This is a genomic window from Rheinheimera sp. D18 (genome assembly GCF_004345025.1).
GTDB classification, from domain to species: domain Bacteria; phylum Pseudomonadota; class Gammaproteobacteria; order Enterobacterales; family Alteromonadaceae; genus Alishewanella; species Alishewanella metallidurans.
On the sequence record NZ_CP037745.1, the window covers coordinates 1,727,395 to 1,958,080 of the forward strand.

Annotated in this window: 206 protein-coding genes, 5 tRNA genes and 1 riboswitch (2 of these 212 running past the window's edge); of the genes, 92 read left to right on the plus strand and 119 right to left on the minus strand. The window is 43.4% G+C overall.

The window, feature by feature from the left end:
- Positions 1–1,952, plus strand: the 3' portion of a protein-coding gene (rne, locus tag E0Z06_RS08180) for a ribonuclease E (RefSeq protein WP_243695475.1). Its footprint begins 1,081 nt before the window's first position; only the last 1,952 of its 3,033 coding nucleotides appear in the window; its start codon lies beyond the left edge, outside the window; its stop codon occupies positions 1,950–1,952.
- A gap of 92 nt (positions 1,953–2,044) precedes the next feature.
- Here rne and E0Z06_RS08185 read toward each other — a convergent pair whose 3' ends face one another.
- Positions 2,045–2,398 carry a YkgJ family cysteine cluster protein gene (locus E0Z06_RS08185; RefSeq protein ID WP_132583599.1) on the minus strand — a complete coding sequence of 118 codons (354 nt, stop codon included), beginning with the start codon at positions 2,396–2,398 and terminating at the stop codon, positions 2,045–2,047.
- Positions 2,399–2,445: 47 nt separating this feature from the next.
- On the minus strand, positions 2,446–2,871 hold the full coding sequence (locus E0Z06_RS08190) for a tetratricopeptide repeat protein (RefSeq protein ID WP_132583601.1): 426 nt from the start codon (positions 2,869–2,871) through the stop codon (positions 2,446–2,448).
- Between the two features lie 146 nt (positions 2,872–3,017).
- On the opposite strand from E0Z06_RS08190, the gene E0Z06_RS08195 reads away from it, so the two are divergent.
- Positions 3,018–3,569, plus strand: coding sequence for a CarD family transcriptional regulator (locus E0Z06_RS08195; protein WP_165907385.1), 552 nt, complete (start codon positions 3,018–3,020; stop codon positions 3,567–3,569).
- Between the two features lie 85 nt (positions 3,570–3,654).
- Here the strand turns inward: E0Z06_RS08195 and E0Z06_RS08200 are convergent, their stop codons facing one another.
- The 6 genes from E0Z06_RS08200 to E0Z06_RS08225 form a co-directional block, all read right to left on the minus strand.
- Complete coding sequence (locus E0Z06_RS08200) at positions 3,655–4,122, minus strand: CreA family protein (protein ID WP_132583605.1); 468 nt, start codon at positions 4,120–4,122, stop codon at positions 3,655–3,657.
- A gap of 52 nt (positions 4,123–4,174) precedes the next feature.
- The gene (locus E0Z06_RS08205) at positions 4,175–4,591 is read right to left on the minus strand and encodes a GFA family protein (protein WP_132583607.1); all 417 of its coding nucleotides are present in this window, start codon (positions 4,589–4,591) and stop codon (positions 4,175–4,177) included.
- Positions 4,592–4,728: 137 nt separating this feature from the next.
- Positions 4,729–4,956: a hypothetical protein gene (locus E0Z06_RS08210; protein ID WP_207903051.1), complete on the minus strand. Its 228-nt coding sequence runs from the start codon at positions 4,954–4,956 to the stop codon at positions 4,729–4,731.
- A 327-nt stretch (positions 4,957–5,283) separates the two neighbouring features.
- On the minus strand, positions 5,284–5,538 hold the full coding sequence (locus E0Z06_RS08215) for a hypothetical protein (protein WP_132583611.1): 255 nt from the start codon (positions 5,536–5,538) through the stop codon (positions 5,284–5,286).
- A gap of 333 nt (positions 5,539–5,871) precedes the next feature.
- Complete coding sequence (locus tag E0Z06_RS08220; protein ID WP_132583613.1) at positions 5,872–7,047, minus strand: DcaP family trimeric outer membrane transporter; 1,176 nt, start codon at positions 7,045–7,047, stop codon at positions 5,872–5,874.
- A 219-nt stretch (positions 7,048–7,266) separates the two neighbouring features.
- Positions 7,267–8,685, minus strand: a complete 1,419-nt coding sequence (locus E0Z06_RS08225) for an L-serine ammonia-lyase (protein ID WP_132583615.1) — start codon at positions 8,683–8,685, stop codon at positions 7,267–7,269.
- Between the two features lie 387 nt (positions 8,686–9,072).
- On the opposite strand from E0Z06_RS08225, the gene acs reads away from it, so the two are divergent.
- Both acs and E0Z06_RS08235 read left to right on the plus strand, forming a co-directional pair.
- Positions 9,073–11,037, plus strand: a complete 1,965-nt coding sequence (gene acs, locus E0Z06_RS08230) for an acetate--CoA ligase (protein ID WP_132583617.1) — start codon at positions 9,073–9,075, stop codon at positions 11,035–11,037.
- A gap of 105 nt (positions 11,038–11,142) precedes the next feature.
- Complete coding sequence (locus E0Z06_RS08235; RefSeq protein ID WP_132583619.1) at positions 11,143–11,823, plus strand: response regulator transcription factor; 681 nt, start codon at positions 11,143–11,145, stop codon at positions 11,821–11,823.
- Between the two features lie 10 nt (positions 11,824–11,833).
- Here the strand turns inward: E0Z06_RS08235 and E0Z06_RS08240 are convergent, their stop codons facing one another.
- Positions 11,834–15,379, minus strand: coding sequence for a PAS domain-containing hybrid sensor histidine kinase/response regulator (locus tag E0Z06_RS08240; protein WP_132583621.1), 3,546 nt, complete (start codon positions 15,377–15,379; stop codon positions 11,834–11,836).
- 172 nt (positions 15,380–15,551) lie between these two features.
- Here E0Z06_RS08240 and E0Z06_RS08245 point away from each other — a divergent pair, with 172 nt between their 5' ends.
- The 5 genes from E0Z06_RS08245 (at position 15,552) to E0Z06_RS08265 (ending at position 20,736) form a co-directional block, all read left to right on the plus strand.
- Complete coding sequence (locus E0Z06_RS08245) at positions 15,552–15,815, plus strand: DUF4212 domain-containing protein (RefSeq protein ID WP_132583623.1); 264 nt, start codon at positions 15,552–15,554, stop codon at positions 15,813–15,815.
- Positions 15,816–15,822: 7 nt separating this feature from the next.
- Positions 15,823–17,607, plus strand: coding sequence for a sodium:solute symporter family protein (locus E0Z06_RS08250; protein ID WP_132583625.1), 1,785 nt, complete (start codon positions 15,823–15,825; stop codon positions 17,605–17,607).
- 52 nt (positions 17,608–17,659) lie between these two features.
- Positions 17,660–18,178, plus strand: coding sequence for a hypothetical protein (locus tag E0Z06_RS08255; protein WP_132583627.1), 519 nt, complete (start codon positions 17,660–17,662; stop codon positions 18,176–18,178).
- A 68-nt stretch (positions 18,179–18,246) separates the two neighbouring features.
- The gene (locus E0Z06_RS08260; RefSeq protein WP_132583629.1) at positions 18,247–20,073 is read left to right on the plus strand and encodes a DUF294 nucleotidyltransferase-like domain-containing protein; all 1,827 of its coding nucleotides are present in this window, start codon (positions 18,247–18,249) and stop codon (positions 20,071–20,073) included.
- A complete protein-coding gene (locus E0Z06_RS08265; RefSeq protein WP_132583631.1) occupies positions 20,074–20,736 on the plus strand; it encodes an exonuclease domain-containing protein in 663 nt (220 codons plus the stop codon).
- A 22-nt stretch (positions 20,737–20,758) separates the two neighbouring features.
- On the opposite strand, the gene E0Z06_RS08270 is transcribed toward E0Z06_RS08265, so the two are convergent.
- The 7 genes from E0Z06_RS08270 to E0Z06_RS08300 all read right to left on the minus strand — a co-directional run bounded on the left by E0Z06_RS08270 (position 20,759) and on the right by E0Z06_RS08300 (position 25,147).
- Positions 20,759–21,265 carry a GNAT family N-acetyltransferase gene (locus E0Z06_RS08270; RefSeq protein WP_132583633.1) on the minus strand — a complete coding sequence of 169 codons (507 nt, stop codon included), beginning with the start codon at positions 21,263–21,265 and terminating at the stop codon, positions 20,759–20,761.
- Between the two features lie 5 nt (positions 21,266–21,270).
- The gene (locus tag E0Z06_RS08275; RefSeq protein ID WP_132583635.1) at positions 21,271–21,831 is read right to left on the minus strand and encodes a sugar O-acetyltransferase; all 561 of its coding nucleotides are present in this window, start codon (positions 21,829–21,831) and stop codon (positions 21,271–21,273) included.
- A gap of 70 nt (positions 21,832–21,901) precedes the next feature.
- Positions 21,902–22,459: an elongation factor P gene (gene efp / locus E0Z06_RS08280; RefSeq protein WP_132586755.1), complete on the minus strand. Its 558-nt coding sequence runs from the start codon at positions 22,457–22,459 to the stop codon at positions 21,902–21,904.
- Between the two features lie 21 nt (positions 22,460–22,480).
- Positions 22,481–23,653 carry an elongation factor P maturation arginine rhamnosyltransferase EarP gene (gene earP / locus E0Z06_RS08285; protein ID WP_132583637.1) on the minus strand — a complete coding sequence of 391 codons (1,173 nt, stop codon included), beginning with the start codon at positions 23,651–23,653 and terminating at the stop codon, positions 22,481–22,483.
- Positions 23,653–24,180 (minus strand): hypothetical protein, encoded by a 528-nt coding sequence (locus tag E0Z06_RS08290; protein ID WP_132583639.1) that lies wholly within the window; start codon positions 24,178–24,180, stop codon positions 23,653–23,655. Before E0Z06_RS08290 ends, earP begins: the two co-directional genes overlap by 1 nt.
- On the minus strand, positions 24,167–24,496 hold the full coding sequence (locus E0Z06_RS08295; protein WP_132583641.1) for a rhodanese-like domain-containing protein: 330 nt from the start codon (positions 24,494–24,496) through the stop codon (positions 24,167–24,169). The genes E0Z06_RS08290 and E0Z06_RS08295 overlap by 14 nt, the downstream gene beginning before the upstream one ends.
- Before the next feature lie 21 nt (positions 24,497–24,517).
- Positions 24,518–25,147 (minus strand): LysE family translocator, encoded by a 630-nt coding sequence (locus tag E0Z06_RS08300; RefSeq protein ID WP_132583642.1) that lies wholly within the window; start codon positions 25,145–25,147, stop codon positions 24,518–24,520.
- Positions 25,148–25,378: 231 nt separating this feature from the next.
- Between E0Z06_RS08300 and E0Z06_RS08305 the strand changes: the two genes are divergently transcribed.
- Positions 25,379–25,573: a DUF3185 family protein gene (locus tag E0Z06_RS08305; protein WP_132583644.1), complete on the plus strand. Its 195-nt coding sequence runs from the start codon at positions 25,379–25,381 to the stop codon at positions 25,571–25,573.
- Positions 25,574–25,638: 65 nt separating this feature from the next.
- On the opposite strand, the gene glnS is transcribed toward E0Z06_RS08305, so the two are convergent.
- The 9 genes from glnS to sdhC form a co-directional block, all read right to left on the minus strand.
- The gene (gene glnS, locus E0Z06_RS08310) at positions 25,639–27,306 is read right to left on the minus strand and encodes a glutamine--tRNA ligase (protein ID WP_132583646.1); all 1,668 of its coding nucleotides are present in this window, start codon (positions 27,304–27,306) and stop codon (positions 25,639–25,641) included.
- A gap of 169 nt (positions 27,307–27,475) precedes the next feature.
- Positions 27,476–28,348 carry a succinate--CoA ligase subunit alpha gene (gene sucD, locus E0Z06_RS08315; RefSeq protein ID WP_132583648.1) on the minus strand — a complete coding sequence of 291 codons (873 nt, stop codon included), beginning with the start codon at positions 28,346–28,348 and terminating at the stop codon, positions 27,476–27,478.
- A 10-nt stretch (positions 28,349–28,358) separates the two neighbouring features.
- Entirely contained in the window at positions 28,359–29,522 is a 1,164-nt protein-coding gene (gene sucC, locus E0Z06_RS08320) for an ADP-forming succinate--CoA ligase subunit beta (RefSeq protein ID WP_132583650.1), read from the minus strand.
- A 146-nt stretch (positions 29,523–29,668) separates the two neighbouring features.
- On the minus strand, positions 29,669–30,862 hold the full coding sequence (odhB, locus tag E0Z06_RS08325) for a 2-oxoglutarate dehydrogenase complex dihydrolipoyllysine-residue succinyltransferase (RefSeq protein ID WP_132583652.1): 1,194 nt from the start codon (positions 30,860–30,862) through the stop codon (positions 29,669–29,671).
- Between the two features lie 64 nt (positions 30,863–30,926).
- Entirely contained in the window at positions 30,927–33,737 is a 2,811-nt protein-coding gene (locus E0Z06_RS08330; protein ID WP_132583654.1) for a 2-oxoglutarate dehydrogenase E1 component, read from the minus strand.
- Between the two features lie 104 nt (positions 33,738–33,841).
- Entirely contained in the window at positions 33,842–34,561 is a 720-nt protein-coding gene (locus E0Z06_RS08335) for a succinate dehydrogenase iron-sulfur subunit (protein WP_132583656.1), read from the minus strand.
- Between the two features lie 12 nt (positions 34,562–34,573).
- A complete protein-coding gene (gene sdhA / locus E0Z06_RS08340; RefSeq protein ID WP_132583658.1) occupies positions 34,574–36,346 on the minus strand; it encodes a succinate dehydrogenase flavoprotein subunit in 1,773 nt (590 codons plus the stop codon).
- A complete protein-coding gene (sdhD, locus tag E0Z06_RS08345; protein WP_132583660.1) occupies positions 36,347–36,694 on the minus strand; it encodes a succinate dehydrogenase, hydrophobic membrane anchor protein in 348 nt (115 codons plus the stop codon).
- Positions 36,685–37,062 carry a succinate dehydrogenase, cytochrome b556 subunit gene (gene sdhC, locus E0Z06_RS08350; RefSeq protein ID WP_132583662.1) on the minus strand — a complete coding sequence of 126 codons (378 nt, stop codon included), beginning with the start codon at positions 37,060–37,062 and terminating at the stop codon, positions 36,685–36,687. The genes sdhD and sdhC overlap by 10 nt, the downstream gene beginning before the upstream one ends.
- 393 nt (positions 37,063–37,455) lie before the next feature.
- Between sdhC and gltA the strand changes: the two genes are divergently transcribed.
- From gltA to E0Z06_RS08365, 3 genes are all read left to right on the plus strand, one after another.
- Positions 37,456–38,739: a citrate synthase gene (gene gltA / locus E0Z06_RS08355; protein WP_132583664.1), complete on the plus strand. Its 1,284-nt coding sequence runs from the start codon at positions 37,456–37,458 to the stop codon at positions 38,737–38,739.
- 123 nt (positions 38,740–38,862) lie between these two features.
- Complete coding sequence (locus E0Z06_RS08360) at positions 38,863–40,080, plus strand: cysteine desulfurase (protein WP_132583666.1); 1,218 nt, start codon at positions 38,863–38,865, stop codon at positions 40,078–40,080.
- Positions 40,077–40,520, plus strand: a complete 444-nt coding sequence (locus E0Z06_RS08365) for a SufE family protein (protein ID WP_207903053.1) — start codon at positions 40,077–40,079, stop codon at positions 40,518–40,520. The genes E0Z06_RS08360 and E0Z06_RS08365 overlap by 4 nt, the downstream gene beginning before the upstream one ends.
- A gap of 26 nt (positions 40,521–40,546) precedes the next feature.
- Here E0Z06_RS08365 and tcdA read toward each other — a convergent pair whose 3' ends face one another.
- From tcdA to E0Z06_RS08400, 7 genes are read right to left on the minus strand one after another with little or no spacing between them, the layout of a single operon-like run.
- On the minus strand, positions 40,547–41,350 hold the full coding sequence (gene tcdA / locus E0Z06_RS08370; RefSeq protein ID WP_132583668.1) for a tRNA cyclic N6-threonylcarbamoyladenosine(37) synthase TcdA: 804 nt from the start codon (positions 41,348–41,350) through the stop codon (positions 40,547–40,549).
- A 36-nt stretch (positions 41,351–41,386) separates the two neighbouring features.
- Positions 41,387–42,100, minus strand: coding sequence for a pseudouridine synthase (locus E0Z06_RS08375; RefSeq protein WP_132583670.1), 714 nt, complete (start codon positions 42,098–42,100; stop codon positions 41,387–41,389).
- A 3-nt stretch (positions 42,101–42,103) separates the two neighbouring features.
- Entirely contained in the window at positions 42,104–42,856 is a 753-nt protein-coding gene (gene kdsB, locus E0Z06_RS08380) for a 3-deoxy-manno-octulosonate cytidylyltransferase (RefSeq protein WP_132583672.1), read from the minus strand.
- Positions 42,844–43,041 (minus strand): Trm112 family protein, encoded by a 198-nt coding sequence (locus E0Z06_RS08385; protein ID WP_132583674.1) that lies wholly within the window; start codon positions 43,039–43,041, stop codon positions 42,844–42,846. Before E0Z06_RS08385 ends, kdsB begins: the two co-directional genes overlap by 13 nt.
- A complete protein-coding gene (gene lpxK, locus E0Z06_RS08390) occupies positions 43,031–44,005 on the minus strand; it encodes a tetraacyldisaccharide 4'-kinase (RefSeq protein ID WP_132583676.1) in 975 nt (324 codons plus the stop codon). The genes E0Z06_RS08385 and lpxK overlap by 11 nt, the downstream gene beginning before the upstream one ends.
- Before the next feature lie 36 nt (positions 44,006–44,041).
- On the minus strand, positions 44,042–45,802 hold the full coding sequence (gene msbA / locus E0Z06_RS08395) for a lipid A export permease/ATP-binding protein MsbA (RefSeq protein ID WP_132583678.1): 1,761 nt from the start codon (positions 45,800–45,802) through the stop codon (positions 44,042–44,044).
- Between the two features lie 31 nt (positions 45,803–45,833).
- Entirely contained in the window at positions 45,834–48,077 is a 2,244-nt protein-coding gene (locus tag E0Z06_RS08400) for a DNA internalization-related competence protein ComEC/Rec2 (protein WP_132583680.1), read from the minus strand.
- Positions 48,078–48,101: 24 nt separating this feature from the next.
- Here E0Z06_RS08400 and E0Z06_RS08405 point away from each other — a divergent pair, with 24 nt between their 5' ends.
- Positions 48,102–48,632: a DUF2062 domain-containing protein gene (locus tag E0Z06_RS08405; protein WP_132583682.1), complete on the plus strand. Its 531-nt coding sequence runs from the start codon at positions 48,102–48,104 to the stop codon at positions 48,630–48,632.
- Here E0Z06_RS08405 and E0Z06_RS08410 read toward each other — a convergent pair.
- From E0Z06_RS08410 to E0Z06_RS08420, 3 genes are read right to left on the minus strand one after another with little or no spacing between them, the layout of a single operon-like run.
- Positions 48,629–49,867, minus strand: a complete 1,239-nt coding sequence (locus E0Z06_RS08410) for a lipoprotein-releasing ABC transporter permease subunit (RefSeq protein ID WP_132583684.1) — start codon at positions 49,865–49,867, stop codon at positions 48,629–48,631. The two genes, E0Z06_RS08405 and E0Z06_RS08410, sit on opposite strands and share 4 nt — an antisense overlap.
- Complete coding sequence (gene lolD / locus E0Z06_RS08415; protein ID WP_132583686.1) at positions 49,860–50,543, minus strand: lipoprotein-releasing ABC transporter ATP-binding protein LolD; 684 nt, start codon at positions 50,541–50,543, stop codon at positions 49,860–49,862. Before lolD ends, E0Z06_RS08410 begins: the two co-directional genes overlap by 8 nt.
- On the minus strand, positions 50,536–51,735 hold the full coding sequence (locus E0Z06_RS08420; protein WP_132583688.1) for a lipoprotein-releasing ABC transporter permease subunit: 1,200 nt from the start codon (positions 51,733–51,735) through the stop codon (positions 50,536–50,538). The genes lolD and E0Z06_RS08420 overlap by 8 nt, the downstream gene beginning before the upstream one ends.
- Positions 51,736–51,831: 96 nt before the next feature.
- Between E0Z06_RS08420 and E0Z06_RS08425 the strand changes: the two genes are divergently transcribed.
- From E0Z06_RS08425 to rimO, 11 genes are all read left to right on the plus strand, one after another.
- Entirely contained in the window at positions 51,832–52,431 is a 600-nt protein-coding gene (locus E0Z06_RS08425; RefSeq protein ID WP_132583690.1) for a PilZ domain-containing protein, read from the plus strand.
- A gap of 36 nt (positions 52,432–52,467) precedes the next feature.
- Positions 52,468–55,944 (plus strand): transcription-repair coupling factor, encoded by a 3,477-nt coding sequence (mfd, locus tag E0Z06_RS08430; protein ID WP_132583692.1) that lies wholly within the window; start codon positions 52,468–52,470, stop codon positions 55,942–55,944.
- The gene (locus E0Z06_RS08435) at positions 55,941–57,029 is read left to right on the plus strand and encodes a CsiV family protein (RefSeq protein WP_132583694.1); all 1,089 of its coding nucleotides are present in this window, start codon (positions 55,941–55,943) and stop codon (positions 57,027–57,029) included. Before mfd ends, E0Z06_RS08435 begins: the two co-directional genes overlap by 4 nt.
- A 151-nt stretch (positions 57,030–57,180) precedes the next feature.
- Positions 57,181–57,462, plus strand: coding sequence for a hypothetical protein (locus E0Z06_RS08440; RefSeq protein WP_132583696.1), 282 nt, complete (start codon positions 57,181–57,183; stop codon positions 57,460–57,462).
- 106 nt (positions 57,463–57,568) lie between these two features.
- On the plus strand, positions 57,569–58,504 hold the full coding sequence (gene ylqF, locus E0Z06_RS08445) for a ribosome biogenesis GTPase YlqF (RefSeq protein WP_132583698.1): 936 nt from the start codon (positions 57,569–57,571) through the stop codon (positions 58,502–58,504).
- A gap of 69 nt (positions 58,505–58,573) precedes the next feature.
- Positions 58,574–58,903 (plus strand): cobalt transporter, encoded by a 330-nt coding sequence (locus E0Z06_RS08450; protein WP_132583700.1) that lies wholly within the window; start codon positions 58,574–58,576, stop codon positions 58,901–58,903.
- 45 nt (positions 58,904–58,948) lie between these two features.
- Positions 58,949–60,217, plus strand: a complete 1,269-nt coding sequence (locus tag E0Z06_RS08455) for a TolC family protein (protein ID WP_132583702.1) — start codon at positions 58,949–58,951, stop codon at positions 60,215–60,217.
- A 2-nt stretch (positions 60,218–60,219) separates the two neighbouring features.
- On the plus strand, positions 60,220–61,179 hold the full coding sequence (locus E0Z06_RS08460) for an efflux RND transporter periplasmic adaptor subunit (RefSeq protein ID WP_132583704.1): 960 nt from the start codon (positions 60,220–60,222) through the stop codon (positions 61,177–61,179).
- Positions 61,180–61,188: 9 nt separating this feature from the next.
- On the plus strand, positions 61,189–64,308 hold the full coding sequence (locus tag E0Z06_RS08465) for a CusA/CzcA family heavy metal efflux RND transporter (RefSeq protein ID WP_132583706.1): 3,120 nt from the start codon (positions 61,189–61,191) through the stop codon (positions 64,306–64,308).
- Positions 64,309–64,417: 109 nt separating this feature from the next.
- Positions 64,418–64,930 (plus strand): DUF1993 domain-containing protein, encoded by a 513-nt coding sequence (locus E0Z06_RS08470; RefSeq protein WP_132583708.1) that lies wholly within the window; start codon positions 64,418–64,420, stop codon positions 64,928–64,930.
- 164 nt (positions 64,931–65,094) lie between these two features.
- The gene (rimO, locus tag E0Z06_RS08475) at positions 65,095–66,498 is read left to right on the plus strand and encodes a 30S ribosomal protein S12 methylthiotransferase RimO (RefSeq protein ID WP_132583710.1); all 1,404 of its coding nucleotides are present in this window, start codon (positions 65,095–65,097) and stop codon (positions 66,496–66,498) included.
- Positions 66,499–66,532: 34 nt separating this feature from the next.
- Here the strand turns inward: rimO and E0Z06_RS08480 are convergent, their stop codons facing one another.
- From E0Z06_RS08480 to E0Z06_RS08490, 3 genes are read right to left on the minus strand one after another with little or no spacing between them, the layout of a single operon-like run.
- Positions 66,533–67,102 (minus strand): dienelactone hydrolase family protein, encoded by a 570-nt coding sequence (locus tag E0Z06_RS08480; protein WP_132583712.1) that lies wholly within the window; start codon positions 67,100–67,102, stop codon positions 66,533–66,535.
- Positions 67,102–68,271, minus strand: coding sequence for a VWA domain-containing protein (locus tag E0Z06_RS08485; protein ID WP_132583714.1), 1,170 nt, complete (start codon positions 68,269–68,271; stop codon positions 67,102–67,104). Before E0Z06_RS08485 ends, E0Z06_RS08480 begins: the two co-directional genes overlap by 1 nt.
- Positions 68,272–68,329: 58 nt before the next feature.
- Entirely contained in the window at positions 68,330–69,175 is an 846-nt protein-coding gene (locus E0Z06_RS08490) for a MoxR family ATPase (RefSeq protein ID WP_132583716.1), read from the minus strand.
- A 111-nt stretch (positions 69,176–69,286) separates the two neighbouring features.
- On the opposite strand from E0Z06_RS08490, the gene cysK reads away from it, so the two are divergent.
- Complete coding sequence (cysK, locus tag E0Z06_RS08495; RefSeq protein WP_132583718.1) at positions 69,287–70,261, plus strand: cysteine synthase A; 975 nt, start codon at positions 69,287–69,289, stop codon at positions 70,259–70,261.
- A gap of 104 nt (positions 70,262–70,365) precedes the next feature.
- Positions 70,366–70,806, plus strand: a complete 441-nt coding sequence (locus E0Z06_RS08500) for a hypothetical protein (protein ID WP_132583720.1) — start codon at positions 70,366–70,368, stop codon at positions 70,804–70,806.
- A 9-nt stretch (positions 70,807–70,815) separates the two neighbouring features.
- Here E0Z06_RS08500 and E0Z06_RS08505 read toward each other — a convergent pair whose 3' ends face one another.
- Entirely contained in the window at positions 70,816–71,556 is a 741-nt protein-coding gene (locus E0Z06_RS08505; protein WP_132583722.1) for an enoyl-CoA hydratase, read from the minus strand.
- A 12-nt stretch (positions 71,557–71,568) separates the two neighbouring features.
- The gene (gene ggt / locus E0Z06_RS08510; RefSeq protein WP_132583724.1) at positions 71,569–73,329 is read right to left on the minus strand and encodes a gamma-glutamyltransferase; all 1,761 of its coding nucleotides are present in this window, start codon (positions 73,327–73,329) and stop codon (positions 71,569–71,571) included.
- A 195-nt stretch (positions 73,330–73,524) separates the two neighbouring features.
- Between ggt and rrtA the strand changes: the two genes are divergently transcribed.
- On the plus strand, positions 73,525–74,115 hold the full coding sequence (gene rrtA, locus E0Z06_RS08515) for a rhombosortase (RefSeq protein ID WP_243695477.1): 591 nt from the start codon (positions 73,525–73,527) through the stop codon (positions 74,113–74,115).
- Here rrtA and E0Z06_RS08520 read toward each other — a convergent pair.
- On the minus strand, positions 74,096–74,770 hold the full coding sequence (locus tag E0Z06_RS08520) for an RluA family pseudouridine synthase (protein ID WP_132583726.1): 675 nt from the start codon (positions 74,768–74,770) through the stop codon (positions 74,096–74,098). The genes rrtA and E0Z06_RS08520 overlap by 20 nt on opposite strands.
- A 106-nt stretch (positions 74,771–74,876) precedes the next feature.
- Between E0Z06_RS08520 and E0Z06_RS08525 the strand changes: the two genes are divergently transcribed.
- Both E0Z06_RS08525 and mscL read left to right on the plus strand, forming a co-directional pair.
- A complete protein-coding gene (locus tag E0Z06_RS08525) occupies positions 74,877–75,563 on the plus strand; it encodes an RluA family pseudouridine synthase (RefSeq protein WP_132583728.1) in 687 nt (228 codons plus the stop codon).
- A gap of 128 nt (positions 75,564–75,691) precedes the next feature.
- Entirely contained in the window at positions 75,692–76,093 is a 402-nt protein-coding gene (gene mscL, locus E0Z06_RS08530; RefSeq protein WP_132583730.1) for a large-conductance mechanosensitive channel protein MscL, read from the plus strand.
- Positions 76,094–76,185: 92 nt separating this feature from the next.
- On the opposite strand, the gene E0Z06_RS08535 is transcribed toward mscL, so the two are convergent.
- Entirely contained in the window at positions 76,186–78,657 is a 2,472-nt protein-coding gene (locus tag E0Z06_RS08535) for a prolyl oligopeptidase family serine peptidase (RefSeq protein ID WP_132583732.1), read from the minus strand.
- Between the two features lie 185 nt (positions 78,658–78,842).
- Entirely contained in the window at positions 78,843–79,451 is a 609-nt protein-coding gene (locus E0Z06_RS08540) for an NAD(P)H-dependent oxidoreductase (protein ID WP_132583734.1), read from the minus strand.
- Between the two features lie 180 nt (positions 79,452–79,631).
- Here E0Z06_RS08540 and E0Z06_RS08545 point away from each other — a divergent pair, with 180 nt between their 5' ends.
- Entirely contained in the window at positions 79,632–80,285 is a 654-nt protein-coding gene (locus E0Z06_RS08545; RefSeq protein ID WP_243695478.1) for a sigma-70 family RNA polymerase sigma factor, read from the plus strand.
- Positions 80,269–80,958, plus strand: coding sequence for a ChrR family anti-sigma-E factor (locus E0Z06_RS08550; protein ID WP_132583736.1), 690 nt, complete (start codon positions 80,269–80,271; stop codon positions 80,956–80,958). The genes E0Z06_RS08545 and E0Z06_RS08550 overlap by 17 nt, the downstream gene beginning before the upstream one ends.
- An 85-nt stretch (positions 80,959–81,043) precedes the next feature.
- Here E0Z06_RS08550 and E0Z06_RS08555 read toward each other — a convergent pair whose 3' ends face one another.
- A complete protein-coding gene (locus E0Z06_RS08555) occupies positions 81,044–83,284 on the minus strand; it encodes an aminotransferase class V-fold PLP-dependent enzyme (protein ID WP_132583738.1) in 2,241 nt (746 codons plus the stop codon).
- A 132-nt stretch (positions 83,285–83,416) separates the two neighbouring features.
- Positions 83,417–84,133 (minus strand): fatty acid metabolism transcriptional regulator FadR, encoded by a 717-nt coding sequence (gene fadR, locus E0Z06_RS08560; protein WP_132583740.1) that lies wholly within the window; start codon positions 84,131–84,133, stop codon positions 83,417–83,419.
- Positions 84,134–84,304: 171 nt separating this feature from the next.
- Between fadR and dsbB the strand changes: the two genes are divergently transcribed.
- Positions 84,305–84,841 (plus strand): disulfide bond formation protein DsbB, encoded by a 537-nt coding sequence (gene dsbB, locus E0Z06_RS08565; protein WP_132583742.1) that lies wholly within the window; start codon positions 84,305–84,307, stop codon positions 84,839–84,841.
- 61 nt (positions 84,842–84,902) lie between these two features.
- Here dsbB and E0Z06_RS08570 read toward each other — a convergent pair whose 3' ends face one another.
- From E0Z06_RS08570 to prmB, 8 genes are all read right to left on the minus strand, one after another.
- Complete coding sequence (locus E0Z06_RS08570; RefSeq protein ID WP_132583744.1) at positions 84,903–85,955, minus strand: alkene reductase; 1,053 nt, start codon at positions 85,953–85,955, stop codon at positions 84,903–84,905.
- 43 nt (positions 85,956–85,998) lie between these two features.
- A complete protein-coding gene (locus tag E0Z06_RS08575; protein WP_132583746.1) occupies positions 85,999–86,466 on the minus strand; it encodes a GNAT family N-acetyltransferase in 468 nt (155 codons plus the stop codon).
- Positions 86,467–86,567: 101 nt separating this feature from the next.
- Positions 86,568–87,185: an FKBP-type peptidyl-prolyl cis-trans isomerase gene (locus E0Z06_RS08580; protein ID WP_132583748.1), complete on the minus strand. Its 618-nt coding sequence runs from the start codon at positions 87,183–87,185 to the stop codon at positions 86,568–86,570.
- Between the two features lie 88 nt (positions 87,186–87,273).
- Positions 87,274–87,564 carry a YfcL family protein gene (locus E0Z06_RS08585; protein WP_207903055.1) on the minus strand — a complete coding sequence of 97 codons (291 nt, stop codon included), beginning with the start codon at positions 87,562–87,564 and terminating at the stop codon, positions 87,274–87,276.
- Between the two features lies 1 nt (position 87,565).
- Complete coding sequence (locus tag E0Z06_RS08590; RefSeq protein ID WP_132583751.1) at positions 87,566–88,696, minus strand: ATP-NAD kinase family protein; 1,131 nt, start codon at positions 88,694–88,696, stop codon at positions 87,566–87,568.
- Positions 88,697–88,780: 84 nt separating this feature from the next.
- Positions 88,781–89,938 (minus strand): MFS transporter, encoded by a 1,158-nt coding sequence (locus E0Z06_RS08595; RefSeq protein ID WP_132583753.1) that lies wholly within the window; start codon positions 89,936–89,938, stop codon positions 88,781–88,783.
- 9 nt (positions 89,939–89,947) lie between these two features.
- Positions 89,948–91,066, minus strand: a complete 1,119-nt coding sequence (gene aroC / locus E0Z06_RS08600) for a chorismate synthase (protein ID WP_132583755.1) — start codon at positions 91,064–91,066, stop codon at positions 89,948–89,950.
- Between the two features lie 2 nt (positions 91,067–91,068).
- Positions 91,069–92,019, minus strand: coding sequence for a 50S ribosomal protein L3 N(5)-glutamine methyltransferase (gene prmB / locus E0Z06_RS08605; RefSeq protein WP_132583757.1), 951 nt, complete (start codon positions 92,017–92,019; stop codon positions 91,069–91,071).
- 53 nt (positions 92,020–92,072) lie between these two features.
- Between prmB and smrB the strand changes: the two genes are divergently transcribed.
- Positions 92,073–92,615: an endonuclease SmrB gene (smrB, locus tag E0Z06_RS08610; protein WP_132583759.1), complete on the plus strand. Its 543-nt coding sequence runs from the start codon at positions 92,073–92,075 to the stop codon at positions 92,613–92,615.
- A gap of 14 nt (positions 92,616–92,629) precedes the next feature.
- Here the strand turns inward: smrB and sixA are convergent, their stop codons facing one another.
- The gene (gene sixA / locus E0Z06_RS08615) at positions 92,630–93,118 is read right to left on the minus strand and encodes a phosphohistidine phosphatase SixA (RefSeq protein ID WP_132583761.1); all 489 of its coding nucleotides are present in this window, start codon (positions 93,116–93,118) and stop codon (positions 92,630–92,632) included.
- Positions 93,119–93,319: 201 nt separating this feature from the next.
- Here sixA and E0Z06_RS08620 point away from each other — a divergent pair, with 201 nt between their 5' ends.
- On the plus strand, positions 93,320–96,115 hold the full coding sequence (locus E0Z06_RS08620; protein ID WP_132583763.1) for an insulinase family protein: 2,796 nt from the start codon (positions 93,320–93,322) through the stop codon (positions 96,113–96,115).
- A 79-nt stretch (positions 96,116–96,194) separates the two neighbouring features.
- Positions 96,195–98,393 (plus strand): EAL domain-containing protein, encoded by a 2,199-nt coding sequence (locus tag E0Z06_RS08625; protein WP_243695479.1) that lies wholly within the window; start codon positions 96,195–96,197, stop codon positions 98,391–98,393.
- Positions 98,394–98,436: 43 nt separating this feature from the next.
- Here E0Z06_RS08625 and E0Z06_RS08630 read toward each other — a convergent pair whose 3' ends face one another.
- Positions 98,437–98,784, minus strand: a complete 348-nt coding sequence (locus E0Z06_RS08630; protein WP_132583767.1) for a DUF413 domain-containing protein — start codon at positions 98,782–98,784, stop codon at positions 98,437–98,439.
- 129 nt (positions 98,785–98,913) lie between these two features.
- On the opposite strand from E0Z06_RS08630, the gene hdfR reads away from it, so the two are divergent.
- Positions 98,914–99,786 (plus strand): HTH-type transcriptional regulator HdfR, encoded by an 873-nt coding sequence (hdfR, locus tag E0Z06_RS08635; RefSeq protein ID WP_132583769.1) that lies wholly within the window; start codon positions 98,914–98,916, stop codon positions 99,784–99,786.
- Between the two features lie 20 nt (positions 99,787–99,806).
- Here the strand turns inward: hdfR and fadJ are convergent, their stop codons facing one another.
- On the minus strand, positions 99,807–101,942 hold the full coding sequence (gene fadJ / locus E0Z06_RS08640) for a fatty acid oxidation complex subunit alpha FadJ (protein WP_132583771.1): 2,136 nt from the start codon (positions 101,940–101,942) through the stop codon (positions 99,807–99,809).
- The gene (fadI, locus tag E0Z06_RS08645) at positions 101,942–103,252 is read right to left on the minus strand and encodes an acetyl-CoA C-acyltransferase FadI (protein WP_132583773.1); all 1,311 of its coding nucleotides are present in this window, start codon (positions 103,250–103,252) and stop codon (positions 101,942–101,944) included. Before fadI ends, fadJ begins: the two co-directional genes overlap by 1 nt.
- Positions 103,253–103,450: 198 nt before the next feature.
- Between fadI and E0Z06_RS08650 the strand changes: the two genes are divergently transcribed.
- From E0Z06_RS08650 to E0Z06_RS08685, 8 genes are all read left to right on the plus strand, one after another.
- Positions 103,451–104,404 carry a MoxR family ATPase gene (locus E0Z06_RS08650; RefSeq protein ID WP_132583775.1) on the plus strand — a complete coding sequence of 318 codons (954 nt, stop codon included), beginning with the start codon at positions 103,451–103,453 and terminating at the stop codon, positions 104,402–104,404.
- 1 nt (position 104,405) lies between these two features.
- Entirely contained in the window at positions 104,406–105,347 is a 942-nt protein-coding gene (locus E0Z06_RS08655; protein WP_132583777.1) for a DUF58 domain-containing protein, read from the plus strand.
- The gene (locus tag E0Z06_RS08660) at positions 105,340–105,825 is read left to right on the plus strand and encodes a DUF4381 domain-containing protein (RefSeq protein ID WP_132583779.1); all 486 of its coding nucleotides are present in this window, start codon (positions 105,340–105,342) and stop codon (positions 105,823–105,825) included. The genes E0Z06_RS08655 and E0Z06_RS08660 overlap by 8 nt, the downstream gene beginning before the upstream one ends.
- Positions 105,818–106,810: a VWA domain-containing protein gene (locus tag E0Z06_RS08665; RefSeq protein WP_132583781.1), complete on the plus strand. Its 993-nt coding sequence runs from the start codon at positions 105,818–105,820 to the stop codon at positions 106,808–106,810. Before E0Z06_RS08660 ends, E0Z06_RS08665 begins: the two co-directional genes overlap by 8 nt.
- Positions 106,800–108,611: a VWA domain-containing protein gene (locus E0Z06_RS08670; RefSeq protein WP_132583783.1), complete on the plus strand. Its 1,812-nt coding sequence runs from the start codon at positions 106,800–106,802 to the stop codon at positions 108,609–108,611. Before E0Z06_RS08665 ends, E0Z06_RS08670 begins: the two co-directional genes overlap by 11 nt.
- Positions 108,605–110,284 carry a BatD family protein gene (locus tag E0Z06_RS08675; protein ID WP_132583785.1) on the plus strand — a complete coding sequence of 560 codons (1,680 nt, stop codon included), beginning with the start codon at positions 108,605–108,607 and terminating at the stop codon, positions 110,282–110,284. The genes E0Z06_RS08670 and E0Z06_RS08675 overlap by 7 nt, the downstream gene beginning before the upstream one ends.
- A gap of 191 nt (positions 110,285–110,475) precedes the next feature.
- Positions 110,476–111,987, plus strand: a complete 1,512-nt coding sequence (putP, locus tag E0Z06_RS08680; protein WP_132583787.1) for a sodium/proline symporter PutP — start codon at positions 110,476–110,478, stop codon at positions 111,985–111,987.
- A gap of 99 nt (positions 111,988–112,086) precedes the next feature.
- On the plus strand, positions 112,087–113,307 hold the full coding sequence (locus E0Z06_RS08685) for an HDOD domain-containing protein (RefSeq protein ID WP_132583789.1): 1,221 nt from the start codon (positions 112,087–112,089) through the stop codon (positions 113,305–113,307).
- Between the two features lie 26 nt (positions 113,308–113,333).
- Here E0Z06_RS08685 and E0Z06_RS08690 read toward each other — a convergent pair whose 3' ends face one another.
- Positions 113,334–113,648, minus strand: a complete 315-nt coding sequence (locus tag E0Z06_RS08690; RefSeq protein WP_132583791.1) for a helix-hairpin-helix domain-containing protein — start codon at positions 113,646–113,648, stop codon at positions 113,334–113,336.
- 353 nt (positions 113,649–114,001) lie between these two features.
- On the opposite strand from E0Z06_RS08690, the gene E0Z06_RS08695 reads away from it, so the two are divergent.
- The 5 genes from E0Z06_RS08695 to E0Z06_RS08715 all read left to right on the plus strand — a co-directional run bounded on the left by E0Z06_RS08695 (position 114,002) and on the right by E0Z06_RS08715 (position 117,636).
- Positions 114,002–114,259, plus strand: coding sequence for a PepSY domain-containing protein (locus tag E0Z06_RS08695; RefSeq protein ID WP_132583793.1), 258 nt, complete (start codon positions 114,002–114,004; stop codon positions 114,257–114,259).
- The gene (locus E0Z06_RS08700; protein WP_132583795.1) at positions 114,259–114,936 is read left to right on the plus strand and encodes a response regulator transcription factor; all 678 of its coding nucleotides are present in this window, start codon (positions 114,259–114,261) and stop codon (positions 114,934–114,936) included. The genes E0Z06_RS08695 and E0Z06_RS08700 overlap by 1 nt, the downstream gene beginning before the upstream one ends.
- A gap of 1 nt (position 114,937) precedes the next feature.
- Positions 114,938–116,248, plus strand: a complete 1,311-nt coding sequence (locus tag E0Z06_RS08705; RefSeq protein ID WP_132583797.1) for an ATP-binding protein — start codon at positions 114,938–114,940, stop codon at positions 116,246–116,248.
- Between the two features lie 78 nt (positions 116,249–116,326).
- Positions 116,327–116,692 carry a dihydroneopterin triphosphate 2'-epimerase gene (gene folX, locus E0Z06_RS08710; RefSeq protein WP_132583799.1) on the plus strand — a complete coding sequence of 122 codons (366 nt, stop codon included), beginning with the start codon at positions 116,327–116,329 and terminating at the stop codon, positions 116,690–116,692.
- A gap of 50 nt (positions 116,693–116,742) precedes the next feature.
- On the plus strand, positions 116,743–117,636 hold the full coding sequence (locus E0Z06_RS08715; protein ID WP_132583801.1) for a TIGR01777 family oxidoreductase: 894 nt from the start codon (positions 116,743–116,745) through the stop codon (positions 117,634–117,636).
- Between the two features lie 11 nt (positions 117,637–117,647).
- On the opposite strand, the gene E0Z06_RS08720 is transcribed toward E0Z06_RS08715, so the two are convergent.
- Both E0Z06_RS08720 and E0Z06_RS08725 read right to left on the minus strand, forming a co-directional pair.
- Positions 117,648–120,134, minus strand: coding sequence for an FtsX-like permease family protein (locus tag E0Z06_RS08720; protein ID WP_132583803.1), 2,487 nt, complete (start codon positions 120,132–120,134; stop codon positions 117,648–117,650).
- Positions 120,124–120,834, minus strand: coding sequence for an ABC transporter ATP-binding protein (locus E0Z06_RS08725; RefSeq protein ID WP_132583805.1), 711 nt, complete (start codon positions 120,832–120,834; stop codon positions 120,124–120,126). The genes E0Z06_RS08720 and E0Z06_RS08725 overlap by 11 nt, the downstream gene beginning before the upstream one ends.
- Here E0Z06_RS08725 and E0Z06_RS08730 point away from each other — a divergent pair.
- On the plus strand, positions 120,833–121,420 hold the full coding sequence (locus E0Z06_RS08730) for an arylesterase (protein WP_132583807.1): 588 nt from the start codon (positions 120,833–120,835) through the stop codon (positions 121,418–121,420). The genes E0Z06_RS08725 and E0Z06_RS08730 overlap by 2 nt on opposite strands.
- Before the next feature lie 58 nt (positions 121,421–121,478).
- Here the strand turns inward: E0Z06_RS08730 and E0Z06_RS08735 are convergent.
- The 4 genes from E0Z06_RS08735 to E0Z06_RS08750 form a co-directional block, all read right to left on the minus strand.
- Positions 121,479–121,554, minus strand: a tRNA-Glu gene (locus tag E0Z06_RS08735).
- Between the two features lie 30 nt (positions 121,555–121,584).
- Positions 121,585–121,660, minus strand: a tRNA-Glu gene (locus tag E0Z06_RS08740).
- A 36-nt stretch (positions 121,661–121,696) separates the two neighbouring features.
- Positions 121,697–121,772 (minus strand) — tRNA-Glu (locus E0Z06_RS08745).
- 14 nt (positions 121,773–121,786) lie between these two features.
- Positions 121,787–121,862 (minus strand) — tRNA-Ala (locus E0Z06_RS08750).
- Between the two features lie 327 nt (positions 121,863–122,189).
- On the opposite strand from E0Z06_RS08750, the gene E0Z06_RS08755 reads away from it, so the two are divergent.
- Positions 122,190–123,173, plus strand: a complete 984-nt coding sequence (locus E0Z06_RS08755; RefSeq protein WP_132583809.1) for an AAA family ATPase — start codon at positions 122,190–122,192, stop codon at positions 123,171–123,173.
- Positions 123,174–123,200: 27 nt separating this feature from the next.
- On the opposite strand, the gene E0Z06_RS08760 is transcribed toward E0Z06_RS08755, so the two are convergent.
- From E0Z06_RS08760 to E0Z06_RS08775, 4 genes are read right to left on the minus strand one after another with little or no spacing between them, the layout of a single operon-like run.
- On the minus strand, positions 123,201–124,814 hold the full coding sequence (locus E0Z06_RS08760) for an outer membrane beta-barrel protein (protein ID WP_132583811.1): 1,614 nt from the start codon (positions 124,812–124,814) through the stop codon (positions 123,201–123,203).
- Positions 124,783–125,685 (minus strand): XrtA-associated tyrosine autokinase, encoded by a 903-nt coding sequence (locus E0Z06_RS08765; protein ID WP_132583813.1) that lies wholly within the window; start codon positions 125,683–125,685, stop codon positions 124,783–124,785. Before E0Z06_RS08765 ends, E0Z06_RS08760 begins: the two co-directional genes overlap by 32 nt.
- Positions 125,682–127,247 (minus strand): XrtA system polysaccharide chain length determinant, encoded by a 1,566-nt coding sequence (locus E0Z06_RS08770; protein ID WP_132583815.1) that lies wholly within the window; start codon positions 127,245–127,247, stop codon positions 125,682–125,684. Before E0Z06_RS08770 ends, E0Z06_RS08765 begins: the two co-directional genes overlap by 4 nt.
- A gap of 38 nt (positions 127,248–127,285) precedes the next feature.
- The gene (locus E0Z06_RS08775) at positions 127,286–127,927 is read right to left on the minus strand and encodes an XrtA/PEP-CTERM system exopolysaccharide export protein (protein ID WP_207903057.1); all 642 of its coding nucleotides are present in this window, start codon (positions 127,925–127,927) and stop codon (positions 127,286–127,288) included.
- 178 nt (positions 127,928–128,105) lie between these two features.
- Between E0Z06_RS08775 and E0Z06_RS08780 the strand changes: the two genes are divergently transcribed.
- The gene (locus E0Z06_RS08780; RefSeq protein ID WP_132583819.1) at positions 128,106–129,512 is read left to right on the plus strand and encodes a TIGR03013 family XrtA/PEP-CTERM system glycosyltransferase; all 1,407 of its coding nucleotides are present in this window, start codon (positions 128,106–128,108) and stop codon (positions 129,510–129,512) included.
- 118 nt (positions 129,513–129,630) lie between these two features.
- Positions 129,631–131,073 carry an oligosaccharide flippase family protein gene (locus E0Z06_RS08785; RefSeq protein ID WP_132583821.1) on the plus strand — a complete coding sequence of 481 codons (1,443 nt, stop codon included), beginning with the start codon at positions 129,631–129,633 and terminating at the stop codon, positions 131,071–131,073.
- Here E0Z06_RS08785 and E0Z06_RS08790 read toward each other — a convergent pair whose 3' ends face one another.
- The 12 genes from E0Z06_RS08790 to E0Z06_RS08845 form a co-directional block, all read right to left on the minus strand.
- On the minus strand, positions 131,074–132,438 hold the full coding sequence (locus tag E0Z06_RS08790) for an O-antigen ligase family protein (protein WP_132583823.1): 1,365 nt from the start codon (positions 132,436–132,438) through the stop codon (positions 131,074–131,076).
- Positions 132,435–133,418, minus strand: coding sequence for a GNAT family N-acetyltransferase (locus E0Z06_RS08795; protein ID WP_165907387.1), 984 nt, complete (start codon positions 133,416–133,418; stop codon positions 132,435–132,437). Before E0Z06_RS08795 ends, E0Z06_RS08790 begins: the two co-directional genes overlap by 4 nt.
- 73 nt (positions 133,419–133,491) lie before the next feature.
- The gene (locus E0Z06_RS08800) at positions 133,492–135,186 is read right to left on the minus strand and encodes an asparagine synthetase B family protein (RefSeq protein WP_132583827.1); all 1,695 of its coding nucleotides are present in this window, start codon (positions 135,184–135,186) and stop codon (positions 133,492–133,494) included.
- A 35-nt stretch (positions 135,187–135,221) separates the two neighbouring features.
- Entirely contained in the window at positions 135,222–136,379 is a 1,158-nt protein-coding gene (locus E0Z06_RS08805; RefSeq protein WP_132583829.1) for a hypothetical protein, read from the minus strand.
- Positions 136,379–137,395 (minus strand): polysaccharide deacetylase family protein, encoded by a 1,017-nt coding sequence (locus tag E0Z06_RS08810; protein WP_132583831.1) that lies wholly within the window; start codon positions 137,393–137,395, stop codon positions 136,379–136,381. The genes E0Z06_RS08805 and E0Z06_RS08810 overlap by 1 nt, the downstream gene beginning before the upstream one ends.
- A 1-nt stretch (position 137,396) precedes the next feature.
- The gene (locus E0Z06_RS08815) at positions 137,397–138,518 is read right to left on the minus strand and encodes a hypothetical protein (RefSeq protein ID WP_207903059.1); all 1,122 of its coding nucleotides are present in this window, start codon (positions 138,516–138,518) and stop codon (positions 137,397–137,399) included.
- Positions 138,519–138,589: 71 nt separating this feature from the next.
- A complete protein-coding gene (locus E0Z06_RS08820) occupies positions 138,590–139,771 on the minus strand; it encodes a glycosyltransferase family 2 protein (protein ID WP_132583835.1) in 1,182 nt (393 codons plus the stop codon).
- Positions 139,772–139,797: 26 nt separating this feature from the next.
- Positions 139,798–140,301 carry a serine acetyltransferase gene (locus E0Z06_RS08825; RefSeq protein WP_132583837.1) on the minus strand — a complete coding sequence of 168 codons (504 nt, stop codon included), beginning with the start codon at positions 140,299–140,301 and terminating at the stop codon, positions 139,798–139,800.
- A complete protein-coding gene (locus E0Z06_RS08830) occupies positions 140,301–141,500 on the minus strand; it encodes a glycosyltransferase (protein WP_132583839.1) in 1,200 nt (399 codons plus the stop codon). The genes E0Z06_RS08825 and E0Z06_RS08830 overlap by 1 nt, the downstream gene beginning before the upstream one ends.
- A gap of 1 nt (position 141,501) precedes the next feature.
- Positions 141,502–142,134: a polysaccharide deacetylase family protein gene (locus E0Z06_RS08835; RefSeq protein WP_132583841.1), complete on the minus strand. Its 633-nt coding sequence runs from the start codon at positions 142,132–142,134 to the stop codon at positions 141,502–141,504.
- Between the two features lie 100 nt (positions 142,135–142,234).
- Positions 142,235–143,347: a glycosyltransferase gene (locus tag E0Z06_RS08840; protein ID WP_132583843.1), complete on the minus strand. Its 1,113-nt coding sequence runs from the start codon at positions 143,345–143,347 to the stop codon at positions 142,235–142,237.
- Between the two features lie 4 nt (positions 143,348–143,351).
- The gene (locus E0Z06_RS08845; protein WP_132583845.1) at positions 143,352–144,698 is read right to left on the minus strand and encodes a phenylacetate--CoA ligase family protein; all 1,347 of its coding nucleotides are present in this window, start codon (positions 144,696–144,698) and stop codon (positions 143,352–143,354) included.
- A gap of 199 nt (positions 144,699–144,897) precedes the next feature.
- Here E0Z06_RS08845 and xrt point away from each other — a divergent pair, with 199 nt between their 5' ends.
- Together xrt and prsT are read left to right on the plus strand one after the other, a co-directional pair.
- Positions 144,898–146,289, plus strand: coding sequence for an exosortase (gene xrt / locus E0Z06_RS08850; protein ID WP_132583847.1), 1,392 nt, complete (start codon positions 144,898–144,900; stop codon positions 146,287–146,289).
- A 131-nt stretch (positions 146,290–146,420) separates the two neighbouring features.
- Positions 146,421–149,180, plus strand: coding sequence for an XrtA/PEP-CTERM system TPR-repeat protein PrsT (gene prsT / locus E0Z06_RS08855; protein WP_132583849.1), 2,760 nt, complete (start codon positions 146,421–146,423; stop codon positions 149,178–149,180).
- Positions 149,181–149,232: 52 nt separating this feature from the next.
- Here the strand turns inward: prsT and E0Z06_RS08860 are convergent, their stop codons facing one another.
- From E0Z06_RS08860 to E0Z06_RS08895, 8 genes are all read right to left on the minus strand, one after another.
- A complete protein-coding gene (locus E0Z06_RS08860) occupies positions 149,233–150,030 on the minus strand; it encodes a THxN family PEP-CTERM protein (protein ID WP_132583851.1) in 798 nt (265 codons plus the stop codon).
- Positions 150,031–150,206: 176 nt separating this feature from the next.
- Positions 150,207–151,322, minus strand: a complete 1,116-nt coding sequence (locus E0Z06_RS08865; protein WP_132583853.1) for a hypothetical protein — start codon at positions 151,320–151,322, stop codon at positions 150,207–150,209.
- A 110-nt stretch (positions 151,323–151,432) separates the two neighbouring features.
- On the minus strand, positions 151,433–152,266 hold the full coding sequence (locus E0Z06_RS08870) for a THxN family PEP-CTERM protein (RefSeq protein ID WP_132583855.1): 834 nt from the start codon (positions 152,264–152,266) through the stop codon (positions 151,433–151,435).
- Positions 152,267–152,431: 165 nt separating this feature from the next.
- On the minus strand, positions 152,432–154,051 hold the full coding sequence (locus tag E0Z06_RS08875) for an FAD-dependent oxidoreductase (RefSeq protein WP_132583857.1): 1,620 nt from the start codon (positions 154,049–154,051) through the stop codon (positions 152,432–152,434).
- 19 nt (positions 154,052–154,070) lie between these two features.
- Positions 154,071–154,934, minus strand: coding sequence for a PEP-CTERM/exosortase system-associated acyltransferase (locus E0Z06_RS08880; RefSeq protein ID WP_132583859.1), 864 nt, complete (start codon positions 154,932–154,934; stop codon positions 154,071–154,073).
- 163 nt (positions 154,935–155,097) lie between these two features.
- Positions 155,098–156,246, minus strand: a complete 1,149-nt coding sequence (locus tag E0Z06_RS08885) for a hypothetical protein (RefSeq protein WP_132583861.1) — start codon at positions 156,244–156,246, stop codon at positions 155,098–155,100.
- Position 156,247: 1 nt separating this feature from the next.
- Positions 156,248–157,006 (minus strand): endonuclease/exonuclease/phosphatase family protein, encoded by a 759-nt coding sequence (locus E0Z06_RS08890; RefSeq protein WP_279432812.1) that lies wholly within the window; start codon positions 157,004–157,006, stop codon positions 156,248–156,250.
- Positions 157,007–157,205: 199 nt separating this feature from the next.
- The gene (locus E0Z06_RS08895; protein WP_132583865.1) at positions 157,206–158,276 is read right to left on the minus strand and encodes a glycosyltransferase family 4 protein; all 1,071 of its coding nucleotides are present in this window, start codon (positions 158,274–158,276) and stop codon (positions 157,206–157,208) included.
- A 123-nt stretch (positions 158,277–158,399) separates the two neighbouring features.
- Between E0Z06_RS08895 and E0Z06_RS08900 the strand changes: the two genes are divergently transcribed.
- Genes E0Z06_RS08900 through prsK form a run of 4 tightly spaced genes read left to right on the plus strand, consistent with a single transcriptional unit; the run spans position 158,400 to position 163,336 of the window.
- Positions 158,400–159,506, plus strand: a complete 1,107-nt coding sequence (locus tag E0Z06_RS08900; RefSeq protein ID WP_132583867.1) for a glycosyltransferase family 4 protein — start codon at positions 158,400–158,402, stop codon at positions 159,504–159,506.
- 2 nt (positions 159,507–159,508) lie between these two features.
- Positions 159,509–160,516 (plus strand): glycosyltransferase, encoded by a 1,008-nt coding sequence (locus E0Z06_RS08905; RefSeq protein ID WP_132583869.1) that lies wholly within the window; start codon positions 159,509–159,511, stop codon positions 160,514–160,516.
- 7 nt (positions 160,517–160,523) lie between these two features.
- Positions 160,524–161,285: a serine protease gene (locus tag E0Z06_RS08910; RefSeq protein ID WP_243695480.1), complete on the plus strand. Its 762-nt coding sequence runs from the start codon at positions 160,524–160,526 to the stop codon at positions 161,283–161,285.
- Positions 161,282–163,336: an XrtA/PEP-CTERM system histidine kinase PrsK gene (prsK, locus tag E0Z06_RS08915; RefSeq protein WP_132583871.1), complete on the plus strand. Its 2,055-nt coding sequence runs from the start codon at positions 161,282–161,284 to the stop codon at positions 163,334–163,336. Before E0Z06_RS08910 ends, prsK begins: the two co-directional genes overlap by 4 nt.
- A gap of 38 nt (positions 163,337–163,374) precedes the next feature.
- Here prsK and E0Z06_RS08920 read toward each other — a convergent pair whose 3' ends face one another.
- From E0Z06_RS08920 to E0Z06_RS08930, 3 genes are all read right to left on the minus strand, one after another.
- Positions 163,375–163,875 (minus strand): GNAT family N-acetyltransferase, encoded by a 501-nt coding sequence (locus E0Z06_RS08920; RefSeq protein ID WP_132583873.1) that lies wholly within the window; start codon positions 163,873–163,875, stop codon positions 163,375–163,377.
- Between the two features lie 69 nt (positions 163,876–163,944).
- On the minus strand, positions 163,945–166,260 hold the full coding sequence (locus tag E0Z06_RS08925) for an acyl-CoA dehydrogenase (RefSeq protein ID WP_132583875.1): 2,316 nt from the start codon (positions 166,258–166,260) through the stop codon (positions 163,945–163,947).
- Between the two features lies 1 nt (position 166,261).
- Positions 166,262–166,948: a TetR/AcrR family transcriptional regulator gene (locus E0Z06_RS08930; RefSeq protein WP_132583877.1), complete on the minus strand. Its 687-nt coding sequence runs from the start codon at positions 166,946–166,948 to the stop codon at positions 166,262–166,264.
- A gap of 229 nt (positions 166,949–167,177) precedes the next feature.
- On the opposite strand from E0Z06_RS08930, the gene E0Z06_RS08935 reads away from it, so the two are divergent.
- Positions 167,178–168,434, plus strand: coding sequence for an HD-GYP domain-containing protein (locus E0Z06_RS08935; RefSeq protein ID WP_132583879.1), 1,257 nt, complete (start codon positions 167,178–167,180; stop codon positions 168,432–168,434).
- An 81-nt stretch (positions 168,435–168,515) separates the two neighbouring features.
- On the opposite strand, the gene E0Z06_RS08940 is transcribed toward E0Z06_RS08935, so the two are convergent.
- Positions 168,516–170,735, minus strand: coding sequence for a S9 family peptidase (locus E0Z06_RS08940; protein WP_132583881.1), 2,220 nt, complete (start codon positions 170,733–170,735; stop codon positions 168,516–168,518).
- 119 nt (positions 170,736–170,854) lie between these two features.
- Between E0Z06_RS08940 and upp the strand changes: the two genes are divergently transcribed.
- From upp to E0Z06_RS08955, 3 genes are all read left to right on the plus strand, one after another.
- Positions 170,855–171,481 carry a uracil phosphoribosyltransferase gene (upp, locus tag E0Z06_RS08945; RefSeq protein WP_132583883.1) on the plus strand — a complete coding sequence of 209 codons (627 nt, stop codon included), beginning with the start codon at positions 170,855–170,857 and terminating at the stop codon, positions 171,479–171,481.
- Between the two features lie 15 nt (positions 171,482–171,496).
- A complete protein-coding gene (locus E0Z06_RS08950; RefSeq protein ID WP_132583885.1) occupies positions 171,497–172,381 on the plus strand; it encodes an alpha/beta hydrolase in 885 nt (294 codons plus the stop codon).
- Positions 172,382–172,445: 64 nt separating this feature from the next.
- Positions 172,446–173,561, plus strand: a complete 1,116-nt coding sequence (locus E0Z06_RS08955) for an META domain-containing protein (RefSeq protein WP_132583887.1) — start codon at positions 172,446–172,448, stop codon at positions 173,559–173,561.
- A 90-nt stretch (positions 173,562–173,651) separates the two neighbouring features.
- Here E0Z06_RS08955 and rplT read toward each other — a convergent pair whose 3' ends face one another.
- From rplT to E0Z06_RS08985, 6 genes are all read right to left on the minus strand, one after another.
- Positions 173,652–174,011: a 50S ribosomal protein L20 gene (rplT, locus tag E0Z06_RS08960; protein ID WP_132583889.1), complete on the minus strand. Its 360-nt coding sequence runs from the start codon at positions 174,009–174,011 to the stop codon at positions 173,652–173,654.
- 17 nt (positions 174,012–174,028) lie between these two features.
- Complete coding sequence (rpmI, locus tag E0Z06_RS08965) at positions 174,029–174,226, minus strand: 50S ribosomal protein L35 (RefSeq protein ID WP_132583891.1); 198 nt, start codon at positions 174,224–174,226, stop codon at positions 174,029–174,031.
- Between the two features lie 88 nt (positions 174,227–174,314).
- Entirely contained in the window at positions 174,315–174,857 is a 543-nt protein-coding gene (gene infC, locus E0Z06_RS08970) for a translation initiation factor IF-3 (RefSeq protein ID WP_132583893.1), read from the minus strand.
- Between the two features lie 37 nt (positions 174,858–174,894).
- Complete coding sequence (gene thrS, locus E0Z06_RS08975; RefSeq protein WP_132583895.1) at positions 174,895–176,805, minus strand: threonine--tRNA ligase; 1,911 nt, start codon at positions 176,803–176,805, stop codon at positions 174,895–174,897.
- A 152-nt stretch (positions 176,806–176,957) separates the two neighbouring features.
- On the minus strand, positions 176,958–177,485 hold the full coding sequence (locus tag E0Z06_RS08980; protein WP_132583897.1) for a DUF6436 domain-containing protein: 528 nt from the start codon (positions 177,483–177,485) through the stop codon (positions 176,958–176,960).
- Positions 177,486–177,493: 8 nt separating this feature from the next.
- Complete coding sequence (locus E0Z06_RS08985) at positions 177,494–178,987, minus strand: methyl-accepting chemotaxis protein (protein WP_243695481.1); 1,494 nt, start codon at positions 178,985–178,987, stop codon at positions 177,494–177,496.
- Between the two features lie 127 nt (positions 178,988–179,114).
- On the opposite strand from E0Z06_RS08985, the gene E0Z06_RS08990 reads away from it, so the two are divergent.
- The 3 genes from E0Z06_RS08990 to E0Z06_RS09000 all read left to right on the plus strand — a co-directional run bounded on the left by E0Z06_RS08990 (position 179,115) and on the right by E0Z06_RS09000 (position 181,061).
- Positions 179,115–179,972, plus strand: coding sequence for a fructosamine kinase family protein (locus tag E0Z06_RS08990; protein ID WP_132583899.1), 858 nt, complete (start codon positions 179,115–179,117; stop codon positions 179,970–179,972).
- A 94-nt stretch (positions 179,973–180,066) separates the two neighbouring features.
- Positions 180,067–180,828: a pteridine reductase gene (locus E0Z06_RS08995; protein ID WP_132583901.1), complete on the plus strand. Its 762-nt coding sequence runs from the start codon at positions 180,067–180,069 to the stop codon at positions 180,826–180,828.
- A 32-nt stretch (positions 180,829–180,860) separates the two neighbouring features.
- The gene (locus E0Z06_RS09000) at positions 180,861–181,061 is read left to right on the plus strand and encodes a CPXCG motif-containing cysteine-rich protein (protein WP_132583903.1); all 201 of its coding nucleotides are present in this window, start codon (positions 180,861–180,863) and stop codon (positions 181,059–181,061) included.
- On the opposite strand, the gene E0Z06_RS09005 is transcribed toward E0Z06_RS09000, so the two are convergent.
- Entirely contained in the window at positions 181,058–181,675 is a 618-nt protein-coding gene (locus tag E0Z06_RS09005; protein ID WP_132583905.1) for a riboflavin synthase subunit alpha, read from the minus strand. The two genes, E0Z06_RS09000 and E0Z06_RS09005, sit on opposite strands and share 4 nt — an antisense overlap.
- 59 nt (positions 181,676–181,734) lie before the next feature.
- On the opposite strand from E0Z06_RS09005, the gene E0Z06_RS09010 reads away from it, so the two are divergent.
- From E0Z06_RS09010 to E0Z06_RS09025, 4 genes are all read left to right on the plus strand, one after another.
- Complete coding sequence (locus E0Z06_RS09010; protein ID WP_132583907.1) at positions 181,735–183,111, plus strand: MATE family efflux transporter; 1,377 nt, start codon at positions 181,735–181,737, stop codon at positions 183,109–183,111.
- Complete coding sequence (locus E0Z06_RS09015) at positions 183,080–184,087, plus strand: DUF3080 family protein (protein ID WP_132583909.1); 1,008 nt, start codon at positions 183,080–183,082, stop codon at positions 184,085–184,087. Before E0Z06_RS09010 ends, E0Z06_RS09015 begins: the two co-directional genes overlap by 32 nt.
- 130 nt (positions 184,088–184,217) lie before the next feature.
- Positions 184,218–184,294 (plus strand) — tRNA-Val (locus E0Z06_RS09020).
- Between the two features lie 400 nt (positions 184,295–184,694).
- The gene (locus E0Z06_RS09025; RefSeq protein ID WP_132583911.1) at positions 184,695–187,196 is read left to right on the plus strand and encodes a heavy metal translocating P-type ATPase; all 2,502 of its coding nucleotides are present in this window, start codon (positions 184,695–184,697) and stop codon (positions 187,194–187,196) included.
- 286 nt (positions 187,197–187,482) lie between these two features.
- Here the strand turns inward: E0Z06_RS09025 and E0Z06_RS09030 are convergent, their stop codons facing one another.
- Genes E0Z06_RS09030 through E0Z06_RS09050 form a run of 5 tightly spaced genes read right to left on the minus strand, consistent with a single transcriptional unit; the run spans position 187,483 to position 192,297 of the window.
- Positions 187,483–188,010, minus strand: a complete 528-nt coding sequence (locus E0Z06_RS09030) for a DUF411 domain-containing protein (RefSeq protein WP_243695482.1) — start codon at positions 188,008–188,010, stop codon at positions 187,483–187,485.
- A 45-nt stretch (positions 188,011–188,055) separates the two neighbouring features.
- On the minus strand, positions 188,056–188,958 hold the full coding sequence (locus E0Z06_RS09035; protein ID WP_132583913.1) for a CopD family protein: 903 nt from the start codon (positions 188,956–188,958) through the stop codon (positions 188,056–188,058).
- Between the two features lie 17 nt (positions 188,959–188,975).
- On the minus strand, positions 188,976–189,386 hold the full coding sequence (locus E0Z06_RS09040) for a copper resistance CopC family protein (protein ID WP_132583915.1): 411 nt from the start codon (positions 189,384–189,386) through the stop codon (positions 188,976–188,978).
- Positions 189,387–189,403: 17 nt separating this feature from the next.
- A complete protein-coding gene (locus E0Z06_RS09045; protein ID WP_132583916.1) occupies positions 189,404–190,516 on the minus strand; it encodes a copper resistance protein B in 1,113 nt (370 codons plus the stop codon).
- Positions 190,513–192,297 carry a copper resistance system multicopper oxidase gene (locus tag E0Z06_RS09050; protein WP_132583918.1) on the minus strand — a complete coding sequence of 595 codons (1,785 nt, stop codon included), beginning with the start codon at positions 192,295–192,297 and terminating at the stop codon, positions 190,513–190,515. Before E0Z06_RS09050 ends, E0Z06_RS09045 begins: the two co-directional genes overlap by 4 nt.
- A gap of 156 nt (positions 192,298–192,453) precedes the next feature.
- Between E0Z06_RS09050 and E0Z06_RS09055 the strand changes: the two genes are divergently transcribed.
- From E0Z06_RS09055 to E0Z06_RS09065, 4 genes are all read left to right on the plus strand, one after another.
- Positions 192,454–193,143, plus strand: a complete 690-nt coding sequence (locus E0Z06_RS09055) for a heavy metal response regulator transcription factor (protein ID WP_132583920.1) — start codon at positions 192,454–192,456, stop codon at positions 193,141–193,143.
- Entirely contained in the window at positions 193,133–194,527 is a 1,395-nt protein-coding gene (locus E0Z06_RS09060) for a heavy metal sensor histidine kinase (protein ID WP_132583922.1), read from the plus strand. Before E0Z06_RS09055 ends, E0Z06_RS09060 begins: the two co-directional genes overlap by 11 nt.
- A gap of 216 nt (positions 194,528–194,743) precedes the next feature.
- On the plus strand, positions 194,744–194,881 hold the full coding sequence (locus E0Z06_RS15580; RefSeq protein ID WP_165907356.1) for a hypothetical protein: 138 nt from the start codon (positions 194,744–194,746) through the stop codon (positions 194,879–194,881).
- Between the two features lie 132 nt (positions 194,882–195,013).
- Positions 195,014–195,520: a DUF3087 domain-containing protein gene (locus E0Z06_RS09065; RefSeq protein WP_132583924.1), complete on the plus strand. Its 507-nt coding sequence runs from the start codon at positions 195,014–195,016 to the stop codon at positions 195,518–195,520.
- Here E0Z06_RS09065 and E0Z06_RS09070 read toward each other — a convergent pair.
- On the minus strand, positions 195,517–196,731 hold the full coding sequence (locus E0Z06_RS09070) for an MFS transporter (RefSeq protein ID WP_132583926.1): 1,215 nt from the start codon (positions 196,729–196,731) through the stop codon (positions 195,517–195,519). The two genes, E0Z06_RS09065 and E0Z06_RS09070, sit on opposite strands and share 4 nt — an antisense overlap.
- 282 nt (positions 196,732–197,013) lie before the next feature.
- A riboswitch (molybdenum cofactor riboswitch) is annotated at positions 197,014–197,161 on the plus strand.
- Here E0Z06_RS09070 and moaA point away from each other — a divergent pair.
- From moaA to moaE, 6 genes are all read left to right on the plus strand, one after another.
- Positions 197,150–198,121 (plus strand): GTP 3',8-cyclase MoaA, encoded by a 972-nt coding sequence (moaA, locus tag E0Z06_RS09075; RefSeq protein WP_132583928.1) that lies wholly within the window; start codon positions 197,150–197,152, stop codon positions 198,119–198,121. It overlaps the preceding riboswitch by 12 nt.
- Before the next feature lie 10 nt (positions 198,122–198,131).
- Entirely contained in the window at positions 198,132–198,713 is a 582-nt protein-coding gene (locus tag E0Z06_RS09080) for a molybdenum cofactor guanylyltransferase (protein WP_132586769.1), read from the plus strand.
- Positions 198,700–199,254 carry a molybdenum cofactor synthesis domain-containing protein gene (locus E0Z06_RS09085; RefSeq protein WP_132583930.1) on the plus strand — a complete coding sequence of 185 codons (555 nt, stop codon included), beginning with the start codon at positions 198,700–198,702 and terminating at the stop codon, positions 199,252–199,254. The genes E0Z06_RS09080 and E0Z06_RS09085 overlap by 14 nt, the downstream gene beginning before the upstream one ends.
- A 1-nt stretch (position 199,255) precedes the next feature.
- Positions 199,256–199,741, plus strand: coding sequence for a cyclic pyranopterin monophosphate synthase MoaC (moaC, locus tag E0Z06_RS09090; RefSeq protein WP_132583932.1), 486 nt, complete (start codon positions 199,256–199,258; stop codon positions 199,739–199,741).
- 45 nt (positions 199,742–199,786) lie between these two features.
- Positions 199,787–200,038, plus strand: a complete 252-nt coding sequence (locus E0Z06_RS09095) for a MoaD/ThiS family protein (protein ID WP_132583934.1) — start codon at positions 199,787–199,789, stop codon at positions 200,036–200,038.
- A gap of 1 nt (position 200,039) precedes the next feature.
- Positions 200,040–200,489, plus strand: a complete 450-nt coding sequence (moaE, locus tag E0Z06_RS09100) for a molybdopterin synthase catalytic subunit MoaE (RefSeq protein WP_132583936.1) — start codon at positions 200,040–200,042, stop codon at positions 200,487–200,489.
- Here the strand turns inward: moaE and modC are convergent.
- Genes modC through modA form a run of 3 tightly spaced genes read right to left on the minus strand, consistent with a single transcriptional unit; the run spans position 200,484 to position 203,060 of the window.
- Positions 200,484–201,554 (minus strand): molybdenum ABC transporter ATP-binding protein, encoded by a 1,071-nt coding sequence (gene modC, locus E0Z06_RS09105; RefSeq protein WP_132583938.1) that lies wholly within the window; start codon positions 201,552–201,554, stop codon positions 200,484–200,486. The genes moaE and modC overlap by 6 nt on opposite strands.
- Positions 201,551–202,234, minus strand: coding sequence for a molybdate ABC transporter permease subunit (modB, locus tag E0Z06_RS09110; RefSeq protein WP_132583940.1), 684 nt, complete (start codon positions 202,232–202,234; stop codon positions 201,551–201,553). The genes modC and modB overlap by 4 nt, the downstream gene beginning before the upstream one ends.
- Before the next feature lie 28 nt (positions 202,235–202,262).
- Positions 202,263–203,060: a molybdate ABC transporter substrate-binding protein gene (gene modA / locus E0Z06_RS09115; RefSeq protein ID WP_132583942.1), complete on the minus strand. Its 798-nt coding sequence runs from the start codon at positions 203,058–203,060 to the stop codon at positions 202,263–202,265.
- 498 nt (positions 203,061–203,558) lie between these two features.
- Between modA and E0Z06_RS09120 the strand changes: the two genes are divergently transcribed.
- Positions 203,559–205,112: a PAS domain-containing methyl-accepting chemotaxis protein gene (locus E0Z06_RS09120; RefSeq protein WP_132583944.1), complete on the plus strand. Its 1,554-nt coding sequence runs from the start codon at positions 203,559–203,561 to the stop codon at positions 205,110–205,112.
- Between the two features lie 47 nt (positions 205,113–205,159).
- Positions 205,160–208,036 (plus strand): EAL domain-containing protein, encoded by a 2,877-nt coding sequence (locus tag E0Z06_RS09125; RefSeq protein WP_132583946.1) that lies wholly within the window; start codon positions 205,160–205,162, stop codon positions 208,034–208,036.
- Between the two features lie 30 nt (positions 208,037–208,066).
- On the opposite strand, the gene E0Z06_RS09130 is transcribed toward E0Z06_RS09125, so the two are convergent.
- Positions 208,067–208,258, minus strand: coding sequence for a YfhL family 4Fe-4S dicluster ferredoxin (locus E0Z06_RS09130; protein WP_132583948.1), 192 nt, complete (start codon positions 208,256–208,258; stop codon positions 208,067–208,069).
- A gap of 124 nt (positions 208,259–208,382) precedes the next feature.
- Between E0Z06_RS09130 and E0Z06_RS09135 the strand changes: the two genes are divergently transcribed.
- The gene (locus tag E0Z06_RS09135) at positions 208,383–209,309 is read left to right on the plus strand and encodes a redoxin family protein (protein ID WP_207903061.1); all 927 of its coding nucleotides are present in this window, start codon (positions 208,383–208,385) and stop codon (positions 209,307–209,309) included.
- Here the strand turns inward: E0Z06_RS09135 and yegQ are convergent.
- The 7 genes from yegQ to narL all read right to left on the minus strand — a co-directional run bounded on the left by yegQ (position 209,298) and on the right by narL (position 216,053).
- The gene (gene yegQ, locus E0Z06_RS09140; protein WP_132583952.1) at positions 209,298–210,575 is read right to left on the minus strand and encodes a tRNA 5-hydroxyuridine modification protein YegQ; all 1,278 of its coding nucleotides are present in this window, start codon (positions 210,573–210,575) and stop codon (positions 209,298–209,300) included. The genes E0Z06_RS09135 and yegQ overlap by 12 nt on opposite strands.
- Positions 210,576–210,772: 197 nt before the next feature.
- A complete protein-coding gene (locus E0Z06_RS09145; protein WP_132583954.1) occupies positions 210,773–211,945 on the minus strand; it encodes a thiamine pyrophosphate-binding protein in 1,173 nt (390 codons plus the stop codon).
- Positions 211,946–212,058: 113 nt separating this feature from the next.
- Entirely contained in the window at positions 212,059–212,601 is a 543-nt protein-coding gene (locus E0Z06_RS09150) for a molybdopterin-dependent oxidoreductase (RefSeq protein WP_132583956.1), read from the minus strand.
- 15 nt (positions 212,602–212,616) lie between these two features.
- Positions 212,617–213,054, minus strand: coding sequence for a TonB-dependent receptor (locus E0Z06_RS09155; protein ID WP_132583958.1), 438 nt, complete (start codon positions 213,052–213,054; stop codon positions 212,617–212,619).
- Positions 213,055–213,315: 261 nt separating this feature from the next.
- The gene (locus tag E0Z06_RS09160; protein WP_132583960.1) at positions 213,316–214,116 is read right to left on the minus strand and encodes a TOBE domain-containing protein; all 801 of its coding nucleotides are present in this window, start codon (positions 214,114–214,116) and stop codon (positions 213,316–213,318) included.
- A 39-nt stretch (positions 214,117–214,155) separates the two neighbouring features.
- Entirely contained in the window at positions 214,156–215,400 is a 1,245-nt protein-coding gene (gene glp, locus E0Z06_RS09165) for a gephyrin-like molybdotransferase Glp (RefSeq protein ID WP_132583962.1), read from the minus strand.
- Complete coding sequence (narL, locus tag E0Z06_RS09170) at positions 215,400–216,053, minus strand: two-component system response regulator NarL (RefSeq protein ID WP_132583964.1); 654 nt, start codon at positions 216,051–216,053, stop codon at positions 215,400–215,402. Before narL ends, glp begins: the two co-directional genes overlap by 1 nt.
- A gap of 320 nt (positions 216,054–216,373) precedes the next feature.
- Here narL and E0Z06_RS09175 point away from each other — a divergent pair, with 320 nt between their 5' ends.
- Complete coding sequence (locus E0Z06_RS09175) at positions 216,374–217,990, plus strand: MFS transporter (protein WP_132583966.1); 1,617 nt, start codon at positions 216,374–216,376, stop codon at positions 217,988–217,990.
- Between the two features lie 89 nt (positions 217,991–218,079).
- On the opposite strand, the gene E0Z06_RS09180 is transcribed toward E0Z06_RS09175, so the two are convergent.
- Complete coding sequence (locus E0Z06_RS09180; RefSeq protein WP_132583968.1) at positions 218,080–219,864, minus strand: ATP-binding protein; 1,785 nt, start codon at positions 219,862–219,864, stop codon at positions 218,080–218,082.
- 339 nt (positions 219,865–220,203) lie between these two features.
- On the opposite strand from E0Z06_RS09180, the gene E0Z06_RS09185 reads away from it, so the two are divergent.
- The 5 genes from E0Z06_RS09185 (at position 220,204) to E0Z06_RS09205 (ending at position 227,787) form a co-directional block, all read left to right on the plus strand.
- On the plus strand, positions 220,204–223,920 hold the full coding sequence (locus tag E0Z06_RS09185; RefSeq protein ID WP_132583970.1) for a nitrate reductase subunit alpha: 3,717 nt from the start codon (positions 220,204–220,206) through the stop codon (positions 223,918–223,920).
- 16 nt (positions 223,921–223,936) lie between these two features.
- Positions 223,937–225,472, plus strand: a complete 1,536-nt coding sequence (gene narH / locus E0Z06_RS09190) for a nitrate reductase subunit beta (protein WP_132583972.1) — start codon at positions 223,937–223,939, stop codon at positions 225,470–225,472.
- Between the two features lie 5 nt (positions 225,473–225,477).
- Complete coding sequence (narJ, locus tag E0Z06_RS09195; protein WP_132583974.1) at positions 225,478–226,218, plus strand: nitrate reductase molybdenum cofactor assembly chaperone; 741 nt, start codon at positions 225,478–225,480, stop codon at positions 226,216–226,218.
- Positions 226,219–226,228: 10 nt separating this feature from the next.
- On the plus strand, positions 226,229–226,918 hold the full coding sequence (gene narI, locus E0Z06_RS09200) for a respiratory nitrate reductase subunit gamma (protein WP_132586771.1): 690 nt from the start codon (positions 226,229–226,231) through the stop codon (positions 226,916–226,918).
- 101 nt (positions 226,919–227,019) lie between these two features.
- Positions 227,020–227,787: a peptidylprolyl isomerase gene (locus E0Z06_RS09205; RefSeq protein ID WP_132583975.1), complete on the plus strand. Its 768-nt coding sequence runs from the start codon at positions 227,020–227,022 to the stop codon at positions 227,785–227,787.
- Between the two features lie 144 nt (positions 227,788–227,931).
- On the opposite strand, the gene E0Z06_RS09210 is transcribed toward E0Z06_RS09205, so the two are convergent.
- The gene (locus E0Z06_RS09210) at positions 227,932–228,300 is read right to left on the minus strand and encodes an IS3 family transposase (protein WP_132583977.1); all 369 of its coding nucleotides are present in this window, start codon (positions 228,298–228,300) and stop codon (positions 227,932–227,934) included.
- Positions 228,301–228,359: 59 nt separating this feature from the next.
- Entirely contained in the window at positions 228,360–228,647 is a 288-nt protein-coding gene (locus E0Z06_RS09215; protein WP_132583980.1) for a transposase, read from the minus strand.
- Between the two features lie 127 nt (positions 228,648–228,774).
- On the opposite strand from E0Z06_RS09215, the gene E0Z06_RS09220 reads away from it, so the two are divergent.
- Entirely contained in the window at positions 228,775–229,452 is a 678-nt protein-coding gene (locus tag E0Z06_RS09220; RefSeq protein WP_347812441.1) for a Fic family protein, read from the plus strand.
- Positions 229,442–230,686: the 5' portion of a calcium-binding protein gene (locus E0Z06_RS15740; protein WP_132583984.1), read on the plus strand. The gene runs 810 nt beyond the window's last position; 1,245 of the gene's 2,055 nt are visible here — the first part of the coding sequence; the start codon lies at positions 229,442–229,444; its stop codon lies beyond the right edge, outside the window. The genes E0Z06_RS09220 and E0Z06_RS15740 overlap by 11 nt, the downstream gene beginning before the upstream one ends.

The window sequence follows — 230,686 nt, forward strand, 5'->3', positions numbered from 1 at the left end:
GTTTAAAAGACGCCGTTAAACATGACCGTGCCCGCGTACAAATTGGCCGCATTTCACGTTTTGGTTTGTTAGAAATGTCACGCCAACGTTTGCGCCCTTCTTTAGGTGAGTCAGCCACGCATGTATGTCCACGCTGTCATGGCCGCGGTACTATTCGTAGTATCGAATCGTCAGCCTTATCTATTTTACGTTTAATCGAAGAAGAATCGATTAAAGATAATACCAGCCAGATCCACGCCCAAGTGCCAGTATCTGTAGCAACCTATTTAATGAACGAAAAGCGTGATGCTATTCGCCGCATTGAAACACGCCAAGGCATTCGCGTGTTTGTTATACCAAACGAGCACATGGAAACACCTAACCACGAAGTTATCCGCATCCGCATTGATGAAGAGATAGACGACGTAAGCTACAACATGGTTAAAGCGCCTGAGTTATCAAGCACCTTATACCAACCAAGTTCAGATGCCGTAAAAGAAAAGCCGGCTATCTCTGCTATTAATATCGCCGATGCTAATGCTCAGCGTCCTGCACCTAAAGCTGCACCTGTTGCAGAGCCAACACCAAGTCTATTTGCTGCAGTAAGCAACTGGTTTGGTAAGCTATTTGCACCAACAGAAACTAAAGCTGAAGTTAAAGCAGCAACGACAAAACCAACAGAGCGCAATGGCTCTCGTTCAAGCAATAACGACAGCAATCGCGATAACAACCGTAACCGTCGTAATAAGCCACGCCGTCGTAACGAAAACGAAGAGCGTACAGTAACAACGGCTGTAACTAAAGATGATGCGCAGCCAGTTAAAACTGAACGTCAGCCACGGCCACAGCAAGAGCCTCGCGCACCGCGGCCACAACAGGACATTAAAAAGCCAGTTGAAAAACCCGCTGTCGTAAAAGAACAAGACGACGATAGCGCACCGCAACGTGTAGCTGAGCGCCGTCAACGTCGCAATGTGCGCAAGTCAGTGCGTATGGACAAGCCTGTTGCTGCAATTAGTACTGCTGCAGCCCCAGTTGCTACCGCAGTAGCAGCAGAGGCTGAGGTTACTGCCGTTATTACACCGGTTATCGACACCACGGCAAACACAGTTACTACACCAGTAACTGAAGCAATGCCCGTAGTTGATGCAACAGCCCAAAGCGGAGTCACTGAAAGCAACACCGATAATACTACTGAGCAGGATCCTGCGGAGTCACGCAGCCGTAATCGTCGTTCACCACGCCATTTACGTGCCGCTGGGCAAAAGCGTAAGAAAGATCAAGAGCAAAGCGAAGCCGCTACTGATACTGCAGATGCCGCTACTGAAACCAAAGTCATAGCCGACGTGCCAGTTACTGCCACTTCTACTAACGAAACTTTAGCCAATGAAACATTGGTTAGTGAAGCTTTAGTTAGTGAAGCTAAAGCGACTATCGTAACTGAGCCAGTAGATACTGAAAATGGCGCTGAAGAAAAGCCAAAAACGCGTAGTCGTCGTAAACCAGCAGTGAAAAAAGCTGATACAGTGGCCACCGATACTGCAGCGGATACTGTGCTAGAAACTAGCACCAGCGTTCCAACAGAAGCCACAGTTGAAGCTAAACCAGCTAAAGTAGCTAAGGTAGCAACCGAAGCAGCGCCAGTAATTGCTGAAGTAACTGCGCCGGTAGAAACCCCAGCTGTTACAGCTGAAGTTAAAGCCGAAGCAAAAACAGAGTTGCCAGTTGAAGCCAAAGCGGCAGCACCTGCCCCAGCTAAAGCTAAACCAGCGGGTAGCCGTTATGCGCAAATGGTTGTTGCTACCATGACTAAACCTGAAACAGCAGCAAGTACCGCGGCGGCAGAAGCAGCACCGGTTGCTATGCTAGCAGCTGAGCGCCCTGTTGTTGCCAGCTCGTCACGCCCTGCGGGTTCAGCGTTTGCTCGTCAAGCCGTATCCGCACCAATGACCAAACCTAAAGCGGATGAGTAATCCGCTTTAGTTAATAAAAAAGCCAGACATTGTCTGGCTTTTTTGTTGGCTTATTTAACAGCACTACCGCTTTTTAAGCATCTAGATAAAAGCTATACCAATACTTGGCGGGTATTGGCAATAAAGTGATGAACTTCAGTTTCAACCTTAATATCAATCATTTGCTCTGGACGGCGCCCTTGTGGGCAAGGCATGCGCGGTGTAGTACCAAATAACCGACAAATTAACGGCCGCTCATCATAAACAGTGCAACCATTAGGCCCCAAATGCACACAGTTAAAGTGTTCTAATGCCGCTTTATACTCAGCATCAGTTTTTACCGGCAAACGCGATATCTCTTCTGACGACGTAGTGACTGGGCCACAACAATCGTGACAACCTTTTACACAGGCAAATGACGGAATATTATCGCGCAGCCGTGCAATGGTATCTCTATTTTTGTACATTAGCGTTCACCCTTTTCGTTCGCCAGCATGTCATGCAGGCTTGTTGCTTACTCGGTTGCCAATAGTGTTGCTAGTAGCTCATCTATCTCTAGTTTAAACTCTTTATCTTCACTTTTATTGGCATGAGCTTTAGCGTTTTGCAGGTTTTTTATCGCGGCATCAGTCTGGCCTAATTCAATTTGCAACACTGCCATAGAAAATGCAATTGATGCCATATGATCTTTGGAGTTTATCGCAGTAGCTTTAACTAAGGCTTTTTCGTAACCGGCTAAAGCTTCATCCATCTCAGCAGTAAAGTCCGCCAATGTTTCCCATTGCTCTGGATGGTCTTTGTCGGTATTTTCATTTGTTATACAAATTGCTTTTAACTCTGCATACAAGGCAGCAAAGGCTTGCATATTGCCTTTACTATCAGCATCCATTAGCTTTTCAGCTAACTGATAAACCGACTTATATATTTTGGTACTAATCATGTCTCGTTACCCTATTTATCATTGCGATTTACCCATTATACCTTTGGTTCTGACCAGACGGCATTTCAAGATAGTTAATTTTTCCCGCCGGTTACTTACCCGTTAACTGCCTAACCTTGATTTAAATACAAAAATAGCGTAACATATTGATTGTAAAATATTTTTTATTTGGGGTTTATTCTAAGATTAAGGAGAACATTATCACTATTAATCAAGGCGATCGTATCTATCATCCCGGTTATGGTATCGGTATTGTAAAATTGATTAGTAACAAAAGCTTTGTCGGAGAGAAAAAAACCACGTTTATCCAACTCTATTTCGCACGCAATGGCCTAACGTGGCAGGTACCAGCTAACAATATCCCAAGCACTATTCGTAATATTATCAGTGCCACAGAAGCCAGAAAAATTATTAGCCATTTGCAAAGCTGGAAAGGCAAAGTAAGCGAGCAATGGAAAGTTCGCGCTACCGCTAACCAAGCAGCTATCGCTATAGGTGATCCCTACCGCTATGCCGAAGTTGTAAAAGGTTTAAGCCTAATGAAAGAGCACAGCACATTAAGTGCAACGGATCTTAAGCATTTAAGCCTAGGCTTAGAGTTTCTTTGTGAAGAGCTAGCAGAAGCGTTAAACAAAACGCAAGAAAGAGTCGGTGAGTTGATTAAAGACGCCATAGCGTCACCACCTGCCGTAGCTTAACCTCTTAAAGCCACGAAAGCCGCATACACTCTGCGCTTTACGTGGCTTTAATAGTGGTCTTTTTCGTAGCTAGAATTGTTTAAGTTTAAGGCTTTATCGGCGCTTGATACGCCTCGGTGCCCCACAATGGCACGGTAGACATAGCATGTTTATAGCTGCCACTGGTTTCTTTAGTACTGTACGCTAGATACACTAATGACTGACTTGTCTCATCATATATACGTCGAATTTTTAGACTTTTAAAGAAAATGCTTTTTGATTTTTTAAAAACAACATCACCGCTTTTTGACTTATCAATGGCGTCAATCATGGCCGCCGTAATTTGTCCAGTTTGCCGGCAACTTATCGACATGTCAGAAGGGTCAGCCAAGTTTAAATCGGCAACGATGTTCGACATATGACAGGTTACACCCGGCACTAAAGGGTCGGCTAGTACCTCTATTTTAATGTCTTTGGTGGTAAATAAGCCAAGAGAGACATCCCCTACTTCATTGTTATCACAACCACTTAGCATTATGGTTACCATACCTGCTAGCATCAATTTGTTCCACATAGAATGTCCTCGTTGGCTGGCGATAAGATTTGTTTGTTAGCACTCTTTGTTTTCACTTCTTTACTGCACGGCTTGGTTCATGACCATCGTACCTAGGCATTACTGCGTCCAGCTCATCCCAGTTTGCTCGGGATGATACAAAATTGTGCGACATTGGCCTCTCCACAATATCGGTATCTAAAATGCCTAGCCGTAAGCGTATTAGCTCTGGTGATGCATCGTTACTGCTAAAAATTGGCGATGCACAAACTTTACAAAAATGCCGTTTTTTGCCAGGAGCAGTTTCATAATAACCAATTTGCTCTTCGCCTGTTTTAATTCGGAAACCCGCTTTAACTACAAAACCATTTGTTGCGTATGCCGTGCCGCTACTTTTTCTACACGTTGAGCAATGACAGTGAATAATTGAATCAATACCACCATTTACCGCTATTGCTACCGCACCGCATAGACAGCTACCCTGATACATCTAATTTCCTTATGCTAAGCCCGCTTAAGCGGGCGGAAATAGTTGGTTAAGATTGTGAGGAACGAACAATCGCCAACTGTTGACGTTCCGTTTAAAGCGCTTATTAGGCGTAATTATATTAATCAGCTAGATATTTATTAAAATTTTGAACCATCTACAATACATAAATTATCTTTTTCGATTGCTTTTTGTAATTCATCTGTACTTCGCAAAAAAAGCTCACTAACATTTGGTATAGCTATTCGAAAGGTATGCTTTAATTCAACTACGTTAACGCTGCCATTGGGAAATGAAACACCGAGCTCTTTTTCAATTGCAAACATGCCAATGCCATTTGGCTCAATATTAAAATCACCTCCATCCACAACGTGCCTAACAACACAATTACTCATCACAGCCACTTGTTAAAAGTATAGAAGTAATGGCTGATGCAATAATTAGTTTTTTCATGTTATTTCCTTGTTTTATTAAATTTGAGATTAAAATTAAAATAGCTGTATGTTGGCAGCTACGCCTAACACCGCGCTTTGCGGCTGATTTGGAGCGCAGCGATGGAAAGACCTCCCAGCCCCAAAGGGGCGTTTTGATACAACTTGTTATGTTTACCTATCACTTGTAGCATTGATTAAAACGATATTACAGCTATAACGCCCAAAGCAAGCGCGCGGTACGCGTCGCCGTGCCTTTACTTATTAGAAAACTGTGCTTCCGATTGATAGATGAATGGTGTTACCAGCAAATGCCCAAACACCCATTAGTAGCCCAAAGTGGTACCAGCTATGGTTATTGTTCGTTTCATATATGCTGACGTTTGGATTGAATAAAATTATTAAAAAAAATAGAGGCATTAATAGACCATGCCACAGCCCCGATAGAAACGTTGCCGGTGATTCATCTTCAATTTTATATTTAGAGCCGCTACCTGGCATTGATAAGGCATTACTCACTTGTTACTCCTTAATTGATTGAAAGATTTTCTAACAGCTTAATATGATGGAAAACCCACGCTTTCATTCTGCCACACGTCCCTTCTATCACGAATTTACATTTCGCTAAACTAACTAACATGTTTCAGTAAATCAACTGCATCTTTCATCTTTATGCTGGAATGTTCGGTATGAAAGCGTGTTTTAAGCCTGCCACTAATTGGTTAGCACTACATTAACTAAAACTGAGGGTTTAAACAATATGAAATAAACGATGTGGTACTGGCTGGTATAACAGCAACCGCATTTAATAATAGGGTTGCTGTTAATAAATATACGGCTTAGTAAAAATTATTAAAAATCGTATTTAGCGCTAAATTGTACGCGGTTCATATCACCATCTAAACCTGATTCAACTTCGCGGTTGGCAAACTTATACTCAACGCCTACCATCAGTTTTTTATTGGCTTGGTACAATAAATTGGCGCTATAGCTTTGCGTCGTTTTAGTTACACCTAAACCCGTTAAATCGGTATTGTTATCTGCCATTAGGGTTGAATACAAGAACGTAGAGCGCCACTGATCACTCCATAAATGCCGGTAGGCAACTGAAAACGCCGTAACATCTATCGATTTTAGCTTGCCGTTAGCATCTAGCACGGCGCCATTAACGGTATTTAAGCCAACATAGCGGCCCAAACCTTTACCAGTGTTAACGGTAATACGAATATCGTCTTTGCTTGCTAAGTCTATTTTAGTGCTTACCGATAAGCCGTAAGAGGTAATTTGGTCGTCATAAACACCGTCATCTATGGCAATTTGACGCAGTAAACCGGCAACCTTCACCACACCCCAATCAGTTTTTAGGTTATAGCTAACCGTAAAGTCCGGCGTGGTATTGTCGTCTGTAGTAAATCGGGTGGTACGGGCAGCACCTTCTCCTACCGCTCCACCGAATGGCGTTATGGTCGACTCTGGGTTTTCTACCGCAACAGAAAAATTGCCCTGGGTATAACGTACCTGCGCTTGGCGAATAAACACTGCGGCATCGGGGTTACCAACAAAATCTAGCGTGTCTGGTAACGAGGCAACGTCCATAAAGTTTGACCAAGTTTGGCCAAGCGTCCAGTTGTTATATTTAATGAACGCATGGCGTAGTACAGGGCTGTAACCATTGGTTGTGCGTTCGTCATTACCGTTATTACTGGTCATAAAGTCAAATTCTAGATGCCCAGTAATTTTATCGCCACCCTCAAGTTCGGTAGCTGTAGAGAAGAAAAAGCGCGACTGACGTGCGTGCATATCAAAGCGCGTTGCTGTATCGCCGCCTATTGGTGTTAACGATGGTACATAGAAATCACGGCCTAGAGCGGCAATTTCACCGTCAGAGCTGCTTACCATTGCATCTAGTTTTACAAAACCACCAAAGTTAACCGTTGTGCCGCCAATATCAAAACCATTGGCCTGAACACCGGCTGAGGCCAGCGCCATGCAGGCACTGAGGTAAGATAATGTTATTATTTTTTTCATTTCCCGTCTCTCCATCTATATGCTTTTAATAATAATTTAACGCCACAAATGTGGTTCATCGATACCATTACTGCAATTAGCCTTTAGTCGCACATAACCTGATGCGGTAATTAATAACGCAACTGTACGCTTGAGAGAAATGCGTTAACATTCCCCTCAAGCGTGTGTTGTCTATTTATGATGAGGTAGGTGTAAGTGGGTATAGCTTTATCTAGTAAATTAACACTCGGCAATATTTACCGCGATGGCAAGGCCACCTTCTGAGGTTTCTTTAAAGCGCTCATTCATGCTTTGTGCGGTTTCCCACATGGTTTGAATAACTTCATCTAAGGTTACTCGAGCATTAGCCGGATCACTTTCAATGGCAATGTTAGCGGCGGTAATTGCCTTAATTGCGCCCATTGAGTTACGCTCAATACATGGAATTTGCACCAAGCCCGCAACTGGATCACAGGTTAAACCTAAATGATGTTCCATCGCTATTTCAGCGGCCATTAATACTTGTGCTGGTGTGCCACCCATAATTTCTGTTAAGCCTGCAGCGGCCATGGCTGAGGACACACCCGTTTCTGCTTGGCAACCGCCCATAGCCGCAGAGATGGTCGCGTTTTTCTTAAATAGCGTACCTATTTCGCCAGCTACTAATAAAAAGCGAATCACCTTGTCATCACCAATATAATCAGTAAAGGCTTGTGAATACATGAGTACTGCCGGAATAATGCCGCTGGCACCGTTAGTGGGCGCAGTAATAATACGGCCAAAATTAGCGTTCTCTTCATTAACCGCTAAGGCAAAACAAGAGATCCACTTATTAATATTAACGAAGTTTTCTTCAGCATCAATCACCATCTGATACCATTCATCACGGCTAGTATAATGCTTGTCTTCACCTAGAAGTTTGCGGTTTAAGCCCGCAGCACGACGCATTACACGCAAGCCACCGGGTAACATACCGGTTTGGTTTACGCCTTTGTAAATGCAGTCTTTGATGTTTTCCCAAATGTTTAACGCATGGGCTTCGGTTTCTTCCCGAGTGCGCCAGCTTTCTTCGTTGATATAAATTAGATCAGAAAAGGAAACGCCTAACTTATCGCAATAAAACAACACGTCTTTACCGTGGTGACAAGGATATAAGGTACGCGTTAACACCTCATCCGCTGAGGTTTCTTGCTGTGTGGCAACAAAACCGCCACCGATAGAATAATAATCTTGCTCTAGCTCCGTGCCATCATTAAACACGGCTTTAAAAATCATACCGTTGGGGTGAAAGTCTAAACTTTTCTTCATATTTAAAATAAGGTGATGGCCATAAATAAATGGGACATCCACTTCATTACCCAACTTTAACGCTTTTGCAGCTTTTATTGCCGCAATTTTTTCGCCTATTTTGGTAGTATCTATGGTTTTAAAATCTTCGCCAGACAAGCCCAACATACCCGCGATATCCGTGCCATGGCCAATACCGGTTTTGGCTAGTGAACCGAAAAACTCGACAAATACCTCTTTAACATCGGTCAAATTTCGATTTTTTCGAATGAGATTCAAAAACAACTCAGCTGCATTCCAAGGCCCCATGGTATGTGAACTCGACGGACCTATACCTACCTTTATAATTTCAAATACACTAATTGATTCCATTTTGACGTCTCATTCTTAAAAAAGATTACGATTTAATAGGCGCAGCCAATGCCCGAATTATCTAACGGTAATATTACTGTTGTTATTATGAACTTTTTGGCGCTTTAGTTTAACGTGTTCTTACCCTATTTACACCGTGTGTTTTGCATATAACCACAACCTTAGCTAAGCACCGAGGGTTAGCTAAGGTTGTCGATGATATTTAATAAAGCCTATGCCAACGCGTAACAATTGCGTAATGTGGTGCAAATGAGTGATAAACCGCCAATTAAAATCACAGTTAGCGCCGCAGTAAAACGTTAGCTAGACTAAGGTCTAATTTCAATTGCCACGCGGCTTAGATAGAAAGATAGTATAAAACTTACAACAGCTCTTACAGGGGAAGTTATGTCACATCCAACAGTTTATCCGGTACCCGCTAGTGCAGCGAAACGCTCACATCTTACCAACGAGCAGTATCTGCAAATGTATCAGCAGTCGATTAGCTCGCCAGATACCTTCTGGGCGGAACATGGTAAACGTCTGCATTGGTTTACCCCGTTTACTAAAGTTAAAAACACCAGCTTTAAAAGTGGCAAAGTAAATATTAACTGGTTTAGCGATGGTATGTTAAATGCCAGCTACAACTGCCTTGACCGCCACTTACCTGAACGCGCTAATCAAGTCGCCTACTTTTGGGAAGGCGACTCACCCGATGCACAAAAATCAATTACTTACGCTCAATTACATCAGCAGGTATGTAAGCTAGCCAATGGTATGAAAGCCTTAGGTATTAATAAAGGTGACCGGGTAACAATATACTTACCGATGATTATAGAAGCGACTGTCGCCCTACTCGCTTGCGCTCGTATTGGCGCGGTGCATTCAGTGGTGTTTGCCGGTTTTTCGCCTGATGCCCTTGGTAGCCGTATTGTTGACTGTAATTCAAAACTGGTTATTACTGCCGATCAATCACTACGCGGCAGCCGCGTTACTAATTTAAAACATAATACTGATATGGCCTTGGCGCACCTAGGCCATGACTCGCCAGTTAAAAACGTATTAGTAGTAAAACATGTTGGCAAAAACGTTGATATGCAAGCCGGTGTTGATGGCCGCGACATTTGGTATCACGAATTATTAAATCAGCACAGCGCTGATTGCCCAGCCGAACCCATGTCGGCAGAAGATCCGTTATTTATTTTATATACCTCAGGCTCAACCGGTAACCCTAAGGGCGTGTTGCATACCACTGGCGGTTATATGGTATATGCCTCGATAACGCACCAATATGTATTTGATTACCACGATGGCGATGTGTATTGGTGTGCCGCCGATGTTGGCTGGGTAACCGGCCACACCTACATTGTGTATGGGCCGTTATCGAACGGCGCAACCAGCGTGTTATTTGAAGGTGTGCCTAACTACCCTAGCGTTAAACGCATGGCGCAAATTGTTGATAAGTACAACGTGAACATTCTTTACACTGCCCCTACCGCTATTCGTGCACTGATGGCCTATGGTGATGCGCCGGTAGAAGGTTGCAATTTATCGTCGTTGCAAACACTAGGTAGTGTTGGCGAACCGATCAATCCCGAGGCATGGTATTGGTATCATCAAAAATTTGGTAAGGGTAACTGCCCTATTGTTGATACTTGGTGGCAAACCGAAACCGGCGGCATACTTATTGCGCCACTACCAGGTTGTACTGAATTAAAACCGGGTTCGGCAACACGGCCGTTTTTTGGTGTGCAACCTGGCATTGTGGATAACGACGGTAATGAGGTAACGGGCGAAGGTGAAGGTAACCTAGTTATTAAAGACAGTTGGCCGGGGCAAATGCGCACTATTTTTGGCGACCATGCGCGTTTTGAGCAAACCTATTTTAGTACTTACCCTGGCTTATACTTTACCGGTGATGGCGCCAAACGTGATGCTGATGGCTATTTTTGGCTAACTGGCCGCGTGGATGACGTACTCAACATTTCTGGCCACCGCTTAGGTACTGCTGAAATTGAAAGCTGTTTGGTAGCACACGACGCAGTAGCAGAAGCCGCAGTAGTCGGTTACCCACACGATATTAAAGGCCAAGGGATTTATGTTTATGTAACGCCGCGTGTCGGTGTTGAACCCAGCGATGAGCTAACTAAAGCGTTACGCGATTGGGTGCGTGAAGAAATATCCCCCATTGCCACGCCAGATTTGATCCAGTGGGCGCCAACCGGTTTGCCTAAAACCCGGTCGGGTAAAATTATGCGGCGTATTTTGCGAAAAATTGCCGCAAACGAGCATGACCAATTAGGCGATATTTCAACACTGGCTGATCCGTCAGTAGTAGAAACCTTGATAAATAATCGCTTAAACCGCAAATAAGCTTGCTGAACCTGCGCTTGACACAGCGTGCTCCTACCAGCAGTATAAAGGCCGCAAAAGCGGCCTTTATTATAATAATTACAACAAGCTTAGCTGGAGAAAAAGATGGCAAAACTGATCGTCGCTGACGACCATCCGTTATTTCGCAATGCACTTATCAACGCCATTAGTAGCACCTTTGCCACTAAAGCCACCATTGAAACGGACAGTTTTGACAGTACCTGTATTGCCCTTGAACAACACCCTGACACTGATTTATTACTACTTGATTTGCATATGCCTGGAAACTGCGGTTTTTTAGGTTTAATCCAACTACGTAAAAACTTTCCGTCTTTACCTATTGTGGTGATTTCAGCCAGTGAAGAGCTCGATGTTATTCGCAGAGTAATGGCGTTTGGTGCCTCGGCCTATGTGCCAAAATCAGCCAACCCTGCCGACATTAGCACTGCGTTAAATAGCGTAATGGCTGGCGAGCTATGGGTGCCTGCGGCGTTAAAAAAGCTAGTTTTTGAGCATAATAGTAACGAAGCAGAAGACGATTTAGATCTTGCCGCCAAAGTAGCTCAGTTAACTCAGCAACAGTATAAAGTGCTGTATTACTTAACCGAAGGCTGGCTAAATAAACAAATTGCCTATGATTTACATATTTCTGAAGCCACAGTTAAAGCCCATATTACGGCTATTTTTCGCAAGCTTGGCGTAACTAACCGCACCCAAGTGGTTATTCAAGCACAGCGCTTAACACTAGAGCCGCCAGTAAATAAAGCTATGGCCAGCCCGCATTAACTCGCCGGCCTTAATTATTAGCGCGCTTTAACATTTTTAAATGGTTTAAACTGGCCCTAAGCGCGGCAGGTTTAATGGGTTTAGCTAAAAACATTAAGCCTTGTTGCTTGGCTTTCATCGCCAAACCGGCCTCAGGTGACGCGGAAACTAAAATACCATTCACATTACCCCAAACCAGCTTAACCTTTTCGTATAGCTCTAAGCCGTTAAGGTGCTGGCCTAACTGATAGTCAATGAGCAGTGCATCTGGCGCGGCGTGGTTTCTAGCATAATCGAGTAAGCTTTCTTCATCATAAAAGCAAACCACATTATCAATTTGCCACTGTTGTAGTAATACCGCTAAGGCGGCTAGGTTTGCGGCGTCGTCATCAACACACACCACCGATAAACCGGTTATTGGCCGTTGTATTGTATTACTAGGTAAAGGTAGCTCAGTGCGATTACTCGCAGCGACTAAAGGTAACTGTAAACTAAACATACTGCCTTTGCCCGGCCAAGACGCTACTTTAAGCGGGTGACCTAGTAACTTTGCCATACGGTTAACCACACCCAAGCCCAGCCCTACACCTTGTTGGCCCTTGGCGGTTGCGTCGATACGATAAAAGTCTTCAAAAATACGCTGTAAATCGGGTTCAGAAATACCCGGGCCAGTATCCCATACCTGTATGAGTAATTGGTTACCACGTTTACGCGCGCCTAATAAAATACGGCCTTGCTTGGTATATTTAATTGCGTTAGATAACATGTTTTGCAAAATACGCCGCAAATAAGTTGGATCGGTTTGTGTTTGGCAGTCCACTTTACGTACCACTAAACGCAAGCCCTTTTGCTTCGCTAGTAAACTAAATTCGTCAGCCAATTGCGCTAACAGCTCTTTAAGTGACACAGTTTGCACATCAGGTGACAGCTTACCATCGTCTAGTTTCGCAATTTCTAATAGGGTTGAAATAAGCTCTTCTGACGCTTTAAGTGAGTTATCTAACTGACCAATAATATGCTGTTGCTGCTGGATGTCATTGCTACCGGCTAACGCGGCAGTAAATAAGCGCGCGGCATTAAGTGGTTGCAAAATATCATGGCTGGCTAGCGCTAAAAACCGTGTTTTAGAAGCGTTGGCAACGTCAGCCTCGCCTTTGGCTTGCAGTAATTGCTGCTCGGTTTCGCGGCGCCGTTTTACTTCAGATAACAACTCATGATTAATTTCAGAAATAGTTTGCGTTCGCTCTTGTACCCTATCTTCTAAGTGTTGCTTAGCTTCTGCCAGCGCCAGCACGGCTTTTACATGATCAGAAATATCAGTAAAGCTGGTAACAAAGCCGCCGCCAGGAATAGGGTTGCCGCGCATTTCAATAACCTTGCCATCTGGGCGTACGCGCTGAAATACATGGGCTGTGCCATTTTGCATATGACCAATACGTTTTTGTACATGCTCATCGGCACTGCCTTCGCCGCACAAGCCCCGTTCAGCGTTAAAGCGGACTATATCGGCAACCGGTCGCCCTACTCGCACCATGGCATCGGGGTAGTCAAACATTTCAAGGTAAGCTTTATTCCATGCCACTAAATTAAGATCCCGGTCTACAACACTTACGCCTTGGCTTAAATGCTCTAAGGTAGAAAACAAAATTTTACGCGAGAATTGAATGGCCTGTGTCGTATCGTCAAATAGGGTTACTACGTCTTCTAACCCCAGCTGACGCCCTTCAAGCACTGCATTAACCATGGCCGAGGCTGACGACGCACCGATAACACCCGCAAGTTCACGTTCAACATATTCAACTAAACCGCTACTGGGTAAATCATCTAGTTGCAAGCCTATTTGTTGGCGCCTAGCGTATTCTTGTAAACTTTCATTCGCTCGGCTAACACCAACAAAACGTTCTAACAAAATTTTTAAATCGGCATTACGAATGCGAATACGCCGTGCCACGGTGTCTTGATGATTTACCGGCAAATTGGGTTTAACAAAGGCCACGGCTTGCAGTCGGTCTTGTAAGCTAACGTGACTCAGCAGTGAACCAACAATATAAAACAATAAGTTAAAGCCAAGTGAAAACATTACGCCGTGGCTAAGCATATCCAGTTTGGCGCCAAATAACGCGGTAGGTATCAGTGCCGACCAACCAAATAACCCTGTTTGCATAATATCGCTGTCAACGGCGCCAGTACTTACCAGCTGTGGCAGCATTAGGGTATAAAACCACAAGGCAAAGCCAATACTAATACCAAAGTATACGCCCCAGGCATTACCACGACGCCAGTACAGGCCACCAATAACCGCTGGCGCCAGCTGAATAACTAAAGCAAAAGCTAATAAACCCGTTTCAGCCAGTTCATAATTACGAGCAAACATACGGTAATACAAATACGACAGTGCCATCACCAAAATGATCATCGCGCGGCGGACTAATAAAATCAGTAAGCTGTAATCGTGTGATAACCCTTGGCGCTTACTACGTCGCAGCAAGCTTGGCATAACTACGTCGTTGCTAATCATGGTTGATAGCGCCAGCGTAGCAATAATAATCATTGAGGTAGCAGCAGAAAAGCCACCAATAAACACTAACACACTAAGGGTGTCCCAGCCTGACTTGGCTGGGATCAATAAAACAAAGCTATCGGCAGAATTTAGTGCATCGGGAAATAACTGCATACCGCCAATGGCAATAGGAATAACCATTAACGTAACTAAAAATAAATATAACGAGAACCAGCGCCTAGCATGGCGTAAGTGATGATGTGATACGTTTTCAACAAAGGCAACGTGGAATTGGCGTGGCAGTAAAAACACTGCGACCATCGCTAGTACCGTTTTGGTAATAAACTCTAGCACGCCAAAGTTGCTGTTTTGATGTTGAGCTACGGCATGCGAAGCAAAGCGCTGCAAGATATCGGCACTGTCGCCTAACACAAAGATATACACCGCCATACCTAAGATCATTAAAGCAAACAGCTTAACCACAGATTCAAAGGCAATGGCGACCATTACACCGCGGCTTTGTTCAGTAAGGTGTAGCTTACGGGTACCAAATAAAATGGCAAAAAATGCCATGGCTAACGCGCTTAAAAATGCACTGTCTTGCCACCAGATAGTGCTCTCGCTAGTAAAGTCGCCGCCTAATAATACCTGATACGAGCTAGACACCGCTTTAAGCTGCAACGCAATATAAGGTACTACTACGACCAAACATACTAACGATGCTAATAGCGCAATATTTTTTCGTTTGCCATAACGCGATGAAATAAAATCGGCGACAGAGGTCACGTTTTGCTTTTTTGCTACATACAGCAATTTAAATAAGAACGGTTGAGCGAAAATAAACAGCAGTGCTGGGCCTAAGTAAATAGCAAAGTAGTCCCAGCCTTTAGTAACTGCTGTGCCTACCGCACCGTAGTAGGTCCATGATGTGCAATATACGGCTAACGCTAGGCTATAAATTAAGCCACCATACTTTCGTATTAGTTTGTCATCGGCATGCCTCTCGCCCCAGTTAGCAATAAGGAATAAACCGCCAACATACGCCAATGCTAGTAAAGCAACTACCCAAGCGGCCACAGCACTCTCCGTTTCTTATTATATTAATGCGCTTATTGAATACTTTGGTCTTAATTGCCTAGCTAAGTCAAATAACCTTAACCAGCTTCGACTAAAGTCGGGCTTTCACTTGCCTTAACTACTGCTAGATTAACGTTGCGAGATAAAAATAACAAAGAAAAGGAGTGTATTTATGAACGAGCACGATCGCAACGCGGCGGCTTATTGGTCAGCGAACCTTCGCCTGATCATTGGCAGCCTAATTATCTGGGCTTTAGTGTCCTACGGTGGCGGTATTTTATTCCGGCCATGGTTAACAGACATTCGAGTAGGCGGCACCGATCTTGGCTTCTGGTTTGCGCAACAGGGGTCTATTTTAACCTTTATCGTTTTAATCTTCTTCTATGCTTGGAGAATGAATAAGCTCGATAAAGAATTTGGCTTAAACGAGGAGTAAACCCGTCATGAGTCAATTTGCAATCAATCTTATTTTTGTCGGCAGCTCGTTCGCGCTCTATATTGCTATTGCAATTTGGGCTCGTGCCGGGTCAACCAAAGAGTTTTATGTTGCCGGCGGCGGTGTAAACCCGGTAATGAACGGTATGGCAACCGCAGCTGACTGGATGTCAGCGGCATCGTTTATTTCTATGGCCGGCATTATTGCTGCTGGTGGTTATGCAACCTCAAGCTACCTAATGGGCTGGACCGGTGGCTATGTGCTGCTTGCCATGTTACTCGCACCCTATTTACGTAAGTTTGGTAAATTTACCGTACCAGAGTTTATTGGCGATCGGTTTTACAGTAAAAACGCACGTTTTGTTGCGGTAGCCTGTTTAATTATTGCCTCAGTAACCTATGTTATCGGGCAGATGACCGGTGCGGGTGTGGCCTTTTCTCGCTTCTTAGAAGTAGAAAGCGATACAGGGCTTATTATTGCTGGCATAGTGGTGTTTTTGTACGCGGTATTAGGCGGCATGAAAGGCATTACTTATACCCAGGTAGCACAATATGTCGTACTAATTATTGCCTACACTATTCCGGCCGTATTTATTTCACTGCAACTAACAGGTAATTTTTTACCGCCACTGGGTTTATTTTCTAACCACCTTGAATCAGGTATGCCACTGTTACACAAGCTAGACTTGGTAGTACGTGAACTTGGCTTTGCCGATTACACTGCCGATGTGCCTAACAAGCTAAATATGGTGTTATTTACCTTATCATTGATGATTGGTACGGCTGGTTTACCTCACGTTATTATCCGCTTTTTCACTGTGCCTAAGGTATCAGACGCGCGTTGGTCTGCCGGCTGGGCATTAGTGTTTATTGCACTGTTGTACTTAACTGCACCAGCAGTGGCATCCATGGCGCGGTTAAACTTGTTAACCACCATTTATCCATCAGGTGAAGTAACCAACCCCATTGATTACGCGCATCGCCCGGATTGGGTGAAAAACTGGGAACAAACTGGCTTAATTACCTTTGAAGATAAAAATGGTGATGGCCTGATCCAGTTATATAACGACCAATCAGAAAGCTATAAGCAGGTAGCAACAGAACGGGGTTGGAAAGGTAACGAACTTACCGTAAACAACGATATTCTGGTATTAGCTAACCCTGAAATTGCTAACTTACCCAGTTGGGTTATAGGCTTAATTGCAGCCGGTGGTTTAGCTGCGGCATTATCTACTGCTGCAGGTTTGCTGTTGGCAATATCGTCAGCAATTAGCCATGACTTAATAAAGGGCTCAATTAACCCTAATATTAGTGAAAAGAACGAGTTACGTGCTGCACGTATCTCCATGGCGGTAGCTATAGTCGTCGCCACCTGGCTAGGCATGAACCCACCCGGGTTTGCGGCACAGGTGGTAGCTCTAGCCTTTGGTATTGCTGCAGCATCAATATTCCCAGCGTTAATGATGGGTATATTCTCCAAGCGGGTAAATAATAAAGGTGCCATTGCCGGTATGTTGGCAGGGTTATTGTCAACCATGGTATATATCTTCTTATACTTAGGCTGGTTCTTTATTCCGGGTACCGCCGCCTTTGCTAATACACCAGAAAACTGGTTATTGGGTTCTATGGGTTATGGTATTTCCCCGCTATCGTTTGGTGCTATAGGTGCAATGATTAACTTTATCGTTGCCTTTGCCGTATCGTCAGTAACGGCAGCACCGCCAAAACACATTCAAGAACTGGTTGAAAGTGTTCGTTACCCTAAAGGTGCCGGTGTAGCCACGGGTCACTAAACATGATTAAACGGGCTTTCATGGTGAAGGCCCGTCTTTTTAGGAAATAGCGATGTTTTGGGAATTAATTGCCACCATATTTGCCGGTTTAGGTGCAGCAGGTATTGCATTATTACTGCGTAAACTTAGCCGTAACCGTGCGCCGCGTTGGTTGGTGCCGGTATTTGCTGGTGCAGCCATGCTTGGCTTTCAAATTCAAGGTGAATATAGCTGGTATCAATATCAAGCACAGCGTTTACCCAGTGGCGTGGTGGTGGTTAAAGCGATACAGCAACAAACACCATGGCGGCCTTGGAGTTACCTGTATCCACAAACACTACGTTTTATCGCCGCGGACATTGCTAATGCGTCAGCCAATACTAAAAACCCCGATGTAAAATTGGTTGATCTGTATTTTTTTGAACGCCGTGCTATGGCGCGACGAGTGCCGGTAGTACTGCATTGCACTAAGCATGCTAGAGCCGATTTTAATCAACAACTCGACATCCCACTTTCTGATGCGCCGTTAAACGGTCAGTGGCAACAGCTGGATGCCGACGATGCGCTAATTAGCGCCGTCTGTGCTAGTTAAAAAATGCTAGTTAAACGATATTAGCTAAGCTTTGCTAATTCACCCTGCTTGTTTTTGCCGGAGCCCAAATGGAAGTTGCTGATGTTAGCCGTTTTCTTGCTGAAACCACCCCCTTTGATCAACTAAGCGACAGCGAACTTAGCCAATTATCGGCGCAAATTAATGTGTTTTACTGCCAAGCTCAAGGCAAGGTACGCATCGATTCTGACCGTTTACTTATAGTGCGTACCGGCATATTTTCACTGTATAGCGATCAGCAGCAGTTACTCACTAAGCTACAAAGCGGTGACTTTTACGGTTATCAACAACTGCTTACTGGCTTAGTGGATAATGACACGCTTTTATGTGAAGAAGATGGCTTAATTTATTATCTAGACGCTAAGGCTTTTCATCAATGTCGTTATCAGTACAAAAATATTGATATCTTCTTTCAGCGTTTATTTAGCCGACGTTTACACCAATACCGAGATCAACAACAAAACACCCGCTTTACGCTTAAAATTAGCGATATTATACAACAACATAAAATTGCTATTGCGCCAGAAAAAACCGTACAAGACGCTGCCAAACTGATGTCTGATAGCCGAGTATCATCATTATTAGTTGAAGAAAAAGACAAACTGGTGGGCATTATAACCGATCGTGATTTGCGTAATCGTGTGTTAGCAGAAGGCTTACCGGCCAGTACTCAGGTTGGTCATGTTATGACCCGTCAACCACACAGTATTGATCGTCATGCCTACTTGTATGAAGCTGTACAGCAAATGAGCCAGCATAATATTCATCATTTGCCAGTACTAGAACATGGTGTGTGCTGCGCTATGATCAGTGCCACCGACATTATTCGTAGCCAGCAAGATCATCCGGTTTATCTGATTGGTGAAATTCATCGGCAGCAGAGTGTTGCTGGTTTAGAGCGTTGTAGCCAACAAATAGCCGCACTTGCCATTACGTTGAACAAACAACAAGTGCCAGCGCATGAAGCTGGACATGTTATCACCACTATTACCGACGCCCTTACCCAGCGGTTAATTTATTTAGCTAAACAGCAATTAGGCGAACCACCTTGTGTGTTTAGCTGGTTAGCCTTTGGTTCACAAGCCAGAATGGATCAAAGCTTAAACGCCGATCAAGACAATGCATTGTTACTCGAAAAAGAACCGATTGGTGCGGTTGAAGATTACTTTTCTGCTTTAGCCGAATTTGTTTGTCATGGCCTTGCTCAGTGCGGTATTACGTTGTGCCCCGGCAATATTATGGCCACTAATCCTGAACTACGCTTAAGCTTAAAAGGTTGGTCGGGCCGTTTTACACGCTGGATCGCCACACCAACGCCGGAGGCAATTTTAAAATCGAGTATCTTTTTTGATCTTCGAGTAATCGATGGCAGCAAAGGCTTATTTAATGCCTTACAACAAGATATTTTACAGCGCACCACTGGTGCACCGCTATTTTTATATCATTTAGCTCAAGCCGCCCTGCAGCGCACGGCACCTCTTGGTTTGTTTAAAAACTTTATTTTAGAGCAAGACGGAAAATATAAAAAAGGCTTAGATTTAAAAAAGCGCGGTATCAGCTTACTCACCGATTTAGTACGGGTATATGCCCTATCGGCCGGCATTACTGAAGTAAACACCCGGCGCCGACTACAACAACTGGCCGCACAGGGTATTATTGATAGTAAGGATAGCCAAAACATTAACGATGCCTTTGATTTAATGGCGCAGTTACGCTGGGAAAAACACCAACGCGATCTGATGCAAGGCCATGATGTAAGCAACTTGCTTGATCCAGTGGATATGTCAGGTTTAGCGCGGCATCAGTTAAAAGATGGCTTTGCGGTAATTAACGAAGCGCAAGGGCGTTTAAAGCAGCGCTTTTGTCGAGATATGTAAATGATCAATTGGTGGTGGCGACAAAAAAACCTAACCGACAATGTCGTTACAGGCTTTGCTAGCACCGTATTGCCAGCGGGCAATAGTCTAGTTGAACAGAGTAACTTTCTCGCGTTAGATTTAGAATTAACCGGCCTAAACCCAAGCAAAGACTATATTGTTAGCATTGGTTGGGTGCCAATACGTCAACAAGAAATTGTATTAGCAGAGGCTAAACACTATTTAATAAATAGCCCAATAAGTGTCGGCCAAAGCGCTATTTATCATGGCCTGCATGATAACCAACTAAAACAGGGTATTGACATAAAAACGGTATTAACCGAACTATTACGCCAATATGCAGGTTATGTATTTGTTGCCCACCACAGTAAATTAGATGAACAGTTTTTGCGGGTAGCCTGTAAACGCAGTTTTGGTAAAGCGCCGCGCTTTAAATTTGTTGATACCATGCAAGTAGAATGGCAGCGCCTATTACGCCAAGGTAAGGTAGTAAAGCATGATGCATTAAAGCTATCTAGCTGCTTACAGCGCCATGGTTTGCCAGTTATGCCTAATCATCACGCACTTGAAGACGCATACAGCTGTGCGCTGTTACTACTTAGCCAGCTAAGGCTTGGCGGCAATAATATGACCTTAGCTGACTTATATTTATTGTCGCGTTAAAAGCGTTATTTTAACCCTAACCTTATATTAAAGGCTTTTGCATATATACCGCCTGTTGGCCAGTATAGCTGTGCAGCGCTTGCTGGCCCTGATCACTTGTTACCGCTACTGTGCTAAACCCATTCCGTTGCCAATACGGCACCGCTCCCTGCACGGCAACTAAAGCTAAATTGGTTAGTCCACGCTCAGCAGCAAAGCGCAGCGCTTGTTGTAATAATTGTTGCGCCAAGCCTAAACCTCTAGCACGGTTGTCTACCGCCATATCATGTAAATACAGCGTATTAGCATTAACAACTTGTTTAAAGGGGCTTCCTAACGGCGCAATGTCGCCAATCATCGCGGGATAACTTAATAAGTACGCCAATACGTGTTTAGCATTACTTTCAGCTAACCAGCAGCTCTGCGGTTGTGCAGCTAAGCGTTGGTTTAACAGCTCAGGCGCCTCAAACAGTGCATCGCTGTAACAGCTGTCTTGAATGGTTATTACTGCGGGTAAATCAGCCGGCGTTATTAATCGAATGGTTGTCACGTGTACTACTCTGTAATTAATTTAATAACCTTGCAGGGGTTACCTGCGGCAACTACACCGGGCGGAATATCTTTACTCACAACGCTACCCGCCGCAATTACGCTGCCAGCACCAATAGTTACGCCGGGTAAAATAATGGCACCACCGCCTAGCCAAACGTCATCGCCAATAACGACCGGTAAGGCTTGTTCCAGTAAAGTACGCCGTTTTATTGGCTCTAACGGATGGTTTACCGTATAAATTTGTACTGCTGGGCCAAAAAATACATTATTACCGATATGCACCGGCGCGACATCCAACACCACGCAATTAAAATTAAAAAACACTTTATTGCCCGCGTGAATGTTATAGCCGTAGTCGCAAAAAAACGGGGGTTCAATATAGAAATGTTTACCGGTGTCGGGCAACCAGTGACTTAATAGGCTTCGCCGCAGTACCGCATCGTCAGGCGAACTTTGGTTAAATTGGTGTTGATAACGCCTCGCTAGCGCACGTTCAGCAACTAAGGCTTTATCTAACGGGTTATACCACTGCCCTGCTAACATTTTTTGCTTTTCTGTTGGCATAGATGGCTCCCAAACAGTTTATTTCAGCATAAAAAAAGGCGCCGCAGCGCCTTTTCTCAAGTAGTTAAGCTTATTTAGCGCGGCTACGGTATTCGTCGGTACGGGTGTCAATTTCAATCTTGTCACCTTCATCTACAAATGCTGGAACCATTAACTCAAAACCAGTTTCAATTTTAGCTGGCTTTAACACTTTACCTGAGGTATCACCACGGGCTGCAGGTTCGGTGTAAATTACTTTGCGTACTACTACAGTTGGCAAGTCTACAGAAATAGGACGCTCGTTGTAGAACACCACTGAACACTCCATACCGTCAACCAGGTATTTAAGTGCTTCAGTCATGTTTTCGGCTTCAACTTCAAACTGGTTATATTCCTGATCCATAAATACATACATAGGATCAGCGAAATAAGAATAGGTTACTTCTTTAGTTTCTAATAAAACCTGTTCAAACTTGTCATCAGCACGGTATACCGTTTCCATGCCCTGACCATTTAACAGGTTTTTCATTTTCATTTTAACAACGGCTGAGTTACGGCCTGATTTATTAAATTCGGCTTTTAAAATTACCATCGCTTCGGTGCCAACCATTATTACCTGACCCGCGCGAAGTTCTTGAGCTACTTTCATCATGACTGTTATATCTTCTCGTTAGGAAAAATTGTGACGTATTATAAATTTTTTTTCAGCAAAGTGCACGAGGTTGCTAGCAAGATCCCCATTTAAGGTTAACTCTGTGTGCCACTTTAGGTTATGTTCGGCTATCTGCGGCAATAATGCACTAAATACTTGCCAACTGTCGGCTAAATCAGCAGTTGTATTCCACGCTAGCCAGAATTCCTGTACTATTTCAGCCATGTTTTCTGACATTTTTTCGCAATAACGCTGCATAAATGCCTTAAGTTTATCTAAATGTGCTTGCTCGGCTTGACGATAAATTTGCCAAATAAAGGGTTTAGCCGCCCAATGTGCGCGGATTATTGAGTCTTCACCGCGAACAAAATTAACATCACAAGCCCATAGTAGCTTGTCATAATTATCTTGCGCCATAAACGGCAGCACTTTGAGCCGAAGCGCACCTAGCGTTATATCCCCACTGGCAGCTAGCGCAGGATATAAGCTCAACAGTTGTTGTGCTAACACGCCCTCGGGTACCAGGCATAATATTGATCGGTCTGAATGCTGCCAGTACTGTAATAAGCTATCGATTTTAGGATGATCGTAGGCAAACAAGGAAATTTTTTGTTGATAGTTAATACTGTTAGTTATGCCTAGATCGCACCAAAATTTATGCTGTAAATCTGCGTTAGCGATAAATTGTTCCGCGCACTGACGTAAATCTTTCTCTTGCAACAAGCCACCCGTAGCAGAAGTAAAACCCGGGAAGTAAAAGTGTTTATCTAAGGCTAAATGCGGTTGTGGTGAGGGCAACGCGTGACAGCCTTCTACCCAAGATTCAGCCGATAAATATTCTAAATTCAACCATAAAGGTTTTACCGGCTGTGCTGTCATTAGTTGCTGATATGGCATAGGAATAGTGCAGGCTAAGGCTTCAATAACGACATCGGCAACAGCGTTTTTCTGCCAGTCAGTTGTGGTTGACCACAAGCATATTGTTACGCCAGCAAGTTGCTGCACTGCTAGATTGGTATCTAATTGAGGGCAAATTTTGGCAAAACTGGCTAAATCATCAACCCATAGTTTAACGGCGATATTGTGTTCAGTCGCTAATTGTCGGCTTAAACGCCAACAAATACCGATATCGCCAAAGTTGTCGATAACGGCACAAAAAATATCCCAACGCCAATTTACTAATGTCGTCATTAATTAGGCTCATTTTCGGTTAATTCAGACGGATATAATGCAAGAAGACCACTTTTCCCCTGGATATCGCCGATAAGCCAGATTTGCTCAAACGGATGCTGTTTGGGCATATTTAACCGTTTGCAATTGCTGAGTATGTCTTGTCGGGTCCACAGTGGGTTAGCATTACGGATCACTAGCCAAACTCGGTCGGAATTATATATTTTCTCTGCTTTGTTGCTGATCAGTCGATTAAGTGCCGCCACTAGCCTACGCTCTGGTGGTGTGCGCAGTAATGCAATCAACTCTTTATGAATATTATCGCCAATTTCACGGCCAAGAATAAGCATGGCTTCGGCTTCACTGCCATATAAGTGGGCTATTTCTAAATCAAGCCGTTGTTCAGCTAAGTAACATGACACATCAGGCTGCGACGGTTCGTTATGCCAAATATGGCGCATTTCAATACCAAAACGCTGTTCATATAAACGCATAAATAACCGTGCTGCGTCATGCTCTAAGCGAATTTTCTCTTCACTTCCGTTCATGTTCGCTATTAAGTTTCTGCTTTAAATCTTCATAACCGCCTTTATTAACCACATTGCTGTAGCCAAGTTGCTGTAAGGTTTCTAGCGCTACATCGGCTCGTCGACCGCTTTTACAATATACGGCGATTGGGGTGTCCTTACTTAGGTTGAGCTTGGCTACACCCGATGCAATCTCGGTATGAGGAATATTAACGGTATTAACAAGATGACCAGCGGCATATTCATCTGCGCTTCGCACATCAATCCATACCGTCTGTGGCGGTGTTGCTGTACAAGCTGTAATTACCAACAGCAATAAAGCTATTAACGTTTTCATTAGCACGGCTCCAAACAATAATTAAATAATATTCACGGGTGTAAAATAGTAACGCCAAACCTCTACTACCACAGGTACTATCGACAATAACAAGATAACACCCATGCTAATGTTGAAAATACGTTGAAAGATAGCTTTGGTTAACAATGAGCGCAGCGCAGCACCAAACACTAACCATAAACCAACACAGGGAAACGCCATCAATAAAAATGCCAGCGTAATAACGCTAACATCAATCCAATATACGCCGCCGACCACAGTAAAAGCGGCCACAGCACTACTGGCCATCACCCACGCTTTACCGTTAATCCACTGAAATAACGCTGCTTGGATAAAACTAAAGGGTTTACTTTTGCCCTGCTCTATCGATTTGGGCTCAGCACTAGCAATTTTCCAAGCCAACCATATAAGGTAAGCAACGCCTAATACTTTAATTAGCTGATGTAAATGTGGATAACGCTCAAACACCACACCAAAACCTAGCCCGACCAACATCACCATCAACGGGAAACCCAAACAAATGCCAAGCCAATGTGGCACGCTGGCTTTAACGCCATAATTCATGCCTGATGACATGATCATGACGTTATTTGGCCCAGGCGTAATAGTGGTTGAAAAGGCAAAGAACAATACCGCTAAAAAAAGTTCCATGATAAACCTGCAGTTTAAGTAAGCTGTAATGGTTAACAATAATACCAGAGTCAACTGGCAATAAATAACTATAACAAGACTTTACATCGTTAAACACTTTGCATCGTTAAATATTTGTGTCATGTTATATAAGCAGTACTTGCTAGGTTGGTAACAACCTAATATGCAAGGCAATAACATATTCACACTTAACACCGTAAAATATAATATAACTACAGTAATGGAGCATGTATGAATAAGATTATTGGTTTAGCGCTATTAGTTGCCGGAGCTATTTTGCTATATTTTGGCTACACCGAGTACAACTCTACCGCTTCACAGGTAACAGAAATGGTAACCGGTAACCCAACCGACAATTCAATTTGGTTTTTAGTCGGTGGCGCTATTGCCGCCATTGTTGGTCTTGGTGTGTTACTGAAAAAGTAATAACAATAAAAAAAGCCGCTACTGTACTAACCAGAACAGTAGCGGCCTTTTTATACAGATATATTTTACTCTTCTTCTTTACCCCAGCTGTCACGCAAGCCTACGGTGCGATTAAACACCAACTTGTCAGCGCTTGAATCACAATTATCGGCGCAGTAATAACCTTCTCGCTCAAATTGATAAGCCTGCTCTGGTTGTGCATTTTTCAACGATGGCTCTGCCAAACCGTGTTTTACTACTAACGAGTCCGGGTTAACTACCGTAAGAAAGTCTTCTTCGGCTGCGGGGTTAGTGCAACTAAACAGTCGATCATATACACGAAACTCTACAGGTAAAGCCTGAGTTGCCTCTACCCAATGAATAACACCACGCACTTTACGGCCATCGGCTGGATTGTTGCCTAAGGTTTCAGGTAAATAGCTGCATTTTAATTCAACTATATTACCCTCTGCATCTTTAATCATTTCATCAGCATGAATAACATAAGCATTACGTAAACGCACATCGCCATTTAAAACTAAGCGTTTGTACTTTTTATTAGCTTCTTCTTTAAAATCGGCACGGTCGATAAACACTACTGGGCCAAATGGCAGTTTACGGCTACCCATGGTCTCGTCTTTAGGGTGGTTAGCCGCGTCAATCCATTCGATACCATCTGATGGGTAGTTAGTAATCGTAACTTTAAGCGGCTCTAGCACTGCCATCGCACGCGGCGCCTTGCTATCGAGATCTTCACGAATACAGGCTTCAAGCGCGCTCATTTCAATCACGTTATCTTGCTTGGTAACACCAATCCGCTTAGCAAACTCGCGTATCGCTGCCGGTGTATAACCACGGCGACGTAAACCGGCAATAGTTGGCATGCGCGGGTCATTCCAACCAGATACCACATTTTTTTCGACTAAGGTTTGCAGTTTACGCTTGCTCATTACCGCGTATTCGAGATTTAAGCGCGAAAACTCAATCTGCTGCGGATGACAGGCAATAGTAATATTGTCTAAGATCCAGTCATACAAACGGCGGTTATCTTGAAACTCTAACGTACACAGTGAATGAGTAATACCTTCTAACGCATCAGAGATACAATGCGTAAAGTCGTACATCGGGTAAATGCACCACTTATCGGCGGTTTGATGGTGATGAGCAAATTTAACACGGTAAATAACCGGATCGCGCATACACATAAAGCTAGAGGCCATATCAATTTTGGCCCGCAATGAGCAATCGCCCTCTTTAAAACCACCAGCGCGCATTTTTTCGAACAACGCTAAGTTTTCAGCTGGGCTGGTATCACGGCTTGGGCTATTTTTACCTGGCTGAGTTAAATTACCGCGATACTCACGCATTTGCTCGCCATTTAAAAAACAGACATAAGCTAAGCCTTTGTTGATCAGCTCTACGGCATAGCCATACAAGGCATCAAAATAGTCTGAAGAATAGCGCACTGCGCCATCCCACTGAAAACCTAACCAATTAACGTCTTGCTGAATAGAGTTAACAAACTCGACGTTTTCTTTTTCTGGGTTAGTATCATCAAAACGTAGGTTACATTTACCCTGATAGTCTTGCGCAATACCAAAGTTAAGACAGATAGACTTGGCATGACCAATGTGCAAATAGCCGTTTGGCTCAGGCGGAAAACGCGTTTGCACTGCGCTATGTTTGCCTGAAGCTAGATCGGTATCAATAATTTGCCGGATAAAATTGCTGGGGCGATGTTCAACGTCCGCCATAAAATACTCTGTCCTTTTTACGCTAAAACTTAGTTAAGATGCGGCATTATAGCAGCAGAAACCACGCTGGCTACTACCACCGCCATGAAAAACATTGCCTTGCGCTAGTTTTATAGCAATAAAAAAACCCGCTGTAGCAGCGGGCTTTTTAGCAAGCTAATAGCAGGTATTACCAGCCAGTTAACTCTTTCAGTGCTTTACCAATGTCAGCTAAGCTTTTCACGGTTTTAACACCTGCGTCTTCTAACGCAGCAAATTTTTCTTCAGCTGTACCTTTACCACCAGAGATGATAGCACCGGCGTGGCCCATACGCTTACCAGCAGGTGCAGTAACACCAGCAATATAAGATACTACAGGCTTAGTCACGTGAGCTTTAATATAAGCTGCAGCTTCTTCTTCAGCTGAACCACCAATTTCACCGATCATTACGATAGCTTCAGTTTGTGGATCTTCCTGGAATAATTTCAGAATATCAATGAAGTTAGAACCTGGAATTGGGTCGCCACCAATACCAACACAGGTAGACTGGCCAAAACCGTAATCAGTAGTTTGCTTAACGGCTTCATACGTCAGCGTACCTGAACGTGAAACAATACCAACTTTACCTGGCAAGTGAATATGACCTGGCATGATACCAATTTTACATTCGCCCGGTGTGATAACGCCTGGGCAGTTAGGGCCAATTAATACTACACCTAACTCGTCACATTTTACTTTCGCATCTAGCATGTCCAGTGTAGGAATGCCTTCAGTGATACAAACGATCAGTTTAATACCGCCGTTTGCCGCTTCTAAGATAGAGTCTTTACAAAATGCTGCTGGTACATAGATTACTGATGCCGTTGCACCAGTGGCAGCTACTGCTTCAACAACAGTATTAAATACTGGTAAGCCTAAGTGAACTTGACCACCTTTACCTGGCGTTACACCGCCAACCATCTTAGTACCGTAAGCAATGGCTTGCTCAGAGTGGAAAGTACCCTGTGCGCCAGTAAAACCCTGACAAATTACTTTAGTATCTTTATTAATTAAAACGCTCATTGCTTACCCCTTATGCCTTAGCCGCTGCAACAACTTTCTGAGCAGCGCCTGTTAGGTCTGTATCAGCGATAATGTTCAGGCCGCTTTCAGACAGCACCTTAGCACCTAATTCTGCGTTGTTACCTTGCAGACGTACCACTACTGGTACTTTAACGCCGACTTCTTTAACCGCGCCGATAACACCTTCCGCAATCATATCGCAACGTACGATACCGCCGAAAATGTTGATGAAAACGGCTTTAACCGCATCGTCAGACAGGATAATTTTGAACGCTTCAACTACGCGCTCTTTAGTTGCACCACCGCCAACGTCTAAGAAGTTAGCTGGCTCGCCACCGTGCAATTTAACGATGTCCATAGTACCCATTGCTAGGCCGGCACCGTTAACCATACAACCAATGTCGCCACCTAGAGCTACATAGTTCAGTTCCCATGCAGCAGCATGTGCTTCACGCGGATCTTCTTGTGATGGATCTTGCATCGCTTTTAATTCTGGATGACGGTACAACGCGTTACCATCAACCACTAACTTAGCGTCTAAACAATGTAAGTCGCCAGCCGGTGTAATAACCAATGGGTTAACTTCTAATAAGGCTAAGTCTTTATCTTTAAACAGTTGAGCTAAACCCATGAAAATTTTCACGAACTGGTTAATCTGTTTGCCTTCTAAGCCTAATTTGAACGCTAATTCACGGCCTTGGTATGGTTGAGCGCCAACCAGAGGATCAACCGCTGCTTTCAGGATTTTTTCTGGTGTTTCGTGGGCAACAGTTTCAATTTCAACGCCACCTTCAGTTGATGCCATAAACACGATACGACGTGATGAGCGATCAACTACTGCACCTAAATACAATTCTTTAGCGATATCTGTGCAAGGCTCAACCAGAATACGGCTAACAGGCTGACCTTTTTCGTCTGTCTGGTAAGTTACCAGATTTTTACCAAGCCATTTTTCTGCGAATGCCTTGATGTCTTCTTTGCTCTTAACCAGTTTTACGCCGCCCGCTTTACCGCGACCACCAGCGTGAACCTGAGCTTTGACAACAAACATATCGCCGCCGATTTTGTCTGCAGCTGCTACCGCTTCTTCAACTGTAGCTGCGGCAATGCCTTTAGATACAGGCAAACCATACTGGGCAAACAGTTGCTTACCCTGATACTCGTGCAAATTCATGGCTATTTTCCGTTCATTTGAATATGGAAGCTGTCCGTTATGGTACAGCCTGACGTTTGATCGGCACGTATTATAATACCAACCACTAAGATAAAAAATGCTGTTGTAGCAAAACAACAGCATTTTTAGTTAATTTCACTGAATAATTAAATATCCAGCAGAATACGGGTAGGGTCTTCTAACAATTCTTTAATTGTTACCAAGAAACCAACAGATTCTTTACCGTCGATAATACGGTGATCATATGACAGCGCTAAATACATCATTGGCAAAATTTCCATCTTGCCATCAACAACCATTACGCGATCCTGAATTTTGTGCATACCCAGAATAGCTGACTGTGGTGGGTTAATTATTGGCGTAGACATTAACGAGCCAAACACACCACCGTTAGTGATGGTGAAGTTACCGCCAATTAAGTCATCCATAGCTAATTTGCCATCACGACCTTTTAACGCTAACGCTTTAATGGCCTGTTCAATTTCAGCCAAGTTCATTTTATCGCAATCGCGCAATACCGGCGTTACTAAACCACGTGGCGTAGATACCGCGATACTTACGTCAAAGTAGTTATGATAAACGATATCGTCACCATCAATGGCTGCGTTAACTTCTGGGAAGCGCTTTAATGCTTCAGTTACCGCTTTCACATAAAATGACATAAAGCCTAAACGAATACCGTGACGCTTTTCAAACACGTCTTGATACTGCTTACGCAAGTCCATAATTGGCTTCATGTTAACTTCGTTAAACGTGGTTAACATGGCGGTAGAGTTTTTCGCTTCTAATAAACGGTTGGCAATAGTTTTGCGTAAACGTGTCATAGGCACACGTTTTTGGCTACGATCGCCAACCGGTGCTACAACTGTCGCAGCTGCAACTGGTGCGGCTTTCGCTGGTGCACCGGCAACAAACTTCTCTACGTCTTCTTTGGTCACACGGCCATTTTTGCCGCTACCCTTAATTTTGTTAGCATCTAAGCCTTTTTCTGCAATCATGCGACGTACTGATGGGCTTAACGCATCATCATTACTGTCATCTGCAGTAGCCGCAGGTGCGGTATCCGCTTTAGCTGCTGGTGCCGCGTCAGCTTTAGCAGCAGGTGCACCACCGGCTTGCATGTTACCGATAACTTGCTCTGCTAATACCGTAGCGCCAGTGTCATGAATGATTTCGCCCATTACGCCATCGGCTTGAGCAACAACTTCAAGTACCACTTTGTCGGTTTCAATATCAACTAATACCTGATCGCGTGTAACGGCTTCGCCTGTTTTAACGTGCCAGGTGGCGATGGTTGCATCTGCAACGGATTCTGGAAGTACGGGTACTTTAATTTCCACTTTTTCACCTTTTACCGGTTGGTCTTATTTTGTTTAATCGGCCCAATCTGGGCCGATCAATCTATTATTTAATGCTCAACGCGTCGTTTACTAACGCTTGCTGCTGTTTGTTGTGTACAGATAAATAACCTACAGCAGGCGATGACGATGCATCGCGACCAGCATAAGTAAGGTTACCCGCTTTAGGAATTGCAGCACGGAAGTGATGCTGGCTACAATACCAAGCGCCTTGGTTTTGCGGCTCTTCCTGACACCAAACATAGTCAGTAACATGTTGATACTGGCTCAATACTGCTGCCATTTCTTCATGTGGGAACGGATATAACTGTTCTACACGAACAATAGCAACGTCTGTTTGTTCACGCTTACGGCGCTCTTCTAGCAAGTCGTAATAAACCTTACCACTACAGAACACCACTCGCTTCACATCAGCTGGCTTAAGATCATCAATTTCGCCAATCACGTTATGAAACTTACCATCGGCCAACTCTTCTAACGTTGAGGTTGCCAATGGGTGACGTAACAATGATTTAGGCGACATAACAATGAGTGGCCGACGCATTGGGCGAACCATCTGCCGGCGTAGCATATTGTACACTTGCGCAGGTGTGGTAGGCACACAGACTTGCATATTATGATCAGCACATAATTGTAAAAAGCGTTCTAAGCGCGCAGACGAGTGCTCTGGGCCTTGGCCTTCATAGCCGTGTGGCAGCAATAATGTTAAACCGCATAACCGGCCCCACTTTTGCTCACCTGAACTTAAGAACTGGTCAATAACTACCTGAGCACCGTTAGCAAAGTCACCGAACTGACCTTCCCAAATTACCATAGCGCGTGGCTCAGCAGTGGCGTAACCATATTCAAAGGCCATTACGGCTTCTTCTGACAATGCAGAGTCGTATACCTGGAATGGGCCTTGGTCTTTACTGATATGCTCAAGCGGCGTGTATACCGAACCGTCAGTTTGGCTATGCAGCGCAGCGTGACGATGGAAAAAAGTACCACGGCCAGAATCTTGACCAACAATACGTACTCGGCTACCTTCAGCCACAATTGATGCATAAGCTAAGATTTCAGCAAAACCCCAATCAATTTTCTTTTCACCAGTTAACATTAACGCTCGGTCTTCGTAAACACGACCAACCTGACGCTGCAGCACGTGGTTTGCGGGAATACGCGTCGCTTCTTTACCAAGCGTAACCAGCTTGTCTACCGACATGCTAGCATCGTATGCACTATCCCAATCACGGCCTAAAAACGGTGTCCAGTCGGACGAGGCAGAAGTAACCGCTTTACGCTCTTCTACTACACAATCGCCTTTATCTAACGCATCACGATATTGTTCAACTAGCGCGCTAATTTGCTCATCGCTGAATAACCCTTCCGCTACCAGCTTTTTCGCGTAAATTTCGCGTGCGGTTGGATGTTTTTTAATTTTTTGGTACATCAATGGCTGCGTTGCATTTGGCTCGTCCGCTTCGTTATGGCCGTTACGGCGATAACATACTAAGTCGATAACCACATCACGCTTAAAGGTATTGCGGTAATCTACCGCCAACTGCGCCACAAAAACTACCGCCTCTGGATCATCGCCATTAACGTGGAAAATAGGTGCCTGCACCATTTTCGCAATGTCAGTACAGTATTCTGTTGAGCGCGTGTCTTCTGGGTTAGACGTTGTGAAACCCACTTGGTTGTTAATAACAATACGTACCGTGCCGCCCACTTTAAACGCGCGCGTTTGCGAGATGTTAAAGGTTTCTGCTACTACACCTTGGCCAGCAAATGCCGAGTCGCCATGAATAGTAATAGGTAGGGCTAATGAACCATCGGTACAACCACGACGGTCTAAGCGAGCACGGATTGACCCCATAACTACGGGGTTTACAATTTCTAAATGCGAAGGGTTAAACGCCAATGCTAAGTGTACATTGCCACCTGCGGTAGCAAAATCAGATGAGAAACCCATATGATATTTAACATCACCGGCACCGACTACTTCGTATTTACCGGCGAATTCATCAAATAGTTTTGATGGGTTTTTGCCTAGCACGTTAATAAGTGTATTTAAACGACCACGGTGCGCCATACCAATTACGCAATCTTTCGCGCCCTGCTCACCAGCGTGATGAATCATCGCTTTAAGCATTGGGATCATGGCATCGCCGCCTTCTAAACCAAAACGCTTTGCGCCTGGAAATTTAGAAGATAAGTATTTTTCAAGACCATCAGCTGCAACTAACCCATTTAAAATGCGGGTTTTAGTTGGCTTATCATACGAAGGTGTTGATTGATTGGCTTCAAGTCGCTGTTGGATCCAGCGCTTTTCGTCAGTAGAAACAATGTGCATATACTCCGCACCGATAGAACCACAATAGGTTTTCTCTAATGCTTTGTATAGCTCACCCAGTTTCATGGTTTCTTTACCTACGGCAAAAGAGCCCACATTAAACTCGGTATCAAAGTCGCTTTCTGACAAATCATGGTGCGATAATTCTAAATCACGCACTCTTGATTGTTGCCATAACCCTAACGGATCTAAATTGGCTTGCTGATGACCGCGAAAGCGGTAAGAGTTAATCAGCTGTAACACCTTCACCTGACGGCTATCGGCGGCGGTGGCAGAATTGACCACCACCACTTCGCGATGCTTATTACGAGCAAGTTCAGAGAACTGCTGCCTTACGTCAGAATGACGGGTTTCAAGATCGACACCGTCAAGCTTTGGCAATTTAGCGAAAAACTCACGCCATTCATCGCCAACGCTGGTAGGTTCAGCCAAGTAGGATTCATACAGCTCATCGACGTAGGCCATATTGCCGCCGCCAAGATGAGAAGACTCTAGCCATGCCTTCATTACACCTTCGTGCATTTAGTAGTTTCCCTTAATTTCCGCGCACCTGGAAAAATAGCAAAAAAACAGCCTGTTCGCAGGTTACCAGGCCGTTTTTTACTTACATACCAAAAAAGGGCGCATTACAGCGCCCGATTTAACAACATAGATTTAATTTTACCAATTGCTTTGGTTGGGTTCAAACCTTTAGGGCATACGTTAACGCAATTCATGATGCCATGGCAGCGGAATACGCTGAATGCATCATCTAGATCGTTTAAACGCTGCTCTGTTGCTGTATCACGGCTATCTGCCAAGAAACGGTATGCATTTAGCAAACCGGCCGGGCCGATAAACTTCTCTGGGTTCCACCAAAATGATGGGCAAGAGCTTGAACAACACGCACATAAAATACACTCGTACAGGCCGTCAAGTTTAGCACGTTCTTCCGGCGACTGCAGAAACTCACCGGCTGGTGGTAACTTGCTGTCGTTAATCAAATACGGCTTCACTTTTTCATACTGCGTATAAAACTGGCTCATATCAACCACAAGGTCACGCACTACCGGTAAACCTGGTAATGGACGAACAACAATTTTGCCGCCTTTAGTGCCCGCTGCAGTTAATGGCGTAATACAAGCTAGACCATTTTTACCATTAATATTCACACCATCTGAGCCGCAGACGCCTTCACGACAGCTACGACGAAACGATAATGTTGGGTCTTGCTCTTTCAACTTGATTAGTGCATCAAGCACCATCATGTCGCGTCCTTCAGGATTATCTAACGTGTAATCCTGCATCCGTGGTGCTTTATCAACATCAGGGTTGTAACGATAGATTGAGAAAACTAACTTCTTCATCGCTGTGCCCTCTTAATATGTACGTGCTTTGGGCGGGAAGGCATCACGGAACTTAGGTTCCAAGTTGACTTCGCGCTTACTCATTGTTTCGGTTTCTGGTGTATAAACACTGTGACATAACCAGTTTTCATCATCGCGATCTGGGAAGTCAAAGCGAGCATGTGCACCGCGGCTTTCAGTACGGAAATTTGCAGCTACTGCAGTAGAAAATGCCGTATCCATTAGGTTATCTAGCTCTAAACATTCAATACGCTGAGTATTAAAATCTGAGCTCTTGTCATCTAAGCGGGCGAATTTCAACCGTTCACGAATTTCTTTTAACTGCTCTAAACCTTCAGCCATAGCTTTACCTTCACGGAATACCGAGAAGTTTAGCTGCATACACTGCTGTAAGTCTTTCTTAATTTGTACAGGGTCTTCACCTTGACCAGGTGTCGTTGCTTCCCAGCGGCGAACACGTACTAACGCCGCGTCAATATCTGACTGCGATGCATCACGAGTTTCAGTGTTTGCCGCAAGTGCTTCACCTAAATGTAAGCCAGTCGCCCGACCAAATACAACTAAGTCTAGTAACGAGTTACCACCTAAACGGTTAGCACCGTGCACTGATACACAAGCAATTTCGCCACAAGCAAATAAACCTTTTACGATTGGCGTTGAACCATCGGCTTTAGGTGCAAGTACTTGACCATGAACGTTGGTGGGAATACCACCCATCATATAGTGACAAGTAGGAATAACCGGAATTGGCTCTTTAGTTGGGTCAACGTGAGCGAAAGTTTTTGATAGTTCGCACACACCTGGTAGACGACTTTCTAATACTTCTGCGCCTAAGTGATCCAGTTTTAACTTAAGGTGAATACCCCAAGGGCCTTCACAACCACGGCCTTCACGAATTTCGGTCATCATTGAACGTGCAACCACGTCACGGCTAGCTAAGTCTTTGGCGTTTGGTGCGTAGCGCTCCATAAAACGTTCGCCATCTTTATTTAGCAAGTAACCGCCTTCGCCGCGACAACCTTCAGTAACTAATGTACCCGCACCAGCAATACCGGTCGGGTGAAATTGCCACATTTCCATATCTTGTAATGGTACACCAGCACGGATTGCCATGCCGATACCATCACCGGTATTAATATGAGCATTAGTGGTAGACGCATAAATGCGCCCTGCACCACCGGTAGCTAATACTGTAGCTTTTGCCTTGAAATAAACGATTTCGCCGGTTTCAATATCAATAGCAGTACAGCCAACGATAGTGCCGTCTTGGTTTTTCACTAAATCAAGTGCATACCACTCAGAAAATACCTGAGTTTTGTTCTTTACGTTTTGCTGATAAAGCAAGTGCAACAAAGCATGGCCAGTACGGTCAGCTGCTGCTGCGGTACGAGCGGCTTGCTCACCGCCAAAATTCTGCGATTGACCACCAAATGGGCGCTGATACACGCGACCATTTTCAAAACGAGAAAACGGTAAACCCATATTTTCTAGTTCAGTTATCGCTTCTGGTCCGGTTTTACACATATATTCGATAGCATCTTGGTCGCCGATATAATCAGAACCTTTAACAGTATCAAACATGTGCCATTCCCAGTTATCTGGGTGGCTATTACCTAACGCAACTGTAATACCGCCTTGGGCAGAAACAGTGTGTGAACGCGTTGGGAATACTTTTGATAATAGTGCGCAGGTTAAACCTGACTCAGTAATTTGCAATGCGGCGCGCATACCAGCACCACCTGCACCAATTACAATGGCATCAAACTCTCTTACTGGAATAGTCACTTAAGCACCCCACAAAACAAACAGGCCTACCGCTACATAAGCGAAAACCAGGGTATAAAGGAAGAATTGTAATACAGCACGTAATGCTGGTGACTTAACGTAGTCAGTTAGCACTTGCCATAAACCGATGCGGGTGTGCACAGCAATAGAAATTAACGCTAACAAAGTAAAAACTTTAACCAGAATATTGGCAAACAAACCATGCCAAATTTCAAAGGTTATTTCTGGGGTGCAAAGAAAGAAACCCAGAATAAACACGATATAGAGTGTCAGTACAACCGCCGTTGCACGTAGTGACACAAAATCCTGCACGCCGTCGCGTTTAAGGCTTGCTTGGTTTAAAACCATAACCAGACTCCTGCTAATACTGCTAATACTAACCACAGTGCAATAGTCACTTTGGCGCTTATATCACCTGATTTAAGCTCTTCCCAGTGTCCTAAATCCATAACCAAGTGACGGATACCGCCAACTAGGTGATAAAGCAGAACAGTGATAGTGCCCCAGGCTATAAACTTAGCGAGGTGAGATGTCATCAGCTCTTTGACGAAGTCAAAGCTCTGTTGGTCTTGTAGCGAATAAGCCCAAGCCCAAATGACGAATACCAAAGCAAAAAATAATGCTACGCCGGTAACCCGGTGCAAAATTGACGCTATGGCCGCTGCCGGAAACGATATGGTAGAAAGGTCGAGATTTACTGGTCTTTGTTTTTTCACAGTGCTTGCCCATCGATGCCCATAATCGAGCTCTTGTTGTCATTGTCGTTGTCATTGCTGTATAAACAGTCAACACCCAAAATCAATACACCTTATCGCCCAAACTGGATCAGTGTTGCCAGACAGCCGAAAAAGTGCTTGCCGAGTGAACTGTTTAAAAACCGCATTAGTATATATTTCGTAAGCTGTTATTACAATTTTTGTTTGGTTTTACTGAAAAATAGTCGTATTCGAAACATTACACATTTTGTCCATGAGAGCAATAATACTAGAGTCGAATACTTATTAAGCAAATATTCATTAAAATTGACTTTATGGGGGCATTTGCAGTTAGAATAGCGGCCAACTTGCAAAATTCCTTTAACCCGATACTACAACAACAGGAGAAATCCAATGGCAGATAAAAAGGCCGTCGTGCAGATCGATGGGAAATCGTTCGAGTTGCCAATATACTCGGGCAGCGCTGGCACTGACGTAATTGATGTTCGTGCCTTGGGTCAGCATGGTTATTTCACCTTTGATCCGGGTTTTATGTCTACCGGTTCTTGTGAATCAAAAATCACCTACATTGATGGTGATAACGGTGTGTTATTACATCGTGGTTATCCGATTGAACAACTGGCAGATCATTCAGACTATTTAGAAGTATGCTACCTGTTGTTAGAAGGCGAGTTACCAAACGCAGAACAATATAATCATTTCAAAGGCACCATTACCCGCCACACAATGGTACATGAAAAAATTGCGGCCTTTTTCCAAGGTTTCCGCGTAGATGCGCACCCTATGGCAATGCTGTGCGGTGTGGTTGGTGCAATGTCGTCTTTTTACCATTCCGATTTAGACATTAATGACCCAGAGCAACGTAAACGCAGCGCCCATCGCTTAATTGCCAAGATGCCTACGTTGTCAGCCATGGCATATAAATACACCGTCGGTCAGCCTTTTGTGCATCCACGTAACGATTTAAGCTATTCAGCAAACTTCTTACATATGATGTTTTCGGTACCTGCAGAAGAATACGTAGTTAGCCCCGTTTTAGCTAAGGCCATGGATCGTATTTTTATGCTGCATGCTGATCACGAGCAAAATGCGTCTACCTCAACAGTACGTTTAGCGGGCTCATCAGGTGCTAACCCATATGCATGTATTGCCGCGGGCGTAGCCTCACTTTGGGGGCCTGCACATGGCGGCGCCAACGAAGCTTGCTTAAAAATGTTACAACAAATTGGCTCTGTTGACCGTATTCCAGAATACGTTGCCCGTGCCAAAGATAAAGATGACTCATTCCGCTTAATGGGCTTTGGTCACCGCGTGTATAAAAACTTTGACCCACGTGCCAAAGTAATGCGCGATACCTGCCATGAAGTATTAAAAGAGCTAAACGTTAAAGATCCGCTGTTAGATGTAGCAATGGAACTAGAGCGTATTGCGCTGGAAGACCCGTACTTCATCGAGAAGAAACTGTATCCGAACGTTGATTTCTACTCAGGTATTATCTTAAAAGCAATTGGTATTCCAACGAGCATGTTTACTGTGATTTTTGCTATGTCACGTACTGTTGGCTGGATTTCACATTGGGACGAGATGCTGGGAGAAAAAAGCCATAAAATTGGCCGTCCGCGTCAGTTATACACTGGTTATACCCAGCGTGATTTTACTCCACTGAATAAGCGTTAAGTTAATTCTGCATAAAAAGCGGCCTAGGCCGCTTTTTTCTTAATTAAAATACCGCGCTTAATTTGCGCTACCTTAATAAAACAGGCAAGATCGCGCCATCTTAGTTAGCGGACCCCTGCCCTTATGCCGGTTTTTGATGTTCAGCAGTTTCGCCAGCAATTTGCTTTTTTTCAGCATAATCCCAACTGGGTCTATCTTGATAATGCCGCCACTATGCATAAGCCTAATGCCGTGGTACAGGCAATAATTGAGTTTTATCAGCAGCATAATAGTAATGTACATCGCGGTGCGCACCAGTTAAGCCAGCAGGCAACGTTATTGTTTGAGCAGGCACGCGGCACGGTTGGCAACTATATTAACGCGGAGTTTAACCATGAAATTATTTTTACCAGTGGCGCTACCGCAGCACTAAATCAAATTGCCTTTGGTTTAATGCATAGCTTGCTTAAAGCCGGTGATCGCATTTTACTTACCCAACTTGAGCACCACGCCAATATTGTGCCTTGGCAACTGCACTGTCAGCGTTTTGGTGTCATTATTGATGTTGTGCCATTAACGGCAGAGCATCAACTTGATTTAGTCGCCTACCAACAATTACTCGCGCTTAAACCTAAAGTAGTCAGTTTTAGCCATATCTCTAACGTGTTGGGCCATATTCAGCCGGTAGCGCAGATGGTTGCCTTAGCTAAAGATGCTGGCGCCGTTACGGTAATAGACGGTGCGCAAGGCATAGTGTACGAACAGCCCGATATGCAGCAGCTTAACTGTGATTTCTATGTATTTTCCGGCCATAAAGTTTACGGCCCAACCGGTATTGGTGTGTTATACGGCAAAACTCAGTGGCTTGAGCGCTTAACACCGGTATTTGGTGGCGGTGAAATGATAGACGAGGTTAGTTTTGCAAAAACCAGCTTTAACCAATTACCGTTTCGTTTAGAAGCGGGTACGCCGAATATCGTCGGTGCTATTGGCCTTATGGCAGCGCTAAGCTGGTTACAACACTATAACGTCGCAGACATAAAAGCACATAAGTCACTACTACTAAAAGCGTTTTACCAAGGGTTAGCAACCATTAACGCTATAGATATTTTATCGCAGCCTGCGCATAATGCCGGTATAGTGGCATTAAACGTTAACAATGAACACCACTCCGATGTGGCTGAACTGTTAAATCAGCAGCACGTTGCAGTACGTTCTGGGCAACATTGTGCGATGCCACTATTTAGTTATTTGGCGCAACCCGGCGCGGTGAGATTTTCTTTTGCTGCATACAACACACTAGACGATGTAAATCGCTGTTTACTCGCATTAGAACAGTCTGTGGAGATACTAACTAAATGATTTTAAGTCAATTATTAGAAGATACTAAGCACGGGCTGCTCGATATAAAACACCATGATTTGCTCGCTATGCAACAGTCGAGCGACTGGCAAAATAAATACCGTATATTGATGCAATTAGGCAAGAAATTACCAATTATTCCCGAAAAAATGAAACAAGCAGAGTTTTTAGTAAAAGGCTGTGAAGTTCAAGCTTGGTTAATGCATTACCATGATCAGATCGACGACAAGCATTTTTTTGTGCTTGATAGCGACGCCCGCATCGTCAAAGGTTTAATGGCCATTATGTTGTCTTTAGTTAATGGTTTAACCAGCGCTGAGCTAAAAAAGTTTGATTTAACCAATGCCTTTGAACAATTAAAACTGAAACCTTATTTAAGCCAATCTCGCGGTAATGGTTTAAATGCAATGATTGCTAAGATAAAAAGCTATACCCATTAAAACTATACCTAGCAAAATAAGCACGCTTAGCGTTCAGTTACACTTGGTTTTGTCGGCTTATTAGCCAATTTAACTAATAATTTTGATACCGCAGCCAAACCAAAGCTAGCAGTAACCACAGACGCCGCACCAAAACCACCGCTACAATCTAAACGCATACTGCCATTCATCTCAGGTTTTTGTTGGCAAACACTACCATCGGCTTGAGGGTATTTTAATTGCTCAGTTGAAAATACACAGTCAACACCAAAACGACGCTTAGTATTACGGGTAAAATTATGATCACGGCGCAACGCATTACGCACTTTTGCCAGCAACGGATCGTTATAAGCTTGACTTAAATCCGCTAATTGAATTTGTGTAGGGTCTAATTGCCCACCCGCGCCACCGGTTGTGATCAACGGGATCTTATTGCGCTTGCAATAGGCAATTAACGCTACCTTTGCTCTTACCGAATCTATGGCATCAAGCACATAACTAATATTGCCTGCTAATAAACTAGCCATATTATCAGCATCAATAAAATCGGTAACTTGGTTTATCTTACACTCCGGGTTAATCGCCAAAATACGCTCTGCCATCACCGCCACTTTATCTTGGCCTATGGTGTTGGTTAACGCATGCAACTGACGATTAATATTACTAATGCAAACATCATCTAAATCTATTAACGTAATTTCGCCTACACCTGAACGTGCTAGGGCCTCTGCTGCCCAACTGCCAACGCCGCCAATACCAATAACCACCACATGCGCTTGGCGAAATACTTCTAATGCATTGACACCATATAAACGGGCAATGCCGGCAAAACGTAATAAATAATCTGACATCAAATCTCTACTGTATTTCGAATTAAGTAACTAAATTTAATTATTGCTCGTTATGTTTGGCTGTTTCGCTGCAATATAACTAGGCCAAGGTAACGCCCAAGGCTCAGCCCACTGTTCAAGTGCGTTGCTACTGGTTAATTGTAAAAATCGGTCGCCCTCATCGGGTGGGCACACATAGCTATAACGCTGATTATATAAGTTAAAAACAAGGGCGTAAGCATGCAGATATACACGTTGCTCAGCACTAGCTTGATATAATACATCACCCGCAATCGGCGCTGATACACTTTTTAACGCTACCCGTATTTGGTGTGTTTTACCCGTAAATGGCTTAATTAAAAACAATCTAAACGGTAAATCAGTAAAACCTTGGCTAATAAAATAGCTAACCGCCGGCTTGTGCATGGTTTGTAGCAGCTTCCAGCTAGAGCGTCGACCAATCACCATATCGCCTTTAATCCAGCCCTGCTTTTTTAGTGGCTTATCTAAACTAATGGCCAAGTAATATTTTTCAATCTGCTGTTGATTAAATAACTGAGTAAATTCCGCCGCAGCAGCTGAACTGCGCGCCAGAATAATTAGCCCCGAGGTTACCTTATCTAACCGATGCACCGGATACAGCGGCATTTGCAATTGTTGCTCAGCTAATACCACTAACCCCGGCTCCGCTTCAGAATGAAAACTAACACCTGGCGCTTTATTTAATACGACAAAATGCTCGGTAGTGGCAACAACACGAAATGCACTCACCGTTTAAACCAAACCTTGAGCATAACGGCAGGCTGCGGCGAGATCAGCGGGTGTATCCACACCTACTGCTGGCGTTTCTAGCGCGGTAGCAACATGAATAGCTTCACCTTGCCAAAGCACTCTTAATTGCTCTAAACATTCTATTTGTTCTAACCGTGATGCTGGCCACTGCACATAACGTTGAATAAATTCCGCACGATAAGCATAAATACCAATATGTCGGCGATAATTCGCGGCTATATCTGCGCTAAACGCGCCATCTCGATCAAAAGGGATCGCAGAACGACTAAAATAGAGGGCATAACCTTGCTGATCGCAGACTACTTTTACCACGTTCGGATTATTTATTTCTTCAATGCTATCAATAGCGACAGCAAGCGTGGCCATATTAGCTTTGCTTTGCGCCGCTAAATTAGTTGCTACCTGCTTAATAATGCTCGGTGGAATAAAGGGCTCATCACCTTGCACATTTACCACTATAGTATCTGCGGCTAAATTTAATTGCGTTACTACCTCAGCTAAACGTTCTGTACCCGAATTATGTTTGGCTGAGGTTAAACATACCTGACCACCAAAGCGTAACACCTCGGCTTCAATACGCGCATCGTCCGTTGCTACGACTACTTGGCTAGCGCCACTTAGCATAGCTTGCTGGTACACGCGTTCAATCATCGATTTACCGGCAATATCGGCTAACGGCTTACCGGGTAAACGACTACTAGCGTAACGCGCGGGAATAATGACTACGAACGCCATTGCTCAACCTCATCGGCACTTAACAACTTCGCTTCATCGGCAATTAACACCGGGATATTCTCTCGTATTGGGTAAGCCAATCTGTCGACTAAACAAATAAGCTGTGCTGAGGCTTTATCGTATTTAAGCTTACCTTTACATACCGGACAGGCCAAAATATCGGTTAAGGCAATTTTAAGTGCCATAGGTGCTCCGTAACTGAGTTAAAAGGGTTGTAAGTTTTGCCATAGCTGGCATATCTAATTGGGCATTTACGCCTAAACTAAACCAATCATCTTTGGCAAACGCGCGGCATTTTACTGCGTCTTTTTCGGTCATCAGAATAGGCGTGGCAATAGTGGTAAAATCTGCTGGCGTAAATTGATGATGATCAACAAAATAATGCTGCTGCACAATGCTAAAACCGGCTAGCTGCGCTGTTTGGGCAAAACGTGCTGGGTTACCAATGGCCGCCACTAAATTAACCGGCCCTGCGCTGAGTGTTTGCGCCGAGTTAAGTGCTCTAGCCTGGTCAGGCACAATGTGCATTACACCATCGCTATAGGGCAAAGCTTTGCTATTACTGAGCACTAAATCTACCGAGCTTAAACGCCAGCGCCGCTCACGTAGCGGCCCCGCCGGCAGTAATTGCTCGTTACCCAAACCACGTAAACCATCTATTAAAACTATTTCGATATCGCGTTGCATTGCATAATGCTGTAAACCGTCGTCGCTGATAATAATATCGATGTCAGCTTGTTGTAATAAATACTCTGCTGCCTGCACCCTATTGGCATACACCACCACCGGACAACCACTGCGTAGCGCTAATAATAACGGCTCATCACCAACATCTGCGGCATTATCATTCGCAGCAACTAAGCGCGGCTTAGCTATTTTTGCGCCATAACCTCGGCTAACGATACCCGGCCGCCAGCCTTGGCTTTGTAATAACTGACATAACATTAAAGTAAACGGTGTTTTACCAGTACCTCCAATACTAATGTTACCCACGACAATGACCGGCACCGGTAAGCGATGGGTTCGTTTTAAACCAACACGAAACAGCCAACGCCGAAAAGCGGTAATAGCAGCATATAACCAGGCTAGCGGCATGAGTAGCCAATATACGCGACTATTACTGTACCAGCATTTTTCTATCCAGCTCACGCGTTTATACCGTTCATTATTCTGCCTAGTTTGGTGTTATACCGCTGTTTGTTCAGAACCAAATTGCAGTTTATATAGCTGTGCGTAGGCACCATCTTGTTGCAATAAACTGTGATGATCACCCTGCTCTATAATGCGGCCTTGATCCATAACGATAATAATATCGGCGTTTTCAATGGTAGATAAACGATGCGCAATCACAATGCTAGTGCGATCTTTTAACAACTCGTTCAGTGCCGCCTGAATTTTCCGCTCTGACTCGGTATCCAGTGCAGATGTCGCTTCGTCCAGCACCAAAATAGGCGCCTCACGTAATAAAGCACGTGCAATAGCAATACGCTGGCGTTGCCCACCTGACAAGCTAACGCCGTTTTCACCAATCATGGTATCTAAGCCATCTTTTAGGTTAGCGGCAAACTCCATAACATGGGCTTTTTCCGCAACATCTTGCAAACGTTGCAACGAAACCGGCTCGGTAAAACCATAGGTAATATTGTTGGCTATAGTGTCATTAAATAAGGTGACATGTTGCGACACCACAGCCATTTTCTGACGTAAAGAGGCTAAAGTACAACTTTTAATGGGTATGCCATCTAATGTAATGTCACCGTCTAACACATCATAAAATCGCGGTAATAAGCTAGATATTGTGGTTTTACCGCTACCAGAACGGCCCACAAGGGCCACAGTTTTACCAGCTGGTGCGGTAAAGCTAATATCATGCAACACTTGCTGCTCATGGCCGGGGTAGGAAAAATTAACGTGTTTAAAGCAAATTTCGCCTTTAATATCAGCTAAAACATGGCTGCCAGTATCTTGTTCTGCCGGTTGGTCTAATATCAGATACACACTATCGGCAGCCGTTAAACCTCGCTGAAATTCACTATTTACCGTAGTTAATTGTTTTAATGGCCGCAGTAACATCATCATAGAACCAACAATGGTGGTGAATTTTCCGGCGGTTAAACTATCTAACATCTCAGGAAAACTGGCCATATAAATAACAAAGGCCAGGGCAAAAGACGCAATAATTTGAATTGACGACACGCTAATAGAACGTGTTGCTTCCATTTTCACGTCTTGACGGCGAGTTATATTATTAACTTTGAAAAAGCGTTTACTTTCAATTTCTTGCCCACCAAAAGATAAAATTACCTTGTGGCCGTTAAGCATTTGCTCTGAGCAGGTTGTCACCTCTCCCATGGCGTTTTGAATGTTTTGACTTAATAATTTAAAACGCTTTGACACAAAACTGACGATAACCGCAATGATTGGCGCAATAAGAATAAAGATTGACGATAACTGCCAGCTGTTCCAAAACATTACCACCAATAAACCCAGTACAAAGGCGCCCTCACGAATTAATACCGCCAGTGCACGCGATGTGGTTTGTTTAATTTGTTCCGTGTTATAGGTGATTTTAGAAATTAAATCACCAGTAGAATGTTGATCATGAAAACTAACGGGTAAGCGCATTAGATGTTGAAATAGTTGCTGCCGCATTTCTTGCACTACATGCGTGCCAACCCAGTTTAAGCAATAGCTGGCGATAAAATTAAATACGCCGCGTAAGATAAAAATAATGACGATAAAAATCGGTGCAAAGCGCAAGTAGTCAGTATTTTTTTGATTAATACCAACATCAATAAAGTCTTTTAATTGTGAAACAAAATACACATCAACTAACGCATAGCCAAGCATGCCAATAGCGGCGGCAATAAAGCCCCAACGGTACGGTTTTACATAAGACAGTAATCGGCGAAAGCTGCGCTGCTTTATAGTGGGTGAAGCCGTCAAAGGATCGTCCTACCTAAGTTTTTTGTTTATTCTAACGTGTTGCCGCCAAGGTTTCAGCATTTCCATCTGGCTTTTGTAACCAAAAGGGGATTCTTTGCGCTCTATATTCAATTAATGCCATAGAATTGGCAGTAATGTCTAAGCGCAAGGCGCCACTTTGCGCGGTGTTATGTAACGGGATACCTAGTGCGGCAAGGCGTGCGACAACTTGTTCAGCCGGATGCTGATAGCGATTATATAAACTTGCACTATTTAACGCTAACTGCGGAGCTAGCTGATATAAAAACGTAAAATGGCTAGAGCTATTACTACCATGATGCGCTAACACCAGCACATTGGCAGTAAGTGTTGGGTACCGTTGTATTAATTGACGTTCAACTTGCTGACTAATATCGCCAGGAATTAATATTTGCCAACCGTAAAGGTTAATCAGCAGTACACAGGAACTATCATTTTTATTGCTAAAATTCCCAGTCTCAAGCACGGATAGCTGAGCATGCAAATAATACTCTGGTAACTGCGCACATGGCATAGCGGTATCAACATTGGCAATGTCGGTATATATGTGCACGTCTGGGTATTCTTGCTTAAGCAGTTGCCAGTCACCGGTATGATCACTGTCATCATGGCTTAATATTAAATAATCTAATGTTTTAACACCTCGTTGGCGCAAATAAGGTAATACCTGCGCTGCGGTAGCGCTATGCTCACCATAACGTGGTCCAGCATCGTACAGCATACCTCGATCGCCATATTGTAATAATGCGGATAAACCTTGCCCGACATCTATCAGGTGCAGTTGCCATGTGGGCGCCTTAACAGCCTGCTGCAATAACGGCAAAAATAAGAACGGTAATATAAAATACAATAAACGGGGGGCTGCAAGATAATGCCATAGCAACAACACTAAAACGGCAATAATCAGTACATTTGAAATGTCGGGTAGCACTAACCAGCTACCATACTCGGCACTCCAGTTTAACCACCACAGTAGCGGCTGAAATAGCCAATCACATAGCTGCCACATTGCGCTGCTGCCGGGCAACCCTATTAACTCGGCTAACAAACACAGCAGCAAGATTGGGATTGCTAGTAAACTACACCAAGGCACAAATAACAGATTAGATAACAAGCTAAGCAGCGTAGTGCCATTAAATAGCAACATACTCAGCAACGCCATAAATAAGGTTAGGCTAAAGTGAAAACTAAAAAACAGTGTGAGTTTATCTCGCCAACGAGAACGACGTTGCGGCTGTCGCCAAAGCACAAAGAAAATTACCGCCACGGCTAATAACGACAACCAAAAACTCTTACTCAAGGTAAAAAACGGTTTGCTTAATAGTAAAATGGCCGCAAGCAACAACCAGTAACCAAGATAGCTAAGCGACTTTTTTTGTAACAACGCTAAAACTAACAACATTAAAGCGACAGAGGCCCTAATGGTTGGCACCGCAAACCCTGCTAGCCACGCATAGCTAAAGCTCAATAACATGGCGCCCATCAGCGCTATCGGCTGACGCCAGTTTAGATAACGTATTGGCCACGGTAATACACGTAACAACACTAAACCCCAACCGAACACCAAACCTATGTGTAACCCAGATATCGCCAATAAATGGGCTAATCCAGATTGCTGTAAGCCGCGCCATAAGCTAGGCGAAAAATTACGCTCGCCCATAGTTAGCGCCATTAACAATGGTTTTGTTTGCAGCGATGAAACGGCAAAGCTTAACTTGTCTAGCCAATACTGACGTAAACTGAACTGCTGCTCCAATAGCATTGCCTCTGTTTCTGCCGTAACGTTGCCTTGCGCAATGACATTATCTAGCAAGGCCTGGGCTTCTTTATTAACCGCTCCTGGGTTAGCGACACCTGCAACTGGGCGTAATTTTGCCGTAAGCTGCCAACGTTGGCCGGGGTTTAAAGTGTGTGGCGGTAAGTGCCAATTAAGCTGAATGTAGTAGCCTTTAGCTAAACCGCTATCAAGCTGCAGCTTAAATTGGCTATACTCGGTATAATGCTGTGGCGTATCGACAATAACGCCAGTTAAAGGCTGTTGAGATAACAGTAATGCGTGCTGTGTATCTTGGTAAGCATAAAACTGCCAGCTCCAACTGGCTATAAAAGCGATAACACCGGCACCGAATAACCTGCCGGATCTTGGTAAAATAAAAATTACCGCTATCAGCAAAAATATTATGAAAAAAGCTGGCACTATTGGCAAAAACAACGACAATAGGCTGCCAGCTAACACGCCAATGCAAAAAGATTTCATCTTCGTTTTTTGTGAATAGGTTGTATGCCAAAGAACTTTATTAAGAAATATTTACCATCGCCAGAAAAAATCAAGCAACAAAAGTTGTTGAGAATGTTCGGCACTTTATTACATGATAGCAACTTATGGCATTTAAACCGCCGCTCGGCGCGCGGTGCAGTCGCCGTTGGGTTGTTTTTTGCTTGGATCCCAATCCCATTTCAAATGGTAGCCTCAGCCGCCGTTGCTATTCCGATGCGCGTTAACTTGCCGCTGGCGGTGTCTTTAGTGTGGTTAACTAACCCGCTAACCATGCCGGTATTATTTTATTTAAGTTATTTGGTTGGCTGTGTGGTGTTACGAACACCAATTGAACACTTTGCCTTTGAGGCAAGTTGGGCTTGGTTACAACACAGTATTAGCTCAATAGGTAAGCCGTTTTTAACCGGTTGTTTATTAATGGCAATTTGCTCTTCTATTATAGGTTACTTTACCATTGACTGGTTATGGCGCATCTCGATACGCAAAGCGCAGTTAGTAAAAAAACTAAAGCGCAATAAAACCCAAGCAGATTAACGCTGGCCAAGTACAAACGCGGGCTGCACTTTACTTGCCCGCCAAGCTGGGTAGAGAGTTGCTAATAAACTCATGACTAACGCGACACCCAGTGTTAAAGCAACATCCTGCCATTGCAGCAAAGAGGGAATAAAATTAATAAAGTAAATGCTTGGATCGAGCAGCGAATGTCCTAACAACTTTGTAACTAACGCAAATAGCGGTTCAATGTAATACGCCAAAGCCACACCCGTAACCACACCAATTAAGCTACCGACCAAACCATTAAGCCAGCCTAACCACATAAAGGTTAAAACAATAGTGCTGGGCGCTACGCCCATGGTAAGTAAAATAGCAATATCGCCCTCTTTCTCACGTACTGCCATTACTAAGGTGGCGACAATATTAAAACAGGCTACGGCAATCACTAATGCCAGGACTAAATAAAGAATGCTGCGCACCATCTGAATATCTTGATAAACGTGTCCTTGAGTACGAAACCAGTCCAGTGAGTACACGTAGTCTTCTGACACTCGGCCTAGCTCGCGTGCTAATTGCGGTGCCTGAAAAATATCGGTAACGCGAACGGCAAAGCCCTGAATAGTATTAGGTTCAAACGCTAACAGTTCTGCTAAGGTATGCATGTTTAACCAAACATGGCTGTAATCTAACTGCCCGCCAATAGCGACAATAGCACTTACTGTTAAACTTGCGCTGCTGTGGCTTGCTAAGCGACCATCGTCCGTTAGCTTTGGTAGCATAAGTTGTACCTGCTCGCCTACGCTAACACCCAACGCATCAGCAATGCCTTGGCCAAGTACAATGTCCGCTTCTGCTAAAGTATCTAATTGCCCGGCACTAACGTAAGACGAAAAATCGCTAATTTTTTTCTCAGCTGCCAGTTCAATACCTCGCACTTCGGCGGCCTTTACCGCGCTGCCAAAACGCAACATACCGTTGGTTTTAATATAAGGCGCAACCGCGTCTACCCCAGCAACCGAAGCAAATACCTGCTGTTTACGTGGCCAATCGCCTATTTTCTGTTGTACTGCATCTAGTTCTACATGCGGAATAACCGACAACAAACGTTGTTTTAACGCCAGTTCAAAGCCGTTCATTACCGATAGTGCTAAAATAAGAATCGCTACGCCCAAGGCAATACCGGATGTAGAGCTGGCAGAAATAAACCGGATAAACCCGCTGCTGTGGCGGGTATTACGATAACGTTTTGCCAGTTGCCAAGCCAAACTAGCCATGGCGGGTCTCCAAACGACCATCACGCATTAGTACATGACGGTCTAAACGTGACGCTAATTGCAGATCATGGGTAACAACAATAAAACTGGTTTTTAGCTCTTGGTTTAAACTACGCAGTAACTGATAAACCGACTCAGCAGTGTGCTGATCAAGATTACCAGTAGGCTCATCGGCAAGCACCAATGCGGGTTCGCCAACCAAAGCTCGCGCAATAGCAACACGTTGCCGCTCGCCACCACTTAACTCAGCTGGCCGGTGACTAGCTCGATGGCTTAAGCCTACCCGCTCTAGCATAACCGCGGCACGTTTTTGTGCGTCTGCTGCCGGTAAACCACGAATTAGCAGTGGCATTGCTACGTTTTCTAACGCGGTAAAATCCATTAACAAATGATGAAACTGGTAAATAAACCCGAGTTTCTCATTACGTAACTTTGCTTTTTGGCTTGCCGTTAACGCCGCAACGTTTTGATCAAGAATGCTCAAACGCCCAGTGTCAGGTTTATCCAAGGTGCCTAAAATATGCAATAACGTACTTTTACCTGAACCTGAACTCCCGACAATAGCTAGCATGTCGCCACGGTTAATATAAAGATCAACATCGTGTAAAACGTCAGTTACTTGTTCACCATCGCGATAACTCTTACAGATTTTTTCTGCCGTTAATACGTTATTCATCTCGTAATATATCCGCCGGATTAATACTTACCGCCCGTTTCGCCGGATACCACACGGCAAGCAGAGTTAGGGTTATTGCACTGAGTAAAATTAAACAAAGTTGACCAAACTGAATATCTACAGGCAAGGTAATTCCCGCCGCCAGCTGCATACCTAATAGCGCTAATAATGGGTTTAATTGCCAACATAGCAGCACACCAACTATCACGCCGGTAACGGCGCCAATGACGCCATTAATTAACCCTTGCACAGCAAATATGGTAAATAATTGCCGGTCAGTCATACCTAGGGTTTTTAAAATGGCAATTTCAGCTTGTTTATCAGTGACCATCATTACCAAAGCAGAAACAATATTAAAGGCAGCAACAGCGACAATTAATAATAACATTAACCACATCATCGCCTTTTCCATTGCTACTGCGGCAAATAACTTGCCTTGGCTTTGGCGCCAATCGGTAACTTGTAACTGTTGTTCGCTGGCCAGCTTTAACGCAAGTTGCGGCGCTGAAAAAGGCTCGGTTAACGTTACGCGCCATTGCGACTGTGTATTATTGCCACCCGCTAAGCGGGTTAAATCAGATAAATTTGTTACGGCAAGGTGCTTATCAACGTCAGAGCCAGTTTCTAAAATACCTGCCACGCTAAACAAGCGTTGCCGCGGTACCCAGCCCATCGGCGTATAACTACCGGCTTGTGGTAACATAAACCTTAATGAGTCACCGACTGATACTTCAAGCTGCTCGGCTAGCCCTCGCCCGAGCAGTACGCTATAGCGCTGCAAAGAAAACTGCTGCCAGTCACCGACTATCAAGGCTTGTTGCATAAAATGTGGCAAAGCATCAACAGTTACACCTTGCAGCAACACACCGGTAAGCTGTCGTGGTGACTGCACTAAGGCTTCAACTTGCAAAAATGGGGCAATTTGCTGTACCAGTGGATTTTTCGCAAGCGCAGGCTGCCAATGATTAACGGTTTCGAGTGGCGCGGTAATAACTAAATGTGGGATCACGCCCAAAATACGTTTTTTTAATTCGCCTTCAAACCCGTTCATTACTGAACTGACAATAGTTAGCGCCATAACGCCCAGAAAGATCCCTGCCACTGAAAATAGCGTAATAAAGGAGATAAAGGCATTTCCCGAACGGCTTTTGCTATAGCGAAATCCGACGAACAAACTGACAGGTAACGACATCCTAATATTCAGGACAAGGCCCACGTTAGATGGTAAAGTGGCGACGATCATAGAGATTATTGTCAGTTATGACAAGCAGCTTGCGAAGGTAACGCAATGAGTGACTTAACATTAAAACAGCTAGCTGATACCTATCAGGATTATTTCAGTGTTGAGCATGGTATTAACATTAACGCTAAAGCCATTAATGGCCCACTACCGTCAACTGCAGCATTAGACGCGGCAATTCCACCGCCATTTCTGCTCGCATCTAATGTGAATAGCTTAAGTGGTTCAGCGTTGCGTTCATTAAACCGGCTAGGTGAAATGGCTGAAGAGCTGGCAAATTATTTACAACAACAAGCACGCAAAATTGATTTATTGCTTCATTATGTATTGCAGCAACAAGACAATGCTAACGAGCGCTTTATTACGCAAAGCTTTGGTGCTAGTGGCTGTAGTTATTTAGCAAACACACCGTTGGCGCCGCTTACCGTACTAGAGTTAAAATTATTTCTTGATAATAACGACGGTGCGGTTTTTTGTTATGCGCAGGTGCTTAGCTGCGAGCAGCAAGCAGAAAAATGGCAAATAAAGGTTGTATTTACACGCATCAGAGACGAAGATCGCGAACTGATTGTGCGTGCTAGCTTGCATCAGCAATCAAAACTATTAAAACAGAAAGCCGAGCAACGTCAGCAACATTCATCATCTTAGTATTGGCTATGGCGCATTAAAGGTTAGTCGTTTTTCATGGATCTGATCTCAGTATTACCACAAATTAAGCATAATACCGACCAATTGCATTGGGGCAATTTACAAGGTGCTGCCTTGCCGTTAGCTATTGCACAACTATTGCAGCAGCAAGCCGCACCCTATCTGTTATTAGTGCCGGATACACCTAGCGCGTTGCGTTTAGAACAAGAACTCAGCGTGTTTTTTCACAATGTTGAGTGTCCAATCCTCACGCTGCCTGATTGGGAAACTCTGCCCTACGATATTTTCTCACCGCATCAAGATATTATTTCTCAGCGCTTAAAAACACTGTACCAATTATCACGGTTAAAGCGCGGCGTAGTTATTGTGCCAGTAAGCACACTGTTGCTGCGTATCTGTCATCGCGATTATTTAGAGCAAAACAGCTTTTTAATTAAAAAAGGCCAACAAGCAGATTTAGCCGCAATAAAATTGCAATTAGCGGCTGTTGGTTATCGCAGCGTTGACCAGGTCATGGAACATGGCGAGTTTTCAGCCCGCGGTTCAATACTTGATCTTTATCCAATGGGTGCAAGCGTACCCTATCGAATAGACTTTTTTGATAACGACGTTGATGGTATCCGTACCTTTGACCCCGATAATCAACGTAGCCAAGCTCAAGTTGATTATATTGAATTGCTACCAGCGCATGAGTTTCCCACTGACAAAGCGGCAATTGAACGTTTTCGCATGGCGTATCGCGAACGCTTTGCGGCAAGAAATGAAAAAGAATCTTTATATCAGCAAGTTACTCATGGCATATTGCCAGCAGGTATTGAGTATTATTTACCGCTATTTACTGAAAAAACCGCAACCTTATTTGATTACTTACCTGTCGATACCCGCTGTCTATTATTAGGCGATACCGAACACAGCGCGGAACGGTTTTGGCACGAATTAAGACGACGCTACGACGACAGAGCAATAGATTTACTGCGGCCTATTTTGCTACCCAACGAGCTTTACTTATCGGTTGATCAGTTATTTGGCAGCTTAAAAGCATACAGCCGCATTCGTTTAAGCCAAGCCGCGCTGCCAGAACGTGCAGGGCAAGGTAACGCTCTGGTAACAACACTGGCTGATCTTAGTGTCAATCATCAATTAAAAAATCCACTACAAGCCTTACAACAATTTATTATTCAGCTTAAACAGCAGCAAGGCCGAGCCCTATTTTTTGTTGAAAGTGAGGGCCGTCGCGAAAGTTTGCTGCAGTTGCTGCACAAAGCTGGAATGCGTATTGCGCAGTTTGACGACCTAACCGCGTTTAGTGCCAGTAAAGACGATTTAGGTATTGTTATTGGCGCCTTAGAGCAAGGCGTGCTAATTGAGCAACCAAAACTATTTGCTCTAATTAGTGAAAACGAGCTATTTGGTCAAAAAATTAGCCAACGCCGGCGCCGTAAACGTAGCCAACAAGTGTCAAGCGACACGGTTATTCGTAACCTTGCAGAGCTAAATATTGGCCAACCGGTTGTCCATTTGCAGCACGGTATTGGCCGCTACCAAGGGCTGCAATTACTTGATGCTGCGGGCATTAGCGCTGAGTTTGTTACCATAGAATATGCCGGCTCAAGCAAGCTCTACGTGCCGGTAACCTCGCTACACTTACTTAGTCGTTATAGTGGTAGCGATGCGGAACACGCACCGTTGCATAAACTGGGTAACGATACCTGGGAAAAATCACGGCGCAAAGCTGCCGAAAAAGTACGTGATGTCGCGGCAGAGTTACTGGATGTGTATGCTCAACGCGCCGCACATAAAGGCTATGCCTTCGCCTTAGACGAGGGCCAATATGTAATATTTGCCGATAGCTTTCCGTACGAAGAAACCCCTGATCAACAAGATGCCATTGATGCGGTGTTACGCGATATGCAAACGCCACAACCCATGGATCGCTTAGTGTGTGGTGACGTTGGCTTTGGTAAAACTGAAGTTGCCATGCGCGCAGCTTTTGTTGCGGTCAATGATGGCAAGCAGGTTGCAATACTAGTGCCGACCACACTTTTGGCGCAACAACACTTTGAAAACTTTAAAGACCGCTTTGCGAACTGGCCAGTGCGAGTAGAAGTGCTGTCTCGTTTTGTCAGCAGTAAAGAGCAAAAAGCCATTTTAGAAGATGTGGCAAACGGTAAAGTGGATATTTTAATTGGCACGCATAAGCTGTTGCAGGATGACATTAAACTGCATGATTTAGGTTTACTTATTGTCGATGAAGAACACCGTTTTGGCGTTCGGCAAAAAGAAAAGATTAAAGCCCTACGCGCGAATATCGACATCTTAACCCTCACCGCTACGCCAATACCGCGTACGCTAAATATGTCCATGTCGGGCATGCGTGACCTCTCTATTATTGCCACGCCACCAGCACGGCGTTTAGCAGTGAAAACCTTTGTTCGTGAATACGAAAATGGCTTGATCCGAGAATCGGTAATGCGCGAGATATTACGCGGCGGCCAGGTATATTTCTTACATAACGATGTTGCCAGTATTGAAAAAATGGCCAGTGACCTAGCGGAATTACTACCTGAAGCCATTATTGGTATTGCCCACGGTCAAATGCGCGAGCGTGAACTTGAACAAATTATGGCCGATTTTTATCATCAGCGTTTTAATTTGCTGCTGTGCTCTACCATTATTGAAACCGGTATAGATGTGCCTACTGCCAATACTATTATTATTAATCGCGCCGATAATTTTGGTTTAGCACAACTACATCAGTTACGTGGCCGTGTTGGCCGCTCGCACCATCAGGCATATGCTTATTTATTAACACCTCCACCAAAACGTCTTACCAAACATGCCGAAAAACGGCTAGATGCCATTGCCAGCTTAGAAGACTTAGGCGCAGGTTTTGCTTTAGCTACCCACGATTTAGAAATTCGTGGTGCCGGTGAACTCTTAGGTGATGAGCAAAGCGGCCAAATAGAATCTGTCGGTTTTAGCCTGTATATGGATATGTTAGAGCAAGCGGTAAATGCATTGAAAAACGGCCGAGAACCCAGTTTAGATGCTATGCTCAGCCAACAAACAGAAATAGAATTACGCATACCCGCACTGTTGCCAGAAAGCTATATACCCGATGTTAACTTGCGGCTATCTTGCTATAAAAAGCTGGCATCAGCACGTAATATTGACGAGCTAGACGAAGTACAAGTAGAGTTAATCGACCGTTTTGGTTTACTACCCGATGCGGCAAAAAACTTAGTCGCTATTTCCGAATTTAAATTACAAGCACAAACGCTGGGTATTCGTCGTATCGAAGCCAGTAACAAAGGCGGTGTGGTAGAATTTGGCGAAAAAACAGCCGTGTCGCCAGCCTACATAATTGAATTAATTCAAAAGCAGTCAAGGGTATTTAAACTTGAGGGTGGACAAAAGCTACGTTTTAATATCGTCGCAAATGATGGTGCTGAACGCCTAAGCTTAATTGCCAATATGCTGTCGGATTTTGCCAAACATAGGGTACAAAAATGAGTAAAGCGGTAAGTCTGGGTTTAATATGCGCAGCTTTGTCTAGCACTGCATTAAGTGCACAAGAGCAGCGCTGGTTTGAAATAGAGTTGCTGGTATTTAGCCAGACACCCGCAGCTGAATTACAAGAATCTTTTGCCGATACCGTTACGCCAATAAAGCCCGGGCGCGCTTATGATTTACTAACACCACGCTACCAAGCTGACCTAACCGGTTTATTAGAAGCATTACCTTTGTGTAACTCTGCGCCGACGTTAGCAACAGAATATCGCTTTAACCTCAATTTACCAAAACAGCTTTGCGTGTTCGAACCGCAGTTACCAAGTTGGCAGCAAAACAGTGTATTTGAATCACGCTATATAAACAGTAAACTGCCCTATCCTGGGCATATCGGTCCAGTTATTACCGGAAATGGCGAGCATCAAACTCAGCCCTATTTAGCTGAACAATCATCGCTGCAGCTAACTGAACTTGCGAATAAAATTAAACGCCAAGCTGGTGTTAACCTGTTATTACATACCAGTTGGCGCCAAGCACCAGTAACGGAGCGACGCGCGATAGCAAGCCGTTGGTTTGCTGGCAAAAACTTTAGCCAACAATTTGATTATTGGGGTCAGCCAAAAACGAATGCACAAAGTACTAACAGCACTGCTTTGCTTAACGACACAAATCAAACAGAACAACTACGCCCTAATACCCATACTCAAGCATCAAATGAGCTTATCGCTAACATTGAGCAACTGTTACAGCAACTTAACGCTAACAATCAGTTACCTGAGCATCCGGTTTCAGCATTAGAACAGCCGAGCAGCAGCGATAGCTTAGCCATACGTAATCTGCCAGATCAGGTATGGCAACTTGATGGGCTATTTAAATTGCATTTAGACCACTATTTATTTGTAAATACCGAGTTTAATTTACGCTTGCCCACTAAAACCAGCTTACAAACGGTAAATGTAAGACAAAGCCGCAGAGTAATCAGTGGTGAAATACATTATCTTGATCATCCTTATCTTGGTATTGTGTTGCAAATACGTCGTTATGAGCCAGCAATAACAAGCGAAGAACTAACTACACAACATAAATAATATCTCGTGCTATTTGTAGCGTTTTTGTTGTAAAATAAGTAGCAAACGTAAAACCTGTTACAGGATTACATTTTTAAACAAAACAATGCGGGTAAATAATGCTGTATTTTCTTATCATTAGTTTATCCATTTTGTTTAAGCGCAGAGTATCATGCAGACTTTAGCTCCAAAGCTGGAATTTTCTCCTCAGCAATACTTAACATTATTGGCATTATTAGTCTTAGCTAGTGTATGTAATCCAATGTTAGCTTGGCTATTTCCATCTATTGCCGGCAGTGTATGGTTAACTGTCTTGCCTCCTCTGATTGGTATTTATCAGTTACTGTTGTTTTTTCGTAATCTTGGTATTATTAGTTTACCTAACGCCGCATACTACTCCGCGTTATTAGCCCCTTTATTTGCATTAAGTTTTTACTCGTTTGTACTGCATTAACATACCTTTAGTCATTTTTAAGTTATTATAGCGCCCACTCTGACAGTGTGGAGGGCATATGCACCTCTTTAGTTGTTTGTTATTCGCTATTTTAAGGTACTAACTAATGTCTATTAACTGGTTTCCGGGCCATATGCACAAAGCCCGCAAAGAAATTGCCGAAGTCATGCCGCAAGTCGATATCATTATCGAAATGTTAGATGCGCGCATTCCCTTTTCCAGTGAAAACCCATTAGTACCGCAGCTTCGTCGTAACACGCCCTGCATTAAAGTATTGAATAAAGCTGATTTAGCCGACCCCATATTAACCCAGCGCTGGGTCGAGCATTTTGATAGCCAGTCAGGGGTTAAAGCCATTCCTATTAGCCAGCAAAACCCTGAGCATATTCGCGCCCTACTACAACTATGTAATGACATGCTGCCAGAGCGAAACCTTGAAATTCGTGGTGCTCGAGCCATGATCATGGGTATACCTAACGTGGGTAAATCTACATTAATTAATACCTTAGCTGGGCGTATTATCGCCAAAACCGGTAACGAAGCCGGAGTTACAAAAACACAGCAACGGATTAAGCTAGATAACAACGTTACCTTAACCGATACGCCAGGCTTTTTATGGCCCAAACTTAGCCCGCCGACTTGTGGTTATCGCTTAGCGGTAACGGGCGCGATTAAAGATACCGTATTTGATTATGCCGATATCGGCATGTTTGCCGCAGAATATCTATTAGCTACCTATCCGCAAGCCGTGATGCAGCGTTTTGGTTTAACCGAGTTGCCAGAGAATGATCTGGCCTTAATGGACGCTATAGGCATTAAACGTGGCGCCATGCGTAAAGGCGGTATTGTCGATTTAGAAAAAGTTGGCAGCATACTGATCACCGAATTACGTGCCGGCAACCTTGGCGCTATTACCCTCGAAACACCAGAAATGGTTAGCCAAGAACAAATTGACGCTAAAGCGGCTGAAGCAAGCAAAGCCATTGATAAAGCCCAGCGTGAAGCAGAACGTAAGCGCAAAGCGCAAAAGAAATACCGCTAATGGTAAGTCACTTTATGCTTGTTGATGTTGTAGCTGCACGTTACTATAGCAAGCTTATTTGAGGCTGAGATGCTGCGCAAAACCATTGGCTTAGTTATATTACTGATCATTATGCTTAACCATGCGGTTGTGGCGTGCGATGCTATGATTATACATATGCCTGATCATGCCCATGCCTATGCCAGCTTAACCGATACCCACCTCAATCAGGTACATAACAACGATCACAGCAGCAAAGACGATGCAGACCAACACAGCGCGCATGCCCATGTCAGCTGCCATATTGCCTTTTTTAATGGCGTAGAATTACTTAATTTTAATAGTTCAGCCATCAGCTGCGCTAACCTTAGCTGCCAAACCATAAGTTACAGCCCACCAGTACCGCCTCCTAACGTTTAATCCTGTTCGCTTTTTACCCTAATATGAACTTACAGGAGCATACCTATGTGTATGAGATATTCTTTGCCAGCACTGCTGGCTGCTATTTGCTATTGTCTAAGTGCAAGTGCTGAGCCGCTATCTTTAACCCAAGCATTACAGCAAACCTTGCAACACAACCCAGCGTTACAGGCCTATTCATATCAGCTGCGGATTGCTGAAGCTAGCTTGCTGAATGCTGGCAATAGTCCAGCGCCGCAACTCGATATTGCTATTGAAAACATTCTGGGTCGTGGTGATAATCGTGGCTTAGCTGGTGCTGAATTTACCTTAAGCTTAAGCCAACAAATTGAGCTAGGCAGTAAACGCGAACGCAGGCTAGATGTGGCCGGCTGGCGAAATAAGTTACAGCAAAATAATTACGAACTAACTCGTTTAGATGTGTTAGCCGATACCACCAAGCAATATATTCAACTCCTGAACCTGCAACAGCAAAGAGTGCTGACTGAGCAGAAAATTACTCGCGAAACCGATTTGCTTAATACGGCGTTAGAGCGCGGCAAAGCCAGCAACTTGCACGAAGCGGATATCAGCCGCATTAAGTTAAAATTACTTCGCAGTGAAATAGCACTGGCAAACATTAGCCAACAACTAGAACAACAGCGCTATCAGTTGGCAGCTAACTGGAATGCAGAGCCCAACTTTAGCGAGGTAACCGGTGATCTGGCGGTTCTACCCTTGCTACCTGCGTTGTCGGAGCTACAAACCGAACTACAACGTAGCCCACTAACGAGCCGCTATCTAACGCAGCAACGCTTAGCTCAAAGTTTGCTACAGCAAGCCGAAGCAAACAGCAACGCTAATATAACTGTATCAGCGGGTATACGCCGTGATGAAGCACAAAATGATACCTCATTAGTGTTGGGGTTTAGCCTACCGCTTTACACTGCTGCAGCCAGCAAAGCAAACCAGCTAGCGGCAGAAGCTGAGCAAGAGCTTGCAAGTTCACAGCAGCAGCTTAACCATACCCAGCTTAACTTGCTTCTAACGCATTATGTCCTGCAATTAAATACCTTACGCTCAGTATCCACCGCTATTACTAACCAGCTTTTGCCACAGGCCAAACATTTGTTAGCAACCAGCATGGCTGGATATCAGCAAGGCCAAATTGATTTACTTAGCGTGTTAGCCGCCGATGAAGAACTGCTGCAAGCCAACTTAGAACTAGTTGAAAGTCAACGTCACTTTCACCTAATAGTACTAGAGCTAGAACGCCTAACCGGACAGCCGCTGGTGTTATCAGGCCCAGTACCATTTGCCAAAATAGAGAATTAATTATGCCACTACTAACAAAAAAACGACTGAAAATGCAATCGACGTTGCACCGTCTACTACTGCTAATCGTATTTAGCGCCAGCCTACTTAATATATCGGCACAGGCCAGTGATGATGCACACGACGACCATCATGATGAGCATAGTGACGAACAACCACTTAATATCAGCCAGCGCATGCTAGCGCTAAACCAAATCAGTACAGAAACCGCAACAGAAGTTACCTTGCAGCAAAAGACGCATCTGTTTGGCATCATTACCGCCATTCCTGAACAGCAAGCAACAGTTAAAGCTCCTTATACCGCAACGGTTGATAACGTTATGGTAAAACAAGGCGATAACGTCAGCAAAGGTCAGGTATTGGTTAACCTAACTAATATTAGTAGCTTAAAAAGCTATCAACTACGTGCACCGCTAGCAGGAATTATTACTCAGCGTTATATCAATAATGGTGAGCTGGTGCGAGATGAAGCACTGCTTGAGATTGCCAACTACAACAAAGTATATGTAGAGATGTCGGCCTTTCCATCTGATACTGCGCGGATAAAACCAAACCTGCCCGTCAATGTTTTTAGCCTGCACCAGGCCAAACAAGCTGACACCCACATCAGTTATATTTCGCCGCAAATGAGCAATAGCCATATTACCCGTATTCGCGCAATTATTGACAACCAAGATGGTTACTGGCGCCCAGGTATGCATATTAAAGCTGACATTCAAACTGCAGAAATTATGGTGCCGATTGCAGTTAGAAAAACTGCATTACAACAGATCGACAATGAACCCGTAGTATTTGTCCGCCATGGCGATAAGTTTGAAGTGCACAAGCTGACACTTGGCCGTGAAGACGATAACTATATTGAAGTACTAACTGGATTAGAGGTTGGCAGTGAATATGCCAGCAAAAACAGCTTTATTCTTAAAGCTGACGTACTTAAATCTGGCGCAAGTCACGAACATTAGGAGCGCGCTATGATTGACCTAATACTAAAGCAAGCATTACAGCGGCGTTATTTAGTGTTGTTGCTTACGCTACTGATGGCGATGGCCGGTTTGTGGCAGGCACAGCAGCTACCAATGGATGCAGTACCTGATATTACTAACGTGCAGGTACAAATTAACACTTCAGCAGCGGGCTATTCACCGCTGGAAACCGAGCAACGACTTAGCGTTATTATTGAAAATGCCATGGCCGGCTTACCCAAGTTGCAGTATAGCCGCTCATTATCACGCTATGGCATGTCGCAGGTAACCGTTGTTTTTGATGAAGACACCAATATTTATTGGGCGCGTCAGCAAGTAGCCGAACGTTTACAAAGTGTACGCGACAATCTACCTGCCGATAGTCAAGCTAGCCTTGGTCCGATCACCAGTGGCTTAGGTGAAATTTTTATCTACTCCGTAACCGCCAACGCTGATGCGCGCACAGCTGAAGGTAAAGCTTACACCCCTGAAGATTTACGCACCATGCAAGACTGGTTGATTAAACCACAACTGCTCAAGGTTAAGGGGGTAACAGAGGTTGATGCTATTGGTGGTTATCAGCGTCAATATCAGATAGCCCCTGATCCTGCTCGGTTATTAGCGTTTAAACTAACGCTGGATGATATTGCTGCGGCAGTGCAACGGAACAACAGTAATGTTGGTGCAGGCTATATTGAACAGCGTGGCGAACAGTGGCTAGTGCGCTCGCCCGGGCAACTTAAAAACCTGAACGATATTAGCCAGCTGGTTATCGCCAAACGCGGTGACGCGCTGGTAAGGCTGCATGATGTGGCTGACGTAATATATGGTAAAGAATTACGCAGCGGCGCCGCGAGTATTAACGGTGAAGAAACCGTGCTTGGTACAGTATTTATGTTGCTGGGTGAAAACAGTAGAACCGTATCTAGTGCGGTGGCAGCAAAGCTAGATGAAATAAACCTGCGTCTACCTGATGGCGTAACCGCTACTGCCGTATATAACCGCACTACACTGGTAGATAAAGCCATTGCTACCGTTCAAAAAAACCTATTTGAAGGCGCAATACTGGTTATCGTAGTGTTGTTTATCTTTTTGGGTAATATTCGCGCCGCATTAATCACCGCACTGGTGATCCCACTGAGTATGCTGTTTGCCATCAGCGGTATGGCGTTGAATAAAGTCAGCGGTAACTTAATGAGCTTAGGTGCTATCGACTTTGGCTTAATTGTTGATGGTGCCGTTATTGTTACTGAAAACTGCTTGCGACGCTTAGGGTTGGCCCAACATCGGCATGGCCGCCTACTTACATTAGAAGAGCGCTTAGCGGAGGTTTATCAAGCAACGAAAGAAGTATTCACCCCAGCCGTATTTGGTGTGCTTATTATTATGCTGGTGTTCTTACCCATTTTTGCTCTACGCGGGGTTGAGGGCAAAATGTTCCACCCTATGGCTTTTACTATTATCGTCGCGTTGGCAGGAGCGGTGTTATTGGCCATTAGCTTTGTACCGGCAGCTATTGCTATTTTTATTCGTGGTAAAGTAACGGAACAAGACTCGGCCTTAATGCGTATATTAAAGCAAGGTTACTCACGCTTACTGGGCATCAGTATGCACCAGCCATTGTTAGCGCTAACCTCGGCTTTTATCTTGGTTGCAGTGGTATTTTGGCAAGGCAATAAGCTTGGCACTGAGTTTATGCCACAACTTGATGAAGGTGATATCGCCCTGCATGCGTTACGTATTCCTGGCGCCAGTTTGTCACAGTCATTACAAATGCAGTTGCTACTAGAGCGTGAAATTGGCACCTTAGCGCAGGTTGAACGAGTGTTCTCAAAAATGGGTACTGCAGAGGTTGCTAACGACCCAATGCCGCCGAATGTCGCCGATACCTATGTAATGCTTAAACCTCACTCTGCATGGCCAGATCCTAGCTTAACTAAAGCCGAATTTATAGAACAACTGCGCCAGATAGTAGAAGCTATACCGGGCAATAACTATGAATTTACTCAGCCAATACAAATGCGCTTTAACGAACTAATAGCCGGTGTTAGAGCCGATGTGGCGGTACGCATCTATGGCGATGATTTAGCCGAACTGACCAAGGCCGCAGAAGCCGCTAGCCTATTACTTAATAATATTGCCGGCGCTAAAGATGTGCGGATGGAGCAAACTACGGGTTTACCTATGTTGTCGATTGAACCAGACAGTGAACATCTTGCGTTACTAGGAATAGACGTAACGACGTTACAAAACACGATACAAACGGCCATTGGTGGGCGTCAATTGGGGCAAATTTACGAAGGTGATAAAGCCTTTGCCCTTGTATTGCGTTTAGCTGACGATATTCGTGAAGATCCGCAGCAGCTAAAGCGTTTACCGGTAGCTCTGCCTTATACCGATGCTGAGTTATCTTACGTACCGCTGGGTGAAATTAGCCAGTTTAATGAAATTAACGCCGCTAATCAGATCAACCGAGAAAGTGGCAAGCGTAATATTGTTGTTAGCGCCAACATAGCCGGCCGTGACCTTGGTAGCTTTATCGCAGAAACCCGCCAAGTTATGGATTCTCAACTAATATTACCGTCTGGTTATTGGTTAGATTACGCTGGCACCTTTGAGCAGTTGCAATCAGCATCCACAAGGCTAGCTTGGTTAGTACCAATAACACTGCTGCTTATTTTTGGCTTACTGTTAAGCGCGCTTGGCAGTGTGCGAGATAGTGTTATTGTCTTTAGCGGCGTACCACTGGCGTTAACTGGAGGCTTGGCCGCGTTAATGCTACGCGATATGCCGTTGTCTATTTCTGCTGCGGTTGGTTTTATTGCACTATCAGGTATAGCGGTACTTAATGGTGTGGTTATGCTCACTGTAATTAAACAACTACGAGAGCAAGGCATGCAATTACAGCAAGCTATTACACAGGGGGCAATAATGCGTTTAAGGCCAGTGCTAATGACCGCGTTAGTCGCCAGTTTAGGCTTTATTCCCATGGCGCTAAACACGGGTGCAGGCGCTGAAGTTCAGCGCCCACTAGCAACAGTGGTTATCGGCGGTATTATCTCAGCAACAATATTAACGCTATTACTGCTGCCATCACTGTACAAGTTGGTACATAACAAACGCAGTTAATAAGCATAAAAAAGACGGTGCTATATGTTTTAGCACCGCCATTGTTAAACGTTACGCACAGCCCCATCTACAGTGATGTACTTTAGCAACCGATCAGAAGGGTTAATCTATGTTTTATGATATGACAGTAGTGCAATTTAGCAAAATGCTACAAAATTTAACGGCTATCCTCAACAAGGGTGAAGCCTTTGCCCAAAGCAAAAAAATTGACGTTGCTGTTTTACTCAATTCACGTTTGGCACCGGATCAGTTTAATTTAATCCGTCAGGTGCAAATTGCCTGTGACACCGCGAAGTTAGGTGTAGCACGTTTAACCGGCAAAACAGACTCAGCACCTAAGCACGCTGATGACGAAACGACATTAGAGCAATTGCAGCAGCGTATTGCCGACACAGTGGCTTACTTAGCCACCTTTAGCGAAGCTGATTTTAACCAAGCAGCAACGCAGCACGTAACGCAGCCGCGCTGGGAAGGTAAATACCTGACTGGATCTGACGCTTTAATTCAGCACATAATCCCGAATCTGTATTTTCACGTCAATGCTGCCTACGCCATCTTACGCCACAATGGCGTAGATATTGGTAAACGAGATTATCTGGGCGTTATGCCTTATAAATCTTAACCTTTCGCCAATTATTAATTGGTCAAAAAAATGCCGAGTATCTGCTCGGCATTTTGTTTTAACGTATTTTGTGCTTAGTATTTAACCATTCACACCTGTTTCTTGCGCTGCTTTGAGGTATAATCCGCCGACTTTTTTCGGCGCAGCCAACTTCAAGAGACACTATGACAGTACAGACCTTTGATCCGACACAAACCACCACCTTGGACACGCCAGTTAAAAGCCTTACGGCACAGGCTTTAGCCAGTTCAAGTAAAGGTAATACTATTGGCTTCGTTAGCCTTGGCTGCCCGAAAAACTTAGTCGATTCAGAGCGCATTCTTACGCAATTAAAAAGCGAAGGCTACAATATCGTGCCGACATACGACGACGCGGCCTTAGTTATTGTTAACACCTGTGGCTTTATTGACAGCGCAGTACAAGAGTCGTTGGAAACTATTGGCGAAGCCTTAGCCGAAAACGGCAAGGTTATTGTTACCGGTTGTTTAGGTGCACGCGAAGATGAAATTCGCCAAGTACACCCCAATGTATTAGGTATTACTGGCCCGCACTCTTACGAGAACGTATTAAAGCAAGTACACGAATTTGTGCCTAAACCTAAGTACGACCCCTTTACCATGTTAGTGCCCGATCACGGTATTAAATTAACCCCCAAACACTACGCCTATGTAAAAATTTCTGAAGGCTGTAACCATCGCTGCACCTTTTGCATTATTCCGTCAATGCGCGGTGACTTAGTCAGCCGTCCAGTAGGTGAAGTATTAGATGAAGCGCAGCGTTTAAAAAATGCCGGCGTAAAAGAGTTACTCATTATTTCTCAAGACACCAGTGCCTATGGTGTTGATGTAAAACATCGTACGGGGTTTTGGAATGGCTCTCCGGTTAAAACCTCAATGCAATCATTATGCGAAGCTTTGGGTGAGATGGGTATTTGGGTGCGTTTGCACTATGTTTATCCGTACCCGCACGTAGATGACATTATTCCATTGATGGCAGCCGGTAAAGTACTGCCTTATTTAGATATTCCGTTTCAACATGCCAGCCCGCGTATTTTAAAACTGATGAAACGCCCAGGTCAGGCGGACCGCGTATTAGAACGGATTAAGAAATGGCGTGAAATCTGCCCAGAGCTAACCATTCGTTCCACCTTTATTGTTGGCTTTCCTGGCGAAACTGAAGAAGATTTTCAAATGCTACTCGACTGGTTACAAGAAGCCCAGTTAGACCGAGTTGGCTGCTTTAAATACAGTCCTGTAGTGGGCGCTAAAGCAAATGAATTAGCTGATCCGGTAGCGGATGAAGTAATGGAAGAACGCTATCATCGTTTTATGCAAACGCAACAAGCCATTAGTACTGCGCGGTTACAAGCTAAAATTGGCCGCACCATTAAAGTGTTAATTGACGAAGTAGACGATGAAGGTGCCATTGGCCGCAGCCATGCTGATGCACCAGAAATCGACGGTGCAGTGTATTTAAACGGCTTAACCAAGGTAAAACCGGGCGATATTATTAATGCTGTAGTTACCGAAGCCGATGAATACGATTTATGGGCAACAATTGCTGAGTAACTAAATTAAAACACTAAATCGCATTAGTTTACGGTTATTGCTTTAAACGGGTAATAACCTGCAATAAACGTTGTAAGCCGTATTGGTACGCTACGTCATTAAATGCAGGTGACGCGCTATTCATAAAACCATGCTGATAAACCGTTTTATTAGCGCTAATCGTGGTGTTAGCGCTTAACTGTTGCAGCATGTCATCGACATTAAAATGATGTTCTTGTTCGCCAAATATCAGCTCTGTAGCGATGTTTGGCGATTTATCTTGATGCAAATGTAGTTGCCCAGGATAAAACAACACTAAATTTTTAATACTAAGAGGTTTAACATCTGCAACTGCACGCCATAAAGCGGATGCGCCCGCGCTAAAGCCTATAGCAAGATTGGGCTGCTGTGTTAACGCTTGGGTCACACCTTGTGTATAACCGTCATGGCCAGTCTGGGCAATAAATGCCTGATAAGCGCTAAGCTCGGTATCAAACTGCTGTAGGCGACCTTGGTAAGGATCAACGGTTTGTACGGTTACACCTGCGTTTTGTAAGCAATCAATTAAAGATTGTAATACGTCACCATAGCCAAAAATATCGGTTGCAATCAGTACTTTTAGCATTATAACAATGCCTTTATTGCCAGGTTTAACCCCTGTAAAGTTAACGGATACATACGCTTACTGACAATACCTTCAATCATTGAAATTGAATGATAGTGCGGCCACCACGCTAACGGCTGAGGATTAAGCCACACGGCTTTAGAATATTGCGCTAACAAGCGCTGTAGCCATACTTTACCTGGCAGTTGATTAAAGTGCTCGACACTGCCGCCTGGGTATTCAATCTCGTAGGGCCCCATAGTAGCGTCACCAACAAAAATTAGTTTATAGTCAGCGCCATAGGTATGAATAATATCATCTACCTTCACCTGCTCGGTGTAACGACGTTTATTATTACGCCAGACCCCTTCATATACGCAATTATGAAAATAAAAAAACTCTAAATATTTAAACTCACTTTTTACTGCCGAAAATAGCTTTTGACATTGCTCAATATGGTCGTCCATCGAGCCGCCAACATCAAAAAACACTAACAGCTTAATCGCGTTGTGGCGCTCGCGCACAAAGCGTAGGTCTAACCATCCCGCTTGCTCAGATGTTGCCTGAATAGTGCCATGTAAATCTAGCTCTACTTCAGCACCGCTGCGGGCAAACTTGCGCAACTGCTTTAGTGCCAGTTTAATACTGCGATTATTGAGTTCGCTGTCGGTGTCGAGATCTTTAAACTCACGCTGATCCCACACTTTAACGGCACGCCTAGCGCCACTGCCCTGCTGACCAATACGCACACCTTCTGGGTTAAAACCATAAGCACCAAAGGGTGATGTACCGCCGGTGCCAATCCACTTGTTACCACCACTGTGCTTTTTTTGCTGTTCTGCTAAGCGCTCACGCAAGGTTTCCAGCAGTTTATCCAAACCACCCAGCGCGTGTAACTTAGCTTTTTCCTCAGCGCTAAGTTGACGCAATACATCAGGAATAAGCCAGTCAGGTGGGATCGCAGCGGCTAAATCGACCGTTGCAACGCCGGAAAAATACTCTGCAAACGCACGGTCAAATTTATCGTATTGGGTTTCATCTTTTACTAAACATAAGCGCGATAATTGGTAAAACGCGTTGGTATCAGCAAACACCACCTGTTGCTTTAACGCATTTAGTAAATCGAGCAATTCAGTAATACTGGCTTTTAAGCCATATTTTCTTAGCGTAAAAAAGAAGTCAATCAGCATTTATCTGTTCCAACCATTGAGGGCAGCCGTAAACTTTGGCTCTGCTAAAGCAACCTATTTATCTAACTTGCCGTTTGGCCATAAAAGCTAACTTTTCAACTAACGCGACATCTTGCTCATTTTTTAATAGGGCACCAAACATTGGCATTAAACCGCCTTTTTGCTGTTTGTCAGTTAATACCTCAGCCGGAATATCTTCAGCCAATAATAACTTTAACCAATCTAGTAATTCTGACGTAGATGGTTTTTTCTTTAGGCCTGGTAATTCGCGTAGGTCAAAAAACACCTCTAATGCCGTGCTAAGTAACTGCTGTTGAATATTTGGATAATGTACATCAACTATTGCCCGTAAGGTGTCGGCATCAGGAAAACGGATATAGTGAAAAAAACAGCGACGTAAAAATGCATCCGGCAACTCTTTTTCATTATTCGAGGTAATAATAACAATGGGTCGCTGGGCTGCGCTTATTTGCTCGCCGGTTTCATGCACATAAAACGCCATTCTATCTAGTTCGTGCAATAGGTCGTTAGGAAACTCGATATCGGCTTTATCTATTTCATCTATTAATAACACGGGGCGTTTTTGCGCGGTAAATGCCTGCCATAATTTGCCCGGACGGATATAGTTATTAATATCCTGCACTTTTTCACTACCTAATTGGCTATCACGCAGCCGAGATACCGCATCGTACTCGTATAAGCCATGTTGTGCCTTAGTAGTAGACTTAATATGCCATTGAATCAGCTCAGTATTTAAACTGGCTGCTAGCTCTTCTGCTAACCGAGTTTTCCCAGTACCAGGCTCACCTTTAATCAGTAAGGGCTTCTCTAACGTAACCGCCGCATTAACGGCCAAGGCTAACTCATCAGACACGATATAATGCGCGGTGCTTTCAAAGGCCACTATAACTCTCCTTACTGGTGGTAAAACGTAATATCTTATAGCAAAACGCTACTTCATTTTTTGCTGCACAGGCGTATTCTTATAACCAATTTATCGTAAACGGAGTTTTTTATGGCAAACGTCTATGCAGACAACTCATTGTCTATCGGCCGCACCCCTCTGGTCAAATTAAACCGGACTATCGAAGGCGGTGCCAATGTCTACGCAAAAATTGAAGCGCGCAACCCCAGTTTTAGCGTTAAATGCCGCCTAGGTGCAGCCTTAATCTGGGATGCCGAGAAAAAAGGTACCTTAACCAAAGACAAAGAAATTGTCGAACCCACCTCTGGCAATACAGGCATTGCCCTCGCATTTGTGGCGGCCAGTCGCGGGTATAAACTCACTCTAACTATGCCAGCGACCATGAGCTTAGAGCGGCGTAAACTGTTAAAAGCACTAGGTGCTAATTTAGTATTAACTGAAGGCGCTAAAGGTATGAAAGGCGCCATCGAAAAAGCGAAAGAAATCCAAGCGTCTAACCCTAACAAATACCTTATTTTAGGTCAGTTTGATAACCCCGCTAACCCACAAATTCACTTTGATACCACCGGACCAGAAATTTTTAATGATTTAGACGGCAAAGTAGATATCTTTGTTGCTGGTGTGGGCACAGGTGGCACTATCACTGGCGTTAGCCGCTATTTTAAGCACGAAAAGCACTTAAATGTACAATGTGTTGCGGTAGAGCCAACTGAATCGCCGGTTATTACTCAGGCTAAAGCGGGTGAAGCGCTAACCCCAGGGCCGCATAAAATTCAAGGTATTGGTGCGGGCTTTATTCCAGCTAACTTAGATTTAAGCATTGTCGATAGTGTTGAGCTAGTGAATAGTGACGACGCCATTGCAGCGACGCATCGTTTAATGAAGGAAGAAGGCATTCTAGCCGGTATTTCCTCAGGTGCAGCATTGGTCGCAGCGCAGCGCTTAGCAGCTAAACCAGAAAATGCGGGTAAAAACATTGTCATTATTCTACCCAGTGCGGCTGAACGTTATTTAAGTAGCCCGCTGTTCGCCGACGTGTTTAGTGAGCAAGAGTTAACCGCTTAGTTAACTGTTTATTGAACGTTTAGGGCTACTTAGGTAGCCCTTTTACTTTACAGTTAATAAAAAAAGCTCCAAACTGGTGTTTATAACAATAATGGACCCAGCCGATGAAGTTACGTTATTTACTCCCCTTACTATTATTATTAGCCGCCTGTAGCGACGAACCTAAAGTTAATGCGCAATGGGGCACACCAGAATACATTGCCTCTGAATTTCTTAACGCTTTATATAATGAAAGAGATTTAGATAAAGCTAAAAAGCTAAGTACCAAAGAATTCGCTGAGCTAATGCAGTCTTATGGCACCGTGCGCCAAGTATCACGCACCTTAGTTAATGCCTCATTTGATACCGTTGATATAAGGGTAAACCGCAGTGGTGGTAATCTACGTGAGCAGTATGAAGATATCGCAAAAATTGCGCTACTGCTAACCGGAATACACGACGGCAAGCAAATAGATGAGCTGCGTACCGTTGAACTGATTAAACAAAACAATCGCTGGGTAGTCAGCGCGGTTCAGATTGATAAATATAGCAGCAGCGCGCGCTAACACCCTGTTTTAGCGCTGAAAAAATGCAGCTATCCGCTGTTGGCTTTCGTCACTATTTAGCAAACGTTGAAACTGCTGTAATTCTGCCGTTATACTTTCAAGCGTTATTTGCTGCGTTGTGCGTTTTAGTAAAGCTTTACTCGTTTGCACGGCAGCTGCAGGTAATGCAGCAAGCTTAATGGCTTTTTGTACTGCCAGCTCAGTTAGCGCATCCATGGCTACAACCTGATTTACCAAACCCATTTGCAATGCGTCCGCGGCGGTAAAACTCTCGCCTAGCAATAGATATTGCGCCGCTCTTTGGTAGCCGACAACACTTGGTAATAGCACGCTAGAGCCCGCTTCTGGGCATAAGCCTAATTGGGTGAAAGGTAATTGAAAACGGGCGTTGTCCGCGGCATACACCAGATCGCAGTGCAGTAATGCCGTCGTGCCTATGCCTATGGCTAAACCGGCAACTGCCGCAATTATTGGCTTTGGAAACTGTGCTAACTCATACAAAAACTGTACCGTTGGATGCTCAGCGTTTAACGCTCCAGCACCCAAAAAATCGTGTAAATCATTTCCGGCGCTAAAACAATCTTTAGTACCTTGTAATAACACGACGTTAATACTGTCATCTGTAGCCGCCTGCTGTAGTGCCAAAGTCAGCTCGCGATACATTTGCTGGCTAAGTGCATTTTTTTTCTCTGGCCGATTTAAATGAATATGCACGACACCGTCAAATCGGTACTGAAAAATATCCGTCATACTAACTCCCTATTACTTGCCCGCAACACTGCCTTCACGGCGCGGATCGGCGGCACCTTGCAAACTATCTGACGTTAGCATAATGACATGTAAACCGCTGTTGAGATCTTGAAGCTGCACCTTATAACCCATAGCTTCAAACGTCGCTTGTTGCTGCTCTAGCACGGTGCCCTGCTCTAATGCTAAATAATCATTTCGGTGCGTCATATGCGGCAAATTAAGCGCCTGCTGTACATCTAGTTTCCAATCTAAGATGGCAACTAGGCTTTGCGCTACATAGTTAATAATCCGGCTACCACCAGGCGAGCCGATTAACAGCACTAGCTTGTTATGTTGGTCAAACACCATCATCGGTGCCATTGACGAGCGCGGCCGTTTACCCGATTCAACCCGATTAGCCACTAAATAACCATCTTGTACTGGGCTTAAACTAAAATCGGTCAGCTGATTATTGAGTAGAAAGCCGCCAACCATTAGGCCCGACCCAAATACGTTTTCAATACTCGTCGTCATGCTAACGGCGTTACCTTCAGCATCAACAATAGAAAAGTGGCTAGTATTAGGTAGCTCTGGTGAACTAGCAGAAATAAGCGCCGGTGCATCTTTAGGTTCGCCTGCAACAGCAAGTGCGCCATTTTTATGCGGATCAATAAGTGTAGCTCGACTAGCTAAATAATTTGGCGCTAACATGCCAGCAACAGGCACAGCAACATATGCGGGATCGGCAACGTAACGATCTCGATCGGCAAACGCCAGCTTTGCCGCCTGTGCCAACAAATGTGTTGCCTGGATACTGTCTGGTGCCAACTTTGCCATATCAAATTGCTGCAATAGACCTAAAATTTGTAATACCGCAACACCGCCTGAGCTTGGTGGTGCCATACCACATACTTTATACACCCGATAAGGCATACAAATCGCGTCACGCTCAATGGCTTTATAATTTGCCAGATCAGCGACACTTAGCTTACCTGGGTTAACGGGCGCTGTTTGCACGCGCTCGCTGATCGCTTTAGCCAGCTCACCCTGATAAAACGCCGCAGGCCCCTCTTTTGCTATTGCCTTTAATGTTGCAGCATAAGCTGGGTTTTTTACTATTTCGCCTTCTACCCGAGCTTTACCTTTTGGGAAAAAATACTGTTTAGGTTCATCAAATTCAGCTACGCCAGGGTTCCAGCCTTTAGCTAATTGCGCCGCGGTTCGATTAGAAAGTGCAAAGCCATGTTCTGCTGCGGCTATCGTATCGGTAAATAACTCGGCCCATTTTAATTTGCCGTATTGCTGATGTGCTTCGTACAACATAGCTACCACACCTGGCACACCAACAGATTTACCGCCAACAAAGGCTGTACGCCAGTCCATTAATTTACCGTTTTCAGTAAACAATAAGGGGGTGGCGCTCGCCGGTGCCGTTTCTCTACCATCAAACGAGGTTAAACGCTGTTGTTTATTTTGCCAGTGCAGCATAAAGGCACCACCGCCGATACCTGAACTTTGCGGTTCCACTAACCCCAGCATAAGTTGAGTAGCAATAGCTGCATCAACTGCACTGCCGCCTTTGGCCAGTATCGCCCTACCCGCTTCGGTTGCAATGGGGTGGGCAGCAGTTACCATATAGCTTTTACTCGTGACCAGTTGTTGCTGATAACGCCCGGTAGCGGCCTCTGGTTCTCGGCTTTCTTGCTGGGCTAACGCTGAATACGTAGAAAAAGCGCATAGCGTTAGACTAATGCCAAATAGCGCTGTGCGAAGGGTATTAAAAGGTAGAAACATAGTAAGTGCTGTCATCTCGCAACAAGGTAGCTATACCCTAACCAGAACAAGCGCCAATATCAATATTAACAAAGGTTACTAGGCCAACTAATAAGCAGCTTTATCGCATAAACTGACGAAGTTTGTAATATTCCTTGACCCAAACCTTCAGATCGTTTTGCATAGGCAGCATAATCTAATAACGATGACATCAGTTTGACTAACTTTACGCTAAAACATTACCTGCCTTATTTATTATTAGCCGCCATCATGCTGGTATTGGCATGGCTACCAGAGCAGTGGCAAAACATGCTGCAATACAATTACACCGATATTACTGCTGGCGAATATTGGCGCTTAATAACGGGGCATCTGCTGCATAGCAATACTTGGCATTTAATAATGAATATTGGTGGCTTATTGCTTGCCATGGCGCTGCACGCGGTTTATTTCAGCTACCGTCAGTTAGCATGGCAATGGTTACTTTGTGCCGTAGCGATAGGTTTAGCGTTATATTATTTTTCGCCAGATATCCGGATTTACGTTGGTTTATCGGGGCTGTTACACGCCATGCTGGCGTTAGGCGCAATAAAAGACATACAACTAAAAATGACCACGGGCTGGCTATTACTCATAGGGCTAGTGGCTAAGGTAATAATGGAGCAATGCTTTGGCCCAGACACCGATTTAGCCGAGCTAATTAACGCCAATGTTGCAGTAGATGCACACTTGTATGGCGTTATTAGTGGTATTATGCTGGGTGTTATTAGTAGCGTGTTTTATCGTATTAAAACGGTGCTGGCGTAGTAAAACTCAGTACGTCACCCGTTAACGGATGAGTAAAACGGATATATTCGGCGTGCAACATTAGGCGCGGGCTTTTGGCCGCAATGTCTGGCGTAGCATACAGCGTATCACCAAGTATCGCATGCCCCAGCGCTAACATGTGCACACGTAACTGGTGTGAGCGCCCAGTTACAGGCTCTAACTGCACTCGACTTTGTAGGGTTTCACTAGCAAAATTTAAGCGATGATAACGGGTAACCGATGGCTTACCTGTTATATGACACACTTTATATAGCGGCCGGTTTTCTGTATCTGCGCCAATAGGTAAATCAACTACACCTTTAGCTTGCGCCAGCCGGCCATCAACCACGGCCACATAATGTTTTTGCACACTACGCGCTTGAAACTGTTTACTAATATCAGATAACACACGCTTGGTTAGTGGCAGCAGCACTAAGCCAGAAGTATCGTAATCCAGTCGATGTACTACTTGTGCCGAAATAAACTCACGCTGTACTCGAGTAATAAGACAATCTTGATTTTCTGGATGTCGACCCGGCACCGTTAATAACTTGGCAGGTTTATTTACTACCAACAGCACATCGTCTTCATAAACGATTTGATAAGGCTCGGTAGTGGCAGGCAGTATGGCTAAACTTTCAGCGCTATCAGTCATAATGGGCTCTTAGCAATTAAAACGTTGGCTATTATGCCGTAAAACCCAGTTGTCTGCCGAGTAAATTCAGCTAAGCTAGACACATTAATCTCTAACCGATAATGCTATGAGCGATCTGTTTATTTATCAGCCGCCAACTGAACCTTGGCTTGAGGTGATCTATCAGGACAAAGATCTAATTGTGTTAAATAAACCTAGCGGCTTATTAACTAACCCCGGTCGTGGTCCACATTTAGCCGATTGCCTATTAAGCCGCGTACAACAACAATACCCGCTAGCGCAGTTAGTACACCGATTAGATATGGCAACCTCCGGCGTGGTGGTGATCGCGCTGCGACGTAAAGCTGAAGCCGCGTTAAAATTACAGTTTGCTAACCGTAGTGTCAGTAAACGCTACTTAGCTATGGTTTGGGGCACTCTGGCCCAAACCAGTGGCAGCATTGATGTACCGCTAATTGCTGACGCAGAGAATTTACCCAAACAAAAGGTCTGCCTGCAAACCGGCAAAACAGCCGTTACCCATTATACAGTGCTACAACAATTAACTGATCGTGCATTGGTCGAGTTAAGGCCCGTAACCGGCCGTTCGCACCAGTTACGCCTACATATGTTACATTTAGGCCACCCTATTTTAGGCGATGCATTTTATGCCCATACTGAAGCACTGGCTGCGGCAAGCAGATTACAGCTGCATGCCGCATCATTACAGCTTAATCAACCTTACAATGGTGAGCGCTTAAGTTTTAATGCTGATAGCGATTTTGTTACGGCCGCGGGTACGCTCATTGTGTAACTAAACGTAAAAAAACAACAAAACCGATTAATGACAAAAAACCTGTATCTAGCTATAGTGCGAGGGTTGCCAAGCGAAAATTGAGCCTTGGCCAAGCAAACAATAAAAAATAACACAGGAATATAAATATGAGTATGCTGCAGGAATTTAAAGCATTTGCCATGCGTGGCAACGTAGTGGATATGGCAGTCGGTATCATTATTGGTGCGGCCTTTGGTAAAATTGTCTCTTCTTTTGTTAGTGACGTTATTATGCCACCTATTGGTGTGTTGCTTGGTGGCGTTAACTTTCGCGACCTTGCAGTGATCATTCAGCAGGCTACGGAAACTCAAGCTGAAGTAGTGATTAAATATGGTATGTTTGTGCAAACTATCATCGACTTTATCATTATTGCTTTTGCCGTTTTTGTTGGTGTTAAAGCGATGAACTCGTTAAAGAAAAAAGAAGAAGCACAGCCTGAACCCACACCAGCAGCAACACCTGCGGATATCCTTTTATTGACAGAAATTCGTGATTTACTGAAAAAGTAATAATTACTTATACTGGTTTAGTAATAAAAACGTCTCCCTTGGGAGACGTTTTTATTTGCTCAGTACTATTTATTTCATACTAATTACAGAGATTATAGGTTTTGTTCAAACAACTTATAAATCCGACGATATTCATCTAACCAGCTGCTTGGCTGGCGAAAGCCATGTGCCTCAACCGGATAAATTGCCGTTTCAAAGTTATTGTTTTCTTGTTCAATTAAGCGCTGCACTAAACGTACAACATCTTGGAAAAACACGTTGTTATCAACCATAGGCGCGTTAATTAGCAGCGGCTTTTTTAAACCTTGGCTAAAATAAATGGGTGAACTGCGCTCATAAGCAATAGGGTCAATAGCCGGTGAGTTAAGTATATTTGACGTGTAACCATGGTTGTAATAAGCCCAATCGCTCACTGGACGCAGTGCCGCGCCGGCCTGAAATAAATCAGGTTGTGTAAACAGTGCCATAAAGGTCATAAAGCCACCGTATGAGCCACCGTAGGTACCAATGCGCTTGCGGTCAACATTGGCGTTGTCGACTAACCAGTTAACACCATCGGCCAAATCTTCAATTTCTGGCGTACCCATTCTACGGTAAATTGCAGTGCGCCAATCGCGGCCATAACCCGCAGAGGCGCGATAGTCCATATCCAATACTACATAACCTTGTTGTACCAACAGGTTATGGAATAAAAACTCACGAAAGTATCCCGACCAACCTAAATCGCTGTTTTGTAAATAACCCGCACCGTGGTTAAAAACAACTGCCCGACGCTTATCGCCTGCTTTATAATCTGCCGGTAAATACACTTTAGAAAACACCGGCTGCTTACCATGGCTTGATGGCACGGCTACCACTTGTGGCGCAACTAAAGGCAACTTTTTAAACTGTTCCGACATCGTGTCGGTAAGGCGTTTGGCCGCTGCATTTGGCGTAGCATCTGCAACATATAATTCTGGCGGTAATAAATTAGTCGAGAACTGCAGTAAGAGCTTTTGTTCATCTGGCGACAAAGTAAAACTCGTACTGCCGCCTAGGTTGGTTAGCTGCTCAACATCGCCTCCGGTAGATGCAACCCGATATACCTCGTAATTGCCTGGGTGGGTTTTATTAGCTTTAAAATAAATATAAGCATCATTGCTAGTTAATATTGGCTCGCTAACTTCAAAGGTGCCTTGGGTTAGTTTTTTCGCTTTACCTTTTAGCGGTTTAACGTATAAATGCGAATAACCGCTTTCTTCGGATAAGTAATACAAGCTGTCGCTGTTATTTAACCAGCCAAAATCATTAAATGAGTAATTAACCCATGCAGTGTCATGCAACCGATGCTGTGGTACTAAGGTTTTGTTTTTAATATCTACTGTCGCTATCCAGCGATCTTTGTTATCTAGTGCTTTTAACATCAGTGCCACTTGCTGGCCTGATGCATGCCAACGAATTGCTCCTTGGCTCCAATACCAATCATCCATTAAACCAATATCGCGGATCACCTTCTCAGATTTATATTTTTCACCTTTGGCTTTGGCGTTTTCAGCCTTTACTTCTGCAAGCACATCTTCGTTATAGCCAGGCAAGCTGGTATAACTTAGCTCGGTACTACTGCCATCAAGCAGGCTTAATAACATAATACGCTGTGGCTCTGGCGTAACATCGTTTACCCTAGCGCGCACTGCTTCAGCGGCGATATCACCGTTGCTGGTAATATAGTTAGGCATGATGTCTTTTTCGTTGCGTTTACCCGCTTTACGCACCGACACCAGCATATAATCTGCTTTAGGTGACAGGCTAGCGCCAACCACCTGCATGCCCTTACCCAGATAAAACGCAGCCGCGGCAATGTTACTATTTTGTTGCTGCAATTGCTGTTTGGCCGCAAAACGTTGCTCCGCGTTTTTTTGCTGCAAAGCGACAAACTCAATCAATTTATGCTGCTCTTGGGCTAAATAGCCTTTTGGCTTAGTTGGACCTTTAGGTTGATCTTCTGTTTTAAGGCTCACTAATTCAATACGTTGGCCGCTGGTTAAATTTTCGGCATACCAGTTCCAACCTTCACGGTAAGTTAAGCGGCCATCAAGTAAAAACTCTGGCGCATATTGTGTGGCGTTGTCTCGGGTTAATTGCGTTAGCTTGCCACTTGCCATATCTCGAACATAAATATCACCTTCAAACGCATAAGCTTGCAAGCTGCGATCAGCATTGTATACCGCGTTTGCGCTACCGGCTTGATGTTGCTGCGCCAATGTAACAGCGCTGCCATTATCGTTAGCCGCTAGCGGTCGAGCAAACCAATCTCGTAATTCACTACCCTGCTGTTTTCGTTGGTAATACACCTGCTGGCTGTCGTAGTTCCAGTGTGCACTTTCTGGCTCACGGCCCAGCCAATCTGGATCAGCCATAATTTGCTCTAGGGTTAACTTAATACTTGGGTCGGCGGTATATACGCTAGGCACACTAATGGTGGTGGTTTGATAACTTTGTGGTTCTGACTTTTTTGCTTGTAATGGGCTGATCAGTGCCAAGCTACACAAGGCAACCGCCAACACAGAATAACGAATATTGGGCATAGTTAAATTCTTATAATAAGTAAAAGACTAGCTGTTATACAAAGCCTTGAGTGCTAACGCAAGATGACATACCTCAGATGCGGCTGACAGCGGGCCAGATAAGATTAATAGACAGAAAAAAGCCGGTCTAAACTAGACCGGCAAATAGTGTGTAAATAAACAATAATGGCATAGCTAAAGCAAAATTAAGCGGCTATTTTTGCGCTGATTTCAGTTAAACTAACCATGGCCGCATTAAGCGCCGCTTGTTGCGACTCAGCCCCCATATTAAGGCCTTCGGCATAAATAAACTGGAGTTTTTTTAAGCCAACAAAGTTAAAGAAACTTTGTAAAAATGGCGTCTGGCTATCCATAGTTGAACCTTGATAAACACCGCCGCGAGTGGCAAAAATAACTACGGGTTTGTCATCCAGCAAGCCTACGGGGCCTTGCTCAGTGTATTTAAAAGTAACGCCAGCACGCGCTACCCGATCGAACAAGGCTTTTAACTGTGACGGTATGCCAAAGTTATACATAGGTACACCTAAAACAATCACATCGGCTAGTTTAATTCTGGCAATAATATCATCAGAAATAGCCGCCAAACGCTGCTGCTCAATGCTGCGTTGATCTACCGGTGTCATCCACGCTGCCATTTCTGTCATATCCAAATGCGGCACCGGTGTGACGTTTAAATCCAGCGTATCCAGTTTGAAGCGGTCTTGTGGCAATTGGGCGATAAATTGTTGTGCTAACTGAACCGAATGACCTTTGTCACCGTTAATAGAACTGTTAATCACTAAAATGTGTTTCATGAACGTCTCCCGTTAGTAGTTTGCTTATAATACAGTGTTTTTTTAGGTAGAAAATCGCAATAAAACGCACATACCTTTCTACTTTTTAATTTAATTAAACTTAATCCAATACCGGTTCTCACGCGTAAATATGGTTATATCGCAACAATGTTGGTAGCACCCGATGCAGGAACATAAAACATGTTGAAGTTAACTACAGGCTCAGGGCATGATGTACGTCCCCATTCAAACGTGGATACTGCACAGCTAATGACCGCGCAAGAACAGACACACCAACAATGGGAAGAAGCTCTGACCTTTGTTGCGTTAAAACGTGACAAATTAGCCTACGCCGAACTTTTTAATTACTTTGCGCCAAGGTTAAGAGCCTTTGGTATGAAGATGTTTGGTAACGAGCAACAAGCGTTAGAAATGGTGCAAGACACCATGTTAAATGTATGGAAAAAAGCGGCACTATTCGATGCTACTAAAGGCTGTGCTTCTACCTGGATTTATACCATTGCTCGTAACGTGCGCTTTGATATGCTGCGCAAAAAGCAAAGCCGTAAAGACGACATTAGCGCTGATGATCTATGGTTAAATGGTGAATACCCTGAGCCTGAGTCTGAAGACGCATCTGCACAATGGGATATCCAGCTGTTATCAGAAAAACTTGCACCACACTTCAACTTACTACCGCCAGCTCAGCGCGATGTAATGGAAAGAGTATATCTACAAGAAAAAACCCACCAAGAAGTATCAGACGAATTAGCCATTCCGCTGGGTACCGTGAAATCTCGGATCCGCTTGGCGTTAGACAGATTAAGAGAGGCATTAGATGGCACACGCAATTAAGTTTCACCCTAGCACTGCATTGCTAGAACAATTTGCTGAAGGCTATTTAACTGCTGATGTGTCGTTGGCGCTTGCTGCGCATATTGACCTATGCCCACATTGTCAGCAATTAAGCCAAGATATTACCAATGATTTAGCCGGTCAGTTTGTAGAGCAACGCGTTACCACAAACTCCACAGACTGGGATGCGATGCTCAACAGTGTGCTGGCACAAACTGAACAAACGAGCATGAAACCAATAGCTAACGAGGTAACATCCAGTAACGCGTTGCAATCTATCATGGTTTCACAACGTGAATTTAAACTGCCCCGTGCGTTGCAGCGTTTATCGGCGAGCCACGGTAAATGGTTACATTTAGGCGGCATTGCTACAGCAACATTACCAACTAGCAGTGATCACCATGTGTCTTTGCTCTATATCAGCAAAGGTACAGAGGTACCGCAGCATACGCATTTAGGCCTTGAAATGACGTTAGTATTATCAGGTAAAATTGTCGATGAAAATGGCGAATACCATGCTGGTGACTTACTAATTAATTCACCAGATGACACGCATACACCACGCACCCTACCCGACGAAGATTGTTTGTGTCTGTCAGTTCTAAGTGCGCCATTACAGTTTAAAAAGGGCTTAACGCGATTATTAAACCCGTTACAACAGTTCTTTTTTTAATAGCGCCACTAAAAATATCAGCCTTTAACAAATAAAAAAGCGCCAATTGTGTTGGCGCTTTTTTTGTTTTTAACCCCCGAGTAACCTAACGCAATAGTGCGGTGCCACCTTTTAAATTAAATACTTGTTTAAAACCTAAGCGCCCTAACACCTTACATGCCACTAAACTGCGGTTGCCCGAACGACATACCAGTAAAAAAGGTTGTGCCGGTGTAATAACATTATTGATAAGCGCATCGGCGAGTTTTGATAAGGGTATTTCTAATACGGGGTAACGCTGCGGCAAATACTGGGTTAATGCCCCCGCACTTTGCTCATGCGGCTCGCGAACATCCACAACCTGTAAATCTGGCCACTGCTGCATAAAACCCGTTAACTGCTCTACAGCAATAACATCAGTAGCGTCTGATAAGCTTACTTCAACTAAGCCACAAAGATGCTGACTCAACTTTTGTAATTCTATTGCCTGCTGCTGTAATTGCTGCTGCCATTGGCCATTGTCTATATTTTGTAGCAAAGCATGAAGTGCCGGCAGTTCTTGTTGTGCTAAAGCCAGCGTGGTGAAAAAGCGCTGGGCGTAATCATGGCTAGATAAAATTAACGTATCTTCATTAATTGTTGCCGCCAATAGCCGTATACTCTGTGCCAGAGCCGCCATGTCACCACCAGCTAAGTCAGTGCGGCCAACTCCACCTGGTAAGATTAAGTCACCAGCAAACACCGCACAAAGCTGCTTAGCTTGCTGCAGTAGAATACTCACTGCCTCTGGCGTATGTCCAGGTGTAGCTAATTTGGTTAAACTATAACGGCCACAACTTAGGGTATCAACCTGTAGCGGCCAGCCTAAAGCATCGCATGGCTCTTTTTCGGTGCAGTCGCCAAGCAAAGCAATAATTTCTTGGCGGGCTGATAAATGGTCACGATGTAAATGGGTATCTAATACTGCCTTTAGCTTTAAACCTTGGCCTTGAATAATACTCGCTATACGACTCGCTAATGGTAAAACCGGATCAATTACCATTGCTACGCGGCTATCCTGACAAATAAGTACATAGCTACACAGCGCTTCATGTTTTAATTGCAATAAACCACTGGCATGAATTTCTAGTGTTGGCGTTGCGTCAGTTAAGACTAAACAATGCTTATTTACAATATCAGCTAATGGCTTAATAGCGGCACAAGCTTGCTGACATTCTTGTTGAGTCATCGCTGGGCCAAACGACAAGCGAATGGCACCCTGTGAGCGCCATGGTTCCAGCCCCATAGCATCAAGTACAAAACTAGTAGGCACTTTTGAACTACAAGCCGAACCTGAGCTTACACGAATACCGGCGGCGTCGAACAAGTCCATAATGTCTTTGCTGTAAAAGCCCGGTACCGAAAAGTTAATAGTGGTTGGCACCACATAGGGTATATCACTATTGAGCACCATTGCTGGAAATACGGTTTTTAATGCCGTAATTAAATCGTTCCGGTACTGCCACAGCACTTCTTCGGCTTGAAACGCCGAACCTTGTGTTTTTGCCAGCTCAGAAAAAATCGCATGTAAAGCAGCAATACCAGGTAAGTTTTCTGTGCCTGAGCGTAGGCCACTTTCTTGGCCGCCACCGGCAATAAAGGCTTTATAAGGGGCATTTTTTCGTACATATAAAAAGCCGATGCCTTTGGGCGCATAAAGTTTATGTCCACTAAAGGGCGCGTAATCAATACTGGTTGTGGCAATGTTTAATGCCATTTTGCCAAGTGCTTGTACACAGTCGACCATCCAATACACCTGCGGGTTAGCGCTACGAATTAGCTGCTCTAGCTTGGCTAAATCTTGCTTTACGCCGGTTTCATTATTGGCCGCCATAGTGCAAATCATCGCCGCTTGTGGCAGCATTTTTGTCATAAATGCGCTATCGAGTATGCCGTTGTTATCAACCGGAATGGCCATTACTGTGGCATTTAGGTTAAGCACCTTGTTCCAATGTTTAAGGCTTTCAGGCACAGCTTTGTGTTCAGTTGAGCCATAAAGCAATAAGGTAGCTGGCCCGACAAGGCCGCGTTCACGTGCAGCTAGTAACGCTGAAACAATAGACGTTTGAATACCTTCAGTCGCGCCTGAAGTAAAAACAATATCACCGGTGCAAGCACCGATAAGCTGACGTGCTAAGGTTCGCGTGGCTTCAAGCTCAGCCTTTGCCTTAATGCCTGTTGCGTGACTACTGCTAGGATTACCAAAACCACGCTGCATAGTGTGCATTGCAGCTGCCGCTGCTGCTGGCAATACCGGTGTAGTAGCGTTGTTATCAAGATAAATTTCATGATGCAACTGGCTGGTCATGCAAGGGCTCCCTTATTTATAACCAAAAAGAATAAGATATATCGCTTAATAATAACTGCCATCAGCTCTAAGCTCAAGCGTGGTGACGACACAAAAAAATAAACCGCCAAAAGGCGGTTTATTTAACACTATTTATTCAATTAAATCTTTAGGGATCTGGGGCCGTAACTCCGACCAGATTAAACCGCTTTCTTTACCGTATTTACGCACAGCAAATACCACTTCATCAAACTTACCGTTTTCAGCGTATAGCTTAATTTGATGATAATAACGACGTGCTAACTCGCGTGCCGCAGGATGCGAGAAGTAAAAACGGGCAATCTTGTTATATAAGCCACGAAAACCATTTAAAATCAGCACATAAATCCGATTAGCTGAATGCGATGCTAATTCATGGTTTAAATTATAGTCAAATGCAGCAAAGGCTTCAGCTGTATCATCTAACGCCTCAGCGCCAGCAAAAAGATCAACAACTTGTTGCGGATGGTTTTTAATGGCACCACGAATATAAATAGCACTAATATTGGTTCTTGCTGATAACAACTCATCAACCAACTCTGGCATATGTTCTTCATCTAAACGCGCTAGCGTTTCAAGAATATTTAACCCCGAAGTTTGCCAGAAATTATTTACCTTAGTTGGCTTACCGTGTTGAATAGTTAACCAGCCATCACGGGCTAAACGTTGTAATACTTCACGTAACGTAGTGCGGGTAACGCCTATAAGTTCTGATAATTCACGCTCTGCAGGTAATATGGAGCCAGGTGCAAATTTTCCATTCCATATCGAGTCGACGATATACTCTTCGGCGAACCCAGCAGGGCTTTGCGCTTTAATCAGATTAGTCATGCGGATCTATCCGTCTTCTGGTTTACAAATTTGCACTGATTGTACCAGAGCGCCATCAGTTAACAAGACACAGTCAAAAAATAGCCGGCTGTACGAGCCGATTGTACATTGTTAATAAATGCCGTAAATTAGCGACAGCACACGAAAAAATCCCGTTGAGAAGGATAAAAAATGCTACAAAATTTCAAACGTTTATCGAAGCAACGCTGGGCTTGGGCGTTAGTTGCTTTATCTTGTTTAACATTATTAGGTACCGCGTTGTATTTCCAATACGGCCTTAATATGCAGCCCTGCATTAAATGTATTTATGTGCGTAGCGGTTTCGCTGGCATTCTATTAGCAAGCCTTATCGGATTTTTAGCGCCAGCGTCTATGCTGCTGCGTGTTACCGCGCTGCTAGGTATGTTAGCAGCGGCTATATTTGGCATATTCCAAGCTAATGAGCTGTTAGAGATTGAACAAATGCTGGCAGAAGGTGGCTTTTTTAGTTGTGCCCTATTTGCTGATTTTCCTCAGTGGATGCCACTAGATAAATGGTTACCCGAAGTATTTGAACCTACCGGCAGTTGTGGCGACACCAACTGGCAACTGCTTGATAAAAGCATGGCGTTTTGGAGTGCAGTAGCACTGTATAGCTATGCAACTGTAGCAGCAGTAATGCTATTAGTTCAGCCAGTTAGGCTAAGTGCCAATCCTTACCGCGGTTAATTTGCTCTGTTATACTGATTATTAGATTTAGCCGCACTTAACGTGCGGCTAAATCTATCTATTACTCTAATGTTGGATAATCGGTATAACCTTGCTCACCATCACTGTAAAACAATTCTGGTTTAGCCGCATTTAGCGGCGCGTCTATAGCAAACCGCTGCACGAGATCAGGGTTAGCAATGTAAGGCACGCCAAAGGCAACCGCATCCGCTATACCATCAGCTAAAGCTTGGTTTGCTGAGGCTAAATCAAATTTCTCGTTACTTATGTACACGCCGCCGAATTGCTGTTTAAGTATTGGGCCTAAGCTGTCATCTGCTTGGGCTTCACGCGCACAAATAAAAGCGATTTTACGCTTACCAAGTTGACGCGCAACATAAGCAAAGGTATCAGCGCGCTGTGAGTCGCCCATAGAATGCGAATCGGCTCGTGGTGCTAAATGCATACCTACTCGTCCTGCGCCCCATACTGAAATCACTGCATCAGTAACCTCGAGCATTAAGCGCGCACGATTTTCAATGCTGCCACCGTAGTTATCAGTGCGTTGGTTAGTACTGTCTTGTAAAAATTGATCTAATAAATAGCCATTAGCGCCGTGTATTTCAACACCATCAAACCCTGCTAACTTGGCATTTTCAGCGCCTTTACGATACGCCTCTACTATTGCCGCAAGTTCTTTAGTTTCTAAAGCACGCGGTGTGACATAAGCTTTTTTCGGCCGCATTAAACTAACATGCCCTTGTGCGGCAATAGCGCTAGGCGCAACCGGTAATTCACCATTTAAATAAAACGGATCGGAAATACGGCCCACGTGCCACAACTGCAGCATGATTTTTCCGCCAAGCTGATGTACGGCATCGACTATTTTGCGCCAACCAGCAACCTGTTGCTCAGACCAAATACCCGGTGTTTTAGGATAGCCCACGCCCATTGGCGTAACGGCAGTGGCTTCGGTTAAAATTAAACCGGCACTAGCCCGTTGACGGTAATACTCAATCATTAATTCATTGGGTACTCTATCTTCGCTGGCTCGACAGCGAGTTAAAGGTGCCATAATAATACGGTTAGAAAGTTGTAAATCACCCAATTGCAGTGGGTCGAATAAAGTTGGCATCTGTAATCCTATTAAAACCTAGTTCTGTGAAAGCATAACTCAATTAACTAACCCGTTTTTCCATGACAAAATTGGTTAAGGTTACACCGTGAATTTCAACCTGCTGTTCTGTGACAATATGAAAACCACTACGCAAAAAAAACGGTTTAGCCGTAATACTGACATTCGCATAAAAGCGTTTTACACCATAACGGCGCCCCATTTTCAGCAAGTGCTGCATCAAAGCTTTGCCTACGCCTTTGCCTTGATAATCTTGATGGCAAAAAAAGTAATCAATGTAGCCGTCAGCTTGTACATCAGCAAAGCCGACTATCTGCTCATTATGCACAGCAACAAAGGGTTCGCTTTGTGCCATCCGTCTGGTCCATACATTAATATCAAACCGCGTTGGCGCCCACGCCGCACATTGCTCGGCGCTATAATCACCAACGTTTACATTACGTATCGTGTTATAAAATAGTTCACGTAACTGTGGCTCTTCACCAGGTTGATAAGGGCGAATTTGGTACATACAACACCTTTTAATAACTCGAATAACAATTAACACTATTTTAGTGCGGCAAAAACAATAAGGCCCTGCATTGCAGGGCCTTATTTACTAAGCTCGCTGTATTACAGAATAGCTAACAGTTCTACATCAAAAATTAGTGCGCTAAAAGGAGCAATTGCATTACCTGCGCCACGCTCGCCGTAAGCAAGTTCGTGAGGAATATATAAGCGCAATTTGGCACCTGGTGACATCAGTTGTAAAGCTTCAGTCCAGCCGGCAATAACGCCTGATACTGGAAACTCAGCTGGCTCGCCACGCTGATATGAGCTGTCAAATACCGTACCGTCAATTAGCGTGCCGTGATAATGCGTGCGCACGGTTGAGTCGCGGCTTGGTTTTTCACCGTCAGCTGCTACCAATACTTCGTACTGTAAACCTGATTCCGTAACCGTAATTTCTGCACGCTTAGCGTTTTCTGCTAAGAAGGCTTCACCTGCATCGGCCAATAATACGGCTTTTTCAGCTTGCTCTGCTTGCATACGTTCGCTAATTACTTTGAACGCATCACGAATTTGCTCGTCGCTTACTTCTGGCGTTTTCTCAGAAAAGGCGGCAATAACACCAGCGGCAACGGCATCAATATCTAAACCGTCAAACGGGTTATCTGCAAGCTGCTGGCCCATTTGTAAGCCAATACCGTAACTAGCGTGTTGTTCAAGCTTTGTATATTTATCTGACATGAGTTTCACTTATGCTGACGAAGCTTTTCGCTTCGGGTTAAAAAAGTGCCGCTATATTAGCGCAAAAGCAGATCAATGTCTTGTCGGCTTATGCGGCAAGCTGCTGAGCTTGTGACCAGATCTTATTAACATGCTGCTGATCTTCCGGGTTTAGCTCACCATTACCTATTGCTAACTCCAAGGTATTATTTACTTGGGTTATTACGTCGATAGCAGCAAAAGGCTCGCCATCTACCTGCAATGTGCCGACGGCTAAATCAAAGTGGCCGCGTAAATAACCTGAGGCAAATAGCTCATCGTCAGTTGCCACTGGCACTATGGCATCAAATAACTCCGCTACCGCATTAATAAATTGCTCAGGTATTGCTAATGCACTCATGTTATTCCTCATCTTCGTACCCTAAGCGGTACATTACGTAATCATTATAACCAGTCAAAATATTAATTAAGCCGGTTAACTGCTTATCTAAGGTGCTATCGCCAGTATCAGCAATTAATGGCCTGCCCTCTAATTGTTGTAACTTGGCTTTATCGGCAATAAGTAAAATATTTTCTCGGCCAATAGCGCGAATAACCGCAGGTGATAATTGCTGATTACCTCGACCGAATATATGGCCCTGCCCACCAATTAGCGTAATAATTAACTGGCTATGGTAATCGCTAACCAATGCCAATAATTGGTTGGCTGTAACGTCTTTGGCAATTAATTGGCCATTTTCTACTACGTCTACGCCCAATAAGGTATTGTCTAGGCCAAGTTCGGCCATAACGGCGGCAACAGTTGAGCCTGAACCCATAACATAACGTACGTTGTCATCCATCTGGCTAGTGACATACGCGGCTAAATCGGCCAAAACCAACTCTTCCGATTCACGACCACCCATTTTTACACTTTGTACATAGCGTAACTGCGCGGGAATGCGCATTTCACCAAAACGACGGGCTTTTACTATACCCGCGCTAAATGCCTGCTCGTCAATATCCATGACAGGAGCTTCGCTTAACGAAACCAGCTCGCCGGTAACCAGTTTAGCCACCAACTTACCCGCAGCCTGAGGCGATATAGCATAAACTCCAGAATGAATTTTCACTCCAGCTGGCACACCTAACACGGTTGTATGCTCTGACACCGCTGTGCAGATATTACGAGCAGTACCGTCACCGCCGGCGAACAGCAATAAATCAACGCCCTGCTCAGCTATTAACTTAGCTGCGATTTCAGTATCGCGCGCAGTTGAAGGTAAAGTGCTACTGCGATAAATAATCTGATGACTAAAACCAAGCTCAAGACAAACATTTTCGCCCATATCGCCAGCGACGGTAAGCACTTCAACTAGGTGTTTTTGTGGCAATAGCTCTTGTAATGCGGTTTTTACTCGATTCATCGCTTGAGGCACGGCACCTAATGCTAACGCCTGCTCTGCCTTATCGTCAGAGCCTTTTAAACCGACACTGCCACCTAAACCAGCTAACGGGTTAATAATTAACCCTAAGCGAAACACACTTGCCATATTGCGATACCTTTACAGCGCTAAAAATGGGCGCCATTGTAAGGCGTAATGTTACTTTTTTACAGCCCAACTTTTTATGGTTTATTAATGCTTAGCTGTTTTTGTTGGCAAACTAACTGCTAACAGCGTGGCGGCTAAAGCTAACAAGGCAGCAATACCAAAAGTTAAGCTGGCACCACTGCCGTTTTGCCACAATAAGCCGGAAAAATAAGCACCTATGGCTCCTCCGCCACCGAAGATCACGCCCGCATATAACGCTTGCCCGCGGCTGCGTAATTTTTTCGGGAAAAATTGCTGAATAAATTGCATGGCACAGCTGTGCGCGATAGCAAAGCTGCCTGCATGCAGCAGCATGCTAAAACAGAGCAGCCAAACATTATCTGCAAAGGCAGCAAGCAGATACCAACGCACTACAGTAATGCCGTAGCACACACCAAGCAATAACCGATAACTGCGATTACGCATAATGTTACCGGCAAAATAAAATGCCACTATTTCGGCAGCTACCGCCAAACCAATAAATAAACCAGTTTGGCTACCGCTATAGCCTAAATCACGGCTATACAGCGTAAAAAAACCATAAAACGGCGAGAAGCTCATTTGCAATAATAACGCTGCCAGCATAAAACGTAGTAGCACACTGTTTTTTATTAGCGTACTAAAACGCACATGCTCGTTGGTGAGTTCCGCATGAATACTCACTTTGGGCAGTAAAAATAAGCTAGCGAGTAATAACAGTAAAAACAACAACGCCGAAGGCGGTAAAAACTCGCTACCGTAGCGCTCAAATAACCAACCACCCAACATAACTAGCACAATGTAACCGACGCTACCTGCAGTACGGATACGGCCGTAAGCTTGGGTATTATCATTTAAAAAGGCAAACGCCGACACTTCAAGCTGCGGCAAAATAGCGGTCCAAAAAAAACTGAATAAAGCAAAACCACAGAGTAACGGCCAAAAACCGTAATCGGCAAAACTACTTAACCAACCTATCGCCGCCAATAAAGCGCCAATGCGCATTATCCATAGGGGTTTGCCACTGCGTTCAGCGGCTAGCGCCCACACTGTTGGCCCAACAATACGGCTGGCGGTAACAATAGCTAATAACAAACCGATGTCTGCCGAGCTTAAACCTCTGCCATCAAGAAATAGGCTAAAATAGGGTACAAAAATACCTAGCACGCCAAAGTAGGTAAAATAGGCCAGCACTAAGGCTGGCCGAGCAGAGATTAACGCCATAAAACGCAGTTATTCTTGTGTTGGTTGAGCTGATTGCTTACGCGCAATATCCGGTGTTGTTACCTGAACGTGCATATTTTGCGCGCGATGACGTAAGTAATGATCCAGCAATACTATTGCTAACATCGCCTCAGCAATAGGTACTGCACGAATACCAACACAGGGGTCGTGTCGGCCTTTAGTAATAACATCAACCACTTCTCCACTGGTATTAATACTTTTACCGGCAATGCTGATACTAGATGTAGGTTTAAGTGCCATGCTTACCAGTAAATCTTGGCCGGACGAAATACCGCCTAACACACCACCGGCATGATTAGCACTAAAGCCGTTGGGCGTTAGTTCATCACGATGCGTTGAACCGCGTTGCTCAACCACCGCAAAACCGTCACCAATTTCTACGGCCTTAACCGCATTGATACTTATCATGGCATGGGCAATATCGGCATCAAGCCGGTCGAATACCGGTTCACCCCAGCCTACTGGCATATTGGTTGCTACCACATTAATACGCGCGCCGACCGAATCACCGTCTTTTTTTAGCTGACGCATGTAGTCATCTAAGGCTTCTAGCTTGCTCGGATCGGGGCAAAAAAACGGGTTATTGTGTACTTCATGCCAATGCAATGCTTCAGCTTTTATTGGCCCAAGTTGGGCTAAATAACCACGAATTTCAATGCCACATTGCTCGCGCAGGTATTTTTTTGCAATTGCACCGGCCGCGACCCGTACTGCAGTTTCGCGTGCCGATGAGCGGCCACCACCACGATAATCACGAATACCAAACTTATGCCAGTAGGTGTAATCAGCATGCCCCGGGCGAAATTGGTCTTTAATGTTGGAATAATCTTGTGAGCGTTGGTCGGTATTTTCAATTAACAAGCCAATGCTAGCGCCGGTAGTGGTGTTTTCAAATACGCCAGAGAGTATTTTTACCGCGTCCTCTTCTCGCCGGGCCGTGGTGTAACGCGACGTGCCGGGCTTACGCCGATTTAAATCTTCTTGTAAATCTTCAACCGTTAGTGTCATTCCTGGTGGGCAACCATCAACAATACCACCAATAGCTGGCCCATGGCTTTCACCAAAGGTGGTTACTTTAAATAACTGCCCTATGCTATTTCCAGCCATGGTCACTCCTTAAATAAATGCTGACAGCGCTCTAATTCTGCTTTGCCAATAGCAAAAACACCTAAGCCGCCGTGGGCAAACTCCAGCCAGTCAAAGCCAACGTCAGGATAATCTTGTTGTAATTGCACCATACTGTTGCCCACTTCGCATATTAGCAAACCGTCATCATGCAGATGCGCCGCAGCATCACGCAAAATACGCCGCGTTAATGCTAAACCATCATGACCCGAGGCTAAACCTAACTCAGGTTCATGGCGATATTCGTCAGGTAAGTCAGCCATATCTTCAGCATCGACATAAGGTGGATTCGTGACAATTAAATCATATTTGGCGCCAGCCAATGCTTGATAGCCATCCGATAAAATAGGATACACGCGGTGTTCAAGATCATGATTTTGAATGTTGTACTGCGCAACGTCTAACGCATCTTCACTAATATCTACGGCGTCTACTTCAGCATCAGCAAAGGCATAAGCACAAGCAATGGCAATACAGCCTGAACCGGTGCACAAATCGAGGATCTGTTTTGGTGCTTTACCATTAAGCTGAAACATAAATTTATTAGTAATAAGCTCTGCTATAGGTGAACGCGGTACTAGCACGCGTTCGTCAACATAGAAGGCTAAATCAGCAAAATAAGCCTGCTGAGTTAAATAAGCGGCCGGTATGCGCTGTTCAATACGTTGCTGCAATAAGCTAATAAAAGCCTCGCGCTCTGCATGAATTAGCTTGGTATTAAATAGCTTTTCATCGGTCAGTGGCGGTAAATGCAGTACATAAGTTAATAAATTAGCCGCTTCATCCCACGGATTGTCTGTGCCATGGCCTAAATACACCTCCGCTTGGCTTAGTTTCGTTACTGCAAACCTTAGCCAGTCATGTACTGTGGTCAGTTGGGCAATAGCATCGCTGATTAACTCAGGGGTAAATAATAATTTGTCAGTGTCAGACATGATGAATGTAAGCTCTTTTTGTAATAAACGCTTAGTTTGAGTAAACTTGCGCCATGCAGAAAAAAGTCAATTTAGCCTCAACCGGTATTAGTGCCGAAGAAAGCCAACTGTTTCGCGAATCGATAACAGGCGCTAAGCCTATTGCGCAAGACAAGATACCGCCAGTTGTGGCGCCTCGCAAGCTAAAAAGACGTACGGACGTCCTAGCTAAAGCGCTTGATGATAATTTATTCTACTTTTCTGATGAATTTGAAGGCTATATTGCCGAAGGTGTAAGTTTAAGTTGGACAAAAAGTGGTGATGACCCACATTTAACAGGCCGGTTGCGCCGAGGTGAATTTCAACCACAGGTAATCTTAGATTTACACGGTATGACCACACGAGAAGCTAAAGCCGAGTTAGCTGGCTTGTTAGCTTACTGTGCAAAACAGCATATTAACTGTGCCTGTGTTGTGCATGGCAAAGGCTTAGGGATATTAGCGAAAAAAGTACCTAACTGGTTAATTCAGCACCCTAATGTCCGTGCTTTTCATACCGCTCCAAAAACCTGGGGCAAACATGGTGCGCTACTGCTATTGCTTAGTGTTGAAGACTAAAGCATAAACTAGTACTAAAAGCTTTTTAACGCCAATTCTTGCGGTGATAGTGTTTTCAATAGCTTCCCGCCATGCTCAACCGAATACTCGATACAAGCTAACTGTGCGGTATTAAAAATGGGCGTTTGATCAGCTGTAGTAAAAGCTTCAACTAAAAAACTCACTAACGGCATATGCGATACTAATAGCACTCTTGCTTCTGGCCGTTTGCTAATACAGGCATCAAAATAGGATTTTAATAGCGCAGCATCAGCATCAGGTTGCAATTCGGGCACAATATCTAACTGGCTAAATGGGGCTTGCTTGGCTAATATTAATTCTGCCGTCTGGCGGGCACGTATATAGGGGCTAACCCATATCCAATCAAACGCCGTGTAATGCTGTTGCAACCAATGCGCCATCTGGTTCACTTCATGCTTGCCGCGGGTAGTAAGCTGCCGCTGACTGTCCATCGTCGATAGCGGCTCTGCTTCGCCGTGACGCATGATAACGAGATTTACCATTTACTTAACACCATACTGCTCTAGGTTTCCTGTTAACTGAGATGGCAGATAACAATACGCCACGTAAAAATTGTGCGCTATGATAATGAAAGTTGGCGCGAAGAGTAACTGTTAATAACGCATAATAGCCACTTTGTTTATTACTTATCGCTATGGCAGTGCCATTTATGTGTATAACAATAGCCTAAAAAGGTAACTCGATTGGAAAACGCTCAGATCCTGCAAAGCCCCAACGACAACAGCCAATATCAATACCTGACGTTGGCTAATGGCCTTGCCGTATTATTAGTGCATCAAGCAGATAGTGAAAAAAGTGCTGCGGCATTAACGGTAAATGTTGGTCACTTTGATGATCCGGCCGATCGCGAAGGTTTAGCCCATTTTTTAGAGCATATGTTATTTCTTGGCTCAGTAAATTATCCTGACGCGGGTGAGTATCAGCAATTTATTAATCACCATGGCGGCAGCCATAATGCATGGACAGGCACTGAGCATAGTAGCTTTTTTTTTGATATCGATACCCAGTTTTTTGCGCCTGCCCTTACCCGTTTCGCTGATATGTTCAGCCAACCACTGTTCAGTGCCGAATACGTTGAAAAAGAACGCCATGCCATAGAAGCTGAATTTTCACTTAAATTAAAATATGACGGTCGGCGTATTTATCAAGCGCATAAAGAAAGCATCAACCCTGAACACCCGTTTGCTAAGTTTTCAGTAGGTAATCTAAACACGCTCGCAGACACCGCGGATGGCAGTTTACAGCAAGCGTTAAAAGATTTTTTTCAGCAACAATACAGCACTAGCCGTATGACATTAACGCTAGTTTCATCGTTACCGCTAACGCAGCAAGCGCAATTTGTTCAGCAACATTTTAACGTTTTACCCGCACATTTAGCAGCGAAAAAAGCCTTAGATGTTCCGCTATATCTGCCGGAGCATCAAGGTATACAACTTAATATTCAACCGCATCGCGACACACAAAAGTTGGTAGTTAGCTTTGCCATGCCGGATATTCAGCGCTGGTATAAACATAAACTAATTAGCTTTATTGCCCACTTACTGGGTGACGAAGGGCCAGGTTCTTTGCTGAGTTATCTTAAGCAACAAGATTTGGTTAATCAGTTAAGCGCGGGCGGTGGTATTGACGGCAGTAATTATAAAGATTTCACCATCGCCTTTGAGCTTACCGATAAAGGTATAAGCGCTCGAGATACCATTTTACAGGCGCTGTTTAGTAATCTCGCCATGCTAAAAGCGCAGCCACTACCTACGGTGCAGTTTGCCGAACGACAAAAGTTATTACACTGGGCCTATCTATTTCAAGAGCCATCAACGGCGCTGGAAACGGCAAATCATTTATCGGTTAGCATGCAACATTATCCGATAGAAGACATCATCTTTGGTGACTACCGGATGGAACTGCCACCCGATACGCTATATCAGCAAGTATTAAGCTATTTTACCAGCGACAATATGCGGCTAATGCTGATCGCGCCAGGAGTACCAACCAACTGCAATGCTCGCTGGTATGACACGCCCTATAGCATAGAGCCCCTACCCAAAGCGTTGCTCCATGCCCTTAACAACACTAAAGCCATAGCGGAATTACAGCTACCGCCAAGTAACCCCTATCTTACTGGTGATGTCAGCTTATTGGCTAAACATCAGCATATGGCCGAACCAAAGTGCCTTGTTGACGAGCCGTCAATCAGCATTTGGCACAAAGCAGATACCGATTTCGCTAGCCCCAAAGGCCATGTTTTTGTCCAATTAAGCCTACCCAATAGCGTAGGTAATAGCTTGCAACTAGCCGCAACTCGACTTTGGGTCGAGCTATTTTTAGATAGTATTAATCAGCAGTTTTATGCTGCAACTACTATAGGCTTGGTGTATCGTCTTCACATGCAGCGTCAGGGCATTAGCATACATACTAGTGGGCTAGTAGCTAATCAGCTCATCTTACTGCAAGATTTGCTACAGCAAATGCACACTCAAGAATTCAATGAGCATCGCTTCGATGAACTAAAGCGCCAACTGAGTAGACACTGGCGTAATAGCAGTAAAAGCAAACCGGTAGCGCGTTTATTTAGTCAGCTCTCAGCACTATTACAACCATTGAATCCAGAAATAGATATCCTAACCGATGCGCTAGATCAGCTTAGTTTTACCCAGTTTTTAGCGTTTCATCGCCAGCTGTTGCAACAGGTACATATTGAAAGCCTACTGCTAGGTAATTGGGCAACTGACCATGCTAAGCAACTACAACACATACTTAAAAAATGGCAAACACAATTACATAGCACGGGTAAACGGCTTTCTAACCTAGCCTATAATATCCAAGGCCAAGGGCCAGTATGGGTGCAGTTAGATGTAGAGCATAGCGATCACGCGCTGGTTATTTACTTACCCGCACAACAAGCAACACCGGAAAACATGGCGCTGTTTATGTTAGCAAACCATGTATTATCGCCCGAGTATTTTCATCAACTACGCACTGAGCAACAATTAGGCTATTTAGTTGGTACCGGCTACGTACCTATTAATACCTTGCCTGGCATTGCCTTTTATGTGCAATCACCCAAAGCAGATTGTGAACAAGTTTACTTAGCAACAGTCGTATTTTTTCGCGAGTTTTTAGCCGACACAGAAACCCTCTCAGATGAAGAGTTTGCAGAGATTAAGCAAGGTATTTTGGCGCAACTTAATGAGCGCGATAATAGCTTAGGTGCACGAGCTACACGTTATTGGTTGGCGTTAGGCCAACAAGACTATAGTTTTGCGCTAACTCAGCGTATTATTGATGCCATGCAGCAACTTAGTCTCGCTCAATTTGTCGCCTTTTTAAAACAGCTGCTGTTAGCAGAGTACGATGCCATATTTTTAGCTACTGACGGAAAGCCAGTGCATAGCCATTTACGCTTTAGCAGCACAGCAGAACTTCAGCAACAGCTAACACAAACTCAAATTGCTTTTGACACTATAGATAAAGTTATATAACGTGACACACCTTATTATCAACTAGTTGTTACAAGTGCAGTTAAAACAAAAAATAACGATAATAATCAGTATATTCTTATTGAGTGCTTGGTCTGGTCAGCTACAGGCTGCTAACTGGGATTATTGGCAACCCTACTCGCTTAGTGCGGTATTACTCTGTGCATTTTGTGCATTAGTGCTAGCCCACGTTAGTATTGTTAAAATGCGCCGTTATCAAGCAAAACTTGAGTACAGCGAAGAACGGTTGCGTCTATCACTATGGGGTAGCGGCGATGAACTATGGGACTGGAAAGTTAGTAGTGGCGAATTATACCGTTCAGGTTCTTGGTTGCATCCAGTTGAAGCACAACCTAACGCTTTAGATTTTCCGCCGAATAAAGCGCAAATACATCCGCAAGACTTGGCTCGTGTAACTCAGTTGCTACAAGACCATCTAGATGGCAAAAGTAGTTATTTTGAAGCTACTTACCGCTTAAAAACTATCGATAACGATTGGACATGGGTATTAGACCGCGGTAAGGCTGTTGCCTTTGAGTATAATGGTCAGCCGAGTAGAATCACCGGCACCTTAAAAAACATTCAGCATTTAAAGCAAACTGAAGAGCAGTTGCAACTTTTTGCGCGTTGTTTACAAACGATTTCTGATGCCGTGGTTATATGCGACACTGATTTTACTATCCTTGAAGTTAATCCGTCTTTTAGCAAAATCACCGGTAAAACACGTGCTGAAGCTCTAAAGCAACGCTTTGAGCTCAGCCTTTATCCCAGCACCTTTATGCATGACATTCGCAGAGCCTTAGCAGATACAGGCACGTGGAGTGGTGAAGTTCAAGAATTACACCCAAACGGCAACATTTATCATGTAGAGCTTACTTTTGACCAGATTAAAGACGAACAAGGCACTATTACTCAATACGTTGCTGTTTTTTCTGATATTACCGAACGCAAGCAAAAAGAAGTTGAGCTACATAAATTAGCCACAACCGACACCTTAACAGGTTTACCCAATCGTTCGGCATTTATGCAAAAGCTCGCCTCTTTGGTTAAACATACTACTGAACATGCGTTATTAGTGTTTGACTTAGATAATTTTAAAAAGATTAACGACTCGCTAGGTCATGAGTTAGGCGATAACTTACTGTGTAAGTTATCGCAGCGCTTAAGTAGTTATAACAGCTACAACAATAAACTTTACCGGCTTGGCGGTGATGAGTTTGCAATTTTACTGGATAATACCAATGACTTGTATCTAATAACCTCAGCGGCCAAAGAGTTGCTATTGCAAATTAACCAGCCGTTAATTGTCAACCAGCACGAGTTAGCCATCACTAGTAGCATTGGCATAGTATTATTTCCTGACGACGGTAAGGATCCTCAAGCCCTTCTTCGCAATGCCGATACCGCCATGTACCATGCAAAAAGTGAAGGTGCTAACCGGTATTTGTTCTTCAACGATTCGATGAATAAACAAGCAGTAAAACGGCTACAACTCGAAAACCTAATGCGCCACGGCCTAAAGGAAGATTATTTTTCTGTCTATTATCAACCCAAAATGGACATTGTCAGCGGCCAGTTAGTTGGCATGGAAGCATTAGTCCGCTTTATAACGCCTAAAGGCGGTGTAATAAGCCCAGCCAGTTTTATTCCAATCGCAGAAGAAACCGGCCAGATTATTGAAATTGGTGAAGTTGTTTTATATAAAGCCTGTCTAGCAGTCAAAAACTGGATCAACCAAGGGTTATTTCACGGTCGAGTAGCGGTAAATTTATCATCCAGTCAGTTTAGCCTGCCATTTTTATGTGATTTAATTGATGATGTATTGCAGCAAACCGAATTGCCGTCTTATCACTTAGAATTAGAAATTACTGAAGGCACAGTAATGCAATCTCCGCCCAAAGCGATTGAAGTAATGAAAAAGCTGCGGGCTCGAGGCATTCACCTGGCAATGGATGACTTTGGTACTGGATACTCGTCACTTGCCTATTTAAAGCAGTTTCCGCTAAATACGCTAAAAATTGATAAAGCTTTTATTGATGATATGAATACCGCACGGGGCCGCAACATGGTCGATACCATTGTTACGCTTGCCCATAACTTAAGTTTAAACGTGGTAGCAGAAGGTGTGGAACAAGAAACACAATTAGCAATATTGCGTAAGTTACGCTGTGACGTAATACAAGGGTATTACTACAGCAAACCATTATCAGAAGAAGATTTTAGCAAATTCTTACAAGAGCAAAAATTAAAGCACGCTAAATTAACCGCCGTCTCGGTTTAAACTGTGTCAGTTACAAAAAAGCCCCAATTTATGGGGCCTTAGGCTAGTCGGTGTCAGTATCGACGTAGGAGAAATCTTCACCCCCGTCGGCAATGCGTTTCTTACCAAACACCGTATGAAACTTCCGTTTCTCGGCTAACCGCTGTTTATACTTTAACCAGGTTTTTTCAAATGCGGTAGTAGCCGGTTCTTCACCTTTGCATACGGCAACAAAACGTTTTTCTTCGTCATTTACTGGTGCACGATTACCCTGCTCCAGCTCCTGCATTGCTACCCCATGCTTCTCTAACAAATTACCTTCTGCCAGAGTAAAGCGCCCCGATCGGGTAAACCCTTTAGGGAAATTACCGTCATCGAAAAAGCGACGGTTAGCGACAAAACTTTGCTGCATCACTTTTTTCCTCTAATCTCGTTGAATATCAAGCCAGCCCGTTTAAACTGTGCGGAGTATGGTTAACAATATTCCTGTCGTAAAACAAATATTTTTTATCGACACGACAAATATAACTAAGGGTAAGATTTGGATACCGAACTGCTTAAAACCTTTATTGAAGTTCAGCGTACCAGACATTTTGGTAAAGCGGCTGAAAACCTCTATTTAACCCAATCTGCGGTTAGCTTCCGCATTCGTCAACTTGAGCAGCAACTTGGTGTTAACTTATTCAGCCGTTATCGTAACAATATTCAACTAACCCCATCAGGCGAGCGCTTACTGCCCCATGCTGAAGCCATGCTTGCTGCACTACAACGCGCAAAGTTAGATGTAATAAGTGCAGAGCAAACGATACAGCTCTCTATAGCCGGCACGACAAACGTGTGGGACGCTTTTTTATTGCAAGGTTTTATTAAAATTCAACAGTCGCTAACTAATTTGACATGGCGCGCCGACTCTATGGGTAAAGATCAAATAGCCAGACAAGTGCTAGAACGCAATTTAGACTTAGCCATATTATTTGACGCGCCGAAAATAGATGAAATGAAAATAGACAAACTAGGCGATATTAAGCTACTGCCCGTTACCACCTTTACTGATAATAGTGCCGCTAATGCCATGCAACAGCATTATATTCAAATTGATTGGGGTACGGCTTTTGATATTCAGCATGCGCGGTTTTTTCCAGAGTTACCATCTCCCTATCTACGCACCGGCAGTGCACGTATTGCCTTAGAACTAATGCAACAAAGCGGTGGTTCAGCCTATTTGCCGGACACTATGGTACAAAACCTATTACTCAACAAAAGCTTAACGTTAATCGAGGATGCACCAATTTTGACCCGAGAGCTATTTGCTGTTTCTTTGCCTAACGCGACCTTGCATCAGCAAATTAGCGATATTACCGCGCAGTTACGTACACTCTTTACTACGGGTGCAAAAACAGCGGCGCTAGTATAGCGCCGCTTTTAACTCAAAAACTACTCGCTATAAAAGCGCTGTTGTTGCTCAGCCATGGCCACTAGACGTGGTGCAGGGGTAAAGCGGTTACCAAAGCGGCTTTCAAAGTTCCGTAACTGGGCAACAAGATTTGCTGCACCTAACTGATCAATGTAACGGAATGGGCCACCTAAAAATGGGGGAAAACCGATACCAAAAATTGCGCCAATATCACCATCGCGTGGCGAGGCAATAATGCCCTCATCTAAGGTACGCACCGCTTCGTTTAACATTTGTACCATGCAACGATTTGCGATTTCATCACGGCTTAGCTTAGCTGACGGCGTAACACCTAACACCGCATAAACACTTTCGTCGACCAGTTTTTTGCCTTTTTTGCTGCTTTTACCGTATAAATAAAAACCTTTCTCTGTTTTTTTGCCCTTACGGCCACTGGCTAATAATTTATCAAAGGCCGCTGGCGCAACAAAACGCTCACCCAGTTCAGTTGACAAAATAGGTGATATTTTTGCTCCCACATCGATACCTACTTCATCGAGCAAGGTAATAGGCCCTACTGGAAAACCAAATTTAACCAAGGCTTGGTCAATTTTTTCTATAGGCTCGCCTTCCAGCAAAATATTCGCCGCTTCATTCATATACAAAGCTAAAATGCGGTTAACGTAAAATCCAGCGCCGTCTTTCACTACAATGGGTGTTTTACCTTGCTTACGGGCAAACGCCACCGTAGTTGCAATCGTTTGTGCAGACGTCGTTTTATGGGCAATAACTTCTACCAACGGCATTTTGTCTACTGGTGAGAAATAATGTAAACCGATCACATTTTCTGGGCGCGCGGCCTTAGCGGCAATTTGTGCTATTGGTAATGAGCTGGTATTACTGGCAAAGATGGTATTTTCACCACAATGCTGCTCAATATCTGCAACCATATTTTGCTTAAGCGCTAAATCTTCAAACACCGCTTCAATTACGATATCTGCATCGTGAAAACCGCTATAGTCGGTAGTGCCGGTGATCAGCAGCATTTGTTTTTGCATTTCACTGTTGCTAATAAAGCGACGTTTAAATTTTTTCTGCAATAAGGAATAGCTGTATTTTAAGGCGTTACTGATGCCCTGCTCACTAATATCTTTAATACGCACCGGTACACCGGCTTTTGTTGCCGTAACATTAGCTATGCCACCGCCCATTAAACCACCGCCTAATACGGCAGCTTTTACCACCTTATTAGGTTTAGTGTCGCCAGCGCCACTCTCTTTTTTCATTTGCGTAGTGGCAAAAAACAGGCTGCGCAACGCTTTAGATTCTTTACTCAGGCAAAGCTCGCCAAAAGCTTTCGCTTCAGCCGCTAAACCGGCTTTTATACCGTTATCAACTCCGGCTTTAACCACCTCAAGAATTTTAAGCGGTGCCGGATAATTGCCCTGAGTTTTACTTAAGGTTTGCTTACGCGCTTGGCTAAATATAATATTACGACCAATTGACGTGCGTTCAAGCAGCTTGCCCAAAAGGTTAAGCTTGGGTAACTCGCGAGTTACTTTACCCTTTAAGGCCAATTTTACCGCGACATCTAACAAAATACTTACTGGCACCACGTCATCTACCAAGCCGGCTTTTTTCGCCTGCGTCGCACGTAGTTGCTTGCCGGTTAGGATCATATCTAGTGCTTTTTGTAGGCCCACCAAACGCGGTAAACGCTGCGTACCGCCACTACCTGGTAATAAACCTAACTGCACCTCTGGTAAACCTAAGACTGTTTTGTTATCAGAGCTGGCAACGCGGGAATGACATGCCATGGCTAGCTCTAAACCGCCACCTAAACAAGGGCCATGAATAGCTGCGACTAAAGGAATATTAAGCTGCTCCAGCTGGTCGAACATTTGCTGCCCCATCCGACCTATAGTTTCTGCTTCGATAGCGGTTTTACAGCCATCAAGCATAGAGATATCAGCACCTGCAATAAAAGAGTCTGGCTTGCCACTAATGAATACCAAGCCTTTTAACTTGGTATTGGTTTTAATTTCGGCTAATAAGTTGGTTATTTCATCTGCAAACGCGGCTTTTAATACGTTCATCGACTCGCCAGCGACATCCATAGTAATAACACCTATCTGGTCATCGCGAACCTGCAAGCTAAAGCTATTTATTGTTGTCATTATTCGCTCTCCAAAATCATTGCCACACCCAAACCACCTGCCGCACAAGCTGTGGTTAAGCCGGTACCACCGCCGCGACGTTTTAATTCATTGAGCGTTTGCACAATTAAACGCGTGCCCGTAGCGGCAAACGGGTGCCCATAGGCTAACGAACCACCTTGTACGTTAAATTTCGCCATATCTATTTCGCCAATCGCACTACTACGGCCAAGTTTTTCTGCAGCAAATTTTTTGCTGGCAAACATTTGTACGTTGGCTAAGGTTTGTGCTGCAAAAGCTTCGTGCATTTCTATTAGGGTTAAATCACTTAACGACATGCCCGCGCGGTCTAGTGCAATTGGCGTCGCATAAGATGGCCCCATAAGCATATCCTCGTGCACGCCAATAGCGGCAAAGCCATAACTACGAATATAACCCAGTGGCACATAACCCAAGGCTTTAGCTCGGCTTTCCGTCATCATAATTACCGCTGAGGCACCATCGGTTAATGGTGTCGCGTTAGCCGCGGTAACAGTACCGTGTGCTTTATCAAATACCGGTTTTAACTTAGCGTAACTTTCAAGTTTTGAATCTTGACGAATATTGTTATCAATATCTAAATAACGTGAGTACGGTTCAATATGTGCGCTCATGACTTCATTTTTCATCACGCCGCTTTGCCATGCTTGCGTAGCTAAGGTGTGCGAGCGGTGCGCCAAAGCATCTTGATCAGCACGACTAATACCATAGGTTTTCGCCATCTGCTCGGCGGTATCACCCATTGATAAACCTGTGCTGTACTCCGCTACCGCTGGTGGCACCGGAAATAAATCTTTTAAACCTAAACGGCGAAATATTGCTAACTTTTGGCCGAAGGTACGAGCTTTGTTTAAATCGACAAGTGCGCGCGCCAGCTTTTTACTAACGCCGATAGGTAATACTGAGCTTGAATCAGCTCCGCCAGCCACGGCAATGTGTGTAATACCTGTCATCATTGACTCAGCTACACTGACTACCGACTGAAAGCTGGTGGCACAAGCACGAGTAACACTAAACGCATCCGTATGTACATTCATGCCTGTACCCAGCACAATTTCACGGGCAATATTTGGTGCTTCAGGCATTTGCACTACCTGACCATAAACCAGCTGCTCAATTAGCTTTACGTCAAGCTCACTGCGGATCAGCAGCTCATTTACTACTAGCTTGCCTAAGTCTAGCGCTGATACGCCATGAAACTCGGTTGCCTGTTTGGCAAACGGTGTACGCAAGCCTGAAACAATCGCAATACGATCGCCCTGACGTGTAGTAAGGTTAATTGGTGAGCTCATAGTGTTCCTCTAATAACTAAATTACAGGTCAGACCTGTTTTGTATCAATCGATTGTAACGACAGTCGACGAAAATTAAAACACTTGTTTTAATGCAAACTGAACCATATTTAAGTTATAACGTCTTAGCCTAGCCCGTTTTTATGGCTAATGGCGATAAAACAATCAATAAATCCAATTAATTAAGACTGATAACATTATGGTAAACGCATTTTCTAATTTAAAAGCCTACCTCGACAGTCAGGTGCTTGGCCAGTCTGAACTGACTGAAGGTATTTTGCTGGCATTACTGGCCAATGGTCACTTATTAGTAGAAGGCCCGCCAGGGCTAGCAAAAACCCGCGCAGTTAATGCATTAGCCCACTGTGTTGAAGGTCAGTTTCATCGAATTCAATTTACGCCCGATTTGTTACCTGCCGATTTAACCGGTACGGATATTTACCGGCCAGAAACCGGTAAGTTTGAATTTCAAAGCGGGCCATTATTTCATCATATTATTTTAGCCGATGAAATTAACCGCGCACCCGCTAAAGTGCAGTCGGCTCTGCTTGAAGCAATGGCTGAAAAACAAGTTACCGTGGGGCGTAATACGTATCCACTACCAGAACTATTTTTAGTCATGGCAACGCAAAATCCACTAGAGCAAGAAGGTACTTACCCTTTACCTGAGGCGCAACTCGACCGGTTTTTATTGCATTTAAAGGTAGATTACCCGGATGCCGTAACCGAGCTGGCCATATTACACCTAACTCGCAATGAAGCGCTTAGTGGCGAACACGCCGCGGTATCACCTATTAGCCAAGCTGATATTTTTGCTGCGCGTAAAGCCATCTTACAATTGCATATGGCCGATAGCCTTGAGCAATATATAGTGCAACTTATTATGGCCACCCGTAACGCCAAAGCATACAGCGACAAACTTGCCAGCTGGATTGGTTACGGCGCCAGCCCGCGCGCGACTATTGCGGTAGAACGCTGCGCCCGCGCTAAAGCCTGGCTTGCCGGGCGAGATTTTGTTACTCCAGATGATGTACAAGCGGTATTTCACAATGCACTGCGCCATCGCATCATTCTAACTTATGCTGCCGAAGCAGAAGGCATTAGCACGGATAAAGTGTTAAGTGAAATTTTACGTTTGGTACCATCAGCCTAATATGAGTCAGATGTCACCTCAGCAATGGCTGCAGCAAAACGGGGCTAACGGCACAAGCTTAGCGCTACCCGAGCTGTTATGGTATCAGCGCTATACCAAGGTATTGGATTTAACACCCGGTATGGCTATTCATAGCAAACTGGCCGGTACTTACTTGGCAAAAAGTAAAGGCCGAGGTATGGAGTTTGACGAAGTTCGCCATTACCAAAATGGTGACGATGTACGCACCATCGATTGGCGCGTAACCGCTCGCACTGGCAAGGTTCATACTAAGTTGTTTCGTGAAGAAAAAGAGCGACCGGTGTTTATTCTAACCGATCTTGGCAACAGCATGCGTTTTGGCTCAAATTTACTATTTAAATCGGTGCAAGCAGCACACTTAGCCGCAGTTATCGCTTGGCATGTTAAACAACGCGGCGATAAACTTGGTGGCTTGGTGTTTAGCCAACAGCAGCATATTGAACTTAAACCGCAAAGCCGCAGTAATGGCGTATTGCGTTATTTTCATGCGCTTACCGAGGTACATCAAGCACAATCGGGTAGCCGAGGCTTAAACCTAAATGAAGCGCTTAGCCAAATACGGCGCTTAGTGCGCCCCGGTAGCATGCTGTATATCTTGTCTGACTTTAACGATTTTGACGACAACGGCTTACGCCATATTCGTGCCATTCGTCAGCATAATGAAGTTAGCTGTTGCGCTATTACCGATCCTTTAGACTTAATGCTACCCGATAATAGCCAAGGTCTTGCCGCTATCAGTGATGGCCAAGATACCCGTTATATTGAGCTTGGCAGCGCGGTACTAAAACAACGTTATGCGCAACAACAGCAAGCGTGGCAGCAACAGCTAAAACACCACACAAGCCAACTTGGCTGTAAGTGGTTAGCCGTAAATGCTGCCGAGCCTGTACTTAGCCAATTAGAGAGAAAGTGGTATGGCTGATACACCTTCGCCATTAGAACAACTGGCTGACATTAGCGAGCCAGAACTAATATTAAACTTTGCCTTAGCCCCGATCTGGTGGCTATTAATCGCGCTGCTGCTTATTGGTTTGCTATTTTTAGCGGTATATTGTTATCAACGCTGGCGGTATTTTGCGGCCAAACGCGAAGCGTTAACATTGCTCGACAATATTAGTAACGATGCGTTAGCGGCAGCTAGCATCAACCAATTATTAAAACGGGTAACACAGCATTATCAGCCTCACCACCCAGCGTTAAGCCTAAGCATAACGCAATGGCAACATTGGCTCAGCACTGAATGTAACCAGCCCCTGCCGGATTTAAGCCTGCTATTGTATCAACAAGGCCACCATGCTGAAGCGGTAACTCAGTTTCAACAGTTTGCTAAAGCGTGGTTAATAAAATATCGCGGTGCAGCGCCAACCTCTGCCGTCATATCGGAGGTAAGCCATGCTTGAATTTGGTTATCCTTGGCTCGCTTTATTGGTGTTTCTACCTTTATTACTGCGCATAAAGCGCAGTGCGCAAACCGAAGCGGCAATAACATTACCAGCGCTAGCTAAACTTACCGATGCCTCAAGCCAAACGAGTCGGCATTGGCTTAGCCTAAACTCAGTGCTCGCATTACTAATTTGGTTACTGCTAGTCACTGCGGCTACGCAGCCTCGCTGGTTGGGCGAGCCTATTACTATGCCGCAACAAGGTCGAGATCTTATGCTTGCGTTAGATTTGTCTGGCTCAATGGAAATTGCCGATATGCTCTATAATGGCCAAAGCATGAACCGGCTTGATGCGGTAAAACAAGTGGTTAGTGATTTTTTAAAACGCCGTCAAGGCGATAGAATAGGCCTCATTTTATTTGCTGATGCGGCCTACCAGCAAACGCCGTTAACCTTCGATTTAGTCACCGTACAAAAAATGCTTGATGATAGCGTACTACGTTTAGTTGGCACCCGCACCGCAATTGGTGAAGCTATAGGTTTAGCGGTAAAGCGACTTAATACCTATGAAAGCTCAAACAAAGTACTTATTTTACTTAGTGACGGTGCTAACACCGCAGGTAATATTCAACCGTTAGAAGCACTGCAACTGGCCAAAGCTGCAGGAGTGAAAATTCATACCGTAGGCGTGGGTGCAGAACAAATGATCCAACAAAGTGTGTTTGGTCAACGTATTATTAACCCGTCACATGATCTGGACGAGCCACTACTTATTCAACTAGCCGAAGAAACCAACGGCCGTTATTTTAGAGCTCGCGATTTAAACGAGTTGAATAAAATATATCAACTTATTGACCAGCTAGAACCGATAGAGCGTGACGGCGTAACTTACCGGCCACAGCGCAGCTTACTGCATTGGCCGTTAGGCTTAGCCCTACTGTTATCATTTGTACTTGCTGCCTTTAGCATTAACTGGCGTGGAGTAGCTGAACATGCTGGCTGATTTTCATTTTTTACGCCCATTATGGTTATTCTCATTGCTACCGGCGTTATTACTAGCGGTATTAGTGTACTTTTATCGGCGTGAACAAAGCCCTTGGCATAATCTTATTGCCCCACATTTACAGCAGGCGCTATTAGGTGGTCAGTTGCTGCTAAAACGTCAGCCAATGGTGCTACCTTTATTAGTGGTGTGTTGGTTTATTACTAGCATTGCGCTAGCCGGCCCTAGTTGGCAAAAACTCCCCCAGCCCGCATTTGCGCTAAAAAAAGCCAGTGTCCTAGTGTTAGACATGTCACTGTCAATGCGTGCGACCGACATGGCGCCAGATCGTTTAACGCAGATGCGCTTTGCCGCATTAGATTATACCGAGCAGGTAAAAGAGGGGGAGCTAGCACTGCTTAGTTTCGCCGGTGATGCTTATGTTATTTCGCCACTGACACCAGATAACAACAATATCCGTTTACTTATTCCAGACTTAAAACCGGAAATAATGCCGGTACAGGGCTCTAACTTACTCGCAGCATTGCAACAAGCTGATAAATTACTGCTGCAAGCCGGTTACCCACGTGGTGACGTAGTGGTTTTTACTGACGGTTTTGACCGTGAAAGTTACCAAGAAATACTCGATCTTATTAATAAATGGCCTCATCGTTTATCTATTGTCGGTTTTGGCACTGAACAAGGTGCACCCATCCAGCTGGAAACTGGTGAGTTACTAAAAAACCGTAGCGGCGCGGTGGTTATTCCCAAACTGCCACAAGCTCAACTAGCTGCTTTAGCTAAGCGCAGTGGTGGTGTATATACACAAGCCAATATCAACGCTGATGCGCTAGACAGCATTATTAACCAGCCGGCACTGTCCGCTTTAGACCAAGCCGATACCAGTAAGCAAATACAGGGCGATCAGTGGCAAGACAATGCTATTTATTTAGTGTGGTTGTTACTACCTCTGCTACTGCTAAGCCGAAAATATAGCAGTCTGTTGGCTATCGGCTTTATAATGCTGCTGCCCCACCCGGCCAAAGCCATTGAATGGCGGGATATCTGGCAAACTAAACAACAACAAGCGCAGCAAGATTACGCCAATGGTCATTACAACCAAGCACAGCAAAAATTCACCGATCCACTATGGCAAGGCAATGCGGCCTATAGAAATAGTGATTTTAAAGCCGCTGAACAGGCCTTTCGTGATGCGGCAAAAACGAACCCTTCTGCTGATGCCTTGCATAACTTAGGCAATAGCCTGGCACAGCAGCAACGTTATCAAGAGGCGCTAGATGCCTATCAGCAGGCGTTAGAACTTAACCCCGATTTCACTTCAGCCGCCAAGAATGCGCAACTGATGCAGCAACTGCTTGAACAGCAGCAAGAGCAACAACAGCAAGACAAGCAGCAACAAAAACAACAGGATGGTGAAAAACAACAGCAACAAAAGTCTGACGAGCAATCAAAAAGTGAAGATGGTAGCGACTCAGACACTGACAACAATGAAAGCTCTCAAACACAACAAGCTGAGCCTGAACAAAATACCGAGCAAGAACAACAAGCTCAGCAACAAGAGGCTCAAACGCAACAAGCTGCACCAATCAGTGAGCCAGAGCTAACTGATGAAGAGCAACAACAGCAAAAAGCGATTCACGAAACCTGGCCTAATGCCACCAAAGAGCAGCAGCAACAGCTAGATAACTTGCTACGAAAAGTACAAGACGATCCCTCCCTGTTGCTACGGAATAAAATGTACTTAGAATATTTAAAACGGCAGCAACAGCGCTTGCCAACCGGAGCTAATGAACAATGGTAAAAACGTTACTGCTGACGGTAGCCCTACTACTAAGCTTACCGCTACATGCGCTAACTAAACTTAGCGCCAGTGTGGATAAAAACCCAGCGCTTCGAGGCGAAGCTGTAACATTAGAAATAACTGCCGATGCCAAAGTAGCCACTGATGCACTTAACTTTCGGGTGTTAGAACAACACTTTACGGTAATGCTGCCGTCAATTAGCACTAGCACGCAAATTATTAATGGCCAAGCCAGCCAGAGCACGCGTTGGCGCGTGGTGTTACTACCCAAAGCCAGTGGTGACTTCACTATTCCCGCATTTACGTTACAAGGCTTAACTACTGAGCCTATCAATGTGCAAATACTCGATGGCTCGGTAGCAAAAAATGCCAATAATAACCAGCAACTGTTTCTTGAAGCCGAATTAGAACCGCAACAACTCTATGTGCAGCAACTGGGCTATTATCAGGTCACTATTTATTTTAATGGTGATTTACAGCGTGGTTCTTTATCAGAGCCTCAACTGGATGACGCCAGTATTAGCCAAGTGGGCCAAGATGTCGAAGGCTCAAAACTGGTGAACGGCATTCGTTATCGCACCATTACTCGTCGCTATGCTGTTACGCCGCAGCGCAGTGGTAACTACACTATTTTACCCCCCACTTTTAGTGGCGAAATGCTTGACCGCGACAGTGCCCGTTATAATTATTTTGCCGCGACCAAAACGGTACTGCAACAAGCACAACCAATAGACGTTAAAGTTAACGCAATACCCGACAGCTTTCCTGGTGATTGGTTAGTTGCCGGCCTTGTTACTTTAACTGAAGAATGGAACCCCAATATTGACGAGCTAAAGCAAGGCGAACCCGTTACACGGATTATTACCTTATCCGCGGTCGATGTAGCAGAAAACCAACTGCCTGAACTAAAGCAAGGCTTCCCCGATGGCCTGCGTTTATATCAAGAACAACCGCAAGCGAAAAGTGCCGAACGAAGTGGCCGTTTAGTGGCGCAAAAAATATTTACTACTGCCGTTATTGCCAATAAAGCCGGTGTATTAGAATTACCCGAAGTTGCACTGCCATGGTGGAACAGCCAAACCAATAAGCTTGATTATGCAAAATTACCCGCTCGTACGTTAACGGTTGCCGCCAGTGCTGTTAGCTCAAGTAACAACGCTGATGTGGCCGCCTCGCAACTAACGCAAACAGATAGCCAATCAGTGATCCCAGTTTCGCAACCTAACTACAGTGTTGAGGCGTCACCGTGGCAATGGAACTACCTAACAACGCTAATGCTAGCACTTTGGTTATTAAGCCTATTTATTATCTACTTATGGTTGCAGCTAAAAACACCGGCAAAACAGCAACTCAACTTGCACAGTCGCGTTGCTTTTAATAGTAATGTTTTAAAGCGCGCCTGTGAGCAAGGCGATCCTCAACTTGCTAGAGATGAGTTACTACGGTTCGCCCATCAACAGCTCGATACGCGCTGCTTATCAATTAGCGAACTAAGTAACATCATTACCGCAGCCGAGTTAAAGCAACAATTAACCAGCTTAAATAGTGCGCTCTATGGCAACAGCAACGAAAAATGGCAAGGTGCGCAGTTATGGCAGGCTTGGCAGCAATACCACACCACAAAAACCGCCACCGCACCAAAGAACAGTTTGCCACCGCTTTACCCAACTTAATTCGTCCCATTTAAGTGGTTATCTAACTTTATGCAGCGCATGCTTTCCGCTTAATACTGGTAAGCATGCAAACAACTTGTTAGCATAAGCTCGACCTCAAAACCTGATGTTATATCAGGTATTTTTTTTACTGAGTTTTGGTTAGACCCGCGTTAACCAAAGCTTAGCGGCTGCTACAAGGAGAAACTGTTTTGGAAACAGGCACACTAATTTCATTAGGTTTATATTTCATTGTTATGCTGGCAATTGGTTTATACGGCTATAAAACCTCAACCAACGACGTATCTGGCTATATGCTAGGTGGCCGCAAATTAGGCCCTGCGGTAACGGCGTTATCTGCTGGCGCTTCAGACATGAGTGGCTGGATGCTAATGGGTGTGCCTGGTGCTATGTATTTATCTGGTATTAGCAGTGGCTGGATTGCGCTTGGACTGCTGGTTGGCGCTTATCTTAATTATGTTATCGTTGCACCAAGGCTAAGAATTTATACTGAAATAGCCAATGACTCGATAACTATCCCTGATTACTTTGAAAACCGTTTTGCTGATAAAACTCGCATTTTACGTATTGTTTCTTCTATTGTTATTGTGTTGTTTTTCACACTATATACCTCATCAGGTGTTGTTGCCGGCGGTAAACTATTTGAAAGCTCATTTAGTTTAAGTTACGAACTAGGGCTTTATGTAACCGCCGGTGTCGTGGTTGCTTACACCTTATTCGGTGGCTTTTTAGCTGTTAGCATCACCGACTTTGTTCAAGGCTGTATTATGTTAGTTTCACTGGTGCTGGTGCCAGTAGTTGCCTTTGATCACCTTGGTGGATTTAGCGAGGTAATGACCCAAGTTAGCGCAATTAAACCTGAACTTCTAAACCCCTTTGTTGATGCTAACACCGGCAAAGCAATGTCAATCTTAGCTATTATTTCGCTATTATCTTGGGGTTTTGGGTATTTTGGCCAACCGCATATTATTGTGCGCTTTATGGCAATTCGCTCGGTAAAAGATATTAAAATGGCACGTAAAATTGGCATGAGCTGGATGTTTGTCACTTTGTTAGGCGCAGTAATGACGGGCTTGGTCGGTATTGCTTATATTGCCAACACTAAGATGTCATTAACCGATCCCGAAACTATTTTTATAGTATTTTCACAGTTTTTGTTTCATCCGCTTATTTCTGGTTTTCTATTAGCCGCAATATTAGCGGCAATTATGAGTACTATTTCATCTCAATTATTAGTTACCTCAAGCTCGTTAACTGAAGATTTTTATAAAACCTTTGTAAAACGTGATGCATCACAGCGCGAACTGGTTATGGTCGGTCGTCTGTCAGTATTAGCCGTAGCCTTAGTTGCAATTATGCTAGCTTATGATAGAGAAAGTTCTATATTAACCTTAGTTAGTAATGCTTGGGCCGGGTTTGGCGCGGCTTTCGGCCCGTTAGTGGTGTTTAGCTTATATTGGAAACGTATGACATTTGCTGGTGCACTAAGTGGCATTGTCAGTGGTGCCATAACTGTACTAATCTGGATTTACGCGCCGATACTGGATAATGGCGCAACGCTAAGTAGTTTGGTTTACGAAATTTTACCTGGTGTTATTATTAGCAGCCTATGCATTGTTATTGTTAGTAAACTAACCTCTGCGCCGGCGCCAGAAATTACAACCCTATTTAATAACATGCAGCAAAAACTAAAACAGGTTTAAATATAATTAACCGGCGAGGCAAGCTAAAAATTAGTGTACCTCGCTGTTATATTTTTGCTAGATTAGTACTCTGGTGTTCATTTTTGAGATAGAACATTTATGTATTTTTATGCAGCTAGACAGCCAATATTAGATCGCAATAAGCAACTTTACGCTTACGAATTATTATTTCGTGATGGTTTAGAAAACGCATTTCCTGAAATAGATGGTAATGAAGCAACATCTCGTATGGTAGAAGGCAGCCAATTTAGTTTTGGTTTAGATGATTTCATTGATGATAAACTTGGTTTTATAAATTTCACACTGGAAACCTTAGTTAAAAAGTACCCCACTATGCTGCCTAAAGAGCAAGTGGTAGTAGAAATTTTAGAAACAATCCAACCTGGAAAACGCTTACTAGCCGAATGTCAGCATTTAAAGGAACAGGGTTATACCCTAGCGCTTGACGACTATATTCATCAAAATGTTTGGCGCCATTTTTACCCCTATATTGATATTATCAAAATTGATTTTCGCACTACTACTACAGACACGATCAACGAAATAAAGCTAGCTTTAACAGATTTTCCTCATATTAAATTGATAGCAGAAAAAGTTGAGACTAACGAAGAATTCCAACTCGCGATGGAATTAGGCTTTAGCTATTTTCAGGGTTTTTTCTTTTCTAAACCGGAAATGATGCAAAGTAAGGCATTGTCACCTGCACAAATGACGCTGGCCGAATTACTGTATGAAACCTCAAAACCAGAAGTGGATTTAAATAAAATTACTGATGTATTTCAACGTGATGTACATTTGTCGTATAAATTATTGCGCTACAGTAACTCAGCTGTTTTTAAGCGTCGAACCGAAATTGAAACCATTAAACAGGCGTTGGTGGTATTAGGGCAAGCTGAGCTAAAGAAATTTTTATCATTATTATTCACCGCACAAATTAGTAGCGATAAACCAGCAGAATTAATGCGTATGTCAATGACCCGCGCTCGCTTTGCCGAAGGCTTAGCGCAACTGCACGGTAAAGTAGATACCGCTAAGGCATTTTTAACCGGCTTAATGTCATTAATGGATGCTATTTTAGATGAACCCATTGATAGCGTAATGAGTAAACTTCCTCTAGCTAAAGAAATCAAAGCCGCGTTGGTAGAAAAAGAAGGTGTACTTGCCGACTACGTTCAACTGATTAAATTCTATGAAACAGCGCAGTGGCAAGAAGCTAGTCAGGCTATTAGTGCACTGCAGTTACCCAGTGAACAAGTACCCAATGCCTACCATACTGCAGTGCAATGGGCTAACGAACAAATGAAAGCCCTGGGAGACTAGTTCCAGGGCTTTGTTGTCGTATTGCGTTAATTAAAACTCATATAAGGGCTTATTTTAGCCGCCAACTTGTCACCAATACCTTTTACTTTAGTTAACTGCGCTTGATCTTTTATCGGGCCATTTTCCGCAATATAATCTCGTATCGCTTGAGCTTTCTTTTTACCTAAGCCAGGTATTGCTTCTAACTGCTCTAACGACGCAGTATTTACTTTTACTTTTTCTATCTTATGTTCTGCTGCACTCACCTTAGTTAACTTATCAGGTGCCGGCGCATTAGCCATGCAGACATTAGCCGTTAACGTTAATGCGGTCATACCTAAAGCTAATAGTAATCTTTTCATATTAATCATCCTTAAAGTGGCTCTCTTTCCCTGATGACAACCTAACCACCAGCTGGCTTATCTGGGTTGGCGCAGTAACCAAAAAGACAAACTATAACAATCAGTACCAGAGAGCCCTACTGCCAACAACTTTAAAATAGCCAATATCCTTACATTTGCAATATTTTAATAACATTGTTGCGCTAAAATATTAAAAGAACATTCAGCGCTAATTAAGTCTTAACTGGTTATCTTTCCATAAAATAAACCCCGTTATTTTAACCTCACGGGCATTACATCTTAGACACGCCACCTAAGATAATTGCTGCTTCATTAATAGTTAGGTAAAGTACGGCTGTATATTGGAGAGAACAATGCTTAACATCAGAGTTTTTTTGCTTGCAATAGTGCTATTGTTCGCTAGCTCGCCGCAAGCCAAAGGGCAAGCAGATAAGCCAGCAGTGAGCCGTGAACAAGCTGCAGCGTTAGCGCAAGAACGCTATCCAGGTAAAATTGTTAAAGTGCAAACCGAAAATAAACAATATCGGATCAGAGTGTTACAGGCCGATGGTCGAGTAGTAACAGTATTAGTCGATGGCCAATCGGGCCGGGTTAAAAGGGATGGAATTTAATGCGTTTACTTGTAGTTGAAGATGAAAGTCTATTAGCGCAAAAAATTAAAGAGCAGTTACAACAACAACAGTTCAGTGTTGATGTTGCTGTTGATGGTGATGATGGTTGGTTTAAATTGTCAGAGTATCCTTATGATCTCGCCATTATTGATATTGGTTTACCCAAGATGGATGGCCTGTCGTTAATACGTAAAGCTCGGCAAGCCGGAATAAAAGCACCCATTATTATACTTACTGCTCGCGGTAGCTGGCAGGAAAAAGTGGAAGGCTTAGATGCCGGTGCGGATGACTACCTCACTAAGCCTTTTCATACTGAAGAGTTATTAGCCCGCTGTAACGCCCTAATCCGAAGAGCAGCAGGACAACCCGAGCCAACCTTATCATCCGGCCCTATTTCATTAAACAGCCGCACACAGCAAGTATGGCATAAAGAAGATGAAGTAAGCCTAACAGCCTATGAATACAAAGTACTAGAGTACTTTATGCTGAACCCAAACAAAGTAATTTCTAAAACCGAGTTAACCGAACATATTTATGATCAAGACTTTGATTTAGATAGCAATGTAATTGAAGTTTTTGTTTTACGTTTACGTAAAAAGTTGGATCCTGACGGCGAGCTGAAACCCATTGAAACGCTGCGCGGTCGAGGCTATCGTTTTACGCTAACAGTAGCTTAATATGTCGTTATCTTTAAAGCTGCGGCAGATATTGGTCAGTATTTTTTTACTGCTGTTTCTGCTGCCTAGTTCTTTCGTTGCCATAGACCGTGCATTTTATACTCAGCTATTAACCAGCGCTGAGCAAAAAATGGAAGTGCATATGTACGCTATTTTATCTGAACTTAGTGTGTCAGAAGATAAAGTAGAATTATTAAATAATGCACTTACTCCGGATTTTTATCGGCCAGATTCTGGCCTTAGCGCTTACATTACTCATGAACAAGAAGTTGTATGGCAATCTGATTCGTCATTAAATCAGCATTTCTTCCCGCCAGTAGAAGGTTTGCCACCAGGCGAGCATTTATTCCAGAACATGCAGCAAAATACTAACGATTATTGGGTATTATCTATTGCGCTTTTATTTGATGCAGAAGAATACACCCGACCATTAACCGTACACGTTGTACAAACGAATCAACGGCTGATAGCACCACAATTAGCGTTTAGAGCCACGTTAATTCAATGGTTTATCGGTATAGGACTAATGCTATTATTATTAATGCTATTGGCTTATTACTGGACGACTAAACCACTTTCACGCTTAGACCATGAGATCCGTCGCGTTGAAAATGGTAGCCAAGAACAGCTAAATGCAAACTATCCAGCAGAGCTTAGTATTATTAAAGAAGATCTTAATTTATTACTAGCAAACCAAAATAGGCAAAAACAACGTTATCGTCACCATCTGAGTGACTTGGCCCATGCACTTAAAACGCCAGTAGCGGTGTTAAATACCTCGGCGCTAAGCCAACAACCTGAATTAAAAGAGCAACTCGATCGTATTACTGCGATGATCGAGCATCAGTTAAAGCGAGCTGCAAGCTCTGGACAAGATATTTGGAAAAAACAAATAGCGATAAAACCGCTAGTTGAGAAATTAGTGTCGGCCCTGAGCAAAATTTATCGAGATAAGAATGTGCACATACAAGTTAATTGTGCCGACGACTGCATGTTTCGTGGAGATGAAACCGATTTAATGGAAGTTCTAGGTAATTTATTAGATAACGCCTATAAAGCTTGTCGCCATAACGTTGCCGTTAATATTAGCCAAAAACCACAATTAGTGTTGTGTATTGAAGATGACGGCCCTGGTGTTGCAGTAGAAAAACGCAAGCAACTATTTGAACGCGGTACCAGGCTAGATACTTATCATGAAGGCCATGGCGTCGGTTTAGCCATTGTTGCCGAGTTAGTAGAATCCTATTCGGGAAATATTCAACTAGATAGTAGCGATTTAGGCGGTGCGCGCTTTCGTATACAATTTAATTAAGCTTTACTAGCCCTTCTGATCGAAATATCTGATCCTTACGTAAAGCATTGCTAGCATTAATATTTAGTGGAATTAAAAATGGAATTAAATAATTTAGCCGTAATTAAAATTAAAAATTTACGTTTACGTACATTTATTGGCATTAATGAAGATGAAATAAACAATAAACAAGATGTAATTGTTAACGCTAAAATTCATTACAGCGCAGTAGCCGCAGTCACCACAGACAATATGGATAACGCGTTAAATTACCGTACTATTACAAAAAAAATTATTGCGTTAGTTGAACAGCAACGTTTTTCATTACTTGAAAAACTCACTGCCGATGTTCTAGCCATTGCTTCTGAGCACCCTTCAGTGCGCTACGCCGAAGTTGAAATTGATAAACCTTATGCGCTTCGCTTTGCCGATTCAGTATCACTGACACTCTCCGTAAACAAATAAGCTCTATACTACAGCTTAGGTAAACGTCTATTTAAGGCAACGGGGCTAACATGCACATATTACTGACCGGTGGCAGTGGCTTAATTGGTAGCCATTTGGTGAAACAATGGCAAGGCGTACATAAGCTTACTGTACTAAGTCGTTCGCCTGAAAAAACAGCAAGTCAACTGGGTAGCAATATCATCGTCGTGTCTAGTTTATCTAATATCAACCTCAACCAGGTTGATGCAGTAATAAATTTAGCCGGCGAACCTATTGTTGGTAAACGTTGGTCAGAGCGACAAAAGAAAGTGTTATGTGATAGCCGCTGGCATGGCACTGCGCTGCTTGTCTCTGCCATAAAGGCCGCGAGTACGCCTCCGAAAATATTGATTAGTGGCTCGGCCATTGGTATCTACGGTGCCCAAGACGCGCAGCTTATTACTGAAGACTATACCCATTACCATAATGATTTTGCTCATCAGCTATGCCAACAATGGGAAGCCCTCGCTCTAGAGGCTGAAAGTCCAGCGACGCGCGTTTGTATACTGCGCACCGGTATAGTATTAGCAAAACACGGTGGCGCATTGAAGAAAATGCTATTGCCATTTCAATTAGGCCTTGGTGGACCAATTAGCAGTGGCGAGCAATATATGTCGTGGATCCATATCAATGATATGGTAAGACTGATTGATTTTATGTTAAACCACCCTACCTTACAGGGTATATTTAATGCGACAGCCCCTACACCAGTAACCAACGTCCAGTTCAGTAAAACCTTAGCTAAAGTGTTACATAGGCCCGCGTTATTGCCTATGCCTGCATTTATGCTGCAGTTGATATTCGGCGAAATGGCAGAGTTATTATTAACTGGCCAGCGCGTAATACCGAGCAACCTAAGCAAGGCCGGTTATGAATTTCAGTTTTCTGAACTAGAACCGGCACTATGCGCGTTACTAAGATAAACTGTTTAGACTTAACCTTGTAATACCCGACGTATTAACTGGGCACTCGGGATACGTAATAAGCGTTTTAACTGCCACCAGCCCAATGCTGTTACCAATACCACACCTAACATTGGCCCTATCCACCATAAATTATAGTGTAAGTTAAAGGGCAAATTAAACACCCGTTGTTGCAGAACAAACAACATTATTTCGGCCAATATTGTGGCAAACAGCCCAGCCATTGCACCCAAGAACACGAACTCTAGCACTAACGCGTTACGTAAAAATATATAACGCGCCCCCAGAGTACGTAATATTGCTAGCTCTTGTTCGCGTTGTTCTAACGTTGCCTGTACCTGAGCCACTAAAACCAATGCTGCAGCCAAACCGATAATAAGCAATATAAAGCTAAGCGCTATGGTTACTTGGCCAATAATGCTATTTACCTGAGCAATAATACTATCTACGCTGATCACTGTTACTGTAGGTAATAGGCGTACAAGCTGATTAAGTAACACACTTTGCTCTGGCGCCAGATAAAATGCATTGATATAAGTTGCTGGGAAATTTGCCAACAAATCAGGGCTTAAAATCATATAGAAGTTTGGCTGCAAGCTATTCCAGTCAACTTTTCTAATGCTGCTTACGTTTGCACTAAGTTCTTGACCACCAATAGAGAACGCGAGTGTATCGCCCAGTTTTATCGCCAGCCTTTGTGCAACCTCCGCCTCAACAGATACTTCGGCTTTAGCTTGCACGGCAAACCAGTGCCCAATGGTTAGCTCATTATTTTGTGGTAAATCAGATAACCACGTTAAATTAAGTTCTCTACCAATACCAACACGCTGCGCCGAACGATCGTCTTTAGTAACCTCCTGTTGTACCTGTTCATTATTGATAGCCGTTAAGCGACCACGAACAACCGGATAATACTGTCCAAGCTTTAATTGATGCTGCTTAGCAAAACTATTAAGCGTATCACGCTGCGCCTCGGTTATATTAACTAAAAAATGATTAGGTGCGCCTACAGGGATTTGCTTCTGCCACTGTTCAATCAATTCTGAACGCAAAAAATATAGCGATAATGCTAAAAATATCGCCAAGCTAAAGGTGATTAACTGAAAACTATTCGCCCATAAACGCCGTCTTAAATTTGCCATTGCTAGCTTGCGCGCGCTGCTCTGCCCTGCAGCAACCGGTTTAACAAATTTAACTAACACCGCCGCAAAAACCATAAGTACCGCAGCGAATACGGCACAAATCACAAACAAACCAATACTGAGTACCAATTCGCCACTAAATAGCCACATTAATGCCCATATTGCGGCCGCACCTACAACCCACTGCACAACATCAAAGCCTAAGCTAAGCGACGGCTGTTTTAATACATCTATCGCCGCTGTACTAGCTAAGCGCCACATAGGCCTTGCTGCAAATAATAGTGCGCAAATAACGCCGGTTAAACAACCTAACCATAATGGCCGCCAGCTAAACTCAGCGTGATAATCATTTAGGTAATATTTTATTCCCCAATGCGCAGCGTCAATGGCTAGCTGCCCCGCTATCACACCTGTTACTAAACTAAATAAGATAACCAAAAATAAATGGCTACCATAAAGTAGGCGTACTTGCTGAGTTGTTGCGCCTAAGGCTTTAATTACTGCCACCGCTTGGGTATTGCGCTGGCTATAACGCGTTGCTGCAACTGCTGCGGCACACGCGGCTAAAATAATGCCGAGCAACCCAGCCAACAATAAAAAGCGCTCTGCGCGCTCTAATGCGCTGCCAATAGCCGATTCGTTATCAAGCTTTTGCCAACGCTGATGCGAACTAAGCTGCGGTGCTATTGCTGATTCAAACTTAGCTAAGTTCGTTGCATTACCAGCGAACAAGTAACGATAGGTAATTCGGCTACCTGGTTGAACAATTTGTGTCGCAGCCACGTCATCGATGTGCATTAAGACGCGCGGTGCCCCGCCAAATACACTTAACGGCGCATCAGGTTCATTCGCTATAACACCACCGACCGTTAACTTAGCCATGCCCAATTCAATCTGATCACCCACTGATAGTTTAAGCAGATCAAACAAGCGCATTTCTAAGTACACGTCACCTTTATTAAGCGATACTGTTTTACCTTCAGCTATTCGAGAGGCGCGCTTCAATAACAACTCGCCCCGCAACGGATAGCTATTATCAACCGCTTTTATTGTCACCAGCTGCATGATATCAGCGGCAAATAACATTGAATCAAATTGCATTTGTCGCGCAGTTTGCACCTTTAAATTTTCAGCTTGGGCAAAAATAGCCTGATCAAATGGCTGACTAGAACGCAATACACTGTCGGCCGCGGAAAACTGTGCACTTCGCTGCATAAGTGCGCTTTTTACCCCTGTGGTAATGCCGCTTAAGCTAACGACTGAGCCAACAGCTAAAAAGAGTGCAAATGCAATAACCCAAAGCTCACCGCGGCGTAGCTCGCGCCAAAATAAACGCCAAGCAATTTTAGCCAACATGTTGTGACCCTTGCATATCCGTTTCAATAAAACGTCCAGCTTGCATTTTATATTGCCGCTGGCAACGCGCAGCTAAATCATTATTATGTGTTACTAGCACCAATGTAGTGCCCTGCTCGGCATTAAGTTTAAACAGTAAGTCTTCTATTTTTAGCCCTGTAGCCGCGTCTAAGTTTGCCGACGGCTCGTCAGCAAAAAGCACATCAGGTTTAGTGATAAAGGCTCTTGCTATCGCAACTCGCTGCTGCTCGCCACCCGAAAGTTGAGCAGGAAAAAAGTCGGCTCGCTCGGCTAAGCCAACTTGCTGCAGCAGTATCAACCCTCGCGCCTTTGCATCTTTAATGCCTGCAAGCTCAGCCGGTAGTGTAATATTTTCTAGTGCGGTTAGGCTGGGCAATAATAAAAATGATTGAAATACAAAACCGACATGCGCTGCTCGCACCCCGGCTCGCTCGTCTTCAGACAGTAAATGTAACGGATATTCAGCCAAAAACACTTCACCTTGGCTTGGCACGTCTAAACCAGCTAACAAACTAAGTAACGTTGATTTACCCGAACCAGAAGCGCCAACAATAGCAACCGACTCACCACGATTGATCAACAAACTGATATCATGCAGTATGGTTAATGAACCGTCAGCAACTTTGACACTCTTAGTCAGTCCAGTCGCTTTAATATGAATTTCAGGTGCTATTATCATGCGTATTATCTTCTTTCTCGTTTTGGGTTTATTTAGTCAAGGCGCTATTGCACAAAAACTGCTGATCCTTGGCGACAGTTTAAGTGCTGCATACGGCATGCAACAACAGCAAGGTTGGCCACAGTTATTACAAAGTAATACTGACTGGCAATTAGTTAACACAAGTATTAGTGGCGAAACAACGGCGGGAGGTTTAGCTCGCCTACCAGCGCTGCTTAAACTACATCAACCCGACGTAGTACTAATTGAACTTGGTGGTAATGATGGTTTGCGTGGTTTTACTATTGATTCCATTCAAACAAATTTAAGCAAAATCATTACAGTTACGAAGCAGCATAAAGCTACGCCAGTATTAATGCAAATACGCATACCACCTAACTATGGACCACGTTATGGTCAACTATTTAGTGATATTTATCCACAGTTAGCAGAAAAACATAAACTTATGTTATGGCCGTTTTTTATGGATAATATTGCCGTTGATAATACATTGATGCAAGAAGACGGAATTCATCCGAATAGCAAAGCACAACCGCTAATTAGCGATTTTGTTGGAAAGTTATTATTGGATTTGAAAACAGAATAACAGTGGGATGTGTTTTTAATTAACTAATCAAACTTAATTACTGCGCTAGTGACGCTAATGGCGTCCCCTAGGGGATTCGAACCCCTGTTACCGCCGTGAAAGGGCGGTGTCCTAGGCCTCTAGACGAAGGGGACACAGTAGATAAAGCGCTGAATGAGATGAATTGGCGTCCCCTAGGGGATTCGAACCCCTGTTACCGCCGTGAAAGGGCGGTGTCCTAGGCCTCTAGACGAAGGGGACGCTGTGACATTCATTCAAAAAAGTGTGCAGATTTATTGGCGTCCCCTAGGGGATTCGAACCCCTGTTACCGCCGTGAAAGGGCGGTGTCCTAGGCCTCTAGACGAAGGGGACGCACTGTAAAATCTTGGTGGAGCTAAGCGGGATCGAACCGCTGACCTCTTGCATGCCATGCAAGCGCTCTCCCAGCTGAGCTATAGCCCCACACTTTTATATTCATAACTAATTACATTAGTGCTGAACACGGGGCGCATTCTAGGGTGCCACTCAAAATGTGTCAACAGTTTTTTCTCCGTCACTGTTTGTTCGCACGTTTTTTAAACGCAAAGATTATATTGTCAGCAAAAAATTCAAAAACAGCTGTTTTCTAGTGGCTTAGCTAGCTAAAAATTAAGGTATTGCCTCGACCAGAATAAAAAACTCAACCATGATAAGATAGCATATCTCGTGTTAAGGTCAGTTTTTGTATAAAATAGCACTGCCCTACCAGCCTAAATTTGTAAGCTAGCTATTATTAAAGGATTATCAGTAATGTACGAGAAGTACTACGGACTAAAGGACCGGCCATTTCAGCTCACTCCGCACCCTAATTGGTTTTATGCTAGTAAGTTGCATAAACGTGCGCTCGCCTACCTGCAGTACGGTTTATCGCAAGGTGAAGGTTTTATCGTTATTACCGGCGATGTAGGCACCGGTAAAACTACCATTGCTAACCAATTAGTCAGTCAGCTAAATCAAGATGAGATAATAGCCAAGCAAATTGTAACCTCAAAGTTAGAACCCGATGATCTGATTAGAATGATTGCATCCAGTTTTAATCTAGCTGTAACCGAGCACACCAAAGCAAATTACTTAGACGCGATATACAATTATCTAAAGCGCTTACACTCGCAACACCGACGCGCGCTGCTACTGGTAGATGAAGCTCAGAATCTACCTTTAGACTCTATTGAGGAGCTGCGCATGCTGTCTAACTTTCAATTTAACGGCAAACCGTTACTACAAAGTTTTCTATTAGGCCAAAATGAGTTAAATGCTGTTATCCAGGCTCCTAATATGGAACAATTTAGACAACGTATTATTGCTTCATCAAATTTATCAGCGTTACAAGCAGATGATACTAAAGCCTATATAGAGTATCGCTTAGTTCAAGCGGGCGGCGACAGTTCTATAATCCAAGAAAATTGCTACCCGTTAATTCACCAGCAAAGCCGGGGTATTCCAAGAAAAATTCATACCTTAATGGACCGAGTATTACTATATGGTTACTTAGAAGATAAACGTCAATTAACGATGAGTGATGTGCAGTTAGTTATAGATGAAATAAACCAAGAAGTTGCCAACCTAAGTCCCAATGTCAAACCGGTTGAACAGCACGTAGATCACTATCAAAATAGTATTTCTGCTGATTTAAACAAAGCAATTGAAGATAAATTGAAATTGTTAAAAGAGATGGATGAACTACTGAATAAACAATATAAGGCATTACAACAGCCTGATAATAAACATCAATAATCAGGCTGCTGTTTATTTTCTTATAGACTAAAAACGGTAATCGTAGCTTAACCACACTCGGTTTTCTTGCAAATCAAACTGTGTTTGATTTGAGCTACGCTTTACCCGTCTAACATTAAGCGACACATCTGAATGGTCATTAAGTTTCACTTCAGTGCCAGCGGTTAATTGTATGTTCTTATCAGTACGCTGCTCTAAAGAGTACTCCAACTCGTAAACATTAACAGCAGCGGAAAACGTTATTAAAGGAGACAAACGCCACTTACCATTAAATGACACTGCTTTGGTTTTGTTTAACCTACTGCTTTCGACATATTCATCTTCAGAACGAACAATGTTCAGAGATAATGCTAATCGATCTTTGTCATAGGCTAAATTAAAAGAACCACCTTTGCGCAACACAACATTTTCAGTAATTTCCACATCCGTTCTAACAAAGTTTTGTAAAACTTCACCTGGAGCTAACTGATAGTTCGCAGTGGGCGGTAAAAAGCAGCCTGTGATACTGCTAGAGGCGCCGGAACAGACGAATAAACCTAAATCAGTAAACTGCCGGTCTAAGCCATTGTTCACAGTCACACGTTCATTGTAACTAAGTTTGGCCGACAGGTGCTGTAATCGATAACTGCCTGACACCTCAACAGAACGGCCGTAGTAACGCCTGTCTAATATAACTTGTATGGATGAACGTCGAGTTGGTGCTATCAACATATCAAGCGCCCAATAGTTATCGTTGGTCTCTTCAAGTTGCTGTTGCGAGTAACGATTATAAGTAGCATTAATATATGACACTTTACCAAAACGATATTCAAGACCCGTACCTACCGACCTAAACTCATTAGTATAGTTTGTGGCAATGTCGTTAGTTTCAAACCTAGCTCTATTCACCCAAGCTAAATTATGAAACATAGGCACGCCTACAATTACATCTGCATTTTTAGACGTTAAGCTAGTGCCAATATCTCTCACGCTTTGCGAATATGCACTGTTAATTAGCCAATAAAATTCATTAGTACGCTGTCGCTTACCAAGAGAAAACGACGCAGCATAAAGCTCATTATCAAAATTGCCTAACACATCATCGTTTTCAGGCGCTTTAGAGTTAACCTGGCTAGCTGTTAGGCTTAGTGAAGACTGAATTTCCTTATGGGGTGCTGAGCGCAAAAGTAATGAGGTTCTTAAATTTTGAGTTTTGCTTAAATCAGCATAACCAGTTATCTCGTCGGCAAAGATACCGCGTTGTGAATTTCGTACTCGATAATCTTTATTTGCACTGACACTCCAAACTACTCGTTTATCCCAAGCGGATAAACGAGTATCAAAATTTATATAATCGAGTGATTTGTCAGTGCGTTGCTTATCATCGTAAAATATATTTTTTTGCTGCCAACCGAAAATAGATACTAAGTTTTTGCTATCGTAAAGTAGCGCAATATCAGGCGTTAGTACCGCTGCCGCGCCCTTATCCCAAGCATCATTAGACTCTTTCTTTAACTGGTAAGCATAAGTATCAAGCAGCAAGCTTGGTTTTAACTGCCAATCACCGGCGGTAGCACTAGCGCTTACCAGACCGAACGTTATCAATAGAGATAACGTCGATATCCGATATTTAGGCACCACCATAATAGTACCCATATCCATAGTCTCCTGCTTGAGCACGATGAGCCTTGTTAATCACAAAACCTACAGCTATTTCAGGTGGGATTAGCGCTATTGATTGTTCAATTTCAGATAATTTAGATTTATTTTCTTCAACCACAATAATAGCTTGCCCGCACATGGTGGCGACTACGGCCGTTTCATTGACGCCAAGAAGTGGTGGTGCATCAAATATTACTATTCGATCTTTATAACGCGTAGCAAACTCGTTAGCTAATTCAGCCATTTTTTGGCTTGCTAACAGCTCTGTTGATAAGTGATGAGCCCTACCCGCCGATATTATTTTTAAACGCTCAACGTTTGTAGATAAAATAATGTCCTGCACATCTATGTTGTCTGATGACAAATAATCGGTAAGGCCAAGGTTGCTCTCAAAACCTAATGTTTTAGACACCTGAGGTCTTAACACGTCAGCATCAACTAGCAGTACCGTTTTGTCTTGTTCAAGCGCAATACTCAACGCAAGATTAATCGAAGTAAAGGTTTTCCCTTCACCCGGCCTTGAGCTACTGACTAAGATTAAATTAGGGTGTTTCAGTGAGCGGCTTATCGGGCCAAACGCATTACTGATCAACTTACGTTTGATAACACTAAATTCTTCATTGATTACCCGACGTTTCGCTGATAAAGACACAAAATGGCGCTGTTCTAAATCGGCTAAATCTAACTCGATGCAAGTAGAATGTGTGCTTGTGGGTTCGACAGCACCCTGTGTCGCAGAACTAGTATGCTTTTTATAGTCTGCATGTAATGGCGGCTCTATGCTTTCAGCGCTCACTACTTTTTTAAGTGGTGTTGTCGACGAGTCTTTGTTTAATAGCTGCTTATCTACTGCTTTTTCTATAATGCTCACTTAAAGACCCTCGATATGGTTTCTGCTGTACCACCAAAAAATAACTCGCTGACCATTATCATTGCGTAGATTGCAACTAAGGTTCCCGTTAGCAACATAAAATAGATAAAGTGCACGCGCATATTGCGAACTAACTGTGGCTTATTGGTATGTGAAACAAAACCGAATACTGGAATTTCTGATATCGTTTTCAACTGTGAAACAGAGATTAACGTGGGCGAAATTTGGCTACGGATAAAAGCTACCATAATACCTAAACCACAACCTATTAATAACACTAAGCTATACAGCATTAAGCGTTTAGGTCCTGATGGTGCAATAGGTACACGTGGCGGGTCTATCACCCTAAATTGTACATCCTGCTCTGACACATCCGCTTTTCTTGCTAACTCAGCAGCTTCTCTGCGCGTGAGTAATGCTTCATACTGCGCCCTATTTATCTCATAATCTCGATTTAAACCCGTAAATTCAGCCTCAATTTGTGGTATTTGGCTAAGCTTACTTTCAAATTCCGCGACCTTTTGCGTATAAGCATCAACCTTAACTTTCGCCGAAGCGGCTTGCGATTCCAACGCCGAAATATTCAACTTAAGTTGTTGTACATACTCGTTAGCAGTACCAATATTTTGCTCACCTGCTGCAAGTTCCGCTAACATGTCTGCGCGTTGTTGCTTTAAAAAGCCCAGTAGTCTTTTACTTTCAACTACATCAGGATGATTTTCGGTAAACTTAATAAGTAAGTTATCTAAGCTGGTATTGAGCGCGGCGATGCGTTCGTCAAATGGCGTAACAAAATCAATTGGAACGGCATTATTACCGTTCTTAGAGGCAGGGTCTAACCGAGTACGAGCTAGCTGCAACTGAGTTTCTAACTGTTTTAACTCTAAGGTTGCTGCTTCTAAATTTTGCTTTTCAACACCTAGCCGAACGTAGTAATTGCTTTCAGCACTCGGCATCATAAACATCTTATTCTTCTTGAATTCGGATAGTTTGCGCTCTGCTTCAATTAAACGTGTTTCATACTCAGCAATTTGCTCGCTTAAAAACTTTTCCGCGCCTTTAGAATCGGCTCTTGACGTACCTAAACGGTTCTCAACAAAGGTATTTAACGTCGCTTGCACTACTTTTAATGCGAGCTGAGGTGAACGGTTGTGATAACTAATAACATAAATATTTTCGCGACCAGATGACGAAATTTTAATGTTTTCGGTTAACGTATCGATCAGTTTTTCATATTGCTTATCGTTCACCGCTTCAATATCTAAATCGGTTTCTCGTGCAATTTTCTTTAAATTAGGTCGGCTCAGTAACGTTCTGGCTAGAAGTTTAATTTCTTGATCGGGATTGTTTCTGATCGCAATCCCTTTAAGAAGGGGTTCAAGCATAGTTTGTGTTTCTACATACAACTTTGACTCAGCTTGATAAACAGGCGGAAGCTGATGCACGATATACCAACCTAAAATACACGCTAGCCATGCCGTTATTAATGCATAGCGTCGATGTATCCATATACCACGAATATAGGTTGTAACTTGCTCAATGGCTTCGTTGAGTTGTCTCATTTGTCACTCCATGACGGTACTACTAAATTTGCAATTATTTAAAACCAAGCTTCAGGAATAATAACGACATCACCAGGTAAAATATCAACGTTGGCGCCAATGTTACCATCTCGAATCAGATCATCTAGTCGCAGATTATAAGTCAGTTGAGTTCCATTTGATACACGCACTAGTTTTGCCGAATTACCATCAGCAAACTCAGTTAGACCACCTACGGCAATCATTAAATCTAATAACGTCATATATTCTCTATAACTAATCGCCTGTGGATTAGCTGCAGCGCCTATTACCCGAATTTGCTCACTGTAAGGGCCAACAAAACTATTCACCGATACGGTTACTACGGGATCGCGAATATATTTACTTAATATGTTTTCCATTTCACGCGCTAGTTGCGTTGGCGTTTTCCCACTTACTGGCACATCCTCTACTAACGAGGTAGAAATTTTACCATCTGGGCGTACAATAAAGCTTCCAGATAGCTCAGGATTACGCCAAACAAAAATACTAACATTGTCATTTGGGCCTATAAGATACTGGTAATTATTGACTGAGGTAGTCAAAGAACTCTGCACTGTGGCTTTGGGCAGGTAAACCGCACTACAACCGGCCAACAATACAAATAAAAACAGCACTACGCCGTTTTTGGTTAATTTTGCTAATTCCATAATAATGCTCATCCTTTTGCAAACGCATTCTGGTCTAACGCATATATTCGCGCTTTTACGGTGTAGATTGCAAATTAATTTTACATTTCGTTCTACAAAAGTTACATAAACTAGGTTAAGCTATATACAGATGGGTAGAACAAACTATGTAATAGCCTAATTGCAATGGATGCACAAGGATGTGGTCAAAATGAATGCTAGTCGCTATGGAAGGAAGTCTATTGCTGACAAACTTTTTTTATTGGGTGAGCTGTCCCTGCTCTGCCTATCTAGCTGGTTAGCTAGCACTTTAACTAACATCAACAATACCGCCGTTCCGCTCGAAATTCGCTTACTAAACGTTGTTATTTTTGCTGCAGCAGTAATGTTGTGCGCGTTGTCTGTTGGCTTATATGACCACAAACTCCGTGAAGGCAGCAAAGGTATTGTGAAAAGAGTAGTTATCACGCTAGTGTTTAGCGCAATTCTACTTGAGCTAATTATATTTCAGTTATTTTCGTCAATTCATATCAGTAGCTTGTATCTACTTTGGGCATCACTGTTTGCTGCAGCATCAATATCAGGGTTTAGAGCACTCTGCCATTACCAAGATATTAATCGTTTGAGCCGACGCAGAGTATTGATATTAGGTGCAGGTGAACGCGCATCCATTATTGAGCGCAGAATGCGGCGTAACGTTGACCGCCGCGATTTCGAAATCATGGGTTATGTTCGTATCGAAGGTGATAAAGATGCGGCCATACTGCCACACCGTCAGCTGAATGTTGACTACACTAATGACTTATTTAAATTCGTTATGGATAACGAAGTAGACCAGCTTGTTATTGCCTGTGACGAACGTAGAAACAAATTACCAATCGAAGATTTGTTTAAGTGTAAAACCCGTGGCGTTGACATTATTGAAATATTAGATTTCATTGAGAACGAAACTGGGCAAATTGCAGTTAACCTAATTTACCCAAGCTGGGTTATTCATTCTAATGGCTTAATGCTTAATAACGGTTTTAAAACCAGCTTAGGTTATGTGCTAAACGTAGTGTTAGCGATACTTCTATTAGCCGTAACTTGGCCGCTTATGCTGTTAACCGCATTATTAATTTATCTTGAAGATGGCCGCAAAACTGGCGCGTCGGTGTTCTATAAGCAGTTACGGGTTGGTATTGACGGTACTCCATTTTACATTCTGAAGTTTCGCAGTATGAAACCCGATGCAGAGAAAAATGGCGCGCAGTGGGCATCCACAAATGATAACCGCGTAACTCGTGTTGGACAGTTTATTCGTAAATACCGCATTGATGAACTACCGCAGTTACTTAACGTGCTAAAAGGTGAAATGGGTTTTGTTGGCCCGCGCCCTGAGCGGCCTGAATTTGTAGTGCAGCTAGCTAAAGACATTCCCTACTACAATAATCGCCATAACGTGAAGCCTGGTTTAACAGGTTGGGCACAGCTTAAATACCCTTATGGTGCGACGGCTGAAGATGCACAAGAAAAACTTAAATTTGATTTGTACTATATTAAGCATCGCAGTTTGACGCTAGATTTAGTTATCTTGATTAGAACCGTTGAAATTGTATTGTTTGGTCGAGGCCGTTAAGCGACCGTTATTGGCAACTTGAACGCTGTCGCTATCTGCAGCGTTTACTAGTTTTCTTATTCAACTTGCTATCAAGCATCCCGCTTTACTTAGCCCATAATAGGCGCTCTTAATCAGAATGACAGAAAATAATGCGCTAAAAACCAAGGTGCTGCACTCATTAAAATGGGTTGCACTAGGGCGAGCAACGACACAAACTTTACGTTGGATCTTAACATTTTGGGTTATCCGGATTTTAACACCTGAAGACTACGGTATTGTGGCAATTGCTGACATCTTGTTCAGCCTGTTAATGACGATTGCCTCAACCATTGCCATAAGTCCTCTGATACAAGCGCGGAATTTAGAGCAAAAAGCCATATCTTCGTACTTTGGCATTACGCTCTGTATCTATTCACTTTTATTCTGTGGTCAATATTTATTAGCCGACACCATCGCTAATTTGTATAACAATGCGTTCGTTGCTGATGTATTAAAAGTTAATGCGTGGTGTTTTCTATTATTAGCTCTTGAAACTGTGCCGACAGCACTACTTCGCAGGGCGATGGCCTTTAAAAAGTTAGCGCTGATTTCTGCAGTATCTAACATTGTTGCCGCAATAAGCACCCTACTACTGGCAATTTATGGTTACGGTTTTTGGGCGCTAGTCTATGGTGAAATTATTGCTATAGCGCTTAGAGTAGCCATGGTACTGATTTACCATCCCGCGCCGTGCTTGCCTACATTTCGCATTAAAGACAGCCTACCGTTAATTCGCTTTGGTGGTTTAATGTCGGTCTTCACATTAATTTGGTATGCATTTATTCATCTTGACGTTACCATCGGTGGCCTACTGCTTACCACAGCAGAAATTGGTATTTTCACTGTCGCATTAAACTTTGCGTTAATGCCACAGAAAAAGATTTTGCCGTTAATCAAAGAAATATCTTTCCCAGCATTCTCTCAGCTACAAGATCAACCAGAAAAAATCACTCATTTTATTGTCAAAGCACAGCGTTTAGGCCTTATTTTTACACTACCCATTTTCTGGGGCTTAGCCTCGGTATGTGACTACCTGTTGCCATCAATTATTGGCGTAAAGTGGAGCGCCGCTATTTTACCAACAACGTTGGTTTTAATACTGATGCCGCTGCGTTTTAGCGAGGAATTATTTCAGCCCGCAGCTAAAGCCTTGGGATATATAAAATATCTTATTATAAACACCCTCTATATGGCGGCATTTGTGTCAGTAGCGCTTTTTGCCTTAAGTAAGTTTGGTGCTACGGGTCTAGCCTTAGCTTGGCTTGTAGGCTTTCCGTTAGCCTATGCCATAGTGCTATATCGTTACAGTAAGCTGTTTAACTTTTCGATGTTGATATTTCTCAAAAGTATCAGCAAAATCATGTTTTGTGGCGTAATTATGGTTGCGATAGTCTGGTCACTAAAACTCTATTTAACCGAGGTTAACGTAACAAACCTACTATTATTGATTGCTGCTGGCACACTAAGCTATGCGTTAGGCCTGCTGCTGTTAGAGCGCCGTACAATACGGGAACTGCAGCAAGCCATATCATCACGCTAGTTATAGCAAAACTTTAATAATGATAAAAAATGCAAATACACTGAGTATCGTAAACCAAAAAATACGTACCATAATATGCTTAAGCGATGGTAACGATGACAAACCGTTATGCTTTGCCGCTTGAAAGTACTGAGCAATAGCTATTCCGGCAAATACGTAGGCCACTAAGGCGTAAGTTCGACTAAGAAAAAATGCAGCGGCGGCAAAGCCAACCATAGAATAAAACAGACAATCGCTAAGCCATTTCTGATTTTTAATTTGCTCATACTCTTTAGTAAAGGCAACTTGCTCGCGATACGACGCAAAATTTTCAGGTATCGTCGGTAAGGTAATTACGTTAATTTTTCGCTGTGGATATACCATATATAACGTTAGTAGTAAGAACATCATCCATAAACAGTAACCACTAATGCCTAACTCAGCTAAAGCTAATACGTATGAGTTATGCGCGGTAATATTGTGATGCTCGATAAAATTACCCTGGCCGACACCTAATAGTGGTTTCCATAAAAATAGTTGCATACCTTCATACCAAGAATCGACTCGACCTGCAGCAGACTCCTCGTCTACATCAATAGAGCGGAACTTCATAAAGATAAATATCAGTGCCGGTGATAATAACACCGCACTTAAAATCGTTTTAAACTTACCCCAATTTAAATAACTAAATAAACCGGCCATCGCGACAATTGACAGCAAGGCGCCACGGGAGTTAGTTAAATAAACACCATATAAAATATATGCTGCACAAAAGCCAGCTATACACTTTGTTAGCACGCCACCGCGTATAAAGAATAGAAAGACAAAAGGTAAGGTCATAACAAAAAACATACCTAAGTCATTTGGATCGTTAAAAAAACCAACATAGGTAATACGATCTAGCCAAGACAACGCACTGCCCGACCAGCCTATACCAACAGGGCTATTTTTTTGTGAAATACCGTTATTAACCATTACCATAGCCGCAGCAATAGCTATTAACATTAAAATTCTGGTACGAGCAACGGTGGTGGTTAAACCACTAAAAATAATGATCGGTAACACACCTGAAATAATAAAATTATTAGCGCTGTTAATACCTCCGGTGAGCCAGCCATTGCTTATACCCGACAAAAACATAACCGGCACTAGTAAAATACAGCAGATTACTTGCGGCGGTAATTTTTTATCTTTTTGTAAAACAAGATAACTTGCAAATGCGAGTAATAGCGCCAAGCGGATAATGGGTAAATCTTTAAATTGTTCTAGCCATTCTTGAGGACGCACCAAGATAAGCAACATATAAATACAGAGAAATAGAAAAGGTAATAAGGCGTCGGTCAGTTTCGGTGCCACTAAGCGACTATTGTTAGGTACATCTATCATTTATAACGTCCTGTCATTCTTTTTAACGTGTTTAAACATACTTGCATAACTGCACGCATGCCAAAGTACACCTCCAACTGGTAACAGGCTTCTTTGGCATTACCTAATTCTTGTTTATAACTGATATTTCCTCCCATCATAAAGTCATAATTAGCACAGTGCGAATGCTGTGCCGTCCATAAGTGCAACATCGCAGAGGGGGATAAACTGGCATAGGTTGCCGACCAACCAGCCTGATAAAAGTGCAAACAGCCTGCACTTTCCAAATAATAGTGAATTGCCGCAGGTTCATTATCAATTGTTAACACACTCATATAGCAACACTCTGGATGCTGTGTAATTAGCGCCATGTGAAATGCATTAAAGCTGTTACAACTAAATGCACCTAGTTTGCCCTGCTTTTGCCAGCGTAACTGATGCAAGCGTTTAAGCTCTGGCCAAAAAACTGCAGCCTCGTCTTGTCTTAACCAAGAAAAAACAGCTTTCTTATTGTGTTCGTAGCGCAATATTTTTTGCCATTTACGCTTAATCTGTGATGACAATGTTAAATCTATCTGTTTGCAGTTTTTATATCTAAAACCAGAACCACGAATACTTGCAAAACGAAGCAGCCTTGCTAAATGTAAAATACTGGCGTTAGCACTAATCGCGCGCCACGTAATTTTAGTAACATTAGAGGCATTAATTTTATTGGCAAGTTCAGGCAATAACCTAGCTCGCCAAGCGGGTAACATCAGCAAATCAACAAACTCAGAGGCAACTTCACATTCTTCTGGTTCACCTTGCCCCAAGGGATAGAGCACGCGTCGCTTAGCATTGGCCGCTAGCGGTTGGCTATAGCAAGGTAACAGTGCCACTAATTCATCATTACTAACAAAAACCCATACCTCTAATTGCCAATCAGGTTGCCAATAACAAAATATCCAGTGTATTAACCATGTAGGAGAGCAAAACAGCACGTCACCACACTGTTTATTCAATATATACCACTGTTGCTTAATGCTCGTTAGCTGTTCAAGCGTTGATAACTTAGACCAACCATTCTGTAGCTTATTAATTTCTAACCGCTCCAGCAACATGCTTCATTAAAGGCAAAGGAGAAATATGCCATTGTTTAGCTAGCAGATACAACCCAGCAAGAGTCCACGCCATTTCCGCATTATCTAACCAACTATTTGGCACGTTAAAAAATTCAGCAGCTTGTTGAGTTAGTGGCTTTAGTGGTTCGCTAAGCCAATATTTATGCGGCACCGGAAAGCCAAACTTAGGTAGATACATTAGCTCAGCGGTATAAAACTTTTCACCTAGCGCTCTTAAAACGGGCTTAACAAATTGCTCGCCAAAATAAAGCGCATCAGGCAATTGAGCGGCATACGACATAACCGGCCAGCAGGCAAACGGGCTGACTAACTGGATTTTCGCAGCCGATGCTAGCGTATAAAGCTCATAAAAATGATTGACTACGTCGGTAGAGAATAGGCTTTGCTTTAGCATGCGGACATTAGCGTCAAAACCATCTAATAGCGCAACATCAGTATTAAACTGCTGCAATAAAGTTTTTGGCTGTAACGTTAGCGTATTAGCTAGCGACGAATATATATCTTCAGATAACGTCAGTGCTATTTCTTCAGCAATAGCAGTATTGGTATCAAAATTGACCAGCGCTTTTACTTTAGTGCCGATGGGTAATAACGGTATTACCGTATTCACCCCAGGCAACCAATTTAGCACCTTGCGCACGGCTCTATGCTTGTTGTATCTATTGCCAAAACGTTTTACCGCACGAGAACCAAATAAGGTATCAGCACCTTCACCGTACAGAACTTTATTAAACTCACCTGACAGCTGCTTAACAAGCAACTGCAGTGATAACGCACTGTGACTTCGAGGCGCCGACGCTAACTGTTGTACAACCTCGGAAAATAACTGCGTGATGTCAGCATTTTGTATCGGAATCACTCTATGCTCAACGCCCATCTCTCTTGCGAAGGCTTTTGCGGTTTCTAGCTCTGGATTATCATGATGTTCATGCACAGGAGTTATAGCAACAACATCTAACTGTAAATAACAACATATCGCCAGCAGCACTGCTGAATCAACTCCGCCACTAAGCAATACTGCGATCTTATCGCCGGGTGTAATTGAGGCAACAATATTGTCAGCAATTAACTGCTGCACGTGCTCAACATGCTCAGCCATTGATTTACTAGTTTGTTTAACCTTAGCTGGCAATAAGCCGAAACGCATTATAGTAACTGGCGAATGAGATAGCGATAATTGCATCACCGCAGCGTGAGGCATCTTCTTCACGTTTTTAACCGCAGTATCAGTGCCGGTAAGCCAACGAAAATGCAGAGTCTCCATCACGCCGTTAGTATCAAAGTTTTTTGTTGGCAATAAATCCGCTATTACTGAAAACTCTGTGCTTAACCACAACTCAGTATTGTTTTGGTGATAGTACAGTCGTTGCCCGCCCAGCCGATCGGTAAATACGCTGCAGCGCCCATCTGCCTTATTAAACAGGACTAGATTATAAGCACCATCTAGCCGATTAAGCTCGTGTGTTAACGTTGGTGTGGTCTGCTGCAGTAATTCAAGCCAAAAGGCGGGGCCAGTATTAAAATCGGCATTATAAATGTAGCCATAAAGGATCATTACCGCCTGTTCATCTTCCCGGTATAAGCTGGCGCCACTAACGCGCAACCAATAACCTGCGGCGGAAAATAATTGCTGCGTTGAATCCTGCACAGGTTTGTTACGACTAAGATAAAGATTACCGGCGTTCAATGTACTTTAACCTTATTAACCAACGCATTAAACAGCCGTTTTAGCTGAATTTTCAACATATGAATAGAGGGTTTTGCGTCCCACCAAACATGATAAATAAAAACGTGTGGCTTAAATACATTACGTAAATAATCGATAACAATGCGCACCGTGTGTTCACCGTCTTTACGGCGAGACAAAAAATCTTCATATAAGCTGAGAAAAACCACACCACTTTTCATCTGCACGTTGTAATTAAGTGATTGCTGGCTAAGTAACTGATAATAGGCGGCAGCATTATTGACACCACAACGAGTATCAAAATAATTGCACATTCCTAACCGCGGGTTAAGTTCGATGTATTTATAGGTTCCATCGCGAACATCAAATTTAAATTCAAGCATCGCGGCACCTACATAGCCTAGCGCTTTACCTAGCTTTTTACTTAGTGCTATAACCTCAGCGTTATACTGACTTATGGCGTAGCTCGTTACGCCATAATGTGACGGCGACAACCGTAATCGATTAAAACTAAAAGCTTGAACTAATTCGGAATCATAATCAAAAAAACAGTTACAAACCCACTGGCAACTATCATCCCCGAGTATAACTTCCTGCGCAATAAGCTGCCCAAGTACCGTGCTGAACTGTTGAAAAAACTGCTGAACGTCTAGCGGATTATTAAGTATGCGGTTTTTACTGTTAAGCACCATATGTTGGTGTGAGCGAGGCTTAATAATTATCGGTAATTTTAATACTTCGAGTAAATCAGCTGAATTGGTTAATTTTTGCACCGTTGGGGGTAGTGGTAATATCGCTGCTATTTTTTTTGTTTCCAGAGCTTTATCAATCAACATCGTAGTTATGTCAGGTGACGGCAACAAAAAGCGAATATGCGCTATTAACATATCGTCATTTTCAGCTAAAAAACTGACAAACCAGTCTGATGTTGGAATAACAATAGTGCCCTGTGGCAACTTAAGTAGCTGTTGTTGTAAAAACTCTGTGCTGTTTTCTCGAGGTAAAACTATTTTTTCGCTGGGTAAACGAGAAAAGTTAATAACGTCATCTGGCGCACGGCTTATAACTATCGGGCGCACGCCAATAAGATATAGGCTTCGTGTTACACCAAGACCGTTTGGTCCTGCGCTAAGCACAACAACCATCGCTGTCATTAATTTACCGCCCACAGATCAAAACGTCGATTAACCATTTGCTTAAGGCGCCACACTGAGGATTCCTCTTCAATAGGAAAACGGCGCAATTGAAAACAATTACTCACGTTAAGCTCCCTATTAATGCCAGATACAAATGAAAACGCTAACTGGTAACCAGCTTGTTGTACCAAACGTTGTGTTTCTGGAGTAAAAGAATTGTGGCCACCAACTGGATACGCCAATGAGATTGCTGGTCGCTCCAACATAGTATCCAAACGCTGCTTTGATTGCGTCAGCTCAACTAGTTGTTGCTGGGCGGTTAAGTGCGAAAGAATATTATGCGACAGCGTATGTGATCCAATATGCATGCCATGATCGGCCATCTCTTTTAACTGGGCCCAGTTCATGAATAACTCAGTGGATTTGGGCATACTGACATTTTCAAGCTGAAGTAATCGTTTAAGCTGCGCCAGTTTCTCGGACATCACTAAGCTATTATCTTGCTTTACTGCTTTTAACAAACGCCGAACTCGCGCTGAAATAGAGCCATGCGCTACGTTAATAGGCTGCGGCCAATGTGGTAATTGAATGCTTCGCGCACCAGCATGGCGCACGATCCAGCCAACCTCGTCCCACCAGGGGATTTCTGGCTTATCGATATAATCGGTTGAAACAAAAAAGCTAGCGAAAACTCCCGCTGCTTTTAGTATCGGATAAGCAATCAGATAATTATCAATATAACCATCATCAAAGGTAATAAGTGCCAGCCGCTCTTTGATTTTACGGTTTTCTGACTGCAACCTAATAAGATCTTCAATACTAACAACATCAAATTCTTGTTTATAAAAGGCTAAATGCTGTGCAAAGCGCTCTTCAGAGCAGCTAAATACATTAGGGTCAAACTCGGAGTCTGCTGCCCTGCCAATTCGGTGATAATTAAAACAGTACAGACCACTTGGCCGACGCTGCCATTTTAAAGCCATATGTCCAGATATAACTTCAAGCATAGCTCGGCTATAACCCTTAATGCTCATACTACATTCCTTTGCCAGCCATTTCCTTGTCCTGCAATGGCTTATAACTTGGTTTAGCAATAACGTAATCTCTATAATTATTAGGATTTCCGCTTTCACCAGCTTCAGCAGCCTTTGCGATATTGTACATTTCTCTTGCACTTACATAGTGCAAAACAAAGTTCTCACCATCGTTATATTTAGTTTGTAAATGCTGACACATTTTTGCAAATGGCGCGCCAAGCAAGGTGTCCATATCTTCTTCTTGCGTGCCATGGGTATGCACCTTGATAAAAATCCATTCAGGCCGGCCTTTGACATGAATATTTGATTTTACCCAAAGATCAACACGCTCTGGTGTTGGTGGCATACTTGTGCGTACATCCGCATTTTCAATCTGTGGAAAAATGCCCTTTTTCCGAACTTTCCAATTAAGCCCTATTGGCCCAGTGATTAACATTAAATCACCCCAAGGCTTACCATTTACGCTAACTGGCCGGCCGGTATTATGCGAATTAGGCTGACCTGGGTTGTCTTTAGCATAATACAATGTATTGACCATAGCAGGTTGCGTATCACTTGGCGCTGATGGGAAGGTAAAATCAGCATAACAACCAGTTTCCTTTAATATAATTAACTCGTCGTTAACACCACACCATCGACCATCGTGCCGGCAATTATTTAAGCTCCAATTACCGTGAATAAAGCTGTAACTTAGTTTTCCGGTTACGTCATCTCGAACAAAGGCACCATGCTCACGATGCAGCATTTCCGTAAAATTAGTTAAGGTTTGCCGCAAATTGTCGCTAGTGTCATTGTCATGATGTAAATGTACTTCTATTTCACCAAAGCCTCGGTAGCATAAATCAGAGATTTTCGCTAAATGTTCGTAGCGATACTCTTCTTCTGGATAATAAAAACAGTGTTGAGGGAAACAGCCATCTGCATCAACAAACTGACCAGCAACGGCAGGATAATCATTAAACCAGCGATCTACTCGGGCCCGTTCTTGCTCAAGTGGAATATTGCGTCCCCACTGCGGCTCATAGTGATCAACAAAACAAAATAAAATATGTTTCGGACCAGTTACTGCTTGAGGCTGTGTCAATGTATGGCGAATATAATTACCTAACCAATTTTGCATGTTTTTTTTGCGTACTATAGCTACAAATACTAGCCAAGCTGCCACTGCGCCAATTATTAATAACACCCACATCACCGTTCGGTCCTCTGCCAATTACCTTGAATATTTGTCGAAAAATAACGTATAAAGCCTACGCCGAGGGCGTAATTCATTGATACAAAAAATACAATTAAAGACAGCAACATAGACAGCTGCTTACCTTGTTTATGCTGACGATAGCCATACATTGCCAGTGCGTAGAATGCCAATTGCATAACAAATAATATGGCATAGCTTGTGTGCTTAAGCAGAAACATATTGCTAAACAGTGCTATTAGCATTAAATGCGGCACGAACCAGCGCAATACTTTATGGCTGACATAGCTAAACAAGCGTATGCCATTTTTAGGATGAAACATCCAACTCATTTGAAATAGTGCTTGGTAGTTGCCTAAGCCGATACGAATGCGCCGCCCCATTTCACCCGTAATTGTCGGAGCGCTTTCTTCTAACGCAATCGCCTCGGGATCGTATTTTAAGCGATAGCCGCTGCGGGCTATTTCCATGGCAATTTTATAATCATCAACTACTGTATTCGTTGGTAATGGCTGATATAGCGCATGTCGAATAGCATAATTGGCACCATTGGCACCTAATAACGCATTAAGACGAGACTCGTGAAACTTTAACACCCGCTCATAGCGCCAATAAATGCCGTCACGGTTATTGCCGCTTTGTGCATCAACAAGTTGTAACTCACCACATACGGCGCCAACATTTGGATCAGAAAAATGTCGAACTAAACGGCGAATTGTATCGGGCTTAAATTCAGTGTTAGCGTCAGTTAACACTGTAATGTCAGTACTAACTTTACTCATTAAATCATTAAGAACACTAACTTTTCCTCTATTTTCGGTAAATAAGTAGGCAGTTAACCTTGGGTCTGTTATCGCAGCTAAAATTTCTGCAGTATTATCTTTACTGCCATCAGACCCAACTAACAACGTAAGTTTGTCGGCAGGGTAATCCTGACTAAGAATATTTTTTACTCTATCAGCAATACAACTCTCTTCGTTATAGGCTGCTATAACCACGGTTACAGCAGGTAGCGTTTCATCCGAGATTAAAGGCGCGGTGCGGCTGTTATTATTTCGCCAAATATAACGATTATCTCGCCATAGTTGTACAACACCGCTGATGCACATTAAAACGATAGGATACAAAAAGTAGCTATAAAGTATTATTAAAATACTGCTCCAAAACACCCATTCCATGGTAATACTGCCTTCCTTATATTAATTCAGCGTAAATACGGTTTTGCTGGAATACCAAGCATAGTCGCACCATCTGGAGCAGACTTAGTCACTACGGCATTCGCACCTACTTTAACGTTATTACCAATATGTACCTGGCCGATTATTTTTGCACCGGTACCAATAAAAATATCATTTTCTAGTTGGGGTGAGCGGCCTTTGTCGTCGCCGATGACAACCGCGCTCTCAATCGTAATATTCGTACCACCACGTACCTTAGAGTTTATTACTACGCCAATAGGATGCATTAGCACTAACCCTGGGCCGAAATCTGTACCGACACCAATAACGCAGCCATTTAACAGTTTATTCAGCTGATAACAAACATAGGCCAACGGCGACAGGCGAATGTACATAAACCAACGCATTAAACGATACAGTATGTTGGCACAGGTGCCGTCTGCCATAATAATTCTTAGCATACTGACGTCAGCACCGTCTTGTTTAAATATTTGCTGCTTACGCTTTAAATCTGCTTTTAGGTTGTTCATCAAGGCAACAACCCTAACAGTTGTTCTGCGTTGTGCGTCCACTGACGATGCTGCTCAATGAAGGTACGAGCGTTTTTGCCAACCTGATGTTGCTGTTGTTTATCACTCACCAACGCAAGGGTACGCGCTATACACGCCTGCCTATCATTGGCGGGGAACAACCAACCGGTTTTATTATCTTCAACTACTTCGGCAACGGGAGAAAAATCAGGAACAACCATCCCCTTAGCCATTGCCATAAACTCAAACAGTTTCATCGGCGAACCGTAGTCGTTCGAATCCGGCAAAATGCCGTAATCCATAGCACCAATATAGGTGGCAATTTCTTTATGATCGACACGCCCAGTAAGAATAATTTGCGACGTAACACCCGCCTGTTCAATACGCTGTTTAATTGGTTCGAAACTAACACCATCGCCCACTAATAACAAAACTAACTGTGGATAGTCTTTAATTCGTTCGACCATTAAATCAACAAACCAGTCAATACCATGCCAGTGTACAAAGGCGCCAACATAACCTAGCACCACCTTGTCATCGATATTTAGTTGTTGTCTTAACTTTTTAGCGCCGCAATCATCTAACACAAACTGTGTTAAATCAGCGGCATTAGGCGAGATAACCGAAGGTGCAATCTGTTGGTGTCCGGTTAACGCGACCTGTTGAAAATGGCCAGAAATAAATACTAAACCAGTCGCATTTTTAAAAATCCACGCTTCTATTTTGCGCGCAATGCCGGTGAAAAAAAGCGGACGCACTCGATGCACTAAGCAGGAATCATTGACCTCAAGTATTATGGGTTTACTATTGCGCTTTGCCCACCACACCGTAGCAAACATAAACAAAGAATAGCGCTCATAAATCAGTTCAATATCTTTACTTTTAACCTCTTTACGCAAGCGCCACAGTGCAGGTAAGTTGTAGGCCAACTCAAATAGCTCGAACACCGCTTCTGGCACATAACGGGTTAAATCGAATAACCAGCGAAGTACTGGGCTGCCTTGTTTAGCCTTGGTATTGGCGACAACAGAATCAACAGTTGCAGTCGGCGCTGGTGCTGGTGCAGCTTCAGGGTCTGCACCAGGCAGTGATAATAAGTGTACAGTGTGCCCTAGCTGGCGTAAGCCATTGGTAACACCCATAATGTGCACACCTTCAGCACCCTTACCTCGTGTTCTATGATGAAACAGAATATTCATATTAGAACTCCAATGACTTAAGTTGAAATCCCTGGCGCTGCCACGTAGGAATTAACTCTGCTAACGCATCAATACAACAATCAGCATCGTCGTGAAACAACACAATATCGCCGGCTATTACGGGTTTATCTAGCAAATTTTTAACTATTTCTCTCGGTGCCAGTTTTTTATAATCAAACGAATCGCGGCTCCAATGTACGGCTTTGATGCCCATTTTCCGTAACGACATTAGTACTCGTACCGTCCACATTCCCCTTGGCGCACGAAAAAACACGCAAGGCTGTTGCAAGATTGATTCGATAATATGCTTACTTTGATTTATTTCATCTAATTGCTGCTGGAGGTTTAATTTCGGTAACAACAGATGTTGATAACTATGATTCGCTACCGTATGACCACGCTGTGCTATTTCGCGCACCAGTTCTGGATACTGATTTGCATTTACACCAATCAGGAAAAAACTAGCTTTAGCATTAAAGGTGTCAAGCAAAGCAAGTAATTTTGGCGTAACATCAGGATGTGGGCCGTCATCAAAGGTTAAATATAACGCTTTTTGCGCAGGCGAGTATTTTCGCCGCAAAATAGTTTGAGGGATCAGCTTTCTGAGTCGCTGCGAAATGTCACTAACCCGCATTAATTGTTGTCTCCGTCTTCATTTATCGCCACCTTGGCTTATTAGCAACCACTCACCAACGGGCATACGCCGTGGTTATACACTATATTACACTGGCGTTTTAACCTAATATCTGCTTCATTTGGCTTTTGTTTTTTTGCCAATTAAATTGTAACGCGTGCTCTCGTATCGCCTGATGATCCCAAGATTTACCTAATGCCGTTTCCAAAGCAGCCGTTAAATCAAGCACATTAGCGGGCGTTACTAAAAAGCCGGTAACATCAGGTTTTACTATCTCGGGTATACCGCCAACCGCAGTGGCAACCACTGGCGTGCCGGCAGCCATAGACTCGAGCAGCACGTTAGGCACACCCTCATGATAACTAGGCAGCACAACTAACGTTGCATGCTGCATTAATGACGGCAATTTTGCATGCGCAACATTGCCAAGCATCATAACGCGCCCGGTTATACCTTGTTCACCAATATAGCGCAGCATTTGTTCTTGCATTACACCCGCACCCGCTATCACTAAGACATATGGCGAAAATGCCGGTGCTAATGCCGTAAACGCCTGCAGCAACTCCATCACGCCTTTATCTTGCTTTAGATTACCAACAAAAAGTAAGTATGGTGCACTAATTTCACGCTGGCACTCTTGATTAAACAACACATGATCAACGCCATTATACACAACCTGAATTTTCTTGGCGGCAATACCCATTGTCATCATATGGTTACGTAGCTCTTCTGATACAGAAATAATAGCTTGAGCTTTGTTTGCCGCGCTAACTATCTGCTTCGCTCTTGCTTTAACATTGCCATGTAAATGAATATCGGAACCATGTACTTTGAAAAAAAATCGACAGCCAAATAACGTAGCTAACCAACTGGTTGCAACAGCATCGGGAAACGCCCAACTAGCCAACATAACATCGGGCTTTCGCTGCTTAAGCCAGAATCCTGAGTGCAATAATAGTGATAAAAACATTGAAACCGAATAAAAACGCCTGCCAACTTTGGGCGTAAAAAAGAACGGCACATAGCGTAAGTGTTTAGTTTGCTTAACCTGTTTAATATGCTTAAACCAATCAATAAAGCTTACCGGCACCAAAATTGATAACTCGTATTCTGACTCCAACAAAGCAAATTGCTGACGATTAAAGCTCGCCCGCCCCATCTCCCACGGCAGCGGATATAAATTAGAGATAATAACTAATCGTTGCGGCGACATTAGTTTAAACCTCGCATACCGTTACCCGGTACTTACCACTTATTGTCAGAGGTATCTCATCAACAATCTCAAAAGTAATAGCAAGCTCACCGTTGCTGTAGCGATTAATTTCGTTACTTATCGCATTCTTATCAGCATCACTAACCCCGACTTTAGTAACAAGGCTAATAGTAATGGCATCAAGTTGGTTTTGCCGCACTTGAAACTTATAAATACTAACAAACTCTTTGAATAAATGCGGGAATAACTCACCTGGTATTAATTTACCAGAGCGCGTTTTAATAACATCGAGTTTACGGCCATCGACGCTGGACATAATAGGTAAAGGGTTACCGCATTCACAGGCACCGCTATGTAGCGTTGCTTTATCGCCATTTTGATAGCGTATTAGTGGCATACCGTAGTTATATAAATCGGTTAACAGCACGTCGCCACTTTCACCGACAACATTTGCACCAAACTCATTAACCGTTTCTACCACTAAGTGATCGCTATTAATGTGTAACTGCTTACGTTGTTGGCACTCGGCCGCTATTAGCATCACTTCTCTGCAGCCATAGGTATTATAAACACTGCAATTAAATGCTTGCTCAATTACCGCTCTTTGATACGGATAAAGTGGTTCGGCGCCGGTAAGAATGCTACTAGGTTTATGCACCGGGATCTTGTGCTCTAGTATATATTGCGCCAGTTCATACAACGGATTAACGTAGGCCACCATAGCGTCAGCGCGATAGGAATTCATTTGCGCAATATATTGCGGCATATTTTCTGGTGACATTGAAAACGAATTCAGCATCTTACGGTTATACAACCAATGGTAAACTTGCTCTTTTATTCTGCGGGGTAATGACGCCTGACCAATACTTGCGCCCCACAAATATAATGTGCGCTCCCCTAACCCAGCACCAAGCCAACTGTAGCCGCGCCACATAACGGCTTCTCGCCTCACATTGCTGTCTAGGTTTAATTCAATAGTAAGAGGTTGCCCGGTAGAGCCACCGGTTGACTTAACGATATTATTTTGAAAGTTTTTAGCTTTAATTGCGTCGTAGTTAAGGCGAATGTCGTCTTTGGTGAGCACCGGTAATTGGCGAAACTGAGCAAGTGTATCCACAGTACGAATATCATCTATTCCGGCTTGTTGCCAGCGCGTTCGATAATAGGCACAGTTATCAAAACTATGTTTTAACAAATTGCTTAATGCTTGCCATTGCAAACGTTCTAGCGACTCTGGGCTGAGTTTTAGATTGTCGGTATATTGGTTAAGATAACCTAATAATGGTTTTTCCTTTACCATTGCCATAGCAGGCAACACGACACCACGAAGCAATTGTGGGTATAGTTTCATGTATTACGCATCCATTCGCAATTTTACAGAGTTTTAACGCTTGTTCTGCTCAGTTTAACCTTAAGCGAGCACAGAGTATAAACGAAAGCACGCGTTACAACCAACAGTTGATTATTAATGGTTTACACGTCAAACTCGGATAAAACGCGAGACGACGTTTTATTGCGCCCCAGAGAATAGCCGTTACGGAGTGTCATGGATGACCATTAAGCATGCTAATACCTTGTTTCTTTTACTTATATTATTTTTAAGCTACAGTATTTTTCTTTATCCGCAAATTATTTCTGATTGGCGCACCTACAGCTTTGATGATGGCACTTACTCACATGCTTACTTAATGCCGTTTGTTATTGCCACCTTGCTTTGGCAGCAACGCAATAATTTAAAAATAAAATTTAATGTAGTTTATCTTATCGCGGCTATCACCTTGGCTTTGGTATTAGCCATTAGCATTACTGCACAGCAAATTAGCTTAACTCGGCTTATTTTTCCGCTATACGTTATTCTGTTATTTTGTAGCCTACTTAAACCTTCGACTGCCTTCATAGTGCCTCTGGCATTATTATGGTTTATTTCGCCATTTTGGGGCAGCTTAGTTGCGCCATTGCAATATATTGCTGTACTTATTACCACCTTTTGTATGCAATTAACCCATATCCCTATATTTGTTGACGGCAATTTTATTCAAATTCCTCAGGGCGTTTTTGAGATTGCTGAAGGTTGCAGCGGCCTACGCTATTTTATTGTGTCTCTAGCTCTTAGCACCCTGCTGTGTCATCTGCACTTACGCAAATTGCGCAATATGTTGCTGGTTACCTTGTTTGCCATCGTTGGGGCTATAGTGGTAAATGGCATTCGTATCGTGCTTATTATTCTTATTGGCTATTACACCGATATGCAAAGCTCAATTGTAAAAGATCACAATATGTTCGGGTGGTTTTTATATATACCCTTTATTATTATTTTATTTTATATCGTTGGTAAGCTCGAGCCATTACCAGAAACCAAAGAACAAGCTTACGTGCCATTAAAACTTCCGGGCCGTGGCGTTTTTGTTGTCATTGTCAGTAGCCTAATTGTATCTGGTATTTCATTAAAGCTAGTCATGCAGCAATATCCTCTATTCGATTATAGCGTCGCAGAAATTACTGAAGTAGACACCAATACTACCCCTGCGGCAGCTATTGCGTCATACAGCGAAAAGCAGCGCGAAAACATACAAATTAATGGTATTGACGTGATAATAGAGCACTATAAATTTGCGGGACGACATGATGCTGACCGCGCCGATTATTATCTAAACAAACTTATTCCCAACAGCTGGCATAAAACAAACAATCAGCTAACAGCCAATAGTCAGCTACTTTGGTTAAGTGATGGCAGTGGCAACACAGCATTATTACAATACTGGTATGAGGCTAACGGTCAACCTACCGGATCAATTAAAGAATATAAACGTAATCGCATAAAACAGGCGCTCAAGCTTGATGCAACCTCTGCGTTACATTGGCAGTTTGTTTACTGTAAAAGTGTTCAATGTCGTGACGAGGTGGCAATATTAAAACGTTATAGTAATAACGTTAAGAATTAAAAATTAGCCTCTCAGTAAATATTGAAGCTAACATTAATACGTTATCATTAGCATAATGAGATGTTGTAATTCAATTTGGCATTACTGCCAAAGAAATATCTGGATAACTATATCAACACAAGGAACGGGATATGAAACGCTTCACCAGACTTAGCACTGCAGTTATTATCGGCCTATCTCTAACTGCATGTGGCCAAAAAAGTAGCGAAGAACACTTTCAAGCCGCGCAAAAATTCTTAGCTAACGATCAACTTAATAGTGCTCTAGTCGAGCTAAAGTCGGCATTACAGCAAGATCCTAAACGTGCAGACTACCGCTTAGCATTAGCTGAGCTCTATGTTAAAGCCGGCGCAATAGACGATGCGATTAAAGAATATCAGCGCGCTAGTGAATACAGCGACAATAATCAAAAATTTATTCAAGACTATATCAACATTTTATATCTGAATACTAATTACAGCAGTATTTTAGAGCTAACTGACAACATTCAAGCTTACCCAAAACCACTACAAGATTACTTACTGATATATAAAGCGTTAGCCGAAGCTGAACTAGGTAGTACAGAAAATGCAACGATCTTGTTTAAACAGTTAGCACTATCTGAGCAAGAGGACGTGGCTAATTTTGCTAACGGTTTTGAAGCTTTAGCCAAAAACGAGCTCGATGATGTAAAGCGGCATTTAACCGCAATCCCCGCAGCGTCACCTTTATATTTGCAGTCTATTTATATAAGAAGTAAATTAGCGCTAACCGAGAACGACACCATAGGTGCTATTGCACTACTTGAAGAATACTCAAGTGCACAGCCTTATCACTTATTGCCCCAATTACTATTAGCCCAGTCCTATGTGAAAAGCGGTCAACTTAAGCAAGCAGATGAAATGCTACAACCCTTGCTTAAAAAAGTGCCTCAGCAACCCTTAGTAAATTATTTTAGTGCTATTGTTGCCTATGACAAGAAAGACTACCCCAAAGCCAGAGACTATATTGATAAAGCAATTAGTAACGGCTTTAGTACGCCACCTGCGCGAATACTCGCGGCATTAATTGCAGTTAACTTGCAGCTAGAAAACGTTGCGTTAAATCATTTAGAGACTATTAAAAACACATTAAGCAGCTATCCAAGCATTGAAAATTTGTATGCTAAATTAATGCTTAACGCGGGCAACACCGATGTTGCACAACAGCTTCTGTCAGAAAAAGAGTTGCAACAGTCTGACATTCAGCTGCTTGCTGCTACCGCTTTTGAACTGACCAAACAAGGCAGTGTTGAAGCGGCACAAAATTTATTAGCCCAATACCGCACTAACGAACCACTATCAGCTAACGAACTGACCACACTTGGTGCCATTCAACTTAGAATGTCAGGTCAACGTGACACTGCGGTACGCTCACTTGAACAAGCGCTGCAACTAGACCCAGAGAGCGATCAAGCAAGGGTATTATTGTTAAGTGCTTATGTAAAACAACAAGAATACACCAAAGCAATGGCATTAGCTGACGAGTGGATAGCTGATGAGGAGCATCGCACCGCAGGCCGCAACATGAAGGCCTATATCGCAATAATCAGTGGCCAACTAAAAGTCGCTGCTGAGCAAATAGATCAAGTGTTAGCGACTTCACCAAAGAACAGTCTTGCACGTTTGCTGCAGGCCTCACTGGCAGCTGAAGAAGGTAATACGAAACTATCACAACAAAGATTTCAAGCGTTATTGGATGACGAACCGCAAAATATCCAAGCGTTAGAGCAATACCTGGCACTTAGCAAACGTCAAAGTGATGTAGCCGACGCAACCCTGCGCATAAATAAAGCTCACAGCGCCGAGCCACAGAATTACAATTTAACACTAACCTTAGCCACACTTAAACACGGTACTGCTGATTATAAAGCCACGTTAGATTTGCTAAACAGCATTAAAGTCGGGCAAAAAGACTGGTTGCCCGCACATTGGGCTTATCTAATTGATACGCTGCTTCGTCTTAACAACCCAGCTCAAGCATTACAAAGTGCACAAGCTTGGTACACTAGGCAGCCAAATTCAAATATGGCCGCGCAAGCCTACATGCAAACGCTATATGCAAATAAGGACTACGAGGCGGCACTTAAAATTGCTGATAAACTATTACTAACGCAACCTGAGCATTTAAAGTTTATTGGTATAAAATTACAGATGTTAGATGAGGGTAATTTTAATCAACAACTGATTAATTACAACAACACACTGCCTGATCCAATACAGCAACGACCCGAAGTTCTGTATTTTCTTGGCAAAGCGTTAGCAAAATTACAAAATTATGACGACGCAGAACGTATATTATTGCAAAGTTATACCAAACAACCGCATATCAAAACGGCTTTATTTCTTGCCGAGTTATACGGCCGCCAAAACAACGCCAATAAAGGTATAAGCTTTATTGAGCAGCATATTAAGCTGCAAGGTGATGCACCGCCATTACAAGCAATGCTGGCACAGCTATCTTTAACAACAAACGCTGAACTCGCTATAACAACCTATGAAACCATGCTTAAAGAGCAACCCGACAATGTACTAGCACTGAATAACCTCGCGTGGTTAATGCTTGAAAAAGGCGAAACCCAAAGCGCGTTAAAATATGCAAAGAAAGCCTACGAACTTAGACCCAGCCATCCTGACGTATTAGACACCTACGGAAAAATTTTGCTAGATACTGATGATGCTCAACAAGCAAAAACCATGTTTGAAGCATCACTTAAAGCTCGACCAAATAGCCCAGAAGTGCAAATGCATTATGCTGAAGCGCTAGTAAAGACAGGCAATAAAGAAAAGGCAAAAAATCTGCTAGAACAACTGGCAGATAGCACTGAACAGGCTGCGAAAGTATCGGCGCTAATTAAGAAGTTGGGCTTATAATAACGGTAAAAAAGCCACCGCAATGCGGTGGCTTTCAATTAGTAAATACTAACTATTTAATAAGTTTACGACGATTTAACAGTAATAAACCTAAACCTAAAATACCAAGTGTTGCTGGTTCTGGTACCTGTGTAGCGGTTACTCTAGCTTGCACAAACAAATTATTCGTTGCCGACTCACGAGTATAAAGCGTGTTATCAGCAACAATAAAACCTACACCACCAAATAAACGAAATTCTATATTGTAAGTGTAACCATCAATAGTAAAGCTAAGTGGTGCTGGTAAACCAGAGATCTCAAAAAAATCATCACAAACAGAACCTAATGGATTGGGTGCTGGGCAAGGGTTAGTATTCGTGGTTTCAGTAAATTGAATACCAAAATTACCAAACGCAGGTGCCGAGACAAACGGTGATACAATTTGAAAAGATGACAGTAGGTTCAAATCTCTAAGCGTGGTTGCCGGAGACGGTAAGACATAATTTCTATGCGTAATCTCACCGGTATTTACCCAGCCTCCATTCGTCATTAATGTATCTGAAATGGACGCAATATCTAAGCCACTTGGGCCTGCGCCACCATTACTAAACCAATCAACCGTAGTATAACCATCAGGACCTAATTCTTGCGCGCCAGAAAAAGTTAAGCCACAGGCGTTAACGCCAGGTAATGCGCCAGAATTACAATTTGCTGAAGTATTGGTTTGTGAATTGTACGTTGTCGCAGTGCCATCGGCTAACCAGCCACTTGATGTAGCAAAGTCGAATGAGCCAATTAATGCTGCCTGCACGCTACCGCTGAGTAATGCTAAACCTCCAACGGTTGCGAGCAAAGATTTTTTGCTGTTCATAACGCCTCCATTTGTTATTGGGTTTATGCCAGCCACCTAATACTGCACTTCACGACTGGTACAGCATTAAAGGTGCATATACTAGACCAGTTTTAATTTATCAATGTTATTATATACTTGTTAAATCACACCTGAGAAAAATTTGCACATTTGTAAAATAAATGGACATTTGTTGGCTATTTCGAGTTTAGTAAGCGTAATTTGAAATCCGTTATTATTACTGCAATCTGCTTTTTGATTTGCTTCAGTAGCTGTTTCCTGTCGTAAGCTTTACAAAGCTTAGCAACTTCTTTTGCTAACTCGGCCTTATTGTTTTGCACGGCACTGTCATAAATATCTTGCCACATATGGTATATGCCCGGCGTCCATATTTGCACTGCACGTAATTTTTTTGGCGCTAACACGGGCAACGCCGCAGATTGTTTATCAAGAGTTGCAAGTGCAGCCATGGTACGTAAACATTTTTCGCACTCTCCGCAGTTAAATTGGCTAGATGCATTACACACCCTTAAATAATTTAATGCTTGATCAGAGTTAGCAATAGCTGCAGTTTTTTTCATCCTACTGATCATGCCATGATGAATGACATTGGTCAGGGCATTTGACAATAAGGGATCAGTCAAAGGATGAGTAATAAAGGGTTCTAGTTCGCGCGCATCATGGCTAGCGGGTACATATAAGTTACAAAGGCCTAGCGCCAAGCTATAGCTGATAAGCAAAACTATTTGGCAGCGTTTTGCTGATAACTCAGGAAAAGCGTCTCTAAAATTTGTCTCCATTACAATAAGGTTTTTATCATAATGCAGCGCAAACTGTTGTGCTGCACTTAGTGCTTTTTCACAACGTTCATGCTCACCTAATTGGATATCTAAACCAAGACAAAAAATAAGATGATTAATATTATTTTTTAGTTCAAAAAATGAATAACTTGCATCGACACCGCCAGAATAAAATACGGCGTTATCGCTTGGCGCAACAGCATTGTCGTGCAGCTGTTGTTCGGGAATGAGTATGTTGACCCATTGTAGATCATCAAACCAAGACACAAAATACTGCTGAAACTGCGCTAAGTTGCTTAGTAGCGCTTTACTAACCTTAAAGCTCTCATCAACGGTTAATTCTTCACCAAGCAACATAGCTGGCATTAAACAACTAGTAAATGCCGCATCGGCTGCAGCAGGCAAGCTGTGCTCAGTGCCAGTGAAAGTGATTTTAAGTACACGGTTATCTGCTTTCCAACTCATAACAACGCGGTTGCCACTGGTCTCTAACGTTAAAGCAGATAATTTCATCTTATTAATCCCTTAATATGTTATGGCATAGGTTTATTATCTTGCGGTATTACTGTGCCTTATAATACAAAAAAGCCAGCAAATTGCTGGCTTTTTTAGTTGTCATTTTATTACGCTTTTTTACGACGGCCGCTTAGCATTAATAAGCCTAAACCTAACACAGCAATAGTAGCTGGTTCTGGTACAGTTACTAAACGAGCTTGTACGAATAAATTGTTATCAGAATTTTCTGCCGTACGTAGCATGTTTTCATCAATTATAAAACCTGTATTCACATCACCCCATAAGCGGAATTCAATAACGTATTTCTGGCCACCAAAGGTAAAGGTAATTGGTACCGGAATACCAGAAATGTTGAAGTAATCATCACACGGTGTAGTTGAAAACTGTATATCTGTATCACAATAGCCGTACTGATTATTAAACGTTTCGGTAAAATTAAGACCAAACACTGAACCAGTTTGAGCCATAAACGGGCTAACAATATCAAACATTGTGAATAAGTTTAATTCAGCTAATGTTTTAGTGCCCGATACTACTTGACGGTTACGGTGCGTGATCATACCGGTGTCAACCCAACCAGCATCAGCGTCTAACACACCATTATACGATACGATATCTAAACCGCTAGGCTGACCCGCGACACGCGGAGTACCCCAGTTGACAGAGGTGTAAGCATCATTAATTCCGGCAGAGGCGTCGTAAAACTCTAAGCCACAACCATTTAACGCATTAGTTGCACCAGCTGCACAATTATGTATTGTTTCTACACCGTTTTTATGACGGGTTTTCGGTGCATAGCCATCGTAAGTTAAACCGTCAGCTAACCAACCGCTAGACGTTTCAAATGAAATACTAAATGCTGCTGCCGATACTGACGCACTACACGCTAATAAAGCTGCACTTCCAAGTGCTGTTACCAAAAAACCTACTCTTGATTTCATGACATCTCCGTTTTACTTAACTTATTATAATTATGCGTGTAACACTAACACACACTACTCCTAGCATTATGCAGCTACCGTGCCAAAACAAAAAATCATTTATTAACAATAGCTTACAGCCTTACTCTGTATTGGGTAAAATGTAAGTGTAAAAAATACCTACAGTTATTGAGTGGCTATATAACGCCCAGGCGATAATATGTTGTCGGTATCGAAGGTGTTTTTTAATAGCTGTAGCACATTTTCATACTCTAACGAGCTGTATTCAGACATAAATTGCGTCATATTTATATCTAGTCGATAGGGGAAAAAACCCTCTTTTAATAACTGCTCGTACAATTGGCGACGGCATGCCAGCGCTTTGCTATCCCAATCGATGCCATCATTTGATTGGCGGTTAAAACCGATACTAATTACGGCGTCTAAGCAACGTTCATTTAGTAAAGTGAAGGTTATTCCAGCTTCAAAACCAAACGAGGTTAAAACCCTGCTTACTATGGTTTCGATATTACGTGCGCATTGGCCATCAGCGGGAGCGACCACGGCACACCAAATTAGCCCGACGCCATCTTGGTCAAGCTTAAAATCGTTATCTGGTAATGTCGGCATCCGCCAGTAAGCACTAGCCAGAAAGTTATCGCTAGGCTTGCCTTGCATCATCATATGTACAGGTTTAAGCACGGCTAGCACTCTGGCCATATCTCGGCGTAATAACTTTGACAGCAGCCATTGATATTTTTCAATTAAACTCAACAAAGTATCGCTAATAAAATTAAGTTGTGTTTTTTTAAAGCGCCGACAATGTGTTTTCAACGCAGCTTTGGCCAACTTTATCTGCCCCTTTGTGCCATACAGAGCACCAGAGACGTTCCAGCGTCCGACTTGCCATTGATTTTTTAAGCGGCTTAATTCTTGCTCAGGTAATGGATATATCTGCTTTGCGGCTACGTCAGCAGGAAACTGCTGCAACCCTGGCAATACTCTAAACGCATTGGCGATATGCGGTAAGCTGGTTAGATAGCCTTGACGTTTTAATTGGCATAGGCTTTCAACTAGCTGTTCAAGGATGTCTTGCTCAGTTGAAATATAAAATGCCAAAAAACACTCTGGCTTGGGCATTAACCATAGTGTAATGCTTAGCACTATGCCCAAATTCGATTGAAAAAATAACCCGTCTAACGCTGGGCCTATACCGGCCTGATAAACACCCGCAGCTTTAGCGTCATTAAAGCGATGCAAGCCCGTTTTAATAACCTGCCCACTAGCCAACATTACTTCAATACCACACACGTACTTAACATGTTCACCGTAAGCAGTATGTCCAAACCCTCGCTCCACTGTGTTACCCACTACACTGCAACTTGCACTAGAACCGGTGCAATCCATCCAATGTTTGTCACCTTGCTCAAGTAAAAACTGCGCCAGCTCAGCCTGAGTAACGCCCGCCTCTACAGTTACAACACCCTGCTTTTTATCATAATTAGTTATTCGCTTTAGGCGACTAAGATTAACAATAACGCTATCTGAACTTACTGGCACCTGTGAGCCATAACCCCAGTTTTTTCCTGAGCTAATGGTATACAGCTGTTGCTTATATTGCTTGGCTATATTTAAACACGCGGCGAGCTGATCGCGCTCTGGATAAAGTACTGCCAGTACGCTAGATGTCGTAGCAAAGGTAGCGGTTTCAGCTTTACGTATACTCGGTGTATCAATCACTACTTGCTCAGCAGCAAGCAGTTGCTGCCATGCAGCTAGCGCAGCATTAAACTGGGAACAGGTCATAGGAAGCTCTCGATATTGATTAGGAAAACCGCAAACCCCAAGTAAATTTAAAGAATTTTCGTTTTAACCGGCGAGCCTGCTCGTTTGGGTACAATTCACGTTCTATAGATTCGAGTAACTTAATATAACCCTCAGATAAATTTTCTCTGAACATCTCAGGATTTATATAGTACGCCGCTCTCTTGCCATGGTACTCAACAGGTGGCCCAAGTTGTTTAAATACAATACCAACAAAGGTAAGGCTTCTTGCTAGCCGTGGCTCCATCATTACAAAACAATGTTTTTTATTATTATGTAATGCCATTAATGCCGCCGACAAATACAAGCAAATAGCGATATAAGGAAAACAACGCAACTCGCGTTCAGAAAAAAGCACTTCATTAATAGCGCCAGTTGCCGCGCCCTGAAATTGGTCAAGTTTTCTGCGTCGGAAAGTTTCGGGCACCGCTAAACGCGAGATTTCACAAATTTCATTTCGAGGAAACGATGCAGGAGTAATATCAGGATCAGTTATTGCGTGCATACAGTGCACTTCTATTGGTAACTGATCGGTATCTTGCTCAGCAGTAATTAACCTTACTGTACCAGCAACCCTATTTGTTGTGACATGGCGAATTAAGCTATGAAAAGAGTGGCTATCAAATTCATCTTGTTCAAGTCGATTGGTATTTTCGTCTTCAAAATGTAACTCTTCACAATAAACTTGGTGGCGAATATTAAATACTTCGGCTTTAAGTTCATTATTACTCGCCAATTCTGTGCGCAAAAATTGTGAAAAGTGATTCGCTATTGAGCTCGCATCACTACTAGCAAGATGAGATATTGTCTTGTTTACAAGGTGTTTTAGCACAGGTACTTTTTGCATGAACTTAAGATATTTCATCTTTCACCTGCGATGCTGTGCCGAATAGATGCGTCTATATTCTGAAAAATAACCAACTGAGTTAACGTTAGCACAAGATTTCCTTTTCTGTGGCTGCCATTACAACTTTATATAACGCGATTGCAACGTTTAGTGTTTTAATCTCAATGTTAAATGTATAACGCTATCGCCTTAAAATTGCTAGCTCTAACCAAGGTAAGTCGCTAGTGGTTGAATATTCCCAGCCAAATTTACGAGCCGGACGCACTTGCCAGTAGAGTTTATTATCATTTAGTTTGTTTGACTTGCTTTTACACGGTTCCAGTAGCGACAAAAACACTGTTTTTTCGTGCTTTGATATCGTGTCAGAAACATACAAGGCTTTACCTAGGAGCGCGGCGACGTCACAACTGTGCTGAACATCATTCCATGGATTAATATCCTCCATTTGCTTATTGTCAAACACCACGAGATATTTTGGTAGATACTGACCAGAAAACTTATTTTTGCCAACGTAAGTGCCATGCTCGACGATAAAGCGGCCAAATTGTTGTAACAGTTGTATCGCAGTTTTTGAATCCGTTATTTGGCTGTATCGCCAGATTGGGTCGGCAAGCAATGCCAACATCCACGGTGAACATACTGCAGATTGATCAGCCCCACCTTCGTGAGATTTAAAACTGTGTTGCGGACAGCCGCGTTGCGGCCAATTAGCCTCAGGTTGCATGGTCATTTTTAGTGTCGCTGCTAAAATAGTTTCAACACGTTGTTGCGCAGCTTTATCTTCTGTTAACTCATAATAGGTGAGTGCGGCTTCAAGCGCAGCAGCTTGGTTACGCTCGGTCCAAAAGCCTTGGCCTGAATAACTTGGTTTCCAATTTAATGACGCAGTGTAAATGCGACCAATTGCGTCTTTAGCCTCGGTATTACCCGTTAATTGATAATAGTAAAATAGCCCTCTGGGCATTGAGTATTTAATATCTTTATTTTCGATAAGAGAAAAATAGCCGTCATCGTTAAGGTGCGCAATATAGTATTGACTAGCATTAATTGCTTGCGCTCGCCATTTTTTGTTACCGGTTAATAAGTACAGCTGGAACAGTGCCCTTGGCCTGTCATACAAATATTGGCTGGCTTTATCCGGTGCAATATTATCTGCGGCAAGTAGCTCTGCATTGGTAATATAATTCGCGTAGCGCACCATAGGCTCTACATACCAAGCAGTGTCAACTTTGCCAGCAACATGCTCAGGCCCCCATAATCTCGGCTCAGCCTGAACTTTAGGCACCATCAAATAACTACAACAAACTAGGATACATATTATATAACGCATGTTAGTTGCTCCATCTAACCAACACCGGCCGATGATCGGCACCTGGTAAGTTAAGCACTTCAGCACTTAAAGGGGAAAGTGCGCCCCGATACAACTGGTGGTCAATACGAATACCATGCCAACGGGTGAATTTTGTATATTTCACCACATGCTGTGATTTTTCTGATAATGCATTACCTAGCATAGAAAAATACTGCTGATAAATTGGCGACAACACCGGCATGTTAAAGTCACCGGCAATAATAAATGGCAAGGTTTCAGCTTGCGCCCACTCACTAATTATCGTTGCCTGTAATGCTCGGTCTTGCTGTAAAATGCGCATTGCTGCGCTATTTGGCCCTAATTTTAATACTGATTCTAACGCTGAGCGCGGCGTTTCAAAATGCACATTAGCGATTAAAAAGCTGTTATCGGCCAAGCTAATGCGATAAAACTGAGCAAAGTTACCATAACCTTGAAAAATATTGCGTGATACGGCCATCTCAATCTCAAAAGGTAGTTTGCTTGCAATGCATAGTCCAGCTTCGCAATGCTTTTGCCAGCTTTTTATTGGCAATGCTTTAAGCTTTTCTGGTTTCGCCTCTTGAAATAATGCTATAGAAACATTGTGTTGCTCTAATAGCCGAGCCAAACTTTCAGCGTCACTCATATTTCCTAAGTTCGCTGATAATGTAATTAGATTTGCGGGGTGTTTGGTGTTTTGCGACGGCCAACTGAAATCAAGCAGCTTTAGGCAGATTATTAACACCGGCGCTAACATCAAAAACTGCCATAACCCAACCGAGCGCCAACCTATAACCCACGGTATAAGTAGCCCGAAACACCACCACGCAGGTCCATAGAGTAATAACAATTTAAGCCATTCAAGCCAGAGCCATTGCGGCCAATAAGCAATACCGGCAATAGATAAAGCAATAGCAAGCGATAATAACCTAAGCCAGTGCCAGTAATATGGTGTGCTAGCGCGCACGATATAGCTCTTGATAACAAGTGGCCGTGCGCTCTAAAGAATAATACTCAGCTACCCATTCTCTAGCTTGCAAACCAAACTTAGCCAAGAGTTGCGGTTCATCAATGGCGTTAGTAATTAAATCAGCTAACGCCGAAATATCGTTATATTCATACAGCCAGCCGGTTTGTTCGGGTTTTACTAACACGGGGTTGCCACCAACGTTAGTGGCAATAACTGGCTTGCCATAGGCCATAGCCTCTAAAATCACCATAGATAAACCCTCAGTACTAGAGGTAACCACTAGAGCATCGATATGTGGATAAATATTTTCTCTATTTATCTCTACACCGTGAAAGACCGTTTTTGCTTTGACATGTTGCTCGGCGTAAGTTTCAAGCTCGACCCGCAGTTCTCCATCGCCAAAAAAATGTAGCTCAACTTGCTGTTGCCGGGTTTTACTTAACTGCGCCACTGCTTTTAGTAAACTAATTTGGCCTTTTAAGCCAACCATGCGACCAACCGAACCAAGCTTTAATATACTATTGTTGTTACTAAAAACCTCGTTTGCTAATGGCAGCACTACCCCGTTATCAATAACTAAATGCGGTACATTGTGCCAAGCATGGTAGCCAAAATTTTGTTTCGCTTCTGCTGAAACAAAGGTGACATAATTAATAAAGTGACGAGCAATGCGATGCACGATTACCCAGTGTAGTTTATCTAGTAGCAACGCACCATGCCGGGTATAAATAAGCCGCTTGTGGCGTAAAAAAAACAAATGAAAAACTAAGCTTTTTAGTACTGCGGGCGAGTGAATATGAATGACGTCAAAACCGGATAACAACGCCAGCCGGCGCTTTTGCTCCTGCCAACTTTTGCCTTTTATAACGGTGAGTGGGATCTGTTTAGTATCACAAACATCCACTAACGTATCCTGCACGCTGCCAAAGGATAAAATAGCCGGAGTAATATGTTGCGCTAATTGCTCTTGACACAAATCAATAACAAATCGTTCGGCACCACCAACATTTAAACTACTAACTATGTGAACTACCGACAACTTAGCGGTACTCGACATATCAATTCCTTCTGATATCGACGTTTTTTCAGAATTATACAATTTACTAGCCTGTATGCTAGACTTTGTGAAATATAGTTTTAAATTTATTTACATTCATCACTATACTAGGGAGAGTATAAGGTGAGAAGTCGCGGCGATTTGCGCATTATGGAAGTTGTACAGAGTTTGGGGAAAGGTGGTCGTACGGTAAGGTTTTACGATACCGTGAATGCGCTTAGTCAATCAGGCTACCAGGTTATTGCTGTTTGTTTTAGCCCATTTGAAACACACCCGTCTGCCACAGAAAATGTGTATATTAAAAGAGGCAAAGGTAAAAGCGTTGCATTAATTTGGCAACTGGTTAAATTAATTCGTAAATATAACATCGACATAGTCCATGCACACTGCGAATCTAGCCAATTATATGCGGGATTAGCGGCAAAACTGTGCCGAATACCTGCAGTAGGTACATTTCATCGCTCTAGGCTTGAATGTTACAACCCGTCCCTTTGTAATAGCTTTATCAACTTTGCACTATCACACTCAATTGCCGTCTCTGAAGACCGCTTAAAGCGCCTGACTAACACTATGGGGTTACCAGAGAATCGGTGTAGTGTCGTTTATGGTGGTACTGCTTTTCTATCTATTCCACCTCGCAACAAAGCGCAAGCCAGAGCTGAGCTCAATATAGCTGACGAAGGTAAAATATTACTTAGCATTGGTCATTTAGGCGAAATTAAAGGGCATCAAGATACGTTACGTGCGCTTGCATTACTAAATCGGTCGAATGTTTTTCTTTATATAGCAGGCACAGGTAGTGAGCAAGAACGTGTTAAATTAATAGAGCTTAGCGCTCGGCTGAACCTAGAAAAGCAGGTGACGTTTCTTGGCCAAATAACCGATAGCGCGCAGTGGCTTGACGCCTGTGATATTTTTGTTCAACCCTCTCACGAAGAAGCTTTTGGTTTAGTATTTATTGAAGCTGGTGCTAGGCGAAAACCTGTCGTTGCTACCCATGTTGGTGGAATTAAAGAAATTATACAGCACGGCGAAACGGGGTTGTTAGTGCAACCAGCATCGCCACAGCAACTGGCTGATAATTTAACTAGGCTACTCGATAATGAACAGTTATGTCAGAATATGGCTGACGCCGGCTACATTCGTGTACAGCAAATATTCTCTATTCGGGCAATGACTGACAGCTATCAGGCTATTTTTAATCAACTTTTGCAAAAAGAAGGATCTTAATCATGTTGCAAGCCCGTGTTACTGTAGTAATAAGCCCTCGTGACCGCTACTCGGGTATTATCGAATGTATTGAAAATCTTTATCTGTGCACACCTGAACCCTTTGTTTTAAAGGTATTAGATCTTGGTTACCCTGCACACCTTAAAAGCCAGCTCTATTCACTTCTTCGCAATAAATCTAACGCAGAAGTAATAGAACTAGGTTTGATTATTCCTATGGACGCGCTTAATCAGGTACGCGACAGTATAACCACACCTTATACCATGCTGTTAGATAATGACTCTAATGTTACACCCAATTGGTTAGAGCCTCTTATCGACACAGCAGAATCAACAGGTGCAGCGGTTGTTAACCCATTAACGTTAGAGAAAGAAGGCGTTGATGAAGGTGCATTACTGCGCAATCATTTATACACTAACGCAGTGCAACTAGTTGATGTAAATGGTAAAGACTATATCATTGAGCATAAGTCTTATCGACGTGCCTTGCCTAATGATATTCCCCAGCAAGTTGCACCAAGCGATATGTTTGAATTACACGGCGTGTTATTTCTAACTAAAGCCCTGCAACAAATAGAACTCCCCTCAATGGTTATTCGTGAGCATATCGATATTGGTATTCAACTACGTCAGCTAGGTTATAAAATATTAAGCCAACCCAAATCGGTTATTATTTTTGATAACTTAGGCACCCGCATGAGTTGGTTCGATATTCGTTTTTTCTTTTTCCGTTGGAACTCATCATTAACTTATAACTCATCACGGCTTTTCGAGCAGCGTTGGCACTACAACTTTTATGCGGAACAAGCGATGTATCATTGGGTGTTTCGTCGTAAAGTATTTTTACTTTGCCGTTGGTTACACATACCCATTTCGTTAAGTAACAAAGTGGTAAGATTAGTCGCTAAAGTTAAAACACTATTCAAGCCGGTTTGGAACCCACTATCAAACCCCGATGCAACGGCGCGCCCTGCTGCAATTGAGCAATTTAACCGTCAAGTACAGAGTTAATAAACCTATGCGATTATTTAGTTATGCTTTAACGCTGTACGCGCTAGTAGTAGGCCATTCGGTTATGGCCGTTAATTTACCCGAGCATATAAAAAACATTAAACCCTCTATTGTTGCGATAGGTTTGATGAACCCTACGGCATCACCGCGTATTCAACTACTCGGTACGGGTTTTGTGGTGGGTAACGGCAAGCAGGTCGCTACTAATTTCCATGTTGTTGCCAAGCGCGCCGACACCACTAAGCTAGAACAATATGTTGTGTTATCAGGCCAAGGTGAAAAAATTGAAGTACATCCGGTATTACAAACTAGCGAAGACATAGCCCACGATATCGCCCTACTTTCTATTGAAAAAGCTTTACCAGCGTTACGTTTAGCACAAGGCGCAATGCTAGCTGAAGGCAGCACTATTAGCTTCACCGGTTATCCTATAACGTCAATACTTGGGCTTTATCCAGCAACGCATCAAGGTATTATTGCTGCCCATACACCGGTTGTTATTCCAGCTCAAAATTCCAAAGAATTACAAACACGAACCATACGAGCATTAAAAGAGCCCTATTTAGTATACCAACTTGATGCTACGGCTTATCCGGGTAATAGCGGTAGCCCTTTGTTTTCGCTAGACGATGGCAAAGTGATAGCTATTATCAATCGAGTGCATGTTAAATCGACTAAGGAAGCGGTGCTGTCTAACCCTAGCGGTATTACCTATGCAATTCCGGTTAATTATTTACAAATATTATTAGAGAGCAGTAATAAATCTTGAACGAAAATAGCGTTGATTTGGTATTAAATATAAGCGCTATCGGCTTTGGTTTAGCCATATGCTGTTACTTGTTTTTATTTTTGTTGTTATTAACTGACAAGGCAGCAAACAGAACTAAGAGCTTATTACTTACTTTTGCCACGGCTCAAGTTGTTTGGGCGGCATTTTACTTATTTTTTAGCAATCAACCCTTTATTAGTGCTAACTCGGTTGTTATTGAATCGGTACGTCATGCTGTGTTGCTGTTATTGCTGTTTTCTTGTCTAAGCAACAGCAATAAGCATTGGCGGCCATTTTTAAGCCAAACTCCGGTGAAATTAATGCTACTTGGCATATTCATTTGGGTTGGCGTAAACATTTTTATTTCGCTCGATAGCAGCGTTACGTTTAGTATTAATTTATTGCTTTGTATCGGCCAACTAGCATTGCTTGAGGCACTGTATCGCCAAGCTGGTCGCTTTGTCTGGCAGTTTAAACCGCTCGTACTTGGGCTGGGTTCACTAATACTGTACGACTTTATTCTGCTGGCTGAAGCGGCCCTATTTAGTCGGATTGATCCAGAACTTTGGGCCGCTCGCGGCTATATCGCCGTATTAGTATTACCGTTATTAGTTATCGCTATTCGCCGTATTCGTTCCTGGGAAATTAACGTTTATGTGTCCAGAGAGATTGTTGTAAACAGCACCATCGTTTTACTGGCCGGTATTTATCTTAGTGCGCTTGCTTTAGCTGGTTTTTCGATCAAGTTATTTGATCTTAGTTGGAGTGGTTTAATACAGGCGGTATTTGTTGCGGCTGGTTTTTTGCTGCTTGGTGTAGTTGCGCTATCAGGTAAAATACGCCGTAAATTTAAGGTGTATATTGAAAAAAACTTTTACGCTAATAAGTTTGATTACCGCAGCAAATGGTTAAACCTTAGTCAATATTTAAAATCAATAAAATTACAACAAGATATTGATTATAAATCGTATTTAACAGCATGGCTTAGTGCTACCGGCTATCAACGTGGTGCATTAGTTAGGGTGTTTACGCCAGAGCAATTACAACCTCTTGCCTATATTCACCGAGAAGCGGTTAACCCAGACGAACTGAGTTTACTAACCCAATACTGCCTAAGCTATATTCGACCAGGTTGGATCACTGACTTGTCGGATACCAATGATAGCTTCGTGCAATTTAAAGCTAATAAGCTAATCGATGGCCATCTTATTATCCCCATTTATGACGAGCAGCAGTTATGGGGCTTGTGTATTATTAATACTCCTAACTCTGAGCGCTTAAAGCTTAACTGGGAACTAAGAGATTACCTCACCATTATCACTGAGCAAATAGGTAGCCATTTGCTACTAACTCAGGCGAGTAAAGCGTTAAGTGAAAATGCGCAATTTGCGGCTTTTAGTAGAATGTCAGCGTTTGTGGTACACGATTTAAAAAATGTAAAAGCGCAATTAGATTTACTGCTAAATAATAGTAAAAAGCATATGCAAAACCCTGAGTTTATTGCCGATAGTTTTGACACGCTGGCAGCGATGCAACAACGGCTTGGTAATATGCTATTACAATTAACGGATAAACGTACAGACACCAACACTAGCAGTCGGTTTTCTGCAGCTGATGAGCTAGAGCAGGTTATTACGCTAAAATGTGCAGTAAAGGCGCCAGTACCCACATTACAAATTAAACAAAACGGCATCTTGTCGCTAGATAAAGAACGCTTTAGTAGTGTGCTTTATCATCTAATTGACAACGCGCAACATGCAACGCCCGACAGCGGCTCAGTATCTATCACGGTAGATGTAACCGACGATACGTTATGCCCAATGCTATGTATTAGTATCGCTGACACCGGTTGCGGTATGAGTGAAGGGTTTATTCGCCAACGGCTATTTAAACCCTTTGACACCACTAAGGGTAACTCTGGAATGGGTATAGGTGCTTATGATGCACTGCAGTTTGCCCAACAGCATCAGGGGCAGCTTATTGTTACTAGTATTGAAGGAGCAGGTAGTTGTTTTATATTAAAACTACCTATAGCTACGTCAAGCAATTAGCGCTGCCAGTGTTATAAAACAGGCGGCGTTAATTCATTTTAGCTACCCGATATACTTTGTTTAGCTAGGCTTTTTAATTGTTCGCCTGTAAGCCGATTAATGCGCCAATCATCTAGCATTACCGCGCCTTGTGCCTGATAAAAATCAATGGCGCTTTGGTTCCAATCAAGTACTGACCACTCTAACCTACCGCAGCCCCGCTCTACTGCTAACTTTGCAAGATAACTGAGTAACGCTTTACCTAAACCTTTACCACGGTATTCTGGGGCAACAAATAAATCCTCTAGGTAAATACCCGGTTTTGCTAAAAACGTTGAGTAGTTATGAAAAAACAAGGCAAAACCTGCCGCTTGCTGCTGATATTCTGCAATCAGTACTTCTGCATAAGGTTTTTCACTAAACAGCGTATTGGTTAGCGTTTCTTCGGTTGCGATTACTTGATCTGTTAGTTTTTCATACTCAGCTAAACCCTGAATAAAAGCCAATATTTTTGGTATATCCTTAAGCTCAGCTAAGCGTATTTTAATATTATGTGACATAAGGTTTCCTTAAAATAAACACGCCGGCGGTGTATTTAACCCAGCCGGCGTTTAACAAAAGCAGTTTATTTAAACTACTTCAGCTGATGTTATACCCATAGCTTCTAATGTACCGGCTTTAAAGCTATCAACACTAATCGCGTTAAAACGTAGTTTATTCATTTTGGTTAATTGCTCTGCTTCTGCGACGTTAATAACCTCAGCAGCTAAAGCTTGCTCGATGGTTTGCAACAAAGGCTGCTTGCGTGGCAAGGTGCCAGCGCGCTGCGCTTGGTAAATTTTCTTCATTAATGGCTGAGCAGCATACATAGCAATAAACGCATTTTCCATTAAACCGGTTGGGTCTTGCTCGTCTTCGCCGATATAACATAAATGAGTAATACGGTCGCGCACTACGCCAGGTTTAGATAATGCTTCACAAATTTGTACGGCAATAGCGTCATTTGGCATTTTATAACCAATACCAAATGGGAATACCAAGCTGCGTAATAACCTTGCTACTACACGATTAGGGAAGTTGACAAAGAAGCCATCAAACGCGCGGCCTATTTCAAATAACGCACGCTGTAAGTTGTAATGAACAAACGGTAAATCACCTTGCTGACGGCCATTGTCTTCGTAAAACTTCAATACCGCTGAAGCAATATACAGCTGGCTTAATACATCGGCCAAGCGTGCTGACAACATCTCTCGACGTTTTAATTCTCCGCCCAAAATCAGCATTGAAAAGTCTGCACTTAATGCCAACGCTCGGCTCATTCGGCTTAACTGTTTATAGTATTTTGCTGTTTCACCTGATACTGGTGCAGAGTTAAACGCCCCTGCGGTTAACCCCTGCCATAACGCGCCAAAAGTATTACCTAGTGCAAAACCTATATGTTTTAACAATAAACTGTCGAACTGCTTTAAACCTTGTTCAGCATCTGGATTAGCCGCCGCTTCAAGCTCTGCCAATACATAAGGATGACACCGGGTTGCACCCTGACCAAAAATCATCAGGTTACGGGTTAGAATATTGGCACCTTCTACCGTAATCGAAATAGGAATACCCATATAACCATGCGCTAGGTAATTTTTCGGCCCACATTGAATGGCTTTACCGGCGTGAATATCAAAGGCGTCATTCATTAACGTACGCGACATTTCTGTCATATGGTATTTGGCAATGGCGGTTACGACACTTGGGCTAAGTTTCATATCAATAGCACCTGCGGTCATTACCCGCATCGCTTCTAAGCCGTAGGTTAAACCACCAATACGAGCTAAAGCCTCTTGCACACCTTCAAACTTGCCAATTGACATACCAAATTGCTGTCGCACATAACCGTAAGCACCTGTCATACGCGTGGCGATATGGCCGGTTGCAGTGGCCAATGCCGGCAAACTAATGCCGCGCCCAGCAGATAAACACTCTACCAGCATACGCCAACCACGACCGGCATACTCTGGCCCACCAATAATCCAATCTAGCGGAATAAATACGCCTTTACCGTAGGTCGTGCCGTTCATAAATGCCATATTCATTGGGAAATGCCGATCACCAATTTCAACACCCTCATGGCTCGTTGGGATCAGCGCACAGGTAATGCCTAATTCGTCTTTGTCACCTAACAAATGCTCAGGATCGTATAGTTTAAAGGCTAAACCAAGTACCGTAGCCACAGGGGCTAAGGTGATATAACGCTTATCCCAGTTAAGCCGAATACCCAGCACTTCTTTGCCGTCATGTATACCATTGCATACCACACCCGTGTCGGGAATACTGCCAGCATCAGAACCAGCTTCAGGGCCCGTTAGCGCAAAACACGGTACGTCAGTACCATTAGCTAAAGTGGGTAACCACTGATCTTTTTGTGCTTGCGTACCATAGTGCATTAATAGCTCACCAGGGCCTAACGAATTCGGCACCATTATAGTAACCGCGGCAGTTAAGCTACGCGTGGCAATACGTGACACTATGGTTGAGTTGGCAATAGCCGAAAACTCTCTACCGCCATAAGCTTTAGGAATAATCATCGCAAAGAAGCCTTCGCGTTTGATAAAATCCCATACCTCTTTGGGTAAATCGCGCTGCTCTTGCACAATTTTATAGTCATCTAACATTTTTAGCAGCGTTTCTACTTGGTTATCCATAAACGCTTGCTCGGTAGAGTTTAACTCTGCCTTAGGAAAGCTATGCAACTTATGCCAGTCTGGCTTGCCCTGAAACAAATCACCATCCCACCAAACATCCCCCGCCTCCATTGCTTCGCGTTCAGTATCTGATAGCGGCGGCAGTATCTTTTTAAATACCGCAAAAATAGGTTTAGTAATTAAACTGCGGCGAATATCCGCCACACCAAAAATTATCGCAAGGGCAACGACTAAGATTAATAGCACTAACATATTACCTTCCTTCACTCGCCAACATAGGCGCGGTTTGACTGATATGAGCAACTTGGGGTATAGGTGCAGCTATCGCTGCAGACAAATACGGTAACAAGCGTAAAATTACGCCTTCAATATCTACTTTTTCATTAAAATCAGCTTTAGCAATTTCGGCTAATGCTTCGTTAGATGCCATGGTAAACACCACAGTACCGAGTGAAAAATGTAAGCGCCAGAACAGTTCACTGGCCGGTAAATCTGGGCAAGCTTGTTGTACTAGCTGTACTAGCTTATCTAACACTCGGCCATAGTTTTGGTTGAAAAACCAACGCAAATGTCCTTGTACATCGGTATACCCTCTGCCTAATAGCTGCAAAAATATACGAGTACCATTTTGATGCACCTTATTTAACTCGAGTAACGGTTTAACAAATACTGATAACACCTGAGCTAAACTATTGGGCTGACGTGTAGCCAGCAAACGGGTAAATTCTTGATCTAACCTTGGCATTAACACTAATAAATAGCGTTGCAACACCGCTTGGATCAGCTCTTTTTTTGAACCGAAATGGTAATTAACCGATGCTAAATTCACTTCGGCCAAGCTAGTAATTTGCCGCAGCGATGTGTCATTAAAGCCGGTTTCGGCAAATAAATTTTGCGCCGCATCAAGAATTTTATGTTGGGTACTGTGTTTACTTGCCATATTCAAACCATCAATTTAAACACCTGTTTGAAATGTACGTTTGAATTAAAACACTGTCAAGTAGCAAACCGCAATCTGGTCGTACCTGAGGCGCTTTTATGACGATAATTGTATTTAGCCAGATCAACACAGCGATATATGCCGCTTTTCTATAGTTACGTTACCTTGTATTGCACCGCTATATGCTTAAACTAATGCTTAACACCTTACCGTTTTTAAGGAGCCATTATTGTCTGCAATAAAAACTAAACCTGCCGATTTAAAACTTGGTTATGCTATTAAGTTACCCAGCGGTTGGTTAAAACATCCTTTTTTATCCGCTAATATGGTCATTGAAAACATGCAACAGCTGCAGATAATTCGTTCATTAAACTTAGAATATGTACTGTTTTATCCTGATAAAAGTAAAAAAGTTGATATGCCTAATGAGCTTAGTGATGATGAAGCTGCCAGTTTCAATATGGCCGCCAGTGAAGCTCAGGTTAAAATGCAGCAAGAAAAAATGCAGCGTATCGAGCAAGCTAAAGCTAATCGCCGTGACATTCAGCGTACAGAAAAGGCATATGCCCAATCATTATTGCAGGTAAGAAGCGTGATGAGTAAGGTGCAAAGTCGGCCACTGAATGCAATTAACGATGCTACTAGCTTAATTAGTGCTATGACGGATATTTTACTTGGTTCTAATTCAGTAGTTCTGCATTTAATTGCTGCACCAAATAAAGAACAAGAAGGCCTATATTACCATTCTCTTAACGTCGCCACGTTATCAATGATGTTAGCAAAAAATCTTAATATGTCAGCCGAACAAATTAAAACTGTAGGCTTAGGTGCGTTATTTCATGATATTGGCAAACTAAAAATACCTTCGCAAATACTTAGAAAGGTATCAGCACTAACACCGCCTGAGCAAAACCTGCTAAAAATGCATACTAAATATGGTTTAGATTTAGTGGGTTTAACTGACAACTTCCCACTAGATGCATGGCCCATTATTGAACAACACCATGAATATATAGACGGCAGCGGTTACCCTAAGGCATTAAAAGAACACAGTATTGATCCACTAGCTAAACTTGTTGCGATAGTAAATGAATTTGATAACCTATGTCATCCTTGCGATACCAGTAAAGCTCGTTCGCCGCACAATGCCTTAGCTTATATGTACCGCAGCTTGAACGGCAAACTAGCAGAACGCGAAATGCGGGTAATGATTAAAATGATGGGCATTTATCCGCCCGGCACCATCGTTTATCTATCTGATAAAAGATTGGCTATTGTTATGTCTGTAAATAGCAGCAACCTACTCTGCCCTAACGTATTAATATATGACGCCGATGTACCTAGGCTTGAAGCACCTATTATCGCCTTAGAGCTAGACAAACTTCGCATCAGTAAGGTGGTTAGTCTGCAGGCTTTACCACCGCATGTCGCGGCCTATCTTAACCCAAGAGCTCAGATTAACTATCATATTCAGGGTAAGCCTTAACTAACAAAAACAGGGTTGCAGCCTAGTAGACTGTAACCCTGTATCACCGGCTTATGTAAGCCGTATTAATAATGGCTTAACCTATTTTAGGTGCGTATCAAAAAACCGCGTAATACTTTTATGTAAATGCGTTTGCACCGGTTGACCAAACATCGAGTGTTTGCTGCCAGGGTAATCAATCATATCAAACAATAAGCCTTTATCTTGCAGCTGCTTATACAACTTCGTGCTGTGGGTGAATAACACGTTGTCATCTGCCATGCCGTGATAAATCAATAAATTACCTTTTAAACCATCAGCATAAGGAAATACTGCGCTATCAATATAACCTTGAGCATTGTCTGCTGGGTGTCCAAGATAACGTTCAGTATAGTGCGTGTCATACAGTGCCCAATCCGTTACTGGCGCACCAGATACACCAGCAGTAAAGTAATCGCCGGCTTTAAACATGGCCATTATGGTCATATAGCCGCCGTAGCTGTGGCCATAAATACCAATATGTTTAGCATCGACATAAGGCAAGCTACGCAAATATTCTACGCCTTTTATTTGGTCGGCTATTTCAACAATGCCCAATTTCTTATAAATAGGATCTTCAAAGGCTTTACCGCGATTATAAGACCCACGGTTGTCTAGCTGAAATACCATATAACCTTGCTGCACTAAGTAGTGCAAATACAAATCGCGTGGACTCCAACTGTTGGTAACGCGCTGGGCGTGTGGGCCACCATAAACACTAACAATAACCGGATAGTGTTTACCGGCTTCAATGTTTGTCGGTTCAAACATCCGGTAATGCATTAGTTGGCCATCTTCAGCTTGCAAGGTACCAAACCGTGGTGCGTTTAATTCGCTATGATACGGCGTTAGTGCGTGGTTTTTATCTAAGGTGTTTTGCTCAAGCCAAGTTAATACTTTGCCATTAAGTGCACGCAGCGCCACTTTATTAGGTGTAGTAACATTAGAAAAGCTATCTATAAAACTGCTACCATCTTTTGCCATCACCAAAGCGTGATCAAAGCCGGTTTCACTTAAGCGCGTAATATCCCCACCGTTTAAGCTAACTTTATACAAATGGCGCTCTAGCGGCGTATCTTTACGGCCAGTAAAATACAGCATACCTTGCTGTTCATTTACCGCATCAAGCTCATCAACTACCCAGTTACCTGAGGTTAATTGGCGCTGCAACTTTCCGTTAAAATCGAAATAATACAGATGCTTATAGCCATCACGTTCAGACGCCCAAATAAAGCCTGCTTCATTTTTTAAAAAATGCAGATCATCATGCAAATTCAACCAGGTATTACTGGTTTCGGTGAGCAGTACTTTTTGTTGGTTATTACTTAAATCAACTAAACGTAATTCTAACTGCTGTTGGTTGCGGCTTTGCCACTGATAGCTTAAATAGCGCGAGTTTTTAGTCCAATCTACGCGCGGTATGTAAATGTCGTTATTATCACCGTGCGGCAACCACGTAACATTGCCATCAGCTAAACTTACTACACCCAATTCTACTTTGGCATTGGCGCTACCGGTATACGGATAACGCTGGTTAAATAGCTTTATTTCATCGGCGTAAATTTCATTACGCACTACTTCAGCTACTTGGCTTTCATCAGAACGAATAAAGGCAATTTTACTATCATCTGGGGCCCACCAATAGCCGGTCATACGGCCCATTTCTTCTTGAGCAACGAACTCTGCCATGCCGTTTTTAATTACGCCGGCACCGTCCGTGGTTAACTGGGTTTCTTTACCGCTGGCAATATCTAAAACAAATAGGTTTTGCTTACGAATAAAGGCGACTGAACGTCCACTGGGTGAGATAGTAGCATCAGTTTCAAACTCGGCAGTATTGGTCAGTTTTTTCGCTTTTTTACCTTTTAGTTGGTAATAATATAAATCGCCGTTTAACGGAAATAACAATGCATCACTATTTTTTGCCCAGCTATAACTAATAATACCCGAAGCAAATAAACGCATGCGTTCACGGCGAGCTTTTTCTTCGTCAGATAATACTTCGTCCCCCGTTACTAAGCTGTCAGCATCAACTAATAAACGATGCTTAGCCTCTTTAATATGGTATTCCCATAAATCTAGCCGATTCGCATCGGTGGCTTTACCCTTTAAGTACGTTACTCTGCTGCCGTCAGGTGCCATAGTTAATGAACGCGGTGTTGCGCCGCTTAACGCAGGATCAGCAAATAGACGTTCTAATTCAAGTTGTTTGGCCTCTGCCACTACGCTTGCTCCCATTAATAAGCACACTACCAGTAAATACCGTGGTATTTTAATTCGCATATTGTATCCCTGTTATTACTTGCTAGTTAAACGTCAACGTTTTTATAACGCTTCACAACAAACTGCAAGTAAAAGCCGATTGCGGTATGCTTAGTTGCGTTAAACAGAGGATTTTAACTATGGCAATACATCAGCTTACCCACCCACTGGTAAAACACAAAATTGGCTTACTGCGCGCTGCCGATATTAGTACTAAACAATTTCGTCAATTAGCCTCAGAACTAGGTAGCCTACTCACTTACGAAGCCACCCAAGATTTAGCTACCGAAACGGTAACCATTAACAGCTGGAATGGTTCTATAGCTATTGAGCAAATACAAGGTAAAAAAGTAACCATAGTGCCTATACTGCGCGCCGGTTTAGGTATGCTTGATGGTGTATTAGAGTTACTGCCTAGCGCGCGTATTAGCGTAGTAGGCATATATCGCGATGAAACCACATTACAACCCGTACCTTATTTTCAAAAACTCGCGGCTAATTTAGACCAGCGCTTAGCTATCGTAATCGACCCAATGTTGGCTACCGGCGGTTCAATGATTGCTACCTTAGACTTATTGAAAAAACAGGGCGCCAAACATATTAAAGCCTTAGTACTAGTAGCCGCACCTGAAGGCATTGCCGCATTACAACTCGCCCACCCAGACGTCGACCTATATGCTGGAGCAATAGATCTTGGCTTAAATGAACACGGCTATATTTTACCTGGGCTGGGTGATGCTGGTGATAAACTATTTGGCACAAAATAATATAAGGAGTACAACGTGCAGTTAGTTCCATGGTCTTACGACACGTCATATGGCTTTACCTTACGTGGCTATCGCACTGAAGATAGCGGGAAACCCCTGCTACATATGCTGCACGGTAATGGCTTTTGTAGCCGCATGTATCAGCCTATGTTGCAAATACTTGCCGAGGATTTTGAGCTGTTTTTATCTGACGCACAAGGCCACGGCGATAGCGATCACGGCGGCGTTTTTGTTGGTTGGAACACCAGTGCTGATCTTGCGGCTCAAGCCTTTATAGCTCATCGCTCCTGGTATAAAACAGATCAAGTATATGCCGTTGGCCATAGCTTTGGCGGCGTACTAACAGCACTAATTCACACCGCAGCACCTAGCCCATTTCAAGGCGCTATTTTACTCGATCCGGTAATATTCACACCAACCATGCTCACCGTTATGCAAACCTTAAATGGCGTTAAATTATACGACAAAAACCCACTGGCCAAGGCTGCACTTCGCCGGCGTCAACACTGGCCAGATCGCGATAGTGCGCTGCAATACTTTACCAATCGTGGTATGTTTGCCAATTGGCACCCCGACGCCCTAGCCGCTTATATTGATCATGCCTTAAAACCCAGTGAGCAAGGCTTAAGTTTAAAATGCCGCCCCGAGCGCGAAGCCGATATCTTTTCTTCTTATCCAAACAAACTTTGGCAACAATTAGCCAAGCCTTGCCCGCCGGTTAAGGTTATTTATGGTAGTAATAGCTATGACTTTGTTGCTAAATCTCTTAGTAAATGGCAAAAGCTTAATAGCGCAGTTAATGTAGATGTTGTCAGTGGTGGCCACTGCTTTATGCAAGAACAGCCGGAACGTGCGGCACAGCAGATAAAACATGCGATAAAGACGTATATTCATCGCTGAAATAGCTGTTAAAGCTACAGCAAAATTCCGCTATAATAGCGAAAATTTTAACCTGGGACTTCAGATGAAAAAGCGTTTCCTTGTTACCGTCATGCTGCTATCCGCGTGCAGCCAGTTGCCAACTGAACGCAAAGTAGAAGTTGACACCTTACATGTTCCAGTAAAGAGCACTGTCCCTGCAGCCACATCAAATGTGCCTGAGGAAATTATCATTGAAAATGATGCGACTGCAGAATCATTAGCAACTGATTTTGAACATGTTTTTGTAGATACCGATATGACCTTTAGCGGCACCTTGCCTTGCGCCGACTGTCCTGGTATTACCTACCACCTCAACCTGTTTCGCGATGGCCGCTTTGCGGTGCGTCAAGAATACATTGATCGTAACCAAGTCAGTATTGTTAGAGGTATTTGGCTGTTAGAAAAGCGCAGCCTGCATTTAGTTAATCAACAACAAACCTTACCGGCGTTTCATTTTTTATCTAACCGTCAGTTAGCTATGCTGGATCTAAGCGGTAAAGCTATAACAAACGAAAATTACCAGCTACAACGTGAAACCGAGTTTAGAAAGCTCGACACACGCCAAGCCATGCTTGGACTTTATTCATTAAGTAATAATGAAGCCAGCTTTACTAGCTGTAGTAGTGGTGAAACCTTAGCGGTTGCGAACACCCAGCATCACTTGCCGGTAATGCGCCAATATCAACAAGACGAGCGTCTTAATGGTAATAGCGTTATTGCGACCTTAGTAGGTCGTCGCGGCCAAGATGAGCAAACTAACACCTTGTTTATCGATAAATTCGAGCAGTTTTGGCCAAGTGCAGTATGCCCGGATCAAGTGCAACCGGGTAAATTACAAGGCGTGGTTTGGCGGGCAGAAAAGCTAGCAAATCGTTATATTCCACAACAACTAAATATACGGGTTATTTTTGAAAAAAATGACCGCTTATATGGTTTTGCCGGCTGTAATAATTTTAATGCTAATTACAAACAGCGTTCTAGCCAGCTTAATGTTGAACAACTGATCAGCACACGTAAGTTTTGCGCTGATAGCAGTGAGTTAGAAAATAAGTTTACCCAATCGTTGCAATCAGCAGACCGGGTTGAAGTAAACGGTGACACCTTGCAATTATTTCAAAATAATAAATTAATCCTGCAATTTAAGCCGGCAATTAATTAACCTGTCGTTTAATTAGCACCTGCTTTCAGTTGGTGCTAATTGCACGCATAAAAAAAGCCACCCGAAGGTGGCTTTTTAGCATTGCGTAAATTACGCCGCTATTGCTTGTTTCGCTTTTTCAACTAGAGCAGTAAATGCCACTTTGTCGAATACTGCGATGTCCGCTAAAATCTTACGATCGATTTCTACTGAAGCTTTTCTTAAGCCATCAATAAAACGACTGTATGATAAACCGTTCATGCGTGATGCAGCGTTAATACGTGCGATCCACAATTGACGGAACTGACGCTTACGTTGACGACGGTCACGGTAAGCATATTGGCCAGCTTTAATTACAGCTTGAAAAGCAACACGATAAACACGACTGCGGGCACCGTAGTAACCTTTAGCCTGTTTTAAAACCTTCTTATGGCGCGCGCGCGCCGTAACACCACGTTTAACTCTTGGCATGTCAGACTCCTAATTTATTATGCGTATGGCATGCAACGGGCGATACCCGCGATGTCAACTTTTGCCACTAAGGTTTTTGGACCTAACTGACGCTTACGCTTAGAAGACTTCTTCGTCAAAATGTGGCGAAGGTGTGATTGCTTACGTTTAAAGCCACCTGAACCCGTTTTTTTGAAACGTTTCGCGGCACCTTTATTGGTTTTCATCTTTGGCATAGTTAAAAACTCGCATTGTTAAGTTACAACATGTAGTAATGCGTTAACCCCAACCTTTACAGTATGAGGTTACACTTTAAAGCGCTTACTACTTCTTATTTGGGGCCAGCATCATGATCATCTGGCGACCTTCCACCCGTGAAGGGAAAGATTCGCACACAGCAATGTCAGATAAGTCTTCTTTAATTCGACTTAGCATTTCAATGCCTATCTCAGTATGCGCCATTTCACGACCACGATAGCGTAGCGTTACTTTAGCTTTGTCACCCTCTTCAATGAAGCGACGCAGGTTGCGTAGTTTTACCTGGTAATCGCCCTCATCAGTTCCAGGCCGGAATTTTATTTCCTTAATCTGGATCTGTTTTTGCTTCTTCTTTTGCTCTTTTAAAGCTTTACCTTTTTCGAACAGAAACTTACCGTAGTCCATCAACTTACAAACTGGTGGTTCGGCCGTTGGGCTAATTTCTACTAAATCGCCGCCACATTCTTCAGCCAAACGAATGGCTTCGGCAATGCTTACTACACCTAGCTGCTCACCTTCCATACCAAGTAATCGCACTTCAGGCAGATTAATCTCTTCATTTATCCGATTAGGACGGTTGGCCGGTAATGTTTTCTTTCCTACTTTAATAGTATGTTCCTCCGAAATTATTATTTGCTTAACCGGTTTAAACTCTAGCTTTTGTTTCTGCTGTTACCTTAGCAATAAAGGCATCAACTGACATCTTACCTAAGTCTTCACCTTTGCGCGTTCTCAGTGCTATATCACCGGCTTCCATTTCTTTGTCACCTACAACAACAAGGTAAGGAATGCGCTTAAGCGTGTGCTCGCGAATTTTAAAGCCTATCTTCTCATTTCTCAAGTCACTTATTACTCTAATACCGTGAGATTTGAAAGTTTTTGCTAAATTTTGTACATATTCGGCCTGATTATCGGTAATGTTCATTACCACCACCTGATTTGGTGCTAACCACGTTGGAAATTGACCGGCATATTGTTCAATTAAAATACCGATAAAACGTTCTAGCGAACCTAAAATAGCACGGTGGATCATTACCGGAATTTGCCGCTCACCACTTTCGGCTATATAAGAAGCACCTAGTCGAGCAGGCATCGAGAAATCAAGTTGTACTGTACCACATTGCCAAGCACGCTCTAAGCAATCGTACAAAGTAAATTCAATTTTCGGGCCGTAAAACGCGCCTTCGCCGTGTAAGTATTCAAACTCAATACCTTTTGCTTGCAATACTTCGGCTAAAGCTTTTTCTGATTTATCCCAAATCTCGTCCGAACCAACACGTTTCTCTGGGCGAGTAGATAGTTTCACCACGATATTTTCAAAACCGAAGGTTTTATAGGTTTCATAAACCATATCAATACAGCCGCCAACTTCTGCCGCTATTTGCTCTTCGGTACAAAAAATATGCGCATCATCTTGGGTAAAGCCGCGTACGCGCATTAAACCGTGCAATGAGCCCGAAGGTTCGTTACGGTGGCAACAGCCAAACTCCGCCATACGCAGCGGTAAATCACGGTATGATTTTAAGCCCTGATTAAAAATTTGTACGTGCCCTGGGCAGTTCATCGGCTTAATAGCGTATTCACGCTTTTCCGACTCAGTGGTAAACATGCTATCGGCAAATTTATCCCAGTGACCTGACTTTTCCCATAACGTGCGGTCCATCATTAATGGGCCTTTTACTTCGTCGTAATCAAAGCTACGCAGTTTTTCACGTACAAAACGTTCTAACTCAGTAAAAATAGTCCAGCCGTCGTTATGCCAAAATACCATGCCTGGCGCTTCTTCTTGCCAGTGAAATAGGTTTAACGCTTTACCAATTTTACGGTGGTCACGTTTTTCGGCTTCTTCTAACTGCAGCAAATAACCGGCTAATTGTTTTTTATCAGCCCATGCTGTGCCATATACGCGCTGTAACATTTTGTTTTTTGAATCGCCACGCCAGTATGCGCCAGCTACCTTCATTATTTTAAAATGCTGGCAAAACCGCATGTTAGGCACGTGTGGGCCGCGGCACATATCAATGTATTCTTCGTGATGGTACAAACCAGGTTGATCATCTTTGGCGACGTTTTGCTCTAAGATTTCCATCTTGTAGCTTTCGCCGCGGGCTTTAAAGGTATCAAAGGCTTCTTGCCAACTGACTTTTTTCTTTATAACGTCATATTCGGTTTTCGCCAGCAATTGCATGCGCTCTTCTAACGCGGCTAAATCATCATTCGTAATTGGGCGGTCTAAATCAACGTCGTAGTAAAAGCCTTTATCAATAACCGGGCCTATCGCCATTTTTACATGTGGCCAAAGCTGTTTAATGGCATGACCTAATAAGTGCGCGCAAGAGTGGCGAATAATCTCTAACCCTTCTTGGTCTTTCGCCGTAACGATACTTAAGCTTGCATCGCCGGTGATCATTTCGCAGGCATCAACTAACTGGCCGTTTATCTTACCGGCAATGGTCGCTTTAGCTAAACCGGGGCCGATATCTTTGGCAACATCTAATACGGAAACGGCATGTTCGAATGAACGCTGACTGCCATCAGGCAAAGTAATAACTGGCATGAAAATCCTTATACAGTGGTGGCCCAAACCAAGGGACACTTGTTAAATAAAATGGCAAAGTTACAGTGCAGTAATACAGTTAATGGCTTATACAAGAAGCCATCTGTAGAACCGAGCACAGTAACTAGAAAAATTTCGATGCTATAGTAGCATTAGGTAAGCTTTTTGACTACGCAGCGACACGCTTTTGCTTCAGCATTAAACCAAGTAGCAGGCAAAGTAATTTGTTGACGCAATATTGGTGCAATTAAACTATCTGATACCGAGCATAACGGCCCTGCAGCATAAGGGCCAGCATACAATAATGTACCGCCGTTGAAAATAAGCACCGCTGGCGTAGCAGGTAAACGCAGCCCGGCAGCAGCAATGTGTTGCACATTACGCTCAAACTGTTGCTGTTTTGGTAGATCGTATAAACTAGAAAATTGTTGTTGATGCAATGCCGCTCGGCTATTACAAATACAATTATCTTCACGCACATGCACTACTTGAATGCTCTGCCCTACTGCAATACCTAATGCCGATAAACTAAATGTGCTTTGGGCAGGGCTTTGCCAATTAGTATCAGCAGCAAATTCGCCATAATATTCACCGGCAAAATTAAACAAAGCTAGGCTGGTTAATACCAGCCAGCTAATAAACACGCCACTAAGCAGTATAACTTTATGCTGATGTAACATTAATGCAACTACACCAAAAACTTAGCAGACTCGGCTGTCAAAATGCGAGTTACGTTTTCTAAGCTATTGGCGCTTTTTAATACTTTTTTACCCTGTTCATTTTGCAGCATGGTCATTTGGCTTAACTGCTGCGCGCTTTGGGCAATTTCACTGCTTGACGCACTTTGTTGCTGTAACGAGCCAGACATCACATCTGAAGATGTTGCAACTTGCTGCGCTTGCAGTAAAATATTTTGCAATAAACCGCCACTTTGCTCTGCGTGATGCCGAGTAACCTCTAATTGCTCTACGCTGCGTTTTACTACGTCTACCGACTGCGAGCTATTAACGACTAAGCGTTCAATCATCACCTTTATTTCATCGGTTGAGCGTCGTGTGCGTGAGGCTAAGGTACGTACTTCATCTGCTACTACGGCAAAACCACGGCCTTGCTCTCCAGCTCGCGCCGCTTCAATAGCCGCATTTAAAGCCAGCAAGTTGGTTTGCTCAGCAATAGATTCTATAACGTCTATCACTTTACGAATTTCCACCGTAGCGCCGGCGACATCGTTTACCTTGCGCCCAGTATCGTTAAGGCCATCAGCTAATTGTTGTACTGAACTAATAGTGCTGCTAACCGAGGTTTTACCTTCAACTGCGGCTTGCTCAGCCAAACGGGCGAATTGCAGCACTTCGTGAGATAAGTTAAACACCTCTTGTACGCTGTGAGACATTTGCTCGGTAGCGGCAGCGATACGATCAACCTCAGTCATTTTCTGCATCATATTAGCGGATAATTCAGCGCCCTCACTTAGTAAAATGTCAGACTCATGCTTTAGTGATACCGAACTTTTTTCAATAATAGTTATAGTAGCCTGCAGCGAATTTAACACCGCGTTAAAACCTTTAATTACTCTTGAATTCACGTCTTTACAACGTTCGGTTAGCTTTATTTTGCCATCATCCGTTAATAAAGCGTCAGTTGCGTTAAATAGGGTTTGCGCGACTATAGCTTCACGGTAACTTTGTCGTGCTAACACGACTAACAACACTGACTCTGCGACAACAAAGGCTGCGTGGATCATAATAATACTAAACGACAAACTGTCTTCCGGTACCAAGAATACGCCAGTATTTTGCATCTGTAGGTACATAAACAGTAAATGGTGTACAGCGATAGTAAGCGCGGCTGCCACTATTACCACATAATCGCGAAATGCAATTAGCATCGCTAATAATACAAAAATACCAAAGTGCAGCTCCAGCATACCCGCCGTTTGATGAATATGTAGCGCGGCAAAAAACATAAAGCTAACGCCGTAACTTACTCGCGCTAACCAATGATCGCCCAGCATGCGATAAAACAGGTAGGGTAAACCCGCTGCTGGCAAGCCAATTAATAAGGCAATAAACCAAGTACTGTGCCAGCTGGCTAGCAGTAACGTCATTAATAACAAGGCCATACTAATGCCGGTCATTACGGTATAAGCGTGTAATCTAAAACGTGGGATAGAATCAAACATGGCAACTCCTGTGATTCTGTAAAGCAATTTTTGGCAAGGCTGGGTTTACGTAACTGTAGCTAATCTAGATCAATGTATTTTCTATTTTATACGCCATACTTGGGCATCAAGACAGCGGAGGTAAATTATGTGGCAGGCAGTTACAGATCATATCAACAGCGAGCTAGAAAGCAATTTTATTATTGAACATAAAGTACAATTATCCGGCGGAAATGTTAATGCGGCCTATCACGTAACAGGCAATGGCCAACAGTTTTTTGTGAAAATAAATTTACGCCAACAACTAGAACAATTTGAAACTGAAGTGCTTAGTTTGCGCACGCTGCAGCGTACTAAGTGCATACGCGTACCCAACCCTATCTGCTCTGGTTTAACCGTTGATAAGTCTTTTATTGTGCTTGAATACCTGCCGTTTGGCGGCGATACCACAAATGGCTGGCATAATTTAGCCCAAGATCTGGCAGCACTGCATCAACAACAGCAAGCCGTTTACGGCTTTGACTGGGATAACAGTTTAGCCACCAATACACAGCCCAATAAATGGCAACCGAATTGGAGCGTGTTCTTTTCTGAACAACGCATAGGTTGGCAATTACAACTATTGCATGAGCAAGGTTTTGGCTTTGGCAAGCTAGATGAAATTGTCGAAAAAACTCGGCAACGTCTACAAGGCTATCAACCTAAAGCCAGTTTATTGCACGGCGATTTTTGGCGCGGTAACATTGGTTTTGTTGGCGACACGCCAGCCATATTTGACCCTGCTTGTTATTACGGCGACCGCGAAACCGATATTGCTTTTAGTACGTTATTTGGCCGCTTACCTGAGCAATTTTATCAAAGCTATCAACAATATTACCCATTAGATAAAAATTACGAGCAGCGTAAAGATTTGTATAACCTGTACCATGTGCTGAACCATGCCAATTTATTTCGTGGCGCCTATTTAATTCAAGCGCAAGAGCTAATAAAAAAGCTGTTTTATTAAAGTATTAGCGCAAAGCATAGCTACCAGCAGTAATATTTAATAAAGTACACGCCTTCACTTTATTAACCGTAGTTAACTTAACGGAACGCTATTTATGCTAACAACTCAGCAACCGGTTGCATTAATAACCGGCAGCGCTAAACGGCTAGGCCGCCAAATGATTAAAACCCTGCACAGCAATGGTTATAGGGTAATTATTCATTGCAACCAGTCTCGCGCTGGTGCTGACGCACTTGCTATAGAACTTAATCAGCTGCGCGAGCACAGCGCTGCGGTTATTCAGGCTAATTTACTCGACGAAACACACTGGCCGCAGCTAGCACAGCACGCAGTGGCCTGCTTTAATCGACTAGACGTATTAGTGAACAATGCGTCTAGCTTTTACCCAACGCCAGTTAACAGCGCCAGCACTTTGCAGTGGCAAGATTTATTTGGTACTAACGTAAAAGCACCCTACTTTTTAAGCCAAGCTTTAGCGCCAGAGCTGGCCAAGCGACAAGGCGTTATTGTTAACATGGTAGACATTCATGCCGAAAGGCCTTTAGCCGAACACAGCATTTATTGCATGGCTAAGGCCGCATTATTAATGATGACCAAGTCACTAGCGCGCGAATTCGCGCCTACCATTAGAGTAAACGGTATCGCACCTGGCGCTATTTTGTGGCCACCTGAACAATCAGTTGTACTTCAAGAGCATGATAAGGCCGCAATCTTAGCGCAAATTCCGTTACAGCAACTGGGCTCACCGCACGACATTGCAAAAACACTGCTATTCTTATTGCAATCGCCTTATGTCACTGGGCAAATTATTACTGTAGATGGCGGCCGCAGTTTAGGTGCGTCAACTAAGGCTTAACAATAACCAAGTATGCAGTAAACGGAGGTGTTATGGCTTTACTTAATAGAACCATCGACTGCCCTTTTTGTGGTCACGCTACCCACTTAACTGTTGAAGTTACCGACGACGACCAAGATTATACTGAAGATTGCAGCAACTGCTGCAATCCAATGCATATTAGGGTGCACAAAGACCAACAGCATCATAAGGTGCAGCTGTTTATTGACGCCGATGATGAACAATACTATTAAGCAAAACGCGCAGCCATAATGCGTTCAACAGTTTGTACTATAGTTTGAGTTTGTTGGTCCCACTCGATGTTTAAGCTATCGCCTACCTGCTTTTGGCCTAAAGTGGTAATGCTTAATGTTTCTGGAATTAAATATAAACTAAAACCATCGCTATCGGTTTCACCTACAGTTAGGCTGCAACCTTCTACTGCTACAAAGCCTTTGCTTAAAATATAACGCATATCGTCAGGGCTTAACTTAAGCCGCATAGCACAGTTGTTACTGCTTTTATCAATTTGTGTTATTAACGCCGTAGTTTGAATATGTCCAGATACAATATGGCCGCCCAACTCACTGCCAAAGGTTAACGAACGTTCAAAGTTAACCTGTTGGCCAGTTTTAAGTTGGCCTAAATTGGTTTTACGCAATGTTTCTTCAATTACATCAAAACAAACCCAACCTAATAACGCATCAAAATCGGTTACCGTTAAGCACACACCATTTATAGCAATACTCGCGCCGCGATTAAGCTTTTGCAAAAACGCCGATCCAGGCTGCAGTCGTAATTGGCGAAAACCAACTTCGTCGCGTATTTCGGTTATCACCGCTGTTGTCTGAACGATTCCGGTAAACATAAACCCCTACTTGTGCTACATTGCGCGCCATTATTGACTGCTAAAACGATAGACTCGCTATGTTACCTTTTTCTCGCTTCGAAGCCAGAACCATCCTAAAACTTTCTGGGCCCATTGTTTTGGCACAGCTTACCCAAACGTTAATGTATTTTGTTGATACGGTTATGGCTGGCCGGTATAGCGCACTTGATATGGCCGCCATTGCTGTGGCTTCGGGTTTATGGTTTCCGGTAGTGATGACAATTCAGGGCCTGTTATTAGCTCTCACACCTATAGTGGCGCAGTATTACGGCAGCAAACAAAACAAGCCCGTTGCGCATTTCACTATGCAAGCCATGTATTTGGCCATGGTATTAGCATTACTCGCTTTTATTGCGATGAGCTATGTATACGTACCGATTGACCATCTTAATATGGACCCAGCACTGCGGCAAAAAGCGCTCGATTATTTATATTATGTTAGCTTTGGCCTATTTCCTGCTGCGGGCTACATGGTTATTCGCAGTATGTTCGAAGGCATAGGTAACACCAAAGCCAGCATGTGGATCAGCTTCGTCGGTATATTAGTTAATATCCCTGCTAACTATATCTTTATTTACGGCAAGTTCGGTATGCCGGCACTTGGCGGCGCGGGTTGCGGTATCGCCACCGCGCTGGTGTTTTTAGCCATGTTTATTGCAATATTATTTTACGGCTGGTTTAGCCGTACTACCCAGCAATATAAAATACTCCCTGACAGCCTGCGCGTTAATTTAAAAGACTGTTGGCAAATTGTCGCTATAGGCACACCTATAGCGTTCTCTATCTTTTTTGAAGTTACGCTATTTGCCTGCATTCCATTAGCTATAGTGCATTTAGGGCCAGTTATGGTGGCCGGCCATCAAATTGCACAAAACTACAGTGGTATTGTCTTTATGATGCCGTTAAGTTTAGGCATGGCCACCACCATTCGCGTAGGCCACTTGGTTGGACAGCAAAACTCGCAAGAACTGAAAAAAGCGATCTCTACTGCTATTATCCTGGCCGTATGTATGTCGTTTATTATCGCCACCTTCACCTTTACTATGCGTACTGGTATTGCCGCATTGTATTCGCCTGATCCAGCCGTTATTACACTGGCAGCATCGTTATTAGTGCTGGCCTGCTTTTATCAGGTATCAGACGCCATTCAGGTTATATCCGCCTGTGCGCTACGAGGCATGAAAATAACCAAACCGGCATTTTTTGTTACCCTTATTTCGTACTGGCCAATCGGTTTTGGTTTAGGTGCCGTACTAGGTTTAACCCACTGGATAGTTGAACCTATGGGCGCACATGGTTTCTGGATAGGTATTATTGTTGGTTTAACGGTGTCAGCAATACTCTTAGCCATTATCTTAAAACGGGCATTAAACAGGTTAGCTAATGAAAATATGGCTAGTACCACTACTGCTTAGCCTTAGCGCTTGCAGCGATTACAATGGTGATAAAGCACTAGACAAATACCAAAGCCGCTTGGCTAATGTGCTAGAGCTGCAACGCGCCAACGGTAGCTTAACCGCACCGGAGGCGCTGATACCTGAACGCGATTTAAAGCAGGCCCTGCCCGATGTTCGCTTTAATTTAACCGATGCCTACGCTAGCCGACGCTGCGGCCTAGATACCTTAATTGGCGAGCGCAACAGCAGCCTAGGCATAGTCTATACCGCCAGCAAACAGCTAAGTTATGAATTGCGTTTACTGCAAAAATTAGAACACTGCTTAACGCTAAGCTGGGACGACAGCTCACTATTAAATCAGCTACTACAGGTATACGAGCAAAAACAAGCGAGTGTAAGTATTGCCTTCAACAATATGCTGTTTACCGACAATACCCTGCGCAAAGAACTTTTAGGCATTCGTAAAGCGCTACCGTTAAAAGCCGCACCAGGTTTTACTGAAACTTGGCAAGCATTAACTGAACTTACCCTATTACAACAGTTTATTAATGAAAAAAACTGGCAAGCTGCCAGTAAAGTAGATATCGAGCAGCAGTTACAGCTGCTATATCAATACAATTTTTTAGCGCGTTTACAATATAGCTTACGCTTAACGGCACATCAGCTAGTGCAATTAAATAGCCTAACCCAAAACCAAAACAGTAATACACTCTGTCCAAACGGGCGTGACAGCGAACAACTGCGCATATTGGCGAATGTGTTTCAAAAATATTTTATTGGTGAAATACAGCTTTATAGCACGGAGCTAAGTCGCTATCAGCAACAACTATGGCCGTTATTGCAACAGCTTTACCAGCAAACGCCTCTAGAGCAGCCACTGCAACAGCGCTTTGAGTACAGCTATAACAGTATGCGCAACGAGCTTAGCCAGCACGTTAAGTGGTGGCAAACCCTTAACGGCCAATGCCCATTACAGCTAAACGGCCAGAAATAAGCCATTGATACGGCGAAAAATGCACCAAACAAGCCCGTTTAGCAGAAAAACACTTGCCAATGCAGCAGCAGCACAATAACATAGCCGCCGTTGTTAGCTGCGTTACTTGCGCACCAAACAATAACAGAGTGCGTCCTTAGCTCAGCTGGTTAGAGCACCACCTTGACATGGTGGGGGTCGGTGGTTCGAGTCCACTAGGACGCACCAAAAAATTCAAACCACAAAGCCGCTTTTAGAGCGGCTTTGTGGTTTCTGCTAACCTATAAAACTTCCCAGTAACGCAGTTTTATTTGACCACTGCACATCGCAAGCTAATGGTTTATATTCAGATGCGAAGAAGTTTGTGCCACTTACATCAACATATAGCAACAAGTAAGCGTTTAAACTTGAGGATATAAAACACTTATAGTTTTAAGTACACTAAGCTTATAAGAAATCTAAATGCTTTTTTGCTTTATTTTGCACCAATTGAGTATCCCTGATGCTGCGTAATACTTTCCAGAACAGCTATGTGTATTATCTTCTGTATACTCCGTAGACGCCTTTAAAGAAGCACTAGCGCACAAATTAGTTATTACCATAGTTACCCTGTTTAAAAGGAAGAAAAATGAAACACACCTACTACCTACACGGAATGACCTGCAACGGTTGTCGTAACCACGTAACTCAAACACTTTCTAAAGTGGAAGGTGTAACCAATGTGTCAGTTGATTTAGAAAATGCACAGGTAACTATCGAGATGGCATCTCACATTCCTATTGAAACCTTGCAAAAAGCAATGGAACAGGACGGCGACCGGTATAGCATTTATAAACTTGGAGAACAGCATAAAGCCCTTGCAGCTAAAAAGGAAAAGCCCAAAGGAAAAGGAACGGGAACCTTTTATTGTCCTATGCACTGTGAAGGCGATAAAACCTATGACAAAGCTGGCGATTGTCCTGTCTGCGGAATGGATTTGGTGGAAGAGCAAAATTTATCAGCATCTTCAAGTGAACAGTGGACTTGCCCAATGCATGCCGAAATCGTCAAGGACGGATCGGGAGCTTGCCCTATTTGCGGTATGGATTTAGTGCCTTTGCAAGCAGATACTTCTTCCGAAGAGAAAACGTATAAAAAGCTCTTAAACAAATTCTGGATAGCATTAGGATTTACCTTACCGATTTTTTTGATCGCAATGAGCGAAATGATCCCTAATAATCCACTGTACGAGGTGATGGAACAAAAAGGGTGGAATTGGATTCAGTTTGCGTTGTCAGTTCCCGTTGTATTTTATGCTACGTGGATGTTCTTTGAGCGCGCCTATAAAAGTATAAAAACCTGGAACCTCAACATGTTCACGCTCATTGGCATTGGCGCCAGCGTGGCGTGGTTATTTAGTGTTTTTGGCATATTATTTCCAGACTTCTTCCCAGCTCAATTTAAAACTGCAGCTGGCGCCGTACACGTTTACTTTGAAGCGGCTACGGTAATTCTTACGTTAGTGTTAATGGGCCAGGTTTTAGAAGCAAAAGCTCACAGCAAAACGAATTCTGCAGTAAAAGAGTTGCTAAAAATTGCACCTAACAAAGCCGTGCGTGTTGTCGATGGCACTGAAGAAGAAGTCTCCATTGATAAAATTGTAAAAGGAGATATTTTACGAGTTAAACCAGGTGACAAAATTCCTGTAGACGGCGTAATTACTGAAGGGCAAAGCACTGTTGATGAATCTATGATTTCTGGTGAACCTATACCCGTCGATAAGACACAAGGCGATAAGGTAAGCAGTGGCACTATAAATGGTAATCAATCTTTTTTAATGAAAGCCGAAAAAGTAGGAAGCGATACCTTACTTTCCCAAATCATCCATATGGTAAACGATGCCAGTCGTAGTCGTGCTCCTATTCAAAAATTAGCAGATACCGTTTCAGGATATTTCGTTCCAGTTGTTGTGATAATTTCTTTAATCACGTTTGCCGTATGGGCAATGTGGGGCCCAGAGCCCGCGTACGTATTTGCTCTAGTAAATGCTATAGCGGTATTAATTATTGCTTGCCCTTGCGCATTAGGCTTAGCAACGCCTATGTCGGTTATGGTGGGTGTTGGTAAAGGTGCTCAAAATGGCGTGCTGATTAAAAATGCCGAAGCGCTTGAAAAGTTAGACAAAGTAGACACGCTTATTGTCGATAAAACAGGCACGATTACGGAAGGAAAACCAACCGTTGAGAAAATAGGTGTTTTTGGTTCAAATTTTGGCGAAAGCGAGGTTCTACATTTTATTGCATCGCTAAATAGTGCCAGCGAGCATCCACTTGCTGCTGCAACAGTAAAGTATGGTAAGCAGCAGAAAGTCGATATTTCAAAAACTGAAAACTTTAGTGCAGTAACCGGAAAAGGAGTGGAAGGAACCATTGATGGCAAAAAACTTGGTTTAGGTAATGCCAAAATGATGGAGCATGCAAATGCGACTATTTCTTTAGCAATGACAGCCGAAGCTCAGTCTTTTCAAAAACAAGGCAAAACGGTTTCTTATTTAGCGATAGATGGTGAGGTAGCTGGGTATGTCGTTATTGGCGATAAAGTTAAAGCGACCAGTGCCAAGGCTATTAAAGCGCTACAAGATAAAGGCATTGCGGTAATAATGCTCACTGGAGATAATCACGACACCGCCCAAGCAGTAGCTAGTGAGCTTAATCTTGCCGATTTTAAAGCTGGAATGTTACCAGAAGACAAACTCAAAGAAGTCACAAAATTACAACAGCAAGGAAAAGTTGTTGCAATGGCAGGTGATGGTATAAACGACGCGCCGGCACTCGCTAAAAGTGATGTAGGTATCGCCATGGGAACGGGAACTGATGTTGCGATTGAGAGCGCAATGATAACACTCGTAAAAGGAGATCTACACGGCATTGTAAAAGCGAAGAATTTAAGTCATGCCGTGATGAGCAACATTAAACAGAATCTGTTTTTTGCTTTGGTTTACAATGCACTAGGTATTCCTATAGCAGCAGGTTTATTATACCCGTTTTTCGGCATATTATTATCGCCTATGATTGCAGCACTAGCTATGAGCTTTAGCTCAGTTTCCGTAATTGCGAATGCACTACGCTTAAAAACAAAATCAATTAATTAATATCTATCAGAACTAGAAAAAAGATGGGTTCAGAAAACTTAGCGCAAAAAATAAATAGCATAGTGTAATCGGTGCTATGAAGCCATTCGAATATTGCTGTGCCGCTTAATTAACGGCACAGCTTGTTCTGGATACAAAACATATAGATCCTTGTGGATATGCTCATACCACTTGACCATGCACCATAAACACTCAGATTAGACACGTAATTATATTGTAAGCAATTAAAAAATAACAACTTAAACGCTTTTTGATTTTCAGGGTGTGTCTTAATTATAACTGCGTATTATAACTGCATATTGTAACTATCAACTTTTGCGTAGGTTTTGCTAGTACCATCTTTAAGTAACACCAGTATCTCGTATGGCATAAAACGGTCTCCCATCTCCATACCAGGTGAGCCTAGCGGCATGGCTGGTACCGTAAGGCCAATAGCATTGGCCACTGGTTCGCCTAAAAACATAAGGATATATTTTGCTGGAATATGGCCCTCAAATACATAGCCATTCTCAGATACTGCAGTATGGCATGAGATATGATTGGGCTGAATGCCATAACGATTTTTAATAAAGCTTAAATCATCATAGTCTTTTGCGATAGCTGTTATGCCATTTTGCTCTATATGCGATATCCATTTTTTACAACAGCCACAGCTACTTGTTTTATAAACAGTTAATAAAGGCTCGCTCTGTTGTTGGCTCACCACAGGCTCTGCCGTAACTTTCGGATCATTATTAGTTACAGCGGGTTCAGAGCATGCTGTTAGCAAAAATACTGCTGCAAATAAGGCAGTTAAAGTTGTAATTTTTGGCACAGGGTTCTCCTAAAAAATAAGTCTTAATAACAAATAAAGCTAAGATTAACTTTGTGGTCCAACAAGTGTTGTAAACACGCTAGTCGTCACTAATACTGAAACCACCAATAGCGTTTCAATGAAAATTGACAGCCGCAGCGGTTGGGCATTTTTATGCTGCGCCAGCTCAGCAACAAGCTTTAGTTTATGCCAAGCTGCTAACAGCAACATGCCACTGACAAATATCAGTTTTAACATCACTAACTGACCATAATTGGTAGTGAATAAATTGGTAATGGGCTCTACTAGTTGCAGTAGCAATAGCACACCACAAGCGATTAATATGGTTACAAAAAATACCGCTACTTTGCCAAAGTTTTCCATTAACGTCACTAGGTAGTCAGTGGGTAACGCCTTGCAGCTTTGATGTAAGGGCCACAAAGAGCCAGCCCAGGCTGCCATGGCAAGTATATGCAATACTAACAAGCCTTTAAACACCGTATTAAGCGCTACCGTATGGCCTGTAAAAGTAAAGCTAGTCGCTAGCAGAATAATCCCAACCACTGAGACTAACCTTAGTAAGGCTGTAAACCTTACCGGCTTGTTTATCCCCCACGCACTCAATAACAACAGTGTAAAACCGCTTACAATGAAACTGACTTGGCTTCCCACTGCTGATTGCCACATGATACTAAGCATTAAGGAGTCAAACATACCCGCTAAGCCATTTTCAGCCATAGCACCGGCTTGAAGTGGCAATTGCAATAATGATACTACTAGGCCAAAACTCGCCCACTTTAAAAACCAACTGCTAAGCCAAACATCAAAAAACTCAAGCTTAGTATCAGTTGTCCTTAGTTGCTTTAAGCGTAAAGTTTGCATTAATACACTGCCAACACAACTACTGACCGCAGCATAAGTAGCAAACTTTGTTAGTAATAGTTTTAGTTCCCAATTGCCGAACATCATTATGCAATCATCTACTATTAATGCTGATGTGAATTGTGACTAGCAGGCTGTTTTACATCCATCTTCATATCGCCATGGAACATAAAACCATAATCACCGCTCATTTTATGACCATCTTCGCCCATAACAATCCAACTAACTTGATAGTTACCACTTTTAAAGGATGGTAGCGGCCACTCAAATTCTGAAGCAGTTGTTGCTGAAGGCGTAAAACCAAATTTAACCGCGTTTTTCTCTGCATCAGTTAGGCTTAATTTCATCATCCGTACAGGGCCACTGAATGTCAGCTTTAACATTGTAGGGCTTTGCATTAACATCGCCTCATCTGCTGGTACTGTCTCAGTTAAATCAACATGTGCAGACACCGTAGTCGCCATTAATAAAACAGCTATAGCACTCACTATTTTTAATGTTTTTAATATTTTCATTTTTATCACCTTAATTATTAAAACCAGAACCGCACACCCGCGAGCGCACTCGTCGTATCAGTCGCTTCATTATTCGCTCGGGCAAAGTCAGCGCTATTGCCATACTTAGCCATCCACTCAACACCGATATAAGGCGCAAACTGGCGTGAGAACTCATAACGTAAACGCATTCCAGCATTTAAAGACGCTAAGCCTTTTCCGATACCATTAATGGCATCGTCTTTACCATAAGCAGTTAATCCCACTGTGCTTTGTAAGATTAAACGTTGCGTGAATAGCAATTCATATTCAGCTTCTGCTGCTATGGCTGTCCGCCCAGAGTTGCCTAAATAGGCCGTTACATCGACCTCAAACCAATACGGCGCTAAGCCTTGGACACCCAATGCCAACCACTGCCTACTTTCCCCTTCCGTGTAGGTATCAAACCGGGCTCCGAGCTGGGCATCCCAAAACGTATAAACCGCACGGCTCCATAGCAAATCGGTTTGGCTTTCCTCTAACTTACCATCGCTTACCTCACCTTCCAGCTTTATTGCTAGTCGATTAAAAGTAGTGCCATACCAGCCTTGTAATTCAAATGCTAAGCTATCCGTAGCAAACTGGTGCTCCAACTTATCTGCTTTAATTGCGTAAAAACGGTGTTCATCTGCCAGTTTTAACTGGCGACCGCCGCCTATAGCATAAGGCCCGTCGGCTAAGGTATAACCGCCAGAATAAGCATGAGGATCTCGGGCATCTGCAGGCGCTTTTCCGCCCTGCATTTTCATATCGCCATGATCCATTTGGCTGTGGTCCATCGCCTTATTGCCATGGTTCATCTTGCTATGACCCATTGCGCTGTGGTCCATTGCCGTATCACCATGCTTCATCTTGCTATGTTCCATTGCGCTGTGGTCCATCGCCTTATCGCCATGGTTCATCTTGCTATGATCCATCTGGCTGTGGTCCATTACCTTATCGCCATGCTTCATCTTGCTATGATCCATCTGGCTGTGGTCCATTACCTTATCGCCATGCTTCATCTTGCTATGGTCCATTTCGCTGTCTGCCATCACCCCAGCACTTACCAGCAATAAACTAGCTGTTAACGCAATCACCGGCGTGGTACTTACTAATTTTATGATTCTCATGACACCACCACTTCTCTAAACATACCTGCATCCATATGAAATAACAGATGACAATGCCAGGCCCACCGTCCTACATCATGCGGCGTTGTTAAAAAACTAATTCGCTGAGCAGGTTGCACCGGAATAGTATGGCGTCTGACTTGGACTTCACCACTTTCACTTTCTAAATCACTCCACATTCCATGCAAATGCATAGGATGAGGCATCATAGTGTCGTTTTGTAAAATCACCCTAACGCACTGATTTAACTTCATATGCACAGGTGTACTTTGGCCAAACTCTAAACCATCAATTGACCAGCTATAGCGTTCCATATTGCCAGTTAGGTGCAATTCAATTTCAGCTTCAGGACGCCGTGGTTCAATAACGTTTTCTAGTGAATGCAGATCGGATAACGTCAGCACTTTTCGGCCATTATTGCGTAAACCAATGCCCGGATCGTCCAAGTTAGTTCTTGGCGTATCTACCCGCATATCAACCGAAGGGCCATATTCAGTACTGGCATGGCGCACTTGCGTGCTGGCTTTAGCATAAGCAGCGGCCGGCCCTGCATGCTGACTTAAATCCATCGGCATAGCTGCGCCATGTTGGCTATGATCCATAGCGCCCTCTGTCATTGAACCGCCATGGGACATATTGCCCATCATGTCGGCCATCGCTAACCACTCTACTGGATCGACTGCCGGTACCGGTGCATTTATATTGTTAGCTACCGCTAGGGTACCTCGAGCATAACCGGTGCGTTCTATGGTCTGGGCGAAAATGGTATAAGCATCAGATTGCGGTGTGACCAGTACATCATAGGTTTCACCCGGGCCAAATCGGAATTCATCAACGGTTACTGGATGGACATTTTGGCCATCTGACTGTACTACGGTCATTTGCAGTTCCGGGATACGGACATCGAAGAAGGTATTGCTGGCGCCATTAATAAAGCGCAAGCGAACTTTTTCGCCTTTTTTAAACAGGCCTCGCCAATTGGCCAGCGGTGTGCTGCCGTTAAATAAGTAGGTTAGTGCAGCGCTTGACACATCTCCCAAGTCTGTCGGGCTCATGCGCATTTCTTGCCACATTTTACGTTTTGATAATGCTGAACTAAGCCCTTTTTCTGACAGGTCTCGGAAAAAATCTCGTACTGTTGGTTGATTATAATTGTAGATATCACCTTGCACTTTTAGTTTACTAAATACTTTCATCGGGTCATCATCGGTCCAGTCTGAAAGCTGTACCACATACTCCCTATCAGCAACGATGATATCTTGCTCTCTAGGCTCGATGATTAGTGCACCGTACATGCCAGTCATTTCTTGGAAGCCACTATGAGAGTGATACCAGTAAGTACCGCTTTGCTGCAGGTTAAACTTATAGACAAAGGTTTCACCGGGCATAATGCCCTTAAAGCTTAAGCCTGGTACCCCATCCATTTGATAAGGTAAAATAATGCCATGCCAGTGAATAGAGCTAGGCACCGATAAGGTATTGGTCACTTTAATCGTCACCTCATCGCCTTCGCGTAAGCGCAGCGTTGGTGCCGGAATAGAGCCATTAATGGTGGTTGCTGTACGTACTACACCGGTAAAATTGACTAAGGACTCAGCAATGGTTAGCTCGATAACTTTGCCGCTTAATTCTGGTGCAGAACCTGTCGCGGCATTGTCTTTAAAAGAGCTACCGGCGCGAACAACATGCGGGAAACTCGCTATAACGCCTCCGACGGCAAGACCTTGTACAAAGCGGCGCCGCGAAATAGAAGCCGGTAATTTGAACTTGTTATCATCCATTTATATAACCCTTGAGCTTATTTATTTCATCTAGCTTAGCTATTTATAACTGTCAGCAACATGACTCTGACATGACAAAGTTGTAACCTTGTTGTCATCTAGCTGACAGCCTGTTTATTGCAAGCTATCAGTTACCCCTATTTAACAGGAAAGGCTATGCGATTACTGATTGTTGAAGACGAAATCAAAACGGGTGATTATTTAAAACAAGGCCTCACTGAAGCGGGTTTTCAAGTTTCCTTAGTCAGAAATGGCTTAGACGGTCATCACCTGGCAATGACTGAAGTATTTGATCTGATAGTGCTGGATGTGATGCTGCCTGATGTTAATGGCTGGCGGATAGTGCAATCCATTCGCGAGCGCAATAACCTGACGCCGGTATTATTTTTATCCGCCCGTGATAGCGTTGATGACAGAGTGAAAGGCTTAGAGTTAGGCGCGGATGATTACTTAATTAAACCTTTTGCTTTCTCTGAAGTATTGGCGCGAGTACGCAGCCTAATACGCCGCGGCCAAACCATAACTACGCCAGATCTACTTCAGGTGGCCGATTTACAATTAGATGTCGCCAAAAGACGAGTCATGCGCAGCGGAGTCAAAATTGCCTTAAGTCATAAAGAGTTCTCTTTATTAGAGTTATTAATGCGACGCAGCGGTGAAGTTTTACCCAGATCGTTAATCGCCTCACAGGTATGGGATATGAATTTTGATAGTGACACCAATGTTATTGATGTCGCGATAAGAAGATTACGGGCTAAAGTAGATGATGATTTTATGCCAAAATTAATCCACACCGTGCGCGGCATGGGCTATAAACTTGAAAACGAGCAAGCGGATGAAGCATAACACTAAACGACCACTGTCCTTGACCCTAAGAGTGGTACTGTCTGTCGTGGTCACTATTGCGGTTTGTTTGCTGGTTGTTAGGCAGCTGCTTATCAGCTCTATAGAGCATCATTTTATCGAACAAGATGCCGATGAACTTGGCGTTATTGTTCACTCTGTGCAGCAAGTGTTCCTTAACGAGCCTAAAGAACCGCAGATTTTAGCTCAATCGTTATCGCAAGCTGTTGCCGGACATCATGGCGTCTATTACCAGATAACCAATTCCCAGCAGCAAATTATGTATAACAATGCTAATTTTGATTTACGCCAACTAACAAATACCGATGTCACCACAAATAAATTTAAAATAGAAAATATTCAACACTGGCAATATCAAGATAAAGCCTATCGCGGTATTGCTCTGAACATAGCCACTGCAAACGATAACTACCGGTTAATTGCAGCCATTGATATGGACTTTCACATCCACTTTTTGCAGCAACTCGGTCAAAGTCTTTGGATAATTTTACTCGGTTCCTGCCTCCTTACGTTATTAGCAGCTTGGATTGCGGTGCATCAAGGTTTAGCGCCACTTAGAGGATTAAGTGACAATATGCGCGATATTCAAACCAGCAAACTCGACATTAGATTAAACGCCAACGAAGTGCCCTCAGAATTAACGCATATGGTGCAGTCATTCAACCACATGCTAAACCGCTTAGAAGATGGTTTTACTAAGTTATCGCACTTTAGTGCTGACATTGCTCACGAAATTCGCACCCCTTTAACCAATATAATCACCCAAACCCAAGTCAGTTTATCTCGGCCTCGAACAGCTGCAGAATACCAAAACGTGTTATTTTCTAATTTAGAAGAGCAAGAGCGACTGAGTAAAATGGTGAGCGATATGCTGTGGCTGGCCAAAAGTAAAAATGGTTTAATTACCCCGAATAAACAGCCTTTAAATATTGCCGATGAAGTCGCGGCCATATTCGAGTTTTTTGAAGCGTTAGCAGACGAGGCCGGAGTCAAACTCGTGTTTAGCGGTCAGCCCAGCGTCATTAATGCCGATCGCACTTTGCTAAGGCATGCTTTAACTAATTTGCTATCAAATGCGATACGACACACAGCTTCAGGCCATAGCATTGTGGTCAACAGCTTCCAGCAAGCTACTAACACGCTTTGTATCAGTGTCGAAAACCCTGGCCCAGCAATATCCGCCGAGCATTTACCTTATTTATTTGAACGTTTTTATCGCGCCGATCTATCAAGACAACGCCACAGTGATGGTGCAGGTTTGGGGCTGGCTATTACTAAAGCGATTATCGAAGCACATGACGGTGATATCAGCGTCACCTCAGATAAAAATCTTACACGTTTTGTTATTACACTACGCATGACTTAACGATATAAAACCCCGACAAACCCTGATAAAGCCCTGCGTAATGTTAATTACGCAGGGCTTATTTAATTAGCTAAAGACATCAAAAGCGATATCAGATTCAGGCACCCCTTTATCTCTCAGTAACCTTATGGTGTCATCCATCAATCCTTTGGGACCGCATAAATAAAATTCAGGATCGCCTTGCGCAACGATATTTTGCCAATTTAAAGCCAATACATGTTGGGCATAACCGGTCGCAAATTACCGATAGAAAAAGACAGTTTTGTTACACCTTTGGCCGATATTGATGCCTTTATCAACAATGCAAAATCGCGGCTCTGGCAGCGTGAGCCTAAGGTGCGTGACTTAGCTTAATCGGGTTTAGTTAAATTAAAACTTAGAACTCAGCTTGCTTGCTGGGTTTTAAGTTTTTAGATCGCGGAGCTCTTCAGTTACAATGCACCTACATCGCATCTCATAATCGCTATTAGGCGTGTATAACTTATTATGCAACTGATCAAAATTGATAAAGCCCGTTATCGGCGGCATTTAAACCGCGTTATTGTCGGCAGTATCGCGGCGTTGGCCATCGGTAGTTTAGCCATAGCGCAAATACTTATTGCGCTATTTCCTGACGCAAGCGGCAGCCATTTCCATTGGAATTTATTAGGTGTAGTTGTTACCACGCTAACTATAGGTTGGCTATTGAACAAATATCGCACGCATGCTTATATGACCGAAGTGGTATATGTGTGGGACTTAAAGCAGGCGCTAAATAAAATAACCCGCAAAATGCCTAAGCTGAAAGCAGCCGCGCAAGCCGGTAATGCCGACGCCCTTTTGGCGCTGCAATACAGTTATGCTGGGTCGCGCTTATTGTGGCACTTAGACGACAATAGCATAGTGATGGAAGAGTTATCCGTTGCCCAATTAGAGCTTGATAGCTTAATCACCAAGTATAATCTGACGTTAAATACCGATGATTATAACGATTTAATTTTAAACCAGTTTTAACGTTTCTTTGCTGGTTTTAGTTCAGGCAACCAAAAACCTACTATGCCTAATAGCGGTAATACCGCACACACCTTGTACACCATGCCAATGCTATAAAAGTCAGCTAATGCACCTATAGCAGCTGCACCTATGCCAGCAATGCCAAAGGCGATACCAAAAAACAGCCCAGATACAGTACCAATTTTACCTGGCATTAATTCTTGGCCGTACACAATCATCGCTGGGAATGCTGAAGCTAAAATCATGCCGACTAAAAACACTAATACCAGCGTGGTAGAAAAGCTAACAAAAGGCAGCATTAAAGCAAACGGCGCTGAACCTAAAATAGAGCCTAAAATAATACGTTTGCGTCCTATGTAGTCGCCCACCGGTCCGCCGGCAATAGTGCCTATGGCAACACCAACTAAAAATAAAAACAAGCAGTATTGCGAGGTTTGAATACTCACGTCAAAGCGGTCAATTAGATAAAACGTAAAGTAACTGTGTAAGCCCGCCAAATAAACAAACTTAGAAAACAGTAACATCAGTAACAAGGTTAATGCGGTTCGTACTTGCGTCTTGCTAAGGCCGTTATCATACTTAGCTAAGCTGGCTCGGCCTTTAACTGTTTTTAAATTTGCCGAATACCAGTAACTCACCCTTAATAATAAGGTCATACCAAGTAGCGCTAATAATGCCACCCAAGCGACACTTTTTTGGCCATTAGGTAAAATTAATACGGCTGCAAAAATAGGGCCTATTGCGGTGCCAACATTGCCCCCTACCTGGAAGATAGATTGCGCTAAACCGTGTTTTCCAGCCGATGCCATTCTAGCAATACGCGACGATTCAGGATGAAACACCGAAGAACCTATACCTATTAACGCTGCAGCCAACAACACCATGCCATAGCTTGCTGCATAGGCCAGAATAATTAAGCCAAACAACGTAAAACTCATGCCTATAGGTAAAGAAAATGGCATCGGTTTTTTATCGGTAAAACGACCAATAAATGGCTGTAACAAGGACGCCATCGTTTGGTACACCAGAGTAATTAAGCCTATTTGCATAAAACTAAGATTAAAATTACCCGATAACACCGGATAAAGCGCCAGCATAACTGACTGCATCATGTCATTAATGGCGTGGCTGGCACTAATTGTGGTTAAAATGCCATAAGAAACGCGGTTTTCAGGGGCAGCTGCTGGATGTGCGGTGTTCACTTGGCTCATAAATGCAACATAGAAAAAGAATGGCCTAGCTATGATACAAAAATGCACGCCTTGTTACTAATCGCACTCAGCTATTTGCGCTATTTGGCGGGTTACGTCGGTTATTTCAGCAAGTAATGGAATAAGGAACTGCTAAGCACGGTCGATTAATCGTTGTTCACTGGGCAATATCGTTAAAATAGACTAGCATTTACCCTTCTATTAAATCGAAACAAACTATTACTTAGTGGGTAGTTTTGCGCCTCTTTAGGGCAATAACAAAAGGTAAAAAAAACACTTAAGCTTACACAATAACGCCGAGCTGCCGGTTCTAAGCCTGCTATGCGCTAGCATATTGGGGATGAACGGTACGCCGTGGCAATAATGCCACCGGGTTTAGCTGGAAACGGCTACACCTCCCCTATTGGAAAGGTGTGCTATGTTAATTGACGCATTCTCGCGCCGTTTTACTTATTTACGGCTATCTATAACTGAAAGTTGCAACTTTCGCTGTAGCTACTGCTTACCTAATGGCACCGATTGCGAGTCACGCAGTGGTGAACTTAATCTTGTTGAAATACGCCGCTTAGTAACGGCCTTTGCCCGTTTAGGCACAAAAAAAGTGCGTATTACCGGTGGTGAACCCGCACTGCGAAAAGACTTAACCGAGATTATTGCTACCTGTAAAAGTGTACCGGGCATTGAAAAAGTGGCCATAACCACCAATGGCTATCGGTTAGCGCGCGATGCACAAGCCTGGTTTGATGCCGGTTTAGATGCGGTAAACGTTAGTATTGATAGCTTAGATGCGGATACTTTTCACCTAGTTACTGGGCAAGATAAATTAGCCGAAATTTTAGCCGGTGTTGCCAAAGCCCGCGCGGTTGGCATTAAACAGGTTAAAATTAATACCGTGCTACTGCGCCAACATAATGCGTTAGCCCTACCCGACTTTTTAGACTTTATTAAATCGCAAGATATTAGCCTACGTTTTATCGAGCTAATGCGCACCAACGACAATACCCAGTATTATAAAAACCAACATTTAAGTGGCGAAAGTATTCAGCAAAAACTGCTGGCAACAGGCTGGCAACTTAAAGCAAAAAGCAGCACCGATGGCCCCGCTTTAGAATATTACCATGGTGACTACCAGGGCCGTATTGGCCTTATTATGCCTTATAGCAACGATTTTTGTGCCGACTGCAATAGACTAAGAGTCTCTAGCCAAGCCGGTTTATATTTGTGCCTGTTTACCGAGCAGCAACAAGACTTACGCCAACTGCTGCAAAACGATGACGTGCTACCGCTAATGCAGTTTTTGCAACAAGCAGTACTAGGTAAGGAGGCAACACATTACTTGCATCAAGACTTTAGCGGCGGCACTCGACATTTGGCGCAAATAGGAGGTTAGTGTGGCAGTAATGCAAACACCTTCTTTATCGCTTAAGGTGCCGGCCTTTACCGCCGTGATTTTAGCTGGCGGTCGTTCATCACGTATGGGCCAAGATAAAGCCCTGTTACAAATTAACGGCCAAAGCCTGCTTGAACATATGCAGCAACGGGTTAGCCAAGCTGGTGCAAGCCAAATTATCATTAGCCGTAATCAACCGGGGTTTATTGCTGATATAACACCAGAGCAAGGCCCACTTGGCGGTATTTTATCGGTACTGGCACATTGCACCGAGCCTAAACTATTAATAGTGCCGATAGACATACCGCTAATTAGTGTTGCTAGCCTGCAACAACTACTTACCGCAAGCAGCGCGGCCAGTTACTTTGCTGAGCATCCGTTACCTTGTGTGCTACCCAATAATGCCGCGTTAAAACAGCGTATTATTAGCCAACTGCATACCGGACAACGTTCAATAAAAGCATTACTGCACGGGCTTAGTGCAAGCCAACTGAGTGCCGAGAACACCCAACTAATTAATACCAATACGCCAGCACAGTGGCAACACTGTATGCAGCAGTTAACGCTAGGAGTGCAAGATGGCCAAGCCTAATTTAAGCCAGTTTTATTCGCTTAATATCGCCGTACTTACGGTATCAGATAGCCGCACTAGCCAAAATGACAGCAGTGGCGACTTATTAACTGAGCTATTGCAAGGCGCTGGCCACCAGCTAATTAGCCGCGCAGTACAGGTTAACCAGAAACACCAATTACGGGCCGTGCTTAGCCAGTGGATAGCCAGTAGTGATATTCAAGTAATATTAATCAATGGCGGCACAGGTTATGCCGCAGGTAACTGCACCATAGAAGCACTAACGCCGTTATTAGATACCTGCGTGCCGGGCTTTGGTGAGTTGTTTCGCAGTATTTCCTTGGCCAACATTGGCTCAGCCGCGCTGCAATCAGGCGCGCTAGCGGGTATGGCTAATGGCACCTTAGTATTTGCTATGCCAGGTTCAGGCAACGCTTGTCGCCTTGCCATGCAACAGCTTATTTTACCACAATTAGACAGCACTACTGGGCCCTGTAATTTTGTTGCGCACGTTAAAAACAGCCCAAGCAAAGCTTGCCCAATCGATAACAGGAAAGCGTAATATGTCTGAACTTACCCATTTAGATCACACTGGCGCAGCGGCAATGGTCGATATTAGCAACAAAACCGAAACCAAACGCGAAGCCCGCGCTAGCGGTAAGGTGCAAACCACACCGCAAGTGATTAATTTAATTTCACAGGCGTTAATTAAAAAAGGTGATGTGCTTGCTACTGCCCGTATTGCCGGCATTATGGCAGCAAAAAAAACCAGTGAGCTTATTCCGTTATGCCACAGCCTAATGCTAAGTAAAGTAAGCATAGACTTTAAGCTGCAGCCTGAGCTGGGCCAAATACAAATAGAAAGCTGTTGCGTAGTAAGCGGGCAAACTGGGGTAGAAATGGAAGCGCTAACGGCGGTATCTGTGGCGGCACTGACCATTTACGATATGTGCAAAGCCGTAGATAAAGCGATGTGTATTAGCGATATTCAGTTACTGGAAAAAACCGGCGGTAAGTCGGGGCATTATTTACTAGCAGCCGATAAGTAAGCTATGCGCATAATTATTATTTGCTAACAGAAAAAGGGTAATAAAATGATTAAAATTCTGTTTTTTGCCGCACTGCGTGAGCGCTTAGACTGCGAACAATACCTGCTAAGTTGCGCTGATACCAAGCTTGATGTTGCCGCCGTTGTTAGCCAACTGCAAAGCCTAGGTAGCAACTGGCAGCAAGAACTTGGCCGCAGCGATTTGCTCTGTGCACTTAACCAACAGCTGGTACCGCTAACCACACAAGTGCGATCGGGCGATGAGCTCGCGTTTTTCCCACCGGTAACCGGAGGTTAATATGTCAGTGTCAGTAACAGTGCAACAGGCTAACTTTTCCGTCGCGGATGAATATGCAGCGTTAAGCCAAAACCCACAATGTGGTGCCGTTGTCACCTTTAGTGGCTTAGTACGTGAGCTCGCAGATACGCAGTTGCTAGCAATGACATTAGAACACTACCCGGGTATGACCGAACGGGCATTACATGATATTGGCCAACAAGCATTAAGCCGCTGGCAACTAGGTGCGGTAAGAATTATTCACCGTGTTGGCCGACTAACGCCCAATGAGCAAATTGTCTTTGTTGGTATTGCTAGTGCCCACCGAGATGCCGCCTTTGCTGCCGCACAATTTATTATGGATTACCTAAAAAATCAGGCGCCATTGTGGAAAAAAGAGCATACCGCTGCTGGCGATTATTGGGTAGAGGCTAAAACTACAGATCAGGCGGCGATTAAACGCTGGTTATAAATCTAGGCTCACGGCCTTAACTAACGCATAAAGCAGCTGACCGGGCTGTAACGCCAGCCGCTGTAATGAGCGACGACTAATACGTGACAGTAATACTTGATCGCTCAAGGCTAGTTTTAACAACACATGGCCAGGGTTTGGGTCATCACTTATCTCAAGCAAGGTTACTGCTAAGCAATTATTAACACTAAACTGCTGCGGTGGCACAAGCGCTATAGCCACATCACGCGCCAGCACTCTGGCCCGCACCTCAGTACCTAAAGCAATATTTTGCTGCGAAATAGCCAAGCACTGGCCATCGGCAAGCTGTAATTCGCTAATATAGTCATCGCTATGCGCCTGTACCCTAGCTTTAATCACTGCCGCGGCATTAGCGCTATGGGCAAGCGGTAAATCGGTACGAGTAAGTAACTCTTGCAGTGGGCCTTGTGCTAGCACCCGCCCCTGCTCTAACAACACCATATAGTCAGCAAGCCTAGACACCTCATCAATAGCATGACTAACGTAAATAATGGGTATGCCTAAGCTGGCATGCAAGCGCTCAATATAAGGCAAAATTTCGGCTTTACTGCTTTGATCTAATGACGCCATAGGCTCATCCATTAGCAATAGCCGCGGGCTAGTCAGTAACGCTCGTGCAATAGCCACACGCTGGCGCTGGCCGCCCGACAACTGCTCAGGGTAACGTTTTAATAAGCTGCTTAAACCTAATAATTCCACAGTTTCAGTAAAACAAATCTGCCGCTGTGCTTTAGCTACGCGGTTATAGCCAAACATCAGGTTGCGCTCTACGTTAAGATGCGGAAATAAACTCGCCTCTTGAAATACATAACCTAATGCACGTTGGTGCACGGGTAAAAATAGTTGCTCATCTTGCCAAACGTCACCGTTTACCGACAAGCTCATGCTATTAACACGCTCTAAGCCGGCAATACAGCGCAAAATTGTGGTTTTACCTGAGCCAGAGCGGCCAAACAACGCGGTAATACCTTTAGCGGGTAACTCAAGCTTAACCTCAAGTTGAAAACTACCGCGCTGTAAATTGATACTGGCAGTAATACTCATGTAATAGCCACAACTTTAAATTTTCTGTTTAGCGCATAAACCGCCAATAGCAAACTAAAAGACAAGGTGACTAATATTGCCGATAACGTATGGGCCGAGGCGTAATCCATGGCTTCAACGTGATTATAAATGGCAATAGACGCCACCTGAGTACTACCAGGAATATTACCGCCAACCATAATAATGACACCAAATTCACCTAAAGTATGGGCAAACGACAATACGGTAGCGGTTAAAAAACCACGGCGCGATAACGGCAACACCACACTAAAAAAACGATCGACAGGTGATGAGCGCAAAGTAGCCGCCACCTCAAGCATACGGCCACCGGCAGCCTGAAATGCCGACGTTAATGGCTGTACCACAAAGGGTAGCGAATAAATCATCGAACCAATAACCAAGCCAGTAAAGGTAAAGGCAAGATGATTAAACCCCATAGCTTCTAGGCTTGCGCCAACCCAACCTTTGGGGCCAAGTAATAGCAGCAAATAAAACCCCAACACCGTAGGTGGTAGCACCAAAGGCAACATTACTAATGCCTCTATTACCGTACGTCCGCGCCAACGAGTATGTGCTAACCACCATGCTAAGGGCGTGCACAGCAACAACAAAATGGCCGTACTAACGACGGCCAGTTTAAAGGTTACCCAAAGTGCGGTGATATCATCAGCAGATAGCATGCATTAATCCAAAATAGTGACGGTATGGCTAACGGGTGTTTTCTACATAATAACCAGCGGCTTGTATCACAGCAATGGCATCAGGCGTTTGTAACCAGTGCATAAACTTGCGTGCAGCGATTAATACTTGAGGGTCTTGCTCAGCGTGTTTTAAAATCACCGCTTGTTGCACTATTGGTTCATACATTGTTGTCGGTGCTTGCCAGTACGAGCCGGTAATTGAACCGTCGGCATTAATTATTTGCGCTAACGCGACAAAGCCTAAAGGTGCCGCACCAGAGGCAACTTGGCTGTAGGCCTGACCTATAGACTGCGCACGTACCAACTTCTTTTCTTCATTTAATTTTTGCCACACGCCCAAATTCTGCATAATTTGTTGAGCAGCCGCACCATAAGGTGCATTACGAGGTTCGGCAATACTAAGGTGTTTAAAGCTCGCAGTTTTTAATACCGAAGCCTGCTCATCTATCAGCTGTTTGTCGGTTGACCATAATACTGGTACCCCTACCGCATAAGTAAATTGTGAGTCGGCAAGTGCAAGCTGCTCGGCAACAAGTTGGGTTGGCCTTTGTGCATCAGCAGAAAAAAACAGATGAAACGGCGCTGCTTGCTGAATTTGCGCATATAGCGCCCCCGATGAACCCGCACTAATTAAAAACGCTTGGTTATGCTGTTGCTGATACATAGCCGTAAGTTGCTGTAAGCTACCATTAAAATTAGCCGCTACCGCAATGCGCAGCGGTTCAGCCGCCGCAATAGTGTTACTAAATACGACTAATACACTGGTTAACGTTAAGCACTTAACAAGTTGTTGAAATGAACGCATTCGGTTCTCCATTTTCCACCCTAAATATACCAAAGTATATTACGAGTAAAACCCGCCTGCCACAACTAGACAAAGTAAGTAGTTAACTACTTTCATTAGCACTCATTTTCTACCTCGAAACGATCAGGCTTTTATTAAATAGCAACCAAGATGAATGCAATGTAATAAAGTTTAAATAGTTATGTTTAGTTAATACATTAACGACTAAAGTATACAAATAATTACCCCTAAGTAGGTAATAATGGGTATATACTGCCGCCTGTATTAGATAGTGCGCAACTACGATATTTACTATTTCATTTATTTTTCTATTTTAACTTAGCAATAGTAAAAGTTAGCACTATGCTTGTAAAGCAATGATGTATATCGAGAAAAGGCGATATAATTGCCTGCGGTTTAAATTTATATTTAGTTAAAGAGATCGAAAAGTAAGCAAACAAGTACTTATATATAGACCCAACCTAAATTGCGACTCTTACTATCAAAAAAGGTTATCCAATGAGAAAAAATTTACCTATAACTAACAATGAAAAAACTTTCTCAGCTAATAGTAAATTAATATCCGTAACTGACTTAAACGGCACTCTACTTGAGTGTAATGACGATTTTGTTGAGGTAAGCGGCTTTACTAAGCAAGAACTTATTGGTCAACCACACAATATTATTCGCCATCCAGAGATGCCAGCACAAGCCTTTGCCGTAATGTGGTCGTACATTAAGGCCGGTAAACCTTGGATGGGGATGGTAAAAAACCGGCGTAAAAATGGCGATTACTACTGGGTAGATGCCTACGTTACTCCTGTAACTGAACGGGGCAAGGTAGTGGGTTATGAATCTGTGCGTTCCTGCCCAACCCGCGAAGATGTGGCGCGTGCCGAAGCCTTATATGCCAATATAAATGCAGGTAAAAAAACGTCAGCAATAATTCAAATTACCGCGCCGCAGCTATTACTTGGTTTAGCCGTTGTGGTGTCAGCAGCACTGTTTATCAACGATTATCGCACCTTAGCTGAGGTCGCCTTTGCTAGTTTTATTGGCCTTTATATTCTTATTAGCACTTATCGTAGTAAAACCAACTTATTCAGCCTTACTAAACTATTAACGACCAGTTTTACCGACGATTTAGCTACTAAAACCTATACTGATGCTAGCGGTGATCTGGGCAAATTAACGGTGGCTATTTTAAGTCAGAAGGCGCATTTAGGCACGGTTATTTCTCGAATTGAAAACGCGGCTAAGCATGTTGCTAGCGAATCCGACATTGGCCATAAGTTAACGCTAAAAACCTGTGAAGAAATAGAACGACAGCAAGCTGAAACTTTCCAAGTTGCCACCGCAATGAACGAAATGACCACCACTATTGCCGAAGTAGCTAAACATGTATCAGAAACCGCAAACCATGCTGAAGTTGCTAACGAGTTGTCATTGCAAGGCAACCAAGTTGCCGAAACAACTCGGCAGTCTATTCACCGGCTTAGAGACACCGTGGCTAACATTGCCACCTCGGTAGCTGAAGTATCAGAGCAAACCGCACTGATTGCTCAAGCTGCGCAAATTATCGAGCAAATTGCCGACCAAACAAACTTATTAGCGCTTAATGCTGCAATAGAAGCCGCCAGAGCTGGCGAGCAAGGTCGAGGCTTTGCGGTGGTTGCAGACGAAGTGCGAAACTTAGCTAAACGTACGCAAGAATCTACCCGTGATATCTACACTATTGTAAAAGCGCTGACTAGCAAAGCACACAATGCGGTAGACACCGCCAATTTAGGGGCAAAAGCCGCCGATGACGGTTTAGAGCAAGTGGTGCAAAGCGGTAAAATGCTAAGTGGTATTACTAACGCCGTTGAACAAATTGCCCATATGGCGACGCAGATGGCGGCAGCTGTTGAACAGCAAGCGCATGTCGCTGATGATATTAACCGCCAAGTTGTTAATATTTCTGACTTAGCAAGTACCAGCTCCGCGACAGCAAATCACACAACAGATTCTATCACCTTGCTTAAAACTACCGCCGATGAGCTACATGAACTTGTTGTACGTTTTAAACAATAACTGAGATGCGCACTATTGCCGTGTTTTATTTAAGGAATGTGTAATAAATGCGAGCTTTTTTATACAGTAAAAATATATTCCCGCTATTTTTTCTGGCTCTAAGCGCGATAGCCGTTATCGCGCTATCAATTGTTATGCAATTTTTACAATTACAGATTGTGCATTTATGGGTAACCCATCTAACTCTAGAATTAATCTCGGTATTTGTCGCAATTTCGGTTGTCGCCGTTATTTTTCAGCGCAAAGATCCGGACAAAAGTAGCTTTAGTAATACTATTGTGTTCGGTTTTAGCTGTATTGCTTTACTCGATTATTTTCATACTCTGTCTTATCCCGGTATGCCTAATTTATTTACTGCTAGCTCGCCGGAAAAAGCCATTGTCTTTTGGCTATTTGCGCGCAGCATTGAGCTACTTACCTTTATCGCCATCGCTTTTAAACTGAAGCTAAAAGGCCGCAAGCTGAACTGGCTTTTGGCTGCCATTGCATTAAGTACATTGATATTTTATATAAACATTTATCATTCTCAGCTGTTACCACCCACCTTTGATCCCGCTACCGGCGTGACTGACTTTAAAACCAATGCCGAATATAGCTTCTTTATCGGTTATGCATTATTAACCGGGTTGTATTGGTATCAATATACTCGCAGCCACTTTAGCCAACATCTGTATTTTGCTGCAGCCAGCTTTGCAATGGCACTATGCGCATTAACGTTAACTCACTATCTAACCACCTCAGACTTTGCCCTGCTACTGGGGCACTTATTTAAAATCGTATCCGCAATATTTATTTATATGGCTATTTATTGGCACGAAATAAAACGCCCGTACCAACTCGCTCACATTGCCGAACAAAAAACCGATAAAAAAGAATTAGAACTGCAAACTATTTTAGAAAGTATGCCGCTAGGTGTCGTACGTTTTGATCAATCGTTAAAGCTGCTATATACCAATAGCTTTGCAAAAAACATGTCGCATATTTTTAAAGGTTCGCAAGTTGATCAACATCTCTCTGACGTATTTCCAGCAAAGATCGCATCACTGTGGCAACAACATTGCGTTCAAGCACTCTCTGGTAAAAAAGCCGAGTTTTATTACGATTATATTTTTGCCGAAAATGTACAGGTTTATCGCGAAATTATTATTGTTCCTGAAATAAATCTTGCAGGGAAAACCGACACTATTCTTTGCTTAGTCATTGATTCATCAGAAAAAGAGCATGCCAAACGTAAAGAATTAATAGCACTACGTGAAACAGAAAAATTAAGGCGAGCGCTAGACGAACACGCCATCGTCGCTTATACCGATATTCGTGGCATTATTACCTCGGTTAACGATAAGTTTTGTCAGATCTCTCAGTACTCACGACAAGAGCTAATTGGCAATAGTCATCAGCTCATTAATTCAAAATACCATCCCCGAAGCTTCTTTAAAGACATGTGGTTAAGCATTAGCACCGGTAAAATTTGGCAGGGTGAAATATGCAATAAAGCTAAAGATGGTAGCTTGTACTGGGTAAATACTACCATAGTGCCATTTTTAAATGACCGCGGAAAACCAGAGCAATATATTGCTATTCGCGCCGAGATTACCGAGCGCAAATTGGCCGAACAAGAAGCTCTGCGCCTAGCTTATTATGATGAACTCACATCACTGCCTAATCGACGTTTATTAAAAGAACAATTAGAGCGTAGCATTAACAACAGTGAACCTAATACCGCGAATGTTCATGCTTTACTGCTTATCGATTTAGATAATTTTAAAGATGTAAACGACTCGTTAGGCCATGCTATGGGCGACGAACTGCTAAAACAAGTGGCTATGCGCCTGCAACACAGCACCTATGCAAACCAAACGATTGCTCGGCTAGGTGGCGACGAATTTGTAATTTTAATTGCTAACTTAGCCACCAGCAAACAAGAGGCATCGATTAAAGCCGGCGATCAAGCAGAGCATATCCGCGTAGCCTTATCCGAGCCCTATACGCTTGAAAACGAAATAGTCTCGGTTACACCCAGTATTGGCGTTACCTTGTTAGATAGCACAGTATGCGATGCGGCAGAGTTTTTAAAACAAGCCGATATTGCCATGTATCAATCTAAGGCTCGGGGTAGAAATCAAGTTACCTTCTTTGACCCACAGCTACAATTTGCACTAAACCAACGCAACGACATTTTACGCGAGTTGGTCCACGCTACAGATAAACAAGAGCTGATACTTTACTACCAACCTATATACAACCAACAGAAAGCAATAGTCGGTACAGAGGCCTTAATTCGCTGGAACAACAGCCGGTTAGGCATGGTACCGCCAGATCAGTTTATTCCGGTTGCCGAGCAAGCCAATCATATTCTTGTAATTGGTAATTGGGTTTTACATACCGCCTGTCAGCAATTACAACAATGGGCTAGCGATAAACAGCGTGCACACTGGACTATTGCGGTAAACATTAGCGCGAAGCAGCTACAACAAAAAGATTTTGTCGACATAGTGACAACCGCACTAACACAATACCAGGTGCCGCCACAACGTTTAAAGCTTGAGATAACAGAAAGCATGTTGCAGGAAGATGTTGATAATACTATTGCAGCAATGAGCAAACTGCGTGAAATAGGCGTACGCTTCTCATTAGACGATTTTGGTACTGGCTACTCTTCACTAAGCTACCTAACCAAATTACCCATAGACACGCTGAAAATTGACCGCTCTTTTGTTGATAATATGATTAACAGCAAAGAAGACACCGCCGTTGTAAAAGCGATACTGTCATTGGCTGCCAGCTTAAAGTTAGAGGTTGTGGCCGAAGGTGTAGAAACCGCAGAGCAAATGGCGTTTTTAATTAGCGCCGGTTGTCAAAATTATCAAGGTTATTTACTTAGCAAGCCGTTACCTATTGAACAGCTACTACTGCTCGACAGCTAAATATACCAAGCTAGGCATAGCGAGAAAGGCCTAGTTGACCAGTTCAATACAATCTATTGGGCACACCGCAATGCAAGTGGGTTTATCATAAAAACCCACACACTCAGTACAAAGCTCAGCAGCCACCTGATAATGTTGTTCGCCTAAACTAATTGCATCGTTTGGGCACTCTGGCACACACATATCGCAATTAATACATGAAACGTCTATTAGTGCAGGCAATTTCGCCCCTATAATGCTCAAAGCGGTAAAAAAAAAGTAGTATGCTTATTCAAACACATTACCGTTAACATAGGTTTGATCTCTATCAACAAGGTCGACAGCAACGAGTATAAAGGAGCTGGAAATGTATAAAATAATCAGTTTATGCGTATTTTTAATTATGGCTTTTGTTAACTTAGCCAGCGCAAGCACTGCAGATTTAACGGCCATTTCTTTAAAACAATTTCCAGAGCTCTCAACAATAAACTTAAGCGCCGTGCCGGCGAATAAACCGTTATATATTAAAATGTGGGCGACCTGGTGCAAACCCTGTATGGAACAGATGCCGCATTTTCAACAGCTTTATCAACAGTATGGCGATAAAGTTAACTTCGTTGCTGTTAACATTGATATTAATGAAAAACCCGAAGAAATAGCCAAGGTTATTGCTCGCTTTGGTTTAACCATGCCAGTTTGGATAGATGATCAAGGCAAGCTAGCGCTAGAGTTAGGCCTTGTTGGTACGCCGTTTTCTGTATTAATGAATAGCCAATGGCAACAGGTTTATACTAGTCACGAGTCAGATAATGTATTAGACGGCTTTATACAGCGTTTAGCGCAGGGACAAAATTTAATTGCACAAGACGGCGAAAAAGCCAGCCCAGAACAACAGCAGCAGCTAGTTGCCCCCTACCTTAACGGTGAGCAGTATCTATTTTTTACTGCTACTTGGTGTGATTGGTATTTGGCCGAATCTCGTCCTGACATGTCAAAAAGCTGTATTCAAGCGCAGCAGCAACTAAACGCCATAGCGCTGCAATTGCCGAACAGCAACTGGCATGGCATTGTTAATAATTTATGGACAGATCAACAAGCGCTTACTGATTTTAATCAGCAGTATGCAATGAAAGTACCCTTTAGTATTGATAACAGCGGTGCGCTATTTCAACATTTTAACGTGCGCAGTATCCCAGTATTATTAAAACTAAAAGACGGCAAGGTGTTAGCTGAAATTAAAGACTTTTCAAACCCTACCGCCGTTATACAACAGCTACAGCAGTTACAGCGGTAACTGCTTAATCAGCATCGCGTACTGTAAATCTATCGTTTGCGGTAGATGTACTAATAACTGATAGCAGGCACCTGGCGCCAGCAGTATATCGTGATGCTGGCTGTCTTTTAACCCCGTTAATTTAAAGCTGACATTGCCGCTCGGTGTCATAACCAGCAAGCTGTCGCCTACGGCAAACCGGTTTTTTACTTCAACTAAGGCATAGCCTTGTGCGTCTTGCTGGCCGATAAACTCTGCCACTAATAGTTGCTCACCAGCGCTGTGGCTAGTGTCATAATTTTGCGTATCTTGCGGTTTATGGCGGCGTAAAAAGCCTTCGGTAAAACCGCGGTTTGCCATGCCCTCTAATTGATACAACAGGTTGGTATCAAACGGCTTGCCTGCAGCGGCATCGTCAATGGCTTGGCGATACACTTGCGCCGTGCGAGCGACATAATAGGGCGATTTAGTACGGCCTTCTATTTTTAACGAACTTACGCCCATCGCGGTTAATGCAGCTACCTGTTCAACACCACGCAGGTCTTTAGAATTTAAAATATAAGTACCATGTAAATCTTCATCAATGGCCATCAGCTCGCCGGGGCGGCCCTGCTCTTCTAATAAAGCCGGTGTACTAATGGGCTTAAATTGCCCTACTTCATCTTCTTCAGCGCTATGAACCTTATACGGCCAGCGACAACTATTAGTGCAAGCACCCTGATTAGGATCGCGCTTATTAATATAACCTGACAACAAACAGCGCCCCGAATAGGCCATACACAGTGCGCCGTGAATAAACACCTCTAACTGCATATCAGGTACTTGCCGGCAAATTTCGGCAATTTCATCTACTGCTAGCTCGCGCGATAAAATAACTCGTTCAACATTGTGGCTTTGCCAAAATTTTACTGCTGCCCAGTTTACCGTATTAGCCTGTACCGATAAGTGCAGTGCTATTTTAGGGAAATGCTGCTGTAATAAATAAATAACACCGGGATCAGACACAATTAGCGCATCGGGCTTTAGTGCCACCACGGCGGCCATATCCTTAACAAAGTGCGTAAGTTTGCTGTTGTGCGGCGCAATATTTACCACTACATAAAACTTTTTATTAAGTGCATGGGCTTCATCAATACCGGTTTTTAGGCTGGCTAAATCAAAGTCGTTATTGCGCACCCGCAAGCTGTAACGGGGTTGCCCCGCGTATACCGCATCGGCGCCATAGGCAAAGGCTAAGCGCATGGCTTTTAAACTGCCGGCAGGAGAAAGTAATTCAGGTTTAAACATGGCTAACGGCTCACAAGATAATACAGCGCGCTAGTGTAGCGCGCGTAACAAGCTGGATATTGATATGTCGCAATACTTAGTTAGTCAGCATAAGGTTCATGCTATTAACATTGCACTACGGCAGCTTTTACCGACGATTTTAAACCTGCGGCAAAATTATTAAGCCGCTCGGTTCGGCTATCGCTAGGCAACACGACCTAAATTATTAAGCTAGGGTTAGCGTGCAATGAGGCAAATAGACAATCACCAATATCAGAAATAAACGGCACCGTTAAGCTACCTTTACTCAGCTGCTTATCAAGCTGTTGCACTACAGAAGTAGCACTTAACGCCTGAGCCTTTGGTTGGGCTTGGTTTAACTTGGGTATTAAGGCACTAAAGGGGGCTATTGGCTGCAATAGTAGCGCCTGTAGTAACGGCTTTAACGCAACATCGGTATAATTCTCTTTGCCAATAACTAATTGCTGCTGTCCTAACTCAATTAGCTTTTCTGCTGGGAAAAATTCGGCATTAGCAGCAAAGTTGCTATCAGTTTTAATTACGCCAATTTGTAATATTAGATCAGCCTCTCGCAATAACTGTGCTGGGCGCGTATCGGTTTTATCTAAAAACACACCTTGGTATTGCGCCTGTTGTTGGTTAAAGCAGGCTCGGCCCATTAAAGTACTAACAAAAGGGATATTAAGCGTCGCCGCTAAGGCTTCTAGCTCGGCTACAGCACCAAAACGACGTACATCAACACCGGCCAGAATAACTGGATTTTGTGCGTAATTTAATTGTTCTGCTAAATGCTCAGCCGCTAGCGTAAGCGCTGCAATATCAGGTTGTGGCGCAGTGTACATAGCGGCAACTGTGGTATTAAACAACACGGCATCGCGAGGTATTTCAATTAACACCGGTAAGTTTTGCTCTTTCGCGGTTTTAAACGCCAAGCGAATATCGTTACCAGCGCGCTCTGGGTTATCTAAACGCACTTGGCAGGCTGTTATTTCTCGATAAATATCACGCTGCGAATCAATGTGTTTTGCTTGGTGATGAATTTGTAAACCGCTATTAATTTCAGCCACACTTGGAAACCCAGCAATAACCACTAAGGGTACGTGTTCAACATAGGCTTGGGCTACCGCATTAACCGCATTGAGGGCGCCAGCGCCATAAGTAAGCAGCACAACTGACGGATTATTACTAATACGCGCCGCGGCATCAGCGGCAAATACCGCCGAGGGTTCATGACTTAAATAGTACAAGGGTAACTGATTTCGCTGCTGTAATTGTTCAAACAACGGCAATACAAAGTCACCTGGAATACCAAACAACTGTTTTACACCAAATAAGTCTAGCTCTTGCAGCAGTGCGTCGACCAATAACATAAACATCTCCGTTTTATTCAGTGCGAATAGACCAAGCGATTTTAGTATTGGTATATATAACAAAATTGCCCCGCAATAATACGGGGCATAAGGGGTATAACTAAGGCGAGGTATTAGTCGGCTATGCGCACAACGTCAATTTGCTTTAACCAGCGCACATGGCGTGGGCCGGTACGAGTGTCTTTGCTTGATACCATAGCAATACGCCCCTCAAAGTCGTTTAACGCTGCGCCGTCTTTTTCAAAAAACACCAAAACCCCCTCACCTATAGGTGAATTAAATAACTCGTTCCATGAAAACACCGCTTTATAATCATCACTGGCGGTAGCAATAATGATAATTTTTTTCAGCTCATTATGCTCACGAGAAATGATCTTCGCCTTTTGTAAAATGTCGGTTAGCAATACGCCTTTAAAGCTTTCTAACTGGCCTTTATTTTCGCCAGATTGACAAATAAGTGGCACATTACCATCTTGATGCAGCGTAAACTCACTGGCTAATTGTGCTACGTTTAAACTTAACGGCTGTTCAACATGGCCACTGACTTTCAATGTTTCAGTAACAAAGGTAGCAGGCGCTTGTTGTTTTGCGCTTAGCGGCACAGACATCAAAGTTAAGCCTACCAGTAATGTTGCTAGTTTAATGATATTGTTCATAATTATTGCTCCAGATTAAAATTTATAATAAAGATTAGTAAACCAACTACGCCCAGCAGCAGGAAAGCCCTCAGCTAGCGCATAATTTTTGTCAGTTAAATTATTAACACCCAGAGACCACTGCCAATTAGGCGCAAATTGATAGTTAGCTTTAGCGTTAAGCAAAGTAAAACCGGCTAGCTCAACGGTATTTGAAGCAAAACGTTCGCTATTGTATTCCGCCTGCAGCAATAGGCTTAATGGCTCTATTGGCTGCCATTGGCCATGCAGTAGTACTTTATGTTTTGGCATATCGGTTACCCGATTGGTTGACCCCGACTTATTTTTTATCTTGGTGTAGGTATAGTTTCCGCCGACGGTTAGGCTGCTATATAAAGCATGCTGCATACCTAATTCAATACCGCTACTTTCAACACGACCAATATTTTGCATCTGCGATAAAATGCCAGACACGTTGGCTACCGCGCTTTGTCATACCCTACTCCCGTTATGCAAGAAAACGTGTAATACCGTGGTTAACACCATCGATATATACCTCAGTATATTGCGCTTTACGGCAAATAATGACAACGCTACCGAAGTGATAGCGCAGCTAAGCAAAAGTTACTCACTTTAGGGTATATGACAAAGGAGATAATTTAAGGTCGACATAAGAGAACCGATTTGCGCTAAGCCAACCGGTTTGTTTAATCGCATGCAGTTTTTAAAGTTTGATTAGCCATCAGTGCCTAAAATAATATGCGAGGCTTTAATCAGCGCCAGCATCTTATCGCCAACTTTAACCGCCAATGTTTCTGCGCTTTGATTAGTAATAATGGCGGCCAAAACATTGCCGCCGCTAAGCTCAAGCACAACTTCGGTATTAACTGCACCAGGAACAATACGGCTTACCTTGCCAACAAACTGATTGCGTGCAGACGTTTTAATACTTTCGCTGCCTGAGGCCAAAATTACCCAACTTGATTTAATTAAGGCATAGGCTTTGCTGCCTACGGCTAAGCCCAACCGCTCGACACTGTCTTTGGTGATCACAGCACACAAGGTATCACCACCTGAAAGCTGTAAAGTAACTTCAGAATTTACCGCACCATCAATTAAGTTGGTCACTTCACCATACAAGGTATTACGGGCGCTAGTTTTCATATTAAACCTTTTAAAAATATTATAAGTGTCAGATAGTTCTGACTGGTTAAGCTGTGCCATAAACTGTTGCTGGGCTTTTGCAATAACAGAAAAACGTTTTAGTAGTTGCTGACCAGCAGTGCTTAGCTCTGCGCCACCGCCACCCGAGCCGCCTTGGCGCAAAAGTACCAATGGCGTATCGCTAAGGTTATTTATTGCGTCAATTGCGTCCCACGCGCCCTTATAGGTCATGCCAATGGCCTTAGCTGCAGCGGCAATGCTACCGGTTTTGGCTACTGCATCAAGAAGCGCTAAACGCCGAGTAGAAATGTCGCCATCGCTTGAGGTGTAGCTTAGCGGTGCAACAAAATTGCCGGTGAGGGTATCGCTCAAGTGGGGCTCCTAATTAACAACAGCTTTACTCAAGGCCGCTTAGCGCAGCATGCTAGTGAAAAGTAAAATACTCACCATTTCAGCAGCCGGTAAACTTGCGCTGTCGCGTTCTAATACAATGTAACAATTAGCATTAGCGATTGAACTTAACATGCCAGAACTTTGTGCACCTAAGGTTTTCACTTTTAAGCCATGCTCATCTTGCCAATACCAACCACGTTGGTAATCGGCCCGTCCCGGCTGCTTTTTCAGGCTTACTGCACACTCGGCCTGTAACTTCGCTGAAGTAAAATTTTGCGCTTCACCAGCGAGCTTACGCAACACAGGCTGCACTAATTGCTCTAGTGTTACTACCGCTGCAACAGGGTTGCCTGGCAAACCAAAAAACCAGCAGTTATTAAGCTTACCAAACGCAAAAGGTTTGCCCGGCTTAATAGCCACTTGCCAAAAATTAATTGCACCTAATTTATTTAACGTTTGTCGCGTATAGTCGGCATCGCCAACTGATACGCCTGCGCTGGTAATAAGCACATCGGCTTGGTGCATAGCTTGGCTAAATGCGTGTTCAATTAATGCAGGGTCATCGGCTAGTAAACCTAAATCTACTAGCTCAACATCTAAGCGTTGCAACATTGCCGCCATAACATAACGGTTACTATCGTAAATATGGCCATCAGGTAGCGGCTGCCCTGGTGCTACCAGTTCATCACCGGTAGAAAATATTGCCACCTTAAGCCGGCGCTTTACGTTAACCTTAGCAATACCTAAAGACGCCAGTAAGCCAATGTCAGCCGCGCGTAATCTATGCCCGGCATGAAATACACTTTGCCCTTGTTTAATATCTTCACCCGCGCGGCGCACATGTTCAGCTAGGTCGGGTAAGATCTGACACAAAATGTGCACACCGTCTGCCGTTTGTTCTAGCTGCACTTGTTCTTGCATAATAACGGTATCAAGCCCCTCAGGCATTACCGCGCCAGTAGTAATACGAACACAACATCCGTTAGGTACTGGCTGCGTAAACGCATGCCCAGCTAAAGCCGTACCAACAACTAACAACGGCTGCCCTGGCGTAACATCAGCCACCCGCAGCGCATAACCATCCATTGCCGCATTATCATAACCTGGCACATTAATGCCTGATAACACAGCGCTAGAGAGCACGCGATCCAACGCCTGATTTAGCACCACCTCATCAGTCTGTGCTATCGGCGTAACCGCGGTTAACATCTGCTCAATGGCGTGTTCAACACTTAACATGGCATTGGCGGCAGGCTTAGACATTAGGCTTTAACTCCCTGCTGGTTCACCATCCACACCGCAGCCTCTACTCGCGAGCGCAGCCCGAGCTTTTTCAGTAAGTGCTTAACATGCACCTTTACTGTGCCATCAGAGATATTTAATTCGCGGGCAATCAGTTTGTTACTCATGCCTTTGGCAATAAAGCTTAAAATCTCATATTCGCGGTTGGTTAAGCTATTAAGCTCAGCCGATGCTTTAGGGGCTGGCCGGCGCAATGCGGTGGCTAATACTTGAGTTACCGCTTCGCTTAACACCATTTTACCGCTGAGGGCGCGCTGAATATGTTCAAGTAACACCTCAGGATCGGTATCTTTTAGTAAATACCCGTCGGCGCCGTTACTAATGGCATTGACGACGTCTTCATCGGCGTCAGAGACCGTTAACATTACGATACGTGAGGTCACACCTTCATCACGCATTTTCTTTAGCGTAGCAATGCCATCCATACCCTGCATATTTAGGTCGAGAATAATTAAATCGGGGTCTAACTCTACGGCAAGTTTTATTGCATCAGCACCATTACTCGCTTCGGCAACGACCTCTAAATCCTCCTCCAGCGCGAGTAGCTGTGTTAAACCTTTACGTAATAACGGATGATCATCCACTAACATAATGCTGGATTTTTGTTCTAACATGTTTTACTCCAAGACTAAACAGCGCATACCCTTGCTATTAGCTTACAATACCTAGTGTGAAACTTTGATATAAATCAGGTAATAGGCTTGTTATTTTTTTACTGCATCCGAATACATTGCACATTGTCTGTTTATTTTAAACAGCATAGTTAATTGTTTTATATGACTTTAAAGATGAAAACCGCTTAAGAGTACTCACTTTTAGGTACTCACAACTATCTAACTGGCTTAAACAGCTAACTCCGAAGATACATTGTGACACTGGCCGCTGCGCTGCATAGTTTGGCTAATTAATTTAGTCATCCTAACCGGAGTTAATTATGTCAGACCTAAAAAAATGGCAACCAGAAGACGAAAGCTTCTGGCAAAGCCAAGGCAAGCGCATCGCAAGCCGAAACTTATGGATCTCAATACCCAGCTTACTCTGTGGCTTTGGTGTTTGGATGCTATGGAGCATTTTAACTGTACAAATGCTTAACGTTGGTTACCCGTTTAGTACCGCTGAGTTGTTTACTCTAACCGCTATTGCCGGTTTTACTGGTGCGACCTTACGCATACCCTCAAGCTTTTTTGTCCGGTTATGCGGTGGCCGATACACACTATTTCTTACCACCACCTTATTACTCGTGCCTGCAGTAGGCACCGCGCTGGCGCTAAAAAGCATTGATACGCCGTTGTGGGTGTTTCAAATAATGGCCTTATTAGCCGGTATTGGTGGCGGTAACTTTGCCTCATCAATGTCAAACATCAGCTTCTTTTATCCGAAAAAACAACAAGGTTTAGCCCTAGGTTTAAATGCGGGCTTAGGAAACTTTGGCGTAACCACGGTGCAGATTTTAGTGCCTATTTTTATGTCTTACGGCGTATTTACATTTTTAGGTGGCGGCGAGCCAATGGAACTGCTTAAGCCAAGCGGCACAGTAACAGGTACTATTCCTGCAGGTACAAGCACGTGGATCCAGAACGCGGGCTTTGCTTGGTTAATTACTTTAGTACCGTTGGCTTTTGTACTTTGGTTTGGTACGAATAATATTCACACTGAAGAAGTTACGCCCAAATTACCGAAAGCTTTTACCGCCTTTGGTATTATTTTAGCCATGCTAAGCATTGGTTTTTTAACTTCTATTATCGGTTTGTGGCTAATTTTGCCTGCTTCAGAAAACGGTTCAGGCTTTGGTATTCCGAAAGAAATTGTGCTGCTGTTAGTGTTATTCGGCACAGTCATGTTATTAAAGCTGTTACCCGGCACAATCCGCAGTAGCCTTGAACGTCAATACCGCATTTTTAACAATAAACATACGTGGGTTATGAGCATCATGTATGTGATGACCTTCGGTTCTTTTATTGGTTTTTCCGCTGCATTTCCGTTAGCCATTAAGGTTATCTTTGGTTACAGCCATATTATGGTTGACGGTGTAATGACTCACAATACCACTAACCCGAATGGGCCAAGTGCATTAACTTACGCCTGGATAGCGCCCTTTATTGGCGCACTTATTCGCCCCGTCGGTGGTTGGGTTGCCGATAAAGTAGGTGGTGCCTTGGTAACACAAATTTGTGCCGTTATTATGATTATTTGCGCACTAGCAGCAGGCCACTATATGCAGTTAGCCTATCAGTCAGCCACGCCTGAGCAATACTTTGTGCCGTTTTTCTTAATCTTTTTAGGCTTGTTTGCTGCCAGTGGCATTGGTAATGGCTCAACCTTTAGAACTATTGCCCTAGTATTCCCCAAAGAGCAAGCCGGCCCAGTATTAGGTTGGACTTCAGCAGTGGCCGCGTACGGTGCGTTTTATATTCCACAAGTATTAGGTGAGCAAATTAAAGCCACTACACCAGAGTATGCGATGATTGGTTTTGCGATATTTTATAGCCTCTGTTTGCTAGTTAACTGGTTCTTTTACTTGCGTAAAAACGGTGAGTTTTATAATCCGTAACGGCTAACTGCAGCGCTATAATATAAAACACAACGGAGGCTAATGCCTCCGTTGTTTTGTCACCGTTTCATGGTTTTAATATTGCTAATTTATGCGGTTTTTTCTTGCTGTAGGTATTCTGGCGTAAAGTAAAAATATACGCCGGTGCCGCCTTCCTCGCGCCGTTTAATGTCGATACTGCCGCCTAAGTGCTTGCTACGCTCTTGCATAATAGCCAAGCCATAATGGTTTAGTTTTTCTGCTGCCTCGGGAATACCCACGCCGTTATCTTCAATAGCTAATGCCACCATCTTGTCGTCTTGCTGATACAGTTTAATCAGTATTTCGTTACCCGAGCTATGGTGCACCGCGTTTTGACTGGCTTCGCGGATAATTTGTAGCAAGTGAATTTCTTCATGTGGCGTTAGCGGTATATTTAACAGTTGATAATCTAATTGAATATGCATTTTTGACTGCTCAGTAAGCTGCGTTACCGTAGTTTGCAATGCACTTAATAAACCGGAGCCATCTACTTTTAGTCTAAAAGTGGTTAATAGTTCTCGTAGTTGTCGATAGGCTGCATCTAAACCTTGCTTTAACTCGGCTGACACATCGTTAATCGTCAATTTATCTTCTTTTTGTATCGCTTTATTTAACCGTGTTACCTGTATTTTTAAGTAAGATAAAGCTTGCGCTAACGAGTCATGTAATTCACGCGCTATTACTGTGCGTTCCTGCATTAAGGCAAAGCGCCGTACTTGCTCTTCTTCCGATTTCAAACTCAGTGCCAATGCCAGCTGATCAGCAACTGAAGACAACATACGATGTTGCCAAGGCTCTAGGCTATTGCCCGCCGCAACGCGTGCCACCAACACACCATAGCGTTTACGTTCACGCTGCAGTACAAAATGATAATCGCTGCTATGACAATTCTCGGTTATCGCGCCAGTTAAACAATCATTACAGTTAGTTTTGGCACAGGCTTCATCGTCAGTGTCATCTGCTAATACCTGCATATAAGGCTTATTACCTTCCTCAGTAAACAAGCACAGCTCTAAATCAGCTATTTTAACTACCGTTTTTAATTCCGTAATAATATGTTGAAAATCAGTACTGTCTGGTGCGTGTTCACTGATGCGTTGCGAGGTGTTATACAAAAAGCGTAATTTTGTATTGGTATGCTGCAGTACTTCGGTTTGCTCTTCTACCCGCTTTTCTAAATTGCCGTACATATAGGCAATAGAATCGTTCATTTTATTAAAACTATGTGCCAAAGCGCCCAGTTCATCGTTATTTTCTACGGTAATACGATGGGTAAAGTCGCCCATTGCAACCTGCCTAGCACCTTTGGTTAATTGCGCTAACGGCTCTTGCACCATGACTTTTAACCAGTAAATAACGATTGCCGACAGTAAAACAGTTACCAATAATGCGGCTAGCTGTAAGGTACGAAAACTACGTATTTTTTGTTCCGCATCGTGCTGAATGTCACTAACCAGTATCTCTAATAACTCTAGCTGACGCTGCAACGCGGGCTCTATTAGCGCAACATCTATTGGCTGGCGTAATAAAGGCTCGCTTTTTAACCAATGCTGATGAGCAAGTTCAAACTGGCGCATTACCGATTCATTATGCAAAAACCGATTAAACACCGGGTTTTTCCAACTTGCCGTGTAGTGTTGCTGTGCTTTTTCTAGCTCTATCGGATCATCTTGCGCGGCTAGCCAAGCTAAGCGATAACTCTGCATTCGCAGTGAACCAGCAACATTAACCGCATAAGCATCGCTGTCGGTGCGTTCAGATAACCAATACGACACTAATAAAATACCAATGGCTAATGACACAATAAATGCTAAGGCAATATTAATCCGAGTAACGATAGAAAAAGGTCGCATAGCTGCTCCATTACTATAAACGCTGTAAGCATACCCGCTTATGTTACAGATAGCAGGTCAAACCACAGAAATTCTATGTTGCAACCTTAGCTACCCCTTTTTATCTAGCCTAACAATCAAGCGCCACACTGCCTACCCACTGTGGGTAGATGGGCCATGCCAAGCCCGCTTTTGCGCCAATTCCGCCCTACCACCTTTTAGGTATTTTCTTTTTATTTCAATCATTTGGCGCTGTGGCGAGGTTGATCCAAATCAAGCATTATTATGCAGTAATTTCTATAGTGTATAAATCTAAAAGCAAAACCGTCTGTTCATGCAAGAAAAGACCAGGAGTTAACCATGAGTCACCTTCTCGACAAATTGCGTTTTTTTAAAACTCGCAAAGAACCGTTCGCCGACGGCCACGGTGTTACAACTAATGAAGATAGAACCTGGGAGCAAGGCTATCGCCAACGCTGGCAGCATGACAAAGTTGTACGCTCAACCCACGGTGTTAACTGTACTGGCTCATGTAGCTGGAAAATTTATGTTAAAGACGGCTTAGTAACCTGGGAAATGCAACAAACCGATTACCCGCGCACTCGCCCTGATTTACCTAACCATGAACCGCGTGGCTGCCCACGTGGTGCTAGCTACTCTTGGTATATCTACAGTGCCAACCGCTTAAAATATCCTAAAATGCGTAAGCAATTAATGAAGCTATGGCGCGAAGCTAAAGCCGTACATAGCGACCCAGTAGCAGCGTGGGCGTCTATTGTTACTGATCCGGTAAAAGCTAAAAGCTATAAAGAGCGCCGTGGTTTAGGTGGTTTTGTTCGCGCTAGCTGGGATGAAGTAAACGAGCTAATTGCTGCATCAAACGTATACACCACTAAAGAATATGGGCCAGACCGCGTATCAGGCTTCTCGCCTATTCCGGCTATGTCGATGGTGTCTTATGCCGCGGGTGCACGTTACTTATCCTTAATTGGTGGTAACTGTTTAAGCTTCTACGACTGGTATTGCGACTTACCACCGGCGTCACCACAGGTATGGGGCGAACAAACTGACGTTCCTGAATCTGCCGACTGGTATAACTCAAATTATATTATTGTTTGGGGCTCTAACGTGCCGCAAACCCGTACACCTGATGCGCACTTTTTAACGGAAGTACGTTACAAGGGTACAAAAACCTGCGTTATTACACCAGATTACTCTGAAGCATCAAAATTTGGTGATACCTGGTTAGCGCCGCGCCAAGGTACAGATGCCGCCTTAGCGATGGCATTTGGTCACGTTATTTTAACTGAATTCCACGTTAAAAACCCAAGCACCTATTTTACTGACTACATACGGCGTTATACCGATATGCCGATGTTAGTTATGTTAGAGGAGAACGACGGCCGTTTAACCCAAGGTCGCTTCTTGCGCGCTGCCGACTTAGTTGACAACTTGGGTGAAGAAAACAACCCAGATTGGAAAACCATTGGTTTAAATAAAGATGGCCGCTTAACTAGCCCGAACGGTGCTATTGGTTATCGTTGGGGCCAAAAAGGTAAGTGGAACTTACAACAAGAAGATAAAGATGGCGACGTAGAATTACACTTATCGTTAAAAGATAACTGTGATGAATTTGCCGATGTTGGCTTCCCATATTTTGGTGGCGCACCACACGAATATAAATATTTCCAACATACCGCACACAACGATGTGCAAATGCGGAAAATTCCGGCTAAACGCGTACAGTTAGCCGATGGCACTAGTGCCTTGGTTGCTACTGTTTATGACCTAATGCTCGCGCATTACGGTGTCGATAACGGTGTTAATGACCCTAATCGCGCCACTAGCTACTTAGATGACATTCCTAATACACCAGGTTGGCAAGAAGCTATTACAGGCGTTAAACCTGAAGACGTTATTCGTATTGCCACCGAGTTTGGTCGTAATGCCGATAAAACCCGTGGTCGCTCTATGGTGATAGTAGGTGCTGGTTTAAACCACTGGTATCACATGGACATGAACTACCGTGGCATCATTAATATGCTAATGATGTGTGGTTGTATTGGTCAAAGTGGCGGCGGTTGGGCTCACTACGTTGGCCAAGAAAAACTACGCCCGCAAACCGGCTGGACGCCACTGGCCTTTGGTCTTGATTGGCAGCGGCCACCGCGTCATATGAACGGCACATCCTTTTTCTATAACCATTCAAGCCAATGGCGTTATGAAAAACTGAATATGACAGAAATCATTTCACCTTTAGCTAATAAAGAGAAATGGTCTGGCAGTATTATTGACTATAACGCCCGCGCCGAGCGCATGGGTTGGTTGCCGTCTGCACCACAGTTAGGCACTAATCCATTAAAGTTAGCTGCAGAAGCTAAAGCTGCAGGTGTTGAAGTTAAAGACTATGTGTTACAGCAATTAAAAGATCGCAAAATTAAATTTGCTTGTGAAAACCCTGAAGATCCAAAAAACTTCCCACGCAATATGTTTGTTTGGCGCTCGAACTTATTAGGTTCATCAGGTAAAGGCCACGAATATATGCTTAAACACTTATTAGGCACTAAACATGGCTTATTAGGTAAAGACTTAGGTGGCTTTGGTGGTAATAAACCACAAGACGTAGAATGGACCGAAGACGGTGCTGAAGGCAAAGTAGACTTATGGGTAACGCTAGACTTCCGTATGTCAACCACCTGTTTATATTCTGATATCGTGTTACCTACTGCAACTTGGTATGAAAAAGACGATATGAACACCTCGGATATGCACCCGTTTATTCACCCATTAACTGCCGCTATCGACCCAGTGTGGGAAGCGCGTAGTGACTGGGAAATATTCAAAGGCATTGCCAAGGCATTTTCTAAAGCCAGTGTTGGCCATTTAGGCGTTGAAACTGACGTAGTTACCGTGCCAATGCACCATGACACACCAGCAGAACTAGCCCAACCTTATGGCGTTAAAGCCTGGTGGAAAGGCGAATGTGAAGCTATTCCTGGTTTAACCATGCCGCATATCAATACGGTTGAACGTGACTACCCGAATACTTATGCTCGTTTTACCTCCATTGGCCCATTACTAGAAAGTAAAGGTAACGGCGGTAAAGGTATTAGTTGGGATACAAAAGATGAAGTTAAGTTTTTACAGCAATTAAACCGCGTCCACACCGACGAAGGTGTTAACAAAGGCATGGCAAAAATAGACACTGCTATCGATGCCTGCGAAATGATTTTATCTTTAGCACCAGAAACCAATGGTCAAGTAGCAGTTAAAGCGTGGGCAGCCTTAGGTGAACTAACCGGCCGTGACCACACGCATTTAGCCTTACCCAAACAAGATGAAAAAATTCGCTTTGCCGATATTGTTGCGCAGCCGCGGAAAATTATTTCATCACCAACGTGGTCTGGCTTAGAAGACGAACATGTGTCTTATAACGCTGGCTACACCAACGTGCATGAGTTAATTCCATGGCGCACCATTACTGGCCGTCAACAGTTTTATCAAGATCACGAGTGGATGCGTGACTTTGGCGAGCAGCTTTGTAGCTACAAACCACCTATTAACTTGAAAACTGTAGCACCGGTATTAAATAAAAAGCCAAACGGTAATGCGGAAATTGTACTTAACTTTTTAACACCACACCAAAAGTGGGGTATTCACAGTACGTACTCAGACAACTTACTAATGTTAACGCTGTCGCGTGGTGGCCCAATTGTTTGGATCAGCGAAATTGACGCTAAAGCCGCAGGCATTGTTGATAACGACTGGATTGAAGTGTTCAACGTTAACGGCGCCCTAGCCGCTCGTGCTGTTGTGTCGCAACGAGTACCTGAAGGCACCAGCATGATGTATCACGCTCAAGAACGTATCGTAAACATACCAGGTAGTGAGCAAACAGGCACCCGTGGCGGTATCCATAACTCGGTAACGCGAGCAGTAATGAAACCCACTCATATGATTGGTGGCTATGCGCAACAAGCATACGGCTTCAACTATTACGGTACTGTTGGTTGTAACCGCGACGAGTTTGTAGTGTTGCGTAAAATGCACAACGTTGACTGGCTAGATACGAAATAAGGTTGGAGTAAGCAATATGAAAGTTAGAGCCCAAATTGGTATGGTGCTGAATTTAGACAAATGTATAGGTTGTCACACTTGCTCCATTACCTGTAAAAACGTCTGGACCTCGCGTGAAGGTGTTGAATATGCGTGGTTTAATAACGTAGAAAGTAAACCTGGTATTGGTTTTCCTAAAGAGTGGGAAAACCAAGAAAAATGGAATGGCGGCTGGGTACGCAATAAAGCCGGCAAGCTAGAGCTAAAAATTGGTGGTAAACGCCGTATTTTAGCCAATATTTTTGCTAACCCAGATTTGCCAGAAATTGACGACTATTACGAGCCGTTCGATTTTGACTATCAACACTTACATACCGCTGGTGATTTAAAGCACCAGCCGGTAGCTCGCCCGCGCTCACTTATTACTGGTAAGCGCATGGAGAAAATCGAATGGGGCCCAAACTGGGAAGAAATTCTTGGTACTGAGTTTGCCAAACGTAAAGCAGATACTAACTTCAATGAAGTAGTAGAAAAAGACATTTACGGTCAGTTTGAAAAGACCTTTATGATGTACTTGCCACGCTTGTGTGAGCACTGCCTTAACCCAGCTTGTGTGGCGGCTTGCCCGTCAGGTGCCATCTATAAACGTGAAGAAGACGGCATTGTATTAATAGACCAAGACAAATGCCGCGGCTGGCGTATGTGTGTTTCGGCCTGTCCGTACAAAAAAATCTACTACAACTGGAAAACCGGTAAGTCAGAAAAATGTACTTTCTGTTTCCCACGCATAGAAGCTGGGCAACCGACAGTGTGTTCAGAAACCTGTGTTGGCCGTATTCGTTATTTAGGTGTGTTGCTGTATGACGCTGATAAAATTGAATCTGCAGCCAATACACCCAACGAGAAAGATTTATACCAAGCGCAAATTGATATCTTCTTAGATCCGCACGATCCAGAAGTTATCGCCGCAGCTAAAGCCGAAGGTATTGCCGATAACTGGATTAAAGCCGCACAGCGCTCGCCCGTGTATATGATGGCGATGGAATGGAAAGTTGCCCTACCATTACACCCAGAATATCGCACCTTACCTATGGTGTGGTATGTGCCACCACTGTCGCCGATTCAAGGTGCAGTGCAAGCTGGGCACGTGGGTATGAATGGCGAAATTCCGGATGTGAAATCGCTACGTATTCCACTGCGTTATTTAGCTAACATGCTAACTGCCGGTGACGAAGCCCCCGTAGCCCGTGCTTTAGAGCGGATGGTTGCCATGCGCGCCTTTAAACGTGCGCAGCAAGTAGACGGTGTTGAAGATGCCGATGTACTAGCACAGGTCGGCTTAACGCCGGTTCAAGTTGAAGAAATGTATCGCTACATGGCTTTAGCTAACTACGAAGACCGCTTTGTTATTCCAACCAGTCACCGCGCCTATGCCGAAAACGCCTACGACATAAAAACCAGCTGTGGCTTTAGTTTTGGTAATGGTTGTGGTGATGGTAATAACGACGTCAACATCTTTGGCTCTAAAGCCAAAGCGGTTCGCCAAGTTATTCCTGTAGAACTTAAGGATTAAAGCAGATGAAAATTTTTCAGGTTATATCCTTACTATTAGATTACCCAACGCCAGCATTGGTTGAAGCGCAAGCCGATTTATTAGCAATCGTTAGCGAGTCCACTATTAGTGCCGACCTTAAAAGCAAGCTAAGCGAGTTTATTCAAACTCGCTGCGCTAGCGACTTAATGGACTGGCAATCGGATTACGATGGCTTATTTGAACGCGGCCGCTCGCTGTCATTGCTGATATTTGAGCATATCCACGGCGAGTCACGCGATCGCGGTCAAGCTATGGTTAATTTACTTAACCAGTATAAAGAAGCCGGTCTAGATTTAGATAAAAAAGAGCTGCCCGATTACATTCCGCTCTACCTTGAGTTTTTATCAACCCAAGGTGAGCTAAATGGCCAAATCGGTTTAGAAGAAATTGCGCCTATTTTAGCTGTGCTAGCCTGCCGAGCTGAGCAACGAGAAACAAATTACGCAACACTGTTTCATACGTTATTAGCCCTGTCAGAAGCCGAAGTAGATTTACGCGATATTAAAGCGCAAATTTCTAACGAGCAGCGCGACGATACGCCAAAAGCCTTAGACAAAGTGTGGGAAGAAGAGATGGTTACCTTTATGGGTAACGATCAAACTGATTCTGCCTGTGGCAGCGGCAATAAACCAAGCGAAACCCAGCGCAAAGATCAATTCATTCCGCTTAGCACTGACGAGCTTGGTTCTGAACTATTTAAAGAAGCCGCAAACCCGCGCGCTTAAGGAGCATATGATGGCACACCTTAATTTGTTTGCCTTTGGTATTTACCCGTACATTGCCATAGCGGTCATGTTTATTGCTACTTGGATCCGCTACGACCGTGAGCAATACACTTGGAAAACGGGCTCAAGCCAATTGCTGGAAAAAAAGCAATTGCGCCGCGGTAGTATTCCATTCCATATTGGTATTTTAGGTATATTTTTAGGTCACTTTGTCGGTTTATTAATGCCGGCGAATGTTTGGCATTTATTTGGCATCACGCCAGGCATGAAACAAGTGATCGCGGTAGTTGCCGGCGGTATATTTGGTTTAATTTGTTTTTATGGTTTAACCATACTGATTAAACGTCGGCTATTTAATCCACGTGTTCGCGCCAGCAGTGGCACTATGGATATCGTGATTTTATTCCTACTGTATGCGCAATTAATCTTGGGCTTAATCTCTATTACCGTGTCACTAGGTCATATGGATGGTGCAGAGATGCTGAAATTAATGGCGTGGGCGCAAAATACTGCCACCTTTAATAGTACCGCCGCCGTTGCCGCTATTAGCAACGTACACTGGATCTTTAAACTGCACGTGTTTTTGGGCATGACCATATTTTTAGTGTTCCCATTCACCCGTTTAGTGCATATGTTAAGCGTGCCGGTGCAATACTTTACGCGTCAACACCAAATTGTACGGCAGCGTTTTGTTCGCTAAGCAGCTTTGCTAAGCAACAGTAACAAGCTCTAGTGCTAATCTGCTAGGCAGTACCACTGCCTAGCACGATACGCCGCTATATTAGCCAGTAGAGGTTTACCATGATTCAAGTTAACCAAACCACCATACCCGAAGCCACGGTAATGGCAGAAATACAATACCACCCTGCTGCAAGCAAACGCGAAGCCACATTAAAAGCGGCAGAATCTTTAATTATTGGTGAGCTATTTCGCCAACGCGCCAAAGCATTAGGTATTACCGTAAAAAGTGAGCTAAACATTGCCAGCGACGATAATTTCTTAGATGCGTTAATCGAGCAAGAAGTGCATATTCCCAAAGCCTCTGATGCCGAGTGCGAGCAATATTACAACTTAAACCCACAACGTTTTCACAGCTCGCCATTATTAGAAGTTAGCCATATTTTACTAGCGGCGGCGCCGGAAGATCACAAAGGCCGCATTGAAGCGAAAATCTTGTCTGAGCAAATTATTGAGCAATTACAACAAGGCGCTAGTTTCGCCGAATTAGCTAAGCACTACTCTATTTGCCCATCTAAAGCCACAGACGGTAGTTTAGGCCAAATAAGTAAAGGCCAAACCGTAGCCGAGTTTGAACGGCAAATATTCACCGCAGAAACTGGGCTAATGACACAAGGTGTAGAAAGCCGTTACGGCATTCACGTAGTGTATATCGCCCGCAAAGTAGCCGGTAACTTACTACCTTACAGCGCAGTACAGCTTAAAATTGCCGAATATTTAAATGAAAAAGTACGGCGTAAAGCCGTAGCGCAGTACATTCATACGCTAATTGTTAACGCCGAAATTGACGGTTACGACTTTAACTTATCAGACTCACCGTTAATGCAATAAAACATTGTTAAAACAATAAACGGTTAATCAAACCAAGCCAGCAGTTAAATGCTGGCTTTTTGCTTAAAGGCGCTTAGAGGAAACAATTTAATGATGATATAGCACTTGCAAAAGCTGGGGATCTATCTAATTTACTATCCGGAATTAGTTGACCACTACAGTTTTTAAATATGACACATCCCCAGCCCACACCTGGTTTGGGCCTAACGGGTTAAAATTCATGTTCAATAAATTATTCGCTACAGCATCACTGTATTTCCGCTTTGTTGTGACTTTGTAAGCGATACGCTGCTTAACGACTAAACCCAACCGTTTCATCAAGCCAATGACACGATGCCGGCTAACATCAAAGCCTTCTTTGCGAAGCTTTTTCCCAAGCTCACGGCTACCCAGACTGTCTCGACTATCTTCAAAAAGCGCCTTCGCCCTACGATGTAAATTCAGTGTTTGTGCACTGATAATTATCGCGGGACGTTTTCGCCAAGCATAGTATGCAGATTTGCTAACGCGCATCACTTTACACGATATGGCAACTGGGTACTGCTTACCTAAACTTTTGAGAAATGAATATTTTATTTCATTTCTTTTGCGAAAAACGCTGAAGCCTTTTTTAATATTTCGCGCTCCATTAGCAAGCGTTTATTGTCTTTTCTGAGCTGAACGAGTTCAGCCCGCTCATCCTTCGACAACTCTGAATCTTCATCTTGTTGTTTAAACTTCGCTACCCAGTTATAAAGTAGCTTATCAGTGATATTCAGTGAGGCGGCAGCCTCAACAACTGAGTAACCTTGCTCAATCACCAGCGCCACCGCTTCTTGCTTAAAATCGTTTGGATATTGTTTGTTAGTACGTTTAGTCATTTTATACCTCAATAATTGGATATTATCCTTTATTGAAGTGTCCGGCTAATTCAACCACAACAGGATTCTAAATCCTTATTTAATTGAAAGTGGTACCTACCGAAGCTGCACCTCTGTAATCAGAAACATTGATCATAAGATATTATATATAGCTCCGAAACATACTGATGTCCTAGAGTTAGTTGATGATCTTATTCGTTACATTAATACTCCTCAAACTGATCAGTTGGTAAAGGCTATAAATGCTTACGTTACCTTTCTAAAAATACATCCATTTACTGATGGAAACGGCAGAACTGCCAGAGCGTTATTTGAATCGATAGCAAAGAAAGAGGCTAGGTACTTTGTCCATCTTTCGATTTTTAGGCTGGGTAGCGCCCCTTCTCTTTATGATGCCATGTTGAATTGTGGGTTGAATGAAGGGAAAACCGCACATCAAAGCAGTTTTTTTAAAGAATACCTCTCGTGGTCTAACTTATTCAAAAAAGAATGTGTAGGCCATACTAAAAAGTGCATTCGCTATTTATTAAACTCCATTAATGAGTTCGAGTTATGTGATGGTTTTATATTGTTTCTAAAAGCTTTCTGGTCAAACCCAGTTTTAAGTTACCGCCGAATTTTATCAGTCGATTTAAATAATAATAAAAAAATAGATAAATGGCTATTTCTGATGTTAAACAAGGAGTTTTTGTCAATTAGACAAGCTAAAGGCGTGAAAGGTGCTGTATTCGAGAGCAATTTCATTGTTAATTTTTATAAAAAAATCGATGATCTAGTATTGATAGGGAAAAATAATGAGTTTTAATCTAAGTAAAGTTGCAATAGCAACAATGTGTATGTTTTCAACTATCACATTAGATAGTACGGCAAGGAACGTATTATCGGCACCTGAGCTTGATATTGGGGAAGCCAGTTTGGCGTTAGTTAGTGGGCTGAGGTGGGGAGTCACAAAAGCTCAAGCCTGTGCAGGTGGAGCTTCTTATAGTGACTGTTATAGTGACATTGAACACTTTGAAATCATATACACCCCACCTTCAGATAATTGGGACTGGGACTATGACCCATTTGAAGGGATGGATTACGGCGACCCGAATTATGACAACGAATATGATGCAGGCGGCCAAGGTGGAGGTGATGGCCAATTTACTGCAAGCACAACACCGTTGATGACAGAGCACTCAAAACGCGATGTCGCACTTGCGGTATCGAATATTCTGACTGAGCTCCAATCATTGAAACTTCAACTTTCTGGTCTAATCAGTGCCAATGATATGGCTAAGCTAAATAGAATGATAAGTGGTGCGCAACAATGGTTAAATTTACTTAATAGCACTGTCCAATTGAGCGAACTCGTAATCGAAGAAAATTACAACGCTGCGTTTGCAGAATTTGGAGGGCTACTAGCTGGCGTCGTGGTGTACTCAGGCGTCTCGATAGCTCTTGGAGCCATTACAGCTCCAGCAATTGCTGCTATGTTGGCTGGATTGGGAGCCTATGGTGTCGCAAATATGGTCGAAGGGCATCTTAATACATTGATGCTAGCTGATATCTTTGATGATTTATTAAATACCTCTTTAGAAAATCTGCTTCGCTATGAAGACCGTCATGGAGACACCTTTTCCGAATCTTGGAGTAGATTTAAATGTTCATACGGACATTGTACTCAAATTCCTCCTATCATCTTAGATTTAGATGGAGACGGATTAGAAATGACATCTATTAAAGCATCTAGAGCTTTTATGGATTTTGATAATGATGGTTATTACGAAAAGCTGTCCTGGGTAAATGGCGACGACGGGATACTCTTTCTCGACCTGAATAATTCTGGCACGTTAGACCAGTATAACGAATTTGCGCTTGCATCACATGCAGGGCCCAAAATGTCAGATTTAGATGGTCTCAGAACTTTCGATAGTAATAAAGATAATTTGTTTAATGAGTCTGATGAAGCCTTTTTTAAAGCTGGCGTTTGGGTAGATAAAAATGCAAATGCGAAAGTCGATAAGGGTGAGACTTATAAGCTATCCGATTTAGGAATC

Bases quoted from the DNA above. Each gene is read 5' to 3' on its own strand.
- E0Z06_RS08715 (WP_132583801.1), top strand. From the start codon at position 116,743: ATGCACATATTACTGACCGGTGGCAGTGGCTTAATTGGTAGCCATTTG.
- E0Z06_RS08505 (WP_132583722.1), bottom strand. From the start codon at position 71,556: ATGACGGATATTTTTCAGTACCGATTTGACGGTGTCGTGCATATTCAT.
- E0Z06_RS15580 (WP_165907356.1), top strand. From the start codon at position 194,744: ATGTTGGGCATAACCGGTCGCAAATTACCGATAGAAAAAGACAGTTTT.
- E0Z06_RS09120 (WP_132583944.1), top strand. From the start codon at position 203,559: ATGAGAAAAAATTTACCTATAACTAACAATGAAAAAACTTTCTCAGCT.
- E0Z06_RS08865 (WP_132583853.1), bottom strand. From the start codon at position 151,322: ATGAAATTATCTGCTTTAACGTTAGAGACCAGTGGCAACCGCGTTGTT.
- moaA (WP_132583928.1), top strand. From the start codon at position 197,150: ATGTTAATTGACGCATTCTCGCGCCGTTTTACTTATTTACGGCTATCT.
- E0Z06_RS08410 (WP_132583684.1), bottom strand. From the start codon at position 49,867: ATGGCTAGTTTGGCTTGGCAACTGGCAAAACGTTATCGTAATACCCGC.
- E0Z06_RS08990 (WP_132583899.1), top strand. From the start codon at position 179,115: ATGTGGCAGGCAGTTACAGATCATATCAACAGCGAGCTAGAAAGCAAT.
- E0Z06_RS08760 (WP_132583811.1), bottom strand. From the start codon at position 124,814: ATGGATATGGGTACTATTATGGTGGTGCCTAAATATCGGATATCGACG.
- moaC (WP_132583932.1), top strand. From the start codon at position 199,256: ATGTCTGAACTTACCCATTTAGATCACACTGGCGCAGCGGCAATGGTC.
- E0Z06_RS08235 (WP_132583619.1), top strand. From the start codon at position 11,143: ATGGCAAAACTGATCGTCGCTGACGACCATCCGTTATTTCGCAATGCA.
- E0Z06_RS08720 (WP_132583803.1), bottom strand. From the start codon at position 120,134: ATGTTGGCTAAAATTGCTTGGCGTTTATTTTGGCGCGAGCTACGCCGC.
- E0Z06_RS08295 (WP_132583641.1), bottom strand. From the start codon at position 24,496: ATGAAAACGTTAATAGCTTTATTGCTGTTGGTAATTACAGCTTGTACA.
- E0Z06_RS08290 (WP_132583639.1), bottom strand. From the start codon at position 24,180: ATGAACGGAAGTGAAGAGAAAATTCGCTTAGAGCATGACGCAGCACGG.
- E0Z06_RS08650 (WP_132583775.1), top strand. From the start codon at position 103,451: ATGGTAAACGCATTTTCTAATTTAAAAGCCTACCTCGACAGTCAGGTG.
- E0Z06_RS08420 (WP_132583688.1), bottom strand. From the start codon at position 51,735: ATGTCGTTACCTGTCAGTTTGTTCGTCGGATTTCGCTATAGCAAAAGC.
- E0Z06_RS08920 (WP_132583873.1), bottom strand. From the start codon at position 163,875: ATGTCACATAATATTAAAATACGCTTAGCTGAGCTTAAGGATATACCA.
- E0Z06_RS08305 (WP_132583644.1), top strand. From the start codon at position 25,379: ATGAATAAGATTATTGGTTTAGCGCTATTAGTTGCCGGAGCTATTTTG.
- E0Z06_RS08485 (WP_132583714.1), bottom strand. From the start codon at position 68,271: ATGCTGATTGACTTCTTTTTTACGCTAAGAAAATATGGCTTAAAAGCC.
- E0Z06_RS08460 (WP_132583704.1), top strand. From the start codon at position 60,220: ATGCCACTACTAACAAAAAAACGACTGAAAATGCAATCGACGTTGCAC.
- E0Z06_RS08585 (WP_207903055.1), bottom strand. From the start codon at position 87,564: ATGAGTGCATTAGCAATACCTGAGCAATTTATTAATGCGGTAGCGGAG.
- E0Z06_RS08835 (WP_132583841.1), bottom strand. From the start codon at position 142,134: ATGCGGGTTAGTGACATTTCGCAGCGACTCAGAAAGCTGATCCCTCAA.
- rpmI (WP_132583891.1), bottom strand. From the start codon at position 174,226: ATGCCAAAGATGAAAACCAATAAAGGTGCCGCGAAACGTTTCAAAAAA.
- E0Z06_RS08250 (WP_132583625.1), top strand. From the start codon at position 15,823: ATGAGTCAATTTGCAATCAATCTTATTTTTGTCGGCAGCTCGTTCGCG.
- E0Z06_RS09025 (WP_132583911.1), top strand. From the start codon at position 184,695: ATGAAACACACCTACTACCTACACGGAATGACCTGCAACGGTTGTCGT.
- ylqF (WP_132583698.1), top strand. From the start codon at position 57,569: ATGTCTATTAACTGGTTTCCGGGCCATATGCACAAAGCCCGCAAAGAA.
- E0Z06_RS08260 (WP_132583629.1), top strand. From the start codon at position 18,247: ATGGAAGTTGCTGATGTTAGCCGTTTTCTTGCTGAAACCACCCCCTTT.
- E0Z06_RS08255 (WP_132583627.1), top strand. From the start codon at position 17,660: ATGTTTTGGGAATTAATTGCCACCATATTTGCCGGTTTAGGTGCAGCA.
- fadR (WP_132583740.1), bottom strand. From the start codon at position 84,133: ATGACTAATCTGATTAAAGCGCAAAGCCCTGCTGGGTTCGCCGAAGAG.
- upp (WP_132583883.1), top strand. From the start codon at position 170,855: ATGGCAATACATCAGCTTACCCACCCACTGGTAAAACACAAAATTGGC.
- E0Z06_RS08455 (WP_132583702.1), top strand. From the start codon at position 58,949: ATGTGTATGAGATATTCTTTGCCAGCACTGCTGGCTGCTATTTGCTAT.
- E0Z06_RS09015 (WP_132583909.1), top strand. From the start codon at position 183,080: ATGAAAATATGGCTAGTACCACTACTGCTTAGCCTTAGCGCTTGCAGC.
- E0Z06_RS08545 (WP_243695478.1), top strand. From the start codon at position 79,632: ATGTTGAAGTTAACTACAGGCTCAGGGCATGATGTACGTCCCCATTCA.
- E0Z06_RS09035 (WP_132583913.1), bottom strand. From the start codon at position 188,958: ATGATGTTCGGCAATTGGGAACTAAAACTATTACTAACAAAGTTTGCT.
- E0Z06_RS08220 (WP_132583613.1), bottom strand. From the start codon at position 7,047: ATGAAAAAAATAATAACATTATCTTACCTCAGTGCCTGCATGGCGCTG.
- E0Z06_RS08785 (WP_132583821.1), top strand. From the start codon at position 129,631: ATGACAGAAAATAATGCGCTAAAAACCAAGGTGCTGCACTCATTAAAA.
- E0Z06_RS08845 (WP_132583845.1), bottom strand. From the start codon at position 144,698: ATGAAACTATACCCACAATTGCTTCGTGGTGTCGTGTTGCCTGCTATG.
- E0Z06_RS09175 (WP_132583966.1), top strand. From the start codon at position 216,374: ATGTCAGACCTAAAAAAATGGCAACCAGAAGACGAAAGCTTCTGGCAA.
- E0Z06_RS08265 (WP_132583631.1), top strand. From the start codon at position 20,074: ATGATCAATTGGTGGTGGCGACAAAAAAACCTAACCGACAATGTCGTT.
- E0Z06_RS09055 (WP_132583920.1), top strand. From the start codon at position 192,454: ATGCGATTACTGATTGTTGAAGACGAAATCAAAACGGGTGATTATTTA.
- E0Z06_RS08830 (WP_132583839.1), bottom strand. From the start codon at position 141,500: ATGAATATTCTGTTTCATCATAGAACACGAGGTAAGGGTGCTGAAGGT.
- E0Z06_RS08955 (WP_132583887.1), top strand. From the start codon at position 172,446: ATGAAAAAGCGTTTCCTTGTTACCGTCATGCTGCTATCCGCGTGCAGC.
- ggt (WP_132583724.1), bottom strand. From the start codon at position 73,329: ATGTTTCTACCTTTTAATACCCTTCGCACAGCGCTATTTGGCATTAGT.
- E0Z06_RS08450 (WP_132583700.1), top strand. From the start codon at position 58,574: ATGCTGCGCAAAACCATTGGCTTAGTTATATTACTGATCATTATGCTT.
- E0Z06_RS08185 (WP_132583599.1), bottom strand. From the start codon at position 2,398: ATGTACAAAAATAGAGATACCATTGCACGGCTGCGCGATAATATTCCG.
- prsT (WP_132583849.1), top strand. From the start codon at position 146,421: ATGAAACGCTTCACCAGACTTAGCACTGCAGTTATTATCGGCCTATCT.
- E0Z06_RS08425 (WP_132583690.1), top strand. From the start codon at position 51,832: ATGAGTGACTTAACATTAAAACAGCTAGCTGATACCTATCAGGATTAT.
- E0Z06_RS08470 (WP_132583708.1), top strand. From the start codon at position 64,418: ATGTTTTATGATATGACAGTAGTGCAATTTAGCAAAATGCTACAAAAT.
- narH (WP_132583972.1), top strand. From the start codon at position 223,937: ATGAAAGTTAGAGCCCAAATTGGTATGGTGCTGAATTTAGACAAATGT.
- E0Z06_RS08985 (WP_243695481.1), bottom strand. From the start codon at position 178,987: ATGTTTGATTCTATCCCACGTTTTAGATTACACGCTTATACCGTAATG.
- E0Z06_RS08730 (WP_132583807.1), top strand. From the start codon at position 120,833: ATGCGTATTATCTTCTTTCTCGTTTTGGGTTTATTTAGTCAAGGCGCT.
- E0Z06_RS08895 (WP_132583865.1), bottom strand. From the start codon at position 158,276: ATGTCGAGTACCGCTAAGTTGTCGGTAGTTCACATAGTTAGTAGTTTA.
- E0Z06_RS08695 (WP_132583793.1), top strand. From the start codon at position 114,002: ATGCTTAACATCAGAGTTTTTTTGCTTGCAATAGTGCTATTGTTCGCT.
- rimO (WP_132583710.1), top strand. From the start codon at position 65,095: ATGACAGTACAGACCTTTGATCCGACACAAACCACCACCTTGGACACG.
- sucC (WP_132583650.1), bottom strand. From the start codon at position 29,522: ATGAATTTGCACGAGTATCAGGGTAAGCAACTGTTTGCCCAGTATGGT.
- mscL (WP_132583730.1), top strand. From the start codon at position 75,692: ATGAGTATGCTGCAGGAATTTAAAGCATTTGCCATGCGTGGCAACGTA.
- E0Z06_RS08875 (WP_132583857.1), bottom strand. From the start codon at position 154,051: ATGACCTGTTCCCAGTTTAATGCTGCGCTAGCTGCATGGCAGCAACTG.
- E0Z06_RS08725 (WP_132583805.1), bottom strand. From the start codon at position 120,834: ATGATAATAGCACCTGAAATTCATATTAAAGCGACTGGACTGACTAAG.
- E0Z06_RS08595 (WP_132583753.1), bottom strand. From the start codon at position 89,938: ATGGCGTTAATCTCTGCTCGGCCAGCCTTAGTGCTGGCCTATTTTACC.
- modB (WP_132583940.1), bottom strand. From the start codon at position 202,234: ATGCTATCTGCTGATGATATCACCGCACTTTGGGTAACCTTTAAACTG.
- fadI (WP_132583773.1), bottom strand. From the start codon at position 103,252: ATGAGCTCACCAATTAACCTTACTACACGTCAGGGCGATCGTATTGCG.
- E0Z06_RS08405 (WP_132583682.1), top strand. From the start codon at position 48,102: ATGCCAAAGAACTTTATTAAGAAATATTTACCATCGCCAGAAAAAATC.
- modC (WP_132583938.1), bottom strand. From the start codon at position 201,554: ATGAGTATTACTGCCAGTATCAATTTACAGCGCGGTAGTTTTCAACTT.
- E0Z06_RS08540 (WP_132583734.1), bottom strand. From the start codon at position 79,451: ATGAAACACATTTTAGTGATTAACAGTTCTATTAACGGTGACAAAGGT.
- E0Z06_RS08755 (WP_132583809.1), top strand. From the start codon at position 122,190: ATGTACGAGAAGTACTACGGACTAAAGGACCGGCCATTTCAGCTCACT.
- E0Z06_RS08675 (WP_132583785.1), top strand. From the start codon at position 108,605: ATGGTAAAAACGTTACTGCTGACGGTAGCCCTACTACTAAGCTTACCG.
- E0Z06_RS09065 (WP_132583924.1), top strand. From the start codon at position 195,014: ATGCAACTGATCAAAATTGATAAAGCCCGTTATCGGCGGCATTTAAAC.
- E0Z06_RS08840 (WP_132583843.1), bottom strand. From the start codon at position 143,347: ATGTCGCCGCAACGATTAGTTATTATCTCTAATTTATATCCGCTGCCG.
- E0Z06_RS08590 (WP_132583751.1), bottom strand. From the start codon at position 88,696: ATGGCAAGTGTGTTTCGCTTAGGGTTAATTATTAACCCGTTAGCTGGT.
- earP (WP_132583637.1), bottom strand. From the start codon at position 23,653: ATGACGACATTAGTAAATTGGCGTTGGGATATTTTTTGTGCCGTTATC.
- gltA (WP_132583664.1), top strand. From the start codon at position 37,456: ATGGCAGATAAAAAGGCCGTCGTGCAGATCGATGGGAAATCGTTCGAG.
- E0Z06_RS09215 (WP_132583980.1), bottom strand. From the start codon at position 228,647: ATGACTAAACGTACTAACAAACAATATCCAAACGATTTTAAGCAAGAA.
- narL (WP_132583964.1), bottom strand. From the start codon at position 216,053: ATGTTAGAACAAAAATCCAGCATTATGTTAGTGGATGATCATCCGTTA.
- E0Z06_RS08500 (WP_132583720.1), top strand. From the start codon at position 70,366: ATGAAGTTACGTTATTTACTCCCCTTACTATTATTATTAGCCGCCTGT.
- cysK (WP_132583718.1), top strand. From the start codon at position 69,287: ATGGCAAACGTCTATGCAGACAACTCATTGTCTATCGGCCGCACCCCT.
- glp (WP_132583962.1), bottom strand. From the start codon at position 215,400: ATGTCTAAGCCTGCCGCCAATGCCATGTTAAGTGTTGAACACGCCATT.
- E0Z06_RS08905 (WP_132583869.1), top strand. From the start codon at position 159,509: ATGTTGCAAGCCCGTGTTACTGTAGTAATAAGCCCTCGTGACCGCTAC.
- E0Z06_RS08940 (WP_132583881.1), bottom strand. From the start codon at position 170,735: ATGCGAATTAAAATACCACGGTATTTACTGGTAGTGTGCTTATTAATG.
- prmB (WP_132583757.1), bottom strand. From the start codon at position 92,019: ATGTCTGACACTGACAAATTATTATTTACCCCTGAGTTAATCAGCGAT.
- E0Z06_RS08465 (WP_132583706.1), top strand. From the start codon at position 61,189: ATGATTGACCTAATACTAAAGCAAGCATTACAGCGGCGTTATTTAGTG.
- xrt (WP_132583847.1), top strand. From the start codon at position 144,898: ATGACCATTAAGCATGCTAATACCTTGTTTCTTTTACTTATATTATTT.
- E0Z06_RS09010 (WP_132583907.1), top strand. From the start codon at position 181,735: ATGTTACCTTTTTCTCGCTTCGAAGCCAGAACCATCCTAAAACTTTCT.
- sdhD (WP_132583660.1), bottom strand. From the start codon at position 36,694: ATGGTTTTAAACCAAGCAAGCCTTAAACGCGACGGCGTGCAGGATTTT.
- E0Z06_RS08880 (WP_132583859.1), bottom strand. From the start codon at position 154,934: ATGAAATATCTTAAGTTCATGCAAAAAGTACCTGTGCTAAAACACCTT.
- E0Z06_RS08690 (WP_132583791.1), bottom strand. From the start codon at position 113,648: ATGAAAAGATTACTATTAGCTTTAGGTATGACCGCATTAACGTTAACG.
- E0Z06_RS08480 (WP_132583712.1), bottom strand. From the start codon at position 67,102: ATGCTAAAAGTACTGATTGCAACCGATATTTTTGGCTATGGTGACGTA.
- E0Z06_RS09080 (WP_132586769.1), top strand. From the start codon at position 198,132: ATGCAAACACCTTCTTTATCGCTTAAGGTGCCGGCCTTTACCGCCGTG.
- E0Z06_RS08205 (WP_132583607.1), bottom strand. From the start codon at position 4,591: ATGTATCAGGGTAGCTGTCTATGCGGTGCGGTAGCAATAGCGGTAAAT.
- E0Z06_RS09185 (WP_132583970.1), top strand. From the start codon at position 220,204: ATGAGTCACCTTCTCGACAAATTGCGTTTTTTTAAAACTCGCAAAGAA.
- E0Z06_RS08770 (WP_132583815.1), bottom strand. From the start codon at position 127,247: ATGAGACAACTCAACGAAGCCATTGAGCAAGTTACAACCTATATTCGT.
- mfd (WP_132583692.1), top strand. From the start codon at position 52,468: ATGGATCTGATCTCAGTATTACCACAAATTAAGCATAATACCGACCAA.
- kdsB (WP_132583672.1), bottom strand. From the start codon at position 42,856: ATGGCGTTCGTAGTCATTATTCCCGCGCGTTACGCTAGTAGTCGTTTA.
- E0Z06_RS08435 (WP_132583694.1), top strand. From the start codon at position 55,941: ATGAGTAAAGCGGTAAGTCTGGGTTTAATATGCGCAGCTTTGTCTAGC.
- E0Z06_RS08365 (WP_207903053.1), top strand. From the start codon at position 40,077: ATGATTTTAAGTCAATTATTAGAAGATACTAAGCACGGGCTGCTCGAT.
- folX (WP_132583799.1), top strand. From the start codon at position 116,327: ATGGAATTAAATAATTTAGCCGTAATTAAAATTAAAAATTTACGTTTA.
- E0Z06_RS08190 (WP_132583601.1), bottom strand. From the start codon at position 2,871: ATGATTAGTACCAAAATATATAAGTCGGTTTATCAGTTAGCTGAAAAG.
- sucD (WP_132583648.1), bottom strand. From the start codon at position 28,348: ATGAGCGTTTTAATTAATAAAGATACTAAAGTAATTTGTCAGGGTTTT.
- E0Z06_RS08775 (WP_207903057.1), bottom strand. From the start codon at position 127,927: ATGAGCATTATTATGGAATTAGCAAAATTAACCAAAAACGGCGTAGTG.
- E0Z06_RS08580 (WP_132583748.1), bottom strand. From the start codon at position 87,185: ATGTCAGATAAATATACAAAGCTTGAACAACACGCTAGTTACGGTATT.
- E0Z06_RS08555 (WP_132583738.1), bottom strand. From the start codon at position 83,284: ATGACCAGCCAGTTGCATCATGAAATTTATCTTGATAACAACGCTACT.
- E0Z06_RS08655 (WP_132583777.1), top strand. From the start codon at position 104,406: ATGAGTCAGATGTCACCTCAGCAATGGCTGCAGCAAAACGGGGCTAAC.
- E0Z06_RS08670 (WP_132583783.1), top strand. From the start codon at position 106,800: ATGCTGGCTGATTTTCATTTTTTACGCCCATTATGGTTATTCTCATTG.
- E0Z06_RS08335 (WP_132583656.1), bottom strand. From the start codon at position 34,561: ATGAAGAAGTTAGTTTTCTCAATCTATCGTTACAACCCTGATGTTGAT.
- aroC (WP_132583755.1), bottom strand. From the start codon at position 91,066: ATGGCTGGAAATAGCATAGGGCAGTTATTTAAAGTAACCACCTTTGGT.
- sixA (WP_132583761.1), bottom strand. From the start codon at position 93,118: ATGGTAAATCTCGTTATCATGCGTCACGGCGAAGCAGAGCCGCTATCG.
- E0Z06_RS08630 (WP_132583767.1), bottom strand. From the start codon at position 98,784: ATGCAGCAAAGTTTTGTCGCTAACCGTCGCTTTTTCGATGACGGTAAT.
- dsbB (WP_132583742.1), top strand. From the start codon at position 84,305: ATGCTACAAAATTTCAAACGTTTATCGAAGCAACGCTGGGCTTGGGCG.
- E0Z06_RS08685 (WP_132583789.1), top strand. From the start codon at position 112,087: ATGTATTTTTATGCAGCTAGACAGCCAATATTAGATCGCAATAAGCAA.
- smrB (WP_132583759.1), top strand. From the start codon at position 92,073: ATGCAGAAAAAAGTCAATTTAGCCTCAACCGGTATTAGTGCCGAAGAA.
- E0Z06_RS08570 (WP_132583744.1), bottom strand. From the start codon at position 85,955: ATGCCAACTTTATTCGACCCACTGCAATTGGGTGATTTACAACTTTCT.
- E0Z06_RS08995 (WP_132583901.1), top strand. From the start codon at position 180,067: ATGCTAACAACTCAGCAACCGGTTGCATTAATAACCGGCAGCGCTAAA.
- E0Z06_RS08275 (WP_132583635.1), bottom strand. From the start codon at position 21,831: ATGCCAACAGAAAAGCAAAAAATGTTAGCAGGGCAGTGGTATAACCCG.
- E0Z06_RS08200 (WP_132583605.1), bottom strand. From the start codon at position 4,122: ATGTGGAACAAATTGATGCTAGCAGGTATGGTAACCATAATGCTAAGT.
- E0Z06_RS09135 (WP_207903061.1), top strand. From the start codon at position 208,383: ATGTATAAAATAATCAGTTTATGCGTATTTTTAATTATGGCTTTTGTT.
- E0Z06_RS08815 (WP_207903059.1), bottom strand. From the start codon at position 138,518: ATGCAAAATTGGTTAGGTAATTATATTCGCCATACATTGACACAGCCT.
- E0Z06_RS08550 (WP_132583736.1), top strand. From the start codon at position 80,269: ATGGCACACGCAATTAAGTTTCACCCTAGCACTGCATTGCTAGAACAA.
- E0Z06_RS08885 (WP_132583861.1), bottom strand. From the start codon at position 156,246: ATGCGTTATATAATATGTATCCTAGTTTGTTGTAGTTATTTGATGGTG.
- E0Z06_RS08780 (WP_132583819.1), top strand. From the start codon at position 128,106: ATGAATGCTAGTCGCTATGGAAGGAAGTCTATTGCTGACAAACTTTTT.
- E0Z06_RS09070 (WP_132583926.1), bottom strand. From the start codon at position 196,731: ATGAGCCAAGTGAACACCGCACATCCAGCAGCTGCCCCTGAAAACCGC.
- E0Z06_RS08805 (WP_132583829.1), bottom strand. From the start codon at position 136,379: ATGACAGCGATGGTTGTTGTGCTTAGCGCAGGACCAAACGGTCTTGGT.
- E0Z06_RS08925 (WP_132583875.1), bottom strand. From the start codon at position 166,260: ATGTTAGTGCTATTAATCTTAGTCGTTGCCCTTGCGATAATTTTTGGT.
- E0Z06_RS08400 (WP_132583680.1), bottom strand. From the start codon at position 48,077: ATGAAATCTTTTTGCATTGGCGTGTTAGCTGGCAGCCTATTGTCGTTG.
- E0Z06_RS08890 (WP_279432812.1), bottom strand. From the start codon at position 157,006: ATGTTAGCGCCGGTGTTAATAATCTGCCTAAAGCTGCTTGATTTCAGT.
- E0Z06_RS08820 (WP_132583835.1), bottom strand. From the start codon at position 139,771: ATGGAATGGGTGTTTTGGAGCAGTATTTTAATAATACTTTATAGCTAC.
- E0Z06_RS08930 (WP_132583877.1), bottom strand. From the start codon at position 166,948: ATGGCAAGTAAACACAGTACCCAACATAAAATTCTTGATGCGGCGCAA.
- E0Z06_RS08660 (WP_132583779.1), top strand. From the start codon at position 105,340: ATGGCTGATACACCTTCGCCATTAGAACAACTGGCTGACATTAGCGAG.
- E0Z06_RS09125 (WP_132583946.1), top strand. From the start codon at position 205,160: ATGCGAGCTTTTTTATACAGTAAAAATATATTCCCGCTATTTTTTCTG.
- narI (WP_132586771.1), top strand. From the start codon at position 226,229: ATGGCACACCTTAATTTGTTTGCCTTTGGTATTTACCCGTACATTGCC.
- E0Z06_RS08525 (WP_132583728.1), top strand. From the start codon at position 74,877: ATGAGCGATCTGTTTATTTATCAGCCGCCAACTGAACCTTGGCTTGAG.
- E0Z06_RS08665 (WP_132583781.1), top strand. From the start codon at position 105,818: ATGCTTGAATTTGGTTATCCTTGGCTCGCTTTATTGGTGTTTCTACCT.
- E0Z06_RS09210 (WP_132583977.1), bottom strand. From the start codon at position 228,300: ATGCGCGTTAGCAAATCTGCATACTATGCTTGGCGAAAACGTCCCGCG.
- E0Z06_RS09145 (WP_132583954.1), bottom strand. From the start codon at position 211,945: ATGTTATTGGTCGACGCACTGCTGCAAGAGCTAGACTTATTTGGTGTA.
- E0Z06_RS09000 (WP_132583903.1), top strand. From the start codon at position 180,861: ATGGCTTTACTTAATAGAACCATCGACTGCCCTTTTTGTGGTCACGCT.
- acs (WP_132583617.1), top strand. From the start codon at position 9,073: ATGTCACATCCAACAGTTTATCCGGTACCCGCTAGTGCAGCGAAACGC.
- E0Z06_RS09060 (WP_132583922.1), top strand. From the start codon at position 193,133: ATGAAGCATAACACTAAACGACCACTGTCCTTGACCCTAAGAGTGGTA.
- lolD (WP_132583686.1), bottom strand. From the start codon at position 50,543: ATGAATAACGTATTAACGGCAGAAAAAATCTGTAAGAGTTATCGCGAT.
- E0Z06_RS09050 (WP_132583918.1), bottom strand. From the start codon at position 192,297: ATGGATGATAACAAGTTCAAATTACCGGCTTCTATTTCGCGGCGCCGC.
- E0Z06_RS08980 (WP_132583897.1), bottom strand. From the start codon at position 177,485: ATGTTACATCAGCATAAAGTTATACTGCTTAGTGGCGTGTTTATTAGC.
- E0Z06_RS08225 (WP_132583615.1), bottom strand. From the start codon at position 8,685: ATGGAATCAATTAGTGTATTTGAAATTATAAAGGTAGGTATAGGTCCG.
- E0Z06_RS08245 (WP_132583623.1), top strand. From the start codon at position 15,552: ATGAACGAGCACGATCGCAACGCGGCGGCTTATTGGTCAGCGAACCTT.
- E0Z06_RS09045 (WP_132583916.1), bottom strand. From the start codon at position 190,516: ATGAGAATCATAAAATTAGTAAGTACCACGCCGGTGATTGCGTTAACA.
- tcdA (WP_132583668.1), bottom strand. From the start codon at position 41,350: ATGTCAGATTATTTATTACGTTTTGCCGGCATTGCCCGTTTATATGGT.
- E0Z06_RS09040 (WP_132583915.1), bottom strand. From the start codon at position 189,386: ATGAAAATATTAAAAACATTAAAAATAGTGAGTGCTATAGCTGTTTTA.
- E0Z06_RS09005 (WP_132583905.1), bottom strand. From the start codon at position 181,675: ATGTTTACCGGAATCGTTCAGACAACAGCGGTGATAACCGAAATACGC.
- E0Z06_RS08440 (WP_132583696.1), top strand. From the start codon at position 57,181: ATGCAGACTTTAGCTCCAAAGCTGGAATTTTCTCCTCAGCAATACTTA.
- thrS (WP_132583895.1), bottom strand. From the start codon at position 176,805: ATGCCAGTTATTACTTTGCCTGATGGCAGTCAGCGTTCATTCGAACAT.
- E0Z06_RS08870 (WP_132583855.1), bottom strand. From the start codon at position 152,266: ATGAAATCAAGAGTAGGTTTTTTGGTAACAGCACTTGGAAGTGCAGCT.
- fadJ (WP_132583771.1), bottom strand. From the start codon at position 101,942: ATGACAACAATAAATAGCTTTAGCTTGCAGGTTCGCGATGACCAGATA.
- E0Z06_RS08910 (WP_243695480.1), top strand. From the start codon at position 160,524: ATGCGATTATTTAGTTATGCTTTAACGCTGTACGCGCTAGTAGTAGGC.
- E0Z06_RS08300 (WP_132583642.1), bottom strand. From the start codon at position 25,147: ATGGAACTTTTTTTAGCGGTATTGTTCTTTGCCTTTTCAACCACTATT.
- E0Z06_RS08825 (WP_132583837.1), bottom strand. From the start codon at position 140,301: ATGAACAACCTAAAAGCAGATTTAAAGCGTAAGCAGCAAATATTTAAA.
- glnS (WP_132583646.1), bottom strand. From the start codon at position 27,306: ATGGCGGACGTTGAACATCGCCCCAGCAATTTTATCCGGCAAATTATT.
- E0Z06_RS08810 (WP_132583831.1), bottom strand. From the start codon at position 137,395: ATGAGCATTAAGGGTTATAGCCGAGCTATGCTTGAAGTTATATCTGGA.
- E0Z06_RS09150 (WP_132583956.1), bottom strand. From the start codon at position 212,601: ATGAACAATATCATTAAACTAGCAACATTACTGGTAGGCTTAACTTTG.
- E0Z06_RS08535 (WP_132583732.1), bottom strand. From the start codon at position 78,657: ATGCCCAATATTCGTTATTCTGTGTTGGCGGTTGCCTTGTGTAGCTTG.
- E0Z06_RS09095 (WP_132583934.1), top strand. From the start codon at position 199,787: ATGATTAAAATTCTGTTTTTTGCCGCACTGCGTGAGCGCTTAGACTGC.
- E0Z06_RS08700 (WP_132583795.1), top strand. From the start codon at position 114,259: ATGCGTTTACTTGTAGTTGAAGATGAAAGTCTATTAGCGCAAAAAATT.
- E0Z06_RS08330 (WP_132583654.1), bottom strand. From the start codon at position 33,737: ATGCACGAAGGTGTAATGAAGGCATGGCTAGAGTCTTCTCATCTTGGC.
- E0Z06_RS08705 (WP_132583797.1), top strand. From the start codon at position 114,938: ATGTCGTTATCTTTAAAGCTGCGGCAGATATTGGTCAGTATTTTTTTA.
- E0Z06_RS08520 (WP_132583726.1), bottom strand. From the start codon at position 74,770: ATGACTGATAGCGCTGAAAGTTTAGCCATACTGCCTGCCACTACCGAG.
- narJ (WP_132583974.1), top strand. From the start codon at position 225,478: ATGAAAATTTTTCAGGTTATATCCTTACTATTAGATTACCCAACGCCA.
- rplT (WP_132583889.1), bottom strand. From the start codon at position 174,011: ATGCCAAGAGTTAAACGTGGTGTTACGGCGCGCGCGCGCCATAAGAAG.
- E0Z06_RS08860 (WP_132583851.1), bottom strand. From the start codon at position 150,030: ATGAACAGCAAAAAATCTTTGCTCGCAACCGTTGGAGGTTTAGCATTA.
- modA (WP_132583942.1), bottom strand. From the start codon at position 203,060: ATGCGTTCATTTCAACAACTTGTTAAGTGCTTAACGTTAACCAGTGTA.
- E0Z06_RS09085 (WP_132583930.1), top strand. From the start codon at position 198,700: ATGGCCAAGCCTAATTTAAGCCAGTTTTATTCGCTTAATATCGCCGTA.
- E0Z06_RS09180 (WP_132583968.1), bottom strand. From the start codon at position 219,864: ATGCGACCTTTTTCTATCGTTACTCGGATTAATATTGCCTTAGCATTT.
- E0Z06_RS09205 (WP_132583975.1), top strand. From the start codon at position 227,020: ATGATTCAAGTTAACCAAACCACCATACCCGAAGCCACGGTAATGGCA.
- E0Z06_RS08360 (WP_132583666.1), top strand. From the start codon at position 38,863: ATGCCGGTTTTTGATGTTCAGCAGTTTCGCCAGCAATTTGCTTTTTTT.
- efp (WP_132586755.1), bottom strand. From the start codon at position 22,459: ATGAAAGTAGCTCAAGAACTTCGCGCGGGTCAGGTAATAATGGTTGGC.
- E0Z06_RS08385 (WP_132583674.1), bottom strand. From the start codon at position 43,041: ATGGCACTTAAAATTGCCTTAACCGATATTTTGGCCTGTCCGGTATGT.
- moaE (WP_132583936.1), top strand. From the start codon at position 200,040: ATGTCAGTGTCAGTAACAGTGCAACAGGCTAACTTTTCCGTCGCGGAT.
- yegQ (WP_132583952.1), bottom strand. From the start codon at position 210,575: ATGTTTAAACCTGAATTACTTTCTCCTGCCGGCAGTTTAAAAGCCATG.
- E0Z06_RS08575 (WP_132583746.1), bottom strand. From the start codon at position 86,466: ATGTACCAAATTCGCCCTTATCAACCTGGTGAAGAGCCACAGTTACGT.
- E0Z06_RS08790 (WP_132583823.1), bottom strand. From the start codon at position 132,438: ATGATAGATGTACCTAACAATAGTCGCTTAGTGGCACCGAAACTGACC.